Genomic DNA, 228,944 nt, shown 5'->3' with positions numbered 1-228,944 from the left:
CTCTCGAGCGCGACGTTCGCGCGGGGCGGATTGTTGGCAAAGGCGATTGTGCCATTTCGTGTGTTCGGCGGAGTCCTCGCGGCGGTTTGGAAGATGTATCGTGATAAGCCTGCTGTTGTCGTGGGCTTTGGCGGATATCCGTCGATTCCGGCTGTTGCTGCAGCATGGATTTTGCGTCGCCCTCGGGCGTTGCACGAACAGAATGGCATCCTTGGACGTGTGAATAAACTTTTTGCCAAACACGTGGATGCCGTGGCCTGTGGTACGTGGCCGACGGATCTTCCTGAGGGGGTTGAGGGGCACGAAGTTGGCAATCCGGTGCGCAGCGAGATTTTGGATCGCGCGGGGGCTGGGTACATAGAACCGGGTGATTATCCGATGTCGATCCTTGTGATGGGCGGAAGCCAAGGCGCGCGCATTCTTTCGGATATTGTCCCCGCAGCCATTGCCGCCTTGCCAGATAGCTTGCGCCGCAACATCCGTGTAGATCAACAGGCGCGCGAAGAAGATTTAGAGCGGGTCACCGCGTTTTATCGTGAGGCCGAAATCAAGGCGGACGTAAAGCCGTTTTTCAAAGACGTGCCGCGCAGAATGTCGGAATGCCAATTAGTCATTGCGCGTTCGGGCGCCAGTACGGTTGCTGATATTTCGATCATTGGTCGCCCCTCCATTTTGGTGCCTTATGCTGCCGCGACGGGGGATCACCAGACGGTGAATGCCCAAGGTTTGGTGGATGCGCAGGCTGCAAAACTCTTGCAGGAAGCCGATTTCACAGTCGAGAATTTAACCGCATTGATCTTAGGGGTGATCACTCATCCCGATAAAGCAAATTCAATGGCGCGCGCAGCCCTTGGCTGTGGCAAGCCCGACGCGACTCAGCGCCTTGTTGCGCTCGTCGACTCGCTCCGCGAACATCCCCTAAGCACCGAGGCTCACACATGAACCGTCAAGCGACCAAACTTCCCATCGAAATGGGTGCCATTCATTTTGTCGGGATTGGTGGCATTGGGATGTCGGGCATTGCAGAAATGCTTTTGGATCAAGGCTATCAGGTTCAGGGCAGTGACTTAAAAGCCAGCAAGATCACTGAGCGTTTGGTCGGGCTTGGGGCGACAGTATTTTTTGGGCAAAAGGCCGAAAATCTGGAAAACGCCGAAGTGGTGGTTATTTCAAGCGCGATCAAGGCGGGTAATCCGGAGTTGGATGCCGCTCGCGCCACGGGGCTTCCCGTTGTGCGCCGTGCAGAAATGTTGGCCGAATTGATGCGGCTGAAATCCAATATCGCCGTTGCGGGAACGCATGGCAAAACAACAACGACGACTATGGTGGCCACGTTGCTAGATGCGGGCGGGCTTGACCCGACGGTGATCAATGGCGGCATTATTCACGCCTACGGGTCCAACGCGCGCATGGGTACGGGCGAATGGATGGTGGTCGAGGCCGACGAGAGTGACGGAACTTTTAACCGTCTTCCGGCCACGATTGCGATCGTCACAAATATCGATCCCGAGCATATGGAACACTGGGGCGATTTCGATACGTTGCGCCAAGGGTTCCTTGATTTCGTGTCAAATATACCCTTCTACGGCGTTGCGGTATGTTGTACCGATCACCCCGAAGTTCAGTCCCTTGTGGGCAAAATAACTGACCGCCGCGTGATTACATTTGGGTTCAACGCCCAAGCGGATGTACGGGCGACCAACCTGAAATATAAAGAGGGCGTGGCGCATTTCGACATCGCGCTGAAGGCCGAAAATCTGGTGATTGAGGATTGTTCCTTGCCGATGCCGGGGGACCACAATGTGTCCAACGCGCTTTCGGCAGTTGCGGTCGCGCATCATTTGGGTGTTTCGCCCGCAGACATCAAATCAGCGTTGAAAAACTTTGCCGGGGTGAACCGTCGTTTCACCAAGGTTGGTGAAGTGAATGGGGTCACAATCATCGACGATTATGGGCACCACCCCGTGGAGATTGCGGCGGTGCTTAAAGCGGCGCGGCAGGCCACATCGCACACCGAAGGCGCGCGCGTTATTGCGGTACATCAACCGCACCGTTACAGCCGCTTGCATACCTTGTTTGAGGATTTCTGTACCTGCTTCAACGACGCGGATGTCGTCGGCATTTCCGATGTTTTCTCGGCGGGTGAAGACGTGATTGAGGGCGCGACCCGCGATGATTTGATTGCGGGTCTTATTCGTCACGGCCACCGCCACGCGCGCGCCGTCACCAGCGAAGAGGATTTGGTGCGTCTTGTGCGTGAGCAAACCAAACCCGGCGATATGGTGGTGTGTTTGGGCGCGGGGACGATTTCGGCTTGGGCAAATAATCTTCCAAACCTCATGAAAGACTAGGTAACACAAGGGCAAGAATATGGATTTAGGAATACCGGTCTCAGGATTTCTAGCGCTGCTATGGCTGCTGATTGCCAACGTCGTTGGCTTTTTTCCGAGCAAAAAGAAACATTGGCCCGCAGCCTATGTCCTTATGAGCATCGGTCTGCCGATAACAGTTTATCTGTTTTATGAAAGCGGATTCTGGATAGGGGTGCTTTTCCTAATTGCTGCGGGCTCGATTTTTAGATGGCCATTGATCTTTCTCCTCCGTCGCCTTGGTCTTCTGAAAACCCCGTCTTAGGGCTGGAAACGCCTCTGTTTCGCGCTATAACCACCGAAATTAAAACGGGCGCATAACATGACTCTTGATCCCAATTCCTTGCCGCAGGTGCGCGGTGTTCTGACTTTTGACAAGGACCTCTCGGGGTTGACGTGGTTGCGTGTAGGCGGGCCTGCGGATGTCTTATTTCAGCCTGTGGACATTGAAGATTTGCAATATTTTCTGCGCGAATTGCCGCGCGATATTCCCGTATTTCCGATGGGAGTCGGTAGCAATCTGATTGTGCGCGATGGGGGTATTCGCGGTGTGGTGATCCGTCTTGGGCGTGGCTTCAATGGAATTGAATTTGACGGCCAAGACGTGACCGCAGGGGCGGCGGCATTGGATGCGCATGTGGCCAGAAAAGCGGCGGCTGCGGGCGTTGATTTGACATTTTTGCGCACAATCCCAGGTGCAATTGGCGGTGCTGTTGCGATGAATGCGGGATGCTATGGACGCTACATCGCGGATGTATTTCAGTCCGCCCGGATTGTGACGCGGGAGGGCGAGGTGAAAACGCTCTTAAGTGCTGAATTGGCGTTCGCGTATCGCAATTCGGATTTGCCGGAAGGTGCGGTTTTGGTTGATGCGGTTTTTCGTGGCGCGCGGGGGGATTCGGTCGAGCTTGAGGCGCTTATGGCCGCGCAGCTCAAAAAACGCGACGAAACCCAGCCCACCAAGGACCGCACGGCCGGAAGTACTTTCCGAAATCCTGCGGGGTTTAGCTCTACGGGACAGGCCGATGATGTGCATGATTTGAAGGCTTGGAAGGTTATTGATGACGCCGGAATGCGCGGTGCGCGACGGGGCGGGGCGGTTATGAACGAGATGCACAGCAACTTCTTGACCAATGCGGGGGGCGCGACGGCTGCTGATTTGGAAGAATTGGGCGAAGAAGTACGAAAAAAGGTTTTCAAAAACAGTTCAATAGAGTTAGTATGGGAAATTAAGCGCATCGGCGAACCGACGACCCCGTAAATTTCGAATATTTTCTGGAAAACCGGTGAAAACAGACGCGCAAATCAAGAACTAGCGGCAGATCCGCGTAGATTCTGGCACAGGAAAAGCCAAGCTACGCAACAAAAATAAAAAGCGAACTATCTGGATTCGGGCGTTCTGCGTTTGAAACCTTGAGTAGAATCAGATGCCCAAAATCGGGCGCACCAAGATCCTCATAGAAGGGTCGCAAATGATAAGAGGCGGGCATGTCGAGCAGGGCATCCCAAAAAGTGGCAGTATTGCTGGGAGGACCTTCTGCGGAACGCGAAGTTTCTCTCTCAAGTGGGCGCGGTTGCGCGGCTGTACTTCGGGACGAAGGATTTGAGGTTGTTGAACTGGACGCGGGTCCAGACCTAGCTGCACGTCTTCTTGAGATTGCCCCAGACGTTGTTTTTAACGCGTTGCATGGGCGTTGGGGTGAGGATGGATGCGTCCAAGGCTTGCTCGAATGGCTCAAAATTCCCTATACACATTCCGGCGTTTTGGCTTCGGCTCTCGCGATGGACAAGGAACGCTCCAAGGAAATGTTTCGCGCGGCGGGTTTGCCCGTTTGCGAGAGCGGTCTTTTTGCGAAATCGGAGGTCGCCGCGCGCCATGTGATGGCGCCGCCTTACGTTGTGAAGCCTAATAACGAAGGTTCCTCTGTTGGCGTTTATCTGGTGGCCGAGGGTGCAAATACCCCGCCAAACCTTTCCGATGATATGCCCGAAATCGTCATGGTCGAGGCCTTCGCGCCGGGCCGTGAATTAACCACAACTGTCTTTGGCGACCGTGCCCTTGGGGTGACGGATATCCTGACCGATGGTTGGTACGATTACGATGCAAAATATGTGCCCGGCGGCTCTCGTCATGTGGTGCCTGCCGATCTTCCGCCCGAGATCACCGCAGCGTGCCTGGACTATGCCCGCCGGGCCCATGTGGCCTTGGGATGTCGCGGTGTTTCGCGCACGGATTTCCGCTGGGATGAAGCGCGTGGCCTTGATGGGTTGATCCTGTTGGAAACCAACACTCAACCCGGAATGACCCCAACGTCGCTGACGCCTGAACAGGCAGATGTATTTGGCATCGGGTTTGGCGGCTTGTGCCGTTGGCTGGTGGAGGATGCATCATGTCAGAGGTAGGCTTTAATTCTGGCGCGCGTCAGGTCGCAGGTCTCTCTTCGCGTCGTACCCAGTCCCCTAAACGTGATCCCGCCCCAAGCCGTGTCGCCTATCGCGCCCAGCGGCTTTGGCTCACACCGACGTTTCGTAAAATTGTGCGTGTTGGCTTGCCCGTTTTGGTTGTCAGTATGATTACTGGGGGCCTATTGGCGAGTGCCGATCGTCGGCAGGCGATTGTGGATTGGTCGCTGCAATTGCGCGAGGATATTGAGCATCGCCCCGCATTTATGGTGCATATGATGGCCGTGGACGGGGCCTCGATTGAGCTTGCCGAAGATATTCGAGAAGTTTTCCCTCTGGATTTTCCGATGAGTTCGTTTGATCTGGATTTGCAGCAAATGCATGCGGCTATTTCCGAACTTGATGCGGTGGCCTCGGTGAATGTGCAGGTGCGCGTTGGCGGCGTATTGCAGGTGAGCGTCGATGAGCGCGTGCCGGTAATTGTTTGGCGCGGCACTGACGCGGTTGAATTGTTAGATGCCGAAGGGCATCGCGTTGTACAGGTGCCTGCGCGGGCCTCGCGCCCTGATTTGCCATTGGTGACGGGATTTGGTGCCGATAAAGCCATTCCAGAAGCCCTTGAACTGTTGGCCTCCGCGGCTCCGATTTACGACCACGTGCGCGGTCTTGTGCGGGTGGGCGAGCGTCGGTGGGACCTTGTATTGGACAATGGCCAACGGGTTCTTTTGCCCGAAACAAATCCCCGCCAAGCGCTGCACCGCGTGATTGCGCTGAATACAGTCAGGGATTTGTTGGCGCGCAACGTGGCCGTCATTGATATGCGGCTTGAAAAGCGCCCAACCCTTCGCCTTAAAGAGCCTGTTCCAGAAGTCTCGCCCGAAGATGCCCCCATTATTAATAGCGGAGCCCAGTATCCATGACCGATCTTTACCAAAGCCAACGAGCGATGCGCAACATGAGAGAAGCCGCCATGCAGCGCGGTGTTGTGGCAATTTTGGATGTGGGAACGTCGAAAATCGCATGTTTGATATTGCGCTTTGACGGACCGGAAAAACCCCACGATTTTGATGGTGTTGGCTCGATGGCAGGGCAGAGCAGTTTTCGGGTTATTGGAGCGGCAACCACGCGGTCGCGTGGAGTGAGTTTCGGGGAAATTGACGCAATGGCCGAAACAGAGCGTGCCATTCGCACCGCTGTTCAAGCCGCACAAAAAATGGCCAATCTGCGGGTCGATCACGTAATCGCGTGTTTTTCGGGTGCACGGCCACGGTCCTATGGATTGGCGGGTAGCATTGATGTTCAGGAACGGACCGTCAGCGAACAGGATGTCGCACGTGTTTTGTCGGCCTGTGAAGTGCCAGAGTTCGGGGCAGGGCGTGAAGTTTTACATGCCCAACCGGTAAATTTTGCGCTGGACCACCGCACGGGCCTTGGCGATCCACGCGGGCAAATCGGCAATCGTTTGGCTGCGGACATGCATGTTTTGACCGTCGACGCGAATGCCATTCAAAATCTGATTTATTGTATCAAACGGTGCGATCTCGAACTCGCGGGTATGGCCTCGAGTTCATATGCTTCGGCGATTTCGGCCTTGGTTGAGGACGAGCAAGAGCTTGGCGCGGCCTGTATCGATTTGGGTGGCGGTTCTACGGGACTGTCGATTTTCATGAAAAAACACATGATCTATTCTGACTCGGTTCGACTGGGGGGCGATCACATCACCAACGATATTTCCAAAGGCCTTCAAGTGCCGATGGCAACTGCGGAACGGATCAAAACCCTGTTTGGTGGCGTTGTCGCCACGGGAATGGACGACCGCGAAAAAATTGAAGTTGGTGGGGACTGCGGCGATTGGGAAAAAGACCGTCGTACCGTTAGTCGCGCTGAATTGATCGGGATTATGCGACCACGGGTCGAGGAAATTCTCGAGGAGACGCGGGCGCGTCTTGAGGCCGCCGGATTTGATCACCTGCCAAGCCAGCAAATTGTTCTGACCGGCGGTGGAAGCCAAATTCCCGGCCTTGATGGTTTGGCCACGCGCATCCTAGGACAGCGCGTGCGGATGGGGCGTCCGCTACGGGTTCAGGGCTTGCCTCAATCGGCTACGGGGGCGGCTTTTGCCTCCTCGGTTGGGCTATGTTTGTTTGCTGCAAACCCGCAAGATGAGTGGTGGGACTTCGATATTCCCACAGAACGGTATCCAGCACGGTCGGTAAAACGCGCCGTGAAATGGTTCAAAGATAATTGGTAAACGCAAAATATGGTAGTTTCGGCAAGATATCGCCAAACTTTTCGGCCTGACGGACTATATTTTGTGTCATTAACGCGTTTTTTTCGTGACGTTTGACAAATTTCTCGATAAAATCGGTGCAAATCAGGCAAATTTGTCGCCCCGGGACGGGTGGCACTGTATCACAGGCGGACCAGTCGATGACTTTAAATCTTAGTATTCACGAGCAAGACGATCTCAAACCACGGATCACCGTTTTCGGTGTTGGTGGAGCCGGCGGTAACGCCGTAAACAACATGATCGACAAACAACTCGATGGTGTTGAGTTTGTGGTCGCGAATACCGACGCCCAAGCGTTGCAGCAGAGCAAATCCACAGCACGCATTCAAATGGGCATCAAGGTCACTGAAGGTCTGGGCGCGGGGGCACGGCCTTCCGTAGGTTCCGCCGCTGCTGAAGAAAGCATCGAACAGATCGTTGACCACCTCGCGGGCGCGCACATGTGCTTCATTACCGCAGGTATGGGGGGCGGTACCGGAACCGGCGCGGCGCCAATCATCGCGCAGGCCGCGCGCGAGTTGGGTGTTTTGACCGTAGGCGTTGTGACCAAACCGTTCCAATTCGAGGGCGCGAAACGGATGCGTCAAGCCGAAGAGGGCGTTGAAGCGCTGCAAAAAGTTGTCGATACCCTGATCATCATTCCGAACCAAAACCTATTCCGTTTGGCGAATGAAAAAACAACATTTACCGAAGCCTTTAGTCTTGCGGACGACGTTCTGTATCAAGGTGTCAAAGGTGTAACCGACCTTATGGTTCGCCCCGGCATCATCAACCTCGACTTTGCAGATGTGCGTTCCGTGATGGACGAAATGGGCAAAGCGATGATGGGAACGGGCGAAGCCACAGGCGAAGATCGCGCCGTTCAAGCCGCCGAAAAAGCCATCGCGAACCCCTTGCTTGACGAAATTAGCCTGCGCGGCGCACGCGGCGTTCTTATCAATATTACAGGTGGCTACGACCTCACATTGTTCGAACTCGACGAAGCGGCCAACCGCATTCGCGAGGAAGTCGATCCAGAGGCGAACATCATCGTTGGCTCGACTTTGGACACTGAAATGGAAGGCGTCATGCGCGTTTCCGTAGTGGCCACTGGAATTGACGCCCGTGTCGGCGCCGGAGAAGTTCCCGTAGCGCGTCGTTCCCTCGCAGAACCGTTGAAGCATTCCTCACTTGCCGATGAAGTTGCTCAAGAATTGAGCCAAGCCGCAGAAGCACAAGGCAAAGAACCTTCCTTGTTTGCTGAGCCGGAAGCTGAAAAAGAAACGCCTTCTTTCTTTGCGCCAACTCCACGGGCCAAGGAAGAAGTTCCTGCTCCCGCATACCAACCGCAACAACAAGCGGCTCCTTCGCCTCAGTTTGCTGAAGAGCCAGTACGGTTTGAGAGCGAAGCCGAAGGTTTTGTCGCTCCTAAACCTCGGACACCGGGAACGCCTTCTCCTGAAGCGTTGGATCGTCTTCGCGCCGCGGCTTCGAAAGTTCCGCATGCTCCGGCTGGTTATGGTCAAACTGCAGCAAAGCCTGCTCCTCAGCCACAAGCTGAACCTGAAAAACCACGCTTTGGGATCAACTCTTTGATCAACCGAATGACAGGCCACGCAGCCGAGGAGGGCGCGCGTACAGCTACTGCACGCCAGCAACCACAGGTGCAGGCCCCCGTTGCTGAAACCGAACATGAGCCGGATCCTGAGCAAGAGCGTATCGACATTCCAGCGTTTTTGCGCCGCCAAGCTAACTAAATATTTCAACAGTTGTAACAATTGGGCTGCCCTTCGGGGTGGCCCTTTTTTGTTTAATTACAATGCGTTGCATATTTTTGCGCAAACAACCGCCTAGGTGAAAAGCGCATGTTTCATTCAGTTGCAAAGATTGAATTGTACATAACACAGTGGGAGCTTATCTCTCCTGTGTCGGAGCAAAGAACGTTCCGAGGCCGTTATGGAGCATCCATTGCAAACTACTTTGAACAAGCCAATTACATTTCGCGGAATAGGTCTCCACTCTGGGGCCCCTGTTCGCATGGTTGTAAAACCGGCGGCAGTGGATAGCGGAATTTGGTTTGTCAGGAGCGACCTTGAAGGGGATAACCGTATCCCCGCGTTATATGATGCGACGACGCCTGCGCAGCTTTGCACCCGTGTCGCAAATGCCTCTGGCGCTTCCGTTTCAACGATCGAACATATCATGGCCGCGCTCGCAGGGTGTGGCGTACAAAACGCTGTGATCGACGTAGACGGCCCAGAAATCCCCGTTCTCGACGGAAGTTCCGCCGAATTTGTGACCGCTATTTTAATGGTCGGGCGCAAGGATCTTAAAGCACCAATCCGAGCGTTGAAGATTTTGAAAACTGTGGAAGTACGTGACGGCGACGCAATCGCCCGTATCGAGCCCGCAGAAACTTTGCATATCGATTTCCACATTCGTTTCAATGACGCTGCCATTGGCAAACAAGATAAGAAACTTAGCATGGCAAATGGCGCTTTTGTGCGCGAACTTTGCGATAGCCGGACTTTTTGTCGACAATCTGATGTCGATGCGATGCGTGCCGCAGGGCTTGCTTTGGGCGGTTCTGTGAAGAATGCCGTTGTGATTGATGGTGATGACGTCTTGACGCCTGGTGGCCTACGTCACCGCGACGAGGCTGTGCGCCACAAAATGCTCGACGCGTTAGGCGATCTTGCCCTCGCTGGCGGACCCATTTTGGGGCGCTACACAGGGATTCGCGCGGGGCATGCCCTCACCAACAAACTCCTCAGAGCAATTTTTGCAGACGCCAATGCTTGGGAATGGGTGAAATGCGACGCCCGCGTCTCTGCGCGTTTGCCCGGCGCTGGCCTGCACGCCACCGATATCCCGATTGCGGCCGAATAAATCCCTTCCTAATGTAACGTAAAGACGTTTTGCCTAGGATTTTTCTGTGCTAGAACGGCGTGAGGTTTGGGGTTTTCCCCTTCGAACAGATTTTAAAGGTGGCGCTGAATGAGACGCGCAGCGGCTTGGCCAACTCGAATTACTTTGCTTTGCGGTCTCACGTTGTTGATGGCCTGCGGCGGCAATTCCAGCAAAGATATCCCCCTCGAGACGTTTACTCCCGAGGAGATTTATACTCGTGCGGAATTTGATCTTGAGGCGGGTGACCCCGAAGAAGCCGCGCGGCTGTTTGGCGAAGTTGAACGCCTTTACCCCTATTCCGAATGGGCAAAACGCGCATTGATCATGCAAGCGTTCTCCTATCATCGCGATCAGGACTATGAAAATAGCCGTATCGCGGCACAACGTTTCATTGATTTCTACCCCGCTGAGGAGGATGTTGCTTACGCGCAATTCCTTTTGGCGCTGTCCTACTACGACCAAATTGATGAGGTTGGCCGCGATCAGGGCCTCACGTATCAAGCGTTGCAGCAATTGCGACTGGTAATCGAACGTCATCCAGACAGCGAATATGCGCGGTCAGCGATTCTGATGTTTGATCTCGCGTTTGATCATCTTGCGGCCAAAGAAATGGAAATTGGGCGCTACTACCTCAAAAAAGGACACTACGCTGCGGCGATCAATCGATTCCGTGTTGTGATCGAGGACTTCCAAACCACAAGTCACACTCCAGAGGCCTTGATGCGCCTCGTTGAGAGCTACTTGGCCTTGGGGTTTGTCGAAGAAGCTCAAACGGCTGCCGCCATTCTTGGATATAACTTCCGATCCACGGTTTGGTACCAAGACAGCTATGAATTGCTAAAAGGGCAAGGCCTTGAACCTGGGTTGTTTGGCGCGAATTGGATGGGTAAATTCTATCGCCAAGCTATTCGTGGCGAATGGCTGTAATTCTGCGAGATTTGCTGTGCTGCGCGGCTTAGAAATTCGAGACATGTTAATCATTGACCGGTTGGAACTTGAGTTCCAGCCGGGGTTAAATGTATTGACGGGAGAAACGGGTGCGGGAAAATCTATCCTATTGGATTCACTCGGTTTTGTCCTTGGTTGGCGCGGGCGTGCGGAGCTTGTTCGCGCCGGGGCCGAGCAAGGGGAAGTGACCGCGAGCTTTGAATTGCAGGACGATCATGCTGCATGGGGTGTCCTGCGCGACGCTGGGTTTCCAACCGCTGACGGAGAACTCATCCTACGGCGGATAAATACCATTGAAGGGCGTAAAACGGCGTGGATCAATGATCGGCGCTGTTCGGGAGAAGTGCTACGGGCCTTGTCGGAAACCCTCGTCGAATTGCACGGCCAGCACGATGATCGTGGCTTGCTCAACCCGCGCGGTCATCGTCAGATTTTGGACACCTACGCCACCTTGGATGGCGAACTTTCCGACGTGCGTTTGAAGTGGCGTGGGTTAAACGACGCCACAAAAGAATTGGAGAAGGCTGAGGCACATTTGGCCGAAATTCGCAAAGAAGAAGACTTCCTACGTCATGCTGTAGAGGAGCTGGATTTGCTCGCTCCCATGGCCGGAGAAGAACCAGAACTCGATACTTTGCGCCGTCAATTACAGGCCGCAGAACGGGTTTTGGACGACATCAATAAGGCGAATATGGCCTTGGGCGGCCACGGAGCGGAGGCGCAAATTTCCAATGCTATGAACTGGTTGGAGGATTCCGCCCTACAAATTGACGGCCAACTTGACGAAGCAATTGCCGCGTTGGGGCGCGCAATGGCTGAACTTTCGGATGCCATTCAGGCTGTCGATAGCACGGTTGAGCATCTGCGGTTTAACCCCATTGATTTGGAGGAAACCGAAGAGCGTCTTTTCGCCATTCGCGGGTTGGCGCGCAAGTACGAAGTATTGCCTGATGAGTTGGGCGCCCATGCGGATTCCCTGCGCCTTCGGCTTGAGACGTTAGACCAAAGTGTGGGCAATATGGCAGGTTTGAAGCGGGCCGTGGTCACCGCTCAATCTGCATATGATCTCGCGGCCCAAGACCTGTCAGAAAAGCGCGTTGACGCTGCCCGTAAACTGGATGCGGCTATGGCCAAGGAACTTGCGCCGCTCAAAATGGAGCGGGCTGTTTTTGCCACCGAAATTTCCGCCACTGAGCCGGGTCCAGAAGGGCAAGATGAAGCGATTTTTACCGTTGCCACCAATCCCGGTGCGCCGTCGGGGCCACTCAATAAAATTGCATCTGGCGGGGAACTTTCTCGGTTTCTTCTGGCGTTGAAGGTTTGTCTCACTTCCGAAACGCGCGGAACCACAATGATTTTTGACGAAATCGACCGCGGGGTCGGAGGGGCGACGGCAGATGCCGTTGGGCGCCGTTTGGCTGAGTTGGCGACGCTGGGGCAAATCCTTGTTGTGACTCACTCGCCGCAAGTCGCGGCCCTTGGCGCGCATCACTGGCGGGTTCAGAAATCGGTCGAGGATGGCATGACTCTTTCCACGGTTGTTGCTTTGGGGACAGATGAACGTGTGGATGAAGTGGCACGGATGCTGTCAGGCGATAGGATCACAGATCAGGCCCGCGCGGCCGCAAAAACTCTGCTTGCCGGATAGCATATTTCACACATTTTTTGCTTAATTTTTGGCTTTGAACGCGTGTTCTTTGACCTATTCTAGCATTAGGGCACGATTTTTCCCGGATTGAGGATGCCCGTTGGATCAAGTGCATTTTTGATTTGGCCCATCAAATCCCACGCCTCCTGACCGTGTTCCTGCGCCATGAGGTGCCGCTTCCCAAGGCCAATTCCGTGCTCGCCCGTGATGGTGCCACCCAAGGATATAGCGCGTTCGGCCATGGCCTGAGCGAGGCGTTTTGCCTCGGCCACTTCGCCTTCATTTTCGCGGTCGATTAACAGGATGGCGTGGAAGTTGCCGTCGCCCACGTGCCCCAAGATTGGACCAATGAGCGGTGAGGCATCAATATCCGCGCGGGTTTCGCGTACGGCTTTTGCAAGTTCAGAGATCGGAACGCAAACATCGGTGACGAGGGCGAAAGCGCCCGGTCGCAATGCCAAACACGCATAGTAGGCATTGTGGCGAATGCGCCAAAGAGCAGTGCGGTCTTCGGGTTTGTCGGACCAGTCAAAACCAGTGCCCCCCATTTCCTCAACGATCTCTCCAAACCTTTTGGCATCCTCGGCGACGGCGCGCTCGGAGCCGTGAAACTCCACCAGTAAATGTGGAGTCTCGGGCAATTTTGTGCCTGCGTAGGCGTTGAATGCCCCTGCGGTGGCCGCATCGACGAATTCTATACGAGCCATTGGAATGCCATACTGGATGGTCGTAATCACCGTTTCAATAGCGGCATCCATATTCTCAAATGCGCATGAAGCGGCGGAAATGGCCTCGGGTTGGCTTTGCAAGCGCAGGGTCAGCGAGGTGATGATTCCAAGTGTCCCTTCGCTGCCCAAAAACAGCGCCGTGAGGTCGTAGCCCGAGGATGATTTACGCACTGGGCCACCCGTTTTGACAATCCGTCCGTCAGCCAGAACCACGGTTAAGCCAAGGACATTGTCGCGCATGGTTCCATAACGCACGCTGGTCGTGCCGCTGGCGCGGGTGGCGGCCATGCCACCAAGCGACGCATTTGCCCCTGGATCGACGGGAAAAAACAAACCCGTTGTGCGAAGCTCTTGGTTAAGAGACTCGCGTGTTATCCCCGGTCCAACGGTCGCTGCAAAATCTTCGATCCGAAGGTCGCCTATTTGGCTCATCCGGATCATATCAAGGCAAATACCGCCCTGTGTCGCCAGCGCGTGCCCCTCAAGAGAAGTGCCTGCGCCCCACGCCACGACTGGGCAATCCTCAGCATGACAAATTTTTAGGATCTCTGAAACCTCTAGGGTGGTATCAGGATAGGCTACAGCATCAGGCGGGGTGAGTGGGAAATATGTTTCGCTCTGCCCGTGGTTGTTCAGATCGGACTTGGAACGAGAGAGGCGATCGCCTAACAGTAAAGATAGCTTGGTTAAAGCGGAGTGAATGGTCATCGCGGCCCCTCTATTTACACCACGCATGAGCCTAGGCGATGTTATACGCTGGGGAAACCCTCTCGAGGGAAAACGCGCAGAAAGAGCAAAGAAAACCGTCTATGTCGTCAATGATCAAATCCTATACTTCACAGATTCTGCAGAGCCTTATTGATGCGGCGCGCCATGTGCGTCATCAGGGTCCTTCGCAAATTCAGTTTTGGTTTATTGCTTTGGTGATAGGCGTGGTTGCTGGGACGACGGCGCTTTATTTTCGAAAATCAATTACAAAACTCCAGAATTACTTTTATGCTAGCGATGATCTTGGCAGCCAATATGCGTTTGTCACCGATTTACCGTGGTACTGGATTCTCCTTATTCCGACCATCGGCGGCCTCCTTGTTGGGCTAATTCTAAATCACTTTACCGCGGACGGGCGCGTACGTTCTGTGGCGGATGTCATCGAGGGAGCGGCTCTGCACAATGGGCGTGTTGAGATCAAAGAGGGCCTTGCGAGCGGGCTCGCTTCTTTGATCACGCTATCTTCCGGTGGATCGTCCGGACGCGAAGGGCCTGTGGTTCACCTCGCCGGAGTGGTTTCGACATGGGTGTCCAATCGGATTAGCGCTGACGGAATTACAGCACGCGATTTGCTGGGATGTGCCGTCGCTGGGGCCGTTTCCGCGAGCTTTAACGCGCCCATCGCGGGTGCCCTCTTTGCCCTCGAAGTGATTTTAAGGCATTTTGCAGTCCACGCCTTCGCCCCGATCGTTATTGCATCGGTCGCTGGAACCGTGGTGAGCAGGCTTGAGTTTGGAAATGTCACAGAATTCACCTTGCTGCGCCAGGGAGAATTGGCATTCTACGTTGAATTACCCGCGTTCCTAATCCTTGGTTTGATTTGTGGCATCGTCTCTGTTGTGCTAATGAAATCAATCTTCTGGGCCGATGATATTGGTACCGTTGTTCAGGAGAACCTCCGGATACCGCGTTGGTTTCGCCCCGCAATTGCAGGGGCAATGCTGGGTGTTATCGCAATTTGGTTTCCGCATATTATCGGCGTTGGATATCAAACGACCTCGGCGGCGCTGACAGGAAACCTCGTTTTTCAAACGGCGATTATGTTCGCCGTTATCAAAACTATTGCCGTATCAATCACTATGGCAGGGCGCATGGGCGGTGGTGTTTTTTCGCCTGCATTGATGGTTGGCGCGTTGACTGGACTTGCCTTTGGGATCTTAGCGACAAGCATTTTTCCAAACGTGAGCGGTTCGGAAACTATTTACGCTTTGGCTGGCATGGGGGCGGTTGCGGCCGCAGTTCTCGGCGCGCCAATTTCCACAACGTTGATTGTGTTTGAACTGACGGGTGACTGGCAAACGGGACTTGCCGTGATGGTTGCCGTTTCCATGTCGACGGCTCTGTCGAGTCGCTTCGTAGACAAGAGCTTTTTCCTTACCTTGCTGGAACGTCGTGAGGTTCATATTGCGTCGGGTTCAGGTGAATATTTACTGTCAAAAATCGGCGTTTCTTCAATTATTCGCACGAATGACCACCCGCGTGCAGCTGATATTGACGTCTGCGCCGCCATGGTGGAGGAGGGGCAGTCGGTGCGTTTCGACGCAACATTGGAAGACATTTTACCGATGTTCAAAATGAAAAACTATGAATTTTTACCTGTTCGAAACGCGGAAGGCACGGCGATAGGAGCCGTTTTCCATATCGATGCCATCACGGCCTACAATGAAATTTTGCTCAGCACCGCCATTGAGGAGCATTCCTAAAGCTGTTCAACCGCCACATTTTCCCCCGAAAAGGCCAGATATCCAGCGATGTCTCTTACACCCAAGTTGGGCGTTTCATAACACCAAACAGCATCTTGGATCACCGTGCTTTTCGTGTGGATTGAGTAATAGGTCGCCACGCCTTTATGTGGGCAAATCGTGGTGCGTTCACTCGCTTCAAGCATCGCCATTGCCACGTCTTGTTTCGGGAAATAGATGACAGGTGGATAGTCGCCCTCGGTCAAGAAAAGAGCGTTATGGCTCTCGCCCAAAACGGCTCCCCCGGCACGGACCACACAAAGTGATTTGGCGGGTTTAACAGAAATATTTGGCGCCTTGCCCGTGTTGGGAAGGGGCGCGCAAGCAGATTGAAGCCACGTAAGTGTAGTCGGCGAAACCTTGTCTTGGAGGCGTTGAAGAACGTCATAATGATAATAGTCCACCCACGCGCGTTCAGATTTTGTCAGCATATCGACCAAAATTAAACGGCGATCAAAGGGGGTAAAAGTTTGGGTGCGGAATTTCAAAAACTCACGCTCAGGATCTCCAGAAGGGCGCGTGGGCGCAGCCTCAACAACGACCAAGTTTTCCAACCGAATGCCAAAAGCACCTTCGCGATAGTATCCCGGTTCATTTGAAAGGATCATGCCCTCTTCAAGCGGCACTTTTCCTGTTTTTGACAAGCGTTGTGGGCCTTCGTGAACCGAAAGATAACTGCCTACGCCATGTCCGGTTCCGTGGTTGAAATCCTGCCCTGCGGCCCAAAGAGCAACCCGTGCAAGCGGGTCGAGGTCGCTGCCGGAGGTTCCGCGTGGAAATTGCACTTGGCTGATGGCGATAAGGCCTTGCAAGACGCGGGTATAGCAAGTTTTTTCTTTTTTTCCGACGTCGCCAATCGCGATGGTGCGGGTGATATCGGTGGTCCCGTCTTGGTACTGGCCGCCACTGTCCACCAAAAGGAGTTCGCCCAGATTTACCGCGCGATTTGTCTCATTTGAGACTCGATAATGCATGATCGCCCCATGTGGGCCGGCGCCGGTAATTGTCTCGAAGCTGATCTCACGCAACTCATTGCTGGATGTACGAAAGCCCTCAAGCTTTTTGGTTACATCGATTTCCGTCAACTCACCGTTGGGTGCTTCGGCGTCGAGCCACGCGAGGAATTCCGCCATCGCGATGCCATCCCGCACCTGTGCAGAATCCGCGCCAGAAATTTCGACGGGGTTCTTACAAGCTTTGGCAAGCGCACAAGGATCATCGTCACGTACAATCTTTGCGGTTTTCAACAGTTTTTCAATAGCATAGGGCGCTGTTGCCGGGTCGATTTGGGTGGCTCCCGTGAGGGTCCCCAGAACAGTGCCGAGGCTGGCCTCGGGATGAATCCGGACACCCGTTCCCAGATGGACCTCCAATTCATCAAACTTCTCAGGGGCGGCAAAGACGTCTACGCTGGCGTCGGCGTGTAATATACACATGCCTTGGACAACGGGATTGCGCGCAATGTCGGAACCACGAATATTGAGCAGCCAGCACAAACTGTCTGGTTGCGTGATGACGAGGTGTTCAATCCCGTTCTCGGCCATGATCTCGACCAGACGCAAACGTTTACTTTCGCTTTTTTCGCCAGAAAATTTAAGGGGGTGGGCGATGGCGGCAGCGCTCGGCGGGGCGGGGCGGTCGCTCCAAATATCGTCGACTAAATTGTTTTCCAGAGGCCACATTTGCACGTTTGAGCCATCGAGAGTGCGTTTCAAATTGGTAATTTGTTTTACCGTGTGTAGCCAAGTATCAAACCCAATCCGGCTACCCGTTGGTGCATGTTCTGCAAGCCATGCGCCGAGGGAAATTTCGGGCCACGAAACGGGGGAAAAATGGGCCAAGTCGACTTGGGATTTAACTTGCGTGCGATAGCGCCCGTCAATGAATACGCCCGCGCGATCCTTGAGGGCAGCGCAAAAGCCAGCGGAGCCTGTAAACCCAGTCAGCCAAGAAAGGCGCGCATCGCAATCGGCAACGTATTCGCCCTGAAACCGGTCAGCGCGTGGCACAAGGTAGCCGCTTACCCCCTCGGTGGCCATACGCTCCCGTAGGGCGGCCAAACGCGCGGGGCCATGTTCGGGGTGCGAGGTGTTCTCGAAGGATTGAAACATGGGGCGTCCTTTTTGTTAATTTGGTCGACGTTCGCCTATTTGCGGACTTTGCTAATTCCCATTATCCGAGCGCGTGCACGAGGATCGTTGTCAAAGAGCGCGGCGAGTTGTTCCGTCATCGCGCCTGCAAGTTGCTCTACATCCGTGATCGTCACCGCGCGGTCATAATAACGCGTCACGTCATGGCCGATTCCGATGGCCAAAAGCTCGACCATTTTACGCTTTTCAACCATCGCGATCACGTCCCGAAGGTGTTTTTCAAGGTAATTTGGCGGATTTACCGAAAGGGTGCTGTCGTCCACGGGGGCTCCGTCGCTGATAACCATCAGGATTTTGCGGGCTTCGGGGCGGGAAATCATACGGCGGTGGGCCCATTCGAGTGCCTCGCCATCGATGTTTTCCTTCAGTAATCCTTCTTTCATCATCAACCCCAAATTGGGACGGGTACGGCGCCACGGGGCGTCGGCGGATTTATAGATGATGTGGCGCAAGTCATTGAGGCGACCGGGTTGTTGTGGGCGTCCTTGGGCGAGCCAGCTTTCACGGGCTTGGCCGCCTTTCCACGCGCGTGTAGTAAAGCCGAGGATTTCCACTTTGACTGAGCAGCGCTCCAAAGTCCGCGCAAGAACGTCTGCACAGATCGCCGCAATCGAGATTGGCCGCCCGCGCATGGAGCCAGAGTTGTCGATCAAAAGCGTCACACAGGTATCACGGAATTCGGTGTCTTGCTCGACCTTGAAGGAGAGCGGCGTGGTGGGGTTTGCGATCACGCGCGCAAGGCGGCCCGCGTCCAGCATACCCTCTTCTTGGTCGAAATCCCAACTGCGGTTTTGCTGCGCCTGAAGGCGGCGCTGCAACTTATTGGCAAGGCGCGAAACCGCCCCTTTGAGGGGGTCGAGTTGCTGGTCGAGATAGGCGCGCAGGCGCTCAAGCTCGGCAGGTTCTGCAAGGTCTTCGGCGCGGATTTCCTCATCATTTTCGGTTGAAAAAACAAGGTATTCGGGATCGGCGTCGGAATGTCCAGCGGGGGGAGGCGGGTCCATCGGGGCGTCGCCCTCTGGCATTTCGGCCTCGTCGCCCTCTTCTTGGTCAGCCATATCATCAGAGGAAACCTGTGCTTGGCTCTGGTCTTGGCTGTCGTCCTGGCTTTGTTCGGGGGAAGCGTCGGATTCGTCGTCTTCCTGATCATCACCTGTGGAATCGGGGTCTTCGGCGTCCTCGGCTTCGGGTTCTGCCTCGTCGCTGGAGTCGTCATCTTGAGCATCTGGGTCTTCGCCAAGCTGGTCGCCATATCCGAGGTCTTGGATAATTTTGCGCGCGAATTTTGCAAATCCTGCCTGATCAGCGAGTTGTGCCTCAAGGTCGTCAAGGGTGCCGCCAGCTTGGTCCTCAATAAAGGGACGCCAAAGTTCCATCACGTTTTGCGCCCCAGCAGGGAGAGGGCGCTTGGTAGCCAAATGGCGGATCAAAAAACCAGCCGCATCGGCAAGGGGCGCGTCGGCTTGAGCCGTGATACTGTCGAACCCGCGACGCACGGATTCCGCGCCTATTTTCGCGTCAATGTTGCTCAGAGCGCCAGGCATTTCGCGGCCACCGACGGCCTCGCAGCGGGCATTTTCCATAGCAACATAGAGATCACGCGCCATTTGCCCTTCGGGCAGGTAACGGTTGTGGGTCTCTGGATTGTGAAACCTATGCCGCAGCGCTAGAGCATCGGCGGTGCCCCGCGCAAGCATCACTTCTTCGCGGGTCATGCGGCGGCTTACTTGTGGCAAGCGCACGGAATCGGCGGTTTTACCGGCCGGATCGACAGTGAAGGTGACCGAAAGCTCAGGATCATTCGCCAAAACACGAGTCGCGTCTGCGAGGGCCTTTTTGAACGGGTCAGCGGGATTGTCGGACTTAGAATTCATAGGTTTTGTCCTAACAACGACCTCATTTTTATCCCAAGCTCATGCTTGCAGCACTTTCTGGCAGTTCTTCATCAAAGCAACGTTGATAGAATTCAGCAACCGTTTGGCGCTCAAGTTCGTCGCATTTGTTGAGGAAGGACAGACGGAAGGCATATCCGACGTTGCGGAAAATCTGTGCATTTTGCGCCCATGCGAGGACCGTACGAGGCGACATAACCGTTGAAAGTTCACCGTTCATAAAGGCTGTACGGGTAAGGTCGGCAACAGTCACCATTTGGCCAATAGTTTGGCGCCCAGTTTTGTTATTATAAGATGGGTTTTTGCCGATCACGATGGCGGTTTCCGCATCGTGGCTCAAATAGTTGAGCGTCGCGACAAGGCTCCAACGGTCCATTTGACCTTGGTTGATTTGCTGTGTGCCGTGATACAGGCCCGTTGTATCGCCAAGGCCGACGGTGTTCGCGGTGGCGAAAATCCGGAAATATGGGTGCGGGGTGATCACTTTGTTTTGGTCAAGTAGGGTAAGTTTGCCGTCTGTTTCCAAAACGCGTTGGATCACGAACATAACGTCAGCACGGCCTGCATCATATTCGTCGAAAACGATGGCCGTATTGGTGCGCAAGGCCCAAGGCAAAATGCCTTCTTGGAATTCGGTGATTTGCTTGCCGTCTTTGAGCTTGATTGCGTCTTTACCTATCAGGTCAATCCGCGAGATGTGGCTGTCGAGGTTGACCCGCACGGCGGGCCAGTTCAGGCGTGCGGCGACTTGTTCGATGTGCGTCGATTTTCCCGTTCCGTGGTAGCCTTGGATCATGACACGGCGATTGTAAACAAAGCCAGCAAGGATCGCGAGGGTCGTATCGGGGTCGAATTTATAGGTGTTGTCGATATCGGGAACGCGATCTGAGCGCTCGGCGAACCCCTTTACGACCATATCGCTGTCGATGCCAAAAACGTCGCGTACTGAAATTTCTTCGGTTGGTTTGACAATGTCATTCATCGTGCCAAGTGCCTTCTATCTGTCGGTTTTCGTTCGTGCAGCCATGAGAAAACATCGCAACGCCCTTTGATGTTGTTGGTGCCTTATCGCGGCCCGATACGCAAGGGGGGCGGGGTAATTTCCTCTCTCCTGAGGGCTGTTCCAGTGGGCAAACGCAAAAACGGCACGTGCATTACTGCAGTGCCGTTGTGTTCTGTGTTAATCTTAGGTTTGCAGAGCCTTTACCGCGCAAAGGCCTATCCGTCTTTAAACGCGCGGCTTTCCTTGATCTGGTCCCAAGCCCAAACAACTTCTTGCAGCCGTTCCTCGTCGGAACGATCCCCGCCATTCATATCGGGGTGCAGGATTTTGATCAGCTTTTTATACGTCTTGCGGATTTCCGCTTTGGTCCAGTGATCCTTGGCTTCCAGAATTTCCACCGCTTTGCGCTCCGTGGGGGGGAGGCGCCGTGTACCGGTGATCGATTTTCCGGGATTACGGGTCGCATTCTCGCCCAAAACTTGATGCGGATCATCCACGCCAAGGCGTTCCCACGCGCGCTGTTCTGGGGTTTTCTTGCCCAATGGCTTGGTGTCGCGATTCCAGACGCGGTCACTTTCTAGCTGTTCGTCGATTTCTTCTTCGGTCGCCCCGTTGAAGAAATTCCATTTCAAATTGAACTCGCGCACGTGGTCTTTGCAAAACCATAGGTATTCGTCCAAGTGATCAGGGGAGCGGGGCGCGCGATATTTACCGCCTTCCTCACAACCAGCATGCTCACATTTGCGAGTCGAGGTTTCAAACGCGCCAGACATGCCGCGCCGTCCTTTTGTGCGTTTCTTTTTGTCCGTAGACACGCTCATGTCAAACCCGAAGGGATCGTCTTTTTTCATGGTGGCGTCCTGTATGTGCATGTCGTAAATTTGACGTTAGGCTCAAAACTTCTTCGTCTCTGAGTCGGAGCAAACCAGCATAGAGAATTGAGCAGTAAGGTGAAGAGGAAACATACCAAAAATGTCTATTGAGAACGAAATAACCGCAAAACTAGCAGCGGAATTTGCGCCAGTGGCGCTTGAAGTGATAAACGAGAGCCATCTACACGCGGGTCATTCGGGCGATGATGGCTCAGGCGAGAGCCATTTCAGGGTGGTTATTCAGTCTGCGGCTTTCACGCCAATGTCGCGCGTTGCGCGTCATCGCGCGTTGCATACTGCCCTTGGAAAAGATTTGGTCGCACGCATTCACGCTTTGTCACTGGATATAACCCCCGTGGCATAAGCCTTAATCGTCGTTGGCTTTCGCGACGACGATTGGCTCAAGTTCGGGTGCCTTGGGAGAGATATCTCCCTTTGCCCCAAACAGCTTCAAGGGGGGAGGCGCTGACAGTTTTTCGTTTGCAATGATCGGCGCGCGCACCCGCGCTGTTTTTTCTACATCCAGCAACCGTGCACTTATCGTGTCGTCTTGGAGCAGGCGGCGAAACACGAGCAAATTCTGATAGGTCGTGGTTTTGGACCCGAAGGTCGAGCGCTCCTCACAAGGGAGCGTTTCGGCCCGCAAATATTCCCAACCTTCGCGGCCCAACTCATTCATCAAAGAGGCGAAAGCGTTTGCAAACCGCTCATCCGTCGTGCGTGCGCCCTTGGCTTTGAGGCCCTTAATTGGCGCGGGTACGACTTTGTATTGGTACGTTGGCATACTGCCCCCTGAAATTTATCCACGGATGTTCACTAAAGAAAACTCAGGGAAACTCAAGTTAAACCAAACGGAACGCTCTTAAAGTTGCGCGTTCCGTCCTCAATCTTCACTGGTCTGCGCGCTATTCCGCCAACAGGCGTGCAACGATTTCGTTGACCGCTTGCGGGTTGGCTTTGCCACCCGTCGCTTTCATCACTTGGCCCACGAACCAACCGGCCAATTTCGGATTGGCGCGCGCTTTTGCGACTTGGTCTGGGTTGTCGGCAATGACTTTGGCCACAGCGGCCTCAATGGCACCAGTATCGGTGACTTGCTTCATGCCGCGCGCTTCGACGATCTCGGCGGGGTCGCCGCCTTCGGTATAGACGATCTCGAAGAGGTCTTTGGCGATCTTGCCCGAGATATCGCCGTTGGCAATTAAGGCGATAACGCCGCTCAATTGGGCGGGTGTAACAGGGCAGGCACCGATGTCTTTGTCGTCTTTTTTGAGGCGACCAAAGAGTTCGTTGATGACCCAGTTCGCGGCCAGTTTCCCATCGCGCCCTTCGGCGACCTGTTCGAAATATGTCGCGTTCTCGGCTTCAGCCGTCAGAACAGTCGCGTCATAATCGGATAGCCCAAAGTCCTTGATGAACCGCGCTTTTTTCGCATCTGGAAGCTCGGGAAGCGTTTTCGCAATGTCATCAACCCAGTCTTGCTCAATCTCAAGCGGGAGCAAATCAGGGCAGGGGAAATACCGATAATCATGCGCTTCTTCTTTGGAACGCATGGAGCGGGTTTCGTTTTTGTCCGCGTCATACAGACGGGTTTCTTGATCGATAGAGCCGCCCGCTTCGAGAATCGCGATTTGGCGTTTGGCTTCATAATCAATCGCCATTTGGATGAACCGCATCGAGTTCATGTTCTTGATTTCGCAGCGCGTTCCCAGATGGCCGAAATCTTCCGTGGCGCGGTATTTTTCGTACTGGCCGGGCAAACATACCGAAACGTTCACGTCTGCGCGCATGCTGCCGTTTTGCATATTGCCGTCACATGTGCCGAGATAGCGCAGAATCTGGCGCATCTTGGTCACATAGGCGGCGGCCTCTTCAGGGCCACGAATATCGGGGCGGCTGACGATTTCCATCAAAGCCACGCCCGTGCGGTTCAGGTCGACAAAACTCATCGTCGGATCCATATCGTGGATGGATTTGCCGGCGTCTTGTTCAAGGTGAATGCGCTCAACCCGCACTTCGCGTGCAATTCCTTCTGACATTTCCACCAGCACTTCGCCTTCGCCCACGATGGGGTGGTACAGCTGGCTGATTTGATATCCTTGCGGCAAATCGGGGTAGAAATAGTTCTTGCGGTCAAAGGCGGAATAGAGGTTGATCGCTGCCTTCAAGCCAAGACCCGTACGCACCGCTTGCTCGACACAAAATTCGTTAATCACAGGCAACATTCCGGGCATGGCCGCGTCAACCATGGCGACATTGCTGTTGGGTGCATTGCCGAATTTGGTGCTGGCGCCCGAAAAGAGTTTCGCGTTGCTTGCGACCTGTGCGTGGATTTCCATCCCGATCACAAGTTCCCAGTCGTGCTTTGCGCCAGCGATGGTTTTTACTTTTGGCGCTTCGTAGGTAAGGTCCAGCATGGTCTATTCCCTTGGGTCTTTGGATCAAGTTGTGCCCGCATCTGTAAATCAGACCATGGACCGAGGCAAGGGGGCGGGAAAGGAACACGGTGGCAAAAAACCGCGCGAATTGGCCCAAGATTTAAGCCGAGTTTGCCAAGCGAGTTGAAAACGGCCTAAATGGCGCGAGATTCCTCAGAAAGAAATCCTAATGATCGTATTTAGTAAGTTTGCGGTTGCCGTCGTGGCGGTCCTAGCAGTTAGCGCCTGTGGCAATGGAAACAACGCAAATGCGGACATTGATCCGTCTTCTGATGTTGTGATGCGGTGGGATCATCGCCCCGAATCTGATATTTGGACCAAGGCAACGCTGAAGGCGATTTCGGACAACGGATCGGTTCTCACAGAGCTAACACCCCGAGATATTGAAAAATGGTGTCCTGCTTACATTGAAAACGATCAAGAGCAACGTGCGTTGTTTTGGTCAGGTTTGGCCTCAGCTTTGGCAAAGCACGAAAGCACGTGGAATCCAAAAGCTGTGGGTGGCGGTGGCCGATGGATCGGTTTGGTGCAAATCGCCCCCGCAACGGCGCGAAATTACGGCTGTAATGCGACCAGTGTTGCCGACCTCAAAGTTGGCAAAAGTAACCTCTCCTGTGCGATGAAAATTTGGTCTACGACAGTGACGCGCGATGGAGTTGTTGCAGATAATTTCCGCGGAGTTGCCGCCGATTGGGGCCCGTTTCACAATCGCAAGAAACGCGAGGACATGCGCGCATGGACCAACGCCCAGAGCTATTGCACGACTTAAATTAGCGTCCGCCTCCTACATCTAGAATGGCGCCCGTCATATAGGACGCCTTCTCCGAGAGCAAAAACAGGATCGCTTCGGCGATTTCGGTGGCCTCGCCTGCGCGTCCCATTGGGATCAAATGAGCCAGTGCATCTTCGCGGCCAGGTTCGCCGCCTTTCGCGTGGATTTGCGTGCGCGTTATTCCCGGACGAACGGCATTGACGCGAATGTCATCGCGTGCGTTCTCTTGTGCCAATCCCGTGGTGAAAATATCGACCGCAGCTTTTGATGCCGCATAGTCCACATATTGCCCCGCACTTCCGGTGCGCGCAGCGACGGACGAGATATTCACAATGCAGCCGCCATCCCCACCGTATCTTTTGGCCATGCGCTTCACGGCTTGTTGTGCGCATTGTATCACGCCAACAGTGTTGACCATGAACATTTGCTCTAAACGGACGCGCGACATGTCCTCCACACGCTGTGTCGTGTCGACAATTCCTGCGTTGTTTACAAGCCCATAGAGGGGGCCGAGGGCTGTGTCGCATTGAGTGAAAATCCGAAGAATATCTGCCTCAATCGCCATATCACCTTGAAGAAGAACGGTTTTCGCACCCAAGGCGTGCGCCCGTTTGGCCACCTCCCGTGCGCCTTTTTCGTCGCTGCGGTATCCGATGCCGACATTATAGCCCTGCGCCGCCGCAAGTACGGCGGTGGCCGCACCAATGCCCGCACTTGCCCCCGTGATCAAAACTGATTTGCGTGCGGTCATGCATCGCTTCCCAAGATACGGGTCACCATTTCATGGGTGTCGCGCGATAGGTTTGGCGTGGCTTGGATGCGTTTGAGTTGCTCTATCATCTGCCCTTGGCGCCCCGCATCATACCGACGCCAGCTGTCGAAAGCGGTGCTCATACGAGCCGTTGTTTGGGGGTTCGCCGCGTCTAGTTTGATCAACCAGTCGGCCACCAGCTTATACCCAGCTCCGTCGGCAGCGTGGAAGCCAGCGGTATTGGCTGTAAGGCCGCCGAGGGCCGCGCGAAATCTGTTTGGGTTTTTCCAATCGAAGGCCGCGTGTTTGGTGAGCGTCTCGGTGATCGCCGCTGCTTTCTGAGGTGCTGCGAGGCCGCTTTGAAGGCCGAACCATTTGTCCATAACAAGGCGATCCTGCGCCCATTGGGTCTCAAATGATGCAAGTTCTGTTTGGCCGCGATCAATGCGCAAAAGGCACGCAAGCGCCTGTAATTGTTGAGTCATATTATCTGCGGCCGTATATTGCGCACGGGCTTGGTCGCCACCGTCAAGGCGCGAGATTAGGCCAAGAACTGCGCCTTGTAACGCACGCTTGCCAGCGGGGGCGGCCTCTGAGCTAAACGGCCCTTCGACATGATTGGCCGCATAAATGCGTGGCAAGAGGTCTTGAAGATGTTGTGCTATCGACTGAGACAGCGTTTCAAGGGCGGTATAGATTGCCATCGGATCAGGTGTAACTCCGACATCAAACAAGGTTTGCGCGATGTCATCTTGGCTTGGCAACGCGAGCGCCAAAGCTTGAAATGCAGGATCAAGGTTTTCGTCCCGCAAGACCGCCGCGAGTGCATCAAGAAAGTCAGAATTCACGGGCGCATCCGCAGTCAGCATCGCCACAAGGGTTTCTTTGGCCAACGCGCGACCCGCTTCCCATTTGTTGAACGGATCGGTGTCATGGGCCAAAAGAAACGCGCGTTCTTTTGTGCTGCTTTGGCGCTCAAGGATCACAGGCGCTGAAAAAGCGCGCAAAATTGAGGGGATGGGCTTTGTACTGAGACCAGTGAAGCGAAAGCTCTGCTCCGCCTCTGTCATCTCAAGAATGCAGGTCTCGCGCACCTCATCACCATTGGGGTTCAAAAGCCCGACTGCAATAGGAATGACGCGTGGATCTTTGACGGGTTGCCCCGGCGTTGGCGGCGTCGCTTGCTTGAAGTGCAAGATATAGGTGCCATCCGAAAATTCATCCGTCACCGAAAGGCGCGGTGTCCCCGCTTGGGAATACCATTTCGAGAACTGTGTTAGGTCGCGGCCTGTTGTATCCTCAAAAACCTTGAGCCAATCGTCAATGGTTGCCGCGTCACCGTCATGGCGCCCGAAATAAAGGTCCAGCGCCCGTTTATAATTCTCATCTCCGACAAGGCGCTTCAACATGCCGATAACTTCGGCGCCTTTGTCATACACGGTTGCCGTATAAAAATTGTTAATCTCAACAAAACTTTCTGGGCGCACGGGGTGGGCGAGGGGGCCGTTGTCTTCGCGGAATTGACGAGCACGCAGGGTAATAACGTCGTCAATCCGCTTCACGGCGTGGCTGCGCATGTCGCCAGTGAACTGTTGATCGCGGAAAACCGTGAGGCCTTCTTTGAGGCACAATTGGAACCAGTCGCGACAGGTAATTCGGTTGCCCGTCCAGTTGTGAAAATACTCATGGGCGATGATACCTTCGATGCGCTCGAAGTTTGCGTCGGTTGATGTCTCGGGCGAGGCGAGAACGCAGGAAGAGTTGAAAATGTTCAAGCCCTTGTTCTCCATTGCGCCCATATTGAAGTCGTCCACGGCAACAATGTTGAATATGTCCAAGTCGTATTCACGGCCATAAACGTCCTCGTCCCACCTCATGGAGCGTTTTAGCGCGCCCATACCAAAAGCGCATTTATCTTCATCGCCCGGACGGACGTAGATATTCAGCGCGACATCTTTGCCCGATTTTGTTGTGAAACTATCGGTGTGCGCGATGAGGTCGCCCGCCACCAACGCGAATAAATACGCGGGTTTCGGCCAAGGGTCGTGCCACTCGGCAAAGCCTTCGTCTGACGTACCCGAATTGCCGTTCGAGAGTAAAACAGGTAGCGCGCTTTCGACCCGCACTTTAAAGGTCGCCATCACATCAGGGCGGTCGGGATAATAGGTGATTTTGCGAAACCCTTCGGCCTCGCACTGCGTACAATACATGCCGTTCGACATATAAAGCCCTTCAAGGGCCGTGTTGGTTTCGGGCGAAATTTCGACTTCTGCTTCGAATATGAAAGGGCCATTTGGAACCTCGGCCGTGAGGCCAGTCTCGGTCAGGGTAGGGGAAATTTTGACGCCGTCAATATGCGCCGAAATGAGCTTTAAGTGCTCGCCGTGGAGGAAAAACGCTTGCTCTGGTGCTTTTGGATTGGGACGGAAGTGAATTTTGCTTTTAACACGCGTTTTTGTCGGAGACAGCTGAAACGTCAGTTCTACCCCGTCAATGAAATGCGAAAACTCTTTGTAATCGGACAGGTAAATCGTTTGCTCGGTGGTGCTTGGCATGTCGTCAATCCTTTTGGTTGCTCAAAGTTGAACAGTTTCGCTTGAGGGCTGCAAGGGCATTTCGTCGTGGGGAAGACACACGAAATTTGACGGAAAATATCGCGTGAAAGGCCCAGAGTATTCTTTTGTGAGGTCTTCGAGTTCAATTGGTAACAATACCTTACCAGCAGCTTGCGTTTCTCCCGTGTTGCCCGTAATTTGCGGCCAAATGACAATCGGAGAGACGACCATGACGCAATATCTGGAACGAAATGGCCTGCAGGTTACCCCAGAAATGGTGCAATTTATTGAGGAGCGCGCCCTTGAAGGGACAGGCGTTTCTGCTGATGCTTTTTGGGCGGGCCTGTCTGGAATTGTGCATGATTTGGGCCCCAAGAATCGGGTGCTGCTAGAGACACGTGAGCGGCTCCAGTCCGAAATTGACGCATGGCACGTAAAACGTCGTGGCAAACTCCATGACGCGGCTGAGTATACTCAGTTTCTAAAGGATATCGGGTATTTGGTTCCCGAAGGCGCCGATTTTGTTATTGAAACCGCCAATGTTGATCCAGAGATTGCGACAATACCGGGCCCTCAATTGGTTGTTCCGATTACCAATGCTCGGTTTGCGCTCAATGCGGCGAATGCCCGTTGGGGCAGCCTTTATGATGCGTATTATGGCACGGATGCCCTTGGTGATTTGCCTACCGGACGCGCGTATGATGCTGCGCGTGGCGCCCGCGTTGTTGCGGCCGCAAAGGCGCATTTGGACAAAGCCATTCCATTGAAAAGTGGAACGTGGGCGGAAGTTAGTTCTATTGCTGCAGGGCCAAAGGGGCTTGATCTGGGTGATTTTGAATTGGCTGACCCTGCGCAATACGTGGGCTATGCAGACTCCGAAGTTTTGCTGGCGAAAAACGGTCTTCATATTCGTTTGATAATTGATAAGGCACATCAAATTGGTGCCACTGATCCCGCTGGCCTTGCGGATGTTATCCTTGAAAGTGCCGTTTCAACGATCATGGATTGCGAAGATTCCGTGGCCGCTGTCGATGCCGAGGATAAAGTTTTGGCTTATTCCAATTGGCTTGGATTGATGCAAGGCAACCTTTCGGAAACGGTCTCAAAAGGCGGTAAGACCTTTGATCGTGTGCTCGCGCAGGACGTGGTTTTCACTGCAGCGGATGGGTCGACGCAAAGCTTGAAGGGGCGCTCGCTCATGCTCGTGCGCAATGTGGGGCATTTGATGTCCAACCCCGCTATTTTGGACCGAGATGGACTGGAAATCGGCGAAGGCTTAATGGATGCCATGGTGACCACGCTTATCGCAATGCATGACCTTAAGCGCGAGAGCGGAAATTCCATTGAGGGCAGTGTTTACGTTGTGAAACCCAAGATGCACGGCCCCCAAGAAGTGGCTTTTGCGGATGAGATTTTCACACGGGTTGAGGACGCCCTCGGCTTGCCTGCGAACACCGTCAAACTGGGGATTATGGACGAGGAACGGCGCACGTCTGCGAACTTGAAAGAGTGTATTCGTGCCGCCAAAAAGCGGGTGGCCTTTATCAATACAGGCTTCCTCGATCGCACGGGCGACGAGATCCATACTTCTATGGAAGCAGGACCGTTCCAGAAAAAAGGCGACATGAAATCAATGCCTTGGATTCTTTCCTATGAGGATCGTAACGTCGATATTGGCTTGGCTTGTGGGTTGTCTGGCAAGGCACAAATCGGCAAGGGCATGTGGGCGATGCCCGATTTGATGGCGGATATGTTGGTCGCGAAATCTAGCCATCCGATGGCGGGGGCCAATTGCGCGTGGGTTCCAAGCCCCACGGCTGCCACGCTCCATGCCACGCATTACCACACCATCGACGTGTTTGAGCGTCAACGCGCGATCGCGGCGGGCGGACCTCGCGGCTCTTTGGCCGACTTGTTGACCATTCCTGTCGCAAATGGGGTCAACTGGAGTGATGAAGAAATTGCGGCCGAAATTGAGAACAACGCGCAGGGAATCCTCGGATATGTCGTGCGCTGGATTGATGCGGGGATCGGATGTTCCAAGGTACCTGATATCAATGACGTTGGCCTGATGGAAGACCGTGCGACCTGCCGTATTTCAAGCCAAGCTTTGGCGAATTGGTTACATCATGGCGTTGTGTCCGAAGCACAAGTCATGCGTGCCATGCAGAAAATGGCGGCAGTCGTTGATGGGCAAAATGCCTCTGACCCAACTTACATTCCCATGGCTCCTAGCTTTGCTGGTATCGCTTTTCAAGCAGCGTGTGATTTGGTGTTCAAAGGGCGCGTTCAGCCTTCTGGCTATACGGAACCCGTTCTTCATGCTCGCCGTTTGGAGCTGAAAGAAAAGAGTTCGTAAAGTCCAAAAACGCGTAAAGAAAAGGCGTTCAAGCCCCTAACTGCCAGCATTTTAAGTGACGGCACTGGTTTGGTTGGAAAAGCCTGTATTTACGTACAATTTTGCACAGGCGCTTGTGCGTTGGGGCACATTTTTATGTTGATTTGGCTCACCTTTCAGCAAATAAACGCGCTATAGTATATCTGTTACTCATGTTTCGGAGACGTTATGGCGCGCCCTATTGTAGGCATCATTGGCAATCACTTTCTAATTAATGATCAATATCCGGCGCAGTCGGCAGGAACAATGAATTGCTGTGCAATTTCAAACGTGTCCGGATGTACGCCTTTGATTGTCCCTGCTGACCCTCGCTATGTTTCGGTTGAAGATTTGCTAGAAAGTTGTGACGGGTTTCTATTTACGGGCGCTCGGGCGAATGTGCATCCTGAGGAATACGGCGAAATTGAAACCCTAGCGCATGGCGATTTTGATCGGGCGCGGGATGCCGTTACTTTACCCCTCGTGCGGGCCTGTGTTGAACGTGGCCAGCCCATTTTCGGCATTTGCCGTGGGTTTCAGGAGGTCAACGTTGCTATGGGCGGAAGCTTGTTTCCCGAAATCCGTGACCTTGAGGGGCGTGACAATCACCGCATGCCGCCCGACGGAACCTTGGAAGAAAAGTTCGAGTTACGCCACGACGTGACCCTCACACCCGACGGACCCTTCGCCGCCGTTTTTGGCACACATAAAGTATTGACGAATACGCTGCACGGGCAGGGGATCAAGACCGCTGGAAAACGGGTCGTTATTGATGGATATGCGCCCGATGGGACCCCCGAAGCGATTTACATTAAGGATGCTCCCGGATTTACGATGTCGGTTCAGTGGCACCCAGAATGGAACGCGGATGCCGATCTTGTGTCCCGCCCATTGTTTGAAGCTTTTGGTACTGCGGTGCATAAATGGGCGCAGAACAAAAACGTGATGTTTTCCAAAACTGCATAAATGTCTTGCCTGAGGCGTGGCGGTCTGTAAAACCCGAATAAAGTCTGGTTTGGAGGTCAATATGAAACGTTCGCGCATCAATGAAATTATGTCTCAAGCGGATGAAATGATCCGTTCGCACGGGTTTACTTTGCCGCCATTCGCCTATTGGTCGCCCGAGGAATTCGTCAGTAATAAAGACCGTGCAAAAGCAGTTATTTCTGCGCGCGCAGGGTGGGACATCACCGACTATGGCGAGGGTGATTTTGATGCGCTTGGCTTGTTTCTGTTCACATTGCGCAATGGCCGTTTGAGTGATCTGCAGCGCGGAGGCGGTATGTGTTATGCTGAGAAGCTGTTGATTTCCGAAGAAAACCAAATCAGTCCCATGCACACCCATGTTCTAAAGGCCGAGGATATTATCAACCGCGGTGGCGCCACTTTGGCGATTGAATTGTTTGGGTCGGATGCCGATGGCAACTTTGACGAAACTGCGGGTGGAACCGTTTATTGCGACGGGATTGAGCGCCAATTCACACCGGGTGAAATTCTGAAATTTTCCCCCGGCGAGAGCGTGACCTTAATGCCTGGTGATTGGCATGCGTTTTGGGGCGAGGGCGGCGCGGTTTTGATCGGCGAGGTTTCTACCGTTAATGACGACCTTACAGACAATATTTTCCGCGCGCCGATTGGGCGGTTTGCGCAGATCGAAGAAGACGTGGCTCCAACGCATCTTTTGGTGTCAGACTACGAAAAATGGCTCGCGTAAAGCTTTTCGCAACAAACGGGGTGTAATTCCACAAATCTGCGCATAGATTTGTGGAATGCAATCCAGTTTCTTTGATGACATTCCACAATCGCCGATAGAACTCGCCCAAGGGGCGGTTGTTTTGCCACGTTTTGTGGGCGACGCGATGCCGAGCCTCTATCGCGCGCTCAAAGAGGTGGTCACCGCTGCGCCCTTTCGCCATTTAGTCACCCCCGGTGGCCATAAAATGTCGGTCGGAATGACAAATTGTGGGTCTGCTGGGTGGGTGAGCGACGCTTCGGGCTATCGGTATTCGAAGCAGGATCCGATGACGGGAAATCAGTGGCCAAATCTGCCGGATTGTTTTTTGGAATTGGCGCAATCCGCTGCCGCAGCGGCTGGATATGCGCAATTTGAAACAGACGCTTGTTTGATCAATCAATACCGTGTTGGCGCCAAGCTTTCGATGCATCAGGATCGCGACGAAGGGGGACTGGAGCAGCCGATTGTTTCAGTGTCTTTGGGCCTTCCTGCGACCTTCCTTTTTGGCGGGTTGGAGCGGACAGATCCGACGCGGAAAATCCTTTTGGAACATGGGGATGTCGTGGTTTGGGGTGGTCCCTCGCGCCTGTGTTTTCACGCTGTCAATGCCATTCAATCAGGTGTGCATCCCGATCTAGGTCCGCGCCGTCTAAACTTGACATTTCGCAAGGCTGTCTGATCGCTACTTCAAGTCTTTTGCCATCTGAAAGCGTTCAATCTCTACGCCGTTTCGCATGACGACTTCTGGAGCTGTTATGTGCCATCCGCGTTTCTCAAAGAAAGGCCGCGCAAGGTGACTCGCTTCGGTAAAAAGACGCGCTAACACCAAACGTTGCGCATCTTCTGTTATTTTTTTATAGAGTTCGGCAGCCACCGCCGTACGTCGAAACTCGGGGGCGACATATGCCAAACTTAAATGGCCGTCAGACTCGAGCGAAAAGAAGCCGACGAGTTTTTGCTCCACCGAGGCCACCCAGCAGGCTTGCTCCGCTAGTTCCAATGGCCAGCTTTCGGGCATTTTTGTATGCGGTGCCCAAGCGTTTCGCTGCGGTTCGGAATAGTATTGAGCGGCCCCAACGTGAACCGCTCGACAAAAAATTTCGTAACAGGCTGGGGAGTCGAAATCACGATAACGCCGAAGAAATGGTGTCATGTGACACGCGCGCGGGTTTTGTATTCTGGTCGATCCCAGAGGTCGTTCGTCATGATATCTGCGATAATCGCGACGGCCCCTTGAACATCCGCCATATCGATATAGAGCGGTGTAAAGCCAAACCGAAGAATATTGGGCGCCCGAAAGTCGCCGATAACACCACGCGCAATCAGCGCCTGCATAATCGCGTAACCCTCCGGATGTGCGAAAGAAACTTGGCTGCCACGCGTGTTGGGATCGCGCGGCGAGGCGAGGGTGAGGCTAGGACAGGTCGCCTCAATTTCCGCAATAAAGGCTTGGGTTAGATCAATTGATTTAGCTTGAACGTCCTTCAAATCGGCTAAATCCCAAATATCCAGCGCGGTCTCAAGCGCGGCCATTTGCAAAACGGGGGGTGTGCCAACCCGCATACGCTCAATCCCCGTTCCAGCGCGATATTTTAGATCAAACTCAAACGGCGCGTCATGGCCAAGCCAACCCGCCAGCGCGGGTTGCACATTTTCGATATGTTCTGGCGCGACATAGATGAAGGCCGGCGCTCCGGGGCCGCCATTGAGGTATTTATAGGTGCAACCTACGGCGAAATCCGCGTTGCAACCCGCGACATCGACGGGAAACGCGCCCGCCGAATGCGCCAAATCCCAGATCACGATCGCGCCCACCGCGTGTGCCGCTTGAGTGAGGGCTTTCATATCGTGGCGACGGCCTGTGCGATAATCAACTTCGGTGAGCATCAAGACCGCGAGGTCGGTATCAATTTCATCCGCAACATCCTCGGGGGCGGGCGTACAAAGAACGTGACCCGCGTTCAGGCTTTCGATCAAGCCGCGTGCCATATAAAGGTCAGTCGGGAAGTTGCCATTATCGGAGACAATTTTTTTGCGATCCGGACGCAGGGCAAGGGCTGCGGCGAGGGCTTGATAGACTTTTACAGAAAGGGTGTCGCCCAAGGTGACAGTCCCATCTGGGGCTCCGATCAGGCGCGCGATGCGGTCCCCAAGGTGGCTTGGTTGCGCCATCCAGCCTGCTTTGTTCCATCCCGAGATAAGCATGTTACCCCATTCGCTCTCCACGGTTTTCTGAACCCGCGCTGCTGCGGCCTTTGGGAGCGGCCCCAAGGAATTCCCATCCAAATAGATTACGCCCTCCGGAAGGACAAAAAGGGATTTGGTATGGGCAAAGTCAGTCATGGTGCGCTCCTTGTTTTTTGCGATGCTGACGTTCGCGAATGGGGATTGCAAGGGGAACGCGGTTCCTAAATGTTTCATGTTAGCGCTAAACCTATGAACAAGTGTTGAGAAACAATCTTGCGCAAGATATGAGATACAACGCCAGAAGTTTCAATTTCAGGCAAAGAATGTGAAAAAGGGGAAATGTGCTGTGAAAATCGGAGCACCGAAGGAGACTTTTGAGGGCGAAAATCGCGTTGCGATGACACCCGATAGCGCTCTCCAGTTGCAAAAACTGGGGTATGAGTGCGCAATTGAAGCAGGTGCTGGTAAAGCAGCGGGCTTTGCCGACGCCTTGTACAAAGACGCGGGTGTCGAAGTTCTCAAGAGCGCAGCCGCGCTTTGGAAAGCTTCTGACATTGTAGTCAAAGTACGTCAGCCCAGTGCGGCGGAAACCAAACGATTGACCCAAGGGCAAACGTTGATTTCCTTCTTTAATCCTGCCGCGAATGCGGACGGAATGGAAGCGGCACGGGCGCAAGGCGCAAATGTGATTGCCATGGAAATGGTGCCGCGCATTAGTCGCGCCCAGAAAATGGACGCCTTGTCGTCTATGGCAAATATCGCGGGCTACCGCGCTGTTATCGAAGCTGGCAACAACTTTGGACGCTTCTTTACCGGCCAGATCACCGCCGCGGGCAAAGTTCCCCCAGCGAAGGTTTTGGTTGTGGGTGCGGGTGTGGCCGGATTGGCCGCTATTGGCACAGCGACAAGCCTTGGCGCGATCACCTATGCGTTTGACGTGCGGCCCGAAGTGGCCGAGCAAGTCGAATCCATGGGCGCGCAGTTTGTGTTTCTTGACTTTGAGGAAGCCCAAGCCGATGGCGCGGCGACAGGTGGTTATGCCGCTGTTTCCTCCCCTGAATTCCGCGAAGCACAATTGGCTAAGTTCCGTGAGCTTGCTCCAGAGATGGACATTGTTATCACCACGGCGTTGATCCCGAACCGCGAAGCACCTGAATTGTGGACCGAAGACATGGTTGCCGCAATGAAGCCCGGTTCTGTGATCATCGATCTTGCCGCCGAAAAGGGGGGCAACTGTAAGCTCACCGTGCCGGACGAGAAAATCGTAACCAAAAACGGCGTGACCATCGTCGGTTATACTGATTTCCCAAGCCGGATGGCCGCGCAAGCTTCCACGCTCTACTCTACAAATATTCGTCACATGTTGACTGATCTGACACCGGAAAAAGACGGCAAGATCAACCACAACATGGAAGATGACGTGATCCGTGGCGCGACTGTGACCTTTGAAAAAGAGATCACCTTCCCGCCACCGCCGCCCAAAATTGCGGCGATCGCGGCGCAGAAACCCAAAGAGGTGGCCCCACAGCTTACCCCTGAGGAAAAACGTGCGGCGGAAGTTGCGGCGTTCAAGGCGCAAACCAAACAGCAGGTGACTTTGCTCGCTGTTGGCGCTGCGGTTCTGCTCGGCGTTGGCCTTGTGGCTCCTGCAAGCTTCATGCAGCACTTCATCGTGTTTGTGCTCGCGGTTTTTGTTGGTTTTCAGGTTATTTGGGGCGTGGCGCACTCGTTGCATACGCCGTTGATGGCGGTGACGAATGCGATTTCATCGATCATCATTCTGGGGGCGCTGATGCAAATCGGATCGGGCAGCTTCATTGTGATCCTCCTTGCTGCAGTTTCGGTCTTTATGGCTGGGATCAACATATTTGGTGGCTTCCTCGTAACTCGGCGCATGCTTGCCATGTTCCAGAAATCTTAAGGGGGGCTGATTAATGGATTACGGATTTACAACCGCAGCCTATGTTGTGTCGGCTGTTCTTTTCATCTTGTCGCTTGGCGGATTGTCAGGGCAAGAAAGTGCAAAACGCGCTGTTTGGTACGGTATCGTGGGGATGGCCTTGGCCGTATTTGCGACGTTGATTGGACCGGGGGCTGGCCTCTGGTGGCTCTCTATTCTGCTCATCGCGGGTGGGGGTGCTATCGGCTATCAGGTCGCGACACGCGTTCAGATGACCGAGATGCCACAACTCGTGGCGGCGATGCACTCGCTCGTTGGTTTGGCTGCTGTGTTTGTCGGCTATGCGGCGCATATCGAGTTGGGCCGCGTTATGGGTATGGATGCTGCAACTCGGCAGGGTTTGGATGGTTTTGCGGGCCTTTTGGCGCATAAAACAGGCGTTGAAGTCGCAATCCTGCGGGTCGAGTTGTTCCTTGGTATCTTTATTGGTGCGATCACCTTTACAGGTTCCGTCGTTGCCTATGGCAAGCTCGCGGGCAAGGTAAGCACCGTCGCAACGAAACTTCCGGGCGGCCATACGCTTAATGCAACGGCTGCTGGTATTTCGCTGATTTGTTTGGTTTGGTACTTCAATACTGGCGGGTTCTTCCCGCTGTTCTTGATGACTCTCGCCGCGCTTTTCATCGGCTATCACTTGATCATGGGCATCGGTGGCGCGGATATGCCGGTCGTTGTATCCATGCTCAACAGCTACTCTGGTTGGGCGGCTGCGGCGATTGGTTTCTCCCTCAGCAATGATCTGTTGATCGTTGTGGGGGCCTTGGTTGGCTCATCGGGTGCGATCCTCTCCTACATTATGTGTAAGGCGATGAACCGCAGCTTTGTCAGCGTGATCTTGGGCGGCTTTGGCGGCACAAGTGGACCTCAAATGGAGGTCGAAGGCGAGCAAATCGCCATTGACGCCGACGGGGTTGCAGCAGCGCTTGATGAAGCAGACAGCATTGTCATCATCCCGGGGTACGGCATGGCCGTCGCACAGGCTCAACAGTCGGTGTCTGAACTGACCAAGCGTCTGCGGGCCAAGGGCAAGACTGTGCGTTTTGCGATCCACCCTGTTGCGGGTCGCCTTCCGGGGCACATGAACGTTTTGCTGGCCGAAGCGCGCGTGCCATATGACATCGTGATGGAAATGGACGAGATCAACGGCGATTTTCCGAAGACGGATGTTGCCATCGTGATCGGGTCTAACGACATCGTAAACCCCGCCGCACAGGATGATCCAAACAGCCCGATCGCCGGTATGCCGGTGTTGGAATGTTGGAAAGCCAAGCAAGTGTTTGTGTCTAAGCGTGGTCAAGGTACGGGCTATTCCGGTATCGAGAACCCGCTGTTTTATAAAGAGAATACACGGATGTTCTATGGGGATGCGAAGACTTCTCTTGATCTGCTGCTGACCAAAATCAGCTAGTCATCCATTTTGAAAACCACAGAGCGCCCCGCAAGAAATTGCGGGGCGCTTTGCGTTGGGGCGGCTTGTATACCAATGCACACTTCTAACATGTTGAAAAACATACAGCTATTTCTTGCGGTGAAGCCCGTCGTACATTATTCAATCGAAAACTCAGGAAAAGGCCCATTCCATGGTGAAAGACCACTCACAGCGCTATCAACTCGCCAATGCGCTCCATGATCGCCCGTTTCCAGCGATACAAGCGCCCTCACAAGTGGCCTTTTTGGCGCTTCTGACGGGTCCCGCACCGCACCGCGACTTGTCGGCAGAACGCGCCCATCTTTTGATGCTGTTGGACCGTCACGGTGCAGCGCATCCTGCACCGGACGCCACGCATTATTTTGGTGCTATCGGGCGACATTTCTTGAAGTGGGAGAGCCATAGCGAATTTGTCACCTACACAATCATCACCGAAGGCGAGGCGCTCCGTCCCTTTGATCCCGTTGAATTTGATGTTTTCCCACCCGATTGGCTCGACGCGGCCCCCGGAGAGCGGATCACATCGATGCTCATCCATGTTGCAAAAACTCCCGAGATTGAGAGCCTGACCCGCGACCTCAAAGACTGGTTTGTGCCAGAGAGCCTCGCGGTGAGTTATGTCGTGGATCAGTCGGCCGTTATTGCTTCGGATTTTCGAATTGATAGCGCGGGGCATGTACGATTTGCGTTGTTTGTGGCCCCGAATGTCGGGGTGCAACGGGTTGGCCGTATCATGCAGCGCATTTGCGAAGTTGAAACCTATAAGACGGCAGCGCTGCTGGGGTATTTGCGCGCCCAGCGGTTGATGCGGGATTTGGGCGGTATGGACGCCCAGCTGACCCAACTTGTGCTGGAAATGTCGGACTTAGAGGTCGCGCCCGAAGCAACTTTGGCTGCGCTGCTTCCCCTTGCGGCGCGCCTTGAGCAGGAAACCGCAGATGTGAGCTATCGGTTTGGGGCGACGCGCGCCTATGAGGCGATTGTCACCCAGCGGATCTCGGTCCTGCGCGAAGAGCGTTTGAAGGGACATCAAACCCTTGCGGAGTTCATGATGCGCCGATTTGATCCCGCGATGCGTACCACCCAAGCGGCCTCGAGATTGTTGCAAAGCATGTCGGATCGGGCCCTGCGTGCGGGCGATCTGCTCCGCACGCGCGTAGATGTTGAGCGCAGCGCCCAGAACCAAGCCATCCTGCAAAGCATGGACAAACGCGCCGACCTTCAATTGCGCCTGCAAGAAACCGTCGAGGGCCTCTCGGTCGTTGCTGTCAGCTATTACACGGTCAATCTGTTGATGTATGTCCTTGCCCCGTTTGCCGCAGCTTATGGGGTGAACAAGGCATGGCTTGTGACAGGGCTTGTTCCGATTGTTATGCTTTGTGTTTGGGCGGGTGTTCGGCGAGTAAAAGGGCGGATATCCAAACGACACACGAGCGATTTTTAAAGAAGGACGTTCTGAAATGAAAACAGCGCGTGGAGTGATCCGCGCGCTGTTTTTGTATTCTAACGTCCGCGAATGCGTGGGTCGAGTGCATCGCGTAGACCGTCACCAATGTAGTTGACGGCCAGAACGGTGAACGAGATCGCAACGCCGGGCCACATGACCCGCTCGGGGTATTGTTGCAGGTAATCAACGCCGTCAAACAACAAACGCCCCCATGTCGGGAAGTCGGGTGGGAAGCCAAGGCCAAGGAAGGAAAGCGCGCTTTCCGTGATGATCGCATTGGCAATTCCAAGCGTGGCCGACACCATAATAGGTGACATAACGTTGGGCAGGATGTGACGTACGATCATCTTTGTCGGAGGCGTGCCGATGGAATGAGCCGCCAGTACAAACTCGCGCTCCTTGAGCGCCAAAACATCGCCGCGCACGATCCGCGCGGCTTGCATCCAACTGGTCATCCCAATGGCAAACACCATCAGCACAAAGATACCACCCGCAGGTCCAAATACGCGGCTTAGCGGGTCTCTGAACAGCATGATGGTGACCAAGAGAAGCGGCAACAAGGGCAGGGCAAGGAATAAGTCCGTGAAGCGCATCAGGAGGCCATCGAGGCTTTTAAAATACCCCGAAACAACGCCGACAAACGTTCCCACAACAAGCGACAGCCCCATCGCGGTTAGGCCGACAGCCATCGACACCTGGCCACCTGCCATCATACGCGCAAGCATGTCGCGCCCGAGTTGGTCGGTGCCAAAGGGATGTCCGAAACTCGGGCTTTGATTGCGGGCGCGGATATCGATGTAGGTCGGGTCGATCGTCCAGAGCCACGGACCGATGAGCACAAAGAGCACAATGAAGGTAAAGAAAACCAACCCCGCCATCGCGCCTTTATGTGTTTTGAATTGATCCCAAACGTCCCACCACTGACTGCGGGGAGCTTCCAAATCGACGATATCGAGGGAATGAACTGCAGGTTTAGTCATAGCGGATCCTTGGGTCGAGGATGCCATAGAGCACATCCGCGATCAGGTTAAAGAGAATGATAAGGATCGCAAAGATCACGGTGAGGGTCTGAACTGTCGGGAGGTCATTGGCTTGGATCGCTGTAATCAGGAGTTGGCCAAGACCGTTTACCTTAAACACCTGCTCGGTGATAATCGCGCCGGAAAAGACCGTTGGCACTCCAAGCGCAATCACGGTCACCACGGGGATCATCGAGTTGCGCAACACGTGCACCAAAACCACAGTTTTCTCGCTCAATCCCTTGGCACGCGCTGTGCGTACATAGTCTTGGTTGAGATTGTCGAGCATCGACGCCCGCATAAACCGGCTGATCTGTGCGGCGTTATAGAGCGCGAGCACAAAGACCGGCATGATCATTTGCTTCACTTGGAACACGAACGAGGACCAACTGTTGACCACATGGGTCGTGTCATAAATCGACGGGAACCATTGCAGCTTCACCGAAAACACCACGATGAGCAGCACGCCGGTAAAGAAGGTCGGAACCGAAAAGCCGATCATCGAGATGAACGTCCCGATTTGATCAAAGATGGAGTATTGCTTATAGGCTGAAATCACCCCGATCGGCAGCGCGATCAGCGTACCTACCACATAGGAAAGCCCAACAACCCAAAGAGTTTGCGGAATACGTTGAGCAACAACATCCATGACCGAGGAGCGCCACTGCCAGCTAATGATACGCGGCATGTCTTGGGAAAAATGGGTGCCAAACATGGCGTCAAAAATATAGATCGGCTCTACGATATAGAATTGGTAAAGCCATTTCACGAAACGGACGGGGATCGGTTGACCCAGTCCAAGGGCTTCGCGCATTTGCGCTTTGACTTCTGGTGGGACCGTCAGTGGCACGGAGGCCATTGGATCGCCTGGCGCGAGTTCAAGCAGGAGGAAGATCACCAACGAAATGAGGATCGTCGTTGGGATCGCAATCAAGAGCCTGCGAATAGTGAATGTCAGCATACGGAAAGTCCTAGGCCGAGTTAGTCGGCTCTATTTTTATGAATTTACCCAAGGTAGGGGCCTATGAAGAGAGGGCGCCCCCATCGCAGGGAGCGCCCAATTTTATAGATTACATGCGATACCAGTCGGCTGCATTCCACAGCTCGCTGTCCCATGTGTTCAGGATCACACCGCCAAGTGTATTGGAGTGCGCAGAAACACGGCCACGATCCACAAGCGGGATGATGACGTATTCTTGCATGAGCATGTCGTTCATAGCTTTCGCCATTACCGCACGATCTTCGATGTCGCCTGTTGTTGCCATTTTGGCCACGAGTGCGTCGTACTCTTCAGAACAGAAGCGTTGCATGTTGTTGCCCTGCCACTGGTTTTCTGGTTGAGGAGCTTGCTTACATTCCCAGTTCGCCATGTAGCTTTCTGGATCTGTGCCGTCAAAGTTGTTGGCGTACATTTCAACATCCGCAAAGAACTTCTGGAAGGTGTCGGGCGAACCGGGGTCACCACCAAAGAACACGGAGGCGTCGATGTTGCGCAGTTCAGTTTCAACGCCGATTCCTTCCCACCACTGTTTGATCAGCGCTTGGAAGTCTTGACGTACAGCATTTGTGGAGGATTGGAACAACATGGAGAGACGAACGCCGTCTTTCGCACGCACACCATCCGCGCCTTTAACCCAACCGTTGCTTTCTAGAAGCTCATTCGCGCCAGCGATATCTTGCACGAGGCAAGCATCGTTTGCAGTCGAAGCATAGATCGCAGGAGCAGGCAAAACGTTACATGTTGGACGTCCAGCAGCGCCGTAACCGATTTCAGTCAGCAACGCACGGTCGATCGCCATGGAAAGCGCTTTACGTACGTTGATGTCTGTTAGGAAAGGGTGTGGATGCGCAATCGTGCCGCGCTCATCGCCGAGGTCAGGGTTAACGTCGGTTTGGTTGACCATGATGCGTTCAACCAATGTTCCGAAGCCGGAAATGATTTCGCCTTTGCCCTTGGCTTCCATCGCTTCGAGAACTTCTGGAGCCAACTGAAGGTTCCAAGCGTAGTCAAATTCGCCTGTTTCCAATACCGCACGACCCGCAGCAGTCGCGTCGCCGCCACCTTTCAACGTTGCCGTTGCAAACGCTGGTTTGGCTGGGTCACGGTAATTCGGGTTCGCGACTAAGGACACAACGTCATTTGGGCGGAATTCGGTGACCATGAAGGGGCCAGTGCCGATAGGGCTAAAGTTCGCGTCTGTGCATTCAGGAGCTTTTGCGCCCAAGCAATCTGCGAATTGTGCTTTTTGAATGATCGGTGCTTGCGCACCTACAAAGGGTCCGTAGGGGAACGGCTTGGAAATGCCAAACGTCACCACAACGGTCAGATCGTCGGGTGTATCGACCGAAACGACGTCATTGTACTTCTCGGACTGGGAGCAACCGCCACCTTCCGTTGTGCAATATTCCCAGGTAAATCTAACGTCCTCTGAGGTGAGAGGGGTGCCGTCGGACCACAAAAGGCCGGACTTCAATTTCCAAGTGATGGTTGTCAAATCTTCGGAAACGCCACCGTTTTCAACCGTTGGAACGCTTTCGACGAGAAAAGGAACAATGGTGCCGTCTTGGTTGTAGCGGGCGAGGGGTTCAATAACCAAGCTGCCAGCTTCAAGGTCTTTTGTCCCGCCGGAAAGATAGGGGTTCATCAGCGACGGCGCTTGCCAATAAATGATGTTCACATGGCCGTCTGCGCCACGTTCGGCATGGGCCATTGGGGCCAATGCAAAAGCAGCAGCAGCGCCCATTAGGGCTGTTTTAAATTTCATACTTCTCTCCTTGTTGGATGTTCGGACCACAGTTTGCCAAGTTTATCTCAGCGTTTTCCTGTTTACGTTTTTTCAATCGGCAAGATCATTTCGTTTCATACGATACTAACGACTCACTCCAATTATTGGTCCGCTACCGGTGCAGTTCAGGTTAGTTTGCTAAAAATTGCAAGTATTCGATATCATAAAACCTTCGAATGTACGTGGAGTTACGCTCTATTTGCCGAAATCAGTCGTCGATATGCACAAAGTTTGGTTTATATGGTCAACTTTCGGGCATTGTTGCAGGATTATTTGCCGAAAACTTTCTAAACGGAAAGGGGTTTGACTTTGCTCCCACGCGAAGATTAGCGTTGGGGGCATCAAAAACAAAGAAAAGCAAAGCCATGCTGGATCAGCCATTAATCGACATTAAGAACCTCCGCGTAGAGTTTGAAACTAATAGCGGAATCGTTATTGGGGTTGAGGATATTTCTTTCACAATTAACCCCGGAGAGACCCTCTGTGTAGTAGGCGAATCGGGATCGGGAAAATCGGTTTCATCGCTTTCGATTATGCGATTGGTTGAATTTGGCGGTGGCGATATCGCCGGCGGCTCGATGGTTTTTGATCGGGGTGCCAAGGGTAAAATCGATCTCGCGTCTATTGATGCCAACGATATGCGCAGCATTCGCGGCAACGAAATTGGGATGATTTTCCAAGAGCCAATGACCTCCCTAAACCCGGTCTTTACGGTCGGGCGGCAGTTGACCGAAGGTTTGGTTCTCCACAAAAAGATGTCCAAATCCCAAGCCCGAACGCGCGCCATCGAATTACTGCGAGATGTGCGCATTCCGGAGCCTGAAAACCGCTTGGATCAATACCCGCATGAGCTTTCTGGCGGCATGCGGCAACGGGTTGTCATTGCGATGGCGATGGCCTGCGAGCCGCGCTTGCTTATCTGTGACGAGCCCACGACCGCGCTCGATGTGACTATTCAAGCTGAGATTTTGGCGCTTATCGATCGGCTAAAGCGTGAGCACGGAACCGCGGTTTTGTTCATCACCCATGACATGGCCGTCGTCGCGCAAATGGCGGACCGTGTGATCGTGATGTATCGTGGAAACATGATGGAAGAGGGCACCGTCGAGCAAATCTTCGAAGCCCCAAAGCATGATTACACCAAAGCCCTCTTGGCCGCCGTGCCAAGGCTGGGTGAAATGGATGGGAAACCCGCCCCTGAGCCAATGCGCATTATGGGCGACGAAGAAAAATACGCCGCCGTTGTTGCCAAGGCAAAAGCCAAACATGCTGCGGCCCCAAAGGACGTCAAACCGCTTCTGACCGTCAAAAACCTCACCACGCGTTTCCCCGTCAAGAAGGGTTTGATGCGCCGCACCGTGGCCAATGTGCACGCAGTAGAAGACGTTTCGTTCACCCTCAATCCGGGTGAAACGCTTTCGCTTGTTGGTGAGAGTGGGTGTGGAAAATCTTCCTGTGGCCGCTCGATTTTACGACTGGTGGAACCCCTGAGTGGCGAAGTGGATTTGGACGGCGTCGATATTCTTGGCCTCAACACCAAGGATTTGCGTAAGGCCCGTCGGGATATGCAGATGGTGTTCCAAGACCCGTTTGCCTCCCTCAATCCACAGGTGCGCTTGATTGATCAGGTCGCCGAGCCGATGCGCAATTTCAATCTCGCATCAGGGAGTGAGTTGACCGACCGTGTCGCAAGCCTTTTTGATCGTGTGGAATTGCCGCGCAGCTTCCTAAAACGTTTCCCGCATGAGCTTTCGGGCGGCCAACGCCAACGCATCGCCATCGCGCGTGCCCTTGCGTTGAATCCCAAACTTGTGATCGCAGACGAGGCGGTGTCCGCGTTGGACGTGTCAGTGCAGGCGCAAGTCCTCAATCTGTTGATGGAATTGCAAGCCGACCTCGGCATCGCGATGCTATTCATCAGCCACGATATGGCCGTTGTCGAGCGTGTTAGCCATAACACGGCCGTCATGTATTTGGGGCGTATCGTCGAGATTGGATCGCGCCAAGAAGTGTTTCAAAATCCACAACACAGCTACACCCAGTCCCTTATGTCTGCGGTGCCTGTGGCGGATCCACGGCGTAGAAAAATCAGTTCGGATGTCTCCTTTAAGCCCATTCCTTCGCCCATTTTCCCGAAGGATTATCAGCCAGAGCCTTCGACCTATACTGAAGTATCAAAAGGACATTTTGTCCTTAATTCATAATAATTTACCTTAAGACCTTAAGGTAAGGAGTTAACATGGGTATATCCCTCACTACCAGAGAGATCCTTGAAAAACTGGTGAGTTTTAACACCGTCAGCGATCGGTCGAACTTGCCGCTGGTTGAATGGGTTGAAACCTATTTGAACAGTCACGGCGTTGAGTCTTTTCGCGTCTATAATGAGACCGGCGAGAAGGCCTCGCTCTTTGCGAATGTCGGCCCAATGGTGGCGGGCGGAGTGATCCTTTCGGGGCATACCGACGTTGTGCCCGTAGCGGGCCAAGCATGGCATACTGACCCGTTTGAAGTGGTCGAAAAAGACGGCAAACTTTACGGGCGTGGCACTGCGGATATGAAGGGGTTTGACGCCCTCGCGCTTTGGGCGGTTCCGCATGCGCTGGCGGCGGGTATCAAGCGCCCGTTGCAAATTGCCTTGTCCTATGACGAGGAAATCGGCTGTATTGGGGCCCCGCCGATGATTGCGGCGATGGCGTCCCTTCCCAAGGCGCAGGCAGCGATTATTGGCGAGCCGTCGAGTATGAAAACGGTCACCAGTCATAAGGGCGGTATCGGGTTTAAAATCCATGTGCGCGGGTTTGAAGTGCACAGCTCCCTTATCCACACAGGTGTGTCCGCAATCATGTTTGGTGCTGACTTGATCCAATGGGCCAGTGCTGTGAATGCAAAGCACGCCGAGACAGAGCCCAGCCCCTTGGCCGCAGAATTTGATCCGCCCTATACGACGGCGCACGTTGGAAAAATTTCTGGCGGCACGGCCCATAATATCACCGCCAAAGATTGCTATTTCGACATCTCCTTTCGGGTTGTCCCGGGCGAGGCGACAGGAATGTGGGAAGAGCGTTTGCGGGCGAAGGTTTCAGAGATTGAGGCTGAAATGCAGGCCATCCACTCCGAAACCGGCATTGATATTTCTCCCGATTTTGGCGTTCCTCCTTTGGCGCCTGAGGTGAATGGTGCCGCCGAAACTCTCGTCCGTACTTTAACGGGGGACAACGCCACGCATGCGGTTTCTTATGCCACAGAAGCTGGGCAATTTCAGGAGGGTGGCCATTCGGCGGTTGTCTGTGGGCCCGGCGATATTGCACAGGCGCATCAACCAAACGAATTTTTAGAAATCCGTCAACTAGAGGCCGGAGAAGCCTTTATGAGACGACTTATTACACATCTCGCACAGGATTAAGATATGCCCGTAAAGAACCGTTTTTCCGAACTTTTATCCGAAATTACAGAATGGCGTCGTGACTTTCACACGCACCCTGAAATCCTGTTTGAAACGCACAGAACCTCGGCGCGCGTTGCCGAACTTCTGCGGGAATTTGGTTGTGATGAAGTTGTCGAAGGCATTGGCCGCACCGGTGTTGTTGGGGTAATCAGGGGCAAGTCCGACACCAAAAATAAGGTCATTGGCCTGCGTGCTGATATGGATGCCTTACCGATCCTTGAGGATACTGGGGTGGAATACGCCAGCCAAACTCCCGGTGCGATGCACGCTTGTGGCCATGATGGGCATACGGCGATGTTGCTTGGCGCGGCGAAATACCTGTGCGAAACCCGCAATTTTAACGGCACAACAATCGTTATTTTCCAACCCGCAGAAGAAGGCGGCGGTGGTGGGCGCGAGATGTGTGAAGACGGCATGATGGACCGCTGGAACATCCAAGAGGTCTATGGCATGCACAATTGGCCCGGCCATGCGCTTGGAAGTTTTGCCATCCGTCCAGGCGCGTTTTTTGCGGCCACCGACCAGTTCGAAATTTTCGTAGAGGGCAAGGGCGGCCACGCGGCCAAGCCGCAGGAAGTTGTGGACACCACCGTACTCGCCAGCCAAATCGTGCTCTCGCTGCAAACCATCGCCAGCCGCAATGTGGATCCTGTGGAGCAGGTTGTGGTTTCGGTGACCAGCTTTGAAACGGAGAGTAAGGCCTTCAATGTAATCCCACAGAAGGTGCACCTTAAAGGCACAGTTCGTACGCTTTCCAAAGACGTGCGCGATTTGGCAGAAGAACGCATCAAAGCGATTGCGCCTCTGACGGCTCAAGCTTTGGGCGGGACAGCCGAAGTGAACTACATGCGCGGTTATCCTGTGATGGTGAACCACGAGGTCGAAACAGAATACGCGGTCAAAGCCGCCGAGAAAGTCTCTGGGGCTTGTGCTGATGCGCCGTTGGTCATGGGCGGCGAAGATTTCGCCTTCATGCTCGAAGAACGCCCCGGCGCGTATATTTTGATGGGCAATGGCGACACGGCAGCCGTGCACCACCCGAAATACAATTTCGACGACAACGCGATTCCTGCGGGATGTAGCTGGTGGGTTGAAATGGCAGAAAGCCGTATGCCCGTTTAAATCTATCGCAAAAATACAATAAAGGCCGGCCACGACAAAAACGTTGGGCCGGCCTTTTTCAATCTAAGTGGCGCAGAAAACGGGGGGTTATCCGCCTGTGTGGCTCATGTGGCGGGTCATTTGGCCGCCGAGCTTTTGGCGCGAATAGTCAAAGTCATGGCCTTTGGGTTTAAGCGCAATTGCCTCGCGAATGGCTTGCAAAAGGCCATCGTCGCTTTCACTGGCACGCAGGGGCGCACGCAAGTCGGATTTGCCCTCTTGGCCAAGGCAGGTGTAAATTTCGCCCGTACAAGTGACGCGCACGCGGTTGCAGCTTTCACAGAAATTATGGCTTAGGGGCGTGATGAAACCAACCCGTTGCCGCGTTTCGCCAATCCGCACATACCGCGCGGGGCCGCCTGTGCGATCGGGCAAATCGGCCAATGTATATTTCGTTGCCAGCGTGGAGCGCAGCTCCTCCAGCGACCAGAATTGGCCGATCCGTTCCAGTTCGCCGATGTCGCCCATCGGCATGACCTCAATAAAGGTCAAATCCATGTCGCGCGCGGCGCAAAACTCGGTGAGGGTAAACAATTCATTCTCGTTGAACCCCTTGAGGGCCACGGTGTTGAGTTTGACCTTTAGCCCCGCGTTAAGCGCGGCCTCAATCCCCTCAAGCACTTGGTTTAAGCGCCCCCAGCGGGTGACCTCAGCAAATTTTTCTTCATTCAATGTGTCGAGTGAGACATTGATCCGCTTAACCCCATATCCGGCCAATTCCTGCGCGTATTTGGACAATTGTGAGCCGTTTGTGGTGAGGGTAAGCTCGTCCAACGCACCACTTTTCAGGTGGCGTGACATGGACTCAAAGTAGCTCATGATACCACGCCGCACCAAAGGTTCACCGCCAGTGATGCGCAATTTACGCACCCCAAGGCCGATGAAGGCCGAGGACAAGCGATCCAATTCCTCAAGAGTTAGAAGCTCTTTTTTAGGGAGGAAATTCATCACTTCGGACATGCAGTAGACACACCTAAAATCACAGCGGTCTGTTACGGACAGACGCAAATATGTGATCGGGCGCAAGAAGGGGTCAATAAGGGGATCAGTCATGTGGCGAGCCTATGCCCGTGCCGAACAGGGAGCAAGTCACAATCGAGTAATTTCAATTTGAAGCAGTCCCAAGCTTCCAAATCGCGTCTAACATGGATTGCGATTGGCGCTCCAACAAGTTTCCGTTCCATTTGATCCTCAGGTAAAGTGCTAAAGGTCTGATAATGTCGGCAATACCGTTTGGATAGGACTAGCTGTAAATGTGATGAAAATCGTATAAAGTGCTTGAAGGGGTGCGCAATGGCAAACCTGCATAGCAAATCAAATCGATCGCGTTTGGCGCGAAGAGCTACGCCGCATTAACCAACTGTTGCCAAAGGGGGGGGCTGTTGGCTGGCGCTGGTGCGGGTTCGAATTGCTGGGGTCTTCCTCGTAAAACAGCGCGATTCTGCGACGGGAAAAGTCTCCACGCAAGGCATTGGCACGGCAGATGATTTGCCAAACGTCGGAACCATGACGTGGGTTGGCGCTCCTTCTAAAGCTCAATCGGTAGCAGCTTCTTTGTAAGGAATTATAACCTACTTGACGGTTGGCAATGCTTGTCAGGGTTGGGTTGAAATGAAGATTGAGCGTCCCGAAATCTTGACGCCTAAGAAAATCTCGCAATTCAGAAGTGATGCCACTGTGATCTCTGGGGCTTTGGGGTCGATACATGTCTTGCTGATATAACACAGGGGCTAGTTGAAGAATGGTTCACCCTCACGTTTATACGAACAGATTTCCCTCTGGGTATTCTTCCATTTATCTTACACCAAAAACCGTCAAGAATTATTGAACTCAAGGCAACACAGTTTGCTTCAATTGATTGTCCGAATTCCGTACCGCCGATAGAGGACAGTCGAATGTTCACATCATTTAGCCTACCGTTTTCTCTTGCTTTGTAAGCGTCACTCGCTTGACCTTCGTTATAATTGTCTGGGGCGTTTTGCCGAAAAGATTTATTTTTTGCAGCTATTTTTTTCCAATAAGGCGGTGGTGATCTGAGAACAATTTGAGTTACGCCTTTGAGCGACTCTAAGTTCCTGTGGTGCTCTAAAAACGCGTTGAAATGCTGTTTTTTGAATCGAAAAAGAGGGAGATGTTACAAAGAAACGGCTTCGCATCGAGAAATGGATAGAATTCGAACATTGCACCATCTTCTTCAATCCTCTCAACCAAGCCCGAACCAAAAGAGGCCTGTTAGGGCCTCCAAGGTGGGCTGCACCAAAAATTGGCACTACCCGGATTCCCCTGAATCAACGTGCAAGGAGTCTTTCGCGGCCGTGTTGGGAATAGGGGGAGAGAGTTTTCGGTGGGTTGATGAATACCCGCCACCTGTGAGCACGAAAAAGAGACCCGTCGTGGCTAAAAGTACAAAGCAGGCTGCAAGAAAATCTGGGTGCCGAGGCATTCGTCAACTATCCCATTAAAAACGACGGACTAGAACTACATACCCTGCCAATGTGCACTCATTGAAGAAATAGGAATTCTGGCAAAACATAGGGGCATTTTCAGAAAAGAATAAAACTGCCCCGATCCGGAAACTGGCCCACCTTGCGGCGAATACCTGCAATCTGCTCCTAATGTCGAAATCTACGCCCCGCCGTTTTAGTCAAAATCCATGGATTTGGATTAGTGCCGCAAGCAGGTGTTTTATCATGTCAAAACTTTCGAGTAGCATTATGAAATTATGCCTAAGGAAAAGCAGAAGACGATATGGGAACGTTAAAAACGGCCCTGAAAGCTGTAGGTCAGCGCATTGGATAAGGTTCGGAAACCAACCTGAGAAACTTAGGTGATTGGGCATCTGAAATCGTCGCCGCGTTGGTGGATGATTTAGGCGTCGTATTCACGGCTTCGCCCTTTGGCTAGCCTTACTTTTTTGGTTTGTTTCTGCGATGCTAATTGCGACTTTGGCGCTAATACTCGAGGGGGAGGACGGGTCTAGTGATCCTGTATGGTTGATTATCCCTACGATTGTCGACTGCGGTTTCTGTTCTTTCGGTATCCGCAGATCGTTGAACTATTATCTGAATATTAGTTCAATTAATCTGAAGCTTTTACTTGATCGAACCTCCATGAATGCGGATCATAGCTGTTCCCCGATGCCAGAACACCAAGTGCTAAAGCCGCAGTACTTTCCATCGGCGTTACGCGCCAAATTCAGCTAGTGCCCGTGACCGAAAACAGCGGAAGAGAGTGATCGTTCAGCAGTTTTACTCCGCACTGTGCGGACCATTTATCCCACGCGCTGGCGATGCTGATTTCAGTCTTTGCCTTGTTGCCAATGTTGCCCTTGAGTGGGGGGAATATCTCAACGGTGAAGTCAACGGCATTACAAAAAAACGCTCAGGGGCACCTGGGGCAGCGACAAGAGCGCCGCGCATTTCAATTTCTGTTAATCGCATATTCAATTTCTCCTATTTGAGGGATGCGAATCATAATATGGCATAGGTGACTGACAGGACGGGCAGCCTCACCGTTACCTATTTTTGGATAAGTTCCTTTTATTTGAGACACCCCAGAAATTGTTGTGACAAAATATGGACAAAGGCAGGTAGAGTTATTTTATTACAATTACTTAGTTTGAATAAGCTCTGCCTTGGGAGGGGTGCATGTCTCGACAATTGATTGATGTGACCGGCAATGCGGTGCCAAGTTGGAACGAACTGCGCGAAGCGTTCCGTTGGGATATCCCGCAGGACCTCAATATTGCAGAGGCCTGTTGTGACAGTTGGGCGCGCTCGCACCCTGACAAAGTGGCCGTCATTCATGTTGCCGAGGATGGCAGCGAAGAGCGCTGGACTTATGACGGTTTGATGCGCGCCTCCAACCGTTTGGCAGGGGCGTTTGCGGTGCAGGGTGTTACGCGGGGGGATCGGGTTGCGGTTCTTTTGCCCCAAGGCCCCGCCGTTTTACTCGCCCATTTTGCAGCTTACAAATTGGGAGCGGTTGTCCTGCCACTTTTTACGTTGTTTGGCGAAGATGCCCTGACATACCGGTTGCAGGATAGCGGTGCGAGGGTGGTGGTCACCGACGGGGAGAATATTGAGAAGATTGCGAAAATAAAGGACGGTTTGCCGGACTTGAAAACGGTTTACTCAACCGAAGCGGCAATTGGGGATGTGCGGTCCCTTTGGGAGGAAATCAACGCAAATGACGACGCGTTCGACTGCGAGATGACCCATCCAGAAACACCCGCAGTCTTGATCTATACCTCGGGAACAACCGGCGATCCCAAAGGGGTTTTGCACGGACACGGGTTCCTTTACGGACATCTCCCATCGATTGAATTACACCACCAAGGCTTCCCGATCGAAGGCGATTGTGGCTGGACACCCGCCGATTGGGCGTGGATCGGCGGGTTGATGGATATGGCGATGCCGTGTCTGTTTTACGGTGTGCCGCTGATCAGTCGTCGCATGCGCAAATTTGACCCCGTTGAGGCCTACGCGCTGATCGCCCGCTACCAAATTCGCAATCTCTTTATGCCGCCCACAGCGCTTAAATTGATGCGTGGAACCCCCGTTCCAGAAGGGGTGAATATTCGCACCATTAGCTCAGGCGGGGAAAGTTTAGGGGCGGATTTGCTGATGTGGGCTGAGAAAACACTGGGGGCTCCCGTCAACGAGTTGTACGGGCAAACGGAATGCAATTTGGTGGTCTGTTCGGCCAAGTCGTTCGACACACATCGCCCCGGATCGATGGGGCGCGCCGTGCCGGGGCATATAGTTGCGGTGATCGACGCTGACGGAAATGTTGTCCCTGCGGGGGAAATTGGCGAAATCGCGATCCACGCGCCCGATCCCGCAATGTTTTTGCGCTATTGGAATAAACCCGAGGAAACGGCCGCGAAATTCACGGGTGATTGGCTGCGAACGGGCGATCTGGGGTCCTGCGACGCGGAGGGATTTTTCCGTTTTTCATCGCGTGACGACGATGTGATCACATCCGCAGGCTATCGTATCGGACCCAGTGAAATCGAGAATTGTTTGACGTCGCATCCGTTTGTGGCCATGGCCGCCGTGATCGGTTTACCTGACGCGCTGCGCACGGAAGTCGTGACGGCTTATGTCGTCTTGAGGGAAGGGGCAATTTGGGACGGGCTTGAGGAGGAGTTGATCGCCCTTGTGAAAGCACGCATCAGCCCGCACGTCGCGCCAAAATCCGTAACCGCCATCGACTCCATGCCGATGACAGCCACAGGTAAAATCATGCGCCGCGCCCTGCGAAACCGCTAGTTTTCGGAAAACCCCTCCGAAAACGTTGGGGCTTCGACTTCTGGGGTGGGGTGTGGAACCGTGTAATCCTTCATGTGCCGCGTGGCTTCTTTTTGGGCGAAGGGTTTGAGGCGTGGACCAAATTCGTTCAAAAATGCCTGTGCGCGCGGCGCGTCGTGTTTGGAAAGATCGCGAATCCACCACGAAATCGCCTTTTGGATGAACCATTCCTTGTCGTCGACCATCCGCGCGGCCCATGCCAAAACGCGTTCGCGTGTGGCGATGTCGTCGGGTTTCGGGAAGTTTTGTTTGGTCCAAGGTAGTGTGATCACAAGCGCAGCACGTCGGGTCCACATATGATCTGAGTCGATCCATGTCTCGACCTCATCAAGGCGCGAAGGGTCGGCGACCACCCGTTTTTGGCCCGCTATACAGGCATGATCCGCAATGGCCCATGCGTCAAAATCTGGCACCCAACTCGTGATGAGATCCCATGCTTCCTCGTCGGGGCGCAAACGCGCTTGGGTCAGGAGTTTTGCCGCCGCGATCCGCGCCTCGTGGCAATCTGTGGCCCATAATGCGCGTGCCAATTCAACGCGTTGCGGCACGTCAAGTTCGGCGCGCCATGTTGCGACACATGCGTCAACCTCTGGGTTTGATACCCCAAGATACTTGCGGTCTGCCTTGTGATAGGCGCGCAACTGGAGGGCCTGTATTTCACTTCCTGTCGCCGCAAGCGCGGCCATCGCCGTTTCAATATTCATTCTACAGTCACCGATTTTGCAAGGTTGCGGGGTTGGTCGACGTCAGTGCCTTTGGCAATCGCGGTGTAATAGGCCAAAAGCTGTGCGGGAAGTGCGTACAGGATGGGCGCAAAAACGGGGTCGACTTCGGGCATGGTGAGTGTTTCCCAAACCCCTTGTCCCGCCTGGGCAATCCCCTTGGCATCCGAAATCAGCAGGACTTTTCCGCCGCGCGCCATAACCTCCTGCATATTGGAAACGGTTTTCTCAAAAAGGGCGTCCCGTGGGGCCATCACCACCACCGGAACCTTGTTGTCGATCAGGGCAATAGGGCCGTGTTTCAGCTCTCCACTGGCATAGCCTTCGGCGTGGATATAACTCAATTCTTTGAGCTTGAGCGCCCCTTCAAGGGCAAGCGGGAACATCGCGCCACGCCCAAGGAAAAGCACGTCTTCTGCTTTTGCAATCTTGCGCGCGATCTTCTTGACGTCGCTGCTGATCGCCAAGGAATGGCTGATGAGGCTTGGGATTTTCTTGAGATTTTCAAGATGTTTAGCCGCCGTTCCTACGTCGATTCCGCCGCGTTGTTGGGCCGCTTTGAGGGTCAGTAAACTAAGGAGGGAGAGTTGGCAGGTAAACGCTTTAGTCGATGCAACCGACACTTCAACGCCCGCCAGAATGGGCAGCGCGAGGTCACTGTCACGGGCCATCGAACTCTCTGTGACGTTCACAACCGAGAGGATCATGTCGGCCTTGCCTTTGGCGTAATGGAGGGCCGCCAAAGTGTCGGCCGTCTCACCTGATTGACTCACGAAAATGGCCAATGTACGGGCGGGGATGGGGGGCTCGCGGTAGCGGAATTCGCTGGCGACATCCACTTCGACAGGGATACGGGCGATTTGTTCAAACCAGTATTTCGCCGTTAGGCACGCGAGGTACGCCGTACCGCAGGCGACCATGGTGATGCGGTCAAACTTGGTGAAATCAAGCGCCTCGGGCAGGGTGATTTCGCCATTTTGCACATAGTGGGTCATGGCTTCTGCTAGAACGATGGGCTGTTCGGCGATTTCTTTGGCCATGAAGTGTTTGTGGCCGGCTTTTTCGATGCGTGTCGCGTCGAGGTGAACGGTCTTGATCGGGCGGCTAACGGGAGCGCCATCGGCCCCAAATATTTTGGCACCAGCGCGGGTGACGATCGCGTGGTCGCCGTCTTCAAGGTAGGTGATTTGGTCTGTCATTGGGGCAAGCGCGATTGCGTCCGAGCCGATGAACATTTCACCGTCGCCATGACCAATCGCCAATGGCGAGCCTTTGCGCGCAGCGATCAACAGGTCGCCTTGGCCCTCAAAGAGGAAGCAAAGACCAAAGGCCCCTTCGAGGCGGCCAATTGTGGATTTGGCCGCGGTGATCGCGTCCATGCCACCGTCCATATAAGACTGGGTAAGCAGGGCGATTGTTTCGGTGTCTGTCTCGCTGTCAAAGCGATAACCTGCGTCGGATAACTCGCGGCGAAGCTCTTGAAAGTTCTCGACAATTCCGTTGTGAACAACGCAAACGGGGCCAGCTTTATGCGGGTGGGCATTGCCCACCGTTGGCGCGCCGTGGGTGGCCCAGCGGGTGTGGCCAATGCCTGCTTTTCCGGCCAGTGGTTCGTGCACAAGGAGGTCTGAAAGATTGACAAGTTTGCCAACAGCGCGACGTCGATCCAGAACCCCATTGTCAACGGTTGCGATGCCCGCGCTGTCATAGCCGCGATATTCAAGCCGTTTGAGGGCTTCGACCAAAAGAGGGGCAACTTCGTGATGCCCGAGAACACCAATTATTCCACACATTATTTTTTACCTGCCGATTTTTTAGCTTTGATTGCCACTAAGCGAGAGAAAAGTTTCTCCGCGAGGCCGAGTTTATTAACTTGTTTGGCGCGTCCGATTGCGAGGGCTTCGGCGGGCACGTCTGTCGTGATGACCGACCCGCTGGCTGTCATTGCCCGATTGCCAACACTCACGGGGGCCACGAGCATAGTTGACGAGCCGATGAAAACATCGTTGCCGATTTCAGTCCGATGTTTCATGACGCCGTCGTAATTGCAAGTGACGGTGCCCGCGCCAAGGTTGCTGCGCAAGCCCACGGACGCATCGCCGACATAGGACAGGTGATTGACTTTGGCCCCTTCGGCGATGGTTGCGTTTTTGATTTCGACGAAATTTCCAATGCGCACATCTTCGGATATTTCTGCTCCGGGGCGCAGACGCGCATAGGGACCGATAATCGCACCACGGCTCACGTGACACCCTTCAAGATGACTAAAAGCGCGGATTAGCGCGCCGGATTCAATCGTCACTTCGGGGCCGAAAACCACATTCTGCTCAATGACCGCGTCGCGGCCAATGAAGGTATCGCTGGCGAAAAAGACGGTTTCAGGGGCGAGCAGGGTGACGCCGTTTTCCAACGCTTCTGCGCGTTTCATCGATTGGAAAATGCCTTCCGCACGGGCCAGTTCGGCGCGGGTATTGATGCCAAGGGTTTCGGATTCATCGCAGGTAACGAAGCCTGCGGAGAGGCCGCGTTCACGTCCAATGGCAACCACATCGGGGAGATAATATTCCCCTGCCGCATTGTCATTTTTAACGGCGTCCAGAAGATCGAAAAGTACTTTAGAGTCGGCGGCAATGACGCCGCTATTACAAAGTGTTACCGCCCGTTCTTCAGGTGTTGCGTCCTTGAATTCGACGATGCGCTCTAACGTAGAACCTTCCGTGATCAAGCGCCCATAGCGGCCAGCATCCGCAGCTTCAAACCCAAGCACGACAACCGCATGATCCTTGCGGGCCTCCGCGAGTTTTTCCAGTGTTTTTGGCGAAATAAACGGGGTGTCGCCATAGAGGACGAGGGCGTCGCCGTCAAAGTCCGACAACGCGTCACGCGCTTGTAATACGGCGTGGCCGGTCCCTAGTTGCTCCTCCTGCAAAACAACATCCACAACGCCAAGCGATAATGCTTCTGCGCGCACCAATTCTGCCTCATGGCCCGCAACAACAACACAGCGTTGGGGCATCAAGGCGTCTGCTGAGCCCATCGCATGCGCTAGCAAGCTTGTTCCCGCAATCTTATGGAGAACTTTAGGCAAGTCCGAATTCATGCGGCTGCCTTGTCCGGCGGCCAGAATAATGAGGGCTGTTGGCATTTTGGTTCTTTTCTGTTGTGCTTTGTGCAAGTCTTGGCCTGTTCATAACTCTATGGTCGAGTAGGGCAAGGGAATTGGTTTCAATATATCTTGCAGCTTATTACAAGGATGGGCGACAAATTGCCAAATGATTATAAAAAATGCGTGGTTTTCGATCTTGATGGGACGTTGGCGGACACCAGTGCCGATCTGATTGCAGCGGCAAATTCCTGCTTTCGTGGCCTAGGGTTTGGCGATGTTTTGGACCCCGTTGCGGATTCCCTCACAGCGTTTCACGGTGGGCGCGCGATGTTGCGCCTTGGTTTTGAGCGCTTGCAACATGAGGGGTTCGACGCGGCGATTGATGTGCAATATCCAGTTCTTCTGGAAGCTTACAGGCAGGATATTGATACGCATACCACCCTTTATGAGGGCGCAATGGAAGCCGTAGAACTTTTGAAATCAGGCGGTTGTGCAGTGTCGATTTGCACAAATAAACCCGAAGGTTTGGCGCAATCCCTGCTGGAACGTATGGGCATTCGCGGCGCATTTGATGCCCTTATCGGAGCGGACACATTGCCAACGCGCAAACCCGATGTCGCGCCATATCACGCCGCCGTTGTGCGGGCGGGCGGGGTTGTTGAGCGCTCGATTTTGATCGGCGACACCATCACAGATCGTGATACCGCGCGCGCCGCTGGGGTGCCCATTGTGCTTGTTGGCTTTGGCCCATCGGGGGATGCGGTGTCGTCGTTGGAGCCAGATGCGATTTTGGAGCATTACGTTGATTTGCCCAATTTGGTTGATCGTTTGATTGCTTAGCGCGCGCTTGACGCGACTCGTATTCTTTGATTAACTGAACAAGTGTTCAATAAATTTCGGAGAGAGCTATGTTCACCGCGACGATGCAGTTTGATTTAGGCGAAGATGTAAATGCGTTGCGCGACATGGTGCACCGTTGGGCGCAGGATCGGGTCAAGCCATTGGCCGCGCAGGTCGACGCGAAAAATGAATTCCCCGCCGAATTGTGGACGGAAATGGGCGAGCTTGGCTTGTTGGGCATCACGGTCCCCGAAGAGTTTGGCGGCGCGGATATGGGATATTTGGCCCATGTCATCGCGATTGAGGAAATCGCCCGCGCCAGCGCCAGCGTTAGCCTGTCTTATGGGGCGCATTCCAACCTGTGTGTGAACCAAATCAATTTGAACGGTACGCCGGAACAGCGGGCAAAATACCTCCCTAAGTTGATCTCGGGCGAACATGTCGGCGCCTTGGCGATGTCGGAAGCGGGGGCGGGCTCTGATGTTGTGTCGATGTCGCTGCGGGCCGAGAAAAAGAACGGCTATTATTCATTGAATGGCACGAAGTTCTGGATCACGAATGGCCCCGATGCGGACACGCTTGTGGTCTATGCCAAGACCGATCCTGAGGCTGGAAGTCGCGGTGTGACGGCCCTTATTATCGAGAAAACCATGGTTGGTTTCTCGACCTCCGAGCATTTCGATAAGCTGGGCATGCGGGGCAGTAATACAGCGGAATTGATTTTCGAAAACGTCGAAGTTCCGTTCGAAAACGTTCTTGGCGAAGAGGGGCGCGGAGTACGCGTTTTGATGAGTGGTCTGGACTATGAACGTGTGGTGCTTTCGGGGATCAACACGGGCATCATGGCCGCCTGTCTGGACGAGGTCATGCCCTATATTTCTCAGCGCAAACAATTCGGTAAGCCCGTCGGTGATTTCCAGCTTATGCAGGGGAAAATCGCTGATATGTACACCAAAATGAACTCGTCGCGTGCCTATGTTTACGAAGTCGCGAAGGCCTGTGATCGCGGGCAAGTTACCCGTCAGGACGCGGCCGGATGTGTGCTGTATTCCTCGGAGGAAGCGATGGTCGTGGCCCACCAAGCCGTGCAGGCGATGGGCGGGACTGGCTTTATGAATGAAAGCACTGTGAGCCGACTTTTCCGCGACGCAAAATTGATGGAAATCGGTGCAGGCACCAGCGAAATCCGTCGTATGTTAATAGGTCGTGAAATGATGGCGTCTATGACTTAGGTTCAAATTTCCTGAAAGGCATCTTATGAACCGTTTATTTTCCGTTATTGCATCTCTTGTGACACTCTTCATTGCTGGGGGCGCACAGGCGCAAGACATTAAATTCAGCCCTGATTTGTCGCTCAGTTGCTATTATGAAAGCGATGCTATGGGCCAACCCCACGGCTGTATTGGCCTCTCGGCAAACCAATGTATGGAAGTCTCGTCTGGTGGGTATTCCACTCGCGGAATGGACGCGTGTTTCGGGGCTGAAATCGAATTATGGGACGGATTGTTGAACCTTTCTTACCAATCATTGCGGGAAAGTGATCAACAGGCCGATGGGGCTTCTGGCGGCACGCGGGCCACTGCTTTGCGCGACATGCAGCGCGCTTGGATCGTTTTTCGGGACAATACTTGCAAGTATGAATACGCTCAATGGGCAGGGGGCAGCGGCGCAGGCCCTGCATATGCGGCCTGTGTGATGAATATGACCGGCCAGCAAGCCATGGCGCTCGATGTCATGCTCTCGCAAAATTTGGCGCAATAACAGGCCTTTAGTGGCCAAAACGAGGATCCGATGAAGTTAAACAGTTTAGTTCTTCCTAACTCCGAGGCTTCCTTGGCCAACCGTGCGGCCCATCTTGAGGCGCTGGAGGTTATCCGTTTGGCGGCGGCAAAAGCTGAGGCCGGGGGCGGGGAGAAATCCCGCGCCCGCCATCTCTCGCGTGGTAAAATGCTACCTCGTGAGCGGGTGGCCAATCTCCTTGATCCTGGGAGTCCGTTTCTTGAGGTCGGCGCGACGGCGGCCCATGGGTTATACGATGGCGCGGCGCCCTGTGCTGGGGTGATTGCGGGGGTCGGGCAGGTGATGGGCCAAGACGTGATGGTTGTGTGCAATGACGCGACAGTCAAAGGCGGTACCTATTATCCGATGACGGTGAAGAAGCATTTGCGGGCACAGGAGATCGCGGCGGAGTGTCGTTTGCCCTGTGTTTACTTGGTGGATTCCGGCGGGGCGAACCTGCCCAATCAGGATGAGGTGTTTCCTGATCGGGATCACTTTGGGCGGATTTTCTATAATCAGGCGCGGATGAGTGCCGCGGGTATTCCGCAAATCGCGGTTGTTATGGGGTCTTGTACGGCGGGCGGGGCGTACGTTCCTGCGATGGCGGATGTTAGTATTATCGTTAAAGATCAAGGGACTATCTTCCTTGCGGGGCCACCTTTGGTGAAGGCGGCAACGGGTGAGATTGTGTCGGCAGAAGATTTGGGCGGCGGCGATGTGCACACGCGCCTTTCGGGGGTGGCCGACTATTTGGCCGAGGATGATGCCCATGCGCTGGCGCTGGCACGGCAAGCGGTTGGCAATTTGAATATGCGGTTGCCCGACACCGTGAAATGGCAAACGCCAGAAGAGCCTGCCTATGATCCGGAGGAATTGCTGTCGGTTGTGCCCGCTGACTTGCGCACGCCCTATGACATTCGCGAAGTGATCGCGCGGGTTGTGGACGGCAGTCGGTTTGATGAATTCAAGGCGCGCTTTGGCGAGACTTTGGTGACGGGTTTTGCCCATCTCAAGGGCTGTCCCGTCGGGATTATTGCCAACAATGGTGTGTTGTTTTCGGAAGCGGCACAGAAGGGTGCGCATTTTGTCGAACTGTGTTCAAAACGTAATATCCCCTTGATTTTCCTACAGAATATCACTGGGTTTATGGTTGGGCAGAAGTACGAGAACGAGGGGATTGCCCGCCACGGGGCGAAACTTGTGACGGCTGTGGCGACCACGAACGTACCTAAAGTCACGATGGTTGTGGGCGGCAGTTTTGGCGCGGGAAATTACGGCATGTCGGGGCGGGCCTATCAGCCGCGCTTTATGTGGAGTTGGCCCAATAGCCGGATTTCCGTGATGGGCGGGCCACAAGCTGCGGGGGTTTTGGCCACGGTAAAACGCGATGCGATTGAGCGGGCGGGCGGGGAATGGAGTGCGCAGGAAGAGGCGGATTTCAAACAGCCGACGATTGATATGTTTGAGGCGCAAAGCCATCCGCTTTATGCCTCTGCGCGGCTTTGGGATGACGGAATTATCGACCCGCGCAAAACCCGCGACGTGTTGTTTTTGAGTTTGAAGGCGGCGTTGAACGCGCCGATTGAAGAGACCCGTTTTGGCATTTTCCGCATGTAATTTTAAACTTTTTAAACTCTGACACAGTCGGTTTTTAAAAAGTTTAAAGTTTTATTTTAGGGGGACTGGAGGGGGCGACCACAAGATATTGTGGGGTGCGTTGGAGAGAAGGGACGACATCAGATGGCACGGATTACAACACGATTGACCGAAAAATTCGAGTTGGACACGCCCATTATTTCGGCGCCCATGGCCTTTGCTGCGGGGGGCGAATTGGCGCGGGCGGTGAGTCTGGGTGGTGGGCTTGGATTGATCGGCGGAGCTTATGGCGATCCGGATTGGGTGGACGCGGAATTTGCCAAGGCGGGCGATGCCAAGGTTGGAGTTGGGTTCATCACGTGGAAGCTTGCCGCGCATCCGCAGGTTTTGGAGCAAGCCTTGGAGCGCGCCCCAGCGGCGGTGTTTTTATCCTTTGGCGATATCGCGCCGTATGTGGATCGCGTGCATCGTGCGGGCGTTGCGTTAATTGCGCAGGTGACAACATTGGCCGATGCGCAGGCGGCCTGTGGCGCGGGCGCGGATGTGATCGTGGCGCAGGGGTCCGAGGCGGGAGGCCACGGCGAGGCCCGCGCGACGATGACGCTTGTGCCCGAAGTTGCCGATTGGGTGGCGCGCAATATGCCCCATGTTTTTGTCGTTGCGGCGGGGGGCATTGCCGACGGGCGCGGCCTTGCGGCAGCGTTGATGTTAGGGGCGCAGGGCGCGGTGATTGGCTCGCGGTTTTGGGCCAGCGACGAGGCCATGGTGCATCCAAAGATGCATGCGGCGGCGATGGCGGCGACAGGCGATGACACGATCCGTTCCTCGGTAATGGATGTGGCGCGGCATTTGAAATGGCCGCCCAGATTTACCGCGCGGGTGCTCAAAAATGCGTTTACCCGCCAGTGGCACGACGATTTGGACGGGTTGCTTGCGGTGGCGCAGGTCGAGGCCGAAAAATGGCGGCGTGCATGGGAGGCGGGGGACGTGGAGGGGGCGAACACTTTTGTGGGGCAAGCGGTTGGTTTGCTTCACGATATTCGCCCTGCGGCCCAGATAATTGAAAATATAACAGATGAAGCGGCCACCCTTTTGGGGCATGGGCCTGCATTTATGGAGGCCTGAATGTTTGGCAAGATTTTGATTGCGAACCGTGGGGAAATCGCCTGTCGGGTCATGGAAACGGCCCAAAAGATGGGTGTTCGGACGGTTGCGGTTTATTCCGATGCTGATGCGGGCGCGCGGCATGTGGCCTTGGCGGATCAGGCGGTTCACATTGGAGGGTCCGCCCCAGCGCAGAGTTATTTGCGCGGCGATGTGATCATTCAGGCGGCGCTGGAGACGGGGGCCGAGGCGATCCATCCGGGGTACGGGTTTTTGTCGGAAAATCCAGAGTTTGTGGAGGCTGTAGAGGCGGCGGGGCTGGTGTTTATCGGGCCTTCGGCCGCGGCGATCCGCGCGATGGGTCTGAAGGATGCGGCGAAGGTTTTGATGATTGAGGCGGGTGTGCCCGTGGTGCCGGGGTATCACGGTAAAAATCAGGACGCGGCGTTTTTGGCCAAGGAGGCCGCCGCCATCGGCTGGCCCGTTCTGATCAAGGCGGTCGCAGGCGGCGGGGGCAAAGGCATGCGTCTGGTTGAAGCGTCCGAGGGTTTTTTCGACGCATTGGAGAGCGCGCGCAGCGAGGCTTTGGCAGCGTTTGGCAATTCGGATGTGTTGATCGAGAAATACGTGACGGCGCCGCGCCATATCGAGGTGCAGGTGTTTGGCGACGGGGTAGAGGCGGTGCATCTGTTTGAGCGCGATTGCTCGTTGCAGCGGCGGCACCAGAAAGTGATTGAGGAAGCGCCTGCGCCCGGAATGACGGCGGCTGTACGCGCGGCGATGGGGGCGGCGGCAGTGAAGGCGGCCAAGGCGATTGGCTATGCGGGGGCGGGGACGATCGAATTTATCGTGGATGGGTCAGGGGGCCTGCGCACGGACGGGTTTTGGTTCATGGAGATGAACACGCGCCTTCAGGTGGAGCATCCTGTGACCGAGGCGATCACGGGTGTGGACTTGGTGGAATGGCAGCTGCGCGTTGCCGCGGGCGAAGGGCTTCCGGCCGTGCAGGAGCACCTGTCGATCCAAGGGCATTCGTTCGAAGCGCGGCTCTATGCAGAGGATGTGCCTGCTGGATTTTTGCCAGCGACGGGACGACTTGCGCACCTGAGTTTTCCGGATTTTGCGCGGGCGGACACGGGGGTGCGCGGGGGCGACGAGATCTCGCCGTGGTATGATCCGATGATTGCCAAGCTGACCACGCATGGCGCGACCCGCGAGATTGCCTTGGCAAAGTTGGAGCGGGCGTTGTCGGCAACGCAAGTGGCGGGTTTGGTGACGAATTTGGCGTTTCTTAAGGCGCTCACACGGCATGCGGGGTTTAAGCGCGGTGAGGTTGATACGGGGCTGATCGGGCGGGATTTAGCGGCGTTGACGGTTGAGCCGATTGCTTGTTCGCGCACGCGTTCGCTGGCGGCCATTGGGTTTGCGGGGCTTGCTGAGGGCACATCCACCGAGACGGGATTTGCACTTTGGGAGCGCGTTCCGCAGGAGGTTGCGTTTGCCTACCGCGAGGAGATTGTGGCGGCGCGAGTGACGACCTTGGGTGCGGGACGGTTTGATGTCTCTATTGCCGATACAACCCATAATGTTGAGCACAAGGGCGATCAGTGGTGGATAGATGGTCAGAAAACCGGAGCGCAGATCATGCGGTTTGGGGATGAGTTGAGTGTGTTTTTTGGCAATACCTATGTGTTTGAGGCGATTGATCCTTTGGCGCGCGGGGGTCAGGAGGGGCCTGCGGGGGATATTGTTTTCGCGCCGATGCCCGGATTGGTGAAGGCTGTTTTTGTCAAGGCGGGAGCGGTGGTCGTGCAGGGCGAGCGGTTGGCGATTTTGGAAGCGATGAAAATGGAGCACTCCTTATTGGCGACGCGGGACGGCGAGATTGCGGAGGTTTTTGTGGCTTCTGGGGATCAAGTTGTTGCGGGTGCGCCGTTGATTGCGGTTGAGGAAGAGGCGGGCGAGGCATGATCCGGCTCCATCACGCGCAGCAGACCCGCTCTATGCGCAGCCTTTGGCTGTTGCACGAATTGGGCGTTGAGTTTGAGGTTGTGGAGCACGCGTTTGGCAAAAATCTGCGCTCAGAGAAGTATTTGGCGCTCAATCCGGCGGGGCGGGTGCCTGCGCTGGAAGTCGACGGCAGGGTGCTTTTTGAGACGGGGGCGATTACGCAGTACTTGTGTGAGGTGTTTCCCGAGGCGGGGCTTGGCCGCGAGATGGGCAGCGGCGAGCGGGCCGATTGGCTGGTTTGGGTGCATTTTAGCGAAACCATTAGTCAGCATGCGGCGGCGCTTACGCAGCAGCATATTGCGTTGTACGAGGATTGGATGCGCAGCCCGATTGTGATGAAGCTTGAGGCCGCACGCATTGGCAAATGTTATCAGGCGTTGGAAGAGCGTCTGGAGGGGCGCGAGTTTATTCTCGACGGCGGGTTTTCTGCGGCGGATATTTCATTGGGGCAGGCGCTTTATATGGCGGTGCATTTCAAATCCTTGGAGGGGTTTGGGAACGTTAAGGCATGGTATGAACGGATCACGGCGCGGGCGGCGTTTCGGGCAAGTTTACCGCCAAAGGGCGCGACGCTTTTGTATCCAGAGGAATTTTATCCCGTACAGGAAGTAACATGATGGACCGCGCAGAGGTTTTTGAAGTCGGACCGCGAGATGGGTTGCAAAACGAGAAGGTGCAGATCGCGACACGGGACAAGATCGCTTTGGTGGATTGCCTGAGTGGTGCGGGGTTTCGGCGCATTGAGGTCGCGAGTTTTGTCAGTCCGAAATGGGTGCCACAAATGGCGGATTCAGCGCAGGTTTTGGCAGGGATTGCGCGTCGGGCGGGTGTTTCCTATGCGGCGTTGACGCCCAATATGCGCGGATTTGAGGGGGCTGTGGCGGCCAAGGCGGATGAGATTGCGATTTTTGGCAGCGCGTCTGAGGGGTTTTCGCAGGCCAATATTAACTGTTCTATTGCGGAGAGTCTTGCGCGGTTTGCGACGGTTGCAGAGGCGGCACGCGGCGCGGGCATTCCGGTGCGGGGGTATGTGTCTTGTGTGGTGGAGTGCCCCTATGATGGCGCGACCGCGCCGGCGTCTGTGGCGCGGGTTGTGGCGCAATTGCTGGCGATGGGATGCTATGAGGTGTCGCTGGGCGATACCATTGGGCGGGGCACGCCCGAGGCTGTGGACGCGATGTTGTCGGCGGTGCTTGAGGTTGCCGATGCGCGGCATTTGGCGGGGCATTTCCATGATACGTCTGGGCGGGCGCTGGAGAATGTGACTGTGGCGCTTGAGCGTGGTTTGCGGGTCTTTGACGGCGCGGTTGGCGGACTGGGCGGGTGTCCTTATGCGCCCGGAGCTGCGGGGAATGTAGCGAGCGAGGCTTTGGCGCGGCATTTGGCGGCGTTGGGATATGAAACGGGTTTGAACATGGACGTTTTGGCCGAGGCCGCCGCAATGGCGCATAGGATGCGAGGAGACAGCCATGTTTGAGACCATAGCGATTGAGACGGACGGGCGCGGTGTGGCGACGCTGACGTTGAACCGACCTGATAAACACAACGCGCTTTCGGCGCAGATGATTGACGAGGTCACGCGGGCCGCAGGCATGCTCGGCGCGGATGACGCAGTGCGGGTTGTGGTGCTCACGGGGGCAGGGCGCAGTTTTTGTGCGGGGGGGGATTTGGGCTGGATGCAGCAACAGATTGCCGCCGATGGTCCGACGCGTCGACGTGAGGCCGCGAAGCTCGCCTATATGTTGCAAGCGCTCAATACGATGCCCAAACCGTTGATCGGGAAAATTCAGGGCGCGGCGCTCGGCGGTGGCATTGGGATGGTCTGTGTTTGCGATATTGCGATTGGGGTGGAGGGCGCGAAGTTTGGCCTGACGGAGACCAAGCTGGGTCTGATCCCCGCGACGATTGGGCCCTATGTGTTGGCGCGGATGGGCGAGGCGCGCGCGCGGCGGGTGTTTATGAATGCGCGGATTTTTCAGGGGGCCGAGGCGGTGACGCTGGGGATTTTGGCGCGGGCGGTGGCGGTGCAGGAATTGGACGCGGCAGTTGAGGCCGAGGTCGTGCCCTATTTGGCCTGTGGGCCGAAATCGGTGGCGGCGGCGAAGGCTTTGGCGCGCCAGTTTGGGCCGGTGATTGATGCGGCGGCGATTGACGCGAGTATTGATGCGCTGATTGCTTGTTGGGACGGGGCGGAGAGCGCCGAGGGGATTGCGGCGTTTTTTGAGAAGCGGGCGGCGGCTTGGGTTGTTTGAGGGACACGAGCGTTTAAGGTTGAGGAGGCGATAAATTTAAGGGGTGGATATGAAGTGGAAGTTTTTGGCCAATTTTCCGGCCGGTTTGTTTTTTGGATGGTGCGCCGCGAACATATACTGGATTTGTATCAACGATTTTGTACGAGATGTTGGCCTAAAGTATTGGATGTACGGTGTCTCGGCTACGATTACTTTAGCTGCCTCGGGCTTGGCTGTGTTGGGCGTTTTATCTGGGATAGAAAATCAGCAAGTTATTAACACGGAAAATCGAGCTAAAAAGCTTTTGGCCGAGAGGGCATTTCTACCTTTAGCGCTTAGCCGTCTAACGGAAGTTTGTCAGGTAGGGCTAGACTACAGTTTAAACTTGGATGCCATGATAACAGATTCGTCGCGTAGCGAAGTTCTGAAAGATGTAGAGCAAAACCTTGTGCTTTCCGATGAAACGGTGGCTACTCTGAAAGCGGTTCTGGAGCACTCTGATGACGAGATGGTTTGCAGACACATTTCTGTAGTTCTCAAAGAGTACCAGATTTTTAGAGCGAGATTGCTTGGGCGCGTTTCGGATGAAATAATGATCCACACTGAAGGAAATATCAAGGAATCTGTCATTTCATGGGTATACTTGCAGGCCTTAGTTGGAAGGGTTTTTGACTACGCAAGAGGCGAAATTGTAGGGCAAATAGTGCCTTTGGACTTGAGGGCCTTCGAGAGCGCCATTGGTAGTGTTTGGTGGTCCCAAAATGCGGCGAGAACTGTTCGCTTTAATTCGGTGGAAGAGCAAGTAACCAGTTTTGCAAAGAAGTATGTCAAAATCTTTCACTGATGATTGATGAATAAAAGAGGAATCCAAAAAAGGCTCTCGATTTTATTCAGACTATTTTTGTAGGGTATTCGTCGCCACGGATGTCGGAAGGCGATTTCAAGTGTCTGTGACAATTAATCCGCAAAAACAGCGGTAAAGAACCCGTACGCTCGGTTGACCAAGCCATTAGGCAAGAGTAAACCACCATGAGCTAAAAGGCATAAATCAACACGCCTTCAAAGGAGCCAAACGTGGAAGAGCTACTTTCAGAATACCTCCCCATCCTTGTTTTCTTGGCGATTGCCGTTGCGTTGGGGATCGTTTTGATTCTCGCGGCGGTGATCCTTGCGGTAAGGAATCCCGACCCTGAAAAAGTGAGTGCGTATGAATGTGGCTTTAATGCCTTTGACGACGCGCGGATGAAATTTGATGTGCGGTTCTATCTTGTCGCCATTCTTTTCATCATTTTCGACCTTGAAATTGCATTTCTGTTCCCTTGGGCGGTGGCGTTTAAGGATGTCGGGATGGTTGGGTTCTGGTCGATGATGGTGTTCCTTGGGGTTCTGACCATCGGCTTTGCCTATGAATGGAAGAAGGGGGCGCTGGAATGGGCCTAAGTACATCTGAAAACACGGCGGGCGTTGATAAAGACGTGGCAGCCGCGGCTTTGAATGCGGAGCTTCAAGATAAAGGCTTTTTGCTCACCTCCTCCGAGGATATTATCAATTGGGCCCGCACAGGCTCGCTGCACTGGATGACCTTCGGGTTGGCCTGTTGTGCGGTTGAGATGATGCACACGGCGATGCCGCGTTACGACGTGGAACGCTATGGGTTTGCGCCACGCGCCAGCCCGCGCCAGTCGGACGTGATGATTGTGGCGGGGACGTTGACCAATAAAATGGCGCCTGCGTTGCGCAAAGTTTACGACCAGATGCCCGAACCCCGCTATGTGATCTCGATGGGGTCCTGTGCGAATGGCGGCGGATATTATCACTATTCCTATTCGGTTGTGCGCGGATGTGACCGCATCGTACCGGTTGATATCTATGTTCCGGGATGCCCACCCTCCGCCGAGGCGTTGCTTTATGGTATCCTGCAATTGCAACGCAAAATCCGCCGTACTGGCACGATCGTAAGGTAGGCCTGATGTCTGAAGCTCTGAATGAACTTGGTGCGCTCCTTGAGTTAAACCGTCCCGATTGCGTGATTTCCTATGCGGTTGAGCACGGCGAATTGACGGTAAACGTTGCCCCTGCGGCGCTTGTGGGTCTGGTGGAATACCTAAAATCGGATCGCAATTGCCGTTTTTCGACCTTGGTTGATATCACGGCCGTTGATTACCCAAGCCGCGAAAAGCGGTTTGATATGGTGTATCATTTCCTCTCGATGTACCAAAACCACCGCATCCGATTGCGTGTGATGGTACGCGAGGACGAGATGGTGCCGTCGATCGTTCCTGTCTATCCAGCGGCGAATTGGTTTGAGCGCGAAGTCTATGACATGTTCGGCATTCTGTTTGCGGGGCACCCGGATTTACGCCGTATTTTGACGGACTACGGGTTTCGCGGCTTTCCGCTGCGCAAGGATTTCCCGACAACGGGCTATACCGAAGTGCGGTACGACGAAGTTGAGAAACGCGTTGTCTATGAGCCGGTAAGCCTCGTTCAGGAATACCGTCAATTTGACTTCATGTCGCCATGGGAGGGTGCGGAATACATCCTGCCGGGGGACGAAAAATCACCTGAGGCTAAAGGCTAATAATGGCGCAAGAGGCGACACTTTTGTACGGGGTAGGAGCGACCAAGTCTGGCACGACTTGGCTGCACGACTATCTTGTGTCGCATCCCCAAGCCGTGACGCCGCCACGCAAAGAATTGCACTATTTCGACAGCCTGTCGGGGGAAGTTGCGTTTTCCCTCGAAGGCATGCAGGCAACCATCGGTTCTGAAATCCAATCGTTGCAAGATCGCTTGTCCAAAGCCCCCGCCGATAATAAACGCCCCATTTTGCGCCGCATTGGCCGCTTGGAAGATTTGCGCGCGATATATGTGCAGGGCGGCCCCGAGGGGCTTGAGGTCTATCGTCGGTATTTCGCATCTGAAATCGCACGCACGGGGGCCAAGGTTGCCACTGATATCACGCCTTCCTATGGCATGTTGTCGGATACGTGGTTTGCGCGCCTTGTCACGGCGATGCCGGTCACGCGGTTTGTTTATGTCATGCGGGATCCCGTGGATCGTTTGTGGTCCAACATTCGGATGAATTCCAATAACAAAGCTAAAGAGGGCGAGTCCGTTGCCGAGCTTTGCATGAATACGGTTGATCGCCTGCTTGTGAAGGGCCGCCATGGCACGCTTGAGCGGAGCAACTATGCCGCGACCCTTGATAAGCTGGAGCGGCATGTGCCCGAAAGCAATCGCTTGGTGATGTTTTTTGAGAATATGTTCTCGCAAAACATGATGGATATCTTTTGTAAGTTTTTGGGTATCTCTGAACATCCTGCGAAGGTCGGTCGCCCGTCCTATGTTGGCATTGCTTTACGACTTGATGACGCACGACGCCGAGGGCTCGCTGAGCTGCTCGCGCCACAATACGCTGCCGTAGAAGCGCGTTTCGGGGCTCTTCCCGACCGCTGGCAGCAGAATATGACGAAGGTGTAAGATATGGACGGAAATTTCGAAGACGCGCTTACGGGCGAACAGAAAATCCGCAACTTCAACATCAACTTTGGGCCCCAGCACCCTGCGGCTCACGGCGTGTTGCGTCTTGTTCTGGAGCTTGATGGCGAGATTGTTGAGCGCTGTGATCCCCATATTGGCTTGCTGCATCGTGGCACCGAAAAGCTGATGGAAAGCCGCACCTATCTGCAAAATCTGCCGTATTTCGACCGGCTGGATTATGTGGCCCCGATGAACCAAGAACACGCATGGTGTTTGGCGATCGAGAAGCTGACGGGCACGGTTGTGCCGCGTCGCGCCAGCCTGATCCGTGTGCTCTATTCCGAAATTGGCCGTATCCTTAGCCACCTGTTGAACACCACAACACAGGCGATGGACGTTGGCGCCCTTACGCCGCCACTTTGGGGTTTTGAAGAGCGCGAAAAGCTGATGATTTTTTACGAACGGGCCTGTGGCGCTCGCCTGCACGCGGCCTATTTCCGCCCCGGTGGCGTGCACGTGGATTTGCCCCCTGACCTCATTGAAGACATCGACGCGTGGACGCATACTTTCCCGCAAGTCCTCGCTGATATTGATGGATTGCTGACGGAAAACCGTGTGTTTAAACAGCGCAACGTTGATATCGGTGTTATCTCCCAGCAGGACGCCCTTGATTGGGGTTTCTCTGGGGTGATGGTCCGTGGGTCTGGCATGGCGTGGGATTTGCGCCGCAGCCAACCCTATGAATGTTACGACGAGTTTGAGTTTGACATTCCAGTTGGCAAAAACGGCGACTGCTATGATCGGTATTTGTGCCGGATGCAGGAAATGCGCGAAAGCATCAAGATCATTCGCCAAGCTTGTGAAAAGCTGCGCAATGAGCCGGGCGATGTGCTCGCACGTGGCAAAATCACGCCACCAAAACGCGGTGATATGAAAACCTCGATGGAGGCGCTCATTCACCACTTTAAACTTTATACCGAAGGGTTCCACGTTCCTGCGGGCGAAATCTATGCCTGTGTTGAAGCGCCTAAGGGCGAATTCGGCGTGTTCCTTGTGGCGGATGGCAGCAACAAACCCTATCGCGCCAAAATCCGCGCACCGGGCTTTTTGCACCTGCAAGCTATGGACTATGTGGCCACGGGCCATCAACTGGCCGATGTGGCCGCAATTATCGGCACGATGGACGTCGTGTTCGGGGAGATCGACCGCTAATGCTTCGCCGTCTACATAAAATCCAACCCGAGAGCTTTGCCTTCACCCCTGAAAATCAGATTTGGGCCGAAGCACAGATGACCAAATTCCCCGAGGGCCGTCAGGCGTCGGCGATCATTCCAATCTTGTGGCGTGCCCAAGAGCAAGAAGGCTGGATCACCCGTCCGGCGATTGAATATGTGTCAGATATGCTTGGCCTTGCGTATATTCGCGGCCTCGAAGTGGCGTCGTTTTACTTTATGTTCCAGCTCCAGCCTGTTGGCTCTTTGGCGCATATCCAGATTTGTGGCACCACGTCTTGCATGATTTGCGGCGCCGAGGATTTGGTTGCTGTTTGCAAGGAACTTATCAGCGAGAAACCCCATGCGCTCTCAGAAGATGGCAAGTTTTCGTGGGAAGAAGTTGAGTGCCTTGGTGCCTGCGCGAATGCGCCAATGGCCCAAATCGGCAAAGACTACTATGAGGATTTAACGGCGGATAAATTCCGCGCGCTGATGGCGGATTTTGCGGCGGGTAAAGTTCCTGTTCCCGGTCCGCAAAACGGCCGCTATGCAGCAGAGCCTTTGTCCGGTTTGACGTCGTTGACGGAATACGACAGCGGCAAAACACAGTATAACGCCAGCGCGCAGCTTGCTGTGGATCATGGCGATACCATTAAGCGGATCGACGGAACCGAAGTGCCGTTGCTCACACCTTGGTTGGGTAAATCCACGACGGCGAAGAAGCCTGCCGCCAAGAAAGCAGAGGCTCCCAAAGCCACTGCCGCTCCGAAAAAAGCCGAAACTGCAGCCGAAACCGTTACCGTTGCCGAGAAAAAACCACGCACCATGACCGCGCCACGCAAAGCCGGTGCAGATGATTTGAAATTGCTCAGTGGAGTCGGACCGAAGCTGGAAACCACGCTCAATGAACTTGGGTTTTTCCACTTTGACCAAATAGCAAAATGGGGCGCAGAAGAAGTGTCATGGGTTGACGCGCGCTTGAAGTTTAAGGGGCGTATCGAACGTGATGGCTGGATAGAACAAGCAACTGCTTTGGCTGCGGCTTCCGACAAGAAATAGAATTTTCGAAACCTTCCTGAGGTAAGAGACATTAAATGACAAAAACGACTGCATATTCAAACCTTTCCAACACGGCCCTTTGGGGCCGTGCGCGGGTAGGGTATGGTTGTTTGAAGTGTTCTGTAGTCAATTCTAGGGGAGAGTTTTATGTCTGATCGAAACAAAGAGAGCCTGTTTAGTTGTCCCAATCTCTGTTGGATGATTGCCGTGGTTCTCGGTTTTGCCGCCTTTATGGTTGCACTGTCGAAACTAGAGCAGGGCGCGTTTATCTCGATGCTGGTTGGGATCGTCGTGTTTTTTGTGGCGGGCTGGCTTTTGGGCAAGGTTTTGTGTTCGGCGTCTGAAGCACCGACTCAAACAGCGACGGCAAAACCTGTCGTGACACCGCAACCCGTTTCTGAGGCGCCAACGGCGTCGGAAGCGCCGGTTGTTGTGGAACTTGACGTGAAGCCGTCGCCTTTGGTGCGTGAAGAAAAGCTTGCGACGAGTAAGGCCACGTTGAAAGACGACGCTGAGAAGCCTACTCCAAAAGCACCTAAAGCCAAGGCTACTCCTGCGGCCCAAAAAACAGTCGTGCCTGAAAACGTGTCGGAGACAAAACCGCGCACGATGAAGGCGCCCCGCAAGGCAGGGGCAGATGATTTGAAACTGCTCAAAGGGGTTGGGCCAAAGCTTGAGCAAACGCTGAACGAGCTTGGATTTTTTCATTACGATCAAGTCGCTAAGTGGAGTGATGCAGAAATTGAATGGGTCGATGCGCGGCTCCGGTTCAAAGGGCGCATTGAGCGCGACGGTTGGATCGAACAAGCAAAAATCCTCGCTGGCGGCGGGGAAACGGAATTTTCCACACGCGGTAAAAAGGCGTAAGGAATGGTAAAAAAGGCCCCAGATTCAGAGGGTTCCTCTCAGGCAAAATCGCGCCTTTTGGCGCTGGTGATTGCGGGTTCGGGAATTTTCTGGGTTGTGGGGCAAGCGTTGGGAACAAAACTCGGCTGGACGCAAAGCACGCGCCTGCTGATTGATCTCTTCGCGATGGCGGGCTTCTTTTGGGGGCTGGTTGTTGGACTACAAATTTGGCGCGCGCGCCAGGGTTAATAACGGCTGTGACTTTACAGCAATTGAAGGATGATGCGGATGCTCAAGGATCAAGATCGGATCTTTACCAACCTATACGGCATGCACGATCGCAGCCTTGCGGGCGCTCAGGCGCGCGGCCATTGGGATGGCACGGCGGGTATCATCAAAAAGGGCCGCGATTGGGTTGTGACTGAAGCCAAAGCCTCTGGCCTTCGGGGGCGTGGTGGCGCGGGCTTCCCGACGGGTCTTAAGTGGTCATTCATGCCTAAAGAGAGCGATGGTCGCCCTAGCTATCTGGTGATCAACGCCGATGAATCCGAGCCCGGAACCTGTAAGGACCGCGAGATCATGCGCCATGATCCGCACACATTGATCGAAGGAGCGCTGCTCGCCTCTTTCGCAATGGGTGCCCACGCGTGCTACATCTATATCCGTGGCGAATTTATTCGCGAGCGCGAAGCGCTGCAAAGCGCGATTGATGAATGTTATGACGCGGGCTTGCTTGGTAAAAATGCGGCGAAATCCGGTTGGGATTTTGACCTGTATCTGCACCACGGGGCAGGGGCGTATATTTGCGGCGAAGAAACCGCGCTGCTTGAAAGCCTTGAGGGCAAGAAAGGCATGCCGCGGATGAAGCCGCCATTCCCTGCGGGCGCGGGCCTTTATGGGTGCCCAACAACGGTGAACAACGTGGAGTCGATTGCGGTTATCCCGACGATCCTGCGCCGTGGCGCGGATTGGTTTAGCTCAATGGGTCGCCCGAATAATTCGGGGACGAAATTGTTTGGCATTTCTGGCCACGTGAATAACCCCTGTGTGGTCGAAGAAGAAATGTCGATCCCGTTGCGCGAATTGCTTGAAAAGCATTGCGGCGGTGTGCGCGGTGGTTGGGACAATCTTAAGGCGGTTATTCCGGGTGGATCTTCGGTTCCACTTTTGCCAAAAGATATTGCGAACGAAGCCCTGATGGATTTTGACTGGCTGCGCGAGCAACGGTCGGGTCTGGGGACGGCGGCGGTGATCGTGATGGATCAGGACACCGATGTGATCAAAGCGATCTGGCGTCTGAGCAAATTCTATAAGCACGAAAGCTGTGGCCAATGTACGCCGTGCCGTGAAGGTACGGGCTGGATGATGCGGGTGATGGATCGTTTGGTCAAAGGCACCGCCGAAATTGAAGAAATCGACATGTTGCTGGATGTGACGAAACAGGTTGAGGGTCACACGATTTGTGCGCTCGGCGATGCGGCCGCTTGGCCGATCCAAGGTCTTGTGCGCCACTTCCGCAACGAGATCGAAGATCGCATCAAACACCAAAAAACCGGCCGTGTTTCGGCAGTGGCGGCGGAGTAAGAGCATGACTGAATTACGCAAAATCATCATCGACGAAACAGAAGTTGAAGTCGATCCCGCGATGACGCTCATTCAGGCGTGTGAACAGGCCGGCGTGGAAATTCCGCGTTTTTGCTATCACGAGCGCCTGACGATTGCGGGCAACTGTCGCATGTGTCTGGTGGAAGTTGTGGGCGGTCCGCCCAAGCCAACGGCCTCTTGTGCGATGCAAGTTAAAGATTTGCGCCCCGGTCCAGAAGGCCAGCCGCCCGTTGTACGCACCAACTCGCCGATGGTCAAAAAGGCCCGCGAAGGCGTGATGGAATTCATGCTGATCAACCACCCGCTGGATTGCCCGATTTGCGACCAAGGCGGCGAGTGCGATTTGCAAGACCAAGCGATGGCCTATGGCATTTCGCAAAACCGCTATAACGAACCAAAACGCGCCTCGGATGACTTGGACTTGGGGCCGCTTGTGGCGACCACAATGACCCGTTGTATTTCCTGCACGCGCTGTGTGCGCTTCACATCCGAAGTCGCGGGTATCTCGCAGATGGGCCAAACGGGCCGTGGCGAAGATGCTGAAATCACAAGCTATTTGAACGAAACCCTCGACAGCAACCTACAAGGCAACATCATTGATTTGTGCCCTGTTGGCGCGCTGACCTCCAAGCCATACGCGTTTACGGCGCGGCCTTGGGAATTGACCAAAACCGAGACCATCGACGTGATGGACGCGCTTGGCAGCAACATCCGCGTGGACACAAAAGGCCGCGAAGTGATGCGCATTTTGCCACGCAACCATGATGGCGTAAATGAAGAGTGGATTTCCGACAAAACGCGTTTTGTGTGGGATGGCTTGCGTCGTCAACGTTTGGACACACCCTATATTCGTGAAAACGGCAAGCTGCGTAAAGCGAGTTGGGGTGAGGCCCTTGCGGCCGCCGCGGCGGGTCTTAAAGGCAAAAAAGTCGCCGGTATCGTTGGCGATCTTGCGCCTGTTGAGGCTGTTTATGCCCTCAAGGGGATTGTGGACGGCCTTGGTGGCAACGTGGAATGCCGTACCGACAACGCGAAATTGCCAGAGGGCAATCGCGCGGGTTATGTGGGAACGGCGACGATTGAGGACTTGGATACAGCCGAAGCGATCATGTTGATTGGCACCAATCCGCGTGTTGAATCGCCGGTTTTGAACGCACGTATTCGCAAGGCTTGGACCGCAGGGGCCAAAGTCGGCGTCATTGGCGAAGCGGTTGATCTGACGTATGAATATTTCCACCTCGGCACCAGCCGCGCGGATTTGGTCAAACTCAACGAAGGCGATCATTCTGACGCTTTGAGCCGCAAATCGATTGTGGTTATCGGCCAAGGCGCGTTGCAGGAAGCGGATGGCGAAGCGGTTCTTTCCCAAGCGATGAAATTTGCCGAAGCGACCGAAAGCAAGTTCATGGTACTTCACACCGCTGCCGCGCGTGTGGGTGCGATGGACGTGGGGGCTGTGACGGACGGCGGCCTGACGGCGGCGCTTGATGGGGCGGAAGCTGTTTATAATTTGGGCGCCGACGAAGTTGAAATCGCAAAAGGGGCCTTTGTTATCTACCAAGGTTCGCACGGCGATCGCGGCGCACACCGCGCCGATGTGATCCTGCCAAGTGCGGCCTATACGGAAGAAGGCGGCCTGTTTGTGAATACAGAAGGGCGTCCACAATTGGCCCATCGCGCCGGATTTGCACCGGGGGAAGCCAAAGAAAACTGGGCGATCTTGCGGGCTTTGTCGGCGGAATTGGGCGCAACATTGCCCTATGATAGCCTTGCTGCCCTGCGGACCGCTTTGATTGCGGACGTACCGCACCTTGGGAATATCGACGTGGTTGCGGAAAATGCGTGGAAACGCGTGCCGCTACGCAAACCTGCGAAGGCGGATCTGCGCAATGCGGTGAAGGATTTCTACCTGACCAATCCGATTGCCCGCGCCAGCCAGTTGATGGCCGAACTTTCGGCAAATGCAAAAGCTCGCAATGAAACTGCGGTGGCTGCGGAATAATGACGGGTTTCTTCACACATAAAACGGCCTTGACCCTCGCTCTTGCGGGCGGTGTTTTGGTGGGGTGTGAGGGAAATGACGTACCGCGTGCGGAATTGCCTTTCACGCCCACATATAATGGCATCGAAACCCGCCTTTTGGACGGGGATTTGGTGAGCTTTATTGTGGAAATGGAGGGCGCGCGCGACAACCAAGACGTTGCGGATTATGGAAAATGTGCTGCGGCGCAATATGCTGTGATCCGTGGATATGGTTTTGCGCGACATGTGCGCACAAACGTGAACGAAGAGGGTGGCATTTGGCGTGGGGATGCTGTTTACACCATCTCAAACGCGTTACCCGATGGTCTGATTACGATCGACGCAGAAGTCGTCGTTGCGGACTGCAAAGAAACTGGGATACCGACGGTGTGAGGATCTATGGCTGAATTTCTATCAACCCCTTGGGGGACTTTCCTCCTCATCATAGCACAATGCCTTGGCGTATTGGCTTTTGTGATGATTTCCTTGCTGTTTTTGGTCTATGGCGACCGGAAAATTTGGGCGGCGGTGCAGATGCGTCGCGGTCCCAATGTTGTGGGGGCATTTGGCCTTTTGCAATCGGTGGCCGATGCGTTGAAATACGTGGTCAAAGAGGTTGTTGTGCCTGCGGGTGCGGATAAAACGGTCTTCTTCCTCGCGCCCCTAACCAGCTTTGTTTTGGCGATGGTGGCTTGGGCGGTGATCCCGTTCAACGACGGTTGGGTGCTTTCCAATATCAACGTCGCGGTGTTGTTTGTGTTCGCGGTCTCCTCGCTTGAGGTTTACGGCGTGATCATGGGTGGCTGGGCGTCGAACTCCAAATACCCGTTCTTGGGCAGTTTGCGGTCTGCGGCCCAGATGATTTCCTATGAGGTCTCGCTTGGCCTGATCATCATGTCCATCATCATCTCGACCGGTAGCTTGAACTTTAGCGATATCGTGAATGCGCAATCTGGCGATCTTGGGTTGTTCAACTGGTATTGGTTGCCACACTTCCCGATGGTCTTCTTGTTCTTTATCAGCGCCTTGGCGGAAACCAACCGCCCACCGTTCGACCTTCCGGAAGCGGAATCCGAACTGGTTGCTGGCTATCAAGTGGAATATTCCGCGACACCGTTCCTTTTGTTTATGGCGGGTGAATACATCGCGATCTTCTTGATGTGCGCGCTGATTACCCTGTTGTTCTTTGGCGGCTGGTTGTCCCCGATCCCCGGCATCCCTGATGGCGTGCTTTGGATGGTTGGCAAAATGGCGTTCTTCTTCTTCCTCTTCGCGATGGTGAAGGCGATCACGCCACGGTACCGCTACGACCAATTGATGCGCATTGGCTGGAAAGTGTTCCTTCCTATGTCGCTCGCTTGGGTCGTAATAGTTGCCTTCTTGGCACAATTTGGAGCCTTTGGCGGCGCGTATGCCCGCTGGGCAGTAGGGGGCTAAGTCGATGGCTATGGATTATACCCGCGCGGTCAAATATTTCTTCTTGGCGGATTTTGCCAAAGGGATGGCCCTTGGCCTGAAATACTTTTTCGCGCCCAAAGCGACGTTGAACTACCCGCATGAGAAGGGCCCCTTGAGCCCGCGATTCCGTGGCGAACACGTTTTGCGCCGTTATCCCAATGGCGAAGAGCGCTGCATCGCGTGTAAATTATGCGAGGCGGTCTGTCCCGCGCAAGCGATCACTATCGACGCCGAACCACGCGAGGACGGCAGCCGCCGCACCACGCGCTATGACATCGATATGACCAAATGCATCTATTGCGGCTTCTGCCAAGAGGCGTGCCCCGTAGATGCGGTTGTTGAAGGGCCGAATTTCGAATTCTCGACCGAAACCCGCGAAGAGCTGTTTTACGACAAAGAAAAACTGCTCGCGAATGGGGACCGTTGGGAAGCTGAAATTGCTCGCAACCTCGAAATTGACGCGCCTTACCGCTAGGCCGTCCCACGACACCGCCCCTTGAGGGCACATCAAAGTCCCGAATGGGGACAGGAAGAAGGACAGTAAAATGGGCATTGTTGATTTCGCCTTTTATGTCTTTGCCATAACAACTGTTGCGGCGGGGCTGTTTGTGGTTGTGTCGCGCAACCCTGTGCACTCGGTGCTTTGGCTGATCCTTGCGTTCCTGTCGACGGCAGGGCTTTTTGTGATCCTCGGTGCGGAATTCGTGGCGATGCTTCTGGTGATCGTTTACGTTGGCGCGGTTGCTGTGCTGTTCCTCTTTGTGGTGATGATGCTTGATGTGGACTTTGCTGAGTTGCGGGGGGGGATGGCCAAGTTTGTGCCGTTTGCTTTGCTGATTGGCGTTGTTTTGTTGATGGAACTCGGGCTTGCGATTGGCGTTTGGAATGCAGCGGACACCGCTGAAGCCGCGCGCGCCGCCGTGACGCCCAACCCAAGCGACGTGCAAAATACGGCCGCTTTGGGGCAACTTATCTATGACGATTACATCTACCTGTTTCAGGCCTCGGGCCTGATTTTGCTGGTGGCGATGATTGGCGCGATTGTGCTGACGATGCGCCATCGTCCGGATGTGAAACGCCAAAACGTGTTGGAACAGATGCATCGTGATCCGGCGAAGGCAATGAAAGTTGTCGACGTGAAACCGGGGCAGGGTTTGCTGTGAATTTATGGCTGGTTATCGGTGTTGCGATGATTGCCTTTGGACTGGCGGTGCGTTGGTATCGCAAGAAGAACGAGAAAGACGAGGACTGAAATATGGTCGGACTTGAACATTATCTCGCGGTGGCGGCGGCGTTATTCGTCATCGGTATTTTCGGGCTTTTCCTGAATCGCAAGAACGTCATCGTCATTTTGATGTCGATTGAGCTTATGCTGCTTGCGGTCAACATCAACTTTGTCGCGTTCTCAAGCTATTTGGGCGATCTTGTCGGGCAGGTGTTTACCCTGTTTGTCCTGACGGTTGCCGCCGCAGAGGCCGCGATCGGCCTTGCGATCCTTGTTTGCTTCTTCCGCAACCGCGGCACGATCGCGGTCGAAGATGTCAACGTGATGAAGGGCTAGCGCATCATGGAAAAAATCATTCTTTTTGCACCGCTCGTCAGCGCGCTAATCGCGGGTTTTGGCTGGCGTTATATCGGCGAGAAGGGCGCGCAATATTTGACAACGGGTCTGTTGTTTCTTGCGGCCTTCCTCAGCTGGATCGTTTTTTTCACGTTTGACGGTGAAACGCGCTACATCCACATTCTCGACTGGGTTCAGTCTGGCAGCCTTGATGTGGCTTGGGCCATTCGTCTGGATCGCCTCACCGCGTTGATGTTGATCGTTGTGACAACGGTTTCGAGCGTCGTTCACCTTTATTCCATTGGCTATATGGACAATGATCCGGCGTGGAAAGTTGGCGAAAGCTACAAGCCACGGTTCTTTGCCTATTTGAGCTTCTTTACCTTCACCATGCTCATGTTGGTGACAGCCAACAACCTTCTCCAAATGTTCTTTGGTTGGGAAGGCGTTGGGGTTGCCTCCTATTTGCTTATTGGTTTCTACTACCGCAAGCCTTCGGCAAATGCGGCGGCGATGAAAGCCTTTATCGTCAACCGTGTTGGAGACTTTGGCTTCCTGCTCGGGATTTTCGGTTTATTCTATCTGACCGATAGTATCTCGTTTGACGAAATCTTCACCGCGGCGCCTAAGCTCGCTGAAACACAGCTTCATTTCCTTTGGACAGAATGGAACGCTGCTAACCTGTTGGCATTCCTCTTGTTCATTGGTGCGATGGGTAAATCGGCCCAGTTGTTCCTGCACACATGGCTTCCCGACGCGATGGAAGGTCCGACACCTGTTTCGGCGCTGATCCACGCGGCGACGATGGTTACCGCCGGTGTTTTCCTTGTGTGCCGCATGTCTCCGTTGATGGAATTTGCACCAGACGCCACCACATTCATCGTTATCATTGGGGCAACCACGGCGTTCTTTGCGGCGACGGTTGGTCTTGTGCAAAACGATATCAAACGCGTCATCGCTTATTCGACCTGTTCGCAGCTTGGCTATATGTTTGTGGCGGCGGGTGTTGGCGCTTACTCGGCGGCGATGTTCCACTTGTTCACACACGCGTTCTTTAAGGCGATGTTGTTCCTTGGCGCTGGCTCTGTGATCCACGCGATGCACCACGAACAAGACATGCGCAACTTTGGCGGTCTTCGTAAGAAGATCCCGATGACCTATTACGCGATGTTGATCGGCACTCTGGCCATTACCGGTGTCGGCGTTCCCCTTACTACTATCGGTTTCGCTGGGTTCCTGTCCAAGGATGCGATCATCGAAAGCGCATGGGGCGCGCAAAACGGCGTTGGCATGTATGCCTTCTGGATGCTGGTAATTGCGGCCTTTATGACAAGCTTCTACAGCTGGCGCTTGATGTTCATGACTTTCTTTGGCGAAGCACGCGGCGACAAGCACACGCATGAGCATGCCCATGAAAGCCCGATGGTAATGTTGATTCCACTCGGCGTTCTTGCGCTTGGGGCGGTGTTCTCGGGGATGATTTGGTTTGGTAGCTTCTTTGGCGATCACGATCAGGTCAATAAGTTCTGGGGTGTGCCAACGCATGAAGTTGTCGCAACTGAGGGCCACGCAGAAGAAGCGGATACACATGCAGAACCCGCAACCGAGGCTGCTCCTGAAGCTGAACACGTTGTTGCGGCAGGTTGGACCAAAGGGCAGGGCGCACTTTACGTTAGCCCCGACAATCATGTGGTGGACAACGCACACCACGCACCTAAATGGGTCAAAGTTTCGCCCTTCATCGCGATGATGCTCGGCCTTGGATTGGCGTATCTGTTCTACATCGTGAATCCGAAGCTTCCAGTAAGTTTGGCAAAAACAAACCAACCTATCTATCTGTTCTTGCTGAATAAATGGTACTTTGACGAAATCTACGACGTGCTCTTTGTGCGCAGCAGCAAAGCAATAGGCCGTTTCTTCTGGAAGGTGGGCGATATGAAAATTATCGACGGGGGTCTTAACGGACTCGCCATGGGGATCATCCCCTTCTTTACCCGCCTCGCAGGGCGCGCCCAGTCGGGTTACCTGTTCCACTACGCGCTGGCCATGGTGCTCGGTTTGGTGGTGTTAATCACTTGGATGACAATCAGCGGAGGGGCTGAATAATTATGGAAAACCTTCTTTCCATCGTCACTTTTGTTCCGCTTTTGGGCGCGCTCGTTTTGGCGCTGTTCCTTCGGGGTGACGACGCCTTTGCCCAACGCAATGCGAAATTGGTGGCGCTGGCCACAACCACTGCGACGTTCCTGTTGTCCCTCGGTGTCCTGACTGGATTTGATGCTTCAAACACAGGTTTCCAATTCGTTGAAGAAACTCAATGGATTATGGGCCTATCCTATAAAATGGGTGTAGATGGCATTTCGCTTCTCTTCGTGATGCTGACCACGTTCCTGATGCCTTTGGTGATCCTGTCCTGCTGGAGTGTAACCACTAAAGTTAAAGACTATATGATCGCTTTCTTGCTCCTTGAAACGCTGATGCTCGGTGTGTTCATGGCGCTTGACCTGATCCTGTTCTACGTCTTCTTTGAGGCGGGCCTTATCCCGATGTTCCTCATCGTGGGGATTTGGGGTGGCAAGGATCGCATTTATGCGGCGTTTAAATTCTTCCTCTATACGTTCTTTGGGTCTGTTCTCATGCTGGTCGCGATGATCGCCATGTATCTGGATGCGGGAACAACAGATATCGTGCAGCTTCTGACCCATGATTTCGCGTCCGAAACCATCCAAGTGCTTGGATTTAGTGTTGTCGGCGGGATGCAAACGCTTCTGTTCCTTGCTTTCTTTGCCAGTTTCGCGGTGAAAATGCCGATGTGGCCCGTCCACACTTGGCTACCTGACGCACACGTTCAAGCGCCGACTGCGGGTTCTGTTGTTCTGGCGGCGATCCTGCTGAAAATGGGCGGCTATGGCTTCCTGCGGTTTAGCCTTCCGATGTTCCCTGTTGGCGCCGAGCATATGACAAATTTTGTCTTTACGCTTTCCGCCATCGCGATTGTCTACACGAGCCTCGTGGCCCTCGTGCAAACCGACATGAAGAAGCTGATTGCTTATTCCTCGGTGGCGCACATGGGGTATGTGACGATGGGGATTTTCGCGGCCAATCAACAAGGTATCGACGGCGCGATCTTCCAAATGATCTCGCACGGCTTTATCTCAGGCGCGCTCTTCCTCTGTGTGGGCGTGATTTATGACCGCATGCACACACGCGACATCGCGGCCTATGGCGGCCTTGTAAACCGGATGCCTGCCTATGCGTTGATCTTCATGTTCTTCACGATGGCGAACGTTGGCCTTCCTGGGACATCCGGCTTTATCGGGGAATTCCTCGTGCTCGTGGGCGTGTTCCAAGTCAACACTTGGGCGGCTATGATTGCGGCTTCTGGCGTGATCTTCTCGGCGGCTTATGCCTTGTGGCTCTATCGTCGGGTCGTTATGGGCGATTTGCTCAAGGAGAGCCTCAAGTCGATCACAGACATGACGCGCCTTGAGAAATCGATCTTTGCCCCACTGGTTGCCATGACGATTTTGCTCGGGGTTTATCCAAACCTTGTTCTTGATCTCATTGGCCCCTCCGTTGAGGCGCTTGTCACCAATTACCACGCTGCTCTGCCTGCTTTGGCGGAAGCTGGCGCAGCAGTTACACACTAGAGGTGGGTCCGATGCTTTCTGCAGATATCTCCGTAGTTCTCCCAGAGATCGTCTTGGCCGTTTTTGCCATGGGGGCGCTGATGTTTGGCGTCTTCACCAAAAAAGACGAGGCTGGCCCCTCTATCCTTTGGGCGACGGCCATTGTTATGGTGGTTCTTGGCCTCTGGATTTTTTCAGCAGGCGAGGGGGCAAGCACGGCCTTCAACGAAGCCTTTATTGATGACGCATTCTCGCGCTATGCAAAGGTTGTGATCCTGTGGTCCGCCGCCGCCATCTTGGTGATGGGGCAGGGCTACATGACCAAAAACGACCTGCTGCGCTTTGAGTATCCAGTTTTGATTGCGCTTGCGACTGTGGGCATGATGATGATGGTGTCTGCGGGCGATCTGATGGCGCTTTACATCGGTCTCGAGCTACAATCGCTGTCGCTTTATGTGGTGGCTTCGCTGCGCCGTGACTCGGTTAAATCCACCGAAGCTGGCTTGAAGTATTTCGTGCTTGGCGCGCTCTCCTCGGGGTTGCTGCTGTATGGCTCGTCCCTCGTTTACGGCTTCTCAGGGACAACAGTTTTCTCCGATATTCTCGCGTCGGTTCAGGGCGAACACTTGCCGATTGGCATGCTTATTGGTCTCGTTTTTATCGTGTCTGGTTTGGCGTTCAAAGTTTCGGCAGTGCCGTTCCATATGTGGACCCCTGATGTTTATGAAGGTTCGCCCACTCCTGTTACCGCGTTTTTTGCCACGGCGCCGAAAGTGGCGGCAATGGGCCTGTTCGCCCGCGTGGTTTTTGATGCTTTTGGCAATACCATCGGCGATTGGAGCCAGATCATCGCGTTGATCTCGGTGCTTTCCATGTTCCTCGGCGCGATTGCCGCTATTGGTCAAACCAACATCAAACGTCTGATGGCCTATAGTTCCATCGCACATATGGGTTTTGCCCTTATGGGGTTGGCGGCGGGTACGGTTGAAGGTGTTCAGGCGATGCTCATTTATATGACCATCTATGTCACCATGAACGTCGGAACATTCGCGTTCATCCTGATGATGCAACGCGATGGCAAGCCTGTGACGGACATCAAAAGCCTGAACCGATATGCCACTCAAGAGCCACTGCGCGCCCTTGCACTTTTGGTCCTTATGTTCAGCCTCGCAGGCGTCCCTCCTATGGTTGGTTTCTTTGGTAAACTGGCGGTGCTCCAAGCGGCGGTGTCGTCGGGTATGGCGTGGCTTGCAATCGCGGGTGTGATCGCTTCGGTGATTGGCGCGTTCTATTACCTGCGCATCGTTTATTATATGTACTTTGGCGAAGAAGTAGATCCGCTTGATCGCGTATCTTCGCCCGTTCTCTGGGGATTGTTGATGGCATCGGCGGCGATTATGGTTGTCGGAATGGTCAACCTTTTTGGCATCGAACCCCTCGCAAATGCGGCTGCGGCGGCTCTTGTCAAGTAAGGCGCCTCCCATGTCGGCCTGGCCTGCGGGCTATGGCCGACACATCCTCGCAAGTGTGGACAGCACGCTCAACGAGGCGGCGCGGCTTGCGTCAAAACTCGCAGCCCCCACATGGATTCTCGCCCATGAACAAACCGGTGCGCGCGGCCGTCGGGGACGCGCGTGGTCTATGCCAAAAGGCAACTTCGCCGCCACCCTCACCATGCGCCCGAACGAGCCTCCGGCAATCGTGGCTTTACGCAGTTTTGTGGCGTCTCTCGCCCTTTTTGACGCCCTAGTTGATTGCACAGGTCGGGCCGAACCTTTTGCCCTCAAATGGCCGAATGACGTTTTGCTCAATGGGGGAAAGCTCGCGGGAATCCTCCTTGAAAGCTCAACCCAGCCCGATGGAACAACACCGCTTTCTATTGGCATCGGTGTCAACCTTGTGGCCGCTCCAAGCAAGGATGAAGTCGAGGAGGGGGCTCTCGCACCCGTCGATCTATTGAGTGAAACGGGCGCACGTGTGACGCCAGAAGAATTCCTTGAACTGCTCGCCGTGAGCTATGCCCGCTGGGAAAACAGTTTTACGACCTATGGTTTTGCCCCGACCCGCGAAGCATGGCTGGCGCGGGCCGCGCGTTTGGGCGAACCTATTCGCGCCCGCACCACAAACGACGAGCTTTTCGGCACATTTGAAACCATTGATGACGATGGTAAACTTATACTCCTGACCTCTTCAGGGCGGCACGCTATTCCTGCGGCTGATGTATTCTTTTAGGAGGCCCAATGCTTCTTGCGATTGATTGCGGCAATACAAACACGGTTTTTTCAATTTGGGACGGGGAGAAATTCCTCGCGACGTGGCGCTGTTCCACAGAACATCAACGCACGGCGGACCAATATTACGTGTGGCTTGCCACCCTCATGCAAATGCGCAAACTTGAGGTTGAGATCACCGATGTGATCATCAGCTCCACCGTGCCGCGCGTGGTTTTCAACCTGCGTGTGTTCACGGATCGTTATTTCAACACCCGTCCGATCGTGGTGGGTAAACCCGAGTGCCTCCTGCCGGTCGCCGTGCGGGTTGATGCGGGAACCGCCGTTGGACCAGATCGGCTTGTGAATACCGTTTCCGGCTTTGACCTTTATGGCGGCGACCTAATCATCGTGGACTTTGGCACCGCGACCACCTTTGATGTGGTTGACCAAGATGGCGCCTATATCGGCGGTGTTATTTCGCCAGGCGTAAACCTGAGCCTCGAGGCGCTTTCCCAAGCCGCCGCCGCCCTCCCTCACGTGGATGTGACCAAACCCGCCAAAGTTATTGGCACAAACACCGTTGCTTGCATGCAGTCGGGCATTTTTTGGGGTTACGTTGGATTGGTGAACGGGATATGCGAACAGATTAAAGCCGAGTTTGGCCGTGAGATGAAAGTTATCTCGACTGGCGGACTCGCCCCCTTATTTCAACAGGGCCACGCGCTCTTTGACCACTTCGAAGATGATCTCACCATGCATGGTTTGACTGTCATCCACAAATACAACAAGGATACCCAATCCAAATGAGCAGAGATCGTCTGATCTATCTCCCCCTTGGCGGCGCCGGTGAAATCGGTATGAACGCCTATGTATACGGTTACGGCCCCAAGGGTCGCGAACGTCTTATTCTCGTCGACCTCGGCGTGACTTTCCCCGATATGGACAGCACCCCCGGTGTTGACCTGATCATGCCCGACATCACGTGGCTTGAGAAAAACAAAGATCGCCTAGAGGCGGTTTTCATCACCCACGCCCACGAAGACCACATCGGCGGTATCGCCCATATGTGGCGCAAACTTGGTGCGCCGGTTGTTTATGCGCGGGTCTTTACGGCCCACCACGCACGCCGCAAAATGGAAGAGCAGGGTGCGGATCCGAGCGCCGTCAACACCGTTCCGGTCTATCCTGCCGTCACGGAAGCGGGGCCGTTTAAGGTGTCCTTCTTCCCTGTCGCGCACTCGATCCCCGAAAGTTCGGGCCTTGTGATCGACACACCTGCAGGTCGTATCGTGCACACGGGCGACTTCAAGCTCGACGAAACACCTGTTTTGGGCGAAGCTTTTGATCCCAAACTCTGGGCCGAGATCGCCAAACCTGGCGTCAAAGCTCTGGTCTGTGACTCAACGAATGTGTTTTCCGTCAAAGCAGGCCGTTCAGAGGCCACTGTTGGCCCAGAAATTGAGCGCCTCATCGGTGAATCCGCGGGTATGGTTGTTGCGACGACTTTCGCGAGCAACGTTGCGCGTTTGAAAACGCTTGCGCTCGCAGGGCAGCGGTCCGGACGTTCGGTTGTGTTGTTGGGGCGCGCCATGCGTCGCATGGTGCAGGCTGGTATGGAAACCGGTTTGCTCAAGGATTTCCCGACGGTTATTCCTGTTGAGGAAGCCCGCGAAATTCCCCGCAACAATCTGTTATTGTTGGCCACGGGATCACAGGGCGAACGCCGTGCCGCCGTCGCGCAACTCTCGCGCGGAAAGTACCTCGGGATGTCGATGAAAGAGGGCGACACGTTGTTGTTCTCGTCTAAAACCATTCCCGGAAATGAACGCGGTGTGATCTCGATCATGAATGCGTTCTCGGAAATGGGCGTTGATATTGTGGACGACGACGATGGCCTTTACCATGTGTCCGGCCACGCTAATCGGCCAGATATCGAACGCACACATGAGATTTTCAAGCCACAAATGTTGATTCCGATGCACGGTGAACATCGCCATTTGCGCCAACACGCAAAACTTGGTGAAGCGCGCGGCATTGCGAGCCTTGTTGCGGTGAACGGAATGATGGTCGATTTTGCTGGAAACCGTCCCTCCGTGGTCGAGTATATTGATACAGGCCGTACCTATCTCGATGGCTCCGTGAAAATCGGCGCAATGGACGGGGTTGTGCGGGAACGCATTCGCATGGCGCTGCATGGGCACGTGATGGTTAATGTTATTATCGACGAGGATGACACGCCGCTTGGCGAGCCATGGGTCGAGACGATGGGCCTCCCCCGCAACGGCACAAGCAATGCAGATTTGGTTGAAGTGCTTGAGGGTGATCTGACGCAGGTGATGATGCGTATGGACGACAAAACGCTTTTGGACGACGATAAAATCGAAGAGCAAATCCGTCGCGCGACACGTATAACCACACAGAATGAAGTTGGCAAAAAGGCAGAAGTGACTGTTGTTGTGAGCCGTTTGATGGGGGCTTAGCCCCCTCTCGACCAACTTAAGGGCTAAGAGATAAAAAAAGGGCGGTCCCATGGACCGCCCTTTTTTATTTGGTTTGATTTAAGTGTTTGACGTTCGCTTAACTCGTCCGGCGCTCTTCAAAGCTCATAGCAATGAATCCCGGTAGATGGTCGCCCATTCCGACAACACGGTTGTCGCGGCCGCGACCCTCACGTTGTTGGTGGTTGGCGGGCGCTTCTTTGGGCGCGCGTGGCTGTCTAGGTTTAGGCTCAGGCGTTGGTTGCTCTAAAGCGACGACGTTGTCGACAACAACGGGGGCTTCGGCCTCAACGGTTTGTGCAACCTCAGGGGCCGCTGCATCCGTTTTTGCACCACCGCGACGACGACGTGTCCGCTTTGGTTTCTCGGAAACCTCTGCTTCGGGTTTCGCCTCAACAGGGCTTTCAGCGACAGCCTCAACAGGTTTTGCCATAGCTAGGGGATTTTCCATAACGGGAACGTCCATCTTTACCAACCGCAGGATGTCTTCAAAATTGCGTTCATCCTGTGTGGAGCAAATGGTGATGGCTTTGCCGGAACGTCCTGCACGACCTGTGCGGCCGATCCGGTGCACATAGTCTTCGGCGTGGCTTGGAACGTCAAAGTTAAAGACGTGGCTCACGTTGGATATATCAAGTCCGCGTGCGGCAACATCTGACGCGCAGAGAAAACGAATTGCCCCTTCGCGGAAGCCAGAAAGCACCGCCATACGCTTGCTTTGTTCTAGATCGCCGTGAATAGGTTCCGCGTTATACCCGTGTTGTTTTAGGGATTTCGCGACAATATCCACGTCAACCTTGCGATTGCAGAACACGATGGCATTGGAACATGCATCGCCTTCTTGCTCGATCAAAGCCCGCAAAACATCACGTTTTTCTTTTGCGGCGCGGTCCTTGCGGCTTGGTTTGACCATCACAACGGATTGCTGAATCGTTTCGCTCGTTGTGGCCGCACGGGCCACTTCGACTTTAACGGGGTTGGACAAGAACGTATTGGTAATCCGTTCAATTTCAGGCGCCATCGTGGCCGAGAAAAACAGGGTTTGGCGGGTAAAGGGGGTAAGGCTAAAAATGCGTTCGATATCGGGGATGAACCCCATATCAAGCATCCGGTCAGCCTCGTCGACAACCATGATTTGCACGCCAGTGAGCAACAGTTTGCCACGCTCAAAATGGTCGAGCAGACGGCCAGGCGTCGCAATTAGAACGTCAACACCACGATCAATCAGTTGGTCTTGCTCCTTGAACGAGACCCCACCAATCAACAGAGCCTTGGTCAATTTTGTACCCTTGGCATAAACGTCAAAGTTTTCGGCAACTTGTGCGGCAAGTTCGCGGGTAGGGGCCAAAACAAGGCTGCGCGGCATCCGTGCACGGGCACGCCCTTTGGCGAGCATCGTAATCATCGGAAGGGTAAAGCTGGCGGTTTTACCAGTGCCCGTTTGGGCGATGCCCAAGACATCACGCCCTTCGAGTGCTGGAGGAATCGCACCTGCCTGAATCGGCGTTGGCGTGTCGTAACCCGCAGCTTCAATAGCTTTGAGAACTTTGGGATTGAGTTTTAGATCGCTAAATTTAGTCATTGATGTCCATCTATTACGGCATCGGGCCGCAAGGTTGAGGGACGCCTGCTACAACGCGTCCCAGCGTTCAAGAGCCGCAGAATGCGGACTGCACTTGCCAATAAACCAGATTGGCGCGCGGGTCAATGAAGGCGACGAATTTGCGGCAGGTTGATGCCACAAGTGCAATAATTACATCACGTATCCGTGATTGTTTCGTTATTGCTCGGGCCTTTCCGACTCGCTGCGCGACGATCCCGTAAAATCCGAAACCGCGAAAATATCGATTTATTAGTGGAAATCAGTCGATTAAGCATCGTGTGGCACAGATCTTCCATGATCGGATCGTCGCAGGCATTTAGGTAAAGCTTGCCGAGCAATTGTTGGTCGAGATCACCGCCAGCGATGGCATATTTCGACATTCCAAGGGGAAGCTTAAGGTTTTTATCCATCCGAAAGGGATGTGGCTTGTCGGGAGCGAATCCGGCGTGGAGGCGTTCGCTCTCATACAGTTTGAACAAACCGAAGAGCATTTCCAGATTGCTCCCGACCTTGATTTGTGTGGAGTTTTCGCCGTGGTCGCCGAAGGTGGTTGCGGCAGAAATGAGCCAGCGCATGTTGAGCTGCGCGATCAAAAGCGGGCGATAGTCCCGCCATAATGTATGAAACAAAGCGATTGTTTCAGGGGGCGGGGCGTCGCGCCGCAAGCACGCAATACAGAGGCCGTGGACCACCAAAATTTCCGATTTTCCCTCGAACTCTTGGCTAAACTCAAGCTGTTTGGACCATAGATCAACAATGGGCCGCCGATCCCGCGCTTCGGGCTTAATATAGGGGGCAGCGGTAACTGTTTTGGCCACAGTTTCCGGAAGATTTGCCGCCGCATAGGGCAAAATTCCAGTGATGTCCGCGTATTGCGTTCGGTGGGCCGAAATTTTTCTGAGGACGCCCTCAAACCCCAATGGATAGGCCCCGTTTGGATTGCTATCGGAACCGGTCATGATGTCTCCTTGAGGGCGAACTTTGGGTCGAGCCAAGCAGAAATACACGCATGATGCAAATTCTTTCACCGCGAAATTATTGCGCAGTGCCCCTACAAATGCAGGCAAGAAGATCCATAGATTAGACCATCATTTCCTTGGTCGCCGTCAACGTAACGTCAGGGTAGTCGCGCCCAATACGGTCGATATCCCATTGTAAACGTGTCAGAAAAACAATGTCGCCGTCGTGGTCATGTGCGATATGCTGTTTGTTGGCGGCTTCGAATTTCTCAATTGCGGCTTTTCCGCCCGTGGCCCATCGAGCGCTGGTGAATTGGGACGGCTCAAAGCGCACAGGGAGGCCGTACTCAAGTTCTATGCGACTGGCGAGAACTTCAAACTGAAGGGCACCCACAACACCGACAATAAAGCCGGAACCAAAAGCGGGTTTAAACACTTTGGCAGCACCTTCTTCGGCAAATTGCATGAGGGCCTTTTCAAGGTGTTTACCCTTCATCGGATCGCCCGAGCGCACGCCTTGCAAAAGTTCGGGTGCAAATGACGGGATGCCCGTGGCGCGTATGACTTCGCCTTCGGTGAGCGTGTCGCCGATACGCAGTTGACCGTGGTTGGGAATGCCAATGATGTCGCCCGCCCAAGCTTCCTCGGCTAATTCGCGGTCAGAGGCGAGGAAGAGAACTGGGTTCGAAATGGACATCGGCTTCTTGGTGCGCACATGCGTAAGCTTCATGCCGCGTTTGAAATGACCCGACGCAAGACGCACAAAGGCGACGCGGTCGCGGTGTTTTGGGTCCATATTCGCCTGAACTTTAAAGACAAATCCGGTAACTTTTTTCTCTTCTGGGTGAACCGCGCGAGGACTGGCGGCTTGGGGCTGAGGTTCGGGGCCAAATTTCGCGATACCGTTCATCAGTTCTTTGACGCCAAAACTGTTGATGGCGGAGCCGAACCAGATCGGGGTCATGGTTCCGTCGAGCATGGCTTGATGATCGAAAGCGGGCAGTAAAGCACGCGCCATTTCGATTTCTTCGCGGAGTTTTTCAAGCAATTCCGCTGGGACGTGTTGCGCAAGTTGTGGGTCATCGAGGCCATTAATTTCGATGCTCTCGGCGACTTTGTTGCGGTCGGCGCGGTCCATAAGTTCCAGCCGGTCACGCAGAAGATCATAACAGCCCAAAAAGTCGCGCCCCGAGCCGATGGGCCAACTTGCGGGACACACATCAATGGCAAGATTCTCTTGGATTTCGTCTATGATATCAAATGTTTCGCGGCTTTCTCGGTCCATTTTGTTACAGAACGTCAGGATCGGCAGGTCGCGCATCCGGCAAACTTCGAACAGTTTTTGGGTCTGACTCTCAATACCTTTTGCGCCGTCGATGACCATCACCGCAGCGTCAACGGCCGTTAGGGTGCGATAGGTGTCTTCGGAAAAATCACTGTGGCCGGGCGTGTCGACAAGGTTGAACCGGTAGGGGCCAAAATCAAAGGACATCGCCGAAGCGGAAACCGAGATCCCGCGGTCTTTTTCCATTTGCATAAAGTCGGAGCGCGTACGGCGCGCTTCGCCCTTGGCCCGCACTTGGCCCGCCATTTGAATAGCACCGCCAAACAGAAGAAACTTCTCGGTGAGGGTCGTTTTCCCAGCGTCAGGGTGCGAAATGATCGCAAATGTACGGCGCCGAGCGATCTCGGGCGGTAAATTGCTAGCGGAGGCGATGATATCTGTCATTGCGGCGGTATAGCTTGGCGATCACAGGCGTGCAATCGAAACGCGCATGGGCGTGTCGGTGAAATGTACCTTATGACCCAAGGGATGAACGGCGAAGGCGCTCGGCGGCGTTGTTCTCTGCAAGGTTTGCGCGTGTGACTTCAATATCGCGATGCAACTGTTGGGGATGACTGACGATTTCCCGCTCCAGACGTTCTGCGAGGTCGGGCGGTAAAACAGCGGTCGTGCGTTTGGAAAAGGGGAGGCTTTCGGCGGCAATGCCTTCAGCATAAATAATCTGGTGGTGATCAAAGAGGATTTGGAAATGCTCAACAAATCCACCTTCAAGGACTGTCACGGTCTCGCCATTCACCAAGTCGCTGGCCCGTACAAAAACTTCGGGACGGCCGAGTTTGAGGTCGTCGCGTCGTTGGTAGATAAACAGCCGGTGATTCGGGCTGACGTGCAGGTCGTTTTCGTTATTAAGCGCGCCGGCCTTGATCACGATGGGGGCGAAATCTCCTACGGCGCGACTGGTGTGGTTGCCGATCCAGCGAATGACTTGAGGGCCGTTGTCACGGGTTAAAATACGGTCTCCAATACGCAGGTTTTCGATTGGATTTTGGCGGCCATCGGCCATTGTAATGTGGGTTCCGCGCATGAACGAGACACAGGCGACTTCGGCGAGACGTGTACGTGCAGCATCGGGATCAACCCGCATTAGCCGGTATTCGGTTTGCCGTTTTAGCGACGAAAGCGGCAGCAAATAGACCGCATCCAGCGCGTTCTCCGAAGGATCGACCTCGGCTAAAACGAGGGCTTCGATGGTATCTCCGCCCTGTGACATAAGGGTGATCGCGCAATCAAGGTGAAGTTGAAATCCGGCGGTGCCCACAAGACTGGTTTGTGAAACAATAAACGGCCCACTTTGCGACTCAGTGACGGTGATATTTGATTCACGGGCGTCCATGGCAAGGCAATAAATATCATCCAAACAGAGGTCGTCCGCATCGGCCAGATCATCGCCAAGATTTGCCCCGTGAAAAACCTTAAAATCCGACGCCAAATAGACGGGTAAATCCCGAATATGCGTTGCAGTAACGCTCTGTGCCGTGAAATTTTTCGGAGCCGTAATCGTCATGGTCGTGTCGTCCAGATTTGGGGCACGCCTCTTGGGCGGTGCTCCTAGTTAAATTGGTTCTAGTTAATAAGTGTTCAATAGAAGGGGCAACATTAAGGCAAAGGGTGTGAAAAGGCTCGTTTTTTTCCTTTCAATGCGTGGTTGGTGCCTATTTTCTGGGGCTGACGTTGGCTTCCATCTTTTGTGGAACCTGATAGGAATTAGAAAAGCAACAAAGGGAGTGACGATATGGACATGGGAATTGCAGGAAAACGGGCATTGGTTTGTGCGTCCTCCAAGGGTTTGGGCAAGGGTTGTGCCGAGGCTTTGGCGGCGGAAGGTGTTGACCTTGTGCTCAACGCGCGCACCGTCGGCCCACTGGAAGAAACCGCGCAGAAAATTCGCGACACCTATGGGGTTAAAGTCATAGCAGTTGCTGCGGATATTACCAGCGAAGAGGGGCGCGCAAAGGTCCTTGCCGCGGCGGGGCACGTCGATATTTTGGTGACGAATGCGGGTGGCCCCCCTCCCGGGGTTTGGTCCGACTGGGATCGTGAAGATTTCGTAAAAGCGTTGGATGCCAATATGTTGACGCCTATTGCTTTGATGAAAGCTCTCTTGCCAGCGATGATCGATCAGGGATGGGGGCGGGTTGTCAACATCACGAGCCAGTCGGTGAAATCCCCGATTGCAGCGCTTGGATTGTCCAATGCGGCACGGGCAGGTTTGACCGGCTATGTTGCGGGGACATCGCGCCAAGTGGCCCCTTCGGGCGTGGTGATTAACAACCTGCTTCCGGGTATTCACGCAACCGATCGCGCGGTTTCGTTGGACTCGGGTGTCGCAAAGGCGCAGGGCATTTCGATGGAGCAAGCGATTGAAACGCGCTCAGCGGGTATTCCAGCGCGCCGCTACGGAACGGCGGGTGAATTTGGCGCAACTTGTGCGTTTATGTGCAGCCAATATGCGGGCTATATGATCGGCCAAAACATCCTTTTGGATGGTGGCTCTATGAACGCGACAATGTAAAACAAATGGCGCAAACGGGCCAAGACGAAGGTCACGTTTGCGTCAAATAGCCCTTTTTGGGGTCGTGCCCCCGTCCAAAATAGTGATTTTCTGGTGGGAACAAAGTTTCCCCACATGGGGGTTCACGAGATTGGGGACATACATGCAAGCTTACTGGATTATTGGCGGATTTGGCCTTGTCGCTTTGGCGAGCCTTCTTGTGGCGCCCAAACGCGCGACTGTTGAGGGATTTTTTCAAGGGCAGATCGGTGGCGCATCGCCCGGTCTTTGGACGCTTGTTCTCTCTCAGGTCACCACGTGGATTTTTGCACGCTCCCTGATGAATTCAGCCATTTTGGGGTATTTTTACGGGATGGCCGGCACAATGGCCTATGCTGCGTATTACTTGTCGTTTCTCACTGGCGGATATGTGGTCGGGCATTTGCGCGGCGCAGGGGCGGGGTCGGTTCAGGACTGGCTGGCGGCGCATTTTGGCGGCACGGGAACCAAATGCTATAACGTGGTTATTGCGCTGCGACTTTTGTCCGAAGTTTTCGCCAACCTGCTGGTTATCGGGCTTGTTATCGGTGCCTTGATGCCCGATGTCGTCAATGCGCCGAGAGCGGCGATCCTCCTCGTTTCTATTCTTGGGTTAGCCTATTCGGCATGGGGTGGCCTTTCGGCGGCTCTGCGCACAGATGTGTTGCAAATGATTGTTTTTATTGTGGTTTTTACCGTGGCCTTCATCGCTCTCGTGTTCCAACCCGACTTTTCTCTCGCCAAAATCGTTACAAGCACTGGCACGTCGGGCAGCTATAACGGTTGGATCCTTATGGCGGTCGCCGCCCTTCAGGTGTTCTCCTACCCGATTCATGACCCTGTAATGATGGATCGCGGATTCTTGGCCGATGAGCGCATAACCAAAGCTTCCTTTCTGCACGCCTTTTGGATTTCGAGCCTCTTTATTATTGGGTTTGGGATGTTTGGTATTCAAGCGGGGTTGATGGGCGCCGAGTATCAAGGCGAGTTGCTGGGCACGTGGGCAGCAATTTTTCCGCAAGGTATTTTTATTGCGCTAATGTTGTCTCTGCTGATTTCCGCGCTGTCGACCCTTGATAGTGCACTGGCTTCTGCGGCGCGTCTCACGGTTGAGGAGTTGAAAATCCTGCCGCGCAGTTTAGCGGGGGGGCGCTTGGCGATGGTCGTCTTTATGGTGCTGGGGGCGGCTCTTACGCTTTGGGGAAACAGCAGCCTGTTCGATGCCGTTGCCGTCTCGGGAACCGCGTCGATGTTTTTAACGCCAATCCTTCTTGTTGGTTTGATTTTCGGACGGCCCATCGCCCTGTGGTCCTTTTTGGTCAGCTATGTCGCGGCGCTTATTGGGGCGGCGTTGTATTTTCTGCGTGCCAACGAAACTGTGGCGATGATCCTCCCCGAAGGGCATAAGTACGAACAGCTCTTGTTGATTTGCATTGTCGTTCTTGCGGTAGGATTTGTCGCAACCTTCCTTGGGATTGAACGTGGTCAAAGGGTTGCCCAGCCTTAGCCACACTGTTATCTGACATAGAATTGGTCTTCTCGACCGTTTCCCTCAGGTTAAGGCCGCTCAGTGACGCAACTATCGCCCTCCAAAATCGAAATGGAAACACCACGCCTTGAAATTCGCCGGATTTCGCGGGCGTTTAGCGGTCGTAATGTGGTTGATGATGTGTCGCTCAGGGTGATGCCGGGGCAGGTGACTTGCCTGCTTGGTCCATCAGGATGCGGAAAATCAACCACCCTTCGGATTATTGCTGGCGTCGAAATGCAGGACCGAGGCGAGATTTACGTCGATGGCAACCTCGTGTGTGATACGATTTATCGTGTGCCGCCAGAAGGGCGTTCTATTGGCCTGATGTTTCAGGATTTCGCGCTGTTTCCGCATTTAACCGTCGCCAAAAACGTAGCCTTTGGCCTAACGGGAACCCGCGACGAAAACATGGCGCGGGTTGAGGAACTTTTGACGCGGGTGGGGTTAGGGCACTTTGCTCAAAGTTATCCCCATGAGCTTTCGGGCGGCGAGCAACAGCGGATTGCCCTTGCACGTGCCCTTGCACCACGCCCGTCGATTATGCTGATGGATGAGCCGTTTTCAGGCCTTGATAACCGATTGCGCGACGACATTCGCGACGAAACACTCGCGGTCCTCAAGGATGAAGGCACCGCCGTTTTGCTGGTCACGCATGAACCCGACGAGGCCATGCGTATGGCCGACGAAATCGCCCTGATGCGCGATGGCCGGATTGTACAACAGGGTGCGCCCTATAACCTTTATAACAGCCCCTTTGATCTTGAAGCGGCGAAGTTCTTTAGTGATATCAATGTGATCCGTGGCGAAGTTCAAGGCGCCTTGTGCGACACACCCTTCGGTCAATTCCTCGCTCCCGGAAAGCCCAATGGGACCGTGTTAAATATCGCAATTCGGCCACAACACCTGCGCATCGATTTTGATCGCGCGGGCCGTGGTCCAAACCCTACGACCGTTGATGGCTCACCTGCGCGCGGTATCGTGACCCGCGCGAGGTTTATGGGGCGAGAGAGTCTTGTGGAATTCAAAATGGACTATGATGATTCCATTTTGAGCGCGACTGTACCGTCCGTTTTCTTGCCAAAAGAGGGCACTCCCCTGTGGTTGATGATCCGTCGGGACCGTTGTTTCGTGTTCAACGCTTAAAAGTGATGCGCCTTGAAGTCCCCTCGAAATCGCCAATAGCTTCTATTTGGACGCAAATTGGTGTATTCTGCGACAACGCGCCCACCGAATAATCACAAAAACATGGCCTCTGCGTGCATTTGGGTATTTGAAACCGCGCGTTTAACCAATACATACAGTAGGGAAACAAGGAAGGTGAGCCGGTTGGCGCACCAAAGGAGTACAAAATGCTAAATAATATTGGCCCAATGGGTCTCGTTCTTATCGCCGTTGTTGTGTTGGTTCTCTTTGGCCGTGGTAAAATTTCGTCTTTGATGGGCGAAGTTGGCAAAGGCATTACCAGCTTCAAAAAAGGCATCAGCGAAGGCCAGAAAGAACTTGCGGACTCAGTCGAAGAGCCACGTGATATCACACCTGAAACTGAGACAAAAAAAGACGAAGCCTGAATTAGTCAGAGCAAACGCGGTTAGGGTCGTTTCAGATGTTTGATATTGGTATGACCGAACTGTTGGTTGTGGGCGTTGTGGCGTTGATCGTCGTGGGCCCCAAGGACTTGCCCGGAATGTTCCGCACTGTAGGGCGGTTCACGGGCAAAGCGCGCGGTATGGCGAAGGAATTCCAACGCGCGATGAACGATGCTGCGGATGAGGCCGGTGTGGCCGATGTTGCAAAAGACCTCAAAAACGTGACGTCCAAGAAAAACCTTGGCTTGGACGCGCTTGAAGACGCGGCCAAAAAGTTTGAAGACTGGAATCCAAAGTCTAATAGCTCGGCCGCAGCCAAGCCGGGTGTGAAAACCGCAGAATTCACCCCAGAGCGTGCTGAGAAGGCCGAGAAAATTCACAAAGCTATGGCGAACAAAGCAACCGAGCGCCACGCTAAGGAAGCGGCGGAAGCTGCGAAGGCGGATGTTGCTGATCCCACTGTGAAGACCGCCACAAAAGCGCCTGCGAAAAAAGCGCCTGCGAAAAAAGCGGTTGTCAAAAAGGTGCCTGTGGAAAAAACGGCGGCCAAAAAGCCAGCAGCGCCAAAGGCCACTCCCAAAACGGTTACAAAAACGACGCCGGTGAAAAAAGCCGCGGCACCAAAACCGACAACCAAAGCTCCTGCCGCCAAGAAAACAGCCGCTAAAAAGGCCGCCAAGAAAGCAGATCCTAAAACATGAGCGAAAACGTCGAAGACAGCTCCGCCCCGCTGATCGAACACCTCGCAGAGTTGCGCACGCGTTTGATTCGTTCTGCTGTCGCTTTCATTGTGGCGATGCTGTTTTGCTTTACCTTCGGCTCACAGCTTTTGGATTTCCTGCTCAAGCCAATCGAAGAAACCATGCGCCAACTTGGCGATCCAAATCCCGCGATGCAATACACGGCGCCACAGGAGTATTTCTTTACGCTTGTACGGCTTTCCATGGTGTTTGGGCTTGGGCTTTCCTTTCCAATCATCGGCACCCAACTGTGGCGTTTTGTGGCGCCCGGCCTTTATAAAAACGAGAAGAACGCGTTTCTTCCGTTTCTCTTGGCGTCGCCGATTATGTTCCTGCTTGGCGCCGGATTTGCACATTATGTGGTGACACCGATGGCGATGAAATTCTTCCTTGGCTTCGCGGATGCGACGTCCATTTTAGGGTCGGCGGTTCCGACGGATGGGGTCCCTATTCCGGTCGATCCCGACGCTGGAATCAAGATCAATTTTAATGGGAAAGTCAACGAAACCCTTGATATTACATTGAAAATGATCGTGGCTTTCGGGCTGTGCTTCCAACTTCCGGTCCTGCTGTCCCTTATGGGCAAAGCGGGCCTTGTGTCGAGCAAAGGCCTTGCTAGCGTGCGTAAATACGCCGTTGTGGGCATCCTCGTGCTCGCTGCCCTCGTGACGCCGCCCGACGTGATCACACAGGTCATTTTGTTTGTTGTGGTCTTTGGCCTTTATGAGGCTTCAATCTGGCTCGTGTATTGGATCGAAAAGCGGCGCGAAGCCAAGCTGAAGGCCGATGGGCTTTGGGATGAGGACATTCACGGCGACGGTAATTTTGGGGTCGATGATGAAGAGACTCCGCCAGAAGACGACGGGAAAGCGGCTGATGAGTGAAATACTCCTAACACGGATTGCTGAAGCGCTGGAACGCATGGAGCCAGCGCCGGTTGCCGCCCCAGATTTCACGAAGGCCGATGCTTTTGTGTGGCACACAGAGCCAAATCGGTTTTCACCCGTGGAGAAGGTCAGCCGTGTGCAGCTTGATCTTTTGGTTGGCATCAATCGCTCGCGCGATACTTTACTTGAGAATACGTTGCAATTTGCGCGCGGGTTGCCAGCCAATAATGCGCTCCTTTGGGGGGCGCGGGGCATGGGGAAATCCAGCCTTGTGAAGGCGATCCACGCCGAAGTTTTGCGCCAAGGGCACGACCTGAAGATCGTTGAAATTCAACGCGAAGATCTGCCTTCGATTGGGCATCTCTTGGCCTTGATCCGTGATGCTGATGCGCGGTTTTTGATGTTTTGCGATGACTTGTCGTTCTCGCATGACGATCAACATTACAAATCTCTGAAGGCAGTTTTGGACGGGGGAATAGAAGGGCGGCCAGATAATGTTGTGTTCTATGCCACCTCCAATCGCCGCCACTTAATGCCGCGCGATATGATCGAAAACGAGCGCTCCTCCTCCATCAGCCCTTCAGAAGCTGTTGAGGAGAAAGTCTCGCTTTCGGATCGTTTCGGGCTGTGGCTCGGGTTCCATCCGTGCTCGCAAGACGAATACCTTGAGATGATCCGTGGATATTGCCGCGCGCACGGGATTGAAATTGACGAAGAAACCCTCTGGGCCGAGGCCATTGAATGGCAAGCCACGCGCGGAAGCCGTTCGGGGCGGGTTGCTTGGCAGTACTTCACTGACCTTGCTGGGCGTCGCGGAATTTCGCTCTAGATACCGAAAAATAGCACAAAAAAAACGCGGCTCCGAAAGGACGCCGCGTTTTTTGTTTCTAGCCCTCTGACCCTAGCTTACAAAAGGCGTAGGATCGACGCTGTCGAATCCTTGGCGTACCTCAAAATGCAGGAATGCAGGGTTACCAGCCCGCATTTTAGCAATGTTTTGGCCGCGCGTTACGGTCTCGCCTTTTTGGACGGTTACCCCGTCAACATTTGCATAAACCGTCAAAAGCCCATCCGCGTGGCGAATAACAACGATGGTTACACCTTCGGTATCCACAGTCACGGCAGCTACTTTTCCTGCCTCCGCCGCTTTAATCGGCGTGCCGACGGCGGCGGAAATATCGATTCCGTCGTTTTTACCTTTTTGGTATTCGCGGATGATTTTCCCGCTTACCGGCATTTGCAATCTCGTCGCCTTTTCGGACGCTGCGGTTTGCTGCGCGCCCATATCAGGTGAGGCAGGCGTGGGCACGACTGCCGCGGCCGCTAGGGGCGTTTCGGCGGGAAGCGCTACGGCGGCACTCGGTGGTAAGGGCGTTACTGAGCCTTGACCGGGTTGGGTTTCGACGGCTGAAACCGTAACGATCTCTTCTGCTTCGGCGTCCGGTAGCGGAATGAGCAAATATTGACCTTCGCGGACGGCTAGGTCGCTGCCGAGGCCGTTCCATTCCGTCAGCGAGCGCACAGAAACATTATACAGGCGCGCCACGGAATAGGCCGTTTCCCCACGTTCGACTTTGTGGCGGACGGGTTCTGCTACCTTGGCGGAGGCGGGTTGAGCGGGTGTGGAGGCCGGTTTTATGGGCGTTCCTGCGCGGTCGATGGCGTCACCGGCCAAAGTGGTAATATCTATCGCGCCTGAAGTGATTGTTGACGAGGTGGCGGGTTCAGCAACCCGTTGTGGGAGCGCCAGAAGTTCGCCTGAGCGCATTTGAGTGCTCGGACTTACGCCATTGTATTTCGCCAGTTCATTTTCATTCAAACCCAAACGTCTGGCAATATCGGCAACCGTTTCGCCCTTGCGCGCCAAAACCACTTGATAGCTCGGGTAGGAGACAACGCCGCGTGCATCCGGTTTTGGTGCAGGCTCCGTTGGACGGGTGGATTGGGAGGTGGTCGTGAAGGAATTACCGAAATTGCCACGCAAATCAGTGTCAAAGCCGTCGCTACAAGCGGTCACCGCAAATAGGGCGCTCGTTACGAGTAGAGTGCGAGACGCGGTGCGCGCGTTGTGAAAAAAAGGCACCGAATAGGGGTGGGTGGGTAATTTCTGCATGGTTCGTCCTCAACTGCCTTTGCCCGTTTGGCGGGCTTATTTAATCTCTTATACACGAATTTAAACGGGTTTGCAGGCCTATTCTTCGTCGCCCAACCCTTCGAGCAGTGGAACAAAACGTACGCCGCGTAATTCCTCGTAGTCAAAACCCGTTTCAGATCGTGTGACTTTGATCAATGTTTGTACGGTGTCGGATTGCCCAACGGGAAGGACCATAATTCCACCGACGCGCAATTGTGCCAGCAGGGGCCCGGGAGCGTCCTCGGCGGCGGCCGTGAGAAGTATCCGATCAAACGGGGCGTGGTCTTCGAGGCCGCGACTGCCGTCGGCGGTGAACGTTATAATGTTTCCGATGCCCATTTGCGCAAAGATATCTTCGGCCTCTCGCACCAAGCGACGGTGCCTATCGACGGTGTACACCCGCCTCGCCAATTGACTGAGAATAGCGGCCTGATAGCCAGAACCCGTGCCAATTTCGAGAACTTTGTTACGCGGCTGGACGTTTAAGGCCTGCGTCATCAGGCCCACGATCGAGGGTTGGCTGATCGTTTGGCCACAGGCGATGGGGAGGGGCATATCCTCATAGGCGCGATTCGCGAAAACCCCGCGCACAAAGGGACCGCGATCAATGGTTTCCATGGCCGTCAGGACGCGTTTATCCGTGACGCCTTTTGAGCGCAGTGCATAAAGAAACTGCATTTTGCGCTCGGCTAAACTCATGTGTCGATAGCGTCTTTAAGGTCTTGCAGGACGTTATGGGCGGTCAAATCGGCGCGCATGGGGGTAACCGAAGTATAGCCCGCGAGATTGGCCGATGCATCGGTGCCTTCGCCCGTCTCGACTTGCTGATCGCCGCCTTTAATCCACAGGAATCGGCGGCCAGAAGGCGACAAATGCGGTTCTGCAGAGAAGCTCGTACCTTTGCGAAATCCCTGAACCGTTGTGCGAATGCCTTTGACGTCCGCTGCCGCGAAGGGCGGGAAATTAACGTTGTAAAACAGGCGGTAATCGGCGGTATCCTTAGGCGCGGCCTTGAGGATCGCGCGGATTGTGTCGGCGCCATGACTTGCGGCGGCCTCAAACGGATTCGCGAGTGTCGCGTTCGCAGAGCCAAAATATTGCGACAAAGCGATAGCAGGGATGCCTTGAAGCGCGGCTTCCATAGCGCCGCCAATTGTGCCCGAATAAAGGGTGTTTTCAGCCGCGTTATTGCCACGATTCACACCAGACAACACTAGGTCGGGCCAATTGTTGGGCATGACATCGTAGAGCGCGGCGAGGACACAGTCGGCGGGGCTGCCTTCGGTTGTGTAATTGCGTTCGCCCAGTTTCGCCATGGCCATAGGATTGGTGTAGGAAATCGAGTGGGCGACGCCGGATTGCTCGAAGGCGGGGGCGACGGACCAAACCTCACCCTTTGGGCCTGCAAGCTCGGTTGCGATACCATGCAATACCCGCAACCCCGGGGCGTTAATACCATCGTCATTCGTGATTAAAATGCGCATTCAAAGGTTCCAGTCTTCTTGTTTATAGTCCTAGTGCAGGCAGGCACACAGGTAAAGAATGCACTAAGATGCGTTATGTTTTTCTAACTTTTTGCAAAAAATACGTGCATTTTTGACTCGCTTTGGGCGATTATGATCGCAAAATAACGAAGATTTTAGGGTTCGATGCTGTTTGGCTATTTTAAGAGGTCCATAACACGGGCGGCTTGCCCTTCCGCATCCATCAGTTTTGTGCGATCTTCACCAGGGAAAAAGCGTGCGCGTAAGCTCGAAGGCATGGGTGCAGGTTGGTGAATGATGACTTTGGGGCCGGTTTTGACGGTTTCGGCTTGCCAGCTGCGCACAAGGGCCATTTGCGCGGCTTTGCTTGCGCCGTAGCTACCGAAAAAGCTTTTGCCAGCGGCATCATCGTCAAGGAAAACTGCTTTGCCATCGGGCGCAATCGAAAGAAGTGGCGCGACATAGGTAATCAAACGCTGTGTCGCTGTCAGGTTGCAGGCGATGGATTTATCGAAATCTTTGGTGTCCACATGGCCGGCAGGGGCCAGAGGCGCGCCATGAATGGCTGTGTGGACCCATGTATCAATGTGGCCCCAGCGCTCGAAAATCGAGAGGCAAAGATGTTGCATTGCCCCTTCGTTGGTTACGTCAAGGGGGGCCAATGTTGCCGCTCCGCCTTGGGCTTGAATGCGATCATCCAACTCCTCCAAAGCGCCCGTTGTGCGAGCCACGGCCACAACATGGTGCGTTTTAGCGAGCGCCAAAGCCAGCGCAGCGCCAATGCCACGGGACGCTCCGGTTACAAGAGCGATTTTTACGGGAGTGTCTGGGACAGGGTTTTGCGATATATCGGTCATGCTTTCATTTCTCACTTGCGTCTCTTTCATGCAAGGGGTTCCTTGACTTTTGCGGCATATTGCCCAAAAAGCGTACTTGAGAGCATGTATCCAAGGAGACCCCAACATGACATTAACCAAAGCCCTGATCGGTTCCAATTCCCTCGCAACCAAAGGGATGATGGTCCTGCTCGGTTCTGCATTCATCGCATTGGCGGCCCAAGTGTCCGTTCCAATGTTCCCCGTTCCGATGACAATGCAAACCCTTGCGATTATGATCGTTGGTTTGACTTTCGGCTCCCGTCTGGGCGCTGTAACGTTGCTTGCCTACCTCGCTGAAGGCGCTTCTGGTCTGCCCGTCTTCGCGCACGGCGCTTCAACCCTCGCATTTGTTGGACCAACCGCTGGCTTCCTCGCAGGCTTCGTTGCCATGGCATTCCTTGCGGGCCTCGCCGTCGAGAAGGGCATTGCTAGAGGTTTTGTTGGCACAGCTCTTACCGCAATCGTTCTTTCCGCGTTCATCTACATTCCAGGCGTTGCTTGGGCGATGTGGATTGGCGAAGTTGCGGGCCTTGACGCTGCTAAATGGGGTGCGGATAGCTTCGCTTCCATCTGGAAATGGTACATGTCGCCCTTCCTTATTGGTGACGCATCGAAAGCGGTTATCGCGGCTCTTGTCGTGACGGGCGCATGGAAAGTTTTAGACGCACGTAAAGCGAAATAAACACTCCAAAATTAATACCTTGAAGCGCCGCCTCGGTCCCCGAGAGCGGCGTTTTTCGTTGCACTCTCATCGTGCCTGCCGAGCATCGCGAGGCTACGCCCAACAGGAGTAACCCCCGCAGGGGGGGTGATCTTGGCGGGAGCATTTCCTTTTTCTTCTGGAGCTTATGGGGTCTCGTGAAGCGCCGCGAGGGCGGCCTCGCACATACCGTATTCAAGCCACTGACAGCCGGCGCACACCTGCTTCAAGCTACCCACGGGGACGTGTTTTTTAATCCGTGCCTTGGCTTCGCCCCACGTCAAAACCTCATTGGCCGACAATTGAAGCGCGGCAGCGTGGCTGCGATCCAACGTCTTGATCTTGGGTTGATTGCTGCACAGTCGACCGCGGCGTTTGGGGCAGGGGCCGCAGATATCATCGGTCATCCCTACGGTCTGAATCTGCCGCTCATCGCCGCCCTCTGCACGCAATTGTTCAACAACAATTGCGTGCATGTTTTCGGTAAAGCTCTCAGAATAGCCTTTGCCCTGAAATCCCAGCGCGCACAAAAAGTGGTGCGGGCGGAATTTCAGGAGGGCATTCATTATTCAGCAGCAGTTTTTAGGGTAAATCCTTTGGCCATCATATCGGTCGGGCGCACGGGATATTCGCCCGAGAAACAGGCGTCGCAATATTTGGGGGCTTTGGCATCACGGCCCTCGGGAACGCCCGCTGCACGATAAAGTCCATCGAGTGTGACAAACTTGAGGCTGTCAACGCCAAGGTGCACGCGCATCTCTTCTTCGTTCATATTCGCGGCCAGAAGCTTGTCGCGCTCAGGGGTGTCTACCCCATAAAAACAAGGCCACATTGTGGGCGGTGAGGCGATACGGAAGTGAACCTCCGCAGCTCCAGCATCCAAAATCATCTGCTTGATTTTGCGGCTGGTGGTGCCCCGAACAACCGAGTCATCCACCAAAATCACTCGTTTGCCCTTAATGAGCGCGCGGTTGACGTTGAGTTTGAGGCGCACACCCATGTTGCGGATTTGCTCGCTCGGCTCAATAAACGTGCGCCCCATGTATTGGTTACGGATGATGCCCATAGCATAGGGAATACCGCTTTCTTTTGAGTATCCAATCGCCGCAGGGGTGCCTGAATCGGGCACAGGGCACACAAGATCTGCATCAACAGGCGCTTCACGGGCCAGTTCTACACCAATCTGGTGGCGCGTTTCATAGACCGAACGGCCGCCCAGAATGGAATCGGGACGGCTAAAGTAAACATGTTCGAAAATACAGAACCGTGAGGGTTTTTTCTCAAACGGGTGATAGCTTTCAACACCGTCCTCGGTGATGACAACCATCTCGCCGGGTTCAATTTCGCGAATGAAATCGGCACCAACAATGTCGAGCGCACAGGTTTCGGAACTCAACGCCCAACCGTCACCCAGCTTGCCCAGAACCAGCGGACGCACGCCGAGTGGGTCGCGCACGCCAATCAATTTGGTACGAGTCATGGCCACAACGGAAAACGCGCCCTCGACTGATCGGAGCGCGTCTTTCATACGTTCGGGAATGTTGCGCTGCATCGAGCGTGCCATCAAATGGATGATACATTCGGAATCAGACGAACTCTGGAAAATCGAGCCGCGTTCAATCAAGTCGCGGCGCAGGGCATCGGCATTGGTGATATTACCGTTATGCGCAATCGCCGCTCCGCCCATGGAAAACTCGCCAAAGAAGGGCTGTACGTCGCGGATGGCCGTGGCCCCCTTGGAGCCCGAAGTGGAGTAGCGCACATGGCCAATTCCGATGGGCCCGGGCAGGGTTTGCATCACAGAATGAGAGGTGAAATTGTCGCGAACATAGCCAAATCGACGGGCGGAGTTAAATCCGTGTTCGTGATCGTGGACAACAATGCCACCGGCTTCTTGACCGCGGTGTTGTAGAGCGTGCAAGCCGAGTGCAACGAAATTAGCCGCATCGGCAACGCCGACGACGCCAAAAATTCCGCATTCTTCTTTTAGCTTGTCGTCATCGAACGGGTGGCTGGGGGGCATATCGCGCATTGGCAGGTGGCTCCGATTCCATAGCTTTGGTTCTTCGACCCCCTCTTACGGGAGCCAAGCGGGGATGTCATCCGTCGGATGATAGGAAATTGTCATATTTTTGATAAAGAGCGTGGCTTTTGTCGCTTTGCCGTTGATTGGGCGAAAAAATGTAAAAAGGCCGCCCCAAAAGGAGCGACCTTGATGTCAAAGGATGCCTGAAAAACAGGCTTATTCGGCGGGAACCACTTCTGCAGGAACCGCTTCAGCAGGTACGATATCTGCTGGCGCTTCGCAAAGTGCGAGGTAGGAATTGACGCGTGACTGCAACCAGCCTGGAACATCGTCGGGTACATTTTCGCCAACTTGGCCCACAAGGGAGCTAAAAATCACGGCACTGCGGCTGTTGTCGACGACTTCAAACGTTTGATCCGTAACCGCCCAGTCGTAAATAAAGAGCGACACTACAACCAGTAATACACCGCGCGCCGCGCCAAAGAGAAAACCGATGCCTTGGTCAAGACCACCCAAAATGCTGCGTTGGACCATGCTTGAAAACAGCGGGGTAAAAATCGCCATAACGACCAGACCAACCACAAGTACGATGACAAAAGCCACCATCAGCGACAATTCACATTGTCCGCCAATCATGTCTTTCAGGATGGGAATTTCGCGCACCAAAGGTTCGACCTTAGGGGCGAAAATATAGGCCACAATTGCCGCAACAACCCAACTGGCAATCGAAAGCGTTTCGCGAACAAAACCACGGGAATATGCCAATACCGCCGAGAGGATGATCACAATGGCCACTACGCCGTCTACTATGGTAAAACCTTCCATATCTTCTCCTGTTGGGGGTTAAGAGTCCCCGAATACGTCTTTTACGAAAGTAGTAAGATCGGACACTGTGCTGATCTTCATTCCCGTCTGATCAAGTTTTTTTCCACCCGAAGGCATGATAGCTGAGCTAAAACCAAGTTTCTCGGCTTCTTTCAACCTGTTTTCCGTTTGTCCAACGGGTCTAAGTGCCCCTGATAAGCTAATTTCGCCAAAAACCACAGTGTCAGAGGGCAAAGAATGATCTTCGCGCGCAGAAAGTAGCGCCGCCGCAACAGCCAAGTCGGCCGCAGGTTCGGACACACGCAGCCCTCCTGCGACGTTTAGGTACACATCGAGCCCCGTAAAGGGTACGCCGCAACGTGATTCTAGGACGGCCAAAATCATCGCCAAACGGCTCCCATCCCAACCCACAACCGTGCGGCGGGCTTGGGAATGAGGCGAGGGGGCGACGAGGGCTTGCAGCTCAACGAGCATCGGGCGGGTGCCTTCGATGCCGGAAAAAACCACAGAACCCGGTGCGGGGTTTTCGCGATCGCCCATAAACAGTGCCGAGGGATTTTTTACTTCGGCGAGGCCTTTGCCCGTCATTTCAAAGACGCCGATTTCGTCCGTCGGGCCATAGCGGTTTTTCACGGCGCGCAGGATGCGGAATTGGTGGCCGCGTTCGCCCTCAAAGTACAAAACCGTGTCGACCATGTGTTCGACAACGCGGGGGCCAGCGATTTGGCCGTCCTTGGTGACATGCCCCACAAGAATTACCGCCATGCCTTTGCGTTTGGCAAAGGTCGTCAACTCATGGCAGGCGGCGCGCACTTGGCTTACAGATCCGGGCGCGGAATCGACATTGTCGGACCACATGGTTTGAATGGAATCGATGATCGCGAGGTCGGGTTTTTCGATCTCAAGCGTCGTAAGAATATCGCGTAAATTGGTCTCAGCGGCGAGCTTGACTGGCGCCTCTTGGATGCCCAAACGTTTTGCGCGCATCCGTACTTGGGCGCTGGCTTCTTCGCCCGAAACATAGATCGTTTTCAAGCCTGCGCGCGCAAAACTCGCGGCGGCTTGCAACAAGAGGGTCGACTTGCCGATACCCGGATCGCCGCCCACCAGAACCGCGCTTGACGGTACTAATCCTCCACCCAACACACGGTTTAACTCGCCGGATCCTGAACGGGTGCGCTTTGGGGGATCTTCTTCGGTCGCAAGATCAAACAAGGCAATGGGGCTGCCACGTTTTGCGCCAAGGGATTTGCTGGGCGGACCAGAAGAAAAGGGTATTTCCTCAGAAATCGTGTTCCATTCCCCGCAGGAATCGCATTTTCCCGACCACTTGGTATAAGTAGAGGCGCAGGTTTTACAGACGAAGTTTTTGGTTTTTGCCATAAGGGGTTATTGCCTAAGCCGCGCGCTTTTCCAAGCTCTCAGTTGCAAAAGAAATCGCAAAACTCGCAAGAACGCATCCGGTAAAGGCATAGAGGCCCCAGCCTGTCTCGACCCGTCCAACCCCGATGCCTTTGACAACCACAATATAGAGCGCGAGCAGGAAAATATCCGCCATCGCCAATTTCCCAAGAACGCGCAACGCGGGGAGGACGCGCCGATCCAAAAGATCAAACTGCACAAGCGCCAGTCCGACGGTTTTGAGGTAGGGGGCAAAAAGTGCGAGGACCGTCACCAAAAGGGCGAGAAACATGTCCGTCTTCCACAGGCTTTGCAGCCCCGAAACGACCGATATTTCCGACAATTTGAACAGTGGAAGCAAGCCCGCTCGCAACAGCGGAGCAAACCACGCGATTGGAAAGGCAATAAGCAACAAAAGGTTGGCAATACGCAGAAATTTCATACGCGTAGAGGTCGCAGTTTACCGCATGCTTTTCAAGAGGTGCTCTGCTAAATCGAGAATTCGTGCTCGCCTGACGGACGTTTATGCGATGAAGCGTAACGACGGGTGGAATTGTTGCGCCGATTGCAAAACGCCACGGTCGCAATCCAGAAAACCACAGGGGTGGTGGCAACAGCAAAGGCTTCAATAGGGAGGGACGTCGCCAGAAAAATATCTCTACCAATATACACTGTCACATAGGCACCCCATGCGACATTAATGATATATACGGCCCAGTGATCGCTACGGGAATGCAAAACGCGGCGCGCTGCAAAATAGGTCACAATCGCGGGGGCAGCGACAAAAAACAGCCTAAGATAAAGTTCAGTGATCGTCATTTTTAAGGCCTCCGTTCTAGACTCTAACCCAGTTTGAATTTGGCTAATCTTCCCTAACAAATGGTTAAGGGCTTAGATAAATTTTGAAATTTATTGGAGCTATCGAACGGATTCGATAGGGCCATGTGCGCTGCCGCTGATAAATTGGGTGAGATAAGGATCGTCGCTTTGATCCATTTCCGCGACCGGACCTGTCCATTGAATAACGCCATTATGTAGCATGGCAACTTTGTCAGCAATGGCGCGGACGCTGGACATATCGTGGGTGATTGTGATCGCGGTTGCCCCCATTTCGACAACGATTTCACGTATCAACTCGTTGATAACACCAGACATAATTGGATCAAGACCCGTCGTGGGTTCGTCAAAGAAGATAATCTCGGGGTCGGCGGCAATTGCACGCGCCAAGCCCACACGTTTTTGCATGCCGCCCGAAAGTTCAGAGGGAAAAAGATCTGCCACATCGGGGGACAAGCCCACGCGACGCAGCTTTTCAATGGCAATTTCGCGGGCTTCGGCTTTTGGCCGTTTTAGGCCGCCGCGCAAAAGGCGAAACGCCACATTCTGCCATATAGGCATAGAATCAAAGAGCGCGCCGCCCTGAAACAACATGCCAAAACGGGCAAGGAAAGCATCCCGCTCGGCGGTTTCGACGTTTTGCCCGTCAACGATGATCTCTCCAGAATCAGGGGTGACAAGCCCAAGGATGCATTTGATGCATATGGATTTTCCCGTTCCAGAACCGCCAATAATGACCATGCTTTCACCGCGCGGGACCTGTAGGTCGACACCGCGCAATACTTGGTTGGAATCAAAGGTTTTATAAATTTTTGAGAGCGTAATCATATGGTGAAAAACACGCTTGTTAGGAGGAAGTTTGCCGCCAAAATCAGCACGGCTGCGGCTTCGACTGCACCCTTGGTCGCGCGACCAACCCCCTGAGCCCCGCGACCGGAATTCATGCCATAGTAGCATCCCATTAAAGCGGAAATAACGCCGAAAGCCGCACCTTTGACGAGGGAAGAAATGATGTCCAGTGGCTCAAGGAAATTCACCGTATTATGGAGGTAGGCGGCGGAATTGAACCCCAAGCTGCCGGTTCCAATCAAGTACCCCCCGAGAATGCCGATGATATCGCCCACCGCCACAAGCAGCGGAACGGTAAACAACGCAGCAACCACCCGAGGTACAACAAGGTACTTAATCGGATGCGTCGAGAGCGTCACGAGGGCGTCTATTTGTTCGGTCACGCGCATGGTAGCGATCTCGGCGGCAATGGACGAGGTCACGCGCGCGGCGATCATAAGGCCGACCAAAACTGGCCCTAGTTCGCGCACCATACCGATGGCAACAATTTGTGGAACGACGGCTTCGGCCGAAAACCGTGCGCCGCCTGCATAGATCTGGAGCGCCAAGGCGCCGCCCGTAAAAAACGCAGTTAGGCCCACGACCGGCAGGCTTAAATATCCAATGTTCATAAGGGATTGCAGGAGTTCTTTAAAGTAAAATGGCTGGCGAAATGTATGACCCGCAACTTGGGATGCAAAAATCGACACCCGCCCGATGGACGCCATGAAGCCCATGACCGCACGCCCCAAGGCCGCCAGAGGCGAAGCCATCGCGCGCAGAATCATGAAAGAACTTCGCCATAGCGCCGCGCGTGGCGAGAGCCAAGGGAGGTCAGGATTTCATAGCCAATGGTTCTTGCAGAAAGCGCTAAGTCGTCAACGCCTTGGTGTCTGCACAGGATGTCGAGTTGATCGGGGTGTTCGGTTATATGGGTGACGTCGACCGTGATCAAATCCATCGAAACGCGGCCTACCAGCGGGCAGGGAATATCGCCAAACCAGAGGGTCGCATTGTTGCTAAGAGCGCGTGGCAATCCGTCGGCGTAGCCCGAGGATAGCGTGGCAATCCTGCTGGGAACTTCGGCCTGCCAAGTACATCCATAGCCCACGGTTTCACCCACGTCCAAATCCCGCGTTTGAATCACGGGCAACGACAGGTGAACCACGGGGCTGGCGGCATCAAAAGGCGCACCGCCATAGAGGCCAATACCGGGGCGCACCAAATCAAAGTGGTACTCGGACGATAGGAAAATACCGCCTGTGGCCGACAAGGAAAGCGGCGCCTGCACACCTTCTGTCATGGCGCGAAAGTTTTGCAATTGTGCATCGTTCGCCGAGTGATTTGGTTCGTCGGCGCAGGCCAAATGGCTCATAACAAGGGTCGGGGATCGCTCTAATGCAATGTCGCGCACAGCGTGCCATTCGGCGGCTTCCATGCCCAGACGGCTCATGCCCGTATCAAGTTGGATACCGAACGGCGCACCGGGCAGGGCTTCGAAATGGCGGGTCAACTGGGCCACAGAATTAAGCATCGGTGTCAGTTGCATGTCGTGAATCATATCTGTAGCGCCGGCCATATGTCCGGAAAACAAGTTGATTTTTGGATTGGGACCAACGGCTTGCCGCACTTGGGCGCCCTCGTTGGCCGTCGCCACGAAAAAGGTGCGGGCGCCGGCATGGAGAAGAGCTTTGGCGACGCGCTCCGCCCCGCAGCCGTATCCGTCAGCTTTCACCACCGCCGCCGTTTCAACCGAAGCTTCAGTGAGGGCATCGAGAACGCGCCAATTATCTACCAGCGCGTTGAGATCAATTTTGAGTTTACCTGTCGACATGGAGATCGTTCTGACGATTGGCGCACGGGCTGGCAAGGGGAAATCGAAAAGCGAGACAATGGTGCATAAATTAATAGCCGTTGGGTTCGCTTTGCCATGCTTTGACAAGATTGCCAAAGCGGGTGAACTGCCCTTCAAACGAAAGCTCGACGTGGCCGATTGGCCCGTGACGCGCCTTGCCGATGATGACTTCGGCCTTCGCATGGAGCGCGTCCATTTCTTCCTGCCACGCAGCCATTTTGTCCAGCTCGTGATCGCCCGGTTTTTCACGCTCTTTGTAATATTCCTCACGGAACACAAACATCACGACGTCGGCGTCTTGCTCAATCGAGCCCGATTCCCGAAGGTCGGAAAGTTGGGGGCGTTTGTCTTCGCGGTTTTCAACGCCACGGCTGAGCTGGGAGAGGGCGATCACGGGAATATCGAGTTCCTTGGCAATGGCCTTAAGCCCCTGTGTGATCTCGGAAACTTCGTTTACGCGGCTGTCTTTGGCGGTGGCGGGGCGCACGAGTTGAAGGTAGTCCACAATCAGCACGTCTAGCCCATGCGTCCGTTTCAAACGACGAGCGCGCGCCGCCAATTGCGAGATCGGCAGGGCAGGCGTGTCATCGATATAAAGCGGGCAGGATTCAAGTTTTTTGGCGGCTTCCACAAAACGGCGGAACTCTTCCTCGGTCATGTCACCGTTGCGAATTTGGCCAGACGGAACCTCTGCAGCCTCCGAAAGAATCCGTGTGGCGAGTTGCTCGGCGGACATCTCGAGGCTATAAAACCCAACGACGCCGCCCTGGATTGCGCCCTCAGTTCCGTCAGGCCTTTTGCCCTTTTTATAGGCTTTGGCGATATTGTAGGCGATGTTGGTGGCCAGTGAGGTTTTCCCCATTGAGGGGCGTCCGGCAAGGATCAAAAGGTCGGAGCGGTGTAAACCACCCAGCATTTTGTCCATATCTATCAATCCCATAGAGATCCCAGACATGCCGCCTTCGCGCTGATATGCGGTATTGGCTACGGTGACAGCTTCAGTCACAGCCTTGAGGAAGGATTGAAACCCACTCTCGGTTTGCCCTTGCTCGGCCATTGCATAAAGGGCTTGTTCGGCTTCAACAATTTGCTCTTTAGGTTCGCTCGCGACATTTACATTTGCCGCTTTGTCCATAATCTCGCGGCCTAGCCCCATAAGTTCCCGACGGATCGCCAAATCATAGATAATTTGCGCATAGTCCCGCGCGGCAAAACTGGAAATCGCCGCCCCAGCAAGACGCGCCAAATACGCGGGTCCACCGAGTTCTTTGAGGCCCTCGTCGTCTTCCATGAACGCTTTCAAGGTTACCGGCGACGCGTTCATATTTTTAGCAATACGGTGCGACGCGAGCTCATAGATTCGCGCGTGAGTCGGCTCGTAGAAATGCGTGGCATTGATAACAGAAGCCACGCGATCGAACACCTCGTTGTTGGTGAGAATCGCACCCAAAAGCTGCTGTTCCGCCTCAATATTATGCGGTTGTGCGCTGAGCTCGGAAGCTTCTGCACTCGTCGCAGGAAGCCCCGCGCCATTGTTGACTGGTACGATTTCGTTCATTTGATTCCCCGACCGGATTGGGTGTCTGCTTAGCGCAGACTTCATGGAAGTCGCAAATTGTATAAAGCTGTGGATAACCTTGATTTACCATATCTAGGCATGCCTGTCGACATTTCGCCTAGATATGGATGAAGTCTCATTAATCTGGTTTTAAGTTTTGTGAGCGTCCTGCCAGCCGCGTGGGTCGTTGAGGAAGGCTTCGACTTCGGTCAGGGTTTCCGCATCAAAGGCGCCAGAATCCTTGGCTTCGGCCAAAACATCCCACCACGTACAGAGGTGGTGCAGCTGAATTCCGTGGTCGCCGAGGGTTTTCTCGGTTTCTGGGAAAATCCCATAGTAGAAAATGACCGCCGTATGCGCACAGGTCGCGCCCGTTTCACGGATGGCGTCGACAAAGGAGAGTTTGCTACCACCATCAGTTGTGAGGTCTTCGACGAGCAAAACACGTTGGCCTTCCGTCATTTCGCCTTCGATCCGCGCGTTGCGTCCATAACCTTTGGCTTTTTTGCGCACATAACTCATTGGGAGCGCCATGCGTTCGGCGACCAATGCGCCAAAGGGGATGCCTGCGGTTTCGCCGCCAGCAACGTTGTCAAAGGCTTCAAAACCCGCGTCGCGCATGACCGTGATGGTCAGGAAATCCATCAAAGTGCTGCGAATGCGGGGATAGGAAATCAGCTTGCGGCAATCGATATAGGTTGGGCTTGGAAGGCCGCTGGCGAGAATAAAGGGCTCCCGCGTGTTGAAATGTACCGCCTTGATTTCCAAGAGCATTTTCGCGGTAAGACGCGCAATTTCGGTGGCGTCGGTATGGGAAGTTGGGATCATGACGGGTCCTTTGTTTTCGCTAGGCGGTGACGGTCCAATGCAGGGGGAAACCGGGATCAAATACAGTGACGGTTTCCGCGCCGACTTCGATTTTTGAGGGGTATGTAACGGGCGCGCCCTTGGTCAGGGTGAGCGTTGTGTCATTTACGGGGAGGCCGTAAAAAGCGGGGCCGTGCAGCGAAGTGAAGCCCTCTAACCGGTCTAATGCGCCCGCCTTTTCAAAGACTTCCGCAAGGATCGACATTGTATTCGTGGCCGTAAAACATCCCGCACATCCACAGGCGTTCTCTTTGAGGAGGTCGGTATGCGGTGCGCTGTCTGTTCCAAGGAAGAACCGTGTATCGCCACTGGTTGCGGCTTCAAGAAGGGCAACGCGGTGCGTTTCGCGTTTTGCTACGGGAAGGCAGTAATAGTGGGGCTTGATGCCGCCCACGAGGATGTGGTTGCGGTTAATCACAAGGTGGTGCGTGGTGATTGTTGCGCCCAAATTGTCCTGCGATTTTGCGTAATCGACGCCGTCCTTGGTAGTGATGTGTTCCATCACCGTTTTTAAGCCCGGGGTTGCGCGGCGGATTGGATCAAGGACGCGGTCGATGAAAACAGCTTCGCGGTCAAAAATGTCGACCTCAGCGTCAGTGACTTCTCCGTGCAGGCAAAGTGGCAGGCCAATCTCGGCCATTTTTTCCAACGCAGGGCGCACTTTGTCAAAATCGCTGACGCCACTTGCGGAATTTGTGGTGGCTCCGGCAGGATAGAGTTTCACGGCGGAAATCAACCCGCTCGCATAGGCTGCGGCGATATCGTCTGGGTCGCTTTGCTCCGTCAAATAGAGGGTCATCAAAGGCGTAAAGTTGCTACCCTCGGGCAGAGCCGCGAGAATACGATCCCGATAGGCCAAGGCCTGAGCGCTCGTCACAACGGGTGGAACGAGGTTTGGCATAATGATCGCACGCCCAAAATGGCGGGTGGTTTCAGGCAGCACCGCTTTAAGCATTGCGCCATCGCGCAGGTGGAGGTGCCAATCATCGGGGCGTTTGAGCGTGAGTTTTTGGGTCATATCCTTGCGCTACACAATTAATGCAGGTTTTTCCAGCGTGGATTGCAGGTTAGTTTTCATGAAACGATTAGGGAGTGACCGGCTGTACAATTTTTCGCCTATTTTTTAAGCTCAGGCATATTTTTTCGGCACAGGTGCGTGAGTGATCTCCCATTATCTTGCTGGCGGCATACCTGCTGCCTAAGTTTCTCGCGAAACGAGGGGTTATGCTGGATTTAGAGGCACAAATAGAGAGCGGGTCTGAATGCACTGCATCGCCTAGATTGCAGCGCATGGTTGGGCGAGGTTTTGCCTCGGTTCACGCTGTGTCCGGACGAATCCGTTTGAAAGATTTGCACCAATCTGGGTCCGCAAAAGTGTTCCTACCAAAAATCCATGCGCCCACGCCTGAAATCGTGTTTTTGAACACAGCGGGCGGCGTCACGGGGGGCGACCACATCTCGTATGGTCTTGGTGTCGGCGCGGGCGCGCGGGTGAATGCGACGACCCAAACCGCCGAACGCGCCTATCAATCCGTGAGTGGCACGGGGCGGGTTGATGTGAATTTGACCGTCGGTGCAGGTGGGCGTTTGGATTGGCTGCCTCAGGAAACCATCCTGTTTGAAGGCTCGAATATGGCGCGTAAGACGCTTGTAGATTTAGATTCTGACGCTCAGTTTCTTATGGTTGAAACCGTGATTTTGGGGCGCGCAGCGATGGGGGAAACGCTCGTTAGTGCAACCTTTTCGGATTGGCGGGAGGTGCGTCGTAACGGGCTCCCAGAATGGATTGAACCCTTCGCGCTGGATAAACGCAACTTTACACACCCCAAGCGCGCAGCAACGCTTTCTGGCGCGCGCGCCCTTGCGACAATCGCGTTTTTTGCACCGCAAGCACAGGACGCCCTTGGGCCCGTCCGCTCTATTCTATCCACTTTTTCGGATGTCACAGCGGCGGCAAGCGGGTGGAACGGAAAGCTTATTGTTCGGCTGTTTGCGGATGACGGATGGCCGTTGCAGCGTGTCGTGGCGAAAGTTTTAAATGAATTGCGCGTCGATCCACTGCCGCGTGTCTGGCAAAAATAGGGAAGAAAATGAACCTAAGCCCAAGAGAAAAAGATAAACTCCTAATCAGTCTGGCGGCGATTGTCGCACGCGGACGCCTCGCGCGTGGTGTTAAGCTGAACCACCCTGAATCGATCGCAATTATTACGGATTACGTTGTCGAAGGCGCACGCGACGGGCGCTCGGTGGCGGACCTGATGGAGGCCGGCGCGCATGTTATTTCGGTTGACCAATGCATGGAGGGTATCGCCGATATGATCCACGATGTGCAGGTCGAAGCCACCTTTCCTGACGGCACAAAGCTTGTGACCGTTCACCATCCCATTCGATAGATACAAAGGAGGAGCAGCCATGATCCCGGGAGAGATATTCACCGTCGACGGCGACATAACCCTAAATGCGGGCGCGGAAATATGCGTCTGTATGGTCGCCAATACGGGCGATCGGCCCGTTCAAGTCGGAAGCCACTATCATTTCGCAGAAACGAACGCCGCTTTAGACTTTGATCGCGCGGTGGCACGCGGCATGCGGTTGGATATTGCCGCGGGTACGGCCGTGCGCTTCGAGCCTGGACAAAGACGCGAAGTGACCTTGGTTCCGCTCGGGGGTAAGCGCGAAATCTATGGGTTTAATCAAAAGGTTATGGGGCCGCTTTGAAGCGAAATGACATAATTCGAGAGAAGAGATTCCCGCCGCACTGCGGTCAATGGGACGGAAATTAAAGGAAAGCCAATGCCTGCGAAAATTTCACGCGCGACCTATGCCGATATGTATGGGCCAACCACAGGCGACCGCGTCCGGTTGGCGGATACGGATTTGATCATCGAGGTGGAGCGCGACCTGACGACCTATGGTGAGGAAGTTAAATTCGGTGGCGGCAAGGTCATCCGTGACGGCATGGGGCAAAGCCAAATTTCGCGTGTGGGCGGGGCCATGGATACGGTAATTACCAACGCCCTCATTGTCGACACGACAGGGATTTACAAGGCGGACGTGGGTTTGCGTGGTGGATTTATCTCGGCGATTGGCAAGGCGGGCAATCCGGATACCCAATCCAATGTGGATATTATCATTGGCCCCGGAACGGAGATTATCGCGGGCGAAGGGCGTATTTTAACGGCGGGTGGGTTTGATAGCCATATCCACTTTATCTGTCCGCAACAAATGGAAGACGCGTTGCACTCGGGCGTGACGACCATGCTTGGCGGCGGGACGGGCCCCGCGCATGGCACATTGGCCACCACTTGTACGCCCGGTCCGTGGCATATCGGGCGGATGTTGCAAGCCGTTGATGGCATCCCGATGAACATTGGATTGTCCGGCAAAGGCAACGCAAGCCGTCCCGAAGCCCTCGTGGAAATGATCAAGGGCGGCGCCTGTGCGATGAAATTGCACGAAGACTGGGGCACAACTCCGGGGGCGATTGATTGCTGCCTTTCCGTCGCAGACGACATGGACGTTCAGGTGATGATCCACACGGATACGCTAAATGAAAGTGGCTTTGTCGAGAACACCGTTGCCGCCATCAAGGGGCGCACAATCCACGCGTTTCACACCGAAGGCGCGGGCGGTGGTCATGCGCCGGACATCATTAAAGTTGTTGGGGAACAACATATTATACCGTCGTCAACCAACCCGACGCGCCCGTATACTGTCAACACTATCGAGGAGCATTTGGATATGCTTATGGTGTGTCACCACCTTGATAAATCCATCCCCGAGGATGTGGCCTTTGCCGAAAGTCGTATTCGGCGCGAAACGATTGCCGCCGAAGATATCCTGCATGACCTCGGCGCATTTTCGATAATCGCGAGCGATAGTCAGGCTATGGGACGCGTGGGCGAAGTTTTGATTCGCACATGGCAAACTGCGGATAAAATGAAAAAACAACGGGGCCGTTTAAGCGAAGAAACAGGCGACAACGACAATGTTCGGGTCAAACGCTATCTGGCGAAATACACAATTAATCCGGCAATTGCCCATGGGATTTCGCGCCATATTGGTTCAATTGAAGTTGGGAAACGCGCAGATTTGGTGCTGTGGTCTCCCGCATTTTTTGGTGTGAAACCCGAAATGGTGTTGATGGGCGGGATGATCGTTGTGGCGCAAATGGGCGATCCAAATGCCTCAATACCAACGCCACAGCCCGTTTATTCACGCCCGATGTTTGGTGCGATGGGCGGAGCGGTTGCGCATTGTGCGGTCACGTTCGTGAGTCAGGCCGCACAGGCAGACGGAATTGGTGCAGCCCTTGGACTTCGAAAAACGACTTTGGCGGTGGAAAATACCCGTACCATCGGGAAATCCGACATGGTGATGAACAGCGCGACCCCGCATATTGAGGTCAATCCAGAGACCTACGAAGTGCGGGCCGACGGCGAGCTTTTGACCTGTGAACCCGCCAAGTCCCTGCCGATGGCCCAACGCTATTTCATGTTCTAGGGAATGAGCCAACGCGTGGGAAATAAGTCGACGGGGCAGGCAGTGCGGCGTCCTAAGTTAACAAAAGACGCCGCCCTGTTCGACAAGGTCGATCACGTCGTCGTTTTGCCATTCGCAAGAACTAGACTTTTCTTGAATGTTGATCTGTGTGCGAAAGCGCGTCGTCCAATATCGAGGGTCAAGGCGGACTTCAATCGGAAGGCGGCTTGGGTCAAATTCGCGGGCTTCTTCACGCTCAACAATCACGTTGCACGTAAGTCCTGGGTGAAGGCCATAATCGCCCTTTTCAAGGAAAGTAATGCGAAGGCGCGCTTCCTCCTCTTTAAGAGCGGAAATGCGGGACCGAATGGCAGCCAAACGGTCGGCAGAGGGATGTAGATTGAGCATGGGATTCTCCTGCAGCTATACCAAGAGATTGGACCAAGGGTGGTTAAAAAAATGCAAATAAATTCAGTAAAAATAGGGTTAACAGGGGTGGGTATGCGTTCACTGCATGGCCGCTTTTCCCATTTGTCTATTGCTGCATCGCAGCATGCTGCCCATATTGGAGGGAGAGATACATATATTTATTCCCCCAAAGTGGAGAGACAAAATGGCCTACGCATCAACCGAATTACTTGCCCAAAAGAAATCAATCTGGGCTTCCGTATCCAACGGATTTTCCGCGTTTTTCACAGCCCTGATCGAATCAAATTCACGGTCGGACCAAGTCGAACGTTTTCAAAACATGAGCGATCGTCAATTGGCGGACATCGGTCTGGATCGCGACGATATTGTACGGCACGTCTTTGCCGACAAAATGGGCCTCTAACACCTTCTGAGGTGCAGGAATGAGCGCGCCTGCTGTGGCGGTGCTGACCTGCAATACAGTTCTGAATGCCCATGATTTTGGGCATCTTTTGGCGAGCGGACAGGCGGCCTGTGCTCAGGTTTCCCTCGCGTATGAAGACCGCCTTTTGCGCCGCAAGCGGCTTAAACTTTGCGACGGCCTTGTGGTTCTTCTGGATCTTGAAAAAGTCACAAACCTAGAGCACGGTGGTGCGCTGGCTTTATCAGACGGTCGCCATGTGCAAATCGTTGCGGCGCCTGAAGCGGTTTTGGTGATCTCTGGCCCCAATCTGCCGCGCTTGGCTTGGCACATAGGTAATCGTCACACGCCGTGTCAGATAGAAAATGATCGCCTGATTATCCTTCATGATCATGTATTTGCGCAAATGCTTACGCATCTAGGCGCAGAGGTTGTCCCCCTCACGCTGCCCTTTACGCCGGAGGGTGGCGCTTATGGGCATGGTCGCACCTTTGGACACAGCCACGGCCCCGCGGATCATGCGGATGAGCATTGAAACCACATGAATCCTGATCTCCTTACGCTCACACAATGGCTCTCGCCTGCATTTCCACTTGGGAGTTTTGCTTATTCGCATGGGCTTGAAACCGTTGTGGAAAACGGCGCCGTGTCAGACCGCCAAACGTTAACCGATTGGATCGCGGACATCCTGCGTTTTGGCACAGGGCATGTGGATGCGATTTTGCTGTGTCAGAGTATTTCAGGTGAAGATATGGCCGATACCGCACGGGCGCTTGCCGCGAGTAAAGAGCGCTTGCATGAGAGCGAAGCGCAGGGGCGCGCCTTTGTTGAAACGGTGAATGGTATGAGCGGAGCGCAGGCCCAACACGCACCTTTTCCCGTGGCAGTGGGCGTGGCCGCGCGCGGGTTGACGCTTGCACCACAAGAGGTTGTGAGCCTTTATTTACATGCCTTTGCTTCGAATTTGGTGTCTGTGGGGGTTCGGTTTATTCCTTTGGGGCAAACCGACGGGCAAAAAGCTCTCGCGGCCTTACACCCTGTTATCTTGGAAGTTGCCGCACAGGCCGCGACACAGACTTTTTCGGATATGGCGAGCGCCGCATTTGGCGCGGATATTGCCGCCATGCAGCACGAAACACAGGACGTCAGGATATTTAAGACATGAGACACAAAGCCTACCTTTATGCGTCTCTGAAGGCGCTCGAAATGGTTAACAAAACTGGGAGAAATGCACGTCATGGCCTCTAAAAATGGACCGCTTCGCGTTGGTATTGGCGGGCCCGTTGGGGCAGGGAAAACGACTCTCACTGAACAGTTGTGCCGCGCCTTGGCACAGAGCTATTCGGTGGCTGTCATCACCAACGATATTTATACACGCGAAGATGCGGACGCCCTCGTGCGGGCGCAAGTCCTTCCGGAAGCGCGGATTCGGGGAGTGGAAACAGGGGGGTGCCCCCATACGGCCATTCGCGAAGATGCGAGCATCAATCTGGCGGCTATTGCCGATTTGAACGCAGCCTTTCCCGATCTTGATGTGATTTTCATCGAAAGCGGGGGGGATAATTTGGCAGCCACGTTTTCGCCTGAACTGGCGGATTTGACCCTCTATGTAATCGACACCGCTGCGGGGCAAGATATTCCTCGTAAAAAGGGCCCGGGCTTAACGCGCAGTGATCTTCTTATTATTAACAAAGTGGATTTAGCACCCTATGTCGACGTGGATTTGGCTTTGCTCGAAAGTGACGCCGCCAACGCGCGACAAACCCGTCCCTTCGTGATGGCATCGTTGAAATCAAATATCGGGGTCGCCGAGATCGTCGCCTTCATAACACGGGAGGGTGGGCTTTAAGGTGTTGTTCCTAAACCGTTTCATTGTCCGCTTTGGGAGCGTCCTGCGAGGATTTGTGCGTTTGGATTTCTTTGAGACGACGACGAAAACGCGGCCCGCCCCCAGTTCGCTCAATCACGTTTTTGCACAGCGCTTCGATCAAGACAACACGGCCATCATCCTCAAGGCGGGTGAGTAAATTGCGCAGGTATTGGCCGTTGTCGCGGCGGGCCCGATAGAGTTCAAAGAAGTCGGCCGCCATCATATCCCCCGTTAGCGCAGTTTCGATCAGATCTTGGAGAATCTCCATCGTCCGCAGGCTATCTTCAATTCGGGGGCCCAAATTCGGACATTTCACCATTGTGGTATTTGCACGGGTGAATAGCGAAGCATGCATGGCGTCGAATTCTTCTTCGGGATCAAAAATGATAAAGGCGCGGTCAGCACCTTCGATCATATCTGGGCCAAATCCATAGCGATCGGTAAAACATTTACGACGCTGCCCTTTGAAGCGCGTGTCCCATCCTGTGACGGCGGGGTCGAGGGTGGCTTGTGGTTGCAGGGCGATGACCGTCGCGCCCGGTGCGGCGACAGAATAGGCCACAGCGCCATAGCCGCCCATGTTGGCACCATAAAAAACAACGTTATCGAAGTCTTCAAAGAAACCGTCGTCCACCAGTCGGTCAAAATACCCGTAGAGGGAAGCGTCGCGAAACCAAGTGTCGCCATGCGCCAGAATACACAGGTTAGAATAGCCGTTTTTGGCAACCATTTCAAAGCCTAAGGGCTGTGCCTCGGGGTCGTGGGTGCGGATGCCGCTTATACTTTCAAACGTGACAATCAAATCGGGACCTTCGTCCGTTAAGATTGCAGAATGCTGTTTGCCGATGGGTTCAAAATAGCCACGCTCCTCGCCAATAGGGTCGAGCCTGTCGAGCCAAGCTTGCGCCTCGGTATCCAGATTATGAGTGGCATTCTGCGACATTCTTATCCCTTTGTACTCGTTGCCCAATATATGAGCCCTTATTCCACCTGTTGGTTACATTATGGTCAATGAATCGGGCAAAATTTGGAAGGAAGCGTGAGGTTTTTAAGTGTGTGGGCCTTTATTTTTCATCCAAAGGCTGAATTTTGACGGATAACTGCGCTCGTCGTCCAATTCTTAGTAACTCCTGTGCCTTTTTCTTGGCAAGGGGTTCGGTTGGAGGCGTGAGAAGGAGGCGTCCGTACAAAGCCCGCGATTCGTCTTCTAGGATCAACCGGATGAAAGTGGAGTCGCGCCAGTCGGCAGCCCTTTGATGAAGGTCGTGCAACACGGGGTCCGCGTGAAGTTGTGCCAAGAGGGGCGCGGACAGGCCACGGTGGCGCAAAATACTATCGTCATGCGTTTGGTTGAAGTTACGCTCGACCCAATAGTCCATTCCCATCAGTTTTTCGCCACGATTTACCCGACCGCGCGCACGTTTGAGCACATAGCTTTGGCGCGCACCTAGGGCATAGTGGTTGAGTTGGGCCAGCAGATAATTGTCGCGGCCGAATTGATTAAACAGTCGACGGGTTTTGATCGGCGGGTCGAGAATTTCCTTGCCGCGCGTGTCGAACCATCGCGCCTCATCAAGACGGGATTTGTCGGGGCTACGGGGGCGGTGAACGCCAATTTTCGAATAGATTCCGTCGTTTTTAAACAGTGTTTTGAACATTGACGCCCGCCAAGGCCAATACAGAACGGCGGGGGCGGCTTGTTGAAATTGCTCGGTAACAGGCGCATCCACAAAGGCATCCACATCGGCGTTGCCAAACAAGCGCCACGTTAGGGCAAAGGCGGTGGCATCGGGGACGGCGTCCATCAGAGCCTTGAGCGTGCCGTCGCCCACGTGAATATTCACAAACTCGTCGATATCGAGGCACATGAGCCAATCGGCGTTCTGAGTGAGGGGGTGTTTGTCGGCCTGTTTAAGCGCGGTCCATTGTATTCCCCCTTCGTCATAGGGGCCAGGATTGGGAATATGCGTCAGGTGGCCTAATTCTTGGAGGCGATCAAGCATGGCATCGGTGCCATCCGTACAATCGTTGGAAAACACGAGGAAGTCTGTGAAACCAATGGCGCGGTGATGGGCGAGCCATTCCAAAAGGAAGGCGCCTTCGTCGCGAACAGTGAGGATGGCGGTAATTTTCATAATCCAAGCCTAGCAGGAAGGGCGCGCAAGCCTAAAGGGGCAATAGGGTCTTGGTCACGGATTTATGAACGGCGGGACAGATCATGCCCCGCCAATCTCAATTCCTCAAAAGAACGCTTGAAGACCAGTTTGTGCTCGCCCAAGGATGAGTGCGTGCACGTCGTGGGTGCCCTCATAGGTGTTGACGGTTTCAAGGTTAACCATATGGCGCATGACTTGGAATTCCTCGGAAATACCGTTGCCGCCGTGCATATCGCGACTCATGCGGGCGATATCGAGGGCTTTGCCGCAATTGTTGCGCTTCATCATCGAGATCATCTCAGGCGCGGCATTGGCAGCATCCATCAAACGGCCTACTTGGAGTGAGCCTTGCAGGCCAAGGGTGATCTCGGTCTGCATATCGGCCAGTTTCTTTTGGAACAATTGGGTCTGGGCGAGGGGGCGGTTGAACTGGTGACGATCAAGGCCGTATTGCCGCGCCGCATGCCAGCAGAATTCGGCAGCGCCCAAAACACCCCAGCTGATGCCGTAACGCGCGCGGTTCAAACAGCCAAACGGACCTTTGAGGCCTTGTACGTTTGGTAGGAGTGCATCTTCGCCGACTTCGACGCCCTGCATGACGATTTCCCCAGTGATAGAAGCACGCAAGGAAAGCTTGCCAGCGATTTTGGGAGCTGAGAGGCCTTTCATGCCTTTCTCAAGGATGAACCCGCGAATTTTACCCTCGTGGGCATCGGATTTGGCCCAGATAACAAACACGTCCGCGATGGGGCTGTTCGAAATCCACATTTTATTACCGGTGAGGCGATAGCCGCCATCGATTTTCTCGGCGCGGGTTTTCATACCGCCGGGATCGGAGCCAGCGTCGGGTTCCGTCAGGCCAAAACAACCAATCAACGTCCCAGCCGCAAGGCCGGGGAGGTATTTTTGGTGTTGTTCGGGCGAGCCGTAAGCATGGATGGGGTACATCACGAGGCTGCTTTGCACGGACATCATCGAGCGATAGCCCGAATCTACCCGCTCGACTTCACGCGCGATCAACCCGTAGGAGACATAGCCCGCGCCCAAACCACCCAAATCCTCGGGAATCGTTGCGCCCAACAGGCCTGCTGCGCCCATTTCGGCAAAGATTTCAGGGTCTGTGGTTTCTTCGCGGTAGGCTTTGATGATGCGTGGCTGCAGCTTATCCTGAGCAAAATCACGTGCGCCGTCGCGCAACATTTGCTCTTCTTCGGTGAGTTGATCGTTCAGACGAAATGCATCCTCCCAATCAAATTTACCAAGATCGGGGGCGTTTTTTCCAGTGAGATGTTGCATAGCGGGCCTCTTGCAAAAATATCAGTTGCCCATCGGTAGCCCAGCATTTCAGGAAGTGCAATCAGCGCAATTCCAACGAATTCTTTCTGATGTGCATACGTCGGCGCATTTACTGGGTGAAAAAACGCGTGAAGCCCCAAAAGGCCTCGCACCCAAAACGAACCACAGGGTGGCTAGTCGAAAAAGCCTTCAAGCTCGGAAATGCCGCTGATTTTTTCAAATTCCGGTTGGTCTTTGATCGGGGCTTCTTCCCATGTGAGGGCCACAATCGCCATAAACTCGGTCGCGCCGGTAAACATGAAAACCGCTTCGTCGCTTTCACTGCTCTGCGCGATGGCGCGGGCTGTATGACCATATAACAGGTGATCAGAAGTCAATTCAGCGAGGAGCTCTTTTTCAAGCGCTTTGGGGTTTACAGGGGCTTCCCAGCCAGCGGGGAGGGTCAGTCTATCATTGCTCATCCCCAAGGGTTATCGCAGAAATTAGGGGAGTTCCATCCTGAATTTTCGTCACTGACGATTCCCAAAACTGGGTGGCTTGTGGACATCATTCCTTAAAAGGCAGCGGTCAGTTTTAGAAAGCGCGCGGTCTTTGGTCGGTAGGAGGCAGAGGCGAGCGGGCTGTGTGTTGGCCCAATTGGGGCGAAACCGATTGTGGACGTGGGGGGATTTGATAGACTTCATCCAAAGAGGTGAGGAACGTAAATAGGATGACAACCGGATATAACGATATTCCCGAAGTAGCCTTGGCGTGGCACCGCGCAGGTATTGGGGCCGCCTTGGCCACTGTGGTCGAGACATGGGGCTCTGCGCCGCGCCCTGTGGGAAGCCAGCTTGCCATATCGGGAGAGGCGGGACTTGCGGGGTCTGTGTCTGGGGGCTGTGTTGAGGGGGCCGTTGTTACGGAGGCGCTTGATGCCCTTGAGGATGGCAAACGCCGGATCTTGGAGTTTGGTGTGTCCGATGACGAGGCCTTCGCGGTTGGTCTGGCCTGTGGAGGGCGTATACGGGTGATGGTAGAGCCTGTAGGGAGCGCGCTGCCTTTAGATATCTTGGAGGCCTTAGTTGCCAAACGTGCGGCACGGGAGCCTGTGGCCTATGTGGTCAATACCGAGGAGGGGAATGTATCCCTTGCCCAGTATAACACCCATGAAGCAAGGTTTCGGGCGGATAGGTCGGGATTTGAGGAAGATGGGCAAACGTTTATTGGTCTGCACAACCCGCCCCTACGCATGGCGATTGTCGGCGCGGTTCATATTGCGCAACCCTTGGTGGGAATGGCGCGCGCCGCTGGGTATGATCCCTATGTGATCGACCCGCGCGCGGCCTTTGCCACTCAAGAGCGGTTTCCCGACGATAAAGTCGAAAGCGAAGCATGGCCCGATGAGGCGCTGACCGCATGGGGGATTGATACGCGTACGGCCGTCATCACCCTGTCGCATGATCCCAAAATAGATGACCCCGCCATAACCACTGCCCTTGCATCACAGGCGTTTTATATCGGTTCGCTTGGGTCCACACGCACCCATGCCAAGCGGGTGACACGCCTTGAAGCGGCGGGATTTAGCGCCGAGGATATCGCACGTATTCACGCGCCCGTTGGACTAGATATCGGGGCAAAATCACCTGCGGAGATTGCGATTGCTATCATGGGGGAAGTGACCCGTGTGTTACGGCGCGGCGCATGAAGTTTGGCGAGGTTCCTATAGGGGAGGCTGAGGGCGCGATCCTTGCGCATTCGCATCCGCTACCGAAGGGGCGTTTGCGCAAGGGGCATGTGCTTGAGGCCAAGGATATCGCGGCCCTAGAGGATATTGGGCGCACGTCTGTTGTTGTGGCGCAATTGGAAGCGGGTGACATTGAGGAGAACGAGGCCGCGCGGCGGATTGCGGCGGCGTTGGTTCCAGAGGGGAGCGGCCTCCATGTGACGCGTTCTGCGACGGGGCGGGTGAATGTGCTTGCTGCGGGGGCAGGGGTTGCGGAAATTAATGTTGCGGCAATCCATGCGCTGAATGCGATCAACCCGATGGTGACGGTTGCCACCGTTGCGCCTTATGCACGGATGATTGAGCGCGGGATGGTCGCGACGGTCAAGATCATTGCCTATGGGGTACGTGAAGCTGATGTGGACGCGGCCTGTTATGCGGCGCGGGGAGCGTTGATGCTACATCGCCCCAAATACCAAACCGCGCGATTTATCCAGACTTCCCTTCAGGACGAGGAAACCGACAAAGGGTTCGAAGCCACAAAAACACGGCTTGCCGCGCTGGGCGTGTCGCTCGTGCGCGATGCGATTGTCCCCCATGAAATCGCAGACTTAAGCGCCGCGATCACACAGGCCCGTGGGGACTTTATCCTCATTCTCACAGCCTCAGCCACCTCCGATATACGCGACACGGTCCCCGCAAGCTTGATTGCCGCGGGGGGGGAGGTAGACGTTTTCGGAATGCCGGTCGATCCAGGGAATCTGCTGTTTTTTGGCACCCTTGACGGGAAACCCGTGATTGGCCTTCCTGGTTGTGCCCGCTCACCCGCCCTTAATGGCGCGGATTGGGTGATGGAGCGGCTTCTCTGTGGGGTTGCGGTCACGCAGCAAGATATTTCACATATGGGTGTTGGGGGGCTTCTGAAAGAAATTGCAACCCGCCCCCATCCAAGGGACCTTAAAATTTAGGCGAGGATTGGCGTTTTTTTGTGTTTACCCGCATGTTTGTGTTTTCAGCACGGAGGGAGCATGATTAACCTAGATAAAATATGAAACGGAGGAATGAACCCATGGTGAAAGTCAGCATGTCGGTGAACGGCAAGCCAGCGGAAGCAGAGGTCGAGGGACGCTTGTTGTTGTCGCATTATTTGCGCGACAATTTGGGCCTTACGGGGACACATATTGGATGTGACACCAGCCAATGCGGCACGTGTGTCGTGCATGTCGATGGTAAGGTCGTGAAGTCCTGCACGATGTTCGCCGCCGAAGCCGAAGGCAAAGAGGTTACCACGATTGAAGGGATGGCCAACCCCGATGGCAGCTTGAGCAAAATTCAAGCAGCCTTCCAAACACACCATGGCCTTCAATGCGGATTTTGCACTCCGGGCATGGTGATGTCGACCGCAGCCCTCCTTAAACGAAATCCAGATCCAAGCGAGACAGAAATTCGCGACTATTTGGAGGGAAATATTTGCCGCTGCACCGGTTACCATAATATTGTGAAAGCGATTCAGGCGGCAGCAGCCAGCTAGTTCCGAAGCCTTTAGGTGTAAAGGGCGACGGGGGCGAGGGCAATTGGATCGCTGCTTTGCAACAGAGCGCTAAGAATGTAACCTAAATGGGTATGACACTGTCGCCTTGGCGCGTTTTGGGCCGCACTGCAGGCCACGCCTGTCGCACAACAGTAGGACGGGAATAGGAGAGAACGATGTATGCATTTGAAATCGAGCGGCCAACCACGGTCGCACAGGCCGTAGAAGCGCTCAAAAACGAGGTTGCACAGGCGCTGGGCGGTGGTCAAACTCTGATCCCGACCCTCAAACAGCGTCTCGCTGCGCCGGAAGTCCTCGTGAGCCTTTCGGGAATTGCCGAAATGCAGGGGATATCGGTTTCCGAAGGTACGATTTTAATCGGCGGTGGGGTTACCCATGACGATGTTGCCATCGGCGCAATGGCCTATCCAACGCTCGCGGCTCTCGCGGGGGGGATCGGCGATCCAGCTGTGCGCAATCGCGGTACCCTTGGCGGCAGCCTCGCCAACAACGACCCTTCCGCCTGTTACCCCGCTGCGGCGTTGGCATCGGGCGCGACGATCACGACGAATGCGCGCGAAATTCAGGCGGATGACTATTTTCAAGGGATGTTTGAGACCGCCTTGGATGACGGCGAAATCGTTGTTGCCGTGAGCTTTCCAATCCCAGAAGGGGCGAGCTATCAAAAATTCGTGCAACCAGCCTCGCGCTTTGCGCTGGTCGGTGTCTTTGTCGCGAAATATGCCGACGGGGTGCGCGTCGCGGTAACCGGCGCGGCCGAGGAGGGCGTTTTTCGGTGGCGCGAAGCAGAAGCGGCCCTGTCGGCCGATTTCTCGGCAGCAGCTTTAGAAGGGCTTTCCCACCCAGCAGAGGGGATGATCGGCGACATGCATGGCAGCGCAGAATACCGCGCCCATTTGATCAAGGTTTTAGCAAGCCGCGCAGTGGTAGACATGGCGTAACTTCGCCGCGATGAGAATAGAACGCGCCCTGAGGGAAACCTCGGGGCGTTTTTTTTGATATCTTCCATTTTATCAATAGCCTTCGAGGGAATGATCACAGCGGGGAGAGGCAGGTTTTGCATGGGAATATCGGCGGATTTTAGCCCCATTTCAAGGATATGCGCCAGATATTGCCGATTTTTGAACACAGAAACTTTACCTCGTCTTGTAAAGAAACACTCAAGCCTTATTTCGGTAGCAGAGGCAAAACCGCCTTCAATGAACAGATTGTTATTAGGAGAAGTCCACAATGCGTATCGCAGTTATTTCAGCTCTTTGCATCGCAAGTGTAACCGCCACCCAAGCCGCAGCCCAAGATTGGTCTGCTGAAGTTTACGGAGGGGGAACCTTCGAGGGCGACCTCGCAGTTGGAGGCGCAGATGAAAAAGTCGACTCCGGCACGACATATGGTGGTGGCCTTTATTACTCAGGTCTCGGCGGGATGGATGCCCTCGAATTGGGTTTCGATTTGAGCCGCACCAACGCGGATTATAAAACGTCCGGTGAAGATCTCCAATCAACCGCCGCTATGGCTATAGCGCGCTATAGCTTCGTCAACAGTGGCCCGCTCAAAGCTTATGGCGCTCTTGGTCTCGGTTGGGTTGAAACCGCCTCCGCAGGCGACGAGGACTCCGGTCTTGGTGGTCGTGCGGCGCTGGGCATCAGCTATGACGTGAGCGAAACGATCGGCGTATTCGGCGAAGTTCGGCACACGCGTGCCTTTGACAGCTCCACACTGAATGGTGTGTCGGGTATCGAAAATCGCAACAACGCTGTTGTTGTAGGTCTTAGCACCCAGTTCTAACGCCATTCGTGCACGTCTTCCCAGATGTAAGCACATTTTGACGTTAGGAGAAGGCCCTCGAATTTCGGGGGCCTTTTTCTTTGCCTACTGATTCCAACAAAAAGGCCCCCGAAAACGGAGGCCCTTTGGTGAATTTTTGGTGACTTACTTCGGGAGGGGGCCGATCATCATGATCATTTGGCGGCCTTCCATTTTTGGCATGCTCTCGACTTTACCTTGTTCTTTGGTATCATCTGCAACACGTTCCAAAAGCTGACGCCCCAAGTTTTGGTGCGCCATTTCGCGCCCCCGGAACCGTAGGCTGATTTTTACTTTGTCGCCGTTTTCCAAGAATTTGTAAACGTTACGCATCTTGACATTATAGTCATTAATATCCGTGTTCGGACGGAACTTAACCTCTTTAATCTCAATGATTTTTTGCTTTTTGCGCGCTTCGTTCTCGCGCTTTTGCGTCTCGTATTTGAACTTGCCAAAATCCATGATCTTGCAAACCGGAGGGATCGCGTTTGGCGAGATTTCCACCAGATCTAGGCCGGCTTCTTCGGCCATGACCATGGCACGTGCAGGCGTAACAACGCCGCCGTTCTCACCATCAGCGCCAATAAGACGGATTTCTGTTGCGCGGATTTTATCGTTGATACGAGGGCCCGTGTCGCGTTGCGGCGGGGCGTTATGTGGCTTGCGAGCTATGGCTTTGATCCTTTGATCGTTGTGGTTACTTTGCGGAACTTAATATCGTGCGCGGCTTCTTACAACCCAGTAAACGCGCGGAATGGGCGATCTGATGCCGGATTCGTCGAATGAATCGTTCATTGCTGTTGCACCGACCCCAATTGATGCTAAATGCACAGCTATATGCCGCATCTAAAGGATTATAGAGATGAACAAAACTTGGATTATTGCCGCACTTATCATCGCCGCCGGATTGGGTGGATATACTTATTATTCCAACCAAGAAGCTGCGAAAGAAGCCGCTGAGCAAGCTGCTGAAGCTGCAAAAGAAGCTTCGGAAGAAGCTGCTGAAGCTGCAAAGAAAGCTACAGAAGAAGCCGCTGAGGCCGCAAAAGTGGCCGCAGATGCCGCTCAAAAGGCGACAGAAGAAGCTGCTGAAGCAGTAGAAAAAGCGGCTGAAGAAGCTGCTGAAACCGCAACGGATGCGGTGGATGATGCTGTGGAAGCCGTAACGGACGCTGCAAGTGATACAACGGATGCCGCAACGGATGCTGCTACAGACGCAACAGATACCGCAACGGATGCGACAGACGAAGTTGAAGCTGCTGCTGACGACGCTGCCACTGATATGGCTGATGCTGACCCATTGTCGGCTGAAGGCTTCGACCTCGACAAAGTCAATGCGATGATCGACGGATCAAGCCTTGATGTGGTTCAAAAAACCACGTTGAAAACAACGGTGAAAGCCGCCAGTAACAACCCTGATCTTTTGAAAGCTACACTTGCTCAAGTGAAGTCTGCTTTGGGACTTTGATCGCAATCTGCCGCGCTTAACTGCGCGGCAATCGCATAAAAAAAGCGCCGTGAGAGTGATCTCGCGGCGCTTTTTTTATTTTTATTTTGGGGTGTTAGCCAACAAAGGCTTTTTCCACCACAAACTCTTTAGGTTCGGAATTGGCCCCTTCGCGCAAACCTGCCGCTTCCAGAATTTCGGTGATATCCTTGTTGAGGCCCATTGAGCCACAGACCATCGCACGGTCGGTTGCCGGATCAAGGGGGGGGATGCCCAAGCGCTCAAAGATTTCGCCAGATTTCAAATGATCGGTAACGCGGCCCATCACGGGGCTCTCTTCGCGGGTCGTGGTGGGGTAGTATTTCAACTTGCCCTCGATCATTTCGCCAATCAACGGGTCCGCCTCAAGGCTCTCGACCAACTGACGACCATACTCAAGCTCGGCGACCTCGCGGCACGTATGCGTTAGGATGATCTCGTCGAATTTCTCATAGGTCTCGGGGTCGCGGATCAAACTCGCGAAGGGGGCAAAGCCGGTTCCCGTCGCAAAGAAATACACACGTTTGCCTGGCAGAAGCGCGTCATGCACGAGGGTGCCGACTGGCTTGGGACGCAAAATAAGTTCGTCGCCGACCTTAATGTGCTGCAATTTGCTCGTGAGTGGGCCGTCCTGAACCTTGATGGAATAGAACTCCAACTCCTCGTCCCAGCTTGGGGAGGCAATGGAATAGGCGCGCAAAAGCGGCTTGCCGTTGTCGCCCATCAGGCCAATCATCACAAACTCACCGGAGCGAAAACGAAACGACGCGGGACGTGTAACGCGGAAGGAAAAAAGGCTATCCGTCCAATGTGTTACGGCAGTAACGGTCTGCGCATTGGGGAGCGCTTTTACGGGTTTAACGGGGGTATCAGTCACGGTTACCTGTTCATTCATATCTGTATCGCAAAGCGGCGCTTTGCCCTCTGTGTCTGGTCTATAAGGGATTTTGTGCGGCGTTTCTAGGCGCGTAGCCGCGACTGATAGTCATGGTCTTGCCATTTCACGCGAAACGCCCACTCCTCGGCGGGTTGACGGGCCGCGAGGGCGTCAGAAATTTCCACTTCGTCAAAACCTGAGCGGCGGGCCATAGCGTATTGATCCGAGATCACATGCCCCTTGGCGCGTAGGCGGCCCACAAATCCCATCAAGCGCAAACGGCGCGCGATGGTGAAGCCGCGCCCATCGGCGGAGGAGGGAAAATCCACGCGGATCATGTCGATATCCGACAAATGACCCTCGAGGCTAGCAGGGTCGCAATCGCTCGGAAGGTCAACGGCGACATTGATAGCGCCTTTGGCAACGGGAAGGTCTTCGAGCGTGAGAAAGGCATCGACCCAATCGTCGGTTCCAAAGCCACTGTCGTTAATCAGTACTGTCATTGTCCGGCTCCTTGGGTCGCTGAGACCGAGGTTTGTTCCACAGGTAGGGGGCCGCGCACCATTTTGCCATCGACAAAGTGGATGCCGCATTCGACCTTTTCTTGGCCGCGCCAACGGCCCGATCTAGGATCTTCGCCTTCGGCGACGGGGCTTGTGCAGGGCGCACAACCAATCGAGGGGTAGCCTTTGGCCACTAAGGGATGGCGCGGCAGGCGGTTGTTTTCCATATAGGCCCGCAAATCTTCAGGCGCCCAATAAGCGAGAGGGTTAACTTTGATACGCGTGTCATCTTCGTTTTCAAAGAAATCCAGAGCGACACGGCTCCCCGCTTGAAAGCGTTTGCGCCCTGTAATCCACGCGTCAAATCCGCCCAATGCCTTTTGCAAGGGCTCCGTTTTGCGCAGGGAACAGCATGCGTCCGTATCGCGCTGATTAAGTGTGCCGTCGGGATCGATCTCGGCGATATCGGCGTCACTCGCACGGATGACTTGCACATTGGTCAGACGCAAACGCTCGGACAACTCCATTTGATACTCAAGCGTTTCCGTAAAGAGCATTTCTGTGTCGATAAAGACGATCGGCGTGCTGCGATCCATGATCGAAATCATGTGCAACAGCACCACAGATTCTGCCCCGAAGGATGAAACCAAGCCAATACGTCCGACTTGCGGGTCGCTCAACGCACGTTCAAGGACCGCCGTTGCGCCGTGATGGGCATAGCGCGTGTTGAGTTGCGCAACCCGCTCTACGACCGAAAGGTTCAGTGGATCATGCAGCATTACGCTTCGCAGCCTCCGGATAAAGCACTTCTTTGAACGGCGCCATGCCCAAGCGGCGGAAAGTCGCGAGGAATGTTTCATCGTGGTTTAGGCGCAAATCAAGATAACCCATAATGAGACGTTCAATCGCTGGGACAATCTCGTCATAGGCAAATCCAGGTCCTGCGCGTTCGCCGATCACGGTTGTTTCTGTACCGTCGCCGCCAAGGGTAATCTGGTAGTTTTCGACGCCCGCGCGATCCAGACCAAGGATGCCGATGTGGCCCACGTGGTGGTGACCACAGGCATTGATGCAGCCCGAGATTTTGATTTTGAGCGCGCCGATTTCATGCTCCAACTTCAACTCGTCAAACCGTGTGGCAATTTTCTGCGCCACAGGAATAGAGCGTGCCGTTGCAAGCGCGCAATAATCCATGCCGGGGCAAGCGATGATGTCGGAAATCAACCCGATGTTGGCCGTCGCCAAGCCAACCTTGCGCAATTCGGCGTGAATTACCGGCAGGTGACGTTTGTGAACATGCGGAAGGATCACGTTTTGCTCATGGCTGATGCGCAATTCATCGTGCGCAAAGTCGCGTGCAAGCTGTGCCAAAATCCGCATTTGCGCGCTGGTTGCATCACCGGGGGTTTCGCCATGCGCCTTGAGCGAAATGGTCGCGATAGCATAACCGGAATGTTTGTGTGGCGACAAGTTGGTGTCGGCCCACGCGCGAAACAATGGATCGGCGTTGTAAGCAGCATCATAGGCGTCGTCCGGCGCGTCTGAATAGATCGGGGGGGCAAAATACGTCGCGATTTCAGTAAGCAAAGCTTGATCGCCACCCGCAAAGGTTGGGCGCAATTCGGCGAAACGCTCTTCTACGAGGGCACGAATGGTATCGAGGCCATTTTCGTGGACCGTGATTTTTAGGCGAGCTTTGTATTTATTATCCCGACGTCCCAAGAGGTTATAAACGGAAAGGACAGCCTCAACATAGGGCAACAAAACCTCGCGCGGCAAGAAGTCGTTAAGGACCTTACCCACCATTGGCGTGCGGCCAAGGCCACCCCCTATGAGGATTTGATAGCCTGTTTCTCCAGCGTCATTTTCAACGATATTGACCGCCAAATCGTGAGATTTCAGAACCGCGCGATCCGCTTTGCTTGCGCCAACTGCGATCTTGAACTTGCGGCCCAAGAATTGAAACTCGGGGTGGTCGGTGGACCATTGACGCAAAAGCTCGGCGACGGGACGTGGGTCTTCGATTTCGTCAACAGCAGCCCCCGCAAACGGGTCGCTGGTGACGTTGCGAATGGTGTTGCCGGAGGTCTGGTTCGCGTGCATTTGCACATCGGCCAGCGCGTCGAGCATATCTGGCACGTCCGACAGTTTGGGCCAGTTGTATTGGATGTTCTGACGCGTGGTAAAGTGGCCATAGCCTTTGTCCCACGTGTCGGCAATATAAGCGAGCTGGTCCATTTGCGTGGAGGAAAGCGAGCCGTAGGGGATGGCCACGCGCAGCATATAGGCGTGAAGCTGGAGATAGAGACCGTTCATCAAACGTAGGGGTTTGAATTCGTCCTCTGTGAGGCTGCCCGAAATGCGACGTTCAACTTGTTTGCGGAATTGTGCGGTGCGTGCGCGCAGGAAAGCTTCGTCAAAATCGTTGTACTTATACATTTGGGAGCTCCGCCTGTTTTCCGTGGTTGTAGTTTGAGGGGCCAGCTGCGCGAAATTCTTCGCGGAAGTGGACAGGGACGGGGCCCGCATCGCTTGCGACAGCATCCGCAAGGTAGGCCCCGACAATCTGACCTACTTGAGCTTCGGCCAATTGAAGGCGCACCGCAGCGCGCACTTCGTCGGTAATAAGTTCGGCATCTGCATGCCGGTGCACCCATTTGCCATCGGCGCTGAGATAGACCACATCCCCAGAGATGAGTTCATTGGCGGTGACAACTTTTGGCGTAAAAGCACGGGCCATTACAGAAGCTCCTTTGGTTCGGGGACGCGAGGTTTTATGGCCTCAAACTCAAACGAATTTTGAGATTGCGTCTAAATACGTTGATACTGACCTCTAATATAGGATATTTTCCCTAATTATTGCTATGCCCTCTTGCTAATAAGGAAGAATGTTCCGATTGTCGCGCGCAGAAGAACATGAGTTCTGGAATTAGGAAGGAATTGGGATGGCTGTCCGTTTGGATGATGTAGATCGGAAAATCCTGAGTGAGCTGCAGCGCGATGCTGCGCAGTCTTTGGATGATATCGCGACGAAAGTGGGTAGTTCCAAGACACCGGTTTGGAATCGTATCAAGAAAATGAGGGAGGCCAAAATCATCGGCCAGCAAACGGTGGTTCTTGATGCGGAGGCGCTTGGGTTTGAAGCCTGCTTCTTTGTTCTAATCCGCACGTCAGAGCATGAAGGGGAGTGGCAGCAGGCCTTCCTGAAGGCGCTGCTTGAACGTCCCGAAGTGCAAGAAGCGCATCGCCTCGCGGGCGAGATCGATTATATTCTAAAAGTGCGGGTCAAGAATGCGCGGGCTTATGATGTGTTTTACCAAGCCCTGATTTCGGAAGTGCGCATTTACAATGTGACGGCGCTGCTTTCGATGGAAGAGATCAAATCGACAACGATGTTGCCGCTTTAGGGTTTTGCCGAAGAGCCGCCGAGAAAGGCATCGAGCCTTCCTCGGCGGCGGTGCTCATTGCAGGCGTCAGCGCGTTAACATGAGGCGGTCCAAACCGCGGAAATGGTAGATCGGCGCGTATTTCGGCTTTTGGGCGAGTGCCAAATTCGGCATGCGTTCAAACAAAATCGGGAGCGACGTTTGCAGCTCCAACCGGCCAAGGGGTGCGCCGATGCAGAAATGCGCGCCAGCCCCGAAACTTGCGTTAACTTGTTTGAAGCGTTGTGGCTGGAATTGGTCTGCGGCCTCCCATCTTTGCGGGTCGCGGTTTGCCGCGGCGAGCAGGCAGGCGATGCGATCCCCGCGCGAAAACCTATGCGGGCCAATGTCGACATCTTCATAAACATATCGCGTAAACATATGCAGGGGCGGGTCATAACGGAGCATTTCTTCGACGGTTTTTTCGATCGTATCTGACGTCACCACCTCTGCCGAAAAATCGTTCTGTAGCATGGCTTTGAGGCCGTTACCTAACGTATGAACCGTTGCCTCATGCCCCGCGTTTAGCAATAAAACACAGGTCGCAATTAGCTCGTCGGTTGACAGTTTTTCGCCGTCTTCTTCTGCGGCAATCAGGTGGGTAATCAAATCGTCTTGGGGTTTGTCACGCCGAAAAGCGATATAGTCGCGCAAGAAGTCAGAAAACGCGCGGCCTGCAGTTGCCGCCGCAATTTCGTCTTCCGTGGTACGCCCCGCTTTATACATGCCAACAATCGCGTGGGACCAAGCGAGGAGGTCAGGTGCGCGCTCTTCTGGCACGCCTAAAAATCGCGCGATAACGATGACGGGAAGGGGTTCGGCAAAATGCTTGATGAGGTCAAATTCCCCCTCAGGCAAGCGGTCGATTAACTCATGTGCAAGCTGAGCGATTTCTGGCCCCAAAGAGGCAATGCGGCGACTGGTGAAGGCGCGTAAAACGAGGCCGCGCAAGCGGGTGTGACGCGGCGGCTCCAATTCCAACATCGAGTGGTTCTCGATAGCCCAAAATCCAGCCTGATGGGCAGGGGGGGCAACAGCCATTTCGGCTGGAACTTCGCGGCCCATACGACGGTCGCGCAGGATCGCATTTACTGCAGCATAGGAAACAGCACAGGGCATGTCATAGTCGGTCCAATGAAACATTGAGCCACATTCCCGCGCGCGTTCGTAAAATGGATAGGGGTCTTGAACAAATGCGGGGTCTGTTGGCGATTGGGAAAGTGTTTTCATGGAAGCCTCGTGAAGTTGAAAACCCAACCTTTCAAATGCGGGTGGTCAAGGCAAGGGCGGATGCCTATCCTGTGGCAAAAGGGGAGCCTATGCCACGTCGTTTTGGTGCAATTATCGCGTATTTATGTGCCGTTACCGGATTTTCGGCGCTGGTTTGGTGGTTTGCTTTTACGGCGGCCCTTACGCCGCTGGCGGAACGTGGACACGCGGACCTTTCGCTTGCTTCGGATCGGTTGGTGGGGGAGTTGCAAAGGTTTCAGCAAGTTGGGGTTTTGCTCGCAGATCATCCGTCGCTTTTGAGTCTTGCAAAGGGCGGAGTTGATCCGGACACTTTTTCAGTTTTGCTCGAAGCTGCGGACAAAACAGGCCCGCTTGAGATATTTTTGGTGGGGGCTAATGGCGAGGTTTTGGCAAGCTCTGAAGGGGTAAAGACCAACGAGAGAAACCAAAACTCAAAGGCATATTTTCAGCGTGCGATGGATGGTGCCTTGGGGGCATCCCATTTTTTAATCGAGGATATAGGCGCGCGAATTTTCTATTTTTCTGCGCCGCTGCTCGCGGGAGGTGCCCCCTTTGGCGCGGTGGTTGTCAAAGTCGATATCGAGGCCGTTGAGGAGAGTGATTGGCGAGGGGATCCGCAGGCGATCTTCTTCACGGATGAGGCGGGTGTGGTCTTTGTTTCAAACCGTTCAGAACTGCTGTTTCGGGAACGCAACGCATTGATCCCCTTAGAGAACCCGCATCCGTTCCTTGAACATTCTACGCAGATTATTTCTGGCCATGAGATTTGGCGCACAAATGGGTGGCCGTATATCCCTGCGCGGGCTTTGCATTTGACGCAACCCGTACCGGTGATCGGGATGACGGGCGAAGTGTTGATTTCCACAGCGCCCGCAGAACGAAATGCATGGCTTCAAGCACTTGTGGCGGCAGCGCTTTGTGTGACGTTTGGCGCGTTTCTGTATCTGGCCTCTGAGCGCAGGCGAGGGTTGGCGGACCTTTTGGCAGTCGAAGCAGAAGCCAAAGCCGAGCTAGAGGGGCGGGTCCAATTACGCACCCAAGAACTCTCAAATGCGAACACGGATTTACGCCGTGAAATTACCGAACGCGAGGAGGCAGAATCCGCCTTGAAACAGGCGCAAGCCGATCTCGTTCAGGCTAGCAAACTCACCGCCCTTGGGGAAATGTCGGCAGGGATTAGCCACGAATTAAACCAACCACTGATGGCCATTCGCTCGTTTGCAGAAAACGCCGAGGTATTTTTGGAGCGGGGGAATACCGAAGTTGCAGGCCAAAACCTCGCGAGGATTAGTGAATTGTCGCGCCGCATGGGGCGCATAATCAAAAACCTACGCGCGTTTGCACGGCAAGAATATGAGCCGATTACCAATGTCGACATTTGTTCCGTTGTTGATGCGGTTTTGGAGATGAGTGAAGAGAGACTTTTGCGGGAGGGCATTGCTGTGGATTGGCAACGGCCCCAAACCAGCATTTGGGCGCGCGGTGGCGAGGTGCGTTTGCAGCAGGTTTTGACCAATCTTTTGGCCAATGCCGCGGATGCGATGGACGCGAGCGCGCTTAAGAAAGTATCCATTCGGATTGACGCACAACCTGAGACTTGCCGTATCCATCTGCGTGACTTTGGCCCCGGAATTGACGCCCCCGAGAAGATTTTCGACCCGTTTTATTCGACCAAGAAAATTGGGGCCGCCGAAGGCATGGGGCTTGGGTTAAGTATCTCATATGGCTTGATCCAAAGCTTTGGGGGGAATATCCGTGGGCGCAACCATCCAGAAGGCGGCGCGGAATTCATTGTGGAATTGGCGGCGGTTCATACCGGTGTGCAGGAGGAATAAGCGCGTGATTTCAAGGGTTTTGCTGGTAGATGACGATGCGCATGTGCGCGAAGCTTTGGGGCAAACACTCGCCTTGAACGATCTTGTACCGACACTTGCTGCAAGTTTTATCGAAGCAAAAGACCACATTTCAGCGGGCTTTCAGGGAGTTATACTAAGCGATATTCGAATGCCAGGAAAAGATGGGTTCCACCTTTTGGAATACACCCAGAATATTGATCCCGATTTGCCAGTTATCCTACTGACGGGCGAGGGCGATGTGCCGATGGCTGTGCGGGGTATTTCGGCGGGCGCGTTCGATTTTATTGAAAAACCCTGTGCGCCCCAAGACCTAGTGCTCGCTGTCCAAAAAGCATTACGCACGCGCAGTCTCGTACTTGAAAACCGTCGTCTAAAACAGCAGCTAGAAAAGGGGGATGCAGCGGAGCGGATGCTCTTTGGACAATCAAAGCCGGCGGATGAGTTGCGAAACCGCGTGCGCATCGTTGCGGCAACCAACGCGGATGTGTTGATCGCAGGTGTGACAGGTTCGGGCACGTCCAAAGTGGCAGAAGTGATCCACCTGTTATCCAACGTTGCGATGTCGACCTTTGATAAAATTGCAGCTTCGGAGTTGAGCGTCGATGCGCTGAAAGGCGCGTTGGCTCAAGCAAAAGACGGAAGCCTGTTTATTGACGGTATTGCATCCTTGCCGCCCGCAACGCAGTTCGCGCTTTTGCAGCATATGGAGCAGGGTACGGGGGCACGAATTTTGGCGGGCACGTACAAAGATCTGTCCGAGTATGTCGAACATGGACGGTTTAATGAGGAGCTGTTTTTTCGCCTCGATGTGATGCGCGTGCGTATTCCAAGCCTGCGCGAGCGCCCGGAGGACATCCCCGTGCTGTTTCGCAATTATGTGCTGTTGGCTTGCGAACAGGCTGCGCTGCCGGTCCCTGAAATCACTCCGGAGGTTATCGCACGCCTTATGGCGCAGGAATGGCCGGGGAATGCGCGCGCCTTGATGAATGCGGCAATGCGGTTTGCAATGGGGTTTGCCGAGGTCGAAGTTGCGGATGATCTGGGCCTTGCTGAGCAGTTGTCGCGTGTCGAGCGCTCGTTGTTGACCGAGGCGCTGCGCAAGTACAAAGGCAACGCCAGTGAAGTCGCACGGGTTTTGAAACTGCCTCGCAAGACATTATACGATAAGTTAACGCGTCACGGGATTCGTGCGGAAGTGTATCGATAAATCTGTGTGAAAAACCGCACAGTTCGGTTTTGACGGTGTGTGGAATTTCGCCAATTTGAGGAGCGCAATTAGAATAGATGATATTTTTGGAGATATAACGCATTGTTTTTTAATCACTCTTTCCTAAAGGGACCCGCGGAAATATTTTTCCTTGAACGTGCACTGTCTGCGCGTGTTTGGTGTGGCATGGTTCATTCGAGCCAACATAATCGGACTTTGGGAGGAGCCCCCGCATGAAATTTATTACTGCAACTGCCGCAATCGTGGCCGCATCTTTTACCGCTAACGCTGCCGCAGCGAGCTGTGAAGAAGGCGAAATCGTCATCAAATTCGCGCACGTAACCGCCGCCGTGAACCACCCGAAAGGGATCGCCGCTTCGTTGCTAGAAAGCCGCGTGAATGAAGAAATGAACGGCGTCGCCTGTATGGAAGTCTATCCGAATTCCACGCTGTATGATGACAACAAAGTTCTAGAAGCGATGCTGCAAGGCGATGTCCAACTGGCCGCGCCGAGCCTCTCAAAATTTGAGAAGTTCACCAAGCAATACCGCATTTTCGATCTACCCTTCATGTTCAAAAGCGTCGCCGCCGTTGACGAATTTCAATTCTCAGATGCGGGCCAAGCGATGAAGGACTCCATGCAAAACCGTGGCCTTCAAGGGCTTCAATTCTGGCACAATGGTATGAAGCAACTGTCCGCGAACAAACCGCTTATTTTGCCAACGGATGCGGAAGGCCTAAAATTCCGGGTGCAATCAAGCGACGTGCTTGTTGCGCAAATGGATGCCATCGGCGCTTCTCCACAGAAAATGGCTTTTGCAGAAGTTTACGGCGCGTTGCAACAGGGCGTTGTGGATGGTCAAGAAAACACTTGGACCAACATCTTCGGCAAGAAGTTTTTTGAAGTTCAGGACGGTATCACCGAAACCAACCACGGCATTCTCGACTATATGGTCGTAGCGTCTGTGGATTGGCTCGATAGTTTGGATGCTGACGTGCGGGACCAACTCCTTACAATCCTTGAGGAAGTGACCATCACACGGAATGCCGAAGCGACAATGTTGAACGAAGAAGCCAAAGCCAGCGTTATTGCTGCGGGGAGTGAAGTTCGCGAACTCACAGTTGAGCAACGTGCCATTTGGGTCGAAGCAATGAAGCCAGTTTGGGAGCAATTCTCAGGCGACGTTGGACAAGAAAATATCGACGCAGCACAGGCGATCAACGCAGGTCTATAAGAACTTCTGGCGCGGAGAGCCTCGGCTTTTCGCGCCCTTTTTCCATCTAAATTTCCGCCAAGTGCGGTAAAACGGGGGGCGGGGACATGCATTCCAATAAAGGCACAAGCCTAATTGATGAAATAGAAGAAACGTTAATCGCAATTATTCTAGGGGCAATGACTCTCATTACTTTCGCCAATGTCGTGGTCCGCCAAATGGACGGCAATATTCTATGGGCGCTTGAGTCGACGGTTTTCCTCTTTGGGTGGCTTGTCTTGCTCGGCGCATCCTATGCGGTAAAAAAAGGCGCGCATCTAGGGGTTGATGCCGTTATCAACCTATTTCCAGCCAAAGGACGCCGAACGTTGGCGCTGATTTCTATCACAATTTGCATCGTTTTCTCGTTCTTGATGCTCAAAGGCGCGTGGGATTACTGGGCGAACTTCGCCAACCTTCCGGGCACAAACGGACGCTGGTTCCCACTGGGTTTTGAAGACTCGTTCCGTGGCAAAGGTTGGTACGAAACCAACGACATCCCACATCCCGCATTTCTAGGCTGGATGGAGGGCTTTTTTAACGAAGGCGTCGCGTATGAAAAATTACCGCGCCTCGTGCCCTACATGGTCCTTCCGCTGTCTATGGCCTTGTTGTTATTCCGCTATATTCAGGTTGGTGTCTCGGTTTGGCGGGGCGATATTGATCGGATTGTGGCCAGCCACGAAGTTGAAGATGAAATCGCAGAAGTGCGGGAACGCCTTGGGGAGCACGGCTAATGGAAGTCTCAATTCTATTTATTATGGTCGTTGGTCTGATGTTGATCGGCGTGCCAATTGCGATCTCTCTGGGGATGAGTTCTGTGCTGTTTTTGCTCTGGTTCTCAGACAGTTCCATGGCCTCCGTCGCACAGACTTTGTTCAGCGCCTTTGAGGGCCACAGCACGCTCCTCGCGATCCCGTTCTTTATTTTGGCCTCAACCTTCATGTCCACGGGAGGGGTTGCGTTGCGGATCATTCGCTTCTCGATCGCTTGTGTCGGGCATATGCGGGGCGGTTTGGCGATTGCAGGGGTGTTCTCCTGTATGATTTTTGCCGCGCTTTCGGGCAGTAGCCCCGCGACCGTTGTTGCCATTGGCTCCATTGTGATCGGGGCGATGGTCAAAGCGGGTTATACCAAAGAGTTCGCCGCTGGCGTGATTTGTAATGCGGGAACGCTTGGAATCTTGATCCCGCCATCAATTGTGATGGTTGTCTATGCTGCTGCGGTGGATGTTTCCGTCGGGCGGATGTTCCTTGCGGGGGTCATTCCAGGCCTGATGGCGGGCTTTATGCTCATGATCGCGATCTATGTCATGGCGCGCATCAAGAACATGCCGAAGGGCGAATGGGCTGGTTGGCGTGAAGTCGGGGCTAGCTTTCACGAGGCGGGTTGGGGTTTGTCCTTGATTGCGGTTATCATGCTCGGTATTTATGGCGTTCCTGGGCTTTATCCAGCGATATTTACCCCCACAGAGGCGGCCGCTGTTGCCTCAGTTTATGCCTTTTTGATCGCGAATTTCGTTTACCGCGACATGGGACCGTTGGCAACTGAGGGCGAAGGCAAAAACCAAAGCCTGCTGAAAAAACCGCACACACTCGTGACGGCTTTTTTCCACCGTGACACGCGAGATGCGCTCTTTGAGGCAGGTAAGTTGACGGTAACGTTGATGTTCATCATTTCGATGGCTTTGATCCTGAAGCATGTTTTGACAGACGAGCAAGTGCCCCAAAACGTGGCTAAGGCGATACTTGCGGCTGGATTCGGTCCCATTATGTTCCTTGTCGCCGTGAACGTGATCCTTCTGATCGGGGGGCAATTTATGGAGCCGTCCGGTCTTTTGATGATCGTCGCACCACTGGTGTTTCCAATCGCGATGGAACTTGGGATTGATCCCATTCACTTGGGTATCATCATGGTCGTGAATATGGAAATTGGGATGATTACACCGCCAGTTGGGCTGAACCTTTTCGTGACGTCCGGCGTCGCGGGAATGCCGATGATGAGCGTTGTGCGCGCAGCTTTGCCGTTCCTTGCGGTGTTGTTCGTCTTCCTGATTATCGTGACCTATGTGCCGATCATTTCGACCTTCTTGCCTGATCTGATGATGGGGCCGGAAATTATCACCAACTAACCGCAAATGCGGTGGCGCGGCAGGCCAAAACCTGCCGCGCCCATGGTATTCGGTAGCCGTGCCTTTGGCACGGCGGTTGCGTTTGTAAGGACGTGTTTCGTCTAAAGTCAGGCCAGAGAAAGGGCCGAAATAATCCCGTTGAAATCAGATGCCTTGAGTGAAGCGCCGCCAACGAGGGCCCCGTCCACATTGGACGTTGCGAATATATATTCAGCATTTGAGGGCTTTACGGAGCCACCGTACAGGAGGCGCATGGATTCCGCTGTTTCTGTGCCAAAGCGGTTGGCAAGTTCCGCGCGGATGAAATCATGGACTTCTTCGATTTGTTCAAGGGTTGGGATAAGGCCTGTCCCGATGGCCCATACGGGTTCGTATGCGATCACAGTGTTGCCACCCGTCGCAGCATTTGGGGTGGAATGGGTCAGTTGATCTGCAATAACAGCGAGGGTTTCACCCACTTCACGTTGCGCCAAAGTTTCGCCAATGCAAATAACAGCAATGAGGTTTTGATCCCACGCCGCCGCAGTTTTAGCAGCAACAATTGCATTTCTTTCGCCATGATCCGTGCGCCGCTCTGAGTGCCCCGTCAAAACATAGGTCGCGCCAGCATCGGCGAGCATTGCAGCCGATACATCGCCTGTATGCGCACCATTCTGAGCGGTGTGGCAGTCTTGGCCGCCGATTGCTATTTTGGCATTGGCTTGGGCCGCGCGTGACACAAGAGGCGCGGGCGGACAGATCAAAACGTCTATGTTTTCGGGGGACGCTAAGTCAGCCAACTCGGACAGATTTGCACCGGTCCCGTTCATTTTCCAATTTCCTGCGGCAAGTTTTCTGCGCATTTTGGCAGTCTCCAGTCGGTTAAATGTTATAACGGGCCGAGGAGATTGCTAGCGGATCAAGACGGGGTTGGGAAGTGTGGCCTTTAAAACCTGCAGAATTTTTTCAATGCAGGAGGGCAAAGCGGTTTGAAATCCCAGTGGGAAAACCCGAAGCCCTAAGCTCCGGGAATTGTCAAACCTTGCGCGGCCATCTCTTCTACGTCCGCGAATTTAATCGATTCTCCACAACCACAGGCGTCAACAACATTGGGATTGATGAATTTAAAACCCGCTTCTAGCAAGGATACTTCATAATCAATTTTGGTTCCAAAAAGAAACATTTGCGCCATTGGGGCGATCATCACAACGGCATCGCCCTCGCGGATCACTTCGTCATGCGGGTTTAATTCGGACACATATTCCATCGTATATTCCATGCCCGCACAGCCGCCTTTTTTGACCCCAATGCGCAGCCCTTCCGACCCGTCCCGCGCCATCAAACGCGAAATCTGTGCGATGGCTGAAGGGGTCATCGTGACCGCGTTTTTGCCGGGAATGCCAAACATATTCTTTTCCTACTCAAATTCCTTAAGGTGGTACCTTACAAAAATGGGGTTACATGAACCCAAGTTCAAGGCGTGCTTCGTCGCTCATCATTTCCATACCCCAGGGTGGCTCCCATGTGAGATCAACTTCTATCGATTTTACACCGGGTAGGGATTCGATGGCTTCGGCTACCCAGCCGGGCATTTCACCAGCCACAGGACACCCCGGTGCCGTGAGGGACATGATGACGCTTGTGTCACCTTCCTCATTGATTTCAATCGTATAAATCAGACCCAAATCGTAAATATTTACAGGGATTTCAGGGTCATAAACTGTGCGGCACGCATCCACAATCGAGTCATAAAGCGCGTGTTCGCTACTGGATGGTTTGATCAAAGGAGCCCCTTCGATCGGGGATTGAGAAGTCGCGTCCATTTTGGGCCTCATTTGTAATAGTTGACCAATTATATAGGGATAACGAAGCAAACGTCCAGAGGGGCTCGTACCCAATGTTGTGACCGGACTCCCCAACGCTCATAAAGGCAGGAAGGTGCTTTGTTTTTTCTGGCGCAATACGAAATGAGTGGTGCTCGAACGCACAATACCGAGGCTTAAAATGCCTTTCATCAGGAAGGTTTCGAGGTCCTCGGGGTCTTTTGCGACGATTTTAAGCAGATAATCATCTGAGCCTGTGATGGATGCACATTCAACGATTTGTTCTTCGCGGGCAACAAATGCATCAAAAGCGTCTATTGTCGTTTGAGTATGATCTAAAAGGGAAATATGAATATAGGCCTGTGTATTGATGCCAATTTTTCGGGCGTCCAGAATGGCGGTATATTGTGCAATTGTGCCGTTTTCCTCCAGCTTTCGAACGCGGCGCCAACAAGGGGATGTCGAGAGGTTCACTTCGCGGGCGAGATCTTGCAGACTCATTTTTCCATCACGCTGGAGCGCGGCTAATATGGCGATGTCGTGGGAATCTAAGGCATCCATTTGGTGGTAATTTCCAGTTACTTTGACTTTTGAGGGAAGATTTGCCTCATTATTGTGCTAAAGACAGGTTTGAGGCAAGATTTTTCCCCTCGTTTGTGAAATCCTTCTTATAGCGAAGAGGAGGCCGCAAGTGACCAAAATGAGTGCATATTCTGCAAAGATTCCCGACGAATTGGGGCACATCGCTTATTCTGAGGAAGAAGATGGCGTTTGGCGCGACCTTTATGCGGCCCAAGAGTTGCCCGTTCACAGACATATGGCCGAGCCGTTTCTGCGGGGGTTAAAGGTCTTGGATTTGCCACATGATCGCGTTCCGCAATGCAACGAGGTTTCCGAACGGCTGCGTGACTTGACCGGTTGGCAAGTGGCACCCGTGCCTGCACTCATCGGTTTTGGGCGATTCTTTGGAATGTTGGCGGATAAAACCTTCCCCGCGGCCTCGTTTATTCGTAGCCGCAAGGATTTCGACTACATCGAAGAGCCTGATATTTTTCACGAGATTTTCGGGCACACGCCGCTTTTGGCCGATCCGCGGATTGCGCGTGTGTCTCAGGCCATTGGTAAAGCGGGTCTAAAGGCCGAGGTTAAGGACTATAGTTGGCTGATCCGGCTGTATTGGTTTTCGATTGAATTTGGCCTTTTACAGCAAGGGCAGGGCGTGAAGGCTCTAGGGTCAGGGCTGGCGTCGTCGCCCACCGAGCTTGCCTATTCGGTCAATTCCGAGGTGCCAGAGCGGCGGGAGTTCAACCTGCTCGACGTGCTGCGCACCCCTTATCGGATTGATATTCATCAGCCAGTCTATTTCGTGATACAATCAATTGAGGATCTGGAGGAAATGTCGGAGCGCGATCTGCTGGCGGATGTTAGAGTCGCACAATCCATGGGCCTCTTTGCTCCGACTTACCCAGAAAAAGCCGCGTCCTAGGCGCAGATATGGAGCGAAATTATGACGGAAGTTTGCATGTTGAGTGACAAGTCCTGCGCGCCTTGCCAAGGGATTGGCGAAGCGATGGAATTGAGCGTCGCACAAGGAATGATGGCGCAATTAGCGGACGGGTGGGTGTTGGCCGACGATGGCAAAAGCTTGACCCGCGAATACAGGTTCAAGGGGTTTGCCAAGGCCGTCTATATGGCCAATACGGCGGCGTTTTTAGCGGATCAACAAGGGCACCACCCCGACGTGAGTTTTGGTTGGGGGTATTGTCGGGTTTTGTTCACCAGTCACGAGTTGGGCGGATTGTCGGAGAATGATTTCATTTGCGCTGCCAAGCTCGATCAAATGGTGGCCGTCACTGCGAGAGCTTGAGGGCAAAGGGGCCTGTTTGGGAAAATAGCTTGGCATTCGACGTAAATTCCCTACAAGGGCCAATTCCATACTTTGTGGTCCACTAGGGGCCGTTCCGAATCCAAATCGAGTGCCAAAATGACGCAAAAGTTTACCTTTGATCTGCAAGCCACCGACGGACAAGCCCGCACAGGTGTGATTTCCACGCCGCGCGGTGACATTCGCACACCTGCGTTTATGCCCGTTGGGACGGCGGCTACGGTCAAGGCAATGTTGCCCGAAAGCGTTGCGGCGACGGGGGCGGATATCCTTTTGGGGAACACTTATCATTTGATGCTGCGCCCGACTGCGGAGCGGATTGATCGTTTGGGTGGCCTGCATAAATTCATGAACTGGGACAAGCCGATCCTCACGGACAGCGGTGGATTTCAGGTGATGAGCCTCGCGGGTCTGCGCAAAATGAGTGAGGAGGGGGTTAAGTTTTCCTCTCACATTGACGGCTCCAAACATATGTTGACACCCGAGCGCTCGATGGAAATTCAGAAACTTCTCGGCTCCGATATCGTCATGTGTTTTGACGAATGCCCCGCGTTGCCAGCGACTGATGCCGAAGTTGCGAAATCAATGCAAATGTCGATGCGGTGGGCGCAACGTTCACGCGATGCCTTTGGCGACCGTCCGGGGTACGCGTTGTTTGGTATCCAACAAGGCGGCGTCACGCAGGATTTGCGGGCAGAAAGCGCGGAAAAACTGCGCGAAATTGGGTTTGATGGCTATGCTGTTGGCGGCCTTGCCGTGGGCGAGGGGCAGGAGGCGATGTTTGGGGTGCTGGACTATGCGCCCGACATGTTGCCCACCGACCGTCCACGTTATTTGATGGGCGTCGGTAAGCCCGATGACATCGTTGGCGCCGTGGCGCGGGGCATCGATATGATGGACTGTGTCCTTCCCAGCCGTTCTGGTCGCACTGGTCAATTGTTCACGCGCAATGGGGTGATTAATATCAAAAACGCCCGCCACGCGGATGACCCACGCCCCTTGGATGAAGCTTGCACATGCCCCGCCTGTTCCAACTATTCCCGCGCCTATTTGCACCATGTTTTCCGCTCGCAAGAGATGATCTCGGGGATGCTTTTGACGTGGCACAATCTGCACTATTTCCAAGAGTTGATGTCGGATATGCGCGCGGCCATTGCTATCGGCGCTTTTGAGGCGTTCCAAAAGAAATTCCACGAAGATCGGGCGGCAGGAGACATTGAGCCGCTCTAGATGGGCCTTCAAGATTCAACTCCTGCGCGAAAATGTGCTGAAGGTGAATAATTCGTGAAGTCCCCGTGATTATTGCCAAAAAACGTGGATATCTGCGGATTAACATCTAATTTGGCTAAAAACCCTGAGGGCACGCGTGTTTGTGCCCTTGAAATAAGCCCCACATAAAGGCATTCTTACCCAAAGCTTTGCCGGAAACGGTTGAAAGTTCGGGGACAGGCCCCCAACTATAAATCCGACACGGAGAAGATACCGGTTGCCGCCAAGCGGGGCCATTTCTTCTTGCTAATAATAAGGACTGAACATGCACGAGCAACTTAATTCCTCTTATCCCGTACTGCCATTGCGCGATATTGTGGTGTTTCCACATATGATTGTGCCGCTTTTCGTTGGTCGCGATAAATCTGTCCGCGCCCTCGAAGAAGTGATGGCCGATGACAAACACATTCTTCTCGCAAGCCAGATCGATCCTGCTGTGGATGATCCGGATAGCGATGGAATCTACAAAGTTGGCGTTTTGGCCAACGTGCTGCAACTGTTGAAATTGCCCGACGGGACCGTGAAGGTTTTGGTCGAGGGTATTCAGCGCGTGCGCATTAACGAATATCTCGAGAATGCTGAATTCTTTGAAGCAACGGCGGAGTTCCTTGAAGAGGTCCCCGGCGAAGAAGACATGATTGAAGCGCTTGTGCGTTCGGTTGGCGAAGAATTCCAGCGCTATGCAAAGGTTAAGAAAAACATCCCCGAAGAAGCGCTTGCCGCTGTATCCGACGCCTCGGATAGCGCAAAGCTTGCGGACCTTGTGGCCGGTCATTTGGGGATCGAAGTCCAACAAAAGCAAGAGCTTTTGGAAACCTTGCCGATCGATGTGCGGCTTGAAAAGGTTTATGGCCTTATGCAGGGCGAAATGTCCGTGCTTCAGGTCGAGAAAAAGATCAAAACCCGCGTCAAAACCCAAATGGAGCGCACCCAGCGCGAATACTATTTGAATGAGCAAATGAAAGCCATTCAGAAAGAATTGGGCGACGGCGACGAAGAGCAAGACGAAGTTGCAGAGCTTGAAGAACGCATTGCCAAAACCAAATTCTCCAAGGAAGCCCACGAAAAGGCGAATGCGGAGCTGAAGAAGCTCAAAAACATGAGCCCAATGTCAGCCGAGGCAACGGTTGTGCGCAACTATCTCGACTGGATGCTGTCCATTCCGTGGAACAAGCGTAGCAAGGTTAAAAAAGACCTAGCGGCGGCTGAAAAAGTGCTCGACGATGATCACTATGGCCTCGAAAAAGTTAAAGAACGCATTGTGGAATACCTTGCCGTTCAGCAACGCAGCAAGAAGCTGAAGGGCCCCATTCTTTGCCTCGTTGGCCCTCCAGGGGTGGGGAAAACCTCGCTCGGAAAATCGGTTGCCAAGGCCACGGGGCGTGAGTTCATTCGCATCAGCCTTGGCGGCGTGCGCGATGAAAGCGAAATCCGTGGCCACCGCCGGACGTATATTGGCTCCATGCCGGGTAAAATCATTCAGGCTTTGAAAAAGGCCAAAACGTCGAACCCGCTAATTTTGCTCGATGAGATCGACAAGATGGGCCAAGATTTCCGCGGCGATCCCGCGTCTGCTATGCTGGAAGTGCTTGATCCGGAACAAAACTCCACATTTGTGGATCACTATCTTGAGGTCGAATATGACCTTTCTGATGTGATGTTCCTGACAACCTCGAACAGCTATAACATGCCGGGTCCGCTCTTGGACCGGATGGAAATCATTCCGCTTGCGGGTTACACAGAAGATGAAAAAGCCGAGATCGCCAAGCAACATTTGATCTCAAAGCAGATCAAAAATCATGGTCTTCGCAAAAATGAATTTGAGGTCACAGATGGGGCGCTCATGGACATTTTGCGGTACTACACACGGGAAGCTGGTGTGCGGAACCTTGAGCGTGAGTTGGCGAAATTGGCACGTAAAGCTGTGACAATGATTGTGCGCAAAAAGGAAGAAATCGTGCGTGTGACCTCCGACAACCTGTCTGAGTTCCTTGGCGTGCGGCGTTTCCGCTATGGTTTGGCCGAAGAAGAAGACCAAGTTGGTGTTGTAACGGGCCTTGCTTGGACCAGTGTTGGCGGTGAACTGCTCTCGATCGAAGCGCTTAAATTGCCTGGCAAGGGTCGGATGAAAACAACCGGCAAATTGGGCGACGTGATGAAGGAAAGCATCGAAGCTGCGAGTAGTTTTGTGCGCTCCATTAGTCCCGAAATTGGGGTGAAGCCACCGGTGTTCGAGAAAATCGACATCCACGTACACGTTCCCGAAGGCGCGACCCCAAAAGACGGGCCAAGCGCGGGTGTTGGCATGGTGACGTCGATTGTGTCTGTGTTGACGGGAATCCCCGTGAAAAAGGATATCGCCATGACCGGCGAGGTCACGTTGCGCGGCAATGTGTTGCCCATTGGCGGCTTGAAAGAGAAGCTATTGGCGGCGTTGCGGGGCGGGGTGAAAACCGTTCTCATTCCAGCAGAAAACGAAAAAGATCTGGTGGATATTCCGAACAACGTCAAAGATGGTTTGACGATTATTCCGGTGTCGCATGTGAGCGAAGTTCTGAAACACGCTTTGGTCTCTAAGCCGGAGCCGATTTTGTGGGATGAAGAAGCCGAGGAAGCTGCGCGGTTGGCGTCAATTGCAAGTCAAAGCAGCAATCCGAACCACCCAGTCGCACACTAAGACTAACACCTAAGAAGTTTTAGGGCGTCGAGAAATCGGCGCCCTTTCCGCATGCGCTGTGTTGCGTTTTTGAAATATCTCTTTGAATACTATGCGGTTTCTTTCGAATGAGTAGATTGTTAAGGAGGGATCAGATACGCTGTTCCCATAATCGAAACAATTGGACAGCCTCATGACCACATCTAGAAAAAGAACAACATTGAGCGAAAAAGCCACCACGGTTGAGCCAAAATCTGTCCCAACAGAGGGAACCGCTCCTCGCACGGTGGAGGGTGTTATTCCTTCGGAGAACGTCACAGAGCGCGCTCCCGAGATGAAAAAGAACGATTTGATCGATCGCATCATTGCCAAGAACGGTATGAAGCGAAAAGACGTTAAGCCATTGGTCGAAACCCTGCTTTCCGTTCTTGGAGAGGCGATTGGCAAGGGCGAAACGCTCAACCTTCAGCCCATGGGCAAGCTTGTCATTAAGAAAACAAAAGATATGCCCAATGCAACAGTGACCGTCTGCCGCATTCGGCGCTCCAAATCGCTTTGACCGCTTGGTTCTTCGAAAAGTGGCCATAATCGAGGCCGCTTAGTCCGTGGGACATCCAAGGTTTTCGTACTTTCTTTAGAACCAAAAAAGATCGCGTTGGGTTGCCCTCCCTTTGCGTTGGGTTGCCCTCCCTTTGCAGGGGCGTTAGCCGTTTGAAAAAACACAAAGTACGAGGCCCCAATGTCGAAATTCCCTCCTATATTCATATTGCGGCACGGCCAGACCGAATGGAATCTTGGGCATCGGTTGCAGGGATCGCTGGATTCTCCTCTGACTGCGCGTGGCAAGGAGCAAGCGGTCGTGCAGCAACGCCTTCTGGCGGGGGTGTTCGCGCGAGAAGCGGCGCAAGTTGTGGTGAGTCCCCTCGGACGAACCCGTCAAACCGCCGAGATTGCCCTGCGCGGTCATAAGCTTGTTTCCCCTCCAAGATTCGATCCACGTATTGCTGAAATTTCGGCGGGGCTCTGGGAAGGTTTGGAACGCAGCGAAATCAAGCGGCTTTGGCCAAGTTCTTGCCAAGCATCCTGTGATTTCGAGTATTATACGGGGGCGATAAACGGGGAGGGCGTTGATAAACTTCGCAAAAGGTGCACTGCGTTTCTCAACGAACTTACCACGACAACTGTTCTCATAACGCACGGAATTTGCTCAGTAATGTTGCGAGGAAACCTTTGTGGGTTGGACCATCAGGCGATGTGCAAGTTGCCACTGACTCAAGGATGTATCTTTGAAGTTCGCGATGGCGTGGAAGTAATTTTGCAAGAAGCAAAATAATCGCATTTTTGCTCTTGCATCCCCCCATGTGCCTAGGCTAATTAGCGCTTACCGGGTCGTTAGCTCAGTTGGTAGAGCGCTTCGTTTACACCGAAGATGTCGGGAGTTCGAGCCTCTCACGACCCACCATTTATCCCAAAGTGCCGTATGAATTTCAAAACGAATCATTTGTTGATGCCTGTTTGACGTCGAGCTATTTCAACGGTTTTCCCTGCTGTTATGGGGCAATTAGAGCTTCGGTTTACTGAAAAAATAAGCCTGAAAATATTTGTTCACTTTCCTTGCTCTTTTCGGACGAACGCGGCTTGACGCCAGCAACCGCGCACCCTAAAAGCAGCCTCACGCTTGGGTAGTTACTCAAGAGTGCAGCACGCGGTTGTAGCTCAGCTGGTTAGAGTACCGGCCTGTCACGCCGGGGGTCGCGGGTTCGAGCCCCGTCAACCGCGCCACTGCACTTTTGGAAGACGCCCGTTGCGATGCGCGGTTGTAGCTCAGCTGGTTAGAGTACCGGCCTGTCACGCCGGGGGTCGCGGGTTCGAGCCCCGTCAACCGCGCCACTTTCCTTTTCTCAATGTAAAATTTTCGCCGCAGGGCACATTACGCCACTTAAGCGTTCCTAGGTTCCGCAGAAGGTCGCATAGACGCGTTCATCGTCCTTTGGGGCGTCCATGAGCGTTTTATCCTCGGGCCGCTCGTATGGGGTGCTTAGTGCTGCGTGGAGGGCCGCGAGGGGCGCGAGGTCGCCTGTTACTGCAGCCTGGATCGCTTGTTCGACGCAGTGATTGCGGGGAATGACGGCTGGGTTTGCGCGGGCCATCACCGATTCTGGATCGCTCTCCGATTCAAGGCGCTCTTTCCAGCGAATCTCCCAGTTCTCAAAACCTGTGGGGTCGCTGAATAACGCGGCGCTCCCTCCATGCGACAGTGACCAGAAAAACAGCGTAAAATCAACTTCCTCGGCGGCCATGATTCCAAGCAAATCGACGAGAAGAGGGCGGTCGGAGGCTTTGGCCACATCAAACCCAATTTTCTTGCCAAACACGGAGAGCCACGCGCGATGAAAACGCGGAACAAAGCTGTTTACGGCTTGGGTCGCTTGGGCAATGGCCTCGTCTTGTGGGCCCATAATTGCAATCAAGCTGCTTGCGAATTGTGCGAGATTCCATGCGGCAATATCGGGCTGGCTTTGATAAGCATAGCGCCCTTGCTGATCGATGGAGGAAAACACACGCGTGGGATCAAATCCGTCCATGAAGGCACAGGGGCCATAGTCGATGGTGATTCCACCCACGTGGCAATTATCGGTGTTCATCACGCCATGAATAAAGCCCAAACCCATCCATTGCGCCACAAGATCAGCTTGCGCGTTGACGGCGGCTTGCAAGAGGCCAAGCGGGCCATCTACTTCGGGATAGTGCCGCGCGATGGCAATGTCCGTCAGTAGGGTAAGCGCTTCGGTATCGTTGCGGTAGGCGAAGTATTGAAAGGTGCCGACGCGTAAGTGGCTACTGGCCACACGCGTGAGGATAGCGCCGGGGAGGGCTGTTTCGCGTTGGACGCGCTCCCCCGTCGCGACAATGGCGAGGGCCCGCGTTGTGGGGACGCCGTAGGCATGCATTGCTTCGCTCACGAGGAATTCCCGCAAGACGGGGCCAAGCCACGCGCGACCGTCGCCGTTGCGCGAATAGGGGGTGGGACCAGAGCCTTTGAGCGCGATGTCGAAACGTGCGCCTGTAGGGGTGAGGACTTCGCCCAGAAGATGCGCGCGCCCATCGCCAAGGCGTGGGACGAAGTTGCCAAATTGGTGTCCGGCATAGGCCTGCGCGATGGGCTGCGAGCCTTCGGAAATGGCATTGCCTGAGAGCATGTTGAGCAGGTTGTCGCTGTGGAACAGATCTTCGGAAAGCCCAAGTTCCAGCGCGAGTTCCTGATTGAGCGCCAAGAGTTCCGGCGCGTCAACAGGTGTCGGGGCCGCCTCCGCGAACATAGTTTTTGGAAGGCGTGCATAGGAATTATCAAATTTAAACAGTGCCATGCGCGCGCCTTTTAATGTTGTTTCGGTCTAAAGCCGCCCGATGCGCTCCGTTAAAAGAGCGAAAAACCCGTCGGCGTCAATCTCGCTCATGAAGGTAGCATTCGGCGCGCGGTCCGTCACCCCCCACCAATCGGCAACCGTCATTCCAAGCGTCAATTTGGAGGTGGTTTCGATCTCGACATTGACGAAACGGCCTTGAAATAATTCGGGTGTAATCAAGTACGCAATGACGCAGGGATCGTGGAGCGGCGCGCCGAGGGAGCCGTATTTTTCTTTGTCAAAACGCTCAAAAAAGTCTGTCCACTCGGCGACCATTTTCCCTGGAGCCGTCCCTAGCGCACGAAAGGCATCCACCCGCGCGGCGGTGGTCAAAGCTTTGTGGGTAACGTCGAGGGGCATGACAGTGATTTTTATGCCAGATTTAAAAACAATATCAGCGGCTTCTGGGTCGACGTAGATGTTGAATTCTGCGGCGGGAGTGATGTTTCCTACTTCAAAGTACGCACCGCCCATCAAGACGATCTCTTGGACACGCGCAATGATGTCGGGCGCTTTTTCAAACGCTACGCCGATGTTGGTGAGAGGGCCAAGAGGGCAAAGCGTGACCGTGCCTGCGGGTTCAGCGCGCAGGGTTTCGATGATGAAGTCCACGGCGTGGCCCGCAGTCAGCGCCATCGTCGGTTCGGGCATCACAGGGCCGTCGAGGCCAGTTTTGCCATGCACATGTTCCGCGGTAACAAGGGCGCGCTTCATTGGCGCGTCGCAGCCCGCAAAAACCTTTGTGTCGGGCTTTCCCGCCAATTCACAAACGATGCGCGCGTTCTTTTCCGTGAGGGCCAAGGGCACGTTGCCAGCAACAGCAGTTATCCCCAAAACGGTTATGTCTTCAGGGCTTCCGAGCGCCAAAAGGATGGCAACGGCGTCGTCTTGGCCTGGGTCGGTATCGATGATGATTTTGCGGGGCGTTTTATGTGCATTCATTAACTTGGCTTCCTATCGTGAAGTCGAAGATTGCGCAGACAAACACGGATTTGCAAGTAAAGACTTGGCTATAAATGCAAACACCCCCGCACAATTGGCAGGGGTGTTTTCGTTTGGTCAGACCGAATATTAACCGTCAAAATCTACTGTTTCCGCGAGGCGAATGGCCTGTGCGCGCAACTGTGCGATTTCCATCAAGTTGGTCTCGTCTGCGGTGAATTCACCCCAGCTTGCAACAACAGGATCGACGCTTGTTCCCGGTGCTATTGGGTATTCAAAATTCTTCGCAGCGTAGATTTCTTGAGCTTTGGAGGACGCCAAGAATTCCATGAATTTCACGGCATTGTCCCTGTTTGGTGCATATTTCGTCATCGCGACACCAGAGATGTTGACGTGTGTGCCAGAGCCTTCAAACGTTGGGAAAACGATATCAACTGAGTCGGCCCATGCCTTTTGTTCCTCGTCGGCCAACATTTGGCCCATGTAATAAGTGTTGCCGATCGCGATGTCGCATTCTGCGGCCCAAATCGCCTTGATCTGTGCGCGGTCGTTGCCTTGGGGTTTGCGCGCGAGGTTGGCTTTTACACCTTCAAGCCATGTGGTGACATAGGCCTCGTCATGGTGCGAAAGCATGGCTGCGATCAACGCTGTGTTATAGGCGTGCGTTCCAGAACGGGTACAGATGCGCCCCTTCCATTTCGGATCTGCGAGGTCCTCATAGGTTGTGACTTCGCCGTCAGCGACACGTTCTTTGGACGCATAGATGACGCGGGCTCGGGTGGTAAGGCCAAACCATTCATTGTTTTCACCGCGCAGGTTAGCAGGGATATTGGCGGTGAGGATTTCGCTCTCGACAGGTTGGGTGAGGCCCGCTTCGATGACCGAATTCAAACGCGCAATATCGACCGTCAAAATGACATCAGCGGGGGTGCGATTGCCTTCGGCGGTCAGTTTTTCAACCATGCCTTTTTCAAGGAAAGCGACGTTCACGTCGATGCCTGTTTCCGCGGTAAAAGCTTCTGTGAGGGGGGCGATCAGTTCTGGTTGACGATAGGAATAGACATTCACTTCGTCGGCAAGAACGGGGGAAGCGAGGGCCAAAGTGGCAAGCGTAGTGATCAGGCGCATGGTATCTCCGAGTAAAAAGGTGCGAATTGTATGAGGGCTTTTAATCTGACTAAAACACTCAGGTCAAGAGTGGAGTGGATAATACCCCACTAAAATAATCGGAATAATTGTCGCGGGTAGATTACCCTGTTGTAACTGCGCGCTTTTCTAGGCGTTTCACAGCATCCCACAACGCGTCCATTTCAGCCAGATTGGACTCGACCGGAGTTTTTCCCTGCTCCGCAAGTAGGGCTTCGATCCCCTCAAAGCGCCGTGTAAATTTGGCGTTTGCAGCACGGAGCGCGGCCTCTGGGTCGACTTTCATATGGCGGGCAACATTGGCCATGACGAAAAGCAAATCCCCGAATTCTTCTTCAACTTCGGTTTGGGTAAGCTCTGCGCGTGCCTCGGCGAGTTCGTGGGTTTCCTCAACAACCTTATCCAAAACCTGCGAAATATCGGGCCAATCAAAGCCGACCCGCGCCGCACGTTTTTGCAATTTCACAGCCCGCAGCAGGGCAGGAAGCCCAACAGCCACTCCCTCCAGAGCACCTTTTTGTTCTTTGTCGGAACGCTCGGCGGCCTTGATTTTTTCCCAATCAACTGTTTGTTGCGCTGCAGATTTGTCGCGGCTTTCGTCACCAAAAACATGCGGGTGGCGGGCGATCATTTTGTCGCTGATGTTTTGGGTGATGCTTTGGAAGGTGAAATCTCCGGCCTCGGCACCGATTTGCGCTTGAAACACGACTTGAAGGAGTAAATCGCCTAATTCGCCCTCAAGTTCCGCAATGTCACCCCGTTCAATCGCGTCGGCAACCTCATAGGCCTCTTCGATCGTATAAGGGGCGATACTGGCGTAATCCTGTTCGACATCCCAAGGGCAGCCCGTTTCGGGATCTCTTAGACGCTCCATTATGGCCAAAAGTCGTGAAATTTCGCCATTTGACGTCAGGAGAGGTTGTTGTGCCATTGCAGCGCCCTTTTGTTTCAGAAAGACTATGGCGAGTTAGACAAACGACGGCATGGGAGTCCAGAGCAGATGGCAGTTATCAATCGGATAGGGGATCTGAGTGCGGAAATGACCACTTGGCGTCGGGCATTGCACGAGAACCCAGAGCTTGGTTTTGAGTGCCACGAGACAGCTGCGTTCGTCGCTCAGAAACTTCGTGAATTTGGGGTGGATTCGATTGAGGAAGGCATCGCCAAAACGGGGATTGTTGCGATCATCAACGGCCAGAAACCTGGCCCCACAATTGGCCTGCGCGCCGATATGGATGCTCTCCCGATGCAAGAAGAAAGCGGCGTGGAATACGCGTCCAAGAATGACGGAAAAATGCACGCCTGTGGCCACGATGGACACACGACGATGTTGCTGGGCGCCGCCAAATATCTCGTGGAAACCCGCAATTTTTCGGGGCGGGTAGCATTGTTGTTCCAGCCTGCCGAAGAAGGCGGCGGCGGCGGCGAAGTTATGTGCCAAGAAGGGGTCATGGACCGCTTTGACATCCAAGAAGTCTATGCCATCCACAACGCGCCCGAAGTGCCTGTCGGCAAGTTTGAAACCTGCGTCGGGCCGAATATGGCAGCGGTTGATAGCTTTGATATTTTCATCAAAGGGACCGGCGGACATGCCGCGATGCCACACGAAACTGCCGACCCGATTATGACTGCTGTCGCGCTTGCGCAAGGCATCCAAAGCATTGTGAGTCGCAATCACAAAGCGACCGACGATTTGGTGGTATCTGTCACACAAATTCACGCGGGGACCGCCGACAATATTATCCCCGATACGGCCTATATCAATGGAACCGTGCGCACCTTTGCAAAGGATGTACAGGCCATGGTGATGAAACGGCTTGAGGAGCTTTGTAGCGGATATTCAAGCGCTTACGGGGTGCATGCAAAGCTGGTTTATCACAAAGGCTATCCGGCCACGATCAATCACGCCGCGCAAACCGCAAAGGCCGCAGAAGTGGCACGGAGCATCGTGGGAGAGGCCAACGTCGACGCCGAGGCAAGTCGGATCATGGCCGCCGAGGACTTCGCCTATATGCTCGAAGAACGCCCCGGGGCCTATCTTCATTTGGGGCAGGGTATGGGCGCGCAAGTTCACCACCCCGCCTATGTTTTCAATGATGAAATCCTACCAATTGGCGCGTCTTTCTTTGCCCGTATGGTAGAAAACTCCCAGCCTTTAACCTGACCTTCATTTAGAGAATTGATACGTAATGATTAAACTACTCATGGGATTGGCGGGGGTCTTGGCCCTTTTTTCGCTCTATGTCCGCTTGGCACCTAGTCCCGCATCACTGTGGCACCGTTCGGTTCATGACATAGCGGAACCGTCTGAGAAGAGTTATCGGACCACGCTTCAAGGGATCGATTTTTTGCATCTGCATGATCTTATCCTGCAAACGGACCGCACAAAGGTTCTGGCGGGCTCTCCCGAGGAGCGTCACGTCACCTATATCACCCGTTCAGCGCTTTGGAACTTCCCAGATTATACCACAATTGAGCAATCAGGATCCGAGACGACGATTGTTGGCAGGTCAAGATTTGGGAAAAAAGATCTTGGGGTGAATCAGGCGCGTATCCAAGGATGGGTCGCGGATTTGATACAGACCGGAGGATAGGCAGCCCTCGGATTGTTCGCGCCACATTGGGTTGTTGAGCGACATCTCGCAGCGGGCGGTAAACATACGTCCATCAACCTGTAAGCAGACGGTTTGACCCAGTTCGACGCGACTTCCTGTTTTATCGGTGCAATAGCATGAAACCTCAGGCAGCGGTGGCGCAGCAACGCTTTGGTTGGCCGTTTCGGCAAGGCTTGCTGTGCCCAGCAAAGCAAAAATTAAGCTTAAACCGTTCATATGACGATCTTAGCACATTTCGCCCCCTTGACCAAATCCGGCAGATAACGCATTTCCATAGCATGATAGCAACAGACACACTCATGCAGATCCTGCAACGGTTTCAATTTCTCGAAGCTTCTATGGCGGAGGGAACGTCTGATATTGCGGTCCTGGCCAAGGAATATTCCGACCTTAAGCCCGTGGTTGATGAAATTCAGTCCTATCAACAGCTCACCAGTGATATAGCTGATGCCGAAGAGATGCTGTTGGATCCCGAGATGAAAGAGCTGGCGGATGAGGAACTGCCCGTTTTGCGCGCCCGACTTCCCCTCGCTGAATCCGCTTTGCAACTTACACTCCTGCCCAAGGATGAGGCCGATGCTCGTCCCGCGATGTTGGAAATCCGTCCGGGTACGGGGGGCGATGAGGCGGGGTTGTTTGCAGGCGATTTGATGCGAATGTATCAGCGCTATTGCGACAATCACGGGTGGAAATTTGAGATCATTGAATACAATGAAAGCGAGCTTGGCGGGGTCAAGGAATTGGTCGCGCGGATTTCGGGCGAAAACGTCTTTGCGCGCCTGAAATACGAAAGTGGCGTTCATCGTGTTCAGCGTGTGCCGACAACCGAAAGCGGCGGGCGGATACATACGTCAGCGGCAACCGTTGCCGTGCTTCCCGAAGCCCAAGATGTTGATATTAATATCAACACCAATGATATTCGCATCGATACCATGCGGGCTTCCGGCGCGGGTGGGCAACACGTCAACACCACCGATTCCGCCGTACGGATCACCCATATTCCCACAGGTATCATCGTTGTGAGCGCCGAGAAATCGCAGCACCGCAACCGCGAAATCGCGATGACCGTGCTCAAAACGCGACTCTATGATTTGGAACGTCAAAAGCTGCACGACGAACGCTCTGCCAGCCGCAAAAGCATGGTGGGGTCGGGCGATCGTAGCGAACGTATCCGCACCTATAATTTCCCGCAGGGGCGCATGACCGACCACCGAATCAACCTGACCCTGTATAAACTTGATCAGGTGATGGCTGGCGATTTGGATGAAACCATTGACGCGCTTACCACCCATGCTCAGGCCGAGCTTTTGGCCGAGATGGAAAATTGATCGCTGAGAAAACGGGGGCGGTTGCCCTTTTCGAAGCGGTTCAACTCCTTAAAAGGGCAGGGGTGGCCGATCCCGCCACCGACGCGCGTATTTTGCTCGCGCATGCCTTAAAAATGGAACGCGCGCGCCTCACTTTGGTGGTTCAGGAGCCGATGTCCAGCGTGGCCCTCGCGGAATTTGAGACACATATTGCGGCGCGCATGGCCCGCCAACCCGTGTCGCAAATTATCGGCCTGCGGGCCTTCTATGGGCGCGACTTTCGGGTGACGCCCGATGTCTTAGACCCGCGTCCAGATACGGAACTTGTGATTGACTTGGCCCTTGAACGCCCTTTTGAGCGGGTGCTTGATCTTGGCACGGGGACGGGCTGTATCCTGCTGACTTTGCTGGCGGAAACCAAGGCCACGGGGCTTGCGACAGACGTGAGTACTGCCGCGTTGGATGTGGCGCGCGGCAATGCCGAAGCGCTCAACCTTACCAGCCGCACTGAATTCATAATGAGCGATTGGTTCGCTGACATTCCACCACAGGCTTTCGACCTTATCGTGTCCAACCCTCCCTACATCAGTGCACAGGCCATGCAAACCCTCGCCCCCGAAGTGCGCGACTGGGAACCTCATGGCGCCCTTACGCCGGGGGGAGACGGTCTTGGGCCGTACCAAATTCTTACTCGAAACGCTCCCAGATATCTCGTACCAAACGGACGCCTCATCGTGGAAATTGGTTTTGATCAAGCTCCTCAGGTGGCTCAAATGTTTGAACAGGCGGGCTTTGCACAGGTTGCTGTTTCCAAAGACCTTTCCAACAATGACAGGGCTGTTTCGGGGGGTTGGGCGGAAAATTGACGGAAATTTCACACGTATTGTGCGAAAATCGCCTAATGATGCCTCTAAGATGAAATTTATGCTTGTTTTACGCGCGGGGTCGTGTTTACTCCTGATTAAGGTAAGGCGGCGGATGCTTAATAGGCGGTCCCCCTTGCTGATAAGCCAGAAATCGTCAGGGCCGGTATAGAAACCCCACGCAAGAGGCGCGGCATGGACCTTACGACTGCCATATAGGGCTGGATAGAAAAAAATATGAGATCTTCCAAAACACGCTCACGCGGTAAGAATAACCGTAGCCGTTTTCCATCAAACAATGGTGGCAACTTAACCAATCGGGTTTTCGATAGTTCGGGACCTGAAGGTAAGGTGCGCGGGACACCACAGCAAATAATCGACAAGTATAACCAACTGATGCGCGATGCTCAGTTGTCAAATGATCGAGTCGCTGCAGAGAATTTTGCCCAGCATTCCGAGCATTACACCCGCCTGTTGGCCGAAAATATGCGCGAAATCGAAGAGCGCCGTGAAAGCCAAGAAGCCCAAAACCGTGACCGTCAGGCGCAGCGCGACAGCGAGCGCACGGATCGGTTCGAACGTCAAGAAACGCAGGCCGCAGGTACTTCGCCGATTGAACCGCCCGTGCAATCCGCTCCGACGCCTGTTGCCAAGCCGGATACGCCGCGCCCCTATGTTCAGCCTGATTTGGGTTCTGGCCCACAACCTGATTTGTTGGATACAAGCACTGATAATAGCGGATTGGTGGATACGCCTGAGGCCAAACCGCGCAAGGTTTCTAATCGCCCGCCGCGTAAGCCTAGGACTGAAAACCCCGTTGCCGCCCCAGTAGACGGGGCCGAGCCAGCTTCAGAAAAGCCAAAACGCGCCCCGCGCCGTCGTAAGCCAATCGAGAAAAATGTCGATGCGGGTACACCTGCTTCAGAGGCTGCTCCCCGGTCCGAGCCAACAGGCGAGTAGGTCTTTAAAATACGTTAAAGAGAGGGCTAAAGGGAAACCTTTAGCCCTTTTTTATGCCTAGGGTTTAGGGTTTGGCTAACTCACGGGCCAAGGCACAGAATTGCTCAATGGACAATTGCTCTGCGCGTTCGGTGGGTTTGATGCCCGCTGCCATCAGACGATCTTCGATGTCGGGTGCTTGTCCTTTAAGGGCGGCGCGAAGCATTTTGCGGCGTTGATTGAAGGCAGCAGCAACCACGCGGGACAAAATTTTGGGGTCGGCCTCAAACAACGGTTTTTCGCGCATTTGTAAATGAACTACGGCAGAGTGCACCTTTGGCGCGGGGGTGAAGGCCTCGGGTGGGAGGCTCATGACGATACGGCAATCACAGCGCCATTGCGCCAAAATCGCGAGTCGCCCGTAGGGTTTTCCACCCGGTTCGGCGACGATACGATTCGCCACTTCGCGCTGGAACATCAAAGTCAGGCTCTGCCAAAACGGCGGCCATACGGCGGGGGTGAGCCAGCGTACCAACAGTTCGGTTCCCACGTTATAGGGCAAGTTGGCCGCAACACGGATGGGCGGCGTCAGCATGGACAATGGGTCGATTTCCAGCGCGTCGCCGTTGATCACCTCAAGTTGCCCTGGATAGACAGCGGCAATTTCCGCGAGTGCGGGGAGGCAGCGCGCATCTTTTTCCACGGCCAGTACGCGGCGCGCGCCTTCGGCCAGCAAACCACGGGTCAACCCGCCCGGGCCGGGGCCGATTTCGAGAACATCGCATTGCGTTAGGTCCCCCGCTTGGCGGGCGATTTTGGACGTCAGATTGAGGTCGAGTAGAAAGTTTTGCCCTAGGGATTTCTTGGCGGAAAGTTGGTGGTTTTCGATCACCTGCGCGAGCGAAGGGAGGGAGTCTATTGTTGCCATTGTTCGGTCCTAATTTTGCGCACGCGCAGTCGCCATTTTATGCGCAAGTTTGAGGGCTTCGATAAGGCTTGTGGGTTCAGCAATCCCACGGCCAGCAATGTCAAAAGCGGTGCCATGATCGGGCGAGGTGCGCACGAAGGGAAGGCCCAGAGTGACGTTGACACCGCGATCAAAATCGAGCGTTTTGATCGGGATCAGGGCTTGGTCGTGGTACATACAGACCGCTACATCATAGCTCGCACGGGCGCGCGCATGGAACATGGTATCTGCGGGCAGGGGGCCGCGAAGGTCCATTCCTTCGACCTGCATTTGCGCGATCACACCGTTGATCATGTCGAGTTCTTCACGCCCCATTGCCCCGCCTTCTCCAGCATGTGGGTTGAGGCCCGCGACGGCAACTCGAGGTTTGGATATGCCGAAGTCGCCCTGCAATCCGGCGACTGTAATCCGCAAGGTTTCGCGCAGCAATTCGGGGGTGAGTTGTTTTGGAACTTCGCTCAACGCAATATGGATTGTGACGGGTACAACGCGCAACTGATCACAGGCCAGCAGCATCACTACGCGCTCCACCCCTGCCAAATCCGCTAAAAATTCCGTGTGGCCGGGAAAGGCAAATCCAGCGCCATCTTTAAGGGCTTTTTTGTGGATGGGGTTGGTGCAAACTGCGCTGGCTTGGCCGGATTGAACCAATTTAACCGCCCTTTCTATCACGTCGATCACGCCTTGGGCGTTGGCCGCAGTGGCGGTTCCGAAGTGGTTCTGCGTAGCAAAAGAATGGGGCAAAACGGGTAGGCCACCGGCCATCGCGCTTGCGGCTTCATTTGGGTGGTCAATCAAAACATGGGGCACCGACCCCACCAAGTGGCGCGGATCGGCGATGAGGAAAAACGGCACAGATCCCGACAGTTCAGACCAAGCCTTCTCGGATATTTCCATACCCACGCCCGCAGGTTCGCCACAGGTTAAAGCAATCGGTGGAATCATGGTTCGCGGATCAAAGCGGTTGCCCGCAATTCAGCTAAATACGCATCGGCATAAGATGTGACGCGCTCGTTAATCAGGCGGGTGCGAAGGGCGTTGCGAGTCTCGTCCTCAACGATTTCGGCTGTGCGCCCACAAAGCATAAGCACCACCAAAGTCTGTCCGTCGTTGCGGGTTAAATTCGCCGAGACTTCGCCTTCGTCAAGTTTCGCAAGCTCTACCGCGATGTCGCTTGGCACGTCTGACTGGGCTTGCGAGATGATCTCAAGCTGCTCCTCGGTTGAATTGGGATACAGCCCATATAGATCGTCGCAGGAATCAGCAGTGTAACGCAGACTCATTGCTTGCTTCACGACGTTCGGTGCGCGCCCGCCTGGTAAATAGAGCCGTGCGTATTCCACCGCGAGGGCCGTCGGGATTGGCGCAGCCGTTTCCTGAATTGCACGCATTTGAAAAAACAGCAATGCATTTGGAATTTCAATAGGGTCGGTGATTTCACCGGGGGCGAGTGTCAGGAGAAGAGGGCGAAATGCAGGCGGCAAATCAGCGAGGGACAGCCAGTCTAACTGGCCACCATTTGGCGCGGATTGCGAAACGGAAACGGCTGTTGCTGCTTCGGAAAAAACCTTTGTACTCGTGATCTTCTGGATTTCGGCGCTAATGACGGCCGCGCGTTCTTGGTTCTCGGGCGTGTCAGCCGGAAGGACGATTTCGCCCAACAGCACCCGCACCCCACCGGTTTGGGACGACAGAGAAAGGGCGCGGTCAACTTCCGCCTCTGAGACGCGCCCGCGTTGACCAAAGAGCGTGCCCACCACCTCGCGCCAAAGGATGCCTGAAGCGACGAAATCCCGAAACGTTTGAACGTCAATGCCCTCTTCGGCCATGGCTTGGATGAACTCTTCTGGCTCAAGCTTTGCGCGCCCAGCGAACTCAATCATGCCTTGGTTTATGGCCTCGTCCTCAACGGAAATACCGAGGCGCTCAGCGGCATCCAAATAGAGACGCTCATCAATCAAACGGTCGGTGGATTCTTGGGTGAGGTTGCCAGCGGTGCCCAACGCTTTCAAGAAGAGGGCGCGTTGTTCGAGTTCATATTGTGTGATGATGCGCTCGTTGACTCGCACCACAATGTCAAATGGACCCTGAGCCTGCGCACTAGGCACGGCGCCAAGCACGAGAAAAACGGCAAGGATCGTATGAAAGAAGTGTTTAGATACTGTCATTGCTACTGGGCCTTGTTATTTGTCATTCTGGTCGTCACGTCGCGTGATTAATTGAAACGCCTGCATTTTTGAACCGACTTCTTGGGTTTTGAGCCATCCGAGCCAAACCCAGTAAGAGCAACGGTCATGCCAACACTCGTTGAAGGGTCCACGTTATCGGAGGAAGTGAAGCGGTGCGAGAGCGAAAGGTCAATCTCAACGCATTCATTTTGATAGGTTAAGCCGAAACCCGCTTCTGTGGGGGTGACGGCGGCCAAATCATAGCGCCAATATACATCACCAGACCACGTTGAGTTGATCAGGTAGTCAGCATCAAACGTCCATTCCGAAGTGTTTGTATATCGATCAAGCGCTGGTTCCGGTGTAAGCCAAATATAGCCTGTTGAAATATTATACCGATCATCGGTGTAAGTCAGGAGGTTTTCACTACGCGTAAACGAGAAGTCGTCGTCAATCAGGGAGTGCGATGCAAAGGACAATCTGTTTAGGATATCGACTTCAAAAGACGCTAACCAATCCGATTGAAAACCGGCTAATCCCGACCCTTGGTAGAACAAATCGGGGTCTTGGGCGCGCACCACCCTCCCAACGGTTGCTCCAAAGGTTAATCCGTCTGGGCTAACGCGTTTGTAAGTTAACCCAATATTGGCCCATGTCCCCGCTTCGCGTCGATCCAATCCGGGAAAACGGTTGCCCGAAAACATGTTACCCGGGTCCAATGTGGCGTCTTGGCTGTCTTCATTTGGCGGGAAGTCGCTTTGAAGAGGGCTGTAAAACACTTGAACGATGGGTTCCAAAAGGTGCTTTGTGCCATCCTGAGATGACTTCATGAGCGGCCAGCGCAATTCGGCCCCAAGGGTGCCATAAGTTAGGAACTCGGACGGCGGATATGTCGTATCTTGCTCAATACCATACAGTTCGGCCCCCACATCCGCCCCCGCGGAAAAGAGCATGCCGTTGCCAACGAGCGCTGTCTTTTTCCAACTTAGAAAGGCCGCGCCGCGTTGCACGTCCCGTCCGACAATGTTTTCGTCGGATTGGCGCTGTGCGGCATGAAAGGAGGCAGAAAACGTTGCCGATCCACCAACGCCGGCAGGAAAGAAACGTCGCTCATAGACCGAGTCAAAGGCGAGGTTGGGCAAGGTGGCATTGTCGTCGCCTTCGCGCAGGGATTCCGCATTGGAAAGCGCGGTGCTAATATACTCATATCGTTTCGCCCGCGACAAATCGATGGTGCTGTTGAGCAAATCTTGGTCCGAGAAATCATAGGTCAAAAGATAGTCATGATCCGAAACGATTTCGGCGCGAATTTTCAAGATAAAGTCCTGTGCCACAGCGAGTTCACCACCGCCAAAGAGATACCCGCGCGTGATGTCGGGCATGATGTCGTCCTTCGAAATCGCACCCTCAAATTCAAGCAATCCGTTCTGGAAGGCTTGGCGGTAACGATACTCCATCGTATTGGTATTATTGGTAACAAGAGGGGCGAGGGTGAGGTCTTTTGAGGTGCCAAAGGGCAGAAAATACGGAATCCGCACACCTTGGCCCAACTGGGAATTCGACACGAGGGACGGGATGAGAAAACCACGTGTGCGTTCGAGCGATGGGCCGGGAAGGCGCATGTATGGCAAGTAAAAAATAGGCACCCCCATGACCCGTAGTTGCGCTTTTTCGAAATAGAGTTGTTTTTCCAATTGGTCGTGTACGATGCTTTCGGCCCGTATTTCCCAAAGCGGTGTCGGGTTGCTCGCACAGACCTCACAGGAGGACGCAACCGTTTTGTAAAGGCGGGTATAGCGGCCGTCGACGCGTTGAATTTGGTTCGCGGCCATTTGCAATTGCTGGTTTAGGACAAGACGCGCGCCGACAAGAAGACCCTCTTGAAGGTCGCGGTCCAACGCACCACTATCCGCCAAGATCAGAGTTTCGGTGCCTCTAGTAAGGCTCATGGGCCCCTCGATCAGCAGCGTTTCTTGTTTGGATTGATAGGTGATTTTGTGCGCCTTCAAGTGCGCCTCGTCAAAGAAAACCTCGACGTTCCCCGTCGCGACCAAATCGCCGTCACTGTTCACTGAAATTGCATCGGCCACCAGACTTGCAGGACCATTCTGTTCCTGTTGGGTCGTGGTTTGCGCATGGGCAAACGTGGCGGGGATTGCAAACGCCACTAGTACCGCGCTAGCCAAAATGCGTGTCACAGGACGGATTTCGAGCATTACCCGTCCTCCATATGCAACAAGAGGGCCATCGCGATAAAAATTGACACGATGGGTGGTGACCACGTTGCAAGAGCAATCGGCAGTTGTCCGTTTTCTCCAAAAATTTGAAGGAAATCCCGAAGGAAGAAAAGGCTAAAGGCGAGGAGAATCGCGGCTAAAATCATCACCCCAGTACGGCCAAAACGCGTGTGGCGCATCGTGAAACCCGCGCCAATCATCACCATAGCCACAAACATCAACGGCATTGCCAACTCGCGATACAGCCAAGCCTTGTGTTTAAGGGCAGAGAAACCGGCGCGTTCCAACTGATCGATATAATTTGGTAAATCCCAAATCGAGATCGCATTGGGCGTTCCAAAACTGTCGCGAATTTTGTCAACAGTCAGGTCGCTTTCAAGGGCAAAATCTTCCAACAGAATGGCATCGCGCTCTGGGTTTGTACTGCCTTCAAGGGGCCATCTTTTGACCCCGCTCAATGCCCAGTATCCGTCCTCAAGCACCGCTGTTGCGGCCTCAATGCGCGTCAACGGGTCGCCTTCCTGACTGAAGATAAGGAACGTCACTTGCTGCAATTCGGTGCCGTCAAGATTGGCTCCTGCGGCGCGAATTACCGTTTGGTTTTCGCTGTCCACCTGCCGAAGCCAAAGGCCCTCCGCGCTGATCGACATAACAGAGGATTGGTCCGTCGTGAATTGGCGCGACACATATTCATATTGCTTTTTTGTGGCGGCCACGATGGGATTGAAAACCGCAACTGTGATGACCCCAAACAGAAACGCGACGATCACCGGCGAGATCAAACTTTTGATCGCACTTCGACCAGAGGCGCGAATGACAACCAATTCGCTACTACGTGCAAGCCCCAGAAACAGCGCAAGAGTCGCGAGCACAACAACAAGTGGCAAAATAGCATACATCGAACTCGGGGTATTGAGCGCCGCGAGGGTAATCAGATCGGAAAATCCAAGATCGACATTGCCAAATTTGCGAATTTGTTCAGCAATGTCGAGCAGAAAGGCAATGCCCAAAAAGACGGAAAAGACACCAAAAATGGCTTTCAAATACTTGCGTGCCAAATAGAAATAGAGAGTCATCGCGCCCACCTCCGCAATTGGGCAAGGACTTGCGGATTGGCGGCAAACCAAAGCAGGGTACCGGACATTCCGACACCAACAAGCGCTGGAAGATAGGCTGCCCACCAAAAGTTTGCGGCACGTAAACTCATGTCGAGGGCTGCCGAGTCGACAGCCTTCACAACAATCAACAGCACAAAGGCAAATCCAATCTGCGGCCAGAGTCCGAAGCGGCTAAACCCACCCAAAAGAAGGCAGGAAAACCCGATAAGGGCGCTCACCAAAGCCAAGAGAGGTTGGGAAAGCCTTTGATGCGCGGCAGACAGCATACGGGCTTCATTGACCTTCGTTTCCGCGAGGAGGGCAGGTGTCGGATGTAACAACTCCCAAGTGGATAACTCGCTGATCGTTCGGTTTCTTGTCGAGGGCGCGGCGATTAGGTCATTGATATCAAAAACTAAATCCTGAAAACTTGTGGTAAACAGCCGTTGCCCCTCCGCCCGCAAACTTTGCGCAATGCCTTCAAGCATCAACAACTTTGGTCCAGAGGCGTCTTCCACCAAAAGCGCGCGTTTGGCCGTATATGTGGTTCGGACGCCCTTAGAGCGTGCATCCGATAAAAGGATCTCATTCAGGGCTCCGTCAGGTGAAATATTGCGAATATAGAGCGTAATTCCCTTGGTCGGATTTAAAAATGTCCCGTCCACCAAAAGGCGCGCGGTGATGTTTCGCGACAATTCTAACGATCGGATTCCAATCTGTTTCGTCGCCGCAGGGATAAGAACGTGGGACAGAATGCTCATCATAATCGCCACAATAAACCCGAAAACGATCACCGGACGCGCCATGCGATACGGGCTGAAACCTGCCGACTGGACAACAACCATTTCGCTCTCGGACGAGAGCCGGTTCACCGCGTAAACCGTTCCAACAAAAGCAGAAAATGGTAAAACAAGGACGATGACGCGTGGCAAAGCAAGCGCGGTCAGTTCAAGGAAGACGCCAGCCGATTGACCGCTTGAGATGATTTGATCAAACAAAGATACCGCGCGATTGACCCAATAGACCAGCACGAGAACCAAGGAAAAGAAACCAAAGAGCACCATCAGTTGCGACAGGACATATCTGTCGAATCTCGCCACGTGAATCCCCTCGAAATCTTGGTTGAATTGGGTAAACTTATCGGAATATTGCGCTGGGGAAAACTGCTATCTGGTCATGTCGCCGTTTGGAGGCTACCAATATGGGGACACATTCAAAGGAGTCTCTGATGACCACACCCATTGCCCTGTATTTTGACGACATAAGTTTAGATTCGATCGCAAAACAAACTGGACGCATTGTTGTGTTTTTAGAGCCTCACGGGAGGCTTGATCGTTCATCTCGGCGGATTAACCGTATTACAAAGGGTGCACTTGGACGGTTTATCTTGAGTGATGCTTTTGAAGAAATGAAGGAAGGAATGGGGCTTGATTTGGCCTATCCGTCGGGCATGTTGGCAACTGCCATTCAGGTTATTCGCCTTTCCCGCAATCCAACAATCGAAAATGCACGCAAAGCAGGGGCCACTATCGCCAAGGGCTTAACCAAAGAAAGCACTTTGGTTTGCGCCAATACAATTGGCAAAGCCGCCGAGATATCGTTTGGGCTTGCCTTGCGGTCCTATGATTTTACACCCCATAAAACCAGCGGTGTAAAAGAACGCGGCGAAGTGCGCTTTCAAGTCGGAAAGCCTGAAGATATTGCTGCGAAGGCCGCTCCGTTTGCCGCTCTTGCAGAAGGGGTATTCTTCACCCGCGATTTGGTGAACGAGCCTTCGAATATTCTGACAACCGATGATTTTGCAGCGCGTTTGGCGGCCATGCAAGACCTCGGTTTAGAGGTCGAAATCCTTGAAGAAGCCGAGCTTGAAAAACTTGGTATGGGCGCGCTCTTGGCTGTTGGGCAGGGCAGCGAAAGTGCTTCTAAAGTTGTTGTTATGCAGTGGAACGGTGGCGGAAAAGAAGCGCCTTTAGCTTTGGTCGGCAAGGGCGTTGTGTTCGATACGGGGGGCATTTCCATCAAGCCCGCCGCGGGCATGGAAGACATGACAATGGACATGGGCGGTGCGGGTGTTGTTGCGGGCGTTATGCGCAGCCTCGCGCTTCGTAATGCCAAAGCAAATGTCGTGGGGCTCGTTGGAATCGTTGAGAATATGCCCGACGGCAAGGCCATGCGTCCGGGCGATGTTGTGACCTCGATGAAAGGCGACACGATTGAGGTTTTGAACACGGACGCGGAAGGGCGTCTCGTTTTGTGCGACGTGATGTGGTATGCGCAGGAACGGTTTAAACCCTCAGGGATGATCGATCTGGCGACGCTGACGGGTGCAATTATCGTTGGGTTGGGCCATGACAACGCTGGCGTGTTTTCCAATAATGACAAATTCTGTGATCGCTTCCTCAAGGCGGCGCGCACTGAGAATGAAGGCGCATGGCGGATGCCCCTTGGCGCCAGCTATGACAAGCTTTTGAAATCCCCGATTGCCGACATGAAAAATATTGGTGGACGCGCGGCAGGATCGATCACGGCGGCGCAGTTCCTTCAACGGTTTGTCCAAAAGAAAACGCCATGGATACATCTCGATATCGCGGGTGTGGCTCATATTAAAACCGGCACAGATCTTGCACCGGGCGGGGCAACTGGATGGGGTGTTGTTGCCATCGACCGCCTAATTCGCGATCGTTTTGAGGACTGATGGGACAGGTCTATTTCTATCACGTCACCCAAAGTCCCATTATTGCAACGCTGACAACCCTGCTTGAAAAATCGCTTCAGGCAGGGTGGCGTGTCGCTGTGCGCGGGGTCGATGCGGGATCTCTGGCACAAATCGATGATGCTTTGTGGCGCAACCCGCGTGACGGATTTTTGCCGCACGGCCTTGCGGGTGGCCCACATGATGCCGACCAGCCGGTATTGTTGACCACTAAATCGGAGATCCTTAACGGCGCGACCTGTTTGATTTCCCTCGAAGGGGCGACGCTTTCACCCGAGGAAATTTCTGCATCCGAACGGGCCTGTGTTTTGTTTGACGGGACCGACCCCGAGTCCGTTGACCGCGCGCGCGCGCAATGGAAAACCCTGACGTCTGAGGGGGCGAAGGCGATTTATTGGTCAGAAGAAACGGGCTCTTGGGTAAAAAAGGCCGAGAGCTCCTAACGGCGCAAAATCATTCTGTTAACGGCGCAAAATCATTCTGTCGCCAGCGATTTCAATGCTGCTCATTTGGCTCAGATAGGACATCCCCAAAAGGGATATATTGAGGTCGCCTTGATTTACATATGCGGCAATTCTGGGCGTTTTGATCCCATTAAACTCAATATCCGCCAATTGGACCCGCGCGGTTTTTACAACGCCATTTGCGGTATTTGCTGTGCCGAAAAACTGTAGGTCGTTTACTTCAATTCCCAGTTTTTGGGCGTCAGTTTGGCTCAAAACAATGTCAGTGGCTCCCGTATCTACAAGGAATTCGACTCGAGTATTCGAGATTGTGAGTTCGGCGTAAAAATGGCCATCGCGGTGGCGCACGAGCGTGATGATTTCACCGTCGCCGTCCTGAAAGGATGACTGCGTCGCGTGGTCGGATTTGATGTTTTCCCAGAGGCCGTAAGCGGCGACGAACCCGACGAAAATCAGGCCCCAAAGCGCGCCCTGTTGTAGAGTTTTTCCCATGGATTGGCGGTTTTGGACAAAGAACCAACTGGCAATGACAGTGCCAAGAAGAACCAAGTAGATCAATCGTCCTGTGTCGTCTCCGCTCATGAAAACCTCTTTAGTTCAATGGATTAAAGGGCAGACTGAATGAAGCCCTGTATGCCGTCTAGTATGAATTGAATGGCGAGTGCTCCCAATAGCATCCCAAGAAGACGTGTTACAACGTTGATCCCCGTTGGCCCTAAAATGCGCTCAAAAGGGCTTGCTGCAAAGAAGAGCGCAAGGGCACACAGCAGCACCGCAAACATGGTGAGCAAAATTCCGATCAAGCCGATTGTGCCCTCGGAATGGCCGACAAGCAGGATCATAGTCGCGATGGACCCAGGCCCTGCAATCAGAGGGGTTGCGAGGGGGAAAACCGAGGGGTCGTCGAAATCTTCCTCGCTTGTCGCTTCGGCGGCTTGGTCGCCACGGCGTTTTGAGCGGCGATCAAACAGCATATCAAGCGCAGTTAGGAACAAAAGAGCGCCGCCCGCTATGCGGAAAGCGTCCATTGAAATGCCGATAAATCCCAGAACGGTTTCGCCGAGAAGTCCAAACAGAGTGAGCAAAACGGCCGCGGTTGCCACAGAACGCACCGCTATTGCGCGGCGGCGATGTTGGGACATCCCTTGGGTCATAGCCACAAAAAGCGGCATCAATCCAATCGGATCAATGATCACGAAAAGGGTCGCGAATGCCGGAATTAAGATCGTAAAATCCAAACTTAACCTTCTGCTTTTTCAAGCCTCTCTAGCGATTTCATCCACATGGCTTCGGCACGATCCGTCGCGTCACGTACTTCGCCGTATTTCTTTTGCCAAACCTCGGCTTCACCCGATTTACCTTCTTCATAGATAGACGGATCGGCAAGTTTCTTGGCAAGACGATCACCCATATCGTTGAGTTTTGCGACTCTTTGTTCACAAACTTTCACGTCGGCGCGCAGGGCTTTCATCTGATCCCCAGTTGGACGTTTGCTCTTGGCGGCAACTTTTGGGCTGCGTGCCTTTTTGGGGGCATCGCTCGTGAGTAGCAACTTGCGATAGGCTTCCAGATCGTCCTCGAACGGATGCACGGTGCCATCTTTTACAAGCCACAACCGATCCGCGACCAGCGAGAGGAGGTGCATGTCGTGCGACACCAAAATAACGGCCCCTGTATAGGCGGTGAGCGCCTCAACGAGCGCTTCGCGGCTTTCGATATCAAGGTGGTTGGTGGGCTCATCGAGGATGAGGAGGTGCGGTGCGTCGATTGTTGCCAAAAGGAGCGAAAGCCGCGCTTTTTGTCCACCAGAAAGCCGACCTACAAGGGTGTCGGCCTGATCTGCGCCAAGGCCGAAGCCTGCGAGGCGTGCACGGTGACGGGCGGGCAGTTCTTTGGGGCGCACACGGCGCAAGTGGTCGAGCGGATTTTCATCCACATGGAGTTCGTCGACTTGGTGCTGGGCAAAATACCCGATCCGCAGCTTATTGTGCGAATTCATCCGACCACTCATGGTTTCCAAACGGCCTGAAAGCAGTTTCGACAGGGTCGATTTCCCTTCGCCGTTTTTCCCAAGCAGCGCGATGCGGTCGTCTTGGTCAATCCGCAGGTCGAGGCCTTTGAGGATCACCTTGTCGCCATAGCCCACGCTTGCGCTTTCCATATTAATAATCGGTGGTGACAACTCTTCTGGCTCAGGAAACGAGAACCGTTTGAGCGCGGATTCGCTCGGTGTGCTGATTGGCGTCATTTTTGCGAGCATTTTTACGCGGCTTTGGGCCTGAGTCGCTTTAGAAGCTTTGGCCTTAAAGCGGTCAACAAAGCTCTGAAGGTGGGCGCGGCGGGCGTCTTGCTTCTTAGATTCGGAGGCCGCAGCGGCCAATTTCGCGGCGCGTTGTTCGGCGAATTTGTCGTATGGCACCTGATAGAATGTCAGTTTCTTGTCCTCGAGATGCAGGATCGAACCAACCGCCCGATTGAGCAACCCACGGTCGTGCGACACGATCAAAACGGTATGCGGATATTTGCCCAAATAGTTCTCAAGCCACAAAGCGCCCTCAAGATCGAGGTAGTTTGTCGGCTCATCGAGGAGCAATAAATCGGGTTTGGAGAACAGCACGGCCGCAAGAGCGACCCGCATGCGCCAACCGCCCGAGAAATCTGAACAGGGGCGTTTCTGGGCCTCGGAATCAAAGCCAAGACCCTTAAGAATTTGGGCTGCGCGGGCTTCAGCGCTCCATGCATCAATATCGGTTAGACGGGTCTGCACTTCTGCAATCCGGTGGGGATCGGTGGCAGTATCGGCTTCCGCCATCAAGGAGGCGCGTTCGGTATCGGCGGCCAAAACGGTATCAATCAAGGACACTTCGTTTGACGGCACTTCCTGTGAAATGCCGCCCATGCGCGCGCCTTTGGGCATCGTGATGGAACCGGTTTCCAACACCAATTCGCCCCAGATGAGGCGGAAAAGAGTCGTCTTCCCCGTGCCATTACGACCCACGATGCCAACTTTGTGGCCATCAGGAATCGTAACAGATGTGTTCTGCAGGAGCGGGCGGCCATTGACCGAATAAGATATATCAGAAATTTTCAACATGGGCGGGGTTTGCCTCATTGTGAGGGCGCGGTCAATCGCCGCTTTTCAACCGAGCAAGGGCATGCTAGCAGAGCGGCGATATTTTCGCGGGCTTTTGCCTGATTGTCCAACCCGATAGGAGCCCATCATGGCTGTTCAACGCACTTTCTCGATCATCAAACCAGACGCTACAAAACGCAACCTTACAGGCGCAATTGCAGCAAAATTCGAAGAAGCCGGCCTGCGCATCGTTGCATCCAAGCGCATTCAAATGACACTTGCTCAAGCAGAAACATTCTATGGCGTGCACTCCGAGCGTCCTTTCTTTGGCGAACTTTGTGAATTCATGATCTCCGAGCCAATTGTTGTTCAAGTTCTTGAAGGCGAAGACGCAATCGCGAAAAACCGCGAAGTTATGGGCGCAACTAACCCAGCAGACGCAGCAGCCGGCACAATTCGCAAAGAATTCGCACTTTCAATCGGCGAAAACTCGGTTCACGGTTCCGACGCTCCAGAAACAGCAGCAGAAGAAATCGCATTCTTCTTCTCTGGCCTTGAATTGGTTGGCTAAGCCTTTTTAGGTTTACCAAAGGAAAGCCCGCGCCTTAACTGGTGCGGGCTTTTTGCGTTTTGGGGAACAGGGGCAGAAACGCTGGATTAACCTTTGGCGAAGTCTGATTAAGCGCTGAGGTGAAACGATATTCAGTGCAAACGTCCGATTTAGCCACGGCGGTTGATTGAGGCCTAGATCAACAAGCTGATTGCGCTTGAAAATGCGCGGGCGTCTATTTCTTTGCGCGGACCCCGATTTCGTCGAGAATTTTTTCGATCCCGGCCAATGGCGCGGCCTGTGTGCTATCTTTTATCTGATCGAACCGCACCCTAAGCGCTTCTTTCTCGGCACCTTTACAGTCGTTCCACGGGCGGCCCTGAAGACCCATCACCAGAGCGTAATAGCCAATGAAATGCGGACGCGTGCCTGCCGTGACGAGTTTGCGATAGGTCGCATCCGGTCCAAGCTCGCGCACCTGCTCGGCGGAGTGAATTCCGGCGCGCGCAAAAAGGTCGACCGAGGCTGGCCCAATATTGCGAATGACTGAAACGGGTTCGTTCTGTGACACTTAAATGTTCCGTTAATCGTTGGTGACGGGGAGGGCGCGCGACACTGCGTCAGTGTTTGCGTCAGGGGCCATGTCGCGGATGGTTTGCCAAACGGTTGTGAAAAGCCCCGCCAAAACCGGCCCTAAGACAAGGCCAACCGCGCCAAATGCCACCAGCCCGCCCAAAGTTCCGATCAAAATCTGAATGTTGTGGATTTGCGCGTCCCGCCCAACAAGGATCGGACGCAGGAAATTATCAATCGTCCCGACAACAAGGAACGCCCATAGCCCAAGCGCAATGGCCGGACCCGTTTCTCCCTCAACACCCAAATATATCGCCCCCGTGAGCACAACTGCGGTCGGGCCGAGCGCAGGAATGATGGAGACAATTGCCATCACAACGGCCCAGAAAACGGGCGCACTAATTCCGGCAACCCAGAAGCCTAGGCCACCGAGGGCCCCTTGGGCGATGCCAATTAAAAGCGTGCCTTTCAGGGTTGCGCGGCTGACGGAAATAATTCGTTCGTTGAGCGCAGCTTGGAGGGGGAGGGGGAGGGTTGAATACGCCAAAACCTGCGAAATAATGGAGGTTTTCATTTGGAGGAAATAAAACATGGAGTAGATAAACACAAAAAGGTGCAGAAAAAAGAAGGCGGTTCCTTTTGTAAGCGCTCCCAAAACGCTGGCGAAATACGTTGCGAAAGTTACAACCAATTCCTGAATTTTCGCACGAATTTGGGGAAAAGCATCTTCAAGGTCGCTTTGAAAGGGAACCCAGTCGGGAATCTCAAAATGCGGCGGATTCTTTGCAATGGTTTGATAGAGACCCACAGCCCCCGTCGTGAGAGACGAGGCTTGCTCGGCTGCCATAAACGCGACGCCGATCAGCGGGGTAATGATCGATGCAAGTAATACGAGCAGTGTCACGACGGTCGCGGGGCCGCGCCGATTTCCCAGGTGTCTCAGCACGAAATTATACAAAGGTTCCGACATCTCGGCGACAATTGCTGCCATAATGAGAGAGACCAAAAACGGACGTGCGACGTCCAAGTAAAGAAATGTAACGATAACCGTCAAAACAACGACAGGTATCCATTGTTGCGCGCTGGATTGGGTGAAACGAATGTTGCTTGGGCGGTCAGTGTCCAATCGTCTTCCCCTTTTTTGCGACGCGTAAAGAATCCATTCTCCGAAATAATCCTATACTTTAGAGGGGGCGATGTTAAACTCTTTTATGCACGGGGGATTGAATGAAATTTATTTAACGATTGTAATTGGCTGGGGGGCTTTGTTGCGGAGAAACGCGTGCAGTTTTTTCGCATAATTGTGGCTCGCAGGATGGCTACGGAATCAAGGAAATGAACAGGAGCACAAGCTATGGCGACGAAAGCGGAACTCGAGGCGGAGCTGGCTCAACTTCGAAAGGCGTTAAGCGAAATCAAGAACGTGACCTCGCAAGAGGACGTTCAAACGGATACTGCAGCAACCCAAGCCGCCGCGTCTGGACTGTTTGAAGAGGGCGAGTTTGCGGGGCTGTTCCACCAAGCACTGGAAGACCTCGAAACACTGCCGCACCGCAAGCCAGTCCTGACAGCGTTGGGAATATTTTTCGTTGGCTATCTGTTCGGACGTTCTGGGCATAGGGGGTAGTTATGAGCCGTATTAGCAGGAATATAACAATCATTTTACGTGCTGAGCGCCTGATGGCGCAACGGCGCATGGCGGTTTTGCGGCGTCAAACCGTGATGATGGTGATGGCAGGGATTGCCGCGGGTCTTGGCATAGTCATGCTAAATGGCGCCGCGTATTTTGAACTAGCGACCCAAGTGTCAAAGCCGATGGCGGCCTTGATCGTGGCGTTTGCCAACTTCCTCGTGGCGGGTCTCTTTGTGTCCATTGCCAATCACCAAAACGCAGATGCCGACGTCGCAAGCGTTGCCGAAGTGCGGGATTTGGCTCTTGAAGATTTGGAAGCAGAAATTCAAGATGCGACCCAAGAAGCAAAACTCCTCGCTCAAAGTGTGCGCTCTATGGCGCGCGATCCATTTGCGATGTTTGCACCGGGTTTACTCAATGGCGTTGTTGCAGCCTTGTTAAAGGCGTTGAAAAAATAGGGTCCTAATCTGTGGCTTCTAGGAGCCAAAGTTTAGCAGTAAAGGAATTAACAAATGAAACATTTAACACTCAAAGCTGCGATTTTAGGGTCCGTTTTGTTTTTACCGAGCGTTGCAGGCGCTCAGACCAGCGCCACGGAGGCGGCAGAAACGACCGCGGTCGCGGCCACAGAAGAAGCGCTCTTAACCGCTGAAGAGCTACAAACACTCGTTGGCCCCGTCGCGCTGTATCCAGACACGTTGTTGATCCAAATATTGGTTGCGGCGACGTTCCCGCTTGATGTGATGAAGGCGGATCGGCTGATTAAAGACAACGAAGGTGTCGAACCTGAAGCGTTGAAGGAAACCATTGATGCGCAAGGCTGGGACGAAAGCGTTGCTGTTTTGGCTGCGGCCTTCCCAGATGTTTTGGCCGATATGGCCGAGCATGTCGATTGGACGGATACCATAGGCACAGCAATGCTGGCCCAAAGTGACGACGTTATGGTCGCCGTCCAAAACCGGCGCGAAGTGGCGAATGCCAGCGGTGTTTTGGTGTCAGGGGACGAGCAAACAGTTGAGGTTACGAAGGGGGCGAGCGGCGAGGAAGCCATCGTCATTCAACCCACCGACCCCGAAATTGTCTATGTGCCTCAATATGATTCAAATGTTGTTTATGTGCAGGAAAGTAACAGCACAAACGACGTCCTGACCGCAGGTTTGATCGGATTCGGTTCATATTTAGTGTTGGATGCAATTTTCGACAATAACGACCCTTGGAACGATTACTGGGGATGTCGCAACTGTGGTGGTTGGGGCGGTGGGCCGATTTATCGAAATCCGAATATTGATATCGGCGTTGATGGAAATGTGAATATTGGCAACAAAATTGGGAATAATAACGGTAACAACCTTGGCAAAAATAATGGGGATAGAAACCGTGCGGGCAATGTTGGCGGTTGGCAGCCCGACGAGCGCCGCAAAAAAGATGCTCAGAAGAAGATAACTAATAAACGCGGCCCGAATGGCGCCACAACCTTGCCTGCGAAAACGCCCAATCGGGGCGACGACATGCGGGCCAACCTCGCGAAGTCGACGGGAACAAAAGACATTTCAAGAGTTCAGAAGCCCCGTGATGCCGTTGCCAAGTCCAAACGGCCGGCTGGAGCAGCTAAGGTCGGAACCGCAAATAAAAAGGCTGCGGTAAACCGGACGGGGGCACCTCCCACGAGAGACGGTGCCAAGGCAAAAGCTGGTGGCGCTAACAAGGCAAAGGCAACGAAGAAAAAGGCGGCGATACAAAAGCCAAAGGCAGCAAAAAAGCCAAGAGCCAAACCCGCAGCAAAGAAAAACACAGCCATGAAAAAACGGCCGTCCTCTCACAGTGCTAAATCAGGTAAGGCTCGTGGTAAGGCTGCTAGTGGCGGAAGAAGGAGATAAGAGCATGAAACACAATCTTAAAATGAGCATCTCAGGTTTCGCGTTTTTGGCGTCAACTCTTCCGACTTTTGCCGCAGACGGACCTGCAACCTATGCCACTCCGCAAGATGCGCTCGAGGCATTTGTCGCCGCTCTCGGGAACCGCGAAGCTGTGCTTGAGGTTTTTGGCACCGATGCGACGGATGTCTTAGTGTCTGGTGATGCCCAAGAAGATGCTGAAAACCGCGCCGAAATCGAAGCGCTGATTCAAGAAGGGTACCGCTTCCAACTTGACGAAGAAAACCGTGTAACGTTGCTTTTGGGAGCCGAGGCTTGGCCGTTTCCAATCCCATTGGCCAAAACGGATACAGCGTGGGCTTTTGATATTGAGGCGGGGCGTGACGAAGTGTTTTACCGCAGCATTGGCCTGAATGAACTTGAAACGATCGATATGATTGAAGCGTATGTCGAGCTTCAGTTGGCCTATCGCCTTGTTGATCACGACGCGGACGGGGTGTTGGAATTTGCCGCCTCTATTCTCTCAAGCGACGGCGCGCGGGACGGGTTGGTTTGGGCTGATGAAGACAGCCCGCTTGGCGAACGCATCGCATTGGCATCGTTAGATGGCTTTTCGGATGGCGAAACTGATCAAGAAGCCGAGCCATTCGGCGGCTACTATTATCGTGTGCTTCAGGGGCAGGGCGCGTCCGCTCCGGGAGGGGCGCTTGACTATATCGTCGGTGGCAACATGATCGCGGGCCACGCGCTTTTAGCGGTCCCTGCGGCCTATAATGAAACCGGTGTTCACAGCTTCATCGTCTCGGAAAACGGGCGCGTCTTTGCGGCGGATTTGGGGGAAAACAGCCTTGATGTCGCCCTTGAAATTCTGACGTATAATCCGGACACCGCCTGGAGCCCTGTGGAATAATCTGTCTAAAAGCCTCAAGGCTTCTATAATCTTGTGGCTGCTTTAGAGACAAAAACTTCAGGAGCCGCCACAAAATAGCGTGGGGCTCCTTTACAAATTTACGACAGGTACGGAGACGTGCCTAAAAATTGTTTCTTACACTTCGTGGGGAAATAAAATTGAACTCATGGGGTAGGGTACGCATGAAACTCACAGGCCAATCGTTTTTCCAAGCAATCACTTTTGGGGCCGCACTTTTTGCGTCATCACAGGTCAGTGTTGCCCAAGAAGCGCCCTCCGGGCCGATGGTTTCGATTGCCGTAGCGCATACGGAGGGGTTAGTTTTGGAAGCTACCTTTATCGGGCGTGGCAAAGCGATTGATAAGGTTGATATTGTCGCGCGCGTTAGTGGATTTCTGCAGGATTTCTTGGTTAAAAACGGCGCAGATGTCAAAAAAGGTGAAGTCCTGTTTAAGATTGAACCTGGAACTTATGCTGCCAACCTTGCCGCGCGCAAGGCGGAAAAGGCTTCTGCCGTTGCCCAACTTAAACTGGCGCAAATCGAACTTGATCGAAAGTCGGAATTGTTGCGGCGTGAGTCTGGCACCGTCGCGGATCGTGATATCGCGCAGGCAAATTTTCAGGTCGCCGAAGCCAATATCGAAATTGCGGATGCGACGATTCAGTTGGCAGAACTTGACCTAAGTTATACCAGTGTCGCCGCGCCTTTTGACGGGCGGATTGGCCGCGCGAACCCAAGTGTGGGCGAATTGGTTGGCCCAACGACGTCGCCCTTGGTCACCCTCATTCGCACCGCACCAATTTACGTCGAGTTCTCGCTCACCGAAAAGCAGTTGGTGAACTTTTTGCAGGTTCATGACGCTTCGCTTGAAAACCTTGCCAATGGCTCAAAAGCGCTGGATGTCTTCGTTTCTTTGCCAAATGGGACGCAGCTTGAGGAGGTTGGCCACATCGTTTTCGCCGACAACCGGATTGATCCTGCAACAGGAACGGTGAGTTTGGATGTTGAATTTCCCAATGACAATGGCCTGATTTTTGATGGATCTTTTGTCAGTTTACGTATCGAAGATAACGCGCCAACCGATGCACTCCTTATCCCCCAAGCCGCCGTTCAGCGCGATCAGCGCGGCGATTTCGTCTTGGTGGTTGGGGCCGAGCAAACTGTCGAGCAACGTTACGTGACTTTAGGTCGTCAAGACGGGGTTTCGGTTGTCGTTGACGACGGTCTTGTCGAAGGTGAAGCCGTCATTATCGAAGGCCTTCAGCGCGTGCGCCCAGGGGTTGAAGTCAATGCCATACTCGCGGGCAGTGCAACCTCCGCAGAAGGGAACTAAAGCGTGTTTTCTTCTATTTTTGTCGCACGCCCCAAAATGGCGATCGTTATTTCCTTGGTGTTAACCATCATGGGAGTCATCGGGTATTTCGCCCTTCCGGTTGAACAATACCCCTCCATTACCCCGCCCGTCGTCAAGGTGAGCGCCAATTACACAGGCGCAAATGCGGAAACCGTCGAAAGCACGGTTGCGGCGGTTATTGAGGCCCAAGTGAACGGCGTGGATGACATGATTTATATGTCATCCGACAGTACGGACACAGGCTCGTATTCGCTCTCGGTCACCTTCAAAGTTGGAACCGACCCCGATCTTGCAGCCGTCAATGTGCAAAATCGTGTTGCACAGGCAATGTCCTCGTTGCCCGCTGAAGTTACAAATTCGGGGGTGGTTACGCAGAAAGCCTCCACCAATATGTTGCTTTTGGTGACACTTCTGTCGCCCAATGGGACTTACGACGAGGTGTTCCTGTCGAACTATGCGGCGATCAACCTTCGGGACGCCCTGGCGCGGGTGAGTGGGGTGGGCGAAGCCACCATCATGACCAATTTCGAGTATGCGATGCGCATGTGGATGGATCCAAATCGCATGGCCAGCCTTGGAATTGCGCCCAGTGATCTCATTGCGGCAATTCGTGAGCAAAATCTCGAAGTATCCGCCGGACAAATCGGTTCAAGCCCTGTCCCAACGGGGCAACAATTCCAATACACCATCGTGTCCAGAGGGCGCCTCACGACGGTTCAAGAGTTTGAAAATATTGTTCTGCGCACGGGCGAGGCGGGCAGTATTGTCCTGATGAAAGACGTGGCGCGCGTGGAATTAGGCGCGGGATATTACAGCGCATCGGGCCTGTATTCGGGCCAAGCCTCAACCGTTTTGGCAATTTACCAAGCGCCAGGGGCCAATTCGCTGAAGGTTGCGGAGGGAGTTTCCGCAGAGCTTGAGCGGCTTGCTCAAGCGTTTCCCGACGACATCGTCTATGACGTTCCCTTTGATTCTACACGATTTGTACAGCAATCTTTGGATGACGTTTTAACGACACTGATGCAAACATTCGTCATCGTTATGGCTGTTGTGTTCTTCTTTTTGGGCAGTGCGCGCGCGACGCTTATTCCGGCGATTGCGATCCCCGTCTCTTTGATTGGCGCCTTTGCGTTTATGCTCATGTTTGGCATGTCGCTGAATACGATTTCGCTTTTTGCCTTGGTGCTCGCCATCGGGATTGTGGTTGATGATGCAATCATCGTGGTCGAAGCCGTTGAATCTATTATGGAAAAGGAGGGGCTGAGTGCCCCCGACGCCACCCGCAAAGCTATGGGGCAAATCACAGGACCCATTATTGCGACGACCCTCGTTTTGCTCGCGGTTTTCGTGCCCGTGACGTTTATGCCGGGCATTACGGGGCGTTTGTATTCTCAGTTTGCGACAACGATTTCTGTGGCTGTGGTGATTTCCTCGATCAATGCGCTCACACTTTCGCCCGCTTTGTGTTCGATCATTTTGAAAAAACGCGACGGCCCTTCAAAAGGCGTTCTTGCCCTTTTTGACAAGGGCATCGGGTTTGTACGCGGTGGGTACGTGGGCATCGTAAGCCGCCTTGTACGTGTTCCGTTGATCGGCCTCGCAATCGTTGCGGCGGTTATTTTTGGCTCTGGTGGTTTGCTCAAATCCCTGCCTGCAGGGTTCCTTCCCATCGAAGACAACGGCTATTTGTTTGTTGATATTCAACTTCCGGACGCAGCATCGCTTGAGCGCACAGAAGCCGTTACGGAACGTTTCGACGCGAAAATACGGGAAATCCCCGGAGTTTCGTCAACAGTAAACGTGAACGGATTCAGCCTGTTGAATGGCGGTGGATCGAACGGCGCGATGATTGTGACCAATTTGGAGTCGTGGAATGACCGCACGACAGAAGCCCTCAGCGCGAACGGCGTTTTGAGCGAGATTCAAGCCCTCGCCAGTCAGGAAATTGGCGCTAGTATTATTGCGTTCAATCCGCCAGCGATTTCTGGTCTTGGCATGAGTGCAGGTGTCGAAATGAAGGTGCAGCAAACGGGGGGCGGGACGACCCAAGAGCTATCTGCGGCCCTTGGCTCCCTCGTTTATGCTGCCAATCAACGTCCCGAAATTGCACAGGCCTATACGACCTTCCGCGCCAATGTTCCGAAGGTCTATGTGGATTTGGACCGTGAAAAGGCCAAATCCCTCGGGGTTTCGGTCGCAGATGTTTTCTCCACGCTTCAGGCCTATATGGGGTCGTTTTATGTGAACGATTTCAATCTGTTCGGGCGGGTTTATCGGGTGATGATCCAAGCGGAAGGCGAATATCGCAACAAGGTCGAGGATCTTGACGCTCTATATGTGCGGTCGCAAACGGGCGCGATGGTTCCGATGGGTGCGCTGATTACCATATCTAATGAACTCGGCCCTGTGGCGCTCAATCGCTATAATATGTTCCGCTCCGCAACTGTGACCGCAATCCCCGCTGAAGGGCTTTCTACGGGCGATGCGATCCGCGTGCTGCAAGAAGAGGCGGTGAATGCGCTACCACCGGGGTATTCCCACGAGTGGACGGGTATTGCGCAACAACAGCTCGACGCGGGTGGTTTGGTCGTGGTTATTTTGATCTTGGCGATTGTCTTTGGCTATCTGTTTCTCGTTGCACAATATGAGAGTTGGAGTCTGCCGGTTGGCATCCTTCTGTCGGTGACTGTGGCGCTGTTTGGGGCTTTGTTGGCGGTTCAATTCACAGGAGGGGACGTCAACCTTTATACCCAAATCGGGATGATTATGTTGATCGGACTCGCCTCCAAAAACGCGATTTTGATCGTGGAGTTCGCGATCGTGCAACGCCACAATGGCATGACGATCCGCGAAGCCGCAGTTGAGGCCACATCAAAACGGTTCCGCGCAGTTATGATGACGGCCTTGTCGTTTCTTTTAGGGGTCGTTCCGCTTGTTGTTGCCAGTGGTGCCGGAGCCGCGAGCCAGCAAGCCATCGGGATTGCGGTATTTGGCGGGATGCTTTTGGCGACAGTTCTTGGGGTTATACTCGTGCCAGTCTTGTTTGTTGTCCTGCAAAGTCTGCGTGAGTGGTTCAAGGGGTTAACGACAAAAGGCGCCAAGCAAACGGACAGCTAAACCTTTGCCCGCTTTCAATACACCAAGAGGGCGGGCAAATATTACACTTATGCCCGCCGCTAGCCTTAAGTCGGCGTCTTGATGCGAAATGGGTATGCTTATCGCCATTAGGGCGCTCGCGCGTACAATCTGTCGGCAAGGAAACTACCAATTTTGGCTGCTATCTCCATTGTCAATCCGGTGTATGCATCCCATTCAGCATCGAGGCTCGGTGGTGCATTTGGGAACAACACACCGCCTTCGCGTCCTAAATAATCCCGTGCAACTTTGGCGTTTGAGGTCGCGACATCCTAATATAATTTCAATCTTTCCGCGGGGCAAAATACTTTCCCACCTAGAAAGGTCAGTTTTTTTTCCGAAAATTGTCCCAGAAAAATGAAATAGAGGGTGAATTTGGACCGATACGTCGCTTGGTTGGCATCGCGCTAAGAAAGGCTTCCGTTGTGGTCGCCAAAGAGTACCTAATCATCGCTAAAGTTAATTCCAATTTCGTCAAAAGACATTTTCACAACGGTTAGGTGCCCGTTGCCTATGTCAAAAAACGCAATCAAAATATTGTCCGCTTCAAACACACGCGCCCATTGCGAAAGTTTATCATTGTAATCGGACCAACTTTGACGCGCTTTTAAGTATTCTGTGCGGTCAATAACTTCGCCGCCGTTTTTCTTGTTTTCTTTAAGTGCCGCATCTATCAAATGGTCCTGTCTGCGTAGGAAAATTGTTGGAAACACGTCGAAGCCTGAAAATGGCCCCGCATTTTATCTTGGAGTGTGGCGAAAGACGTTTCCGAGCGGATGATGCGCTTCGTACCTAGAAACCTTCAACGGTTGTCGTAGCTGTTTTGGGCAGTCCTGCGTGTAATAATAGCCTTGGCATCCAACCTCGTCCTTGATTATTGAAGCTGCGCAAACGTTGGTTCTGTTGGAACACTGGATGCTGGGGAACAGATATTTTTTCATTGAAATGATCAATTTAGTCGGTGGAAAGATTTTAGTGTGAAACCCGCCACATAAGTGCGCCAAATTTCAAGCAGTGCTCGCTGCCAGATGCTTAAGGGGGCATTTCCGTGTTTTTCCGAAGAGGACATTCTTCATTGGGAGACCCCTGGATGGAAGGTACTCGTTTTGGGAAAATACTGGTAAACTGTGAACCAGAAGTTGCCGCCAAAACGGGCGCCAAGCCTGAGTAGTTAGATGATTGATGCCGGGTGACGCAAATTCGCGCTGGCTCCGGCTGAGAATTTTTCGCGCAGAGAGAGTTTATCGTGTCGTGCTATTTTGTCTAATTTGCTAGTAATAGGACGATACCTCTCTTTTGGGGCAGCTTTGGAGACTCTCATCCCTTTGTCTAGGAAAACCACCCTCATTCTTGTGATCTTGGCCACCGCTTTTCTATGCGCGCTGCTGGTGTATTTTGTTGGTTTGAACCTTCCATCACCCGAAGAATTGACAATTTGGCTGCGTGGTCTTGGTGCTTGGGGACCGTTTGCGATTATCGGTCTGATGATACTGCACAGCTTCATCCCTTTTCCCGCCGAGATTTTGGCCATTTGCGCTGGAGCCGTCTACGGAACACTTGTTGGTAGTGCGCTGGTTTGGGCTGGGGCGATGTTGGGTGGCTTGCTGGCTTTTTATCTTTCTCGACTGCTGGGGCGGGATGTTGTCCACGCGTGGTTGTCGCCTAGCCAAGCTAACACGCTGGATCGCTGGGCGCAGGAACAGGGCACGTTTACCTTGCTCATCAGTCGCTTTATTCCGGTGATCTCCTTTAACCTTGTGAACTATGCCGCAGGCCTCACAGGTGTTCGTGTTTGGACCTTCGTTTGGACGAGTGCTGTGGGAATTCTCCCAATGACGGTGATGTCGACATATTTAGGTTCACAAATGAAAACAATGGACTGGCCAATACTTTTGATTGTCTCAGCCGCGGGTATTTTTGTCGTCATTCTGGGGCACAGCTTTGCAAAATCGAGGGAATGGATTTAGCGAGGTAGTGGAAAAATGACACGTCTGCCCTTTGCGATACACCGATAAATTACCACTACTATTGAGCGGAACTTCTGCTAAGTTCACCCCCGAAAACGGCATCACACGCCCCATAGGAAAGCTGAATGATATGAACCGACTAGTGGGAAAATCCGCCATGATCACAGGGGCCGCGCGGGGGCTGGGGCTTGGCTTTGCCAAGGCGTACCTTGCGGAAGGCGCAACCGTCGCCATTGCTGATATCAACTTGGAGGCGGCCAAGCAGGCAGCGTCCAATCTTGGGCCCGCTGCCTATGCGGTCGAAATCGACGTGACCCAGCAGAGCAGCATCGATGCGGCGATTGAGGCTGTGGTCTCGCGGGCAGGGAAGCTGGATATTCTTGTGAATAACGCGGCGCTTTTTGATGCGGCGCGCACGGTGGATATTACGCGGGCGAGTTATGAAAAGCTCTATGCGGTGAATGTCGCGGGCACGTTGTTTACGATGCAAGCGGCCGCGCGCCAAATGGTCAAACAGGGGCACGGTGGCAAGATCATCAACATGGCGTCACAGGCGGGGCGGCGGGGCGAGCCACTTGTCGCGGTCTATTGTTCAACCAAAGCGGCAGTGATTTCGCTAACGCAATCAGCGGGGCTTGATCTTATCAAGGATCGGATCAACGTTAACGCCATTGCGCCGGGGGTTGTGGACGGTGAGCATTGGGAACACGTCGACGCGATGTTCGCCAAGCTTGAAGGCAAACCGCTGGGCCAGAAGAAAGCTGAGGTGGCGGCCAGTGTTCCGGCGGGGCGCTTTGCTGTGCCTGCAGATTTGGCGGGAATGGCGGTGTTTTTGGCGTCTTCCGATGCAGACTATATTGTTTCGCAAACCTACAACGTCGATGGCGGTCAATGGATGAGTTGAAATCCATGCGCTAGATGCGTGTGAAAACGAGGCGCCTTGCCGCCAGTCCATCTCGCAGCGGGCGTTTACCCCTTGAACTCTGGAATGATGAAGGTCAGCATCTTATATTATTCGAAGGGTCGACTAAATTGATACCCGAGAACGTGTGACACCCCACACAAAATAAAGGATTTTAAGAATGAAAACCGCACAGGACTATCTGGACGAAGCAAATGCAGTCGTCCCAAAAATTACTGTCGAAGAAGGCATTGCAAAGCATAGAACTGGCAATTCTGTATTTGTCGATGTGCGTGACAGCGCCGATATCGCGGCGTCAGGCACCATCGCCGGAGCGGAAATGGTTAAGCGCGGGATGATCGAATTTCTAGCTGACGATTCTCATGCGCTGCACAACCCAGCCCTCAAAAAGGACGCCGATATTGTTCTTGTATGTGGTGTCGGCGGTCAGGCCGCACTCAGTGGCAAGACGTTGAAGGACATGGGTTTTAAGAACGTTTCAAACGTTGGTGGTTTTTCATCATGGAAAGACGCCGGCGGACCAGTCGAAGGCTAGTCGATGAATGTGTGAACCGATTGGGGGCGCAGGTCCCCCAATCGGTCTGACTACTTTGTGGCGCGAGCACGCATCTTTGGTCGAATTTTGGGTTATCGTAAGGGGAATAATCATGCAGTTTGAAAGTATTATCGTCATGTTGGTGGTCGGCGCTCTCGCTGGCTGGTTGTCTGGCCGGATTATGAAGGGGCGAGGCTTTGGGGTTGTTGGCAATGTTATTGTGGGTGTCGTCGGGGCGTTTTTGGCTGGAATGATCTTTCCCGCACTTGGGGTTTCGGTTGGCGGTGGCTTCATTGCTTCGATCATTTACGCGACCATTGGGTCCGTAATCCTGCTCTTCGTCATTGGTTTGGTTAAACGCGCTTAGTTCGAAGAACGCACCGGTTATTCGGTGATCGCGTAGGCCGTGCCTGAACTGAAAACTAACTTTCAGTTCAGGCACTCAGCCCCTTTATTCGCCGTCGGGCAGCGGCGGCATTGCCCGCAAGTAAAGAACAATCGCGGCCAAATCGTCGTCCGTCATATTGGCTAGATAGGGATAGGGCATCGGTGGCATCATTTGGGTGCCGTCTGGCTGTTGCCCATTCCGAATTATTGTGCCCAACTCGGCATCATTATACTTGCTGAGGCCTGTCGGAGTGATATTGGCCGCAATCGATGTGCCCCACGGCCCATGGAAAGCAAATCCGCCAGCCCCGAGATGGGTCTCAAACATCGGCCCCTGCGGGCCAAAAGATGTATGGCATTCAACGCAATGCGCGATAGGGCCAGCAAGATACGCTCCGTATTCGACAGTCTTGCCCTGCGGGATTGCGGGTACAGATTCAATCGGCGGCCCATAGGCGGGAGGGAGCGGAATATTGTACTCACTCACTCCAGGGTCGTTATCAACAGCGGGCACCTGACGCAGATACAGGATAATGCTCATGAGATCGTCATCGGATAAACCACGATAGAGCCCCATAGGCATTGGTGGCCCAATCACGCTTCCATCGGGACGAATGCCTTCACGAATGGCCTTGGCCAACTCGATATCCGACCAATCTCCAACACGCCCCCCGGGTGTAATATTCTGTGCGATGGCAGTGAAGTTTTCGTTTTTATCAACGAGCATTCCAGCAAGCGCCATATCAGGAAGCGGTCCGTCGGGCCCTTGGGGCGTATGGCAATTGCCGCAAGCAGACGGGCCTTCAACCAAATACGTGCCCCGCTCCAGCGAGGGTTCTGCAAAAGCCGCCCCCGTGGTGAAAGCCACAATAGCTGCTGCCATATGGACAGTAGAATGAATTTTATAGGGTTCTAATCTGATCATTGAAGTGGCCTCCATTGTCACAGTGCATTGGACAACATAACCGAAAATTTGATTCTCTCAAAGACTTTGAATCGAAGGGGCTTTGAGATCGATCAAGAGGTGTAGGCAATTCGAGCGAACTGAAACTTCGGGCATAATTGGGGGGGCAGCGCAGGCGAAAACAATCTGTGGCAATTGAATTTCACTTTCAGGGATCGTAGGGAGCGATTTTTTGCCCTCCGTACTCAGATTTTTACAAACAGTAACGCCGCTTTTTCATGCAGCACATTCAGGGCACCGCGTACTGTGTTTTAGGCAATGGATTTTGGTGCCATTTTCGGAAACTTAGGCCGGTTTCTTTGGGAAATAAACGGGCCACCCTGCGCTCCGATGCAATGGCAATCTTGGCCCGATCCGACAGTGAATTGGGATTGTTCGGCTGCGCGTGAAACGCATCCACAACGCGCCGCAGATGCTGCTGTTTCTTCTCTACACGGTATGTCCGTTGTTAACCCGTATTCGCAGATAACTGATGCGTAAAAGCGAGGAATGGCGGTACTGGAGGCAGTTCTAGCTGATCTGGGCGATAAGAACTTAATAAAACGGCGGCTAAAAAGTACAGACGACTAAGAGACACACTCACACCCAAGTTTCAAAAACAGCACCTGACATATCTCCATATTGACGAAATCGCGACTCTCATTGTCTTACTTTCGAATGGGGCAGATGATGAAAAAACTTGCCCGCGTGTTGGAAGGACACGAGGGAAAAAAGAAGGTTTAGACAATAGCTTATAAAAATTGGGAGCGGGAACTTTCCATGGCCACCATCAAATGGATGGATTTTGACCTGAGGTCCAAGTTTCCTCCAGCTTTGCGCGGAGCCCTTGTGGCCAAAAAATTGGCCTTAAGCAGCCATCTTGCCCATGAACCCTCTCCGCAAGAATTTCATCAGTGTCCCGTTGGCTAGAGCTGAATGTGGTCTGCGCCAGTTATACTCCTCCTGCCACTCTTCAAGCGTTTCACGGGCATCGCGCAATGTGCCAAAAAGTGTCCCAATCAGGCATTCGTCCCCCAGCTTACCGTTCTCGTCGTCAAGTGCCCGTAATCGCTTCGCATAAGACAGTTCTATCCCGCCGAACTTGGGTTTATTTTTGTAAAACGTCGCTGAGCTGCTTCTGGGCCAATGCCTTGCATTAACCTGCCAGCCAATGAATACCCTGCCGCCGACATAGATCCGTCCTTTTGTTGCGCGATCGCGGGCTGAAAATGTGGGCTGGGATGTGTGAAGTCCCTTTTGTCTCATTTGTTGCGTTCCAAGCTCAAATCTAAAAGGACGCAGGTTGCTTCGTAGGCAAGCTGCTGCCAATCGGTGGAATTCTCGTCGAATTCCACCCCGAGGCGCAGAAATAGAGGCTCTCTCAAAGTTTCTTATAGTGCGAAATTCCGCTGAGGGGCCATTTTGGCTTCGGCGCGGGACCGTTCAGGAGTGATGACACGTGCATGATCGGATGCTGAGGTTTCAAATTGCAACAGGTCTGACAATACGCGCGCCATAACTCTCACTTCCGTCTCTTTCGCACCTTTCAGGCAGCTAAAAGCGGGGGGACTGAGTGAGGGACGTCAAAGGACGGGCTAGCACTTCGGCCTCGCTAACCACATGCGCACGGAGCGCAAAAAGTAAAAAACGAGTTTGGATTGTTTTATAAAAAAACTTCGGAATGCGGCGCCAAAAATGGAAAGAAGAGCCTCTAAATTCCAAATGTTGGTATACTTTCTGCTGTGCCATTACTCCGACTCCGTATTGTTTGTGTCAGAGAATGTGTGCAAAAACGCGACAACGCCCCAGGCGGAGCGCTTTATCGTTTATTATCAAGTCTTAGTGGGAGCTTTGGCTCCGACGGTAGGGAGCGGGCCCATCTTTAATGTCGTTGTAAGTCATTGAAAAGTAGAAATATGATAGTGACGTAACCGTGGGTGATGCCGCTGTATGATGTAGCACTTTAAAGCGGATGCAAATTGGTGACGCAACTAAGCAACTAAGGTTCCTGAGTTGGCTTTTGACACTGCTTAAAAGGTCCAAGACGATGCCCGTAAATATGGTATCAAATCCAAAACCACAGTCCTGTCGTTGCGCAGGCTAGCGTAAGGAAATAATTCTTTTGAAAGTCGCCTCATCGTTCCTTGTTCTAATTTATTGGGTCAGCAGTTGGTTTCCTGTGTCGGCGGACAGCTGGGCGGTTTTTACTGTTGCTGGCTGTACCCTAGGACTGATTGCCGCGCTGCTCGCCCAAAAATCCCTTGAGGAACACCGATGGCCAGCAAAAGTGTTCTCGGTGCTGGCATTCCTGCTCCTAATAGGCGGGATATATTTTGCATTTATGGCAAGTGCGGTTGGAACGCCAGCGGTCGGTTTTATCGTTCTATTTTTCACATTGGGGGGTGTGGGTTATCTGCTTATGATCCGTACTGTTTTCGCGCTCGGGCAAACCAATCGGATGTCTCATGGCGCAGGGGTCGCCGTTCTTTTCCTTCTAGCCTCTTGGTCTTGGGCTTCAGCGTTGGGCATGTATTTCCACGTCGGGGCGGCCAATGACACTACCGCTGCATGTATTCTTGTGCCCAAACCCAATAATTACGACACCGAACTGAACTCTGTATGGGAAATGCGCCTTCCCGAGTTCGCGACGAGCAGAACCGGTCCGAGAGGCAGGGTGATTTGGGATTACCATGCCATTCTTGTCACGTCCTCTCGCGGACAAGCAGAGCTCTACAACTGGTCAAAAAAGAGGATGCGCTTTGAAATTCTTAACCTTGAACGCAATCCATATCTACCAACAGAATGCCCATAGATCTCGCAGGTATGGGTTTATTCTGTTGAAAAACTCTTCTTGATTTGAGGGGGTTTGGCTGCTTCAATTTTCTTGTAGATATGAGGGATTGATTGCGATTTTGGGACCAAAGCAGGAGACACAAAGCGCCCTATTCTATGACTTCTCGATTGAGGCTCATCTTCCATACGACCATGTTTTGCGGACAATAGGTGGCGTCATTGTTTTATCCAGTGTTCGCCAATATCTGTCCGAGTTTTTTCGTTCGACTGAACGACCTTCGGTTGATCCAGAACTAATGACGCGCATTTTGTTGGTCGGATACCACAGTGCTTGCAGCGTTTCTCAACTGTTGGGTGAAGGGGTAACCCTAAGATGCACTTGGTGGATGCCCGTAGCATGCTCAAACCGATCGACGGGACGGGCGGGAACCGGACTTTTTTCATTTGGAGAACAGTCGAATTTTGGTACGCCCTATTTTCAAGACGAGTCCTTTGGGTGCCTTAAACGGGCCTTAAAGCTTTGAACTGCCAACTCGGTAGAAAACTGGACGCCTTCTATCTCACTATCAGGCACCGTTATTTTGCTCGCACCGGCGGTGTCATTAACAACAATCGAGAACGCTGCGACTTTGGTCTGGTCTAAATCGTTCAGTTTGAGGCCAATGACTTGGCCACCGTCTGTTGAGTTCGGTTGTGACCAACCGACCTCAAGTTGCTCACCTCGCTAAAAGAACAGCATATTTTCTAGCTGCAAAAACCAGAGTTGAGACCATTGACGAATGACGCAATGAAAGCTCAGTAAAAACCGATTTCTTTTATGTCGACGTCTGCTTCGTGGTCTCGCCCAAAGGCCACTACGCCAATGGATTTCAAGCTGCTTGCCCGCGGGACAGCGCGAAGAAAGCTACCAGATGGTTTGAAGTCGGTGAAAGGCAGCATGACTTCTTTCCAATCGTTGCTGACATCAAAACCGGCTTGATAGTATTGCCACGGAAGGCGTGTTCCAGAAGTGCGAAGATGGACAAAGTACTCTTGATTATTGCCGCGCACGACGAGCCTCACGCCCTTGGCATCCTCTGGCGCTCCATCCGGTAGTTCCATGCGGATTTGGATGAAACCCCCGTTGTTTTCAGTGCTCACATTTCCAGTCATATGTGCGTGGACATCACCGTTCTCTGCAACAAACGACGCCTGCCCAAGGGAAACTCCGCCCATGACGCCATCCGTGAAAAATCCCCATCTTGTCTCTGGCTGTGACTTGAAATCTTCCAAAACGGTATCTCCTGCCGTGGCCATCATGGGCGCAAAAAACACAAAGAATGCGACGGTATAACGTTTAAAGAAATGATTCATATTGGTCTTCCTACTCGGGGTGGTTTTATCAGTTAGGTTCGTTCTCAGAAATATCGCTCGGATGTTTATGATCACCATGGAATTGGGTTCCCAGCCCAATCTAAAAACTGTCCCGTCTCTTGCGGTGTTAAGCCGTCAATTACGTTCAATAAGTTTTTGGACGACACTGATGAGGAAACGGACGTGTGGGTTGTGTAATTTCGGGTGAATTCAGTCGCGACAGTGCCAGGATGAAGAGCCACACATATTGACCTTTTATGGGTGCGCGCCAACTCAATGGACGCTGTACGAATGAATTGGTTTAGGGCCGCTTTTGATGCTCGGTAAGAGTACCAGCCACCAAGATTATTGTCGCCGATTGATCCGACTCTCGCTGAGAGAACTGCAAAAACCGCCTTTGAATCCCGGGGTAATAAATGCGCGGTGTGCTTGAGTATCATCATCGGACCAATTGAATTTACCGCGAACTGAAGAGCTGCAGTTTCGGCATCTAAAACCTTATAAGTTTTTTCCGGTCCTTGATCTCGCGGCGAAAGAGAACCTGTCGCGACTAAAATGGTATCAAACGTACCCTTAAGTCCTGCAGTGACACTTATTATGCTGGCTTCATCCGTTATATCGAGTCCGTTTTCTGTCCGCGATAGGCCTACAACGTCGCATCCCGTGCCCTCAAGCTCTTCTTTTAAGGCCTTCCCTATACCGCCAGATGAACCGATGATTAAAGCTCTGCTCATTGATGTCTTTCTCTTCTCTGAGGCCCGTTGAGTATTAAAATAGCCGCGTTAAGAAGCAACACGAATGCTCCCTCCGACAACAATGGCAAGGAAAATAAGTAAATTAACGCAATTGGACCTCGACTTCGTCATAGCGGCTTCCTTCACATAAATTTACGTCGAAAAATCACTACGCCTTCTGTTCGCCGCGTATGTAAAGGAACCCCCTGACAGTAAGTGGCCTTATAACTAAAAAGGCGCGATATACCCTCTCTAGGAGCCATGTAGCACCCGGGAAATCTGCACCGCTTGCAAGCCATTTCCACCTTGGCAGGCCGCGCCAGACTTCTTTAAATGCTTCGGCGCCAGACAGGAGTTGGTTCGACGATGAAAGAACATGGAACCGCACCATCGCTGTTTTATGTGGCAACAGATTTAGCTCAAGAAACGCGTTGGTGTTTACGTCGATCGCCTCGAACGATCCCGCGTTATCGATGGTTTGGTAATAGCCTATTTCAGCAGAACACAGTGGGCAACTTCCATCAAAAAACACTTTTGTTTTGGTGTGGAGCGGATTTAAGGATTTCACCACGTCGCTCACCTACAAAATGGCATCGGAATTGAACCGGTCATGTAATACAACCCGCCATATCTAAGCGTACTTCGGAACGATCTTGTAGGGTTGCTGAGAAGAGCTTCTCGCCCATAGTTGCAGAGACCGACACGCCTTCAAATTCGCTGTCGGATACGGTGATTTCACGCGCTCCCGCAGTGTCATCAACGTCGATTGTGAATGCCACAACTTTGTTCGGGCCAAAATTCTGTAGCTGAAGTGTAATAGATTGATCGCCGTCTGATACTTTTGGAATCGTTGAAAAATGTTCAGCCCCAGATGTGATTTCAAGGGGTTGAAAAACCTCCACTCCGGACCCCGCGGCGGTCACGTCAAAAATCAGCCCAGCAGCCGCACCGGAAAGGTCAATTTTAACCAGGGCGTTTTTGACTTGGCATGAACCTTCGTTCGTTAATATAAATTTGTCCTTCGGTGCACCTTCGAGAAATTCCAAATGAATGTCAGCATAGGATTGCGAAGCTGTGAGGCAAGCGAGTGTGAGAACGCAAAACAGTTTCATTTTGGGGTTTCTCTCTAATTCTTAAAACGTGCAGAATAATAATGGCGGCCTCCTTTGGGGAAAAAAGGCCGCCATTTCGACGTGTTACTTGGGCAAAATAACTGCGTCGATAACGTGGATGACACCGTTTGAAGCTTCAATATCAGCGGAGACTACATTGGCTCCATTAACGGTTACGCCACCCTCGGTCATGATTGTGATGTCACCGCCTTGGACGGTGGTTGCCATCATGTTGTTCGATAGATCGCCACTCATCACTTTTCCAGCGACAACGTGGTACGTCAGAATAGCAACAAGTTGATCTTTGTTCTCTGGCTTCAAGAGATTTTCAACAGTGCCTTCTGGAAGGGCAGCGAACGCTTCATCTGTTGGGGCAAATACAGTGAAAGGACCTTCACCCTTCAATGTCTCAACAAGTCCTGCTGCGCCAACGGCTGCGACCAATGTGTTGAATGATCCTGCTGCAACTGCTGTGTCTACGATGTCTTTTGGGTGCCCATCGGCGAAAGCAAGATTGGCTGACGACAGCATAGCTGCGGAAGTGATTGCGAAAAAAGTACGGCGGAACATAGGGTCTCTCCAAATTGTAAAATTGACGCCAGCTAGCTGCTGGATAAAAGGTATACGGCCCCTAAGCGAGGTTGGATCACTTTTTAGAAAAAATTGTGAATTGGGCTATCTCAAACTTGACAGCAATTGTCATAGAGGGCGGAATCCGGACCTTCGCCGAAATTGCATACTGTTAAGTCGATGTATGCAAAGCCGTCATTCAACCCACAAATATTGACAGCAGAGGTCATTGGCAGCTCCAAGGCCAAACTGGGTATCGAGGTCGATCCTTGGCCTAAAGTTGCTTTGGCCTGACTAATTGTTGCATACTCGGGCACAAGACCGCTCAGCCAAAAGGGATACTCCATGATTTCTCACTCAAAAACCGCCAGCCTATTAGTGTGTGTATTGGGCGCATTCCCGTTTGCTGCCAACGCTCAAGACAAACCAAGGCTTATCCTGCAAATCACTGTCGATCAGTTGCGTGGAGATCTTCTCACCAGACACTTGGACCAGTTCGGCGAAGGTGGGTTCCGGTATCTGCTTGAGCAAGGCATCCATTACAACAATGCCCACCATACGCACGCCAATACCGAAACGATTGTGGGGCACACTACTCTGGCAACCGGTGCAAACCCAGCTGCGCATGGAATGGTGGGCAACCTGTGGTACGACCGCGCCGCGGGTCGGACAGTCTACAACATTGAGGACGCCGACTATTCTATCCTGACCAGCGGCGCCGACGTGGACGATTCCACCGAAATCGACCCCACGCAGCGCGCCGCGACAAGCGAAGGGCGTTCACCGCGAACTATTCTCACATCGACATTTGGCGATGAGCTGGCAGTCAGTACAGTTGGGCAAGCAAAAGTCTTCGGTGTCTCAATCAAGGATCGTGGCGCGGTTTCAATGGCCGGACACGCTGGCAAGGCCTTCTGGTTCTCAAAAGCGGCGGGTCAATTCGTAACAAGCAACTACTACTATGATGCATATCCAACATGGGTTGAGGATTGGAACGCTAAGGGTCTACCTCAAAGCTACAGTGGCCTGTCGTGGGAACTTTTGAACCCGATTGGCACCTATCTGTTTGGCGAACGCGACGATCAGGATTGGGAACCGGATTTCGCAGGGTTTGGTCGCACCTTTCCGCATCCTCTGGGAACGACAGAGGATAAATACTATACGACTATGCTGACGCTGAGCCCTTTTGGGGACCAGATGACGGCCGATTTCGCAAAAACGCTAATCGACGCAGAGGGACTGGGCGATGACGACGTGACCGACTTCCTTAGTGTCAGTTTCTCTGTCACCGATTACGTTGGCCATTTCTTCGGCCCCTCAAGCCTCGAAGCCGAAGATAATCTGCTTCAACTAGATCGCGCGCTGGCCGATCTTTTTGCCTACGTCGATGCCGAGGTGGGTCTTGAGAACACCCTGATTGTACTGGCGGCCGACCACGGGGCTCCTGAAGCACCCGGCTATCTGGCCTCGATCGGGATGCCGGGAAGCTATGTCTCGCCCGATGAATGGGACACCGCGCCTGCGATTGAGCGGATCAAAACAAGGTTTGGCATAACCGGCCCACTTTTCGAAGGCTATGATCACCCCTATTTGACCTTGGCCGCAGATGTTCGCGATAATCCCGCAATCGACAGGGTTGCACTTGAGACCGCCATTGCAGATGAATTGGTTTCCTTCGAAGGCGTGGCCTATGCGGTGCCCAGTTCGCGCCTGCGAGAAGGTTCGCTCCCTGACAACGCCTTGATGCAAGCCGTGTTGAACAACTATCATCCGGACCGGTCCGGCGATATCTATATTGTGTTCCAGCCGGAATCGTTCATCAACGATATGGATGGGTTGTCGGTGACTGTTACCCACGGATCGCCATGGCGCTACGACACGTTCGTACCAATCTTGTTTGCCGGGCAGGGGATCTCTCCACAAACCGTGTCACGAAGGGTTCATCCAATCGACGTGGCGCTGACTCTTTCCGTCCTCGCCGGCACACGGCCACCGTCAGGTGCCACAGGAGAGGTTTTGCTCGAGGTCTTGGGACAGTAGCTTGCTCAGATCACGGGGCCCAGATGCAAATTCAAGTTCAAGTTCTCCGACGGCACCTTTGTCTGCAGATGATGTTTTAGCCTTACCACTGGCCAGTGGTCGGCGATGGCGCGAAGATTGGTCTGCTTGTGCCAAGGCGTCAGGGTCGAAAATTGCCAATCCTGAGAGAGCTATCGCGTACGTAAGCCGCGCATTCATGTTTGACGCGGCCCTGTCGGGGCAAGCCGTGATCCTTGCGGATTCGAGAATGACGGCAGCGGATGTGGCCGCCGGTAGCCTCGTTCGAATAAGCCCGATTGAGGTTGACCGTCACGGTCGCGAACTCCCTAAGTTGCCCTTGGTATTCACCGCAGCTAAAGTCCGGAAAAAGCCCAAAGCGGACGGCATTTCCATGAAAAGTTGATGAATTTCACGGTTTGGATTAGCTATCGAAATATCGAATAGGAGCATTGATTATGAAGAAGTGGCTTTTTGCTCTGTGTGTTGCTTTGGTTAGCGCATTCTCTCTTTGGCCTAGGTCGTATGAAGCGATTGCGAAACTGACTAAAGGACCAAAAATAACAATGTCGATCTCGCCAATGTTCGGAATACATAGCGATTGGAAGCGAAAAATTTTCGTGGAATATAGTGGCAAACGGATTGCCAAAGAACTGATGTCAGATACTGGGTGGTGGCGTGGTTCTAATTTATACCGCCATACATCGGGGGCTTACGTCATTCACGAAGGCCAAGGATGGTGTTTTAGTTTCACACTTGAGCCTTTAGAGTTTGACAATACGCCTGAGGTATCATGCGTCAAGAACTCTATTATTCGCGCAACCTCTGACAACATATCTCCGTATTATCGTGACATGAGTTATCTAGGACTGTTCATGGAAAGCTCGCGTCTTAGTGACGCGCAAAGAATCTACTTTACCGGTGCAGATCAAACACTCGAACATGAACTGCCTGATGGTCCTTAGACGCTTCGAGAGCATCATTACCTTGTATTGCGCGAACGGCAGCAAAGTCCGCACATCAGTCAATGGTACATTGAGCGGAAGTTGGGCCAAATCAATCGCCAGTTCCTCGGAATGTCATTATTTCGGCATATTTTCTTTTTAGTTTAGGCTTTTGGACAAAGAGGAGCGGTAATGTCTGGCCAGCCAACCGATTCAAAGAGCAAAAGCATTCAAATAGAGGATTTCGAAGGTGGGCGCCGTTTTATCCAAGGACGGGTCATCGGTTTTTCGTTCGGCAAACTTTTTGGCATCTCCTTTGGTGTGCTCTGGATTGGACTGGGGTTGATGATGCCTTTCCTTTCTGAAGCCACCGCACCAGGAATAGCTCCAATGCTCAAGATTGTAACCGGTAGTGTAATGGTGCTTTTCGGTGTGTTCATAGTCTATGCGGTGCGCCGCAATATTGGCCGCGTACTGGAAGTTGACCTTGCTAACAGATCAATTCGCGCGTTCGTGATTGACAACAATAACAGACGCCGAGCCTTTCGCGAAATTGCCTTTCAAAACATAACGGGCGTTTTTAGCGAATTTGACGAGAGCGAATTGCAAAATACCAATTGTTCGGAGAGCCTTATCATCAATTAACGTGGCTGGCCGGGCCGTCTGTATGCACTTGCTGGACGTTCCGAACAGATGGCTATGGTTCGCGACTTTATCCTGACAGAGGCGTTGCACCGACAGCCCGCGCCGATCGTTGATGGGGTGGATTCATTCATTGCGCACACCAAATGGGCCTTGAAACAGCGCATGAAATGGCAATAATTCAGCGCTGAGAGAACTGCTATCGGCAAGATCTCGACACTAGTCCGCTTCGCGAACCTTGGAACATACCGCAGTGAATGTCGGCAACGGTCGCCGTCAGAAAGCCGGGGCGGACATTCGCGAAAACTTCTCTAAAGGTCAGCAATCCCAGTCCTTTCACATTGGATGATGAACCCCTTGCGGGTTGAGTGGAATACAAGGCCAGTGCGGGTGGTTCCCGTATTGTGACTTAACAGAGCAAACCTCTTAGTGATCCCGTCCACAGAAACCCCAGGAAATAGGACCCTTTCGTTGGGAAGCATGGCTAGGGTAGCCAAAAGGCCATCGTGTAGCGGAATTTCACGTTCTTGGCCCAGGTGGGGTTGCTGGTGTTTGGGGTAGTTGCGGCGATTGAGCTAGGTTTTGTGCTTGAGGTGTTGGACAACGCAATGTTGCGAGACATCAATTCCATAAAATGGTGACGCCCGCAGCAAAGCGGAATGCCGTGGTCCACCTGTGCGAGGCGCATGGTGTGAGCCAGCGGCGGGCGTGTGATGTTTTACAATTCGACCGATCGTCGGTGCGGTATCAGTCGCGTCGGGACAATGATGCTGCACTTCGGGATGCGATTTGACGGGTTTCGAGGGAGCGGCGGCGATTTGGTTGCCGCTGTGTTCACCTGATGATCGCCCGAGAAGGTATTGTGGCGAACCACAAGAAGGGGAGGCGCATTACGGTGTCAAACTACAGCCCGTTCTTTTTGCGATCTTCTGGTCAAAGTTATCGCATAGTTCACACGGCAATCTTTGAACCGATTTGATAAATCCAGTTTCCACGCTTTCGGCGGCCGTGTTAGCACCTTTGACCAGGACTAAAAATCTGGTTCAATGAGTGTTGCAATGTAACTGTTTTGTGAGCCCCACACCGCCGGACTTCCGGTTTCGGAGTGCGGTTGTGTGAAGCAAACATGGTTTTAAATCCAGGCCTTAGGCTCGAGTCTCAGACTTTCCCATACCTCTATTTAAGCTTTGAAAGTGCGGTGCGGATTTTGTCGACGGCTCCGTCAACGTCTTGCAATTTGTCCAAACCAAAAAGCCCAAGGCGGGCAGGATTAGATTCCAATCAGGTTCGCCGTAGGCACCCTTGAACGGTCCTGTTAGGGCGGTGCCGCAAATGCAGTCTTCATGCACCTCTGACACCAAGAACAGGTGCTCAGGGATGTCATCGAAGGCGGTGATCACCACACGCATTCCGCTTTGGAGGGGCAGGGCTGATTTGGGGTTCATTGTCATTGCGCGCCCCTCCGAAGCAGCAGGTCAGGGAGGAAGAACCCGAGGGTCAGGCGGAGGGGGAGCGGGAAAGGAATGGGCTTGAGGATGTCAGGCAGTTCCGCCAGCACAATCAAGGCACCCACGAGGATTTGCGGGACACTTATGCGATAGTCGGTTTTGGTCTTGAGACCCCAATTGAGGCCAAGGCGAAAGGCGGTGCTTCCAAGGGTGAGTAGCGTAAAGGTCGAGAGCATCTATATAAATCTCCATTAGGTTTTTTATATAGATGATTGATATAGATCAGTTTTTATGGATGGTTGGCCGGGGTTTCGATACCCGTGAGACATAGCCGTCATTCGTCGGAGGAGCAGCAAACTGCAGATTTGAGCCCATACCTGCCAGAGATATAGTGCAGTACTTGACAATCGGATCCGTACAAGCCAATTAATCACTCCCGTGAGGACGACCTCCCAAAATGGATAAACGCTGGGACGACCCGGCACTTTTTTTGAGGTTGCTATGCGCTCTCCGCTTGATCGTTTACGTCATGCCATTAGTTTTGAAATCATCGCCTTGATCTTGGTCATTCCATTGGGATCGATCTTGTTTCACTTACCTATTGAAGATTTTGGTGTTGTTGGCGTCGTAAGCGCTACACTCGCCACGATATGGAGTCTGGCATATAATTACATTTTCGATTTGAGCTTGAAGCGCACTTCCGGGACCACCAAAAAAAGAGGTTTTGTGCGCATTTTGCATGCCGTCTTATTCGAAGCCGGGTTATTGATTGTTCTTATGCCATTCATTGCGTGGTATCTTGGCGTCACACTTTGGCAGGCCTTTCTGATGGATGTGTCGTTCGCGTTGTTCTATGTGGTTTATGCGTTTGGTTTCAATTGGGCCTACGATGTGCTCTTTCCCTTGCCTGAGTGGAAAAAAGATCAGCTCCCCGAATAGCTGCATTGATCCCTTACGGGTCCCATATATGAGGAGGGGGAGACCCCATAGTTAATCTAATAGGACACCTCACTGGACCCTATTTCCCGCTTAATACTATTTATTTAACTATATGATTAGTAATGATAAATACTATTTAGTCATCAATACTTACCCCTATGATCACCAAGCCTACCTCTCAATGACCAGTGATATCTGCTGATATTCAGGAGCCCTCAACCGATACATCAGGGGCAAGCCCAACACGTCCTTTGAATACCACTTTCATCACCTCGGTAGCCTCCTGTTCAAATCTAGGTTCGACCAAGATTGCGTCATGGATGGGGAGGGCAAAGATACCCCTAGATTTGAGTTCCAACAAGTTAGCCATCAGGATGTCGGCCTCTGTTCGCATCAACTGTAAGCCAACGCCTGTGCCAAAGAGATGAACGATCGCGGGATGGCGTTGCCCAATGGCCGCTAGGGTGGCACTGAAGGACTTGCTGGCAGGGATGGTCTTGCGGACCCCTTTCGGCATACGGATCAGGGGCTTACTGGCATTGATCGAGGCTTGGATGACCTTCTTGATCCCAGGACGGTATTCTTGCGCGAAGCCATACTCTGTCAGATCATAAAGATCACCCGTTGGCGGTGTCGCGCCAATTAAGCCATAGAGCAACAAAAGCCCTGCCTGTCCGTAGTCAAGCTCGACCAGGCTGTCATCATTGATCAAGAGGGTTTCCAACCGCGCATCATGCTTCATCCCCTGCCAAAAACCACCAAAGAGCCGTCCCCCTTGGGCGAAGTCTTTGTTGTTGAATATCCGGCGGAGGCGTCGCTCGGTGGTGTTGATCTGTGGATCGGTGCAAGAAAGCGGAGCCGTTTCAAGCCAAGCGTTTATGGCCTGAACCTCCTGTCTCAGGACGGAAGTTTCCTCTGTATCTTGATATTCCACCAATTTCCCTGACTTATCCTCCCGGGTTTTACGGTTTCGGCTCAAGATCACCTCTTCGTCAGGGGAGCGACCAATGCCAGCAAGGGTCACCTTGAAGTGATCCTGCAAGCCAAGCAGGGAGGGACCAGCGGTGAGGATGGTCTGCCGCCCAGCGCCCGCGAGGAGGGGGTTGTAATCTGTGCCTTTGAAAGTCTGGGAACCAGGGGTGATCTCGACAATACCGACTTCCGGGGTTGCCATCATCTTGAGGATGTCAGGTAAGGTCTTGCCCAGCGCCTGGCCCCTGTAACGCGACTTCTTCCTCAAGATTTGATTGCTCTGACTGACATGAAGTTGACCGTTAGGCACTTCAAGGTGGCGATACAGGAGGTCGCAAACAACGGCTGCAATAGTGACCTCATAAGTCGCTTGGTCCACCGCTTTACGTTTCCGTTTGCGAAGGCCGTGCTTATCCTCATAGCGGCTGACCACATGTAAAACGGACTCAACGATGGTCTCGGCGGCTGCTGATTTGGCGCGACGAAACGGATCAAAAGGACGGGCAGGGACAACAGAGGTCACTGGCTTGGCTATTGGTAAGATTTTTCCATCCACTCTCTAAGAACCTCTAGGCGATACCCCGCACCATACCGCGTAGCAGCTTCCTGGCTACTGTGGCCAAGGATCACCTTGCTGATTTCTTCGGGACAGCCAACATTGCGCAGGTCATCCTTCTTCTTGTGGCGGAGACTGTGCAGGGATTTCTTGGGGTCGGTGATCTGTTTGCGCAGTTTCTTCATCATGGCTGCCGATGCGGCTGTATTGCCGTTGGGGCGACCGTAGCGGGAGAAGACAGGATCATCACCCTCCTTGCCAAAGCAGAGGTTTGTGAGGGCTTTCACGGCCCTGGAGGACAGGGGGATGAGGCGTTCACTGGAGGCTGTTTTGAGTGCTCTGATGCTGTTCAGTCGGATGCTCAGACTGCGATTTTGAAGGTCAATGTCGTCAACCACAATCCCTGTGACCTCATTCAACCGTGCTCCTGTGTCCCAGAGGGTCAGATAGATGGCTTGGTGGTCCTCTTGGCTGCCCATAGTAACTAAACCGCCTTCTGCTTCCTCCGCTGACAGAGGGAGGCGGTCCTTGGCGGACTGTCCTGCGCCTTTGACCTTCAAGTTGTGGAACGGGTTGATCGCTACAATCCCACGCTCTTGAATAGCATGGTTCACCACCGCCCTGACAACGTTGATGTAACGGGAGACACTGTTGGGGGAAATGCGTGCAAGCAGATAGTCTCGATAGAGGAGGGCATCTTCTCGAGGGAGGTCAGCCAAAGCAACCTCCTTGAGTTTGACCGCCCCGATGGAGGCTTTGAGGTCGGCCTGTACCTTTGACAGAGCGTTCTTGAGCTTCTTGTCCTGATCGGCATCCTTGTACGCCCCATACAGATCAAAGGCCGTTTGCAGGGTGATGATCTCGACTGGAACACTGGCCCCAAGGAGGTTGCTGTAGACATCAGGCTCAACATCCCCTTCGAGGCGGCTCGCTAAATCCCAAAGCCCTGCAATAAGATTGGTGTTCAACTGACCTGCATCAAGTTGCTGTGCGGCCTGTTCTCCAAAGTGGGACTTCACAATGGCAAGGGTACGGGTTCTTGAGTTCTCAGCCTCCAGGGACGCAAAGTAGGTCACAACCTGTTGGTCGATGACGGGGAGGTTTTTGACCATCTCCATGAAGGTCGTGCCCAGCGCATGGTACACAGTGGCCTTACCCGCTTTGACGCGTAAGTGCTTTGGGACGTCCCGTTTGTACTGGTACGCACCCCAACTACGCTGTCTGACGTACTTTGGGAGCTTCTTTTTACCCGTAACGGCTGGTGCGGTGGTCATTGGATGAAATCTCTCTCTGGCTCTTGGTCTCTGAAGTAACCAGAATCAACAGAAAGAGTGAGGGGCGTTTGCCTGTTCGCGACGGAAAAAGGTTCGATTGTGACGGAACTGGTACGCAACCGGTTCGCAAGCTGGTTCATAAACGGCCAAAAACCCTTATTTTAGTTGTTTTTAACTAAAAAAGAGGGGTTTGTTGGCTCCGACGGTAGGGTCTAACCTATTCTGTAATTCATTGTTTTTAAGTGTATATTTCCGAGGATTTATTGGAAAACCGGTTCGTAACTGGTTCGCAGGGGGGAGGTAATGGAAGTCAAGTATTTTGGGATAATCGAAGTCAAGCAGTCACCTGATCCAAACCTCCACCGAATACAATTCTAGTATTCTGTTGAGTGTTTTTTGCAGTCGCGGATCAAGCCGCTCATTGCGGCCAACAAACCAACGCGCGTTGCATTCCTAGCATCTGGAAACACTTCCCGAACTACATTGTATGCTTCATCTAGCCGGGTCTGTTTTACCCTGCTACCGCCCTCTATCAGATCATAGCGTTTGACTTTTGTGCCTGTCGCGATCTTGAGGTGGCAATCTCCACCTTTATAACGGTGAATATGTGGTGTCGTATTCGCGGCGCCGAAGGGATAGTCATCTGACATGATTTCTCTTTCAAAAATAATTAGAAATTCCAGCGAAAAAATGCGGCCTCTGGATATGTCGATACTGTTGTGTGCTTTCACATTTGGGTCAAGACCTTTTCGCGCGACACTATATTGACGTGCAGATGCTGACCACGACGGTATTCCTTGCGAAAAGCAATGTGGCTAAAGCTCAAGGGCAAACCTCTCACGGGTTCAGGGGTGCAAAAATGAGCTTGGCTGTAGGTGATCTTTCCACCACACTACCGAGACAGTGAGACGCTGAGACAGCGAGACAGTGGGAAACCTTTATAGATGGGGCCAATCCTTTTCCCTGGCTTGTTTTTGGTCGCGTAGGTTTTGAGCTTGGGTGCCAACTTTGAGATGCTTTGGGTGGACGCACAAACGATTATTGCACAGGTGGCGGATGACGCTCTTTTTGCTGGGTAGTTCGCCTTTTATCCCCCAGGCGACCAACTGATACACTTTCTGACGGCGACCACGCCAAAATACCCGTTGAATTTTTTCAGGTTCGGTGGCGGTTGCGGGCGTACCTATTTCAAGGCACCCATCCATCGTCAAGCACGCCGCCAAGAGATACCCCTGGATGCGGTGAGCAAGTTCCCCAGAGTGGTTTTTGAAGGTGTCTTTCCACCAGAGTTGGTCAACCCGATCAGCAAGTCCGGATAGGTAGTCATCCTCGAAGGCCTCGCAGGCGACTAGGCAGGTTTCGTAAGCGTCCTGTGCAATTAGGTCGATTTCACTCACGTTCTTAAGAATTTTTCGTTGGCTTCCCGGACTGCACGATCATTGAGCCATGTCTGGTATCGGCTTTCTGACGTGCTATCCAAGTAAGGCCCCTCTGCACCGTTGCTGTAGTCAACCGTTTCAGTGGTATCTGCGTCTTTTCCGTATGTTTTCATGAGCTTTGCGTCCCTGAGCTTACCCCACGTTGCATCCATGTAGTAATCTATCGGGAACCATTCGAACCCATTTTCAACGGCACCGTCCAACGTCTCAGCAAGGTCTGTGGATTTAATGCGGCGGTCTTCAACCATGAGACCTTTTTTGAGCCACACGCGGTGTTGCTTACCACGCCAACGAAGTTTTCCGCTTTCCCAGCCTAGTCGTGCCAGAGCATTACGAACGGCGTTGTCATTTTTGGCATTTAGGTACCGCACAAGTTCTTTGAAGTCCGCACTAGGAATGATCGATACGCAATACTCCGCTAGGATCGCCTCCAGTGTGTCATCTGCTTCGTTTCCGGAGAGGGTTTGCAGTTCCCTCATGATCGGTGTGGCGTTTACTTCAAACCGCATGCTTTTGGGATCGAAATTTTCTGAAAGTTTCCGTCCCTTTAGGGCGGCATACAGAGCTGCGAGTGTTTTGGGATTGTTGATCTGCCTGAATACGTCGCCGACCAACCCGTTGAATTCTTCATTTTTTGGGCCCTGAGCATGGCCTTCGTGATCCATCTCAATGATGTAATACCGGCGTTCGCCACCCTCTAGCCAAAGTGGTTTATGGTTCGTTGTGAAGAGGTAGCAAGCCTTGAGGGGAATGGTCTTCGTTGCCTGATACTTTGGATTTACGGTTGTTCTGTCGCTGGTGATGAGGTCTTTCAGGGCATTTCCCGTTGGGGACTGACTGCTGATATGCACCTCTTCTGCGACGATCAGTTTCTTGTCTAGGACGCGGTCGTTGTGGGTTGCAACTAGCTTGTCCACACCGTCAATCTTAGCGGTATTATTTGCTCCAAAAAGGGCTTCAAGCACTACGCCTATCGTGGACTTACCCGTGCCTTTTTCTTCGGAAAACAACAGGATAGCCCAAGTAGGCTTGGACGCCTCATTTTGGAGCGACCACGCAATCCAATCTAGGAGGATGGTCTGTTGGTCTTTGTCGGCAATGGCAAAGTCGAGGAATGGTTGTAGGGCCCCATAGTTAGCATCTTCTTGGTTCTGGCGATATTGTGGCTCAGACCAGCTATTGATGTCCCACAGGTAGTTTCGATAGAGCCGGGGCGATGTATTCCCAGGGACCGCGTAGGTCTTGCCGGACCAAACCCCGAACGCTAATCTTGGGTCTAAGGGGGCTCCCTCCATGCAGGCTTGAATAATACTTCCTGCTTTCTTTTGAACGATGGGGGCGAAGTCGGTTCCGTGGTAGTGGGCGACCATCATAGGTTTCGCAACCTTGGAGACGTCCTCCGAAGCTAGGCGTGTTTCCTGAGCATCAACCTTGATGAATTTCTTCTCGGCGGTGAGGAACCAACTTGCCACCTCCATCAAGATTTCGCGCTGTTGGTCATCAGCGGTAGGTTTCATCGGGGCAGGGGCTGACGTCACACTTGGCTGCCACGCCACACCGGATAGGATGTCCGTTTCCATGCGTTTGAAAGCAATTTCCTGCCATGCCGTGAGGGCAGGGAACTCGCCTACAGTTGCTACAGCAGGTTCAGCCTCAAATCCCTCAAGTACATCATCTACGGGAATGCGGGTTTTATCGTTTTTTTGTAACGTCATGCGAACTTTTCACCCGATTTTTATGGGGAGGCAAGGGATATCTCCAGGGGGAGTACCGAGAAACAAATATTTAGGTAGTTTTCGCAAAGTGTTGCGCGGAACGACGGTAGATACGGGCGGGAAGCGGACCTTCGTTGCCTAGGCCAGTTATAGCGCATTCCCCATAAGGCAACATAATTGAGGAGAGGTCAACTTAGCGCCGTCATCTACAAATGTTATTCAAGCGGCGGGCTAAGTAGGGATCAGCATTCTTACCAATTAGTCCGGCGAGCATAACTTTGAATTGTTTAATGCTCATATTCAACCCAAAATAAGACTTCATCAGGCCATACACTTGAGGTAAAATATAGTCCTTTCCCGACACAAATACCTCGATGCCAACCGCGCTGGAATTAGTCACAACGTTTTGTCGCTCTAACCTCACCGACGGCAAAAAGTTCTCAGTAGCAATCTTTCTATATAGTCTAAAAATACGCTGACTAGTTTTTTGTGAACACAAATTATTTCTCTGACATCCGTCTTCTAGTAATCTGTTGACTGAATATCTGACAGTCTGTTCAGAATTCAAGAGTTTGTGAGTTACGGCATAACAAACAAAAAGTGCACGCAAATTCCGTTCATTCTGAGCCAACCAGCCGTTGAAATCTAACTTTCTGTTGGCATCAAGCTCAGAAATGTCTGGATCAAAAGTAGTGGCAAGATCGATCAGGCTGTCATTGTCGAGCAAGTAATTTTCGACGCAATAAGCCCGCAAGCGATACAAATGCTTCAAGCGGGGCTTTGCGTGACCTTTGAGTAAATCAAGGTCGGCATCGATTATATATAGCTTTTTTCTGCCATCATTGGCCTGATCTGCCCGGCAAGCTGCCAAAACGTTTTCACGCGAGCCCAATATTGAAACGTTATTCAACCTAACGTTAGGCGGAAGTAGCTTTCTAAGTAATTTAATCCATAAATTTGGTGCAGAACTGTCCTCAACAAATATCTCAATATCATTGTTAGAGGAGTTCAGATAACCAAGTGCTTGGGCCGCTCTCGGAGGATAAACTACAGAAGTTGTCATGGTTTTTTGGATGAAATTTCGACGCAGTTCAGAACACGGTCTAGAATAATAGATGGGGAATGTGTCGCCAAAATAAATTGGGTCTCCGAAGAAGCTTTGACTATCGAATCGACAAACTTTTCTTGCCACTGAACATGCAGTGATAATTCGGGTTCGTCGATGATAAATACGTTCGCTTTCTCTACCTCTGGGTTAAAATAAAGATGCGTCAAAATAACAATTAACTGAATTTCACCAGATGACAATGTTCTGATGTCGCGGTCTTCTTCTTCTGAATAAATGAAGAATTTTAAACGTCCAAAGCCGTCGAAACGCACCGTCTTTCCACTATCCGCTAAAAACGTGTTGACTGTATCAAGAAACTCGTTGGCTTTTCCGAACACTTCTGCAGAAGCGTCGTTATACTCGGAAACGATATCAGAAAGTCTATTAATCTTGTCGAGCTGAGTTTTATTATATGACCAGTCGATCAGAGCTTCCATCCGCGCATCAAACTTGTGCTCGTCCGTTTCACTTTTGGAACGGGGTTTCCGGATCACCGCAAGGCTTTTATCTAAGAACTCGAACATTGGGTCAACGTTTTTACTAATGAGCTCTGTTGGCACATTGAGAAGTTCGGGTAACCGTTTTAGGTTTTTACGCGCCTTTTCAATATTCATCAATTCGTCTTTCGAAGGGTCTTCAAGTAACCCCCCAAACGATATTGGCGGAAAATCAATTAGTGCAACCACAAGATTCTCACGAAACTTTCCATCGAGCCGTGCTTCTTGTCGCAGATAGCTTTGATACTTTTCTTGAGCAAACCAAAGCGACTCGTCTAAACTTTGCCCCAATGAACGGGCGAATATACTTCTACGCTTTTGTTGAGAATGTAGCGGTGCACGTGCATAACGCCTAGTCTCGAAATCTGGTGATAAAGAGCGGCGATCAAGCCCAAGGAACATTGGTGTTGGAAGACCTTCAAGAAATTCAACCACAGGGTGCTTAGCATTTCGGAGCAGAAATTCCTTGTAATATTCCGCTTCAATTTCTCGATGCCTATGCAATGGCAATGTATCTGGTGCCTCAAATTCGTTCAATAAGAGGCTGTCGTCCGGATATAGTGAGCAATCTATTCTTGTGGACGGCCCATGTTTTGTTGCCGATAATTGCACCAATTTGTCATCTTGATCAATTTCTATCGATATAGTTTCAAAAAAGTCTCCGGCAAGGTAGTCTAGTCTAGGTAGCAACAGTGAAACGATAGAGTTCAACGCAGAAGTCTTACCAGTTCCGTTAATACCTGTCAAAAAGGTGAGGTCATCATTGAACTGAAGATCAAAATCAAGATAGCCATTTACTCCGCTACCCCTGAACCTCGTAATTTTCATGTTTCAGTCCAACCTTTAATGTCAATTTTTGGGAACCGTCCGCGCCACATCACCATGCTTATTCGGTGTTAATAATGCAAGGGCGCAAAAACTAGCAGCTTGTTTTTTTTGATCAGTCAGACAAGCGGTCAAGGTCCGCTATGGGCCGGAAGCAGAAATTCAATTGGAGGCCGCTATCGGTGTTTTCGTCTATCTGAATGAAGTACTGGAAGCCTCTGCGGATGGGTATTTTCCCAGCCAGACAAAAAAAGGATAAGCAATCTCCCGCCCGAGCACCCGCTATGGGAACTCGGACGGAACTTTGTTGTCGTCGTTAGTCAACCACATCCAGAGGCAACCTGACCTGATCAATGATCTCCCGCTTCTGGCTGTCACTGATCCCCGCAGAGTATAGTCCATAGGTCAGCCTGTTGGCCGATCGCGCCGATTGATGGCCCACAAGACTTGCGGTGAAGTGCTCTGGAACCCCAGTTCTTTCGCATTGGGTGATGAACCACTTGCGCGTCGAGTGGAACACAAGGCCAGGGCGGGTGGCTCCGGTGCTTTGCCTTAACAGGGCGAACCTCTTGGTGACCCTGTCCACGGAAACCCCTGGAAATAGGGCCCCTTCGTTGGGCAGCTTGGCTAGGGTAGCTAAAAGACTGTCATGTAGCGGAATTTCACGTTCTGCTGCTTTGGATTTGAGCCCTCTGATGGCGTTTGGTCTGATCCTGGCAAAGACCCCAAGATTGCCCTTGGTGATCAGGTCTTCCGCCATCATCCCACAAGCCTCCCCAGACCGCATACCTGTGAGCAAGCAGAGACGTAGGAGGGGCGTGAGTAGGGGATCATTGGCCCCCAGCAAAGTCACCACCTCTGCATCTGTCATCACCGCATAGCTTTGAACCGTTGGTTTGGAATGAACCGCAAGTTTGCCAAAGCCATGCTCTGCAAGGTGACCTTCCCGCACCGCCCAATCCAAGAAATGGCAAGTCTGGGTCCAAATCCGATGCTGGGTTTGAGGCGCGATTGTCCGGTCGGAAGTTGTCGAAAGAGCCACCAAGTCGCGTATCCCCAAGCCCTTGCGCGTGGTGCTCTTGGTCACATCAGGGTTGAGGCGGGACAGAAGCGTAAGGAATTCCTGACCGTTGGAGAGGCTTAAATCCCCGATCCTCTTGCTGCCAAAGAGGGAGGTGAGCAGCCCGAGACTAAAACGGATCGACTTGAAGCTGCCAGGCTTAAGCTCCTGTGATCGTTGGGTAAGGTAGGCTTGAGCCAAATCCGCCACCGTGGTTTGCCCTTGGAGGTACAGACGTTCGATTTTGGGCTGAGGGATTGTGATTGTCGGCGCATTATCCTGGTCAGGGCTTGCCTTCAATCGTGCCTCTGCTTGTTCAACGATCTCCGCATAGCTCTGATTGATCTCTGCTATCCGTGCCTTGGCGGTTCGGGCATCTGGGGTTTTGAGGGACCGTTTGAGGGATTGTCCCAAGTGAGGTTGCAGGTGTTTGGGGTAGTTGCGGCGATACAGCCAGGTTTGATGTTTGAGATAGGCATACTTCAAGGTGACAGACATGGGGTATCCTTCTGGGGGCATATGCCCCCTTTTGGGTGAAAGTTGAGGTTTTCTGAGGTGGAATAACGGCTTACTTGGTTATTCCTGTTCCTTGCAGGGGGATTAGTCCGGCAAGATGTGCAGTATTTGATCCAGATCGGGTTCGCCGTAAGCACCCTTAAGGGGGCCGGTTAAGGCGGTACCGCAAACGCAGTCTTCATGCACCTCTGACACCAAGAACAGGTGCTCAGGGATGTCATCAAAGGCGGCGATCACCACCCGCGAACCGCTTACGAGGGGTCGTGTGGTGCTCATGCCGGGTTTCTCCGCAACAAGAGGTCAGGCAGCAGGAAACCCAGGGTGAAGCTGAGGGGGAGTGGGTAGGGGAAGGGCTTGATTAATTCAGGCAGACCCGCCAAGACAATTAAGCCACCGGCAAGGATCTGGGGAATATTCAGGCTGTGGTTCGTGTGGGTTTTTAGGCCCCAGTTGAGAGCCATTCGGAAGGCGGTGCCGCCCAAGGTTAAGAGGGTAAAGGTTGAGAACATCTGCATAAATCTCCATAAGGTTCTTTATATAGATGCTTGATATTGCTAACTTTTTTGTTGGCATGATGGGTTGCAGATAAGCGTGTCGTATGGGTTGAGAAATTCAAAGCAGAAAAGTGTATACTGCTCCCACTAGCAACCCCTAGAGGCATGGGACCGCGTGTACCTAGATCATCAATCTGGTAATGAATTATTGCATCTTTCCAGAAAAAGCGTGCAATGTTCCTATCTAACGTATTAAGCCAAAATCAGTTTTTAGAATTTATTACCGAGGATTGCTCACATGGATTCAGGATGGATCAAAGCCCTTGAGTTGCCTGCAAAGGTCACAGGTGGTGTCTTCGTTGCATGTATTGTTATCTGGACTTGCGATCGCGTAGAAGTTCTAAATCTTGACGGAATTGGGACATGGTTACGTACAACTGTGGTATTGTTGGGTATTCTCAGCGGTTGCCTATTTGTTTTCTCCGTTTTCACAGACTTCTGGAACGCGGCACGTGGCTGGCAAAAGCAACGCGTTGAAAATACAACTCAGAATAATGCTATTATTGCGGCTCAAAAAAAATCTCTCATCCATCTCGACCAGCTTTCAGAGCAGGAAAATAGTTTGGTAGCAGCAGCGTTAAAAGAGGACAGCCCATCGTTCACATACTGGGCAAATGCGAGCGGCGCGGGGCAGTTAATAGCGAAGGGTTTGCTTTATAGTCCGGCGGGTTCTTACCATATGGATCATTTCCCGTTCACATTTCACGACTTCGCTTGGGAAGAAATAAAAGTGCGCCGTGATGCCGTTCTGGCACGCGAAACAGAATGTGAAGAAAGACGCAAACGACGTCGTTAAAAAATCCTTGGCTTGAAGTTTCACGCGCGCGTTACCAGCTAAATGGTAGTTTAATAGCGCAGAACAACCTTAAATGCCCGCGAAACGACTGTTGGCATTGATCTCATACGGGTCCCATATATGAGGAGGGAGAGATCAATAGTATATCTAATAAGAGACCCTCTTAGTCCCTATTTTCTACCTAAGGCTATTTATTTAACCATATGATTAGTAATGATAAATACTAATATAGTCATCAATACTACCCCCTATGAAAACCAAACCTACCTATCAATGACCAGTGATATCTGCTGATATTCAGGAGCCCTCAACCGACACCTCAGGGACAAGCCCGACACGTCCTTTGAATACAGCTTTCATCACCTCGGTTGCCTCTGCCTCAAACCTTGGCTCCACCAAGATCGCGTCATGGATGGGGAGGGCAAAGATACCCCTAGATTTGAGCTCCAACAGGACAGCCACCAGGATGTCGGCCTCTGTTCGCATCAGCTGTAAGCCAACGCCTGTGCCAAAGAGGTGAACGATCGCGGGATGGCGTTGCCCAATGGCCGCTAGGGTGGCACTGAAGGATTTGCTGGCTGGGATGGTCTTGCGGACCCCTTTTGGCATCCGGGCCAAGGGTTTAATGGCATTGATCGAGGCTTGAATGACCTTCTTGATCCCAGGTCGGCACTTTTGCGCGAAGCCATACTCTGTCAGATCATAGAGATCGCCCGTTGGCGGTGTCGCCCCGATTAAGCCATAGAGCAACAAGAGCCCTGCTTGACCGTAATCAAGCTCGACCAGCGTGTCGTCGTTCAGCAGGATAGTTTCCAACCGCGCAGCATGCTTCATCCCCTGCCAAAAACCACCAAAGAGCCGTCCTCCTTGGGCAAAGTCTTTGTTGTTGAATATCCGGCGGAGGCGTCGCTCGGTGGTGTTGATCTGTGGATCGGTGCAAGAAAGCGGAGCCGTTTCAAGCCAAGCATTCAGGGTTCGCATCTCTTGGCGAAGGGCGTTTGTTTCTTCTGTATCAGTGTACTCGACCAGTGCAGCCGGTTTATCGTCCCGCTGTTTTGTTCCGCGCAGTAAAATCACCTCTTCATCTGACGCACGACCAATGCCAGAAAACGTCACCCCAAAGTGTTCCTGGAGTGCAAGCAAACTTGGTCCTGCCGTGAGGATGGTCTGCCGCCCAGCGCCCGCAAGTAGAGGGCTGTAATCCTTGCCCTTGAAGGTCTTTGATCCTGGGGTGATTTCGACGACGCCCACTTCAGGGATTGCCAAGACTTTCAGGAGATCAGGGAGGGTTTTCCCCAAAGCCTGGCCCTTGTAGCGCGACTTTTTCCGCAATGTTTGATTGCTCTGACTGACATGGAGTTGACCGTTGGGCACTTCAAGGTGGCGATACAGGAGGTCGCAAACAATGGCTTCAATAGTGGTTTCATAAGTCGCTTGGTCCACCGCTTTACGTTTCCGTTTGCGAAGGCCGTGCTTATCCTCATAGCGGCTGACCACATGTAAAACGGACTCAACGATGGTCTCGGCGGCTGCTGATTTGGCGCGACGAAACGGATCAAAAGGACGGGCAGGGACAACAGAGGTCACTGGCTTGGCTATTGGTAAGATTTTTCCATCCACTCTCTAAGAACCTCTAGGCGATACCCCGCACCATACCGCGTAGCGGCTTCCTGGCTACTGTGGCCAAGGATCACTTTGCTGATTTCTTCGGGACAGCCAACATTGCGGAGGTCATCCTTCTTCTTGTGGCGGAGACTGTGCAGGGATTTCTTGGGGTCGGTGATCTGTTTCCGCAGTTTCTTCATCATGGCTGCCGATGCGGCTGTATTGCCGTTGGGGCGACCGTAGCGGGAGAAGACAGGATCATCACCCTCCTTGCCAAAGCAGAGGTTTGTGAGGGCTTTCACGGCCCTGGAGGACAGGGGGATGAGCCGTTCACTGGAGGCGGTTTTGAGCGCTCTGATGCTGTTTGGTCGGATGCTCAGGCTGCGATTTTGAAGGTCAACGTCGTCAACCACAATCCCCGTGACCTCATTAAGCCGTGCTCCTGTGTCCCAGAGGGTCAGATAGATGGCTTGGTGGTCCTCTTGGCTGCCCATAGTAACCAAACCGCCTTCTGCTTCCTCAGCTGACAGAGGGAGGCGGTCCTTGGCGGACTGTCCTGCGCCTTTGACCTTCAAGTTGTGGAACGGGTTGATCGCTACAATCCCACGCTCTTGAATAGCATGGTTCACCACCGCCCTGACAACGTTGATGTAACGGGAGACACTGTTGGGGGAAATGCGCGCAAGCAGATAGTCTCGATAGAGGAGGGCATCTTCTCGACGGAGGTCAGCCAAAGCAACCTCCTTGAGTTTGACCGCCCCGATGGAGGCTTTGAGGTCGGCCTGAACCTTAGAAAGAGCGTTCTTGAGCTTCTTGTCCTGATCGGCATCCTTGTACGCCCCATACAGATCAAAGGCCGTTTGCAGGGTAATGATCTCGACTGGGACACTGGCCCCAAGGAGGTTGCTGTAGACATCAGGCTCAACATCATCTTCGAGGCGGCCCGCTAAATCCCAAAGCCCAGCCACAAGATTCGTGTTCAACTGACCTGCATCAAGTTGCTGTGCGGCCTGTTCTCCAAAGTGTGACTTCACAATGGCAAGGGTACGGGTCCTTGAGTTCTCAGCCTCCAGGGACGCAAAGTAGGTCACAACCTGTTGGTCGATGGTGGGGAGGTTTTTGACCATCTCCATGAAGGTCGTGCCCAGCGCATGGTACACAGTGGCCTTACCCGCCTTGACGCGTAAGTGCTTTGGGACGTCCCGTTTATACTGGTACGCACCCCAACTGCGCTGTCTGACGTACTTTGGGAGCTTCTTTTTACCCGTAACGGCTGGTGCGGTGGTCATTGGATGAAATCTCTCTCTGGCTCTTGGTCTCTGAAGTAACCAGAATCAACAGAAAGAGTGAGGGGCGTTTGCCTGTTCGCGACAGAAAAAGGTTCGATTGTGACGGAACTGGTACGCAACCGGTTCGCAAACTGGTTCATAAACGGCCAAAAACCCTTATTTTAGTTGTTTTTAACTAAAAAAGAGGGGTTTGTTGGCTCCGACGGTAGGGGTCGAACCTACGACCAATTGATTAACAGTCAACTGCTCTACCACTGAGCTACGTCGGAACATGGGGGCGATATAGCAACTGGGTTTTGCGGCGTCCAGAGGGATTTCACTTAAAGTTGGAAAAAAATCATTCTGGCTTCATTTTCTAGAAAAACGGCTGGAGATATCGAGCGGGTTTTCGCAAGAAATTTCGTTATTGTCATATAAATCAATGAGATGGGCGAAGGCGTTGCGGGCGGCTGCGAAAAGGAGCGTGGGCGGGGTGTCGTGATAGGCTTTGGCGGTTATTTCAGTCACGCTCTGTGGTGTGGCGGTGAGTGCCGCGAAAATCTGGGCCTCGCGGTGTTTTCTATGGGCGAGGAGGGCGGTGAGTGTGGTTTCTGGCGAGTCGATTGGCGCGCCGTGGCCAGGGTAAAACCGCGAGAGGCCAATGTTTTGGAGACGGCGAAGCGAGGCACGGTATTGGGTTAGGTCGCCGTCAGGCGGCGAGATAAGCGTGCTGGCCCATCCCATGACGTGATCGCCGGAAAACAGCGAGTCACCGAAGCGAAACGAGAGGTGATTACAGAAATGGCCGGGCGTGTGCAGGGCGGTGAGGGTGCCGTCGGACCATGTGATCTCAGCGTTGTCCGCCAGAAACACGTCTGGGGTGAAATCGAGGTCGACGCCTTCGCCTCCGGCCACGTTGGATGTGGCTGCGAGGGTCGCCATGCGGGCGGACCTACCGGCGGAACTGGTGCCATATCCCCAAACTTTGGTACCGACTTCAGCGGCAAGGATTGGCGCAAGCGGGCTGTGATCGAGGTGGCTGTGGGTGACGGCAATGGCAGCGACCTGCCGCCCGTCAATTGCGGCCAGAAGCGCCTTGAGGTGCGCGGCATTGTTGGGCCCCGGGTCGATCACAACAAGGCTGTTTTGCCCCACCAGATAAGTGTTCGTGCCCCAATAGGTCATTGCCGAGGGATTGGGTGCGAGGACGCGGGTTACATCAGCGGCGAGGGCATCGGGGGTGCCGATTGAGGGCTTCATAGGAGGGCTGGGCATTGGGGCTTTCTTCTCTGAAAGGGCAGGGGTAGAGTTTGGCATGAAATTTACTTGGCTTAAACGATATATGCCCCGTAGTTTGAACGGGCGGGCAACGTTGATCTTGTTGCTTCCTGTTGTCGTGGTGCAAATTGTCGTGTCGATTGTCTTTGTGCAACGCCTTTATGAAGACGTTACGCGGCAAATGACGGGAAACATTTCGATCGAGTTGCGTTTCTTGCTAACAGATATCAACGCAGCCCCCGATTTGGAGGGGGCGGAGAGCGTGGTTGCGGAATTATCGCGCGCGCTTGATTTCGCGGTCCTGCTGCCCGCGGCTTCAGAGCCGATCACTCGACGGGGGTATGTGGATCTGTCGGGGCGGCTGATTATTTCAACGCTTGAGAACAACTTTCCGGGGTTGATCCATGTTGATCTGCAGGAAGATCCGCGCCGCGTGCATGTCTGGCTGGACACTGATTATGGGCCAGCGAAGGTTATTTTTCACCGCAACCGTGTGTCGGCGCGCAATCCGCATCAATTGATCGTTTTGACCCTCTCGGCGTCGATTGTTTTGTCGATTATTGCGTATCTGTTTTTGCGCAATCAATTGCGTCCCATTCGGCGGTTGGCAAGGGCGTCGACGGCGTTTGGTAAGGGGCAGTCGATTAAATATCACCCTTCAGGGGCCTTAGAAGTTCGCGCGGCAGGGACGGCGTTTTTGAATATGCGCGCTCGGATTGAACGCCACCTTGAGCAGCGCACGTTGATGCTTTCTGGCGTGTCACATGATCTGCGCAGCCCCCTTACGCGGTTTAAGCTCGGGTTGTCGATGTTGGACCCGAATGAGGATGTGAAGGCCCTTGAGCATGATGTCGACGAGATGGAGAGCTTGCTGGATGCGTTTCTTGATTTCGTGCGGGCCGATGCGGGGGAAGAGGCCTGTGATACCGATCCGCTGGCGCTCATTAACGATATTGTAACTGATGCTCGTCGGGCGGGCATGGACGTCAGGCTGTTCAAAGTTGAAGGTGTCAGCAGTGGCTTGACGGTACGCCTAAGACCCGTTGCCGTGCGGCGGGCGATTGAAAATCTGGTTCGTAATGCGGTGCGCTATGGTGGGCGCGCGGAAATTCGTGTGGTCGCGACGGAGCGGGCGTTCCAGTTTTGCGTTGAAGATCCGGGGCCGGGGATTCCGCCCGTGCATCGGGAAGAGGCACTAAAACCCTTTGCGCGGCTAGACCCCGCACGCAACCAAAACAAGGGCAGCGGTGTTGGCTTAGGTCTGTCCATCGCGTTTGATATCGCGCGTGCGCATGGCGGAAATCTGCGTCTGGGAGAGAGCGAACGTTTAGGCGGGCTTCAAGCCGACCTTGTGATCCCACGATAAAAAAATGCTGCGCCCACAGGGGGAGCAGCATTAAATTTTGTAACCGTATTCAATGTGTTACGCTTGGCGGACCACCGCGGCTTCACGTGCTCTAACTTGATTGCGCGCGGAATCGTAAGCGTGATCTTGGCTGTTTTCGAGGTGGGGAAAGAGGGTGTAAAGCTCCTTGCGCGCCTCGTCATCCGCCATACCAGACACCATACGTTCGGAGGGGTGGAAGCTTTCGGCTTCGATGCCATCCGCATAAACGATCTCGTGGTTGTCAAACGCCATGTGAATATAGGTGACGGGGGCCGTTGGCCGCTCTTGGATGATGGTTGAGTCGTTGCAAAGCGTGAAGGCCGGAACCAGAACGCCTTCCTCGGAGCCAAACATCATTTCCGCCCGCCAATCGCGGACAAGAATACGGTGCTGGCGCGAAACGCGCAGATCTTGGGAAGGCAGGTCTTTGCCCAACGCGCCCTGTTTGATCAACACGGGACGCAGGTTTTTATTGAGATCCATGTGAACGGGCGGCAATTCAGTTGCCCCAACCCAGCGCACCTCCTGCACGCCATGGTCGCGCGTCACAACACGATTACCTGCAACCAAGGTTTCGATGGCAACTTCGCCCGTCGGGGTCAAAATCATCGTGCCTGGAGTGAAACAAATCACCAAGGCGATTTCGTGGACCGTGGTCACAACTTGCTCGCCGCTTCCAGGATTACTCGGGTCCTCTGCGAAGTAGGCTTCCACCGTGACTGTGATGTCTTGCGGGGATTGGAAGGCGGGGTCGAGGGTGTAATTCCCGATGGACCACCCTAATTGAGTCGACGTCACTTCTGGGTCGCCCTCATTGAATATGAGAACTTGTGTAAACGGATCGCCGTTTGCGTCGAGACCTTCGACAGTCACTTCAAAACGCAAGAAGTCGGCGTCGGTAAGTGGCTCTACAATGATTGCAAGGAGTTCTTCGCCTGAAAGGACTTGGTCGGCACCAGATGTGTTATCAAGTTGGTTCAGATCGTCGAGGCTTGAATTTCTGCCAACACCGATACCGCTAATCTGCGTGTTAAAACCGTTTTCGAGGTTGCTGGCCGCACCAGAAATATTCTGACCGCCCGGATAGGCTTCGCCGTCCGACAAGAAGACGAGAACGTTGGTGTCGGCTGGGTCAACGCCTTCGGCGGTCCATGCGTCTCCGACGGCATTTAAGCCAGCAACGTAATTGGTTTGTCCGTTAGAGCCCGCAGAGCCAATACTGGACAACGCATCAGTGAAGGCAGCGGAATCATTGAGGGTATACGTCCCAACGACGCGTGCACCCGAGGCATATGTGATGAGGGTTATCGAAATCTCGCTTGGATCATAACCTGCATCAACATAGGCATCAAAAAGTTCCTGAGCGGCAAAAATTTCGGCTTGAAGGATTGTCTCGTTGCGCCCGTCGCCGTCAAAATCTGTACCGGAACTTCCAGAGGTCGACCCCGACGTATCAATCGCAATCGCAATATTGACCTGTTCGGTCACATTCGCACCAGTGAGGTTAACGGAAAGGTCAAACCCATCTTGGCCGACATCGCCGTTGTCTGTTGTTTGAAGTTGGGATGTTTGCACGACTGTAATTGGGTTGTTGCTGTCCGGGTCGATCACGGTGTCCGGCGAAGTTTGCTCGTCGTATGGCAGCGAGGTATCAACCATCGGTACTCTCCAATTTTAAAATACACTGAATGAATGCTAGCTGCGCTCAAATGAATAATCGGTTGAGCAATGCATAAGTATTCATAAATACACCCCACCTTACAGATCAGGAGGCTTTGGTATTTCTAGCAAGCTTGCCTTCCAACAAGCAAGCGTTTTGGAAGGCAAAACTAAGGCGTTAACCATGGTATTTCCGATTTACGGGCGTTAATCTTTGGTGATTGTGGGGATTGTCCCTTGGGGCGACACAATGGCGCAGTATTCGCGGCATAGCCAAAGAATTCGGAGGCGCCTTTGATGCAGAAATATCTCAGACGGGAAGAATCAATCAAGAGTATGACCTGCCTTCCGAACGCGGGGATGCGGCCCCGCATGCGCTTTGCTGAGCTTTAGAAAGTTAGCTCGGAAAGAACCTCAGTGGTGCGGCTTTTTGGCGTAAAAAGGGCGGTCCAATTCGTGCATCATCCGTTGAAAATCGTTGATCGTGAAGGCATACTCGGCTACGAGAGAATTTTGGAAGTTCGTCATGTAAATTTTGTTCGAACCTAGATTTTTAGGACATCAAGTCGGCAGGGAATTGTTTTATGGAAGGAATATTGGTTATGTTTAGAGGCGTTTTAACTGATAAGTTCAACAAGCGGCGCATGCGCTCCCTTACCGCGGTTTGGCTCGGCGTTTTTGCCCTCGCAACGCCAGTAAGTGCGCAGAACTCAGACAGTGTCGACTTGGCCAAAAAAATGTCCAACCCGATTTCCAGCCTGATCAGTGTGCCCTTTCAATATAATTCCAATTCTGGATACGGCCCAAATGAGGGCACGCAGAATTATGTGAATATTCAGCCGGTGATCCCATTTAGCCTGAACGATGATTGGAACGTGATTTCTCGCACGATTTTGCCCGTCATTTCCAACAATGGTAACATGCCCGGAGGCTCGGCATTTGGCCTCGGCGATACCGTTCAAAGCGTTTTCTTTTCTCCCAAAGCTCCGACGAGTGGAGGCCTTATTTGGGGGGCCGGTCCTGTATTCTTGTTGCCCACGGCGACGGAAGAATCGCTAGGTACCGGTAAATGGGGCGCGGGTGTAACTGCCGTCGCACTTAAACAGTCGGGCGCTTGGACCGTTGGGGGGCTAGGCAATCATATCTGGTCAGTAGCAGGTGATAGCGACCGGGCAGACGTGAATTCGACATTTCTACAGCCCTTCGTGTCCTATACGACCAAGAAAGCCACAAGCTTCTCGTTGAACACGGAAAGCACCTATGATTGGGAAACAGAGCAATGGTCGGTTCCGATTAACCTCATGGTCAATCAAATGATCAAGCTGGGCAAAAAACAACCCGCACAAATCGGATTGGGTGTGCGCTATTGGGCGCAAGCGCCTGATGGCGGGCCAGAGGGTTGGGGCTTGCGTCTAAACTTTGCGCTGCTTTACCCAAAATAGACCTATGGGTTGACTGTGTCGGCAAGCTCGCCAGCTGTCGACACAGCGAATCCTGCGCTTAATATAGGCTTTCGCAGAACGAATTGCCGTTTCCCTTAATGGTGGAAAACGAAGACTGGCGGAGGATAAAGGATGGCGTTTGGTAGGCCCGGCAGGACTTGAACCCGCAACCAAAGCGTTATGAGCGCTCTGCTCTAACCAGTTGAGCTACAGGCCCGCCTAGCGCTTTGAGTACGCATCCATGTGCTGCGGGTCAAGGAGGGATGATAACTTTTTTTATCTATTCTGCCTCCATTTTCCCAAGGTCATTAAATTCTTCATAAAATGGGGTGAACGCGCACGGTTTTGATAACGTTGCGTTTAGGAATAGCCATCATACCGCAAACTTAACCGGAATTGATCCGAAACAAGGGCGCTCGACGTTTGGGAACCTCTAGGAAGACAACATCGGGGAATGGAATGTGCAACAGTCTGGCTTTGTTGCGTAAAATACCTGCGCTGTTGATCCCTGTATAAAGTATCGCGTCGGACTATGTGTTTTCATAGTGAGTGTTGGTTTGTCTTTCACGGTTTTTGCCCAGATAAGACCCACCTTTTGGCGATTTCAATATGCCCGCCGTGGAAAAAATGCCTGTGGCGTCTGTGAACAAGATCTTACCCTTCTTAAAAGGAGCGCACAGGGATTAAATTTAGCCCCAAAGGATGATCGGAACGACGAAGTGATCTATCTTCCGATCAAGGCCGCATTTGAGAGCTAAAATCGCTTGGTTCAGAGGATCGCTTCGTGATCTATCTCAATCTGCACAATGGTGCCAGAAAGGCAAAGACCGATGCTTCTGCGACGAGGGACGTTATGGTTCTTTAAGGAAAAAGCGAGCCAGAAATCATTGAGTTTGCATTAGCCTAATAGCATTGGATTGAAGCGTCCGAACCTGCTGGATGGGTACATAAAATTCCCGCAGGGGAGATCGTTTTGAACATAGTCGCTTGTGAATCCGGTGCCATTGATGCTTTTTTCTTGGTGATCATCCCGCGGGAGATTAAACGCGGCCCGCATCGCCACGACTTTGGCCGCAAACGCACTCCACGTTGCAGTGGGATTTGGCGCCGATAGTACAAATGCTGTGGTGCGCAGCATCAATGACATCGCTGTTTTGGCACAGAGCGATGCGGATTTTATGACTTTGAGTGGTAAAGCTACCCATACAATTGATTCCACACCCGCGTCCTAAAGCGAAAACCAAAGCGATTTTCAGGGCGCGTTCTCTAGAGTGGGCCCTTTTTGTTAGATTGCGTCCGTTTTCCCTTCTCCTATTCCCTTTGCACCCCCCTTGCGGTAAAGCAGCGCCAACAGTGAAAAAGGGGCCTCCTATGTCAAATGAGAAAAACGGTCTGACCTACGCGGACGCGGGTGTCGATATTGATGCGGGCAATGCATTGATTGACCGCATCAAACCCGCCGCAAAACGGACAGTCCGCCCCGGCGTGATGTCTGGCCTTGGTGGCTTTGGCGCTTTGTTTGACCTCAAAGGGGCAGGGTACAACGACCCGATCCTTGTTGCCGCAACCGACGGTGTTGGCACCAAGTTGCGCATCGCGATCGACACGGGCAATATGAGCACAATCGGCATTGATCTTGTGGCGATGTGCGTCAACGATCTTGTTTGTCAGGGCGCTGAACCCCTGCTTTTCCTCGATTATTTCGCGACGGGCAAGCTGGACCTCGACGAAGCGACTGAGATTATCAACGGCATCGCCAAAGGGTGCGAACTCTCGGGCGCAGCTTTGATTGGCGGCGAAACGGCGGAAATGCCGGGGATGTATCACGAAGGTGATTTTGACTTGGCGGGCTTCGCCGTTGGCGCGATGGAACGTGGCACGGACCTGCCTGCGGGCGTGGTTGAGGGCGACGTCCTTTTGGGACTGGCCAGCGATGGCGTCCACTCAAACGGCTATTCACTTGTGCGCAAAGTTGTCGAAGTCTCTGGCCTGAAATGGTCTGACGATTCCCCTTTTGGCGAAGGCAATCTGGGCGAAGCACTTCTCGCGCCAACCCGCCTCTATGTGAAACAATGCCTTGCGGCGATACGGGCAGGGGGCGTCCACGCTCTGGCGCATATCACCGGTGGCGGGTTGACCGAAAACCTGCCGCGCGTCTTGCCTGAAGGGCTTGGCGCCGACATCGATTTGAATGCTTGGGACCTTCCTCCCGTATTTAAATGGCTGGCCGCAACGGCGAAAATTGAGCAGTCGGAATTGCTCAAAACCTTCAACTCTGGTGTTGGCATGGTGCTTTCTGTTTCCGCAGACCGCGCCGAAGCCCTAACGGCTCTCCTCCAAGAGGCTGGCGAAACCGTTTATACCTTGGGCCACGTCACCAAGGGCGATGGCGTGCGGTATTCGGGTTCGCTTCTGTGAGTTTGCGCGTCGCGATCCTGATTTCGGGGGGCGGCTCGAACATGGTGTCGCTGGTTGAGGATATGCAGGGGGATCACCCTGCGCGCCCCGTTTTGGTTTTGTCCAATAATCCCAGTGCCGCGGGCCTCACCAAGGCTGCGAATTTGGGTATTGATGTGGCAAGCCTTGATCATCGCCCGTTTGGCAAAGACCGCCTCGCGTTTGATACGGCCCTTACGGAAATTCTTGAACGTGTGGCACCGGATGTCATATGCCTTGCCGGATTTATGCGCATTTTTACGCCGGAATTTACGGCGCGTTGGAACGGGAAAATGCTCAATATTCACCCGTCTTTGCTGCCGAAATACAAGGGTCTCCATACCCATGCACGCGCGATTGAATCGGGTGACTCTGAGGCGGGATGCTCTGTGCATGAAGTCACGGCCGAGCTAGATGGCGGCCCAATTCTGGGCCAAGCCCGTGTGCCAATCCTTCCTAACGATACAACAGAAACCCTTGCCGCCAGAATTCTGCCGCTTGAGCATCGGCTCTATCCCGCGGTCCTGCGCAAGTTTATTATGGGCGATCATCATCGTGTGGATTTGACCTGAGCCACGCTCTCCCTTTTCATTTGCTTCACTCTTCCCTAAGATTGCCGAAAGTCTGGCAAAAACAAGAAAAAGAATAGCGTTTTATGATCACGATTACCACGACGAGCGAGCTTGCAGCCTATTGTGAACGCGCAGCATCCTTTCCTTATGTGACCGTCGATACGGAGTTTCTGCGAGAGCGCACCTATTATTCGAAGCTCTGTCTTGTACAGCTTGCTGTTCCCGGAGACGACGACGAGGTCGATGCTGTTCTTGTTGATCCACTTGCCCCCGATTTTTCGCTCGAACCGCTGTATGAGTTGTTTCGCAACGAGAATGTGGTCAAAGTTTTTCACGCGGCGCGGCAAGATCTTGAGATCTTTTTTATCGAAGGCAACGTGTTTCCCATCCCGCTTTTCGATACCCAAGTGGCGGCGATGGTTTGCGGTTTTGGCGAGCAGGTCGGTTATGAAACATTGGTCCGCAAAATTGCCAAAGCCAACATCGACAAGACATCGCGGTTTACCGATTGGTCCCGTCGCCCGCTGACGTCGGCCCAGAAAACCTATGCGCTGGCGGATGTAACCCATTTGCGGGATGTCTATGAATTTCTGAGTAAAGATTTGAAAAAATCAAATCGTTCCAAGTGGGTAGAAGAAGAACTTGAGGTGCTTCTTTCGCCGGGAACTTATGTTGTACCTTCCGAGGACGCGTGGAAACGGGTCAAAACGCGCACCACAAGTGGGCGGTTTATGGCCCTTGTTAAAACCCTGTCCCAGTTTCGCGAAGAATACGCACAGACACGCAATATTCCCCGCAACCGTGTCTACAAAGACGATGCGTTGCTGGAGTTGGCCTCAACGAAACCCAGCAGCTTTGACGACTTGAGCGGATCGCGCCTTTTGCTACGCGAAGCGCGGCGGGGCGATATTGCGGACGGTATTTTGGCCGCTGTTAAAACGGGCCTCGTTCTTCCCGAAGACAAGATTCCAAAACCCGATCGCTCGCGTGAAAAACTGCAAGTGAATCCGGCGTTGGCCGATTTGTTGAGGGTCCTGTTGAAGGCAAAATGCGACCTGACTGGGGTCGCCCCTAAGCTGATCGCCTCATCCGCGGATTTAGACGTTATAGCAGCGGGTGGTCGCGACGTTAAAGCCTTGGCCGGATGGCGTGCCGAAGTCTTTGGGCAGGATGCAATGCGTCTGTGCCGTGGTGAAGTGGCCCTTGCCCTGAAGGGGCAAAACGTTGATGTGGTTGAACTTCTACCCAACTAGGCGGTTGGTCGGATAGGCCTATTGCGCGCGGCTAGAGCGAGAGTTTTGGGCCGCGACAATTTTTATCTCGTTCACACCGCGCAATTTGGCGGTGGAAATGAAATGCGCCACGATGACCTCTCGGGAAACCTCGGATGAAACGCGTTGTTGCCGGTTGGGTTCAAGAACGCGGAATTCATAAACCAATGTGGCACCCTCTGGCTTTTCCTCATTTCGGGGGAAAAGCTCCGCGTCAAAATAGCCTTGAGTTGGGGGAAGTCCAGTTGCATGCACAATGACGCCGCCTTGGGCGTTGACCACGGTTAAATTCGTAACTTGCGCGATAAGGTTTCGGTTGTCTTGGAGAACCAGATAGCCGTCTTCGGGAGCTAAAGTCGCAGCAATATCCTCGCTTTGGCCCCAATTCATTGGGTTATAGCGCGAGTCCGATACTGAGGAGCAGGCGCCGGTGGCTAGGCCCAATGACACGATCAAATAGGTCGGAAATCTCATGCGTTGTCTCCTTTTTGCGTGTCACCCAGTTTGCACGCCGCTGTTTCTTCTGAGGTAGCCTACTGGAAGCCATTTGAAAAGACGCAACCCGATTTTGGAATGGGGCTGGACCTTTTGGGCGGCGGGTCTTACCTCAAAGGGAGGATAAGCAAGGAGTAGATATGGCCAGCGCCGCATTCGAAGACATCGCCGAAACCTTTGAATTTCTGGACGATTGGGAAGACCGCTATCGGCATGTGATTGAGTTGGGGCGCGCTATGCCCGAGCTTGAGGACGCATTTCGTGTACCTGCGACAAAAGTAGACGGTTGCGCCAGTCAAGTCTGGTTGATGCCCGATGTTTCGGGAACTGGGCCCAAGGCGGTTTTTGATTTTCACGGCGAGAGTGACGCCATGATCGTGCGCGGCCTCGTGGCGGTGCTGCATGCGCTCTATTCGGGCCTCACGGTGGCGGATGTTTTATCGGTGGATGCCGCAGCAGAGCTGGGACGGCTTGGGCTGGATGAGCATTTATCCGCACAGCGCTCAAACGGTGTCCGCGCCATGGTGGAACGTATTCGCGGCATCGCGCAAGCCACGCTTTAAACCTGCGCGAGCGCCGTTTCTAGCTCGCCATATCCTGTAAAACGGCGCTCAAATGCGAGCCCCAAACGCGCCGCGCAGAGCTTGGCTTTTTCGGTGAGGGCAGGGTCGTCGGTCTGGGCTTGATAAACCAGTTTTGTGTAATTCCCGAAATACATGTCGCGCAATTGCGGGTGGCGGTCGAGGCCCATGGGTTTGATTACGAAGGCATCGAATTGCCGCACGAGGAAGTCGGTGAGGTAGAAGGCAGTGATCTCGTCTGGGTGGGCGGCAAAGGCGTCGACGCCCTCAAAAAACGCGTAACAATGCGGGCCAGCAATCATTTCGACCCCCAGGGACGCACATTCTTTGGCCAAAAGCCCACCCGTGCCACAATCAGCATAAACCACAAAAATATCGTCGTATTGCGCCCGTTCTTCGGTCACGACGCGGGCAACTTCGGCTG

General features: G+C 53.5%; 216 protein-coding genes, 5 tRNA genes and 2 pseudogenes (2 of these 223 cut by a window edge). 125 read left to right on the top strand and 98 right to left on the bottom strand.

Annotated elements, in window-relative coordinates; all coding sequences use genetic code 11:
* The 11 genes from AB9F29_RS03740 to recN all read left to right on the top strand — a co-directional run.
* Positions 1–942: the 3' portion of a glycosyltransferase gene (locus tag AB9F29_RS03740; protein WP_369754640.1), read on the top strand. It extends 171 nt beyond the left edge of the window; 942 of the gene's 1,113 nt are visible here — the last part of the coding sequence; its start codon lies beyond the left edge, outside the window; its stop codon occupies positions 940–942.
* On the top strand, positions 939–2,351 hold the full coding sequence (gene murC, locus AB9F29_RS03735) for a UDP-N-acetylmuramate--L-alanine ligase (protein ID WP_369754639.1): 1,413 nt from the start codon (positions 939–941) through the stop codon (positions 2,349–2,351). The genes AB9F29_RS03740 and murC overlap by 4 nt, the downstream gene beginning before the upstream one ends.
* A gap of 19 nt (positions 2,352–2,370) precedes the next feature.
* Positions 2,371–2,634 carry a DUF2484 family protein gene (locus tag AB9F29_RS03730; protein WP_369754638.1) on the top strand — a complete coding sequence of 88 codons (264 nt, stop codon included), beginning with the start codon at positions 2,371–2,373 and terminating at the stop codon, positions 2,632–2,634.
* Between the two features lie 57 nt (positions 2,635–2,691).
* On the top strand, positions 2,692–3,630 hold the full coding sequence (murB, locus tag AB9F29_RS03725; protein ID WP_369754637.1) for a UDP-N-acetylmuramate dehydrogenase: 939 nt from the start codon (positions 2,692–2,694) through the stop codon (positions 3,628–3,630).
* 227 nt (positions 3,631–3,857) lie between these two features.
* Positions 3,858–4,772, top strand: a complete 915-nt coding sequence (locus AB9F29_RS03720; protein WP_369754636.1) for a D-alanine--D-alanine ligase — start codon at positions 3,858–3,860, stop codon at positions 4,770–4,772.
* The gene (locus AB9F29_RS03715) at positions 4,760–5,692 is read left to right on the top strand and encodes a cell division protein FtsQ/DivIB (RefSeq protein ID WP_369754635.1); all 933 of its coding nucleotides are present in this window, start codon (positions 4,760–4,762) and stop codon (positions 5,690–5,692) included. Before AB9F29_RS03720 ends, AB9F29_RS03715 begins: the two co-directional genes overlap by 13 nt.
* Positions 5,689–7,023 (top strand): cell division protein FtsA, encoded by a 1,335-nt coding sequence (gene ftsA / locus AB9F29_RS03710; protein WP_369754634.1) that lies wholly within the window; start codon positions 5,689–5,691, stop codon positions 7,021–7,023. Before AB9F29_RS03715 ends, ftsA begins: the two co-directional genes overlap by 4 nt.
* Positions 7,024–7,202: 179 nt before the next feature.
* Complete coding sequence (gene ftsZ / locus AB9F29_RS03705; protein WP_369754633.1) at positions 7,203–8,798, top strand: cell division protein FtsZ; 1,596 nt, start codon at positions 7,203–7,205, stop codon at positions 8,796–8,798.
* A gap of 211 nt (positions 8,799–9,009) precedes the next feature.
* Positions 9,010–9,930 (top strand): UDP-3-O-acyl-N-acetylglucosamine deacetylase, encoded by a 921-nt coding sequence (gene lpxC, locus AB9F29_RS03700; protein WP_335585875.1) that lies wholly within the window; start codon positions 9,010–9,012, stop codon positions 9,928–9,930.
* Positions 9,931–10,038: 108 nt separating this feature from the next.
* Positions 10,039–10,878, top strand: coding sequence for an outer membrane protein assembly factor BamD (locus AB9F29_RS03695; protein ID WP_039001328.1), 840 nt, complete (start codon positions 10,039–10,041; stop codon positions 10,876–10,878).
* 16 nt (positions 10,879–10,894) lie between these two features.
* Positions 10,895–12,547 (top strand): DNA repair protein RecN, encoded by a 1,653-nt coding sequence (gene recN, locus AB9F29_RS03690; protein WP_369754632.1) that lies wholly within the window; start codon positions 10,895–10,897, stop codon positions 12,545–12,547.
* A 65-nt stretch (positions 12,548–12,612) separates the two neighbouring features.
* Here the strand turns inward: recN and AB9F29_RS03685 are convergent, their stop codons facing one another.
* Positions 12,613–13,983 (bottom strand): FAD-binding oxidoreductase, encoded by a 1,371-nt coding sequence (locus tag AB9F29_RS03685; RefSeq protein ID WP_369754631.1) that lies wholly within the window; start codon positions 13,981–13,983, stop codon positions 12,613–12,615.
* A 101-nt stretch (positions 13,984–14,084) separates the two neighbouring features.
* On the opposite strand from AB9F29_RS03685, the gene AB9F29_RS03680 reads away from it, so the two are divergent.
* Complete coding sequence (locus AB9F29_RS03680) at positions 14,085–15,746, top strand: chloride channel protein (protein ID WP_369754630.1); 1,662 nt, start codon at positions 14,085–14,087, stop codon at positions 15,744–15,746.
* On the opposite strand, the pseudogene AB9F29_RS03675 reads toward AB9F29_RS03680, so the two are convergent.
* The 5 genes and pseudogenes from AB9F29_RS03675 to AB9F29_RS03655 form a co-directional block, all read right to left on the bottom strand.
* Positions 15,743–16,027 (bottom strand): annotated as a pseudogene (locus AB9F29_RS03675) (DUF427 domain-containing protein); the annotation flags it as partial. The gene AB9F29_RS03680 and the pseudogene AB9F29_RS03675 overlap by 4 nt on opposite strands.
* A 69-nt stretch (positions 16,028–16,096) precedes the next feature.
* Positions 16,097–17,896, bottom strand: a pseudogene (locus tag AB9F29_RS03670) (aminopeptidase P family protein); the annotation flags it as partial.
* Between the two features lie 35 nt (positions 17,897–17,931).
* Positions 17,932–19,809 carry a cobaltochelatase subunit CobT gene (cobT, locus tag AB9F29_RS03665; protein ID WP_369754629.1) on the bottom strand — a complete coding sequence of 626 codons (1,878 nt, stop codon included), beginning with the start codon at positions 19,807–19,809 and terminating at the stop codon, positions 17,932–17,934.
* A gap of 28 nt (positions 19,810–19,837) precedes the next feature.
* The gene (gene cobS, locus AB9F29_RS03660) at positions 19,838–20,809 is read right to left on the bottom strand and encodes a cobaltochelatase subunit CobS (protein WP_369754628.1); all 972 of its coding nucleotides are present in this window, start codon (positions 20,807–20,809) and stop codon (positions 19,838–19,840) included.
* A 236-nt stretch (positions 20,810–21,045) separates the two neighbouring features.
* On the bottom strand, positions 21,046–21,681 hold the full coding sequence (locus AB9F29_RS03655) for a DnaJ domain-containing protein (protein ID WP_039001333.1): 636 nt from the start codon (positions 21,679–21,681) through the stop codon (positions 21,046–21,048).
* A gap of 121 nt (positions 21,682–21,802) precedes the next feature.
* Here AB9F29_RS03655 and AB9F29_RS03650 point away from each other — a divergent pair, with 121 nt between their 5' ends.
* Positions 21,803–22,066 (top strand): BolA family protein, encoded by a 264-nt coding sequence (locus tag AB9F29_RS03650; protein WP_369754627.1) that lies wholly within the window; start codon positions 21,803–21,805, stop codon positions 22,064–22,066.
* A gap of 3 nt (positions 22,067–22,069) precedes the next feature.
* On the opposite strand, the gene AB9F29_RS03645 is transcribed toward AB9F29_RS03650, so the two are convergent.
* Both AB9F29_RS03645 and gatB read right to left on the bottom strand, forming a co-directional pair.
* Positions 22,070–22,486 (bottom strand): DUF4177 domain-containing protein, encoded by a 417-nt coding sequence (locus AB9F29_RS03645; RefSeq protein ID WP_369754626.1) that lies wholly within the window; start codon positions 22,484–22,486, stop codon positions 22,070–22,072.
* Between the two features lie 121 nt (positions 22,487–22,607).
* The gene (gene gatB, locus AB9F29_RS03640; protein ID WP_335585884.1) at positions 22,608–24,119 is read right to left on the bottom strand and encodes an Asp-tRNA(Asn)/Glu-tRNA(Gln) amidotransferase subunit GatB; all 1,512 of its coding nucleotides are present in this window, start codon (positions 24,117–24,119) and stop codon (positions 22,608–22,610) included.
* A gap of 190 nt (positions 24,120–24,309) precedes the next feature.
* Here gatB and AB9F29_RS03635 point away from each other — a divergent pair, with 190 nt between their 5' ends.
* Positions 24,310–24,909 (top strand): transglycosylase SLT domain-containing protein, encoded by a 600-nt coding sequence (locus tag AB9F29_RS03635; RefSeq protein ID WP_039001336.1) that lies wholly within the window; start codon positions 24,310–24,312, stop codon positions 24,907–24,909.
* Between the two features lies 1 nt (position 24,910).
* Here AB9F29_RS03635 and AB9F29_RS03630 read toward each other — a convergent pair whose 3' ends face one another.
* Together AB9F29_RS03630 and pepN are read right to left on the bottom strand one after the other, a co-directional pair.
* The gene (locus AB9F29_RS03630) at positions 24,911–25,663 is read right to left on the bottom strand and encodes an SDR family oxidoreductase (protein WP_369754625.1); all 753 of its coding nucleotides are present in this window, start codon (positions 25,661–25,663) and stop codon (positions 24,911–24,913) included.
* Complete coding sequence (gene pepN, locus AB9F29_RS03625) at positions 25,660–28,218, bottom strand: aminopeptidase N (RefSeq protein WP_369754624.1); 2,559 nt, start codon at positions 28,216–28,218, stop codon at positions 25,660–25,662. Before pepN ends, AB9F29_RS03630 begins: the two co-directional genes overlap by 4 nt.
* A 229-nt stretch (positions 28,219–28,447) precedes the next feature.
* Here pepN and AB9F29_RS03620 point away from each other — a divergent pair, with 229 nt between their 5' ends.
* From AB9F29_RS03620 to alkB, 4 genes are all read left to right on the top strand, one after another.
* Positions 28,448–30,577, top strand: coding sequence for a malate synthase G (locus tag AB9F29_RS03620; RefSeq protein ID WP_369754623.1), 2,130 nt, complete (start codon positions 28,448–28,450; stop codon positions 30,575–30,577).
* 207 nt (positions 30,578–30,784) lie between these two features.
* Positions 30,785–31,561 (top strand): gamma-glutamyl-gamma-aminobutyrate hydrolase family protein, encoded by a 777-nt coding sequence (locus AB9F29_RS03615; protein ID WP_038999812.1) that lies wholly within the window; start codon positions 30,785–30,787, stop codon positions 31,559–31,561.
* 61 nt (positions 31,562–31,622) lie between these two features.
* Complete coding sequence (locus AB9F29_RS03610; RefSeq protein WP_369754622.1) at positions 31,623–32,309, top strand: D-lyxose/D-mannose family sugar isomerase; 687 nt, start codon at positions 31,623–31,625, stop codon at positions 32,307–32,309.
* Between the two features lie 55 nt (positions 32,310–32,364).
* Positions 32,365–33,009: a DNA oxidative demethylase AlkB gene (gene alkB / locus AB9F29_RS03605; protein WP_369754621.1), complete on the top strand. Its 645-nt coding sequence runs from the start codon at positions 32,365–32,367 to the stop codon at positions 33,007–33,009.
* Positions 33,010–33,012: 3 nt separating this feature from the next.
* On the opposite strand, the gene AB9F29_RS03600 is transcribed toward alkB, so the two are convergent.
* The gene (locus tag AB9F29_RS03600; protein ID WP_369754620.1) at positions 33,013–33,483 is read right to left on the bottom strand and encodes a GNAT family N-acetyltransferase; all 471 of its coding nucleotides are present in this window, start codon (positions 33,481–33,483) and stop codon (positions 33,013–33,015) included.
* A complete protein-coding gene (gene kynU, locus AB9F29_RS03595; protein ID WP_369754619.1) occupies positions 33,480–34,673 on the bottom strand; it encodes a kynureninase in 1,194 nt (397 codons plus the stop codon). The genes AB9F29_RS03600 and kynU overlap by 4 nt, the downstream gene beginning before the upstream one ends.
* 190 nt (positions 34,674–34,863) lie before the next feature.
* Between kynU and AB9F29_RS03590 the strand changes: the two genes are divergently transcribed.
* From AB9F29_RS03590 to AB9F29_RS03580, 3 genes are all read left to right on the top strand, one after another.
* On the top strand, positions 34,864–36,438 hold the full coding sequence (locus AB9F29_RS03590) for a Re/Si-specific NAD(P)(+) transhydrogenase subunit alpha (protein WP_369754618.1): 1,575 nt from the start codon (positions 34,864–34,866) through the stop codon (positions 36,436–36,438).
* A gap of 13 nt (positions 36,439–36,451) precedes the next feature.
* The gene (locus tag AB9F29_RS03585; RefSeq protein WP_369754617.1) at positions 36,452–37,885 is read left to right on the top strand and encodes an NAD(P)(+) transhydrogenase (Re/Si-specific) subunit beta; all 1,434 of its coding nucleotides are present in this window, start codon (positions 36,452–36,454) and stop codon (positions 37,883–37,885) included.
* A gap of 172 nt (positions 37,886–38,057) precedes the next feature.
* Positions 38,058–39,350: a DUF3422 family protein gene (locus AB9F29_RS03580; RefSeq protein ID WP_369754616.1), complete on the top strand. Its 1,293-nt coding sequence runs from the start codon at positions 38,058–38,060 to the stop codon at positions 39,348–39,350.
* Positions 39,351–39,409: 59 nt separating this feature from the next.
* Here the strand turns inward: AB9F29_RS03580 and AB9F29_RS03575 are convergent, their stop codons facing one another.
* The 3 genes from AB9F29_RS03575 to AB9F29_RS03565 all read right to left on the bottom strand — a co-directional run bounded on the left by AB9F29_RS03575 (position 39,410) and on the right by AB9F29_RS03565 (position 43,137).
* Positions 39,410–40,333 carry an ABC transporter permease gene (locus tag AB9F29_RS03575; protein ID WP_038999823.1) on the bottom strand — a complete coding sequence of 308 codons (924 nt, stop codon included), beginning with the start codon at positions 40,331–40,333 and terminating at the stop codon, positions 39,410–39,412.
* Positions 40,326–41,333, bottom strand: a complete 1,008-nt coding sequence (locus AB9F29_RS03570) for an ABC transporter permease (RefSeq protein ID WP_369754615.1) — start codon at positions 41,331–41,333, stop codon at positions 40,326–40,328. Before AB9F29_RS03570 ends, AB9F29_RS03575 begins: the two co-directional genes overlap by 8 nt.
* A 109-nt stretch (positions 41,334–41,442) precedes the next feature.
* On the bottom strand, positions 41,443–43,137 hold the full coding sequence (locus tag AB9F29_RS03565) for a peptide ABC transporter substrate-binding protein (protein ID WP_369754614.1): 1,695 nt from the start codon (positions 43,135–43,137) through the stop codon (positions 41,443–41,445).
* A gap of 386 nt (positions 43,138–43,523) precedes the next feature.
* Here AB9F29_RS03565 and AB9F29_RS03560 point away from each other — a divergent pair, with 386 nt between their 5' ends.
* Genes AB9F29_RS03560 through AB9F29_RS03550 form a run of 3 tightly spaced genes read left to right on the top strand, consistent with a single transcriptional unit; the run spans position 43,524 to position 47,725 of the window.
* Complete coding sequence (locus AB9F29_RS03560; protein WP_369754613.1) at positions 43,524–45,362, top strand: ABC transporter ATP-binding protein; 1,839 nt, start codon at positions 43,524–43,526, stop codon at positions 45,360–45,362.
* A 35-nt stretch (positions 45,363–45,397) separates the two neighbouring features.
* Positions 45,398–46,561: an acetylornithine deacetylase gene (gene argE / locus AB9F29_RS03555; RefSeq protein WP_369754612.1), complete on the top strand. Its 1,164-nt coding sequence runs from the start codon at positions 45,398–45,400 to the stop codon at positions 46,559–46,561.
* Between the two features lie 3 nt (positions 46,562–46,564).
* Positions 46,565–47,725 carry a M20 aminoacylase family protein gene (locus AB9F29_RS03550; protein ID WP_369754611.1) on the top strand — a complete coding sequence of 387 codons (1,161 nt, stop codon included), beginning with the start codon at positions 46,565–46,567 and terminating at the stop codon, positions 47,723–47,725.
* A gap of 87 nt (positions 47,726–47,812) precedes the next feature.
* On the opposite strand, the gene moaA is transcribed toward AB9F29_RS03550, so the two are convergent.
* A complete protein-coding gene (moaA, locus tag AB9F29_RS03545) occupies positions 47,813–48,817 on the bottom strand; it encodes a GTP 3',8-cyclase MoaA (protein ID WP_369754610.1) in 1,005 nt (334 codons plus the stop codon).
* 2,594 nt (positions 48,818–51,411) lie between these two features.
* Here moaA and AB9F29_RS03540 point away from each other — a divergent pair.
* Entirely contained in the window at positions 51,412–53,037 is a 1,626-nt protein-coding gene (locus tag AB9F29_RS03540) for an AMP-binding protein (RefSeq protein ID WP_369754609.1), read from the top strand.
* Here AB9F29_RS03540 and AB9F29_RS03535 read toward each other — a convergent pair.
* From AB9F29_RS03535 to glmU, 3 genes are read right to left on the bottom strand one after another with little or no spacing between them, the layout of a single operon-like run.
* Complete coding sequence (locus tag AB9F29_RS03535; RefSeq protein WP_369754608.1) at positions 53,034–53,780, bottom strand: DNA alkylation repair protein; 747 nt, start codon at positions 53,778–53,780, stop codon at positions 53,034–53,036. The genes AB9F29_RS03540 and AB9F29_RS03535 overlap by 4 nt on opposite strands.
* Positions 53,777–55,591 (bottom strand): glutamine--fructose-6-phosphate transaminase (isomerizing), encoded by a 1,815-nt coding sequence (gene glmS / locus AB9F29_RS03530; RefSeq protein WP_369754607.1) that lies wholly within the window; start codon positions 55,589–55,591, stop codon positions 53,777–53,779. Before glmS ends, AB9F29_RS03535 begins: the two co-directional genes overlap by 4 nt.
* A complete protein-coding gene (gene glmU, locus AB9F29_RS03525; protein WP_369754606.1) occupies positions 55,591–56,943 on the bottom strand; it encodes a bifunctional UDP-N-acetylglucosamine diphosphorylase/glucosamine-1-phosphate N-acetyltransferase GlmU in 1,353 nt (450 codons plus the stop codon). The genes glmS and glmU overlap by 1 nt, the downstream gene beginning before the upstream one ends.
* 120 nt (positions 56,944–57,063) lie before the next feature.
* On the opposite strand from glmU, the gene AB9F29_RS03520 reads away from it, so the two are divergent.
* From AB9F29_RS03520 to AB9F29_RS03365, 32 genes are all read left to right on the top strand, one after another.
* On the top strand, positions 57,064–57,744 hold the full coding sequence (locus AB9F29_RS03520; protein WP_369754605.1) for an HAD-IA family hydrolase: 681 nt from the start codon (positions 57,064–57,066) through the stop codon (positions 57,742–57,744).
* A 68-nt stretch (positions 57,745–57,812) separates the two neighbouring features.
* On the top strand, positions 57,813–58,976 hold the full coding sequence (locus AB9F29_RS03515) for an isovaleryl-CoA dehydrogenase (protein ID WP_369754604.1): 1,164 nt from the start codon (positions 57,813–57,815) through the stop codon (positions 58,974–58,976).
* Between the two features lie 25 nt (positions 58,977–59,001).
* A complete protein-coding gene (locus AB9F29_RS03510; RefSeq protein WP_369754603.1) occupies positions 59,002–59,505 on the top strand; it encodes a lysozyme inhibitor LprI family protein in 504 nt (167 codons plus the stop codon).
* Between the two features lie 30 nt (positions 59,506–59,535).
* The gene (locus AB9F29_RS03505; protein ID WP_369754602.1) at positions 59,536–61,140 is read left to right on the top strand and encodes a carboxyl transferase domain-containing protein; all 1,605 of its coding nucleotides are present in this window, start codon (positions 59,536–59,538) and stop codon (positions 61,138–61,140) included.
* 123 nt (positions 61,141–61,263) lie between these two features.
* Positions 61,264–62,244, top strand: a complete 981-nt coding sequence (locus tag AB9F29_RS03500; protein ID WP_369754601.1) for an NAD(P)H-dependent flavin oxidoreductase — start codon at positions 61,264–61,266, stop codon at positions 62,242–62,244.
* A complete protein-coding gene (locus AB9F29_RS03495) occupies positions 62,245–64,194 on the top strand; it encodes a biotin carboxylase N-terminal domain-containing protein (RefSeq protein WP_369754600.1) in 1,950 nt (649 codons plus the stop codon).
* Positions 64,191–64,850, top strand: a complete 660-nt coding sequence (locus AB9F29_RS03490; RefSeq protein ID WP_369754599.1) for a glutathione S-transferase family protein — start codon at positions 64,191–64,193, stop codon at positions 64,848–64,850. The genes AB9F29_RS03495 and AB9F29_RS03490 overlap by 4 nt, the downstream gene beginning before the upstream one ends.
* On the top strand, positions 64,847–65,710 hold the full coding sequence (locus tag AB9F29_RS03485; protein WP_369754598.1) for a hydroxymethylglutaryl-CoA lyase: 864 nt from the start codon (positions 64,847–64,849) through the stop codon (positions 65,708–65,710). Before AB9F29_RS03490 ends, AB9F29_RS03485 begins: the two co-directional genes overlap by 4 nt.
* Positions 65,703–66,485: a crotonase/enoyl-CoA hydratase family protein gene (locus AB9F29_RS03480; protein WP_369754597.1), complete on the top strand. Its 783-nt coding sequence runs from the start codon at positions 65,703–65,705 to the stop codon at positions 66,483–66,485. The genes AB9F29_RS03485 and AB9F29_RS03480 overlap by 8 nt, the downstream gene beginning before the upstream one ends.
* Positions 66,486–66,534: 49 nt before the next feature.
* A complete protein-coding gene (locus AB9F29_RS03475; protein ID WP_369754596.1) occupies positions 66,535–67,308 on the top strand; it encodes a hypothetical protein in 774 nt (257 codons plus the stop codon).
* A gap of 230 nt (positions 67,309–67,538) precedes the next feature.
* Positions 67,539–67,904 (top strand): NADH-quinone oxidoreductase subunit A, encoded by a 366-nt coding sequence (locus AB9F29_RS03470; protein WP_039000547.1) that lies wholly within the window; start codon positions 67,539–67,541, stop codon positions 67,902–67,904.
* A complete protein-coding gene (locus AB9F29_RS03465) occupies positions 67,895–68,428 on the top strand; it encodes an NADH-quinone oxidoreductase subunit B family protein (RefSeq protein ID WP_335586298.1) in 534 nt (177 codons plus the stop codon). Before AB9F29_RS03470 ends, AB9F29_RS03465 begins: the two co-directional genes overlap by 10 nt.
* 5 nt (positions 68,429–68,433) lie before the next feature.
* Positions 68,434–69,045 (top strand): NADH-quinone oxidoreductase subunit C, encoded by a 612-nt coding sequence (locus AB9F29_RS03460; RefSeq protein WP_039000545.1) that lies wholly within the window; start codon positions 68,434–68,436, stop codon positions 69,043–69,045.
* Positions 69,046–69,047: 2 nt separating this feature from the next.
* Complete coding sequence (locus AB9F29_RS03455) at positions 69,048–69,947, top strand: sulfotransferase (protein ID WP_369754595.1); 900 nt, start codon at positions 69,048–69,050, stop codon at positions 69,945–69,947.
* 3 nt (positions 69,948–69,950) lie between these two features.
* The gene (locus AB9F29_RS03450) at positions 69,951–71,159 is read left to right on the top strand and encodes an NADH-quinone oxidoreductase subunit D (protein ID WP_369754594.1); all 1,209 of its coding nucleotides are present in this window, start codon (positions 69,951–69,953) and stop codon (positions 71,157–71,159) included.
* Positions 71,159–72,220, top strand: a complete 1,062-nt coding sequence (gene nuoE / locus AB9F29_RS03445) for an NADH-quinone oxidoreductase subunit NuoE (RefSeq protein WP_369754593.1) — start codon at positions 71,159–71,161, stop codon at positions 72,218–72,220. The genes AB9F29_RS03450 and nuoE overlap by 1 nt, the downstream gene beginning before the upstream one ends.
* 147 nt (positions 72,221–72,367) lie before the next feature.
* On the top strand, positions 72,368–73,087 hold the full coding sequence (locus AB9F29_RS03440) for a hypothetical protein (protein ID WP_369754592.1): 720 nt from the start codon (positions 72,368–72,370) through the stop codon (positions 73,085–73,087).
* Between the two features lie 3 nt (positions 73,088–73,090).
* Positions 73,091–73,315, top strand: coding sequence for a DUF5337 domain-containing protein (locus tag AB9F29_RS03435; RefSeq protein ID WP_369754591.1), 225 nt, complete (start codon positions 73,091–73,093; stop codon positions 73,313–73,315).
* Between the two features lie 39 nt (positions 73,316–73,354).
* Positions 73,355–74,650, top strand: a complete 1,296-nt coding sequence (gene nuoF / locus AB9F29_RS03430) for an NADH-quinone oxidoreductase subunit NuoF (protein WP_369754590.1) — start codon at positions 73,355–73,357, stop codon at positions 74,648–74,650.
* 4 nt (positions 74,651–74,654) lie between these two features.
* A complete protein-coding gene (gene nuoG / locus AB9F29_RS03425) occupies positions 74,655–76,673 on the top strand; it encodes an NADH-quinone oxidoreductase subunit NuoG (protein ID WP_369754589.1) in 2,019 nt (672 codons plus the stop codon).
* Complete coding sequence (locus AB9F29_RS03420; RefSeq protein ID WP_335586303.1) at positions 76,673–77,086, top strand: hypothetical protein; 414 nt, start codon at positions 76,673–76,675, stop codon at positions 77,084–77,086. The genes nuoG and AB9F29_RS03420 overlap by 1 nt, the downstream gene beginning before the upstream one ends.
* Before the next feature lie 6 nt (positions 77,087–77,092).
* Positions 77,093–78,130 carry an NADH-quinone oxidoreductase subunit NuoH gene (gene nuoH, locus AB9F29_RS03415; RefSeq protein WP_039000537.1) on the top strand — a complete coding sequence of 346 codons (1,038 nt, stop codon included), beginning with the start codon at positions 77,093–77,095 and terminating at the stop codon, positions 78,128–78,130.
* Positions 78,131–78,134: 4 nt separating this feature from the next.
* Entirely contained in the window at positions 78,135–78,626 is a 492-nt protein-coding gene (gene nuoI / locus AB9F29_RS03410; protein ID WP_039000536.1) for an NADH-quinone oxidoreductase subunit NuoI, read from the top strand.
* A gap of 70 nt (positions 78,627–78,696) precedes the next feature.
* Positions 78,697–79,314 (top strand): NADH-quinone oxidoreductase subunit J, encoded by a 618-nt coding sequence (locus AB9F29_RS03405; protein WP_039000535.1) that lies wholly within the window; start codon positions 78,697–78,699, stop codon positions 79,312–79,314.
* The gene (locus tag AB9F29_RS03400; protein ID WP_156477532.1) at positions 79,311–79,403 is read left to right on the top strand and encodes an LPXTG cell wall anchor domain-containing protein; all 93 of its coding nucleotides are present in this window, start codon (positions 79,311–79,313) and stop codon (positions 79,401–79,403) included. The genes AB9F29_RS03405 and AB9F29_RS03400 overlap by 4 nt, the downstream gene beginning before the upstream one ends.
* Before the next feature lie 3 nt (positions 79,404–79,406).
* Positions 79,407–79,712: an NADH-quinone oxidoreductase subunit NuoK gene (nuoK, locus tag AB9F29_RS03395; protein ID WP_039000533.1), complete on the top strand. Its 306-nt coding sequence runs from the start codon at positions 79,407–79,409 to the stop codon at positions 79,710–79,712.
* Between the two features lie 6 nt (positions 79,713–79,718).
* Positions 79,719–81,818, top strand: coding sequence for an NADH-quinone oxidoreductase subunit L (gene nuoL, locus AB9F29_RS03390; protein WP_369754588.1), 2,100 nt, complete (start codon positions 79,719–79,721; stop codon positions 81,816–81,818).
* Positions 81,819–81,820: 2 nt separating this feature from the next.
* Entirely contained in the window at positions 81,821–83,362 is a 1,542-nt protein-coding gene (locus AB9F29_RS03385) for an NADH-quinone oxidoreductase subunit M (RefSeq protein ID WP_369754587.1), read from the top strand.
* 11 nt (positions 83,363–83,373) lie between these two features.
* Positions 83,374–84,813: an NADH-quinone oxidoreductase subunit NuoN gene (nuoN, locus tag AB9F29_RS03380; protein ID WP_335586306.1), complete on the top strand. Its 1,440-nt coding sequence runs from the start codon at positions 83,374–83,376 to the stop codon at positions 84,811–84,813.
* A gap of 10 nt (positions 84,814–84,823) precedes the next feature.
* A complete protein-coding gene (locus tag AB9F29_RS03375; RefSeq protein ID WP_369754586.1) occupies positions 84,824–85,573 on the top strand; it encodes a biotin--[acetyl-CoA-carboxylase] ligase in 750 nt (249 codons plus the stop codon).
* Positions 85,574–85,581: 8 nt separating this feature from the next.
* Positions 85,582–86,361, top strand: a complete 780-nt coding sequence (locus AB9F29_RS03370; protein ID WP_039000527.1) for a type III pantothenate kinase — start codon at positions 85,582–85,584, stop codon at positions 86,359–86,361.
* Positions 86,358–88,034 carry a ribonuclease J gene (locus AB9F29_RS03365; protein WP_335586308.1) on the top strand — a complete coding sequence of 559 codons (1,677 nt, stop codon included), beginning with the start codon at positions 86,358–86,360 and terminating at the stop codon, positions 88,032–88,034. Before AB9F29_RS03370 ends, AB9F29_RS03365 begins: the two co-directional genes overlap by 4 nt.
* A gap of 97 nt (positions 88,035–88,131) precedes the next feature.
* On the opposite strand, the gene AB9F29_RS03360 is transcribed toward AB9F29_RS03365, so the two are convergent.
* The 4 genes from AB9F29_RS03360 to AB9F29_RS03345 form a co-directional block, all read right to left on the bottom strand.
* The gene (locus AB9F29_RS03360) at positions 88,132–89,634 is read right to left on the bottom strand and encodes a DEAD/DEAH box helicase (protein WP_369754585.1); all 1,503 of its coding nucleotides are present in this window, start codon (positions 89,632–89,634) and stop codon (positions 88,132–88,134) included.
* 176 nt (positions 89,635–89,810) lie between these two features.
* Positions 89,811–90,614 (bottom strand): hypothetical protein, encoded by an 804-nt coding sequence (locus AB9F29_RS03355; RefSeq protein ID WP_369754584.1) that lies wholly within the window; start codon positions 90,612–90,614, stop codon positions 89,811–89,813.
* Positions 90,615–90,735: 121 nt separating this feature from the next.
* Positions 90,736–92,343, bottom strand: coding sequence for a peptide chain release factor 3 (locus tag AB9F29_RS03350; protein WP_335586311.1), 1,608 nt, complete (start codon positions 92,341–92,343; stop codon positions 90,736–90,738).
* Between the two features lie 70 nt (positions 92,344–92,413).
* The gene (locus AB9F29_RS03345) at positions 92,414–93,463 is read right to left on the bottom strand and encodes a Hint domain-containing protein (RefSeq protein ID WP_369754583.1); all 1,050 of its coding nucleotides are present in this window, start codon (positions 93,461–93,463) and stop codon (positions 92,414–92,416) included.
* Positions 93,464–93,691: 228 nt separating this feature from the next.
* Between AB9F29_RS03345 and AB9F29_RS03340 the strand changes: the two genes are divergently transcribed.
* From AB9F29_RS03340 to AB9F29_RS03310, 7 genes are all read left to right on the top strand, one after another.
* Positions 93,692–94,471: an SDR family NAD(P)-dependent oxidoreductase gene (locus AB9F29_RS03340; protein ID WP_369754582.1), complete on the top strand. Its 780-nt coding sequence runs from the start codon at positions 93,692–93,694 to the stop codon at positions 94,469–94,471.
* Positions 94,472–94,613: 142 nt separating this feature from the next.
* Entirely contained in the window at positions 94,614–95,996 is a 1,383-nt protein-coding gene (locus tag AB9F29_RS03335) for a sodium:proline symporter (protein ID WP_369754581.1), read from the top strand.
* A 93-nt stretch (positions 95,997–96,089) separates the two neighbouring features.
* Positions 96,090–97,163, top strand: a complete 1,074-nt coding sequence (locus tag AB9F29_RS03330; protein WP_335586319.1) for an ABC transporter ATP-binding protein — start codon at positions 96,090–96,092, stop codon at positions 97,161–97,163.
* A 206-nt stretch (positions 97,164–97,369) separates the two neighbouring features.
* Complete coding sequence (locus AB9F29_RS03325) at positions 97,370–97,588, top strand: twin-arginine translocase TatA/TatE family subunit (protein WP_039000520.1); 219 nt, start codon at positions 97,370–97,372, stop codon at positions 97,586–97,588.
* Positions 97,589–97,623: 35 nt separating this feature from the next.
* On the top strand, positions 97,624–98,307 hold the full coding sequence (gene tatB / locus AB9F29_RS03320; RefSeq protein ID WP_369754580.1) for a Sec-independent protein translocase protein TatB: 684 nt from the start codon (positions 97,624–97,626) through the stop codon (positions 98,305–98,307).
* Positions 98,304–99,230, top strand: a complete 927-nt coding sequence (gene tatC / locus AB9F29_RS03315) for a twin-arginine translocase subunit TatC (RefSeq protein ID WP_369754579.1) — start codon at positions 98,304–98,306, stop codon at positions 99,228–99,230. Before tatB ends, tatC begins: the two co-directional genes overlap by 4 nt.
* Positions 99,223–100,062, top strand: a complete 840-nt coding sequence (locus tag AB9F29_RS03310; protein ID WP_039000517.1) for an ATP-binding protein — start codon at positions 99,223–99,225, stop codon at positions 100,060–100,062. Before tatC ends, AB9F29_RS03310 begins: the two co-directional genes overlap by 8 nt.
* A 72-nt stretch (positions 100,063–100,134) precedes the next feature.
* On the opposite strand, the gene AB9F29_RS03305 is transcribed toward AB9F29_RS03310, so the two are convergent.
* From AB9F29_RS03305 to AB9F29_RS03290, 4 genes are all read right to left on the bottom strand, one after another.
* Positions 100,135–101,346 (bottom strand): peptidoglycan DD-metalloendopeptidase family protein, encoded by a 1,212-nt coding sequence (locus AB9F29_RS03305; RefSeq protein ID WP_369754578.1) that lies wholly within the window; start codon positions 101,344–101,346, stop codon positions 100,135–100,137.
* Positions 101,347–101,424: 78 nt separating this feature from the next.
* The gene (locus tag AB9F29_RS03300) at positions 101,425–102,066 is read right to left on the bottom strand and encodes a protein-L-isoaspartate(D-aspartate) O-methyltransferase (protein WP_039000516.1); all 642 of its coding nucleotides are present in this window, start codon (positions 102,064–102,066) and stop codon (positions 101,425–101,427) included.
* The gene (gene surE / locus AB9F29_RS03295; protein WP_039000514.1) at positions 102,063–102,851 is read right to left on the bottom strand and encodes a 5'/3'-nucleotidase SurE; all 789 of its coding nucleotides are present in this window, start codon (positions 102,849–102,851) and stop codon (positions 102,063–102,065) included. Before surE ends, AB9F29_RS03300 begins: the two co-directional genes overlap by 4 nt.
* Positions 102,852–103,027: 176 nt before the next feature.
* On the bottom strand, positions 103,028–103,708 hold the full coding sequence (locus AB9F29_RS03290) for an SDR family NAD(P)-dependent oxidoreductase (RefSeq protein WP_369754694.1): 681 nt from the start codon (positions 103,706–103,708) through the stop codon (positions 103,028–103,030).
* A 106-nt stretch (positions 103,709–103,814) separates the two neighbouring features.
* On the opposite strand from AB9F29_RS03290, the gene AB9F29_RS03285 reads away from it, so the two are divergent.
* Positions 103,815–104,411 (top strand): biotin transporter BioY, encoded by a 597-nt coding sequence (locus AB9F29_RS03285; RefSeq protein WP_369754577.1) that lies wholly within the window; start codon positions 103,815–103,817, stop codon positions 104,409–104,411.
* A 164-nt stretch (positions 104,412–104,575) separates the two neighbouring features.
* Here AB9F29_RS03285 and AB9F29_RS03280 read toward each other — a convergent pair whose 3' ends face one another.
* From AB9F29_RS03280 to pyrC, 12 genes are all read right to left on the bottom strand, one after another.
* Positions 104,576–104,995: a DUF1284 domain-containing protein gene (locus AB9F29_RS03280; RefSeq protein WP_369754576.1), complete on the bottom strand. Its 420-nt coding sequence runs from the start codon at positions 104,993–104,995 to the stop codon at positions 104,576–104,578.
* Complete coding sequence (purF, locus tag AB9F29_RS03275; RefSeq protein WP_039000510.1) at positions 104,995–106,461, bottom strand: amidophosphoribosyltransferase; 1,467 nt, start codon at positions 106,459–106,461, stop codon at positions 104,995–104,997. Before purF ends, AB9F29_RS03280 begins: the two co-directional genes overlap by 1 nt.
* Positions 106,462–106,671: 210 nt before the next feature.
* On the bottom strand, positions 106,672–107,280 hold the full coding sequence (locus tag AB9F29_RS03270) for a CvpA family protein (RefSeq protein WP_369754575.1): 609 nt from the start codon (positions 107,278–107,280) through the stop codon (positions 106,672–106,674).
* Positions 107,281–107,298: 18 nt separating this feature from the next.
* Positions 107,299–108,663 carry a DNA repair protein RadA gene (gene radA, locus AB9F29_RS03265; RefSeq protein ID WP_369754574.1) on the bottom strand — a complete coding sequence of 455 codons (1,365 nt, stop codon included), beginning with the start codon at positions 108,661–108,663 and terminating at the stop codon, positions 107,299–107,301.
* Between the two features lie 13 nt (positions 108,664–108,676).
* Positions 108,677–109,123 carry a paraquat-inducible protein A gene (locus AB9F29_RS03260; RefSeq protein ID WP_369754573.1) on the bottom strand — a complete coding sequence of 149 codons (447 nt, stop codon included), beginning with the start codon at positions 109,121–109,123 and terminating at the stop codon, positions 108,677–108,679.
* Between the two features lie 47 nt (positions 109,124–109,170).
* Positions 109,171–109,500 carry a hypothetical protein gene (locus AB9F29_RS03255; protein WP_369754572.1) on the bottom strand — a complete coding sequence of 110 codons (330 nt, stop codon included), beginning with the start codon at positions 109,498–109,500 and terminating at the stop codon, positions 109,171–109,173.
* Positions 109,501–109,599: 99 nt separating this feature from the next.
* On the bottom strand, positions 109,600–110,346 hold the full coding sequence (locus tag AB9F29_RS03250; RefSeq protein ID WP_369754571.1) for an ABC transporter ATP-binding protein: 747 nt from the start codon (positions 110,344–110,346) through the stop codon (positions 109,600–109,602).
* Positions 110,343–111,134, bottom strand: a complete 792-nt coding sequence (locus tag AB9F29_RS03245; protein WP_369754570.1) for an MlaE family ABC transporter permease — start codon at positions 111,132–111,134, stop codon at positions 110,343–110,345. The genes AB9F29_RS03250 and AB9F29_RS03245 overlap by 4 nt, the downstream gene beginning before the upstream one ends.
* Positions 111,131–112,180 carry an alanine racemase gene (alr, locus tag AB9F29_RS03240; RefSeq protein ID WP_369754569.1) on the bottom strand — a complete coding sequence of 350 codons (1,050 nt, stop codon included), beginning with the start codon at positions 112,178–112,180 and terminating at the stop codon, positions 111,131–111,133. Before alr ends, AB9F29_RS03245 begins: the two co-directional genes overlap by 4 nt.
* Positions 112,181–112,250: 70 nt before the next feature.
* A complete protein-coding gene (locus AB9F29_RS03235; RefSeq protein ID WP_369754568.1) occupies positions 112,251–113,759 on the bottom strand; it encodes a replicative DNA helicase in 1,509 nt (502 codons plus the stop codon).
* Between the two features lie 150 nt (positions 113,760–113,909).
* Complete coding sequence (locus AB9F29_RS03230; protein ID WP_369754567.1) at positions 113,910–114,587, bottom strand: orotate phosphoribosyltransferase; 678 nt, start codon at positions 114,585–114,587, stop codon at positions 113,910–113,912.
* A 19-nt stretch (positions 114,588–114,606) separates the two neighbouring features.
* Positions 114,607–115,644 (bottom strand): dihydroorotase, encoded by a 1,038-nt coding sequence (gene pyrC, locus AB9F29_RS03225; protein WP_369754566.1) that lies wholly within the window; start codon positions 115,642–115,644, stop codon positions 114,607–114,609.
* A 206-nt stretch (positions 115,645–115,850) separates the two neighbouring features.
* Between pyrC and AB9F29_RS03220 the strand changes: the two genes are divergently transcribed.
* From AB9F29_RS03220 to ureC, 4 genes are all read left to right on the top strand, one after another.
* Complete coding sequence (locus AB9F29_RS03220) at positions 115,851–116,708, top strand: urease accessory protein UreD (protein WP_369754565.1); 858 nt, start codon at positions 115,851–115,853, stop codon at positions 116,706–116,708.
* Between the two features lie 8 nt (positions 116,709–116,716).
* On the top strand, positions 116,717–117,019 hold the full coding sequence (locus AB9F29_RS03215; protein ID WP_369754564.1) for an urease subunit gamma: 303 nt from the start codon (positions 116,717–116,719) through the stop codon (positions 117,017–117,019).
* A 19-nt stretch (positions 117,020–117,038) separates the two neighbouring features.
* A complete protein-coding gene (locus AB9F29_RS03210) occupies positions 117,039–117,344 on the top strand; it encodes an urease subunit beta (protein ID WP_369754563.1) in 306 nt (101 codons plus the stop codon).
* A 75-nt stretch (positions 117,345–117,419) separates the two neighbouring features.
* Positions 117,420–119,129, top strand: coding sequence for an urease subunit alpha (gene ureC / locus AB9F29_RS03205; protein ID WP_369754562.1), 1,710 nt, complete (start codon positions 117,420–117,422; stop codon positions 119,127–119,129).
* A 57-nt stretch (positions 119,130–119,186) separates the two neighbouring features.
* Here ureC and AB9F29_RS03200 read toward each other — a convergent pair whose 3' ends face one another.
* Positions 119,187–119,516, bottom strand: a complete 330-nt coding sequence (locus tag AB9F29_RS03200) for a hypothetical protein (protein WP_335585503.1) — start codon at positions 119,514–119,516, stop codon at positions 119,187–119,189.
* 205 nt (positions 119,517–119,721) lie between these two features.
* Here AB9F29_RS03200 and AB9F29_RS03195 point away from each other — a divergent pair, with 205 nt between their 5' ends.
* The 4 genes from AB9F29_RS03195 to ureG all read left to right on the top strand — a co-directional run bounded on the left by AB9F29_RS03195 (position 119,722) and on the right by ureG (position 121,786).
* A complete protein-coding gene (locus tag AB9F29_RS03195) occupies positions 119,722–119,940 on the top strand; it encodes a DUF1127 domain-containing protein (RefSeq protein ID WP_369754561.1) in 219 nt (72 codons plus the stop codon).
* Between the two features lie 19 nt (positions 119,941–119,959).
* Positions 119,960–120,472, top strand: a complete 513-nt coding sequence (locus AB9F29_RS03190; protein WP_369754560.1) for an urease accessory protein UreE — start codon at positions 119,960–119,962, stop codon at positions 120,470–120,472.
* Between the two features lie 6 nt (positions 120,473–120,478).
* Entirely contained in the window at positions 120,479–121,102 is a 624-nt protein-coding gene (locus AB9F29_RS03185) for an urease accessory protein UreF (RefSeq protein ID WP_369754559.1), read from the top strand.
* A gap of 72 nt (positions 121,103–121,174) precedes the next feature.
* Entirely contained in the window at positions 121,175–121,786 is a 612-nt protein-coding gene (gene ureG, locus AB9F29_RS03180; protein WP_369754558.1) for an urease accessory protein UreG, read from the top strand.
* A gap of 10 nt (positions 121,787–121,796) precedes the next feature.
* Here the strand turns inward: ureG and AB9F29_RS03175 are convergent, their stop codons facing one another.
* From AB9F29_RS03175 to AB9F29_RS03160, 4 genes are all read right to left on the bottom strand, one after another.
* On the bottom strand, positions 121,797–122,750 hold the full coding sequence (locus AB9F29_RS03175; RefSeq protein WP_369754557.1) for a phosphoadenosine phosphosulfate reductase: 954 nt from the start codon (positions 122,748–122,750) through the stop codon (positions 121,797–121,799).
* Positions 122,751–122,871: 121 nt separating this feature from the next.
* Positions 122,872–123,942 (bottom strand): glycosyltransferase family 2 protein, encoded by a 1,071-nt coding sequence (locus AB9F29_RS03170; protein ID WP_369754556.1) that lies wholly within the window; start codon positions 123,940–123,942, stop codon positions 122,872–122,874.
* Between the two features lie 105 nt (positions 123,943–124,047).
* Positions 124,048–125,259: an acyl-CoA dehydrogenase gene (locus AB9F29_RS03165; RefSeq protein WP_335585496.1), complete on the bottom strand. Its 1,212-nt coding sequence runs from the start codon at positions 125,257–125,259 to the stop codon at positions 124,048–124,050.
* A 173-nt stretch (positions 125,260–125,432) separates the two neighbouring features.
* Complete coding sequence (locus tag AB9F29_RS03160) at positions 125,433–125,720, bottom strand: hypothetical protein (protein WP_369754555.1); 288 nt, start codon at positions 125,718–125,720, stop codon at positions 125,433–125,435.
* Positions 125,721–125,968: 248 nt separating this feature from the next.
* On the opposite strand from AB9F29_RS03160, the gene AB9F29_RS03155 reads away from it, so the two are divergent.
* The 5 genes from AB9F29_RS03155 to AB9F29_RS03135 all read left to right on the top strand — a co-directional run bounded on the left by AB9F29_RS03155 (position 125,969) and on the right by AB9F29_RS03135 (position 130,301).
* On the top strand, positions 125,969–126,946 hold the full coding sequence (locus AB9F29_RS03155) for an XdhC family protein (RefSeq protein ID WP_369754554.1): 978 nt from the start codon (positions 125,969–125,971) through the stop codon (positions 126,944–126,946).
* Positions 126,943–127,932: a molybdopterin-binding protein gene (locus tag AB9F29_RS03150; RefSeq protein ID WP_369754553.1), complete on the top strand. Its 990-nt coding sequence runs from the start codon at positions 126,943–126,945 to the stop codon at positions 127,930–127,932. Before AB9F29_RS03155 ends, AB9F29_RS03150 begins: the two co-directional genes overlap by 4 nt.
* Positions 127,933–128,033: 101 nt before the next feature.
* Positions 128,034–128,495: a (2Fe-2S)-binding protein gene (locus tag AB9F29_RS03145; RefSeq protein ID WP_335585492.1), complete on the top strand. Its 462-nt coding sequence runs from the start codon at positions 128,034–128,036 to the stop codon at positions 128,493–128,495.
* Positions 128,496–128,671: 176 nt separating this feature from the next.
* Positions 128,672–129,457, top strand: coding sequence for a xanthine dehydrogenase family protein subunit M (locus tag AB9F29_RS03140; protein WP_335585491.1), 786 nt, complete (start codon positions 128,672–128,674; stop codon positions 129,455–129,457).
* A 289-nt stretch (positions 129,458–129,746) separates the two neighbouring features.
* Positions 129,747–130,301, top strand: coding sequence for an outer membrane beta-barrel protein (locus AB9F29_RS03135; protein WP_369754552.1), 555 nt, complete (start codon positions 129,747–129,749; stop codon positions 130,299–130,301).
* Between the two features lie 144 nt (positions 130,302–130,445).
* Here AB9F29_RS03135 and infC read toward each other — a convergent pair whose 3' ends face one another.
* On the bottom strand, positions 130,446–130,991 hold the full coding sequence (gene infC, locus AB9F29_RS03130) for a translation initiation factor IF-3 (protein WP_082802370.1): 546 nt from the start codon (positions 130,989–130,991) through the stop codon (positions 130,446–130,448).
* A 190-nt stretch (positions 130,992–131,181) separates the two neighbouring features.
* Between infC and AB9F29_RS03125 the strand changes: the two genes are divergently transcribed.
* Complete coding sequence (locus tag AB9F29_RS03125; protein ID WP_369754551.1) at positions 131,182–131,787, top strand: hypothetical protein; 606 nt, start codon at positions 131,182–131,184, stop codon at positions 131,785–131,787.
* Positions 131,788–131,881: 94 nt separating this feature from the next.
* Here AB9F29_RS03125 and AB9F29_RS03120 read toward each other — a convergent pair whose 3' ends face one another.
* The 5 genes from AB9F29_RS03120 to AB9F29_RS03100 all read right to left on the bottom strand — a co-directional run bounded on the left by AB9F29_RS03120 (position 131,882) and on the right by AB9F29_RS03100 (position 135,925).
* Positions 131,882–132,700 (bottom strand): ferredoxin--NADP(+) reductase, encoded by an 819-nt coding sequence (locus tag AB9F29_RS03120; RefSeq protein ID WP_039000481.1) that lies wholly within the window; start codon positions 132,698–132,700, stop codon positions 131,882–131,884.
* Between the two features lie 65 nt (positions 132,701–132,765).
* The gene (locus tag AB9F29_RS03115; RefSeq protein WP_335585487.1) at positions 132,766–133,185 is read right to left on the bottom strand and encodes a DUF934 domain-containing protein; all 420 of its coding nucleotides are present in this window, start codon (positions 133,183–133,185) and stop codon (positions 132,766–132,768) included.
* On the bottom strand, positions 133,182–133,964 hold the full coding sequence (locus AB9F29_RS03110) for a phosphoadenylyl-sulfate reductase (RefSeq protein ID WP_335585486.1): 783 nt from the start codon (positions 133,962–133,964) through the stop codon (positions 133,182–133,184). Before AB9F29_RS03110 ends, AB9F29_RS03115 begins: the two co-directional genes overlap by 4 nt.
* Positions 133,954–135,624: a nitrite/sulfite reductase gene (locus AB9F29_RS03105; RefSeq protein ID WP_369754550.1), complete on the bottom strand. Its 1,671-nt coding sequence runs from the start codon at positions 135,622–135,624 to the stop codon at positions 133,954–133,956. The genes AB9F29_RS03110 and AB9F29_RS03105 overlap by 11 nt, the downstream gene beginning before the upstream one ends.
* Positions 135,617–135,925, bottom strand: a complete 309-nt coding sequence (locus tag AB9F29_RS03100; RefSeq protein ID WP_369754549.1) for a DUF2849 domain-containing protein — start codon at positions 135,923–135,925, stop codon at positions 135,617–135,619. The genes AB9F29_RS03105 and AB9F29_RS03100 overlap by 8 nt, the downstream gene beginning before the upstream one ends.
* A gap of 205 nt (positions 135,926–136,130) precedes the next feature.
* Between AB9F29_RS03100 and AB9F29_RS03095 the strand changes: the two genes are divergently transcribed.
* Positions 136,131–136,592 (top strand): Lrp/AsnC family transcriptional regulator, encoded by a 462-nt coding sequence (locus AB9F29_RS03095; RefSeq protein ID WP_335585483.1) that lies wholly within the window; start codon positions 136,131–136,133, stop codon positions 136,590–136,592.
* 66 nt (positions 136,593–136,658) lie between these two features.
* Here AB9F29_RS03095 and AB9F29_RS03090 read toward each other — a convergent pair whose 3' ends face one another.
* Positions 136,659–137,840 (bottom strand): cytochrome P450, encoded by a 1,182-nt coding sequence (locus AB9F29_RS03090; RefSeq protein ID WP_335585482.1) that lies wholly within the window; start codon positions 137,838–137,840, stop codon positions 136,659–136,661.
* Positions 137,841–137,929: 89 nt separating this feature from the next.
* On the opposite strand from AB9F29_RS03090, the gene AB9F29_RS03085 reads away from it, so the two are divergent.
* From AB9F29_RS03085 to AB9F29_RS03065, 5 genes are all read left to right on the top strand, one after another.
* On the top strand, positions 137,930–139,696 hold the full coding sequence (locus AB9F29_RS03085; RefSeq protein WP_369754548.1) for an ATP-binding protein: 1,767 nt from the start codon (positions 137,930–137,932) through the stop codon (positions 139,694–139,696).
* A 4-nt stretch (positions 139,697–139,700) separates the two neighbouring features.
* Positions 139,701–140,924: a sigma-54-dependent transcriptional regulator gene (locus tag AB9F29_RS03080; protein WP_369754547.1), complete on the top strand. Its 1,224-nt coding sequence runs from the start codon at positions 139,701–139,703 to the stop codon at positions 140,922–140,924.
* A 233-nt stretch (positions 140,925–141,157) separates the two neighbouring features.
* On the top strand, positions 141,158–142,159 hold the full coding sequence (locus AB9F29_RS03075; RefSeq protein WP_039000473.1) for a DctP family TRAP transporter solute-binding subunit: 1,002 nt from the start codon (positions 141,158–141,160) through the stop codon (positions 142,157–142,159).
* Positions 142,160–142,245: 86 nt separating this feature from the next.
* Positions 142,246–142,914, top strand: a complete 669-nt coding sequence (locus AB9F29_RS03070; protein WP_335585478.1) for a TRAP transporter small permease — start codon at positions 142,246–142,248, stop codon at positions 142,912–142,914.
* Entirely contained in the window at positions 142,914–144,308 is a 1,395-nt protein-coding gene (locus AB9F29_RS03065) for a TRAP transporter large permease (RefSeq protein WP_369754546.1), read from the top strand. The genes AB9F29_RS03070 and AB9F29_RS03065 overlap by 1 nt, the downstream gene beginning before the upstream one ends.
* A gap of 107 nt (positions 144,309–144,415) precedes the next feature.
* Here the strand turns inward: AB9F29_RS03065 and tpiA are convergent, their stop codons facing one another.
* The 4 genes from tpiA to AB9F29_RS03045 form a co-directional block, all read right to left on the bottom strand.
* Positions 144,416–145,150, bottom strand: a complete 735-nt coding sequence (tpiA, locus tag AB9F29_RS03060) for a triose-phosphate isomerase (protein WP_369754545.1) — start codon at positions 145,148–145,150, stop codon at positions 144,416–144,418.
* 155 nt (positions 145,151–145,305) lie between these two features.
* Complete coding sequence (locus AB9F29_RS03055) at positions 145,306–145,695, bottom strand: iron-sulfur cluster assembly accessory protein (RefSeq protein ID WP_039000467.1); 390 nt, start codon at positions 145,693–145,695, stop codon at positions 145,306–145,308.
* Positions 145,696–145,744: 49 nt separating this feature from the next.
* Positions 145,745–146,110, bottom strand: coding sequence for an SUF system Fe-S cluster assembly protein (locus tag AB9F29_RS03050; RefSeq protein ID WP_039000466.1), 366 nt, complete (start codon positions 146,108–146,110; stop codon positions 145,745–145,747).
* Positions 146,111–146,209: 99 nt separating this feature from the next.
* A complete protein-coding gene (locus AB9F29_RS03045; RefSeq protein WP_369754544.1) occupies positions 146,210–146,671 on the bottom strand; it encodes an Lrp/AsnC family transcriptional regulator in 462 nt (153 codons plus the stop codon).
* Between the two features lie 79 nt (positions 146,672–146,750).
* Between AB9F29_RS03045 and AB9F29_RS03040 the strand changes: the two genes are divergently transcribed.
* The 9 genes from AB9F29_RS03040 (at position 146,751) to AB9F29_RS03000 (ending at position 153,810) form a co-directional block, all read left to right on the top strand.
* A complete protein-coding gene (locus AB9F29_RS03040; protein ID WP_369754693.1) occupies positions 146,751–147,596 on the top strand; it encodes a phenylalanine 4-monooxygenase in 846 nt (281 codons plus the stop codon).
* Positions 147,597–147,617: 21 nt separating this feature from the next.
* Positions 147,618–147,977, top strand: a complete 360-nt coding sequence (locus tag AB9F29_RS03035) for a 4a-hydroxytetrahydrobiopterin dehydratase (RefSeq protein ID WP_369754543.1) — start codon at positions 147,618–147,620, stop codon at positions 147,975–147,977.
* Positions 147,978–148,094: 117 nt separating this feature from the next.
* Positions 148,095–149,225, top strand: coding sequence for a tRNA guanosine(34) transglycosylase Tgt (tgt, locus tag AB9F29_RS03030; RefSeq protein ID WP_369754542.1), 1,131 nt, complete (start codon positions 148,095–148,097; stop codon positions 149,223–149,225).
* Between the two features lie 304 nt (positions 149,226–149,529).
* A complete protein-coding gene (lon, locus tag AB9F29_RS03025) occupies positions 149,530–151,941 on the top strand; it encodes an endopeptidase La (RefSeq protein ID WP_335585473.1) in 2,412 nt (803 codons plus the stop codon).
* Positions 151,942–152,113: 172 nt separating this feature from the next.
* Positions 152,114–152,479, top strand: coding sequence for an HU family DNA-binding protein (locus AB9F29_RS03020; RefSeq protein ID WP_369754541.1), 366 nt, complete (start codon positions 152,114–152,116; stop codon positions 152,477–152,479).
* A 180-nt stretch (positions 152,480–152,659) separates the two neighbouring features.
* Positions 152,660–153,253, top strand: coding sequence for a histidine phosphatase family protein (locus AB9F29_RS03015; RefSeq protein WP_369754540.1), 594 nt, complete (start codon positions 152,660–152,662; stop codon positions 153,251–153,253).
* Between the two features lie 53 nt (positions 153,254–153,306).
* Positions 153,307–153,382 (top strand) — tRNA-Val (locus AB9F29_RS03010).
* 243 nt (positions 153,383–153,625) lie between these two features.
* A tRNA-Asp gene (locus AB9F29_RS03005) sits at positions 153,626–153,702 on the top strand.
* Positions 153,703–153,733: 31 nt separating this feature from the next.
* Positions 153,734–153,810, top strand: a tRNA-Asp gene (locus tag AB9F29_RS03000).
* A gap of 59 nt (positions 153,811–153,869) precedes the next feature.
* Here AB9F29_RS03000 and AB9F29_RS02995 read toward each other — a convergent pair.
* From AB9F29_RS02995 to mazG, 4 genes are all read right to left on the bottom strand, one after another.
* Complete coding sequence (locus AB9F29_RS02995; protein ID WP_369754539.1) at positions 153,870–155,288, bottom strand: YdiU family protein; 1,419 nt, start codon at positions 155,286–155,288, stop codon at positions 153,870–153,872.
* Positions 155,289–155,315: 27 nt separating this feature from the next.
* Positions 155,316–156,269 carry a nucleoside hydrolase gene (locus tag AB9F29_RS02990; protein WP_369754538.1) on the bottom strand — a complete coding sequence of 318 codons (954 nt, stop codon included), beginning with the start codon at positions 156,267–156,269 and terminating at the stop codon, positions 155,316–155,318.
* Between the two features lie 129 nt (positions 156,270–156,398).
* Positions 156,399–157,397 carry a Fe(3+) ABC transporter substrate-binding protein gene (locus AB9F29_RS02985; RefSeq protein WP_369754537.1) on the bottom strand — a complete coding sequence of 333 codons (999 nt, stop codon included), beginning with the start codon at positions 157,395–157,397 and terminating at the stop codon, positions 156,399–156,401.
* Positions 157,398–157,518: 121 nt separating this feature from the next.
* Positions 157,519–158,346 (bottom strand): nucleoside triphosphate pyrophosphohydrolase, encoded by an 828-nt coding sequence (mazG, locus tag AB9F29_RS02980; protein WP_335585467.1) that lies wholly within the window; start codon positions 158,344–158,346, stop codon positions 157,519–157,521.
* 69 nt (positions 158,347–158,415) lie between these two features.
* On the opposite strand from mazG, the gene AB9F29_RS02975 reads away from it, so the two are divergent.
* The 5 genes from AB9F29_RS02975 (at position 158,416) to AB9F29_RS02955 (ending at position 163,160) form a co-directional block, all read left to right on the top strand.
* Positions 158,416–159,579: a M20 aminoacylase family protein gene (locus tag AB9F29_RS02975; protein WP_369754536.1), complete on the top strand. Its 1,164-nt coding sequence runs from the start codon at positions 158,416–158,418 to the stop codon at positions 159,577–159,579.
* 25 nt (positions 159,580–159,604) lie between these two features.
* A complete protein-coding gene (locus AB9F29_RS02970) occupies positions 159,605–160,009 on the top strand; it encodes a DUF1499 domain-containing protein (RefSeq protein ID WP_369754535.1) in 405 nt (134 codons plus the stop codon).
* Between the two features lie 299 nt (positions 160,010–160,308).
* Complete coding sequence (gene prfA / locus AB9F29_RS02965; protein ID WP_039000620.1) at positions 160,309–161,358, top strand: peptide chain release factor 1; 1,050 nt, start codon at positions 160,309–160,311, stop codon at positions 161,356–161,358.
* Positions 161,355–162,203, top strand: coding sequence for a peptide chain release factor N(5)-glutamine methyltransferase (gene prmC, locus AB9F29_RS02960; RefSeq protein ID WP_369754534.1), 849 nt, complete (start codon positions 161,355–161,357; stop codon positions 162,201–162,203). Before prfA ends, prmC begins: the two co-directional genes overlap by 4 nt.
* A 234-nt stretch (positions 162,204–162,437) precedes the next feature.
* Entirely contained in the window at positions 162,438–163,160 is a 723-nt protein-coding gene (locus tag AB9F29_RS02955) for a DUF4167 domain-containing protein (RefSeq protein ID WP_369754533.1), read from the top strand.
* Positions 163,161–163,224: 64 nt separating this feature from the next.
* On the opposite strand, the gene rsmA is transcribed toward AB9F29_RS02955, so the two are convergent.
* From rsmA to lptF, 6 genes are read right to left on the bottom strand one after another with little or no spacing between them, the layout of a single operon-like run.
* Positions 163,225–164,067, bottom strand: coding sequence for a 16S rRNA (adenine(1518)-N(6)/adenine(1519)-N(6))-dimethyltransferase RsmA (gene rsmA / locus AB9F29_RS02950; protein WP_369754532.1), 843 nt, complete (start codon positions 164,065–164,067; stop codon positions 163,225–163,227).
* A gap of 9 nt (positions 164,068–164,076) precedes the next feature.
* Positions 164,077–165,051 carry a 4-hydroxythreonine-4-phosphate dehydrogenase PdxA gene (gene pdxA, locus AB9F29_RS02945; RefSeq protein WP_335585460.1) on the bottom strand — a complete coding sequence of 325 codons (975 nt, stop codon included), beginning with the start codon at positions 165,049–165,051 and terminating at the stop codon, positions 164,077–164,079.
* Entirely contained in the window at positions 165,048–166,274 is a 1,227-nt protein-coding gene (locus AB9F29_RS02940) for a SurA N-terminal domain-containing protein (RefSeq protein ID WP_369754531.1), read from the bottom strand. Before AB9F29_RS02940 ends, pdxA begins: the two co-directional genes overlap by 4 nt.
* A 47-nt stretch (positions 166,275–166,321) precedes the next feature.
* Positions 166,322–168,490, bottom strand: a complete 2,169-nt coding sequence (locus AB9F29_RS02935) for an LPS-assembly protein LptD (protein ID WP_369754530.1) — start codon at positions 168,488–168,490, stop codon at positions 166,322–166,324.
* Positions 168,490–169,587 (bottom strand): LPS export ABC transporter permease LptG, encoded by a 1,098-nt coding sequence (gene lptG, locus AB9F29_RS02930; RefSeq protein ID WP_369754529.1) that lies wholly within the window; start codon positions 169,585–169,587, stop codon positions 168,490–168,492. The genes AB9F29_RS02935 and lptG overlap by 1 nt, the downstream gene beginning before the upstream one ends.
* A complete protein-coding gene (gene lptF, locus AB9F29_RS02925) occupies positions 169,584–170,708 on the bottom strand; it encodes an LPS export ABC transporter permease LptF (RefSeq protein WP_335585456.1) in 1,125 nt (374 codons plus the stop codon). The genes lptG and lptF overlap by 4 nt, the downstream gene beginning before the upstream one ends.
* 128 nt (positions 170,709–170,836) lie before the next feature.
* Between lptF and AB9F29_RS02920 the strand changes: the two genes are divergently transcribed.
* Together AB9F29_RS02920 and AB9F29_RS02915 are read left to right on the top strand one after the other, a co-directional pair.
* Positions 170,837–172,303, top strand: a complete 1,467-nt coding sequence (locus AB9F29_RS02920) for a leucyl aminopeptidase (protein ID WP_369754528.1) — start codon at positions 170,837–170,839, stop codon at positions 172,301–172,303.
* A complete protein-coding gene (locus tag AB9F29_RS02915) occupies positions 172,303–172,764 on the top strand; it encodes a DNA polymerase III subunit chi (protein ID WP_335585454.1) in 462 nt (153 codons plus the stop codon). Before AB9F29_RS02920 ends, AB9F29_RS02915 begins: the two co-directional genes overlap by 1 nt.
* 18 nt (positions 172,765–172,782) lie before the next feature.
* Here AB9F29_RS02915 and AB9F29_RS02910 read toward each other — a convergent pair whose 3' ends face one another.
* The 3 genes from AB9F29_RS02910 to AB9F29_RS02900 are packed head-to-tail and all read right to left on the bottom strand — an operon-like array spanning position 172,783 to position 175,879.
* Positions 172,783–173,367, bottom strand: coding sequence for a TIGR02281 family clan AA aspartic protease (locus AB9F29_RS02910; RefSeq protein ID WP_335585453.1), 585 nt, complete (start codon positions 173,365–173,367; stop codon positions 172,783–172,785).
* 23 nt (positions 173,368–173,390) lie between these two features.
* The gene (locus tag AB9F29_RS02905; protein WP_335585452.1) at positions 173,391–174,023 is read right to left on the bottom strand and encodes a MarC family protein; all 633 of its coding nucleotides are present in this window, start codon (positions 174,021–174,023) and stop codon (positions 173,391–173,393) included.
* A gap of 2 nt (positions 174,024–174,025) precedes the next feature.
* Entirely contained in the window at positions 174,026–175,879 is a 1,854-nt protein-coding gene (locus AB9F29_RS02900) for an ABC-F family ATP-binding cassette domain-containing protein (RefSeq protein WP_369754527.1), read from the bottom strand.
* 127 nt (positions 175,880–176,006) lie between these two features.
* Between AB9F29_RS02900 and ndk the strand changes: the two genes are divergently transcribed.
* Positions 176,007–176,429: a nucleoside-diphosphate kinase gene (ndk, locus tag AB9F29_RS02895; protein ID WP_335585450.1), complete on the top strand. Its 423-nt coding sequence runs from the start codon at positions 176,007–176,009 to the stop codon at positions 176,427–176,429.
* Between the two features lie 214 nt (positions 176,430–176,643).
* On the opposite strand, the gene AB9F29_RS02890 is transcribed toward ndk, so the two are convergent.
* Positions 176,644–176,979 (bottom strand): TfoX/Sxy family DNA transformation protein, encoded by a 336-nt coding sequence (locus AB9F29_RS02890; protein ID WP_369754526.1) that lies wholly within the window; start codon positions 176,977–176,979, stop codon positions 176,644–176,646.
* A 12-nt stretch (positions 176,980–176,991) separates the two neighbouring features.
* A complete protein-coding gene (locus AB9F29_RS02885; RefSeq protein WP_369754525.1) occupies positions 176,992–178,107 on the bottom strand; it encodes an AI-2E family transporter in 1,116 nt (371 codons plus the stop codon).
* Between the two features lie 228 nt (positions 178,108–178,335).
* Here AB9F29_RS02885 and AB9F29_RS02880 point away from each other — a divergent pair, with 228 nt between their 5' ends.
* The 6 genes from AB9F29_RS02880 (at position 178,336) to AB9F29_RS02855 (ending at position 185,870) form a co-directional block, all read left to right on the top strand.
* On the top strand, positions 178,336–178,608 hold the full coding sequence (locus tag AB9F29_RS02880; RefSeq protein WP_369754524.1) for a hypothetical protein: 273 nt from the start codon (positions 178,336–178,338) through the stop codon (positions 178,606–178,608).
* A gap of 2 nt (positions 178,609–178,610) precedes the next feature.
* Entirely contained in the window at positions 178,611–179,072 is a 462-nt protein-coding gene (locus AB9F29_RS02875) for a hypothetical protein (RefSeq protein WP_335585446.1), read from the top strand.
* Positions 179,073–179,126: 54 nt separating this feature from the next.
* Complete coding sequence (locus AB9F29_RS02870) at positions 179,127–180,491, top strand: DUF3300 domain-containing protein (RefSeq protein WP_369754523.1); 1,365 nt, start codon at positions 179,127–179,129, stop codon at positions 180,489–180,491.
* A 4-nt stretch (positions 180,492–180,495) separates the two neighbouring features.
* The gene (locus tag AB9F29_RS02865) at positions 180,496–181,398 is read left to right on the top strand and encodes a DUF2950 family protein (RefSeq protein ID WP_369754522.1); all 903 of its coding nucleotides are present in this window, start codon (positions 180,496–180,498) and stop codon (positions 181,396–181,398) included.
* A gap of 182 nt (positions 181,399–181,580) precedes the next feature.
* Complete coding sequence (locus AB9F29_RS02860) at positions 181,581–182,732, top strand: efflux RND transporter periplasmic adaptor subunit (protein WP_369754521.1); 1,152 nt, start codon at positions 181,581–181,583, stop codon at positions 182,730–182,732.
* A gap of 3 nt (positions 182,733–182,735) precedes the next feature.
* Positions 182,736–185,870, top strand: coding sequence for an efflux RND transporter permease subunit (locus AB9F29_RS02855; protein WP_369754520.1), 3,135 nt, complete (start codon positions 182,736–182,738; stop codon positions 185,868–185,870).
* A gap of 461 nt (positions 185,871–186,331) precedes the next feature.
* Here the strand turns inward: AB9F29_RS02855 and AB9F29_RS02850 are convergent, their stop codons facing one another.
* Positions 186,332–186,601 (bottom strand): hypothetical protein, encoded by a 270-nt coding sequence (locus AB9F29_RS02850; protein WP_369754519.1) that lies wholly within the window; start codon positions 186,599–186,601, stop codon positions 186,332–186,334.
* A 612-nt stretch (positions 186,602–187,213) separates the two neighbouring features.
* On the opposite strand from AB9F29_RS02850, the gene AB9F29_RS02845 reads away from it, so the two are divergent.
* The 4 genes from AB9F29_RS02845 to AB9F29_RS02830 all read left to right on the top strand — a co-directional run bounded on the left by AB9F29_RS02845 (position 187,214) and on the right by AB9F29_RS02830 (position 189,679).
* The gene (locus AB9F29_RS02845) at positions 187,214–187,855 is read left to right on the top strand and encodes a TVP38/TMEM64 family protein (protein ID WP_369754518.1); all 642 of its coding nucleotides are present in this window, start codon (positions 187,214–187,216) and stop codon (positions 187,853–187,855) included.
* A gap of 130 nt (positions 187,856–187,985) precedes the next feature.
* The gene (locus AB9F29_RS02840) at positions 187,986–188,759 is read left to right on the top strand and encodes an L-iditol 2-dehydrogenase (RefSeq protein ID WP_369754517.1); all 774 of its coding nucleotides are present in this window, start codon (positions 187,986–187,988) and stop codon (positions 188,757–188,759) included.
* 178 nt (positions 188,760–188,937) lie between these two features.
* Positions 188,938–189,312 (top strand): rhodanese-like domain-containing protein, encoded by a 375-nt coding sequence (locus tag AB9F29_RS02835; RefSeq protein WP_335585438.1) that lies wholly within the window; start codon positions 188,938–188,940, stop codon positions 189,310–189,312.
* Positions 189,313–189,424: 112 nt separating this feature from the next.
* Positions 189,425–189,679: a GlsB/YeaQ/YmgE family stress response membrane protein gene (locus AB9F29_RS02830; RefSeq protein ID WP_369754516.1), complete on the top strand. Its 255-nt coding sequence runs from the start codon at positions 189,425–189,427 to the stop codon at positions 189,677–189,679.
* 84 nt (positions 189,680–189,763) lie between these two features.
* On the opposite strand, the gene AB9F29_RS02825 is transcribed toward AB9F29_RS02830, so the two are convergent.
* Together AB9F29_RS02825 and AB9F29_RS02820 are read right to left on the bottom strand one after the other, a co-directional pair.
* Complete coding sequence (locus AB9F29_RS02825; RefSeq protein WP_369754515.1) at positions 189,764–190,624, bottom strand: c-type cytochrome; 861 nt, start codon at positions 190,622–190,624, stop codon at positions 189,764–189,766.
* An 885-nt stretch (positions 190,625–191,509) separates the two neighbouring features.
* Complete coding sequence (locus AB9F29_RS02820; RefSeq protein ID WP_369754514.1) at positions 191,510–191,908, bottom strand: integrase core domain-containing protein; 399 nt, start codon at positions 191,906–191,908, stop codon at positions 191,510–191,512.
* Positions 191,909–192,764: 856 nt separating this feature from the next.
* On the opposite strand from AB9F29_RS02820, the gene AB9F29_RS02815 reads away from it, so the two are divergent.
* Entirely contained in the window at positions 192,765–193,454 is a 690-nt protein-coding gene (locus tag AB9F29_RS02815; protein WP_369754513.1) for a hypothetical protein, read from the top strand.
* Positions 193,455–194,230: 776 nt separating this feature from the next.
* On the opposite strand, the gene AB9F29_RS02810 is transcribed toward AB9F29_RS02815, so the two are convergent.
* The 5 genes from AB9F29_RS02810 to AB9F29_RS02790 all read right to left on the bottom strand — a co-directional run bounded on the left by AB9F29_RS02810 (position 194,231) and on the right by AB9F29_RS02790 (position 197,204).
* Complete coding sequence (locus AB9F29_RS02810; protein ID WP_369754512.1) at positions 194,231–194,788, bottom strand: CIA30 family protein; 558 nt, start codon at positions 194,786–194,788, stop codon at positions 194,231–194,233.
* Between the two features lie 71 nt (positions 194,789–194,859).
* Entirely contained in the window at positions 194,860–195,522 is a 663-nt protein-coding gene (locus AB9F29_RS02805) for an SDR family NAD(P)-dependent oxidoreductase (protein WP_369754511.1), read from the bottom strand.
* A gap of 169 nt (positions 195,523–195,691) precedes the next feature.
* Complete coding sequence (locus AB9F29_RS02800) at positions 195,692–196,093, bottom strand: thiol-disulfide oxidoreductase DCC family protein (RefSeq protein ID WP_369754510.1); 402 nt, start codon at positions 196,091–196,093, stop codon at positions 195,692–195,694.
* Positions 196,094–196,130: 37 nt separating this feature from the next.
* Positions 196,131–196,634, bottom strand: a complete 504-nt coding sequence (locus AB9F29_RS02795; protein WP_369754509.1) for an aggregation factor core — start codon at positions 196,632–196,634, stop codon at positions 196,131–196,133.
* A gap of 84 nt (positions 196,635–196,718) precedes the next feature.
* On the bottom strand, positions 196,719–197,204 hold the full coding sequence (locus AB9F29_RS02790; RefSeq protein ID WP_335585430.1) for a fasciclin domain-containing protein: 486 nt from the start codon (positions 197,202–197,204) through the stop codon (positions 196,719–196,721).
* A gap of 345 nt (positions 197,205–197,549) precedes the next feature.
* Here AB9F29_RS02790 and AB9F29_RS02785 point away from each other — a divergent pair, with 345 nt between their 5' ends.
* The 4 genes from AB9F29_RS02785 (at position 197,550) to AB9F29_RS02770 (ending at position 200,830) form a co-directional block, all read left to right on the top strand.
* Complete coding sequence (locus AB9F29_RS02785; protein WP_369754508.1) at positions 197,550–199,244, top strand: alkaline phosphatase family protein; 1,695 nt, start codon at positions 197,550–197,552, stop codon at positions 199,242–199,244.
* Between the two features lie 196 nt (positions 199,245–199,440).
* Entirely contained in the window at positions 199,441–199,647 is a 207-nt protein-coding gene (locus tag AB9F29_RS02780) for a hypothetical protein (protein WP_369754507.1), read from the top strand.
* 52 nt (positions 199,648–199,699) lie between these two features.
* Positions 199,700–200,206: a hypothetical protein gene (locus tag AB9F29_RS02775; RefSeq protein ID WP_369754506.1), complete on the top strand. Its 507-nt coding sequence runs from the start codon at positions 199,700–199,702 to the stop codon at positions 200,204–200,206.
* A 171-nt stretch (positions 200,207–200,377) separates the two neighbouring features.
* Positions 200,378–200,830 (top strand): hypothetical protein, encoded by a 453-nt coding sequence (locus AB9F29_RS02770; protein WP_369754505.1) that lies wholly within the window; start codon positions 200,378–200,380, stop codon positions 200,828–200,830.
* A 1,142-nt stretch (positions 200,831–201,972) separates the two neighbouring features.
* On the opposite strand, the gene AB9F29_RS02765 is transcribed toward AB9F29_RS02770, so the two are convergent.
* Together AB9F29_RS02765 and AB9F29_RS02760 are read right to left on the bottom strand one after the other, a co-directional pair.
* Complete coding sequence (locus tag AB9F29_RS02765; RefSeq protein ID WP_369754504.1) at positions 201,973–202,278, bottom strand: hypothetical protein; 306 nt, start codon at positions 202,276–202,278, stop codon at positions 201,973–201,975.
* On the bottom strand, positions 202,275–202,511 hold the full coding sequence (locus AB9F29_RS02760; RefSeq protein WP_369754503.1) for a hypothetical protein: 237 nt from the start codon (positions 202,509–202,511) through the stop codon (positions 202,275–202,277). The genes AB9F29_RS02765 and AB9F29_RS02760 overlap by 4 nt, the downstream gene beginning before the upstream one ends.
* A 265-nt stretch (positions 202,512–202,776) precedes the next feature.
* Between AB9F29_RS02760 and AB9F29_RS02755 the strand changes: the two genes are divergently transcribed.
* Positions 202,777–203,214 carry a PACE efflux transporter gene (locus tag AB9F29_RS02755; RefSeq protein ID WP_369754502.1) on the top strand — a complete coding sequence of 146 codons (438 nt, stop codon included), beginning with the start codon at positions 202,777–202,779 and terminating at the stop codon, positions 203,212–203,214.
* A gap of 205 nt (positions 203,215–203,419) precedes the next feature.
* Here the strand turns inward: AB9F29_RS02755 and AB9F29_RS02750 are convergent, their stop codons facing one another.
* From AB9F29_RS02750 to AB9F29_RS02705, 10 genes are all read right to left on the bottom strand, one after another.
* Complete coding sequence (locus tag AB9F29_RS02750) at positions 203,420–204,742, bottom strand: hypothetical protein (RefSeq protein ID WP_369754501.1); 1,323 nt, start codon at positions 204,740–204,742, stop codon at positions 203,420–203,422.
* Positions 204,718–206,016: a tyrosine-type recombinase/integrase gene (locus AB9F29_RS02745; RefSeq protein ID WP_369754500.1), complete on the bottom strand. Its 1,299-nt coding sequence runs from the start codon at positions 206,014–206,016 to the stop codon at positions 204,718–204,720. The genes AB9F29_RS02750 and AB9F29_RS02745 overlap by 25 nt, the downstream gene beginning before the upstream one ends.
* A 374-nt stretch (positions 206,017–206,390) precedes the next feature.
* On the bottom strand, positions 206,391–206,666 hold the full coding sequence (locus AB9F29_RS02740; protein ID WP_369754499.1) for a hypothetical protein: 276 nt from the start codon (positions 206,664–206,666) through the stop codon (positions 206,391–206,393).
* A 288-nt stretch (positions 206,667–206,954) separates the two neighbouring features.
* Positions 206,955–207,221, bottom strand: coding sequence for an HNH endonuclease (locus AB9F29_RS02735; RefSeq protein ID WP_369754692.1), 267 nt, complete (start codon positions 207,219–207,221; stop codon positions 206,955–206,957).
* A 188-nt stretch (positions 207,222–207,409) separates the two neighbouring features.
* Entirely contained in the window at positions 207,410–209,170 is a 1,761-nt protein-coding gene (locus tag AB9F29_RS02730) for a primase-helicase family protein (RefSeq protein ID WP_369754498.1), read from the bottom strand.
* A 202-nt stretch (positions 209,171–209,372) separates the two neighbouring features.
* Positions 209,373–210,233, bottom strand: a complete 861-nt coding sequence (locus AB9F29_RS02725; protein ID WP_369754497.1) for a DUF4435 domain-containing protein — start codon at positions 210,231–210,233, stop codon at positions 209,373–209,375.
* Positions 210,230–211,603 carry an AAA family ATPase gene (locus AB9F29_RS02720; protein ID WP_369754496.1) on the bottom strand — a complete coding sequence of 458 codons (1,374 nt, stop codon included), beginning with the start codon at positions 211,601–211,603 and terminating at the stop codon, positions 210,230–210,232. The genes AB9F29_RS02725 and AB9F29_RS02720 overlap by 4 nt, the downstream gene beginning before the upstream one ends.
* Positions 211,604–211,916: 313 nt before the next feature.
* The gene (locus AB9F29_RS02715; RefSeq protein ID WP_369754495.1) at positions 211,917–213,158 is read right to left on the bottom strand and encodes a DUF6538 domain-containing protein; all 1,242 of its coding nucleotides are present in this window, start codon (positions 213,156–213,158) and stop codon (positions 211,917–211,919) included.
* 102 nt (positions 213,159–213,260) lie between these two features.
* Positions 213,261–213,452, bottom strand: coding sequence for a hypothetical protein (locus AB9F29_RS02710; RefSeq protein ID WP_369754494.1), 192 nt, complete (start codon positions 213,450–213,452; stop codon positions 213,261–213,263).
* The gene (locus AB9F29_RS02705; RefSeq protein WP_369754493.1) at positions 213,449–213,691 is read right to left on the bottom strand and encodes a hypothetical protein; all 243 of its coding nucleotides are present in this window, start codon (positions 213,689–213,691) and stop codon (positions 213,449–213,451) included. The genes AB9F29_RS02710 and AB9F29_RS02705 overlap by 4 nt, the downstream gene beginning before the upstream one ends.
* A gap of 277 nt (positions 213,692–213,968) precedes the next feature.
* Here AB9F29_RS02705 and AB9F29_RS02700 point away from each other — a divergent pair, with 277 nt between their 5' ends.
* On the top strand, positions 213,969–214,526 hold the full coding sequence (locus AB9F29_RS02700) for a hypothetical protein (protein WP_369754492.1): 558 nt from the start codon (positions 213,969–213,971) through the stop codon (positions 214,524–214,526).
* Positions 214,527–214,823: 297 nt separating this feature from the next.
* On the opposite strand, the gene AB9F29_RS02695 is transcribed toward AB9F29_RS02700, so the two are convergent.
* The 4 genes from AB9F29_RS02695 to AB9F29_RS02680 all read right to left on the bottom strand — a co-directional run bounded on the left by AB9F29_RS02695 (position 214,824) and on the right by AB9F29_RS02680 (position 218,674).
* Positions 214,824–216,146 (bottom strand): hypothetical protein, encoded by a 1,323-nt coding sequence (locus AB9F29_RS02695; protein ID WP_369754491.1) that lies wholly within the window; start codon positions 216,144–216,146, stop codon positions 214,824–214,826.
* Positions 216,122–217,420 carry a tyrosine-type recombinase/integrase gene (locus tag AB9F29_RS02690; protein WP_369754490.1) on the bottom strand — a complete coding sequence of 433 codons (1,299 nt, stop codon included), beginning with the start codon at positions 217,418–217,420 and terminating at the stop codon, positions 216,122–216,124. Before AB9F29_RS02690 ends, AB9F29_RS02695 begins: the two co-directional genes overlap by 25 nt.
* Positions 217,421–217,614: 194 nt before the next feature.
* A tRNA-Asn gene (locus AB9F29_RS02685) sits at positions 217,615–217,689 on the bottom strand.
* A 79-nt stretch (positions 217,690–217,768) separates the two neighbouring features.
* On the bottom strand, positions 217,769–218,674 hold the full coding sequence (locus AB9F29_RS02680) for an MBL fold metallo-hydrolase (RefSeq protein WP_369754489.1): 906 nt from the start codon (positions 218,672–218,674) through the stop codon (positions 217,769–217,771).
* Between the two features lie 40 nt (positions 218,675–218,714).
* On the opposite strand from AB9F29_RS02680, the gene AB9F29_RS02675 reads away from it, so the two are divergent.
* The gene (locus AB9F29_RS02675) at positions 218,715–220,043 is read left to right on the top strand and encodes an ATP-binding protein (protein WP_369754488.1); all 1,329 of its coding nucleotides are present in this window, start codon (positions 218,715–218,717) and stop codon (positions 220,041–220,043) included.
* Positions 220,044–220,100: 57 nt separating this feature from the next.
* Here the strand turns inward: AB9F29_RS02675 and AB9F29_RS02670 are convergent, their stop codons facing one another.
* A complete protein-coding gene (locus AB9F29_RS02670) occupies positions 220,101–221,723 on the bottom strand; it encodes a Hint domain-containing protein (protein ID WP_335586648.1) in 1,623 nt (540 codons plus the stop codon).
* 584 nt (positions 221,724–222,307) lie between these two features.
* Here AB9F29_RS02670 and AB9F29_RS02665 point away from each other — a divergent pair.
* Positions 222,308–223,165 carry a transporter gene (locus AB9F29_RS02665; RefSeq protein ID WP_369754487.1) on the top strand — a complete coding sequence of 286 codons (858 nt, stop codon included), beginning with the start codon at positions 222,308–222,310 and terminating at the stop codon, positions 223,163–223,165.
* Positions 223,166–223,305: 140 nt separating this feature from the next.
* Here the strand turns inward: AB9F29_RS02665 and AB9F29_RS02660 are convergent.
* Positions 223,306–223,382 (bottom strand) — tRNA-Ile (locus AB9F29_RS02660).
* Positions 223,383–224,536: 1,154 nt separating this feature from the next.
* On the opposite strand from AB9F29_RS02660, the gene purM reads away from it, so the two are divergent.
* From purM to rnd, 3 genes are all read left to right on the top strand, one after another.
* Positions 224,537–225,583 (top strand): phosphoribosylformylglycinamidine cyclo-ligase, encoded by a 1,047-nt coding sequence (gene purM, locus AB9F29_RS02655; protein WP_369754486.1) that lies wholly within the window; start codon positions 224,537–224,539, stop codon positions 225,581–225,583.
* Complete coding sequence (purN, locus tag AB9F29_RS02650; protein WP_369754485.1) at positions 225,580–226,173, top strand: phosphoribosylglycinamide formyltransferase; 594 nt, start codon at positions 225,580–225,582, stop codon at positions 226,171–226,173. Before purM ends, purN begins: the two co-directional genes overlap by 4 nt.
* Before the next feature lie 83 nt (positions 226,174–226,256).
* A complete protein-coding gene (gene rnd / locus AB9F29_RS02645; protein WP_335586652.1) occupies positions 226,257–227,426 on the top strand; it encodes a ribonuclease D in 1,170 nt (389 codons plus the stop codon).
* An 18-nt stretch (positions 227,427–227,444) separates the two neighbouring features.
* Here the strand turns inward: rnd and AB9F29_RS02640 are convergent, their stop codons facing one another.
* Positions 227,445–227,918, bottom strand: a complete 474-nt coding sequence (locus AB9F29_RS02640) for a hypothetical protein (RefSeq protein ID WP_369754484.1) — start codon at positions 227,916–227,918, stop codon at positions 227,445–227,447.
* A gap of 161 nt (positions 227,919–228,079) precedes the next feature.
* On the opposite strand from AB9F29_RS02640, the gene AB9F29_RS02635 reads away from it, so the two are divergent.
* A complete protein-coding gene (locus tag AB9F29_RS02635; protein ID WP_369754483.1) occupies positions 228,080–228,502 on the top strand; it encodes a SufE family protein in 423 nt (140 codons plus the stop codon).
* Here AB9F29_RS02635 and AB9F29_RS02630 read toward each other — a convergent pair.
* Positions 228,499–228,944: the 3' portion of a DUF1638 domain-containing protein gene (locus tag AB9F29_RS02630; protein WP_369754482.1), read on the bottom strand. It continues 196 nt past the right edge of the window; 446 of the gene's 642 nt are visible here — the last part of the coding sequence; the start codon falls outside the window, past its right edge; the stop codon is at positions 228,499–228,501. The two genes, AB9F29_RS02635 and AB9F29_RS02630, sit on opposite strands and share 4 nt — an antisense overlap.

The sequence above is a fragment of the Falsihalocynthiibacter sp. S25ZX9 genome, assembly GCF_041205405.1.
Taxonomy (GTDB): domain Bacteria; phylum Pseudomonadota; class Alphaproteobacteria; order Rhodobacterales; family Rhodobacteraceae; genus Falsihalocynthiibacter; species Falsihalocynthiibacter arcticus.
The sequence above is the reverse complement of the archived record's forward strand: the minus strand, read 5'-3'. Positions and strand labels throughout refer to the sequence as shown.

Excerpts from the sequence above, each read along its gene's own strand:
- murC (WP_369754639.1), top strand. The coding sequence starts at position 939 with ATGAACCGTCAAGCGACCAAACTTCCCATCGAAATGGGTGCCATTCAT.
- AB9F29_RS03730 (WP_369754638.1), top strand. The coding sequence starts at position 2,371 with ATGGATTTAGGAATACCGGTCTCAGGATTTCTAGCGCTGCTATGGCTG.
- murB (WP_369754637.1), top strand. The coding sequence starts at position 2,692 with ATGACTCTTGATCCCAATTCCTTGCCGCAGGTGCGCGGTGTTCTGACT.
- AB9F29_RS03720 (WP_369754636.1), top strand. The coding sequence starts at position 3,858 with ATGTCGAGCAGGGCATCCCAAAAAGTGGCAGTATTGCTGGGAGGACCT.
- AB9F29_RS03715 (WP_369754635.1), top strand. The coding sequence starts at position 4,760 with ATGTCAGAGGTAGGCTTTAATTCTGGCGCGCGTCAGGTCGCAGGTCTC.
- ftsA (WP_369754634.1), top strand. The coding sequence starts at position 5,689 with ATGACCGATCTTTACCAAAGCCAACGAGCGATGCGCAACATGAGAGAA.
- ftsZ (WP_369754633.1), top strand. The coding sequence starts at position 7,203 with ATGACTTTAAATCTTAGTATTCACGAGCAAGACGATCTCAAACCACGG.
- AB9F29_RS03695 (WP_039001328.1), top strand. The coding sequence starts at position 10,039 with ATGAGACGCGCAGCGGCTTGGCCAACTCGAATTACTTTGCTTTGCGGT.
- AB9F29_RS03685 (WP_369754631.1), bottom strand. The coding sequence starts at position 13,983 with ATGACCATTCACTCCGCTTTAACCAAGCTATCTTTACTGTTAGGCGAT.
- AB9F29_RS03680 (WP_369754630.1), top strand. The coding sequence starts at position 14,085 with ATGTCGTCAATGATCAAATCCTATACTTCACAGATTCTGCAGAGCCTT.
- cobT (WP_369754629.1), bottom strand. The coding sequence starts at position 19,809 with ATGAATTCTAAGTCCGACAATCCCGCTGACCCGTTCAAAAAGGCCCTC.
- cobS (WP_369754628.1), bottom strand. The coding sequence starts at position 20,809 with ATGAATGACATTGTCAAACCAACCGAAGAAATTTCAGTACGCGACGTT.
- AB9F29_RS03655 (WP_039001333.1), bottom strand. The coding sequence starts at position 21,681 with ATGAAAAAAGACGATCCCTTCGGGTTTGACATGAGCGTGTCTACGGAC.
- AB9F29_RS03650 (WP_369754627.1), top strand. The coding sequence starts at position 21,803 with ATGTCTATTGAGAACGAAATAACCGCAAAACTAGCAGCGGAATTTGCG.
- AB9F29_RS03645 (WP_369754626.1), bottom strand. The coding sequence starts at position 22,486 with ATGCCAACGTACCAATACAAAGTCGTACCCGCGCCAATTAAGGGCCTC.
- gatB (WP_335585884.1), bottom strand. The coding sequence starts at position 24,119 with ATGCTGGACCTTACCTACGAAGCGCCAAAAGTAAAAACCATCGCTGGC.
- AB9F29_RS03635 (WP_039001336.1), top strand. The coding sequence starts at position 24,310 with ATGATCGTATTTAGTAAGTTTGCGGTTGCCGTCGTGGCGGTCCTAGCA.
- AB9F29_RS03630 (WP_369754625.1), bottom strand. The coding sequence starts at position 25,663 with ATGACCGCACGCAAATCAGTTTTGATCACGGGGGCAAGTGCGGGCATT.
- pepN (WP_369754624.1), bottom strand. The coding sequence starts at position 28,218 with ATGCCAAGCACCACCGAGCAAACGATTTACCTGTCCGATTACAAAGAG.
- AB9F29_RS03620 (WP_369754623.1), top strand. The coding sequence starts at position 28,448 with ATGACGCAATATCTGGAACGAAATGGCCTGCAGGTTACCCCAGAAATG.
- AB9F29_RS03615 (WP_038999812.1), top strand. The coding sequence starts at position 30,785 with ATGGCGCGCCCTATTGTAGGCATCATTGGCAATCACTTTCTAATTAAT.
- AB9F29_RS03610 (WP_369754622.1), top strand. The coding sequence starts at position 31,623 with ATGAAACGTTCGCGCATCAATGAAATTATGTCTCAAGCGGATGAAATG.
- alkB (WP_369754621.1), top strand. The coding sequence starts at position 32,365 with ATGCAATCCAGTTTCTTTGATGACATTCCACAATCGCCGATAGAACTC.
- AB9F29_RS03600 (WP_369754620.1), bottom strand. The coding sequence starts at position 33,483 with ATGACACCATTTCTTCGGCGTTATCGTGATTTCGACTCCCCAGCCTGT.
- kynU (WP_369754619.1), bottom strand. The coding sequence starts at position 34,673 with ATGACTGACTTTGCCCATACCAAATCCCTTTTTGTCCTTCCGGAGGGC.
- AB9F29_RS03585 (WP_369754617.1), top strand. The coding sequence starts at position 36,452 with ATGGATTACGGATTTACAACCGCAGCCTATGTTGTGTCGGCTGTTCTT.
- AB9F29_RS03580 (WP_369754616.1), top strand. The coding sequence starts at position 38,058 with ATGGTGAAAGACCACTCACAGCGCTATCAACTCGCCAATGCGCTCCAT.
- AB9F29_RS03575 (WP_038999823.1), bottom strand. The coding sequence starts at position 40,333 with ATGACTAAACCTGCAGTTCATTCCCTCGATATCGTCGATTTGGAAGCT.
- AB9F29_RS03570 (WP_369754615.1), bottom strand. The coding sequence starts at position 41,333 with ATGCTGACATTCACTATTCGCAGGCTCTTGATTGCGATCCCAACGACG.
- AB9F29_RS03565 (WP_369754614.1), bottom strand. The coding sequence starts at position 43,137 with ATGAAATTTAAAACAGCCCTAATGGGCGCTGCTGCTGCTTTTGCATTG.
- AB9F29_RS03560 (WP_369754613.1), top strand. The coding sequence starts at position 43,524 with ATGCTGGATCAGCCATTAATCGACATTAAGAACCTCCGCGTAGAGTTT.
- argE (WP_369754612.1), top strand. The coding sequence starts at position 45,398 with ATGGGTATATCCCTCACTACCAGAGAGATCCTTGAAAAACTGGTGAGT.
- AB9F29_RS03550 (WP_369754611.1), top strand. The coding sequence starts at position 46,565 with ATGCCCGTAAAGAACCGTTTTTCCGAACTTTTATCCGAAATTACAGAA.
- moaA (WP_369754610.1), bottom strand. The coding sequence starts at position 48,817 with ATGACTGATCCCCTTATTGACCCCTTCTTGCGCCCGATCACATATTTG.
- AB9F29_RS03540 (WP_369754609.1), top strand. The coding sequence starts at position 51,412 with ATGTCTCGACAATTGATTGATGTGACCGGCAATGCGGTGCCAAGTTGG.
- AB9F29_RS03535 (WP_369754608.1), bottom strand. The coding sequence starts at position 53,780 with ATGAATATTGAAACGGCGATGGCCGCGCTTGCGGCGACAGGAAGTGAA.
- glmS (WP_369754607.1), bottom strand. The coding sequence starts at position 55,591 with ATGTGTGGAATAATTGGTGTTCTCGGGCATCACGAAGTTGCCCCTCTT.
- glmU (WP_369754606.1), bottom strand. The coding sequence starts at position 56,943 with ATGCCAACAGCCCTCATTATTCTGGCCGCCGGACAAGGCAGCCGCATG.
- AB9F29_RS03515 (WP_369754604.1), top strand. The coding sequence starts at position 57,813 with ATGTTCACCGCGACGATGCAGTTTGATTTAGGCGAAGATGTAAATGCG.
- AB9F29_RS03510 (WP_369754603.1), top strand. The coding sequence starts at position 59,002 with ATGAACCGTTTATTTTCCGTTATTGCATCTCTTGTGACACTCTTCATT.
- AB9F29_RS03505 (WP_369754602.1), top strand. The coding sequence starts at position 59,536 with ATGAAGTTAAACAGTTTAGTTCTTCCTAACTCCGAGGCTTCCTTGGCC.
- AB9F29_RS03500 (WP_369754601.1), top strand. The coding sequence starts at position 61,264 with ATGGCACGGATTACAACACGATTGACCGAAAAATTCGAGTTGGACACG.
- AB9F29_RS03495 (WP_369754600.1), top strand. The coding sequence starts at position 62,245 with ATGTTTGGCAAGATTTTGATTGCGAACCGTGGGGAAATCGCCTGTCGG.
- AB9F29_RS03490 (WP_369754599.1), top strand. The coding sequence starts at position 64,191 with ATGATCCGGCTCCATCACGCGCAGCAGACCCGCTCTATGCGCAGCCTT.
- AB9F29_RS03485 (WP_369754598.1), top strand. The coding sequence starts at position 64,847 with ATGATGGACCGCGCAGAGGTTTTTGAAGTCGGACCGCGAGATGGGTTG.
- AB9F29_RS03480 (WP_369754597.1), top strand. The coding sequence starts at position 65,703 with ATGTTTGAGACCATAGCGATTGAGACGGACGGGCGCGGTGTGGCGACG.
- AB9F29_RS03475 (WP_369754596.1), top strand. The coding sequence starts at position 66,535 with ATGAAGTGGAAGTTTTTGGCCAATTTTCCGGCCGGTTTGTTTTTTGGA.
- AB9F29_RS03465 (WP_335586298.1), top strand. The coding sequence starts at position 67,895 with ATGGGCCTAAGTACATCTGAAAACACGGCGGGCGTTGATAAAGACGTG.
- AB9F29_RS03460 (WP_039000545.1), top strand. The coding sequence starts at position 68,434 with ATGTCTGAAGCTCTGAATGAACTTGGTGCGCTCCTTGAGTTAAACCGT.
- AB9F29_RS03455 (WP_369754595.1), top strand. The coding sequence starts at position 69,048 with ATGGCGCAAGAGGCGACACTTTTGTACGGGGTAGGAGCGACCAAGTCT.
- AB9F29_RS03450 (WP_369754594.1), top strand. The coding sequence starts at position 69,951 with ATGGACGGAAATTTCGAAGACGCGCTTACGGGCGAACAGAAAATCCGC.
- nuoE (WP_369754593.1), top strand. The coding sequence starts at position 71,159 with ATGCTTCGCCGTCTACATAAAATCCAACCCGAGAGCTTTGCCTTCACC.
- AB9F29_RS03440 (WP_369754592.1), top strand. The coding sequence starts at position 72,368 with ATGTCTGATCGAAACAAAGAGAGCCTGTTTAGTTGTCCCAATCTCTGT.
- AB9F29_RS03435 (WP_369754591.1), top strand. The coding sequence starts at position 73,091 with ATGGTAAAAAAGGCCCCAGATTCAGAGGGTTCCTCTCAGGCAAAATCG.
- nuoF (WP_369754590.1), top strand. The coding sequence starts at position 73,355 with ATGCTCAAGGATCAAGATCGGATCTTTACCAACCTATACGGCATGCAC.
- nuoG (WP_369754589.1), top strand. The coding sequence starts at position 74,655 with ATGACTGAATTACGCAAAATCATCATCGACGAAACAGAAGTTGAAGTC.
- AB9F29_RS03420 (WP_335586303.1), top strand. The coding sequence starts at position 76,673 with ATGACGGGTTTCTTCACACATAAAACGGCCTTGACCCTCGCTCTTGCG.
- nuoH (WP_039000537.1), top strand. The coding sequence starts at position 77,093 with ATGGCTGAATTTCTATCAACCCCTTGGGGGACTTTCCTCCTCATCATA.
- nuoI (WP_039000536.1), top strand. The coding sequence starts at position 78,135 with ATGGCTATGGATTATACCCGCGCGGTCAAATATTTCTTCTTGGCGGAT.
- AB9F29_RS03405 (WP_039000535.1), top strand. The coding sequence starts at position 78,697 with ATGGGCATTGTTGATTTCGCCTTTTATGTCTTTGCCATAACAACTGTT.
- nuoK (WP_039000533.1), top strand. The coding sequence starts at position 79,407 with ATGGTCGGACTTGAACATTATCTCGCGGTGGCGGCGGCGTTATTCGTC.
- nuoL (WP_369754588.1), top strand. The coding sequence starts at position 79,719 with ATGGAAAAAATCATTCTTTTTGCACCGCTCGTCAGCGCGCTAATCGCG.
- AB9F29_RS03385 (WP_369754587.1), top strand. The coding sequence starts at position 81,821 with ATGGAAAACCTTCTTTCCATCGTCACTTTTGTTCCGCTTTTGGGCGCG.
- nuoN (WP_335586306.1), top strand. The coding sequence starts at position 83,374 with ATGCTTTCTGCAGATATCTCCGTAGTTCTCCCAGAGATCGTCTTGGCC.
- AB9F29_RS03375 (WP_369754586.1), top strand. The coding sequence starts at position 84,824 with ATGTCGGCCTGGCCTGCGGGCTATGGCCGACACATCCTCGCAAGTGTG.
- AB9F29_RS03370 (WP_039000527.1), top strand. The coding sequence starts at position 85,582 with ATGCTTCTTGCGATTGATTGCGGCAATACAAACACGGTTTTTTCAATT.
- AB9F29_RS03365 (WP_335586308.1), top strand. The coding sequence starts at position 86,358 with ATGAGCAGAGATCGTCTGATCTATCTCCCCCTTGGCGGCGCCGGTGAA.
- AB9F29_RS03360 (WP_369754585.1), bottom strand. The coding sequence starts at position 89,634 with ATGACTAAATTTAGCGATCTAAAACTCAATCCCAAAGTTCTCAAAGCT.
- AB9F29_RS03355 (WP_369754584.1), bottom strand. The coding sequence starts at position 90,614 with ATGACCGGTTCCGATAGCAATCCAAACGGGGCCTATCCATTGGGGTTT.
- AB9F29_RS03350 (WP_335586311.1), bottom strand. The coding sequence starts at position 92,343 with ATGACAGATATCATCGCCTCCGCTAGCAATTTACCGCCCGAGATCGCT.
- AB9F29_RS03345 (WP_369754583.1), bottom strand. The coding sequence starts at position 93,463 with ATGACGATTACGGCTCCGAAAAATTTCACGGCACAGAGCGTTACTGCA.
- AB9F29_RS03340 (WP_369754582.1), top strand. The coding sequence starts at position 93,692 with ATGGACATGGGAATTGCAGGAAAACGGGCATTGGTTTGTGCGTCCTCC.
- AB9F29_RS03335 (WP_369754581.1), top strand. The coding sequence starts at position 94,614 with ATGCAAGCTTACTGGATTATTGGCGGATTTGGCCTTGTCGCTTTGGCG.
- AB9F29_RS03330 (WP_335586319.1), top strand. The coding sequence starts at position 96,090 with ATGGAAACACCACGCCTTGAAATTCGCCGGATTTCGCGGGCGTTTAGC.
- AB9F29_RS03325 (WP_039000520.1), top strand. The coding sequence starts at position 97,370 with ATGCTAAATAATATTGGCCCAATGGGTCTCGTTCTTATCGCCGTTGTT.
- tatB (WP_369754580.1), top strand. The coding sequence starts at position 97,624 with ATGTTTGATATTGGTATGACCGAACTGTTGGTTGTGGGCGTTGTGGCG.
- tatC (WP_369754579.1), top strand. The coding sequence starts at position 98,304 with ATGAGCGAAAACGTCGAAGACAGCTCCGCCCCGCTGATCGAACACCTC.
- AB9F29_RS03310 (WP_039000517.1), top strand. The coding sequence starts at position 99,223 with ATGAGTGAAATACTCCTAACACGGATTGCTGAAGCGCTGGAACGCATG.
- AB9F29_RS03305 (WP_369754578.1), bottom strand. The coding sequence starts at position 101,346 with ATGCAGAAATTACCCACCCACCCCTATTCGGTGCCTTTTTTTCACAAC.
- AB9F29_RS03300 (WP_039000516.1), bottom strand. The coding sequence starts at position 102,066 with ATGAGTTTAGCCGAGCGCAAAATGCAGTTTCTTTATGCACTGCGCTCA.
- surE (WP_039000514.1), bottom strand. The coding sequence starts at position 102,851 with ATGCGCATTTTAATCACGAATGACGATGGTATTAACGCCCCGGGGTTG.
- AB9F29_RS03290 (WP_369754694.1), bottom strand. The coding sequence starts at position 103,708 with ATGACCGATATATCGCAAAACCCTGTCCCAGACACTCCCGTAAAAATC.
- AB9F29_RS03285 (WP_369754577.1), top strand. The coding sequence starts at position 103,815 with ATGACATTAACCAAAGCCCTGATCGGTTCCAATTCCCTCGCAACCAAA.
- AB9F29_RS03280 (WP_369754576.1), bottom strand. The coding sequence starts at position 104,995 with ATGAATGCCCTCCTGAAATTCCGCCCGCACCACTTTTTGTGCGCGCTG.
- purF (WP_039000510.1), bottom strand. The coding sequence starts at position 106,461 with ATGCGCGATATGCCCCCCAGCCACCCGTTCGATGACGACAAGCTAAAA.
- AB9F29_RS03270 (WP_369754575.1), bottom strand. The coding sequence starts at position 107,280 with ATGGAAGGTTTTACCATAGTAGACGGCGTAGTGGCCATTGTGATCATC.
- radA (WP_369754574.1), bottom strand. The coding sequence starts at position 108,663 with ATGGCAAAAACCAAAAACTTCGTCTGTAAAACCTGCGCCTCTACTTAT.
- AB9F29_RS03260 (WP_369754573.1), bottom strand. The coding sequence starts at position 109,123 with ATGAAATTTCTGCGTATTGCCAACCTTTTGTTGCTTATTGCCTTTCCA.
- AB9F29_RS03255 (WP_369754572.1), bottom strand. The coding sequence starts at position 109,500 with ATGACGATCACTGAACTTTATCTTAGGCTGTTTTTTGTCGCTGCCCCC.
- AB9F29_RS03250 (WP_369754571.1), bottom strand. The coding sequence starts at position 110,346 with ATGATTACGCTCTCAAAAATTTATAAAACCTTTGATTCCAACCAAGTA.
- AB9F29_RS03245 (WP_369754570.1), bottom strand. The coding sequence starts at position 111,134 with ATGATTCTGCGCGCGATGGCTTCGCCTCTGGCGGCCTTGGGGCGTGCG.
- alr (WP_369754569.1), bottom strand. The coding sequence starts at position 112,180 with ATGTCGACAGGTAAACTCAAAATTGATCTCAACGCGCTGGTAGATAAT.
- AB9F29_RS03235 (WP_369754568.1), bottom strand. The coding sequence starts at position 113,759 with ATGAACGAAATCGTACCAGTCAACAATGGCGCGGGGCTTCCTGCGACG.
- AB9F29_RS03230 (WP_369754567.1), bottom strand. The coding sequence starts at position 114,587 with ATGATCCCAACTTCCCATACCGACGCCACCGAAATTGCGCGTCTTACC.
- pyrC (WP_369754566.1), bottom strand. The coding sequence starts at position 115,644 with ATGACCCAAAAACTCACGCTCAAACGCCCCGATGATTGGCACCTCCAC.
- AB9F29_RS03220 (WP_369754565.1), top strand. The coding sequence starts at position 115,851 with ATGCTGGATTTAGAGGCACAAATAGAGAGCGGGTCTGAATGCACTGCA.
- AB9F29_RS03215 (WP_369754564.1), top strand. The coding sequence starts at position 116,717 with ATGAACCTAAGCCCAAGAGAAAAAGATAAACTCCTAATCAGTCTGGCG.
- AB9F29_RS03210 (WP_369754563.1), top strand. The coding sequence starts at position 117,039 with ATGATCCCGGGAGAGATATTCACCGTCGACGGCGACATAACCCTAAAT.
- ureC (WP_369754562.1), top strand. The coding sequence starts at position 117,420 with ATGCCTGCGAAAATTTCACGCGCGACCTATGCCGATATGTATGGGCCA.
- AB9F29_RS03200 (WP_335585503.1), bottom strand. The coding sequence starts at position 119,516 with ATGCTCAATCTACATCCCTCTGCCGACCGTTTGGCTGCCATTCGGTCC.
- AB9F29_RS03195 (WP_369754561.1), top strand. The coding sequence starts at position 119,722 with ATGGCCTACGCATCAACCGAATTACTTGCCCAAAAGAAATCAATCTGG.
- AB9F29_RS03190 (WP_369754560.1), top strand. The coding sequence starts at position 119,960 with ATGAGCGCGCCTGCTGTGGCGGTGCTGACCTGCAATACAGTTCTGAAT.
- AB9F29_RS03185 (WP_369754559.1), top strand. The coding sequence starts at position 120,479 with ATGAATCCTGATCTCCTTACGCTCACACAATGGCTCTCGCCTGCATTT.
- ureG (WP_369754558.1), top strand. The coding sequence starts at position 121,175 with ATGGCCTCTAAAAATGGACCGCTTCGCGTTGGTATTGGCGGGCCCGTT.
- AB9F29_RS03175 (WP_369754557.1), bottom strand. The coding sequence starts at position 122,750 with ATGTCGCAGAATGCCACTCATAATCTGGATACCGAGGCGCAAGCTTGG.
- AB9F29_RS03170 (WP_369754556.1), bottom strand. The coding sequence starts at position 123,942 with ATGAAAATTACCGCCATCCTCACTGTTCGCGACGAAGGCGCCTTCCTT.
- AB9F29_RS03165 (WP_335585496.1), bottom strand. The coding sequence starts at position 125,259 with ATGCAACATCTCACTGGAAAAAACGCCCCCGATCTTGGTAAATTTGAT.
- AB9F29_RS03160 (WP_369754555.1), bottom strand. The coding sequence starts at position 125,720 with ATGAGCAATGATAGACTGACCCTCCCCGCTGGCTGGGAAGCCCCTGTA.
- AB9F29_RS03155 (WP_369754554.1), top strand. The coding sequence starts at position 125,969 with ATGACAACCGGATATAACGATATTCCCGAAGTAGCCTTGGCGTGGCAC.
- AB9F29_RS03150 (WP_369754553.1), top strand. The coding sequence starts at position 126,943 with ATGAAGTTTGGCGAGGTTCCTATAGGGGAGGCTGAGGGCGCGATCCTT.
- AB9F29_RS03145 (WP_335585492.1), top strand. The coding sequence starts at position 128,034 with ATGGTGAAAGTCAGCATGTCGGTGAACGGCAAGCCAGCGGAAGCAGAG.
- AB9F29_RS03140 (WP_335585491.1), top strand. The coding sequence starts at position 128,672 with ATGTATGCATTTGAAATCGAGCGGCCAACCACGGTCGCACAGGCCGTA.
- AB9F29_RS03135 (WP_369754552.1), top strand. The coding sequence starts at position 129,747 with ATGCGTATCGCAGTTATTTCAGCTCTTTGCATCGCAAGTGTAACCGCC.
- AB9F29_RS03125 (WP_369754551.1), top strand. The coding sequence starts at position 131,182 with ATGAACAAAACTTGGATTATTGCCGCACTTATCATCGCCGCCGGATTG.
- AB9F29_RS03120 (WP_039000481.1), bottom strand. The coding sequence starts at position 132,700 with ATGAATGAACAGGTAACCGTGACTGATACCCCCGTTAAACCCGTAAAA.
- AB9F29_RS03115 (WP_335585487.1), bottom strand. The coding sequence starts at position 133,185 with ATGACAGTACTGATTAACGACAGTGGCTTTGGAACCGACGATTGGGTC.
- AB9F29_RS03110 (WP_335585486.1), bottom strand. The coding sequence starts at position 133,964 with ATGCTGCATGATCCACTGAACCTTTCGGTCGTAGAGCGGGTTGCGCAA.
- AB9F29_RS03105 (WP_369754550.1), bottom strand. The coding sequence starts at position 135,624 with ATGTATAAGTACAACGATTTTGACGAAGCTTTCCTGCGCGCACGCACC.
- AB9F29_RS03100 (WP_369754549.1), bottom strand. The coding sequence starts at position 135,925 with ATGGCCCGTGCTTTTACGCCAAAAGTTGTCACCGCCAATGAACTCATC.
- AB9F29_RS03095 (WP_335585483.1), top strand. The coding sequence starts at position 136,131 with ATGGCTGTCCGTTTGGATGATGTAGATCGGAAAATCCTGAGTGAGCTG.
- AB9F29_RS03090 (WP_335585482.1), bottom strand. The coding sequence starts at position 137,840 with ATGAAAACACTTTCCCAATCGCCAACAGACCCCGCATTTGTTCAAGAC.
- AB9F29_RS03085 (WP_369754548.1), top strand. The coding sequence starts at position 137,930 with ATGCCACGTCGTTTTGGTGCAATTATCGCGTATTTATGTGCCGTTACC.
- AB9F29_RS03075 (WP_039000473.1), top strand. The coding sequence starts at position 141,158 with ATGAAATTTATTACTGCAACTGCCGCAATCGTGGCCGCATCTTTTACC.
- AB9F29_RS03070 (WP_335585478.1), top strand. The coding sequence starts at position 142,246 with ATGCATTCCAATAAAGGCACAAGCCTAATTGATGAAATAGAAGAAACG.
- AB9F29_RS03065 (WP_369754546.1), top strand. The coding sequence starts at position 142,914 with ATGGAAGTCTCAATTCTATTTATTATGGTCGTTGGTCTGATGTTGATC.
- tpiA (WP_369754545.1), bottom strand. The coding sequence starts at position 145,150 with ATGCGCAGAAAACTTGCCGCAGGAAATTGGAAAATGAACGGGACCGGT.
- AB9F29_RS03055 (WP_039000467.1), bottom strand. The coding sequence starts at position 145,695 with ATGTTTGGCATTCCCGGCAAAAACGCGGTCACGATGACCCCTTCAGCC.
- AB9F29_RS03050 (WP_039000466.1), bottom strand. The coding sequence starts at position 146,110 with ATGGACGCGACTTCTCAATCCCCGATCGAAGGGGCTCCTTTGATCAAA.
- AB9F29_RS03045 (WP_369754544.1), bottom strand. The coding sequence starts at position 146,671 with ATGGATGCCTTAGATTCCCACGACATCGCCATATTAGCCGCGCTCCAG.
- AB9F29_RS03035 (WP_369754543.1), top strand. The coding sequence starts at position 147,618 with ATGACGGAAGTTTGCATGTTGAGTGACAAGTCCTGCGCGCCTTGCCAA.
- tgt (WP_369754542.1), top strand. The coding sequence starts at position 148,095 with ATGACGCAAAAGTTTACCTTTGATCTGCAAGCCACCGACGGACAAGCC.
- lon (WP_335585473.1), top strand. The coding sequence starts at position 149,530 with ATGCACGAGCAACTTAATTCCTCTTATCCCGTACTGCCATTGCGCGAT.
- AB9F29_RS03020 (WP_369754541.1), top strand. The coding sequence starts at position 152,114 with ATGACCACATCTAGAAAAAGAACAACATTGAGCGAAAAAGCCACCACG.
- AB9F29_RS03015 (WP_369754540.1), top strand. The coding sequence starts at position 152,660 with ATGTCGAAATTCCCTCCTATATTCATATTGCGGCACGGCCAGACCGAA.
- AB9F29_RS02995 (WP_369754539.1), bottom strand. The coding sequence starts at position 155,288 with ATGGCACTGTTTAAATTTGATAATTCCTATGCACGCCTTCCAAAAACT.
- AB9F29_RS02990 (WP_369754538.1), bottom strand. The coding sequence starts at position 156,269 with ATGAATGCACATAAAACGCCCCGCAAAATCATCATCGATACCGACCCA.
- AB9F29_RS02985 (WP_369754537.1), bottom strand. The coding sequence starts at position 157,397 with ATGCGCCTGATCACTACGCTTGCCACTTTGGCCCTCGCTTCCCCCGTT.
- mazG (WP_335585467.1), bottom strand. The coding sequence starts at position 158,346 with ATGGCACAACAACCTCTCCTGACGTCAAATGGCGAAATTTCACGACTT.
- AB9F29_RS02975 (WP_369754536.1), top strand. The coding sequence starts at position 158,416 with ATGGCAGTTATCAATCGGATAGGGGATCTGAGTGCGGAAATGACCACT.
- AB9F29_RS02970 (WP_369754535.1), top strand. The coding sequence starts at position 159,605 with ATGATTAAACTACTCATGGGATTGGCGGGGGTCTTGGCCCTTTTTTCG.
- prfA (WP_039000620.1), top strand. The coding sequence starts at position 160,309 with ATGATAGCAACAGACACACTCATGCAGATCCTGCAACGGTTTCAATTT.
- AB9F29_RS02955 (WP_369754533.1), top strand. The coding sequence starts at position 162,438 with ATGAGATCTTCCAAAACACGCTCACGCGGTAAGAATAACCGTAGCCGT.
- rsmA (WP_369754532.1), bottom strand. The coding sequence starts at position 164,067 with ATGGCAACAATAGACTCCCTCCCTTCGCTCGCGCAGGTGATCGAAAAC.
- pdxA (WP_335585460.1), bottom strand. The coding sequence starts at position 165,051 with ATGATTCCACCGATTGCTTTAACCTGTGGCGAACCTGCGGGCGTGGGT.
- AB9F29_RS02940 (WP_369754531.1), bottom strand. The coding sequence starts at position 166,274 with ATGACAGTATCTAAACACTTCTTTCATACGATCCTTGCCGTTTTTCTC.
- AB9F29_RS02935 (WP_369754530.1), bottom strand. The coding sequence starts at position 168,490 with ATGCTCGAAATCCGTCCTGTGACACGCATTTTGGCTAGCGCGGTACTA.
- lptG (WP_369754529.1), bottom strand. The coding sequence starts at position 169,587 with ATGACTCTCTATTTCTATTTGGCACGCAAGTATTTGAAAGCCATTTTT.
- AB9F29_RS02920 (WP_369754528.1), top strand. The coding sequence starts at position 170,837 with ATGACCACACCCATTGCCCTGTATTTTGACGACATAAGTTTAGATTCG.
- AB9F29_RS02915 (WP_335585454.1), top strand. The coding sequence starts at position 172,303 with ATGGGACAGGTCTATTTCTATCACGTCACCCAAAGTCCCATTATTGCA.
- AB9F29_RS02910 (WP_335585453.1), bottom strand. The coding sequence starts at position 173,367 with ATGAGCGGAGACGACACAGGACGATTGATCTACTTGGTTCTTCTTGGC.
- AB9F29_RS02900 (WP_369754527.1), bottom strand. The coding sequence starts at position 175,879 with ATGTTGAAAATTTCTGATATATCTTATTCGGTCAATGGCCGCCCGCTC.
- ndk (WP_335585450.1), top strand. The coding sequence starts at position 176,007 with ATGGCTGTTCAACGCACTTTCTCGATCATCAAACCAGACGCTACAAAA.
- AB9F29_RS02880 (WP_369754524.1), top strand. The coding sequence starts at position 178,336 with ATGGCGACGAAAGCGGAACTCGAGGCGGAGCTGGCTCAACTTCGAAAG.
- AB9F29_RS02875 (WP_335585446.1), top strand. The coding sequence starts at position 178,611 with ATGAGCCGTATTAGCAGGAATATAACAATCATTTTACGTGCTGAGCGC.
- AB9F29_RS02870 (WP_369754523.1), top strand. The coding sequence starts at position 179,127 with ATGAAACATTTAACACTCAAAGCTGCGATTTTAGGGTCCGTTTTGTTT.
- AB9F29_RS02865 (WP_369754522.1), top strand. The coding sequence starts at position 180,496 with ATGAAACACAATCTTAAAATGAGCATCTCAGGTTTCGCGTTTTTGGCG.
- AB9F29_RS02860 (WP_369754521.1), top strand. The coding sequence starts at position 181,581 with ATGAAACTCACAGGCCAATCGTTTTTCCAAGCAATCACTTTTGGGGCC.
- AB9F29_RS02840 (WP_369754517.1), top strand. The coding sequence starts at position 187,986 with ATGAACCGACTAGTGGGAAAATCCGCCATGATCACAGGGGCCGCGCGG.
- AB9F29_RS02835 (WP_335585438.1), top strand. The coding sequence starts at position 188,938 with ATGAAAACCGCACAGGACTATCTGGACGAAGCAAATGCAGTCGTCCCA.
- AB9F29_RS02830 (WP_369754516.1), top strand. The coding sequence starts at position 189,425 with ATGCAGTTTGAAAGTATTATCGTCATGTTGGTGGTCGGCGCTCTCGCT.
- AB9F29_RS02825 (WP_369754515.1), bottom strand. The coding sequence starts at position 190,624 with ATGATCAGATTAGAACCCTATAAAATTCATTCTACTGTCCATATGGCA.
- AB9F29_RS02820 (WP_369754514.1), bottom strand. The coding sequence starts at position 191,908 with ATGAGACAAAAGGGACTTCACACATCCCAGCCCACATTTTCAGCCCGC.
- AB9F29_RS02810 (WP_369754512.1), bottom strand. The coding sequence starts at position 194,788 with ATGAATCATTTCTTTAAACGTTATACCGTCGCATTCTTTGTGTTTTTT.
- AB9F29_RS02805 (WP_369754511.1), bottom strand. The coding sequence starts at position 195,522 with ATGAGCAGAGCTTTAATCATCGGTTCATCTGGCGGTATAGGGAAGGCC.
- AB9F29_RS02795 (WP_369754509.1), bottom strand. The coding sequence starts at position 196,634 with ATGAAACTGTTTTGCGTTCTCACACTCGCTTGCCTCACAGCTTCGCAA.
- AB9F29_RS02790 (WP_335585430.1), bottom strand. The coding sequence starts at position 197,204 with ATGTTCCGCCGTACTTTTTTCGCAATCACTTCCGCAGCTATGCTGTCG.
- AB9F29_RS02785 (WP_369754508.1), top strand. The coding sequence starts at position 197,550 with ATGATTTCTCACTCAAAAACCGCCAGCCTATTAGTGTGTGTATTGGGC.
- AB9F29_RS02780 (WP_369754507.1), top strand. The coding sequence starts at position 199,441 with ATGTTTGACGCGGCCCTGTCGGGGCAAGCCGTGATCCTTGCGGATTCG.
- AB9F29_RS02775 (WP_369754506.1), top strand. The coding sequence starts at position 199,700 with ATGAAGAAGTGGCTTTTTGCTCTGTGTGTTGCTTTGGTTAGCGCATTC.
- AB9F29_RS02770 (WP_369754505.1), top strand. The coding sequence starts at position 200,378 with ATGTCTGGCCAGCCAACCGATTCAAAGAGCAAAAGCATTCAAATAGAG.
- AB9F29_RS02765 (WP_369754504.1), bottom strand. The coding sequence starts at position 202,278 with ATGACAATGAACCCCAAATCAGCCCTGCCCCTCCAAAGCGGAATGCGT.
- AB9F29_RS02760 (WP_369754503.1), bottom strand. The coding sequence starts at position 202,511 with ATGCTCTCGACCTTTACGCTACTCACCCTTGGAAGCACCGCCTTTCGC.
- AB9F29_RS02755 (WP_369754502.1), top strand. The coding sequence starts at position 202,777 with ATGCGCTCTCCGCTTGATCGTTTACGTCATGCCATTAGTTTTGAAATC.
- AB9F29_RS02745 (WP_369754500.1), bottom strand. The coding sequence starts at position 206,016 with ATGACCACCGCACCAGCCGTTACGGGTAAAAAGAAGCTCCCAAAGTAC.
- AB9F29_RS02740 (WP_369754499.1), bottom strand. The coding sequence starts at position 206,666 with ATGTCAGATGACTATCCCTTCGGCGCCGCGAATACGACACCACATATT.
- AB9F29_RS02735 (WP_369754692.1), bottom strand. The coding sequence starts at position 207,221 with ATGGATGGGTGCCTTGAAATAGGTACGCCCGCAACCGCCACCGAACCT.
- AB9F29_RS02730 (WP_369754498.1), bottom strand. The coding sequence starts at position 209,170 with ATGACGTTACAAAAAAACGATAAAACCCGCATTCCCGTAGATGATGTA.
- AB9F29_RS02725 (WP_369754497.1), bottom strand. The coding sequence starts at position 210,233 with ATGACAACTTCTGTAGTTTATCCTCCGAGAGCGGCCCAAGCACTTGGT.
- AB9F29_RS02720 (WP_369754496.1), bottom strand. The coding sequence starts at position 211,603 with ATGAAAATTACGAGGTTCAGGGGTAGCGGAGTAAATGGCTATCTTGAT.
- AB9F29_RS02715 (WP_369754495.1), bottom strand. The coding sequence starts at position 213,158 with ATGTCTGTCACCTTGAAGTATGCCTATCTCAAACATCAAACCTGGCTG.
- AB9F29_RS02710 (WP_369754494.1), bottom strand. The coding sequence starts at position 213,452 with ATGAGCACCACACGACCCCTCGTAAGCGGTTCGCGGGTGGTGATCGCC.
- AB9F29_RS02705 (WP_369754493.1), bottom strand. The coding sequence starts at position 213,691 with ATGCAGATGTTCTCAACCTTTACCCTCTTAACCTTGGGCGGCACCGCC.
- AB9F29_RS02700 (WP_369754492.1), top strand. The coding sequence starts at position 213,969 with ATGGATTCAGGATGGATCAAAGCCCTTGAGTTGCCTGCAAAGGTCACA.
- AB9F29_RS02690 (WP_369754490.1), bottom strand. The coding sequence starts at position 217,420 with ATGACCACCGCACCAGCCGTTACGGGTAAAAAGAAGCTCCCAAAGTAC.
- AB9F29_RS02680 (WP_369754489.1), bottom strand. The coding sequence starts at position 218,674 with ATGCCCAGCCCTCCTATGAAGCCCTCAATCGGCACCCCCGATGCCCTC.
- AB9F29_RS02675 (WP_369754488.1), top strand. The coding sequence starts at position 218,715 with ATGAAATTTACTTGGCTTAAACGATATATGCCCCGTAGTTTGAACGGG.
- AB9F29_RS02670 (WP_335586648.1), bottom strand. The coding sequence starts at position 221,723 with ATGGTTGATACCTCGCTGCCATACGACGAGCAAACTTCGCCGGACACC.
- AB9F29_RS02665 (WP_369754487.1), top strand. The coding sequence starts at position 222,308 with ATGGAAGGAATATTGGTTATGTTTAGAGGCGTTTTAACTGATAAGTTC.
- purM (WP_369754486.1), top strand. The coding sequence starts at position 224,537 with ATGTCAAATGAGAAAAACGGTCTGACCTACGCGGACGCGGGTGTCGAT.
- rnd (WP_335586652.1), top strand. The coding sequence starts at position 226,257 with ATGATCACGATTACCACGACGAGCGAGCTTGCAGCCTATTGTGAACGC.
- AB9F29_RS02640 (WP_369754484.1), bottom strand. The coding sequence starts at position 227,918 with ATGAGATTTCCGACCTATTTGATCGTGTCATTGGGCCTAGCCACCGGC.
- AB9F29_RS02635 (WP_369754483.1), top strand. The coding sequence starts at position 228,080 with ATGGCCAGCGCCGCATTCGAAGACATCGCCGAAACCTTTGAATTTCTG.